The following is a 204,362-nucleotide window of genomic DNA, read 5'->3' on the forward strand; positions in this document are numbered from 1 at the left end:
TCGCCGGGGTCTCCCGCCCCCCTTGTACGGGCCCCGGCGGGTGAGGGACGCCGAGCTCGGCGTCCCTCACGGGCCGGGTGCGCACACCCCGGCCGCGCGACCCGCGCACGTGCGGATCCCGCGGCCCGGAGGAGATCAGGCCTTCTTCGTCTCCTTGAAGATGCGGTCGATCTCGGCGATGAGCTCCAGCGCCTTCTCGCCCGTCTTCGGGTCCGTGGACGCCTTGGCGGCCGAGAGGGCCTTCAGGGTGTCGTTGACCAGCTGGTTGAGCTGGGGGTACTTCTCGAAGTGCGGGGCCTTGAAGTAGTCGCTCCAGAGCACCGAGACGTGGTGCTTGGCGAGCTCCGCGCGCTGCTCCTTGATGACCGTGGCGCGGGCGCGGAAGTGCGGGTCCTCGTTGGCCAGGTACTTCTCCTGGACAGCCTTGACGGACTCGGCCTCGATGCGGGCCTGGGCAGGGTCGTACACGCCGCACGGGAGGTCGCAGTGGGCGCTGACCTTCACCTTGGGGGCAAACAGGCGGGAGAGCATTGAGCCGTCCTTCCTCGTGATCGTCTTCTCAGGTGGGACATTACTCGGTGAGAAGGGCGTTTTCGCGGGCGCCCCCTGGGGCTTAGGTCAAAAGTCCAGGGTCACCATGGGACTCGTGTACGAGTGGACGAGTCGACTCGGCGAGCGGATCGGGAGGTGCCGGATGGTGCGGTCGGGGCGGGAGCAGGCGGCGGAGGCCGGGGCTCCGTTCGGGATCGCCGAGGTGACGGGGGTGTCGATGGTGCCCACGCTGCTTCACGGCGACCAGCTGCTCGTGCAGTACGGGGCGCGGCTGCGGGCCGGCTGCGTGGCCGTGCTGCGGCATCCGCTGCAGCAGGATCTGCTCATCGTGAAGCGGCTGGTCGAGCGACGCGACGGCGGCTGGTGGGTGCTCGGCGACAATCCGGACGCCGAGGGGGACAGCCGGGTCTTCGGGGCCGTACCGCCCGAGCTGGTCCTCGGGCGGGTGCGGGTGCGGTACCGGCCGGTGACGCCGGGGCGTCAGCGGTCGGCGTGGGTGCTGCTCTCCTGGCTCGTCTCGTCCGTCAGGCCGGTGTGGTCCGACCGCTCGGCCTCCAGGCGCTTGCGGGCCCGGTAGGCGGCCACGTTGGCCCGGGTCGCGCAGCGGTCCGAGCAGTAGCGGCGGGAGCGGTTCGTGGAGGTGTCCAGGTAGGCGTTGCGGCAGGGCGGCGCCTGGCAGAGGCCGAGCCGGTCCGCGCCGAACTCCGTCAGATGGAAGGCGAGGCCCATCGCCGAGATGGCGGCGTAGCCCGTGGTCGCGTTCGACGAGTGGTCCGCGAGGTGCATGTGCCAGCGGGGCCGCCCCTCCTCGTCGAGGGTGTCGTGGCCGGAGATCTGCGGGCTGACCGGGAACTCCAGGAGCAGGGAGTTCAGGAGGTCGACCGCTCCCGTGTGGTCGCCCTCGTCGGCCGCGGTGAAGACCGCCCGCAGCCGGGCGCGCACCGCGCGGAAGCGCGGCAGGTCGGCCTCGGTGACCCTCCGGGCCATCTGGGTGGCGGGGCCGAAGAGGTCCCGGAGCACCTCGACGGACGTCAGCGTGTCCTTGCCGCGGGCCGGCTCCTCGGTGTTGACCAGACGTACGGCGAAGTCCGAGTAATGGGCCAGTTCCACTTGTAGTCCTTACTTCGGCGGGCTAGTGTCTCGGTCGAGGGGGTAACGGCTGTTTCCCCATCGAGGGTATTACGAATGGTAGAGCTGAAGCGGGGAGGAACGACCATGACCGGAACCGACTGGGCGGCCTGGCAGCAGAGCTGGGACCGTCAGCAGGAGTGGTACATGCCGGACCGCGAGGAGCGGTTCCGCGTGATGCTCGACATGGTCGAGGCACTGGTGGGGCCCAAGCCCCGCGTCCTCGACCTCGCGTGCGGTACGGGGAGTATTACGAGCCGGCTGCTCCAGCGGTTCCCGGACGCGACCAGCACCGGCGTCGACCTCGACCCGGCCCTCCTCGCCATCGCCCGGGGCTCCTTCGAGGGCGACGGGCGCGTCTCGTTCGTGACCGCCGACCTCAAGGACCCGGCCTGGGCCGAGAGCCTGCCGTACGACACGTACGACGCCGTCCTCACCGCGACCGCCCTCCACTGGCTCCACAGCGGACCCCTGACCGCCCTCTACGGGCAGCTCGCCGGTCTCGTCCGGGACGGCGGGGTCTTCATGAACGCCGACCACATGATCGACGAGACCACGCCCCGGATCAACGCCGCCGAGCGCGCCCGCCGCCACGCCGCCATGGACCGGGGCAAGGCCGCCGGCGCCCTCGACTGGGCCGAGTGGTGGGCCGTCGCCGGCGCCGACCCCGTCCTCGCCGAGCCCACCGCCCGCCGCTTCGAGATCTACGGCGAGCACGCCGACGGGGACGCGCCCTCCGCCGGCTGGCACGCCGAGACCCTGCGCGCCGCCGGCTTCGGCGAGGCCCGGTCGGTCTGGGCCTCGCCCTCCGACGCCCTCGTCCTCGCCGTGAGGTAGCCGCGACGCGAGGAAGGGGCGGTACGGGTCTCCCGTACCGCCCCTTCGCTTCCGTACGCCTTACAGCACCTTCGAGAGGAACGCCTTCGTACGGTCGTGCTGGGGGTTGCCCAGGACGTCGCGCGGGTTGCCCGACTCGACCACCACGCCGCCGTCCATGAAGACCAGCGAGTCGCCGACCTCACGGGCGAAGCCCATCTCGTGCGTGACGACGATCATCGTCATGCCGGACTCGGCCAGGTCCCGCATGACGTCCAGGACGTCACCCACGAGCTCCGGGTCGAGCGCCGAGGTCGGCTCGTCGAAGAGCATCAGCTTCGGCTCCATCGCCAGCGCGCGGGCGATGGCGACGCGCTGCTGCTGACCGCCGGAGAGCTGCGACGGGTAGTTCCCCATCTTGTCCCGCAGGCCGACCCGGTCGAGCAGGCGCTCGGCCCGCTCGCGCGCCACCGACTTGGACTCGCCCTTCACCTGGATGGGCGCCTCCATGACGTTGGCCAGGGCCGTCATGTGCGGGAAGAGGTTGAAGCGCTGGAAGACCATGCCGATGTCACGGCGCTGGACCGCGACCTCGCTGTCCTTCAGCTCGTAGAGCTTGTCGCCCTTCTGCCGGTAGCCGACCAGCTGGCCGTCGACGGAGAGCCTGCCGCCGTCGATGCGCTCCAGGTGGTTGATGCACCGCAGGAAGGTCGACTTGCCGGAGCCGGAGGGGCCGACGAGGCAGAAGACCTCGCCGTTCTGCACCTCCAGGTCGATGCCGCGGAGGATGTGGGCCGCGCCGTAGGACTTGTGGACGCCTTCGGCCTTGACCATGGGTTCGCCGGTCATCGCGTGGCCTCCGGGGAGCGCTTGAACGTGGTCAGGTTGGCCTTGACCCGCTGGAACGGAGTGGGCGGCAGGTTACGGGTCGAACCGCGCGAGAAGCGGCGCTCCAGGTAGTACTGGCCGACGCTGAACACGCTGGTCAGCGCCAGGTACCAGATGGAGGCGACGAACAGCATCTCCATGACGGCGCCGGCCGTGTTGCCGATGTTCGACGAGGCCCGCAGCAGTTCGGTGTACTGCACGGCCGAGACCAGCGACGAGGTCTTCAGCATGTTGATGAACTCGTTGCCCGTCGGCGGCACGATCACCCGCATGGCCTGCGGGAGCACGATGCGGCCCATGGTCTTCGTCTGGGACATGCCCAGCGCGTGCGCCGCCTCGGTCTGCCCCTCGTCGACCGACTGGATGCCCGCGCGGACGATCTCCGCCATGTAGGCGCCCTCGTTCAGGCCGAGGCCGAGCAGGGCCACCATGAACGGCGTCATGACGTCGACTGTCTCGTTCTTGTAGATCGGCCCGAGGTCGATGTACTGGAAGATCAGCGACAGGTTGAACCAGACGAGCAGCTGGACGTAGACCGGGGTGCCCCGGAAGAACCAGATGTAGAGCCAGGCGACCGCGCCGGTCACCGGGTTCTTGGAGAGCCGCATCACGGCGAAGACGATGCCGAGGACGAGACCCAGCGCCATGGAGGCGACGCTGATGATGATGGTGTTCCACATGCCGTCGATCACGGACGGGTCGAACACCTTGTCCCACACCGTGTCCCAGAGCACGTTGCCCTGGGAGAAGGCGTAGACGAGCCACCCGAGGAGCGCGACGACGACCACGGCGCTGACCCAGCGGCCGTAGTGCCGCACGGGGATGGCCTTGATCGCCTCGTACGGGACGCCCGAGGGGGTGGAACCGGACGGAGCGGCGGCCGGTTCCTTGCTGATCTTGTCAGTCATGACGACTGCCCTTCAGTGGTACGAGGAGAGGTCACTTGCCGGCGTTGACCGTGGCCGACTTGACCGCGCTGTCCTCGACGTCCCACTTCTTCAGGACCTCCGCGTAGGAGCCGTCCTTGATGATGGCGTCGAGCGCCTCCTTGACGGCGTCCCGCAGCTGGGTGTTGTCCTTCGAGACGCCGATGCCGAAGAGGCCGACGTCGCTCTGGCTGCCGACGACCTCGAAGTCGTTGCCGCCGCCCGAGGTCTTCGCGATGTACGCGGCGACCGGGTAGTCGTTCAGGTCGGCGACCGCGCCGCCCGCCTTGACGCGGGTCTGGGCCTCGGCGTCGGTGTCGAAGGCCTGGATGGTCAGCTTCTTGTCGCCGCACTTGACGGCCTGCGCCTTGAAGGTGTCCTCGTAGATCGTGCCGCGCTGGACGGCTACGGTCTTGCCGCAGAGGTCGTCGAGGGAGTTGACGCCCTGCGGGTTGCCCTTCTTCACGAGCAGGGAGACGCCGGAGCTGAAGTAGTCGACGAAGTCGATGCCCTTGCCGATCTTCTTCCCGTTGTCGTCCAGGCCCTCCTGGCGCTTCTTGTTGTCCGTCATCGAGGACATGATGAGCTGCTGGCGGCCGGTGTAGATGGAGGTGATCAGGCCGTCGAAGGTGCCCGACACGAACTCGAACTTGACGCCCAGCTGCTTGCTGAGGGCCTCGCCCAGGTCCGGGTCGACGCCGACGATCTTGCCGCCCTCGGTGAACTCCATCGGGGCGTACGAGGCGTCCGTGCCGACCTTGATGACACCCGCCTTCTGGATGTCGGCGGGGAGCTTCGAGAACAGCGGGGCCTTGCCGGCGGACGCCGAGCCGGTGTCGCTGGGCGTGTTCGCGGTCTCCGTCTGGTCGCCGCAGGCGGTCAGCAGCATCGAGCCGGCGACCGCGATGGCGGCGACCGCGGCAAGACGGGAGGTGCGGGTCTTGGCGGTCGTACAGCGCGTGGAGCGTGCGGTCATGGTCGGGTTCCTCCGGCGTGTGAGGGAGCTGCCAGCTGGTCGCGTACGCATCTTCGAGTGTCGCGACCTCGTGTGATTACGGCATCTTGCCATTCGGACTGCCACAAACCGACGGCCACGGATGTCAAAATCGGGTAACGGGTGACCCCGAAATCCCGACAGGCCGGTACATCGGGGCCGGATCTTCTTCTGAATACCTTCCCCCTCACCGGAAAATCTGCGGTTCATCTCGCCATTCGGACGAATGGAAGGCCGCCAATCGGGTGCGGAATGCATCTATCGGGACATCGGGTGACGTGTCGTTCTCCGTCCGTGTCCGGATGCGCTCGGTATGAGTCGCGTCACCGAACGGATATGGACTCGTCTGCGGTGCCGTCCGTCCGGTAAGAAGGATCCTTACACCCCTCATCCGGGGCTCAGGGCGCGTTGTGCGGCGCGCCCGCGCGGCTGCCAGACACGGCGGCCGCGGGACCCGCCCACCGCTCCACACCAGGAGCGGCCAACCCTCAAATGAAGCAGACTTAAGGGGTCATCCCAATGGCAGCGGAGATCGTCAATCCTCGCAATGACAGTGGCACCGAAGGGGCTCCCGAGGAGCCCTTCGATCCTGTCTTCGCCCTTCACCGGGGCGGCAAGATGGCCGTCCAGGCCACCGTCCCCGTCCGTAACAAGGACGACCTGTCCCTCGCGTACACGCCCGGCGTCGCCAAGGTGTGCACCGCGATCGCCGAGCAGCCCGAGCTGGTCAACGACTACACCTGGAAGTCCCAGGTCGTCGCCGTCGTGACCGACGGCACCGCGGTGCTCGGCCTCGGCGACATCGGCCCGGAGGCCTCCCTCCCGGTCATGGAGGGGAAGGCGATCCTCTTCAAGCAGTTCGGCGGCGTGGACGCGGTCCCGATCGCCCTCGCCACCACCGACACCGACGAGATCGTCGAGACCGTCGTCCGGCTCGCCCCGTCCTTCGGCGGCGTGAACCTGGAGGACATCTCGGCGCCGCGGTGCTTCGAGATCGAGCGCAAGCTCCAGGAGCGCCTCGACATCCCGGTCTTCCACGACGACCAGCACGGCACAGCGATCGTCACCCTCGCGGCCCTGCGCAACGCGGCGAAGCTGACCGGCCGGACCCTCGGCGAGCTGCGCGGCGTCATCTCCGGCGCCGGCGCGGCCGGTGTGGCCATCGCGAAGTTCCTCCTGGAGGCCGGCCTCGGCGACGTCGCCGTCGCCGACCGCAAGGGCATCGTCAGCCGCGACCGCGAGGACCTCACGGACGTCAAGCGCGAGATCGCCGAGCTCACCAACAAGGCGGGCCTCAGCGGCTCCCTGGAGAGCGCCCTGGCCGGCGCGGACGTGTTCATCGGCGTCTCCGGCGGTACGGTCCCCGAGGAGGCCGTCGCCGCCATGGCCCCGAACGCCTTCGTGTTCGCCATGGCCAACCCGAACCCCGAGGTCCACCCCGACGTCGCGCACAAGTACGCGGCCGTCGTGGCGACCGGCCGTTCGGACTACCCGAACCAGATCAACAACGTCCTCGCGTTCCCCGGCATCTTCGCCGGCGCGCTCCAGGTCCGGGCCTCCCGGATCACCGAGGGCATGAAGATCGCCGCGGCCGACGCCATCGCCGACGTCGTCGGTGACCAGCTGGCCGCCGACTGCGTGATCCCGTCGCCGTTCGACGAGCGGGTCGCCCCGGCCGTCGCGGCCGCCGTCGCCGCCGCCGCCCGCGCCGAGGGCGTCGCGCGCCGCTGACGCGCACCCGGTACGCCGAAGGGCCCCGCACCTGTCCACACGGACGGGGCGGGGCCCTTCGGCATGCGGGGGGTGGGGGGCGGGTGAGGCGGTACGGGTGGGGGCCGGGTGACGGTACGGGGGCCGGGCGAGGCGGTTCGGGGCGGGCGCCGGGTGACGGTACGGGGTGGGGCGCGCGTCACAGTGGGGTGTGGTTCCGTCACGGACCCGCCGCGTCCTAGGGTCGGGCCATGTTCGCTGCCTACGCCGCCCGAATCGACCGCGACCAGCCCCTCAACGGCCTCGAACTGGGCGAACGCCCGGAACCCGAGGCCCGGCCCGGCTGGACCACCGTCACCGTCAAGGCCGCCTCGCTCAACCACCACGACCTGTGGTCCCTGCGCGGGGTCGGACTGCCCGAGGAGAAGCTGCCGATGATCCTCGGCTGCGACGCCGCGGGCATCGACGAGGACGGCAACGAGGTCGTCCTGCACTCCGTCATCGGCCAGACGGGCCACGGCGTGGGCCCGAACGAGCCCCGCTCCATCCTCACCGAGCACTACCAGGGCACCTTCGCCGAGCGGGTCTCCGTGCCCTCCTGGAACGTGCTGCCCAAGCCGAAGGAGCTGTCCTTCGAGGAGGCCGCCTGCCTCCCCACCGCCTGGCTGACCGCCTACCGCATGCTCTTCACCAACGCCGGCGTGCGTCCCGGGGACTCCGTGCTCGTGCAGGGCGCGGGCGGTGGCGTCGCCACCGCCGCGATCGCCCTCGGCAAGGCGGCCGGCCTGCGGGTCTTCGCCACCAGCCGCGACGAGGCCAAGCGCAAGCGGGCCGTCGAGCTCGGCGCCGTCGAGGCGTACGAGCCGGGGGCGCGGCTCCCGCAGCGGGTGGACGCCGTCATCGAGACCGTCGGCGCCGCCACCTGGTCGCACTCGGTCAAGTCGCTGCGGCCCGGCGGCACGCTCGTCATCTCGGGCGCCACGAGCGGCGACCGGCCCTCGCACGCCGAGCTGACCCGGATCTTCTTCCTGGAGCTGAAGGTCGTCGGCTCGACGATGGGCTCCAAGGACGAGCTGGAGGACCTGCTGTCGTTCTGCGCGGCGACGGGCCTCCGGCCGGTGATCGACGAGGTCCTGCCGTTGGACCGGGCGCGGGAGGGCTTCGAGAAGATGGCCTCCGGCGAGCTCTTCGGAAAGATCGTCCTGAAGACCTCGTGACGACCCCTTGATACAGGTCGCTTGACCTGATGGGATCTCCGGCACGCGAAACGTGAACATCGCTCACCTTGTCGTGTCCCCCCGTCGTGCCGGAGGCCCCCTTGTTGCGCACCACCCTCGCGGCGACCGTCGTCGTCGCCTCGCTGCTCGCCCCGACCGCCGCCGCCGGGGCGGAGACCGCCGCCCCGGGAGGGACCGGGGGCGACGGGATCCCCGCCCTCACCGACGCGCGCGGCCGGGTGCTCACCCTGCGCGGCTGGAACCTCGCGGACAAGTCCCACAGCGGCGCCACCGCCCTCTCCGCGATCACCGAGAAGCACCTCCGGGACATGCGGGCCAAGGGCTACAACACCGCCCGGCTCGCGATCTTCTGGGACGACCTGGAGCCCCGCCCCGGCCACTACAGCCAGTCCTACCTCCGCGCGATCGAACGGATCCTGGACTGGGCCGCGAAGCACGACGTCAAGGTCGTCCTCGACGCCCATCAGGACGTCTTCGGGCCCGCGTTCGGCCACCGGGGCGTGCCCGCCTGGGCCACCAGGACCGACGGGCTGCCGTTCACCCCGCACCCCGACGACTGGTTCTCCGAGTACTTCGAGCCCGCCGTCCAGCGCGCCTTCACCCACCTCTACGAGGACGAGGACCTGCGGCGCGCCCAGGCCCGCATGTGGCGGGTGCTCGCCGACCGCTTCGAGGACCACCCGGCCGTGCTCGGCTACGACCCGATCAACGAGCCGATGGGCGAGCTCCGCGAGGGCGAGGACCTCGCGACGGCCGCCCGGCGCATCGAGCGGGACCAGGTCACCCCGATGTACAACCGGATCGCGGACGCGATCCGTTCGGTCGACGAGGACGGGTGGATCTTCGTCGAGCCCACCCCGATCGTGGGCGAGGGCGTGCCCACCGGCCTGGGGAGGATCGACGACCCGAAGGTGGTCTACGCCCCGCACTTCTACAACGGCGTGATGGAGGCGGGCGGCGACTACGACCCGTCGGCCCGCTGGATCGAGAACTACGAGGCGGCGGTCACCCAGTACCCGAAGGAGTACAAGGTGCCCGTGGTCGTGGGGGAGTGGGGGCCGCTGAACAACTCCCTGCCGAACATGAACCGCTTCTACCGCGAGGCCATGGCCTCGCTCGGCCGCTACAGCTCCGGCTGGACCGGCTGGGAGTGGTGCTACGGCGGCGGCTACTGCGCGGTGGACGCCGCGGGGGCCTTCCGCGTGAACAAGGAGCTGACCGCCGAGCCGTACGCCGAGGCGGTCGCCGGCACGGTCCGCTCCACCTCGTACGACCCGGTGACCGGGGTCTACCGCCTCACGTACGACGCGGCCGGCCGGCGCGGCTCCCGCCTCACCGAGCTCTCCCTTCCGTCCGGCGACTGGCGGGTGACCGCCCGCGGAGGCGCGCTGGTGCTCCGCAAGGACCGAGGCCGAGCCTGGGTCCTCGCGTCCCCGGGCGCCCACGTGACGATCACTGCCACCCGCCGCTGACGAAGGGCCCCGGAGCGACCGACCGTCCCTGCGACTGCGACTGCGACTGCGACTGCGACTGCGGCTGCGGGTGCGGGTGGGGCTGCGGGTGGGGCGCCAGGGGCGGCTGACCGTCCCGTGCGGCTGCCCGCGGGGCGCCCGGGGCCGACGGCCCGCCCCCGGTCGGTGACGGCCGGCTGCGCCGACTGTCGGTGGGCCACCCGCGGCTCACCGTGGGGCGACCAGGGCTGACGGCCCGCCAGCCCTCGCGCGTCAGGCTCGGGCGGTCAGGGTTTTCTCTCCGGGGTCAGGAGGCCCTTGATGCCGTGGGCCGCCCTCGACAGGTGGTGGCGGGTCTCGTCCAGCTGGTCCGGGGTCACCCCGTGGTCCCGGGCCGCGTCGCGGATCTCGTCGCGGAAGCGGTCCAGGAGCCGGTCGAGGTCGCGGGCGGGGTCGCCCGTGCCCGCGACGTCCCGCGCCCACTCCGGCGTCTCGTCCGCCGGGGCCGTCGTGAACGGCGGCTCCGGCGCGGCGGCCTTCGGGTGGGTGGTGCCCGCCACCAGGTCACCGAGCTGGGCCGTGATGCCCGAGATCCCCTCCCAGACTCCCTTGGGCCAGTCGCCCCGGGAGAACCGGTCCTGGACCTCTTCCTGCACCTGCTGGGCGATCCGCTGGAACTCCTTCGCCTGCCGCCGCGCCGACCGGGCCTCCTCGCGGGCCTCCCGGGCCTGCTGCTTCCACTCCTGTGTGAAGCGGCGCATCTCCTCCTTGGCCTCGGCGAAGGAGGGCGGATCCACGGTGCGGTTCTGTCCTGCCGCGGCGCGCATCTCGCTGCGCACCCGCCCGGCCGCGCCGCGCACGTCCTCGCGCATCTCCGCCGCCAGCTCGGAGACCGACTCGCGGATCTCCCGCTCCAGGTCGTCCAGTTCGGCGCCGCGCCCGGCCAGCTCGGTGCGGCCCGCGTCGGTGATCGAGTAGACCTTGCGGCCGCCCTCGCTGGCGTGGGTCACGAGGCCCTCGGCCTCCAGCTTCGCGAGGCGCGGGTAGACCGTGCCGGCCGAGGGCGCGTACAGCCCCTGGAAGCGCTCCTCCAGGAGCCGGATCACCTCGTACCCGTGGCGGGGGGCCTCGTCGAGCAGCTTGAGGAGATAGAGGCGAAGACGTCCGTGGGCGAAGACGGGCGGCATGTCAGAGCACCTTTCCGGTCGCGGAGGAGGCGGCGGGCGAAGCGGACGAGGGAGCGCCGTCGGCGTCCTCCGCGGGCTCCGGCCGGCGGAGCAGGGCGATGGATCCGGAGACCGTGGTCGCCTTGAGCGTGCCCCGGCCCGAGCCGAGGGTGCCGGTGATGGACTTGGCGCCCCACTGGCCGCCCACCCTGAGGTCCTCGAAGGCGTTCGACACGGCGCCGCTCGTCGTGCTCGCCTCGACCCGGGCGTCGGCCGGGTGCGGGAGCCGGATGGCTACCTCGCCGGAGACGCTGGTGAGCCGGATGTCGGCGGGCGGGCCGTCGAGCCGGGCCGGGTCGAGGTCGATCACCATGTCGCCGCTGACGGTGTCGGCCTTCACCGAGGAGCCGGCGCCCTCGATCACCGTCACGTCGCCGGTCACGGAGCTGACGCGCAGGGCTCCGGTGACCGACTGGGCCTCCAGGTTCCCCGAGACGCTCTCGGCGCGGACCGGGCCGGAAAGGCCGAGGAGGGTGGTGTCGCCGGTGACGCCGCGCACCTCCGTACGCCCTCTGATCCCCGTGACGACCGCCTCGGCGCCGACCGCCCCGACCTCGACGTCGACCCCGGCCGGGACGGCGACCGAGACGACGGCCCGGCGCCGGAACTCCTGGCGACGCTCGAACCACTTGAGGATGCCCTTCCAGTGCAGGTCCTCGTAGGTCACGGTCAGCGTGGAGCCCTCCTGGGTCACGATCAGCGGCGGACCCTCGATCTCCGAGATCTCCACGCGGGCGGAACTCTCGTCCGTCCCCACCACGTTCACCGTGCCGTTGACGATGCGGACCTGCAGGAGCGTCACGGGGTCGGCCGGAGCCAGCTTCGTCGGCTCGGTGACGGACCACTCTGTCATGGTGCTGACCTCCCGTATCGGCAACGCAACATATCGCGTCTCTCGATGAACACGATATATCGCGGATGAGGGGAGTCAACCCTGACTCTTCCCTGACAGGGTGGGGTGCATCTGCGACGTATGCGAACAAATTGCCCTAGCGTGGGGCCATGAACGCGACATCCGGACCGCACTCCGCCGGAGCACTCCTGCTCTGCCGCGCCGAGCCCCCGGCGGTCCGGCCGGCGGCCCGACTCCTCAGGGAACAGCTGCTCCTCGCTCCCGCGGGAGCCGAGTGGAGCGTGCTCGTACCCGAGGGAAAGCCCTGGGCGCACGGCGGCGAGTCCGTCGAACAGGTCGTCACCGGCTGGGCCACCGCCCTCGCCGTCCCCGCCGCGGGCCGGCCCGTCGTCGCCCTCTGGTGGGACCGCGCCCGGGCCGGTCTCACGCTCGCCGCAGGCTTCCGCCGCACGGTCGGCTACACCTGGCTCGCGAACGGCACCCCCGTCGGCGAGGACGAGGCCATGCGCACCTTCGCCGACCGGCTCGCCCTCGATCCCGTCCTGGACGTACAGGCCCTCGAACCGCTCACCGCGCCCGATCCGGACGCCGACGCCCACGCCCGCCTCGTCGGCGTCGTGGCCGTCCTCTCCCGCGCCGGACTCGCGCTGCCCACCGGGATCGTCCCCGGCGAGAGCGCCGACCGGCTCCGTACCGCCGCCTTCGCCCAGGGCGCGGAGGAGGTCGAGGGCACGGGGGTCCTCGTCGCCCTGACGAAGCCGAAGGCCCGGGGCGGTGCGGTACGGGCGGAGCCGGCCGCGCGGGAGGACGGCCCTCCCGGCCCGCGCCCGGGCGGCGTCGACGCGCGCGTGCTGGGCGGGGCGCAGCTCCTCGTGGGCGTGCCGCTGCTGGTCTGGGGCGCCGGCCGGCGCAGCGGAGGCTGGACGGCGGCCGGCGCGCTGCTCGTCGCGCACGGCGCGCTCGGGCTCGCCCACGACCGGCCGCGGGGGCGGTGACCCCGCCGCCGGAGGGGTGTCCTACTCGTCGTCGTCCTCGTCGTCGTCCAGGCGCGCCAGCCAGGTCGCGAGGCGCTCGACGGGCACCTCGAAGTCGGGGTTGAGGTCGACGAAGGTCCGCAGCTGCTCGGCGAGCCACTCGAAGGTGACCTCCTCCTCGCCGCGCCGCTTCTCCAGTTCCTCGATGCCACGGTCGGTGAAGTACATGCGCTCAGGATAGGCCGTACCCCTCACGTCCCCTGTCGCCCGTCAGCCCCACCGATTAGCCTTCTGGATCCAACATCGCTTCGGGGAGCGGGGGCCGCTGTGGCACACGGGATCGCTCGGATTCGACTGGACGACGGCACACCCGTCTGGGCCAGGGTCAGCGACGCGGAGGAGCTCGGCCGGGGCGGCGGCTTCCAGGACACCGGCGTCCGGGACCGGGTGGTCTCCATGGCGGGCGGGCTCACGGACGTGGTGCGCGGGGTCGTCGGCTCCCTGCGCGCGGGGCTCGACCCGCAGGGGCCGGTGGAGGTCGCCGTCAGCTTCGGCATCGAACTGTCCGCGCAGTCCGGCAAGGTGATCGGCGTCCTGGCGGACGGCGCGGGCAAGGCCTCCGTGAACGTCTCCCTCACCTGGACCGAACCCGGCCCGGCGGCCGCCACGCCCGCGGAGGCGCCGCCCGGAACCGCCGAGCCCGCGGCCGTCTCCCCGCCCGGAGACGCCGGTCCCGCGACGGGCTCCGCACCCGGTACCGCCGCGACGGAGGCGGGGGAGCAACGGCCGGACATCGTCACACAGCGGCGTCCGGCGGCCGATGGCGCCGCATGAGCGCCTTCGACGCGCTGGTGCGCCCCGCGCTCGTACGCATCGGCGCTCCCGACGGCGGGTATGACCCGCACGGCGACCAGTTCTGGGGCACCGGGTTCTTCATCGCCCCCGGCTGGGTGCTGACGTGCGCCCATGTCGTGGCCGAGGGGGGTGGCGAGGTGTGGAGGGGAGAGCCGGCCGTCGGCATCACCTGGCAGGACGGCAAGACCGCGCGCCGGTCCCTCGGCACGGTCGTGCTCGCCCTGCCCAGGCCCGAGGACCACGCCGTACGCCCCGACACCTGGGGCTTCCCCGACGTCGCGCTCGTGCGCGTGCCCGGCACGCGCAAGGCCTCCTGCGTCCTGCTCGCCGAGCGGCCCCCGTCCCGCACCACCGAGGTCGGCCTGCACGGCTGGTCCCGGGAGACCGGGGAGCTCGGCATCCGCCAGGTGCACGGCCGGCTGAGCGGCGTCGACGCCCGGGCCCTCGTGACGGAAGGGGTCCTGCCGGTCGAGGGCTGCTCCGGCGGCCCCGTCGTCGACGACCTCCAGGGCAACGTGATCGGTTTCAACAAGGGACGCTGGTCCGACCAGGGCGCCCTCGTCCCCCTCACCGCCCTGCGCCGCCTGCACGACGCGCCCGGGGGCGAACTCTGGGCCGAGGCCCTGCGCGCCCACGACCGTCACCACCTCGACCACTACCAGCGGTCGCTGGACGACGGATCCGACTGGACGCGCGCGCAGGAGCGGCTCGGCGGCCCGCACCCGCTGAGCCCGAAGCTGCGCACCCGGCTGCGGGGACACCTCGCCGCGCTGCCCCCGCCGATCAACCCCGGCGAGATCATGGACCTGGTCGACCGGGTCAAGGAGTGGATCCGGAACACCACCACCCCGGACGCCTTCGAGGACGACCCGCGGACCTGGAGCGAGGGCGCGGCCCTGCTGTACGGGCTGCGCGCGCCCGACCGCAGCGACCCCGGCGACCCCGGCCTCGACGCCGTGCTCCTGTACGTGGCCCACGTCGTCCGGCGCGTCTCGGGGCGCCCCGGAGGACTCGGCGACGTGGCCGCCTTCCGGAGCTGGATCATCGACCGGGCCGCCGACGCGGGCCCCTTCCTCCGCCGTGAGATCGACGACCTGATCGGTTCGGGACGTGCGGCGGCCCCCGTCGCCGTCCGCGAGCGCCGGGCACGCGCGGACGTGCTCCTGGAGGTCGACACGCCCCGCTGGGACCGGCGTTACCCCTGGCGCGTGAAGCTGCTCCGCGACGGGCACATGGTCACCCCGCTCACGGGCGACGACCGCGGTGTCGAGCGGGCCCGGCTCAAGGAGACCCTGCGCGGGCCGCTCGCCGAGGCCCTCCGGCTCGGCGACAACGGGCCGCACCTGGCCTCCGTCGAGGCCGTGCTGCCCCGCGAGCTCTTCGACGAGCCGCTCGACACCTGGCGGCTCGAACCCGCGCAGGGCCCCGAGGAGGCGTGGGGGGCCATCACCCTCGGGCAGCGCCGCATCGTGGTCATCCGGGACGCCCGGCGGCACGGCAAGGAGCCGTCGCCCGAGTGGCGGGAGCGCTGGGAGGCCGCGGAGCGGGGGCCGTTGCGCGCGGCCCCGCTGCGCGCCGAGGTGCCCGGCACGGGCCAGGACCCCCACACCGCGCGGGTGGGCCGGGAGACCTGGGCGGAGACGTACGACCGGCTCAGGGAGGCCGAGGACGGCACCGTACCCGTCTTCTGCGGCCCGGTGGGCAGCGGCGACGGGCTCATGGCGATGAACGCGGCCCTGACTGCCGGCCACCCGCTGGCGCTCTGGCGCACCGGGGCGCACGGCCACACCGACTGCGCGGACTTCCACGAGCAGGCCGACCGGCTCCTCGCGGACGCGCTCACGGCCCACGGGCTCGGCAAGCCCGTACGCTCCCTGCGCACCCTCGCACCGGAGCGGCCCGACCTCGCCTGGGCGGACACCATCGCCGTCCTGTACGACCCGCCCGACCGCCCCCCGCACGGCGGCCGCCTGGAGGCCCCGCCCCTGCTCGGCGAGGAGGACGTGTGACGGCGCGCGAGCGCGCCACGGGCCCCGCGCCGACCTTGCGGTGCCTCCCGCGCCCGGCCGGGACGCACCCCGCGCCCCCGGCGGGCCAGGAGACGGGCCGCCGCCTGCCGGGCCCCGCGACCCCGGCGGTCCAGGAGACGGGCCGCCCCCTGCCGGGCCCCGCGACCCCGGCGGGCCGCACCCTGCTGGACCCCCTGACCCCGGACGCCGGCACCCCGCGCCCGCGTGGGCCACGGGACACGTCCGGCCCCCGCGCCGCCCGGCCGTGCGTGCGGACTCCCGCGCCCGCGTGGGCCACGGGAGGCGTCCCGCGCCCCCGTGCCCCCGGCCCCATGTGTCCCTGCGGGTGCGGCAGTTGCCGAGTCCGTACGGGACGACCGGATTGGGGGTCGGCAGGGGCGTCGTGGGGCAGTACGTTCACAGGGCCCGGCCGGCACACCACAGCCAGGAGGAGTTCATCGTGAACGATTGGCGGATCTACCGTGGGGCCGGGCATCCGCACGACGAGATACAGCGGCTGCCCGCCCCGCCGCCCTGGCGCGACTTCTCGACGGGCGGCGCCGACGACACCCTGGCCGGCTCCGACCGGCGGCTCGGCGTCAAGCGCCGGCTCGTCCAGAACCACCATCCCCGGCCCGCCGAGACCGACGCCGTCAACGCCGCCCTGTACCTGCGGCGGCCGCTGCTCGTCACCGGCAACCCCGGGACCGGCAAGTCGACCCTCGCGCACGCCGTCGCCCACGAGCTGCGCCTCGGCCGGGTGCTGCGCTGGCCCATCGTCAGCCGCTCCACCCTCCAGGACGGCCTCTACCGGTACGACGCCATCGGCCGCCTCCAGGACGTCCAGCTGGAGCGCGCCCAGGCCGGCGTGACGGGGTCCCCCGCCGCCGCCCCGGCCGGCATCGGCTCGTACATCCGGCTCGGCCCGCTCGGCACCGCGCTGCTCCCCTCCGAGCAGCCCCGGGTGCTGCTCATCGACGAGCTCGACAAGAGCGACCTCGACCTGCCCAACGACCTCCTGAACGCCTTGGAGGAGGGCGAGTTCGCCATCCCCGAGCTGGAGCGGCTCGCCGACCGGGAACCCGTCGTCGAGGTGCTCAGCGACGACGGCCGCAAGGTGCCGGTGTACGGCGGCCGGATCCGCTGCACCACCTTCCCGTTCATCGTGCTCACCTCCAACGGCGAACGGGACTTCCCCGCCGCCCTGTTGCGCCGCTGCATCCGCCTGGAGCTCGAACCGCCCGGTGAGGAGCAGCTCGGCGCGATGATCGAGGCCCACCTCGGGACCGAGGCCGCCGCGGGCGACGGCGAACAGGGCCTCGTCCAGCGGTTCCTGAACCGCGAGCCGGGCGAGGTCATCGCCACCGACCAGCTGCTCAACGCGCTCTACCTCACCCAGCACGCCTCCCGCGCCGAGCGGGTGACCAGGGAACGCATCGCGGACATGCTCATGCAGCCGCTCGATCAGCCGAGGTGATGACCGGATGCACCGGACGCACCGGATGCCTCTGGAGGAGCTGACCCGCAGACTGCGGGCGGGCGGGGTGGACCCGTCCGCCGAAGCCGTCGCGGACGCGCTCTGGCTGTCCCAGTGGCTGCCGGAACCGGAGACTCCCGATCCGGACCGGACACGCCGCCGGGACGACGGGCCCACGGAGACCGCCCGGACCACCGGAGAGGGGCGAGATCCGGCCAATCGCGAAGAGCCCCCGCGCCCGTCCGGGGGCACCGGCGGCAAGGACTCCGTCGCCCTGCACATGCGCGCCGGAGCCGCCCCGGCGGACGGCACGCGCGCCGGCGGAGGCGGGGGTACGAGCTGGGGCGCCGCCCTGCCCGTCCGCGCGCCCGGCGCCAACGCCCTGCCCGGCCTCCTCGGCCTCCAGAAGGCCCTGCGCCCGCTCCGCGGCTACGCGCCCGCACCGCCGCGCCCCGGCGAAGGCACCCTCGACGAGGAGGCCACGGCCGAACGCAGCGCCGCCGCGGGCATCCTCACGCCCGTTCTGCGCCCCGCCTCCGGCCGCCGCCCCGACATCCAGCTCCTCATGGACACCGGCCCCGCGATGGTCGTCTGGGACCGCATGGTCGAGGAGCTCCGCCAGGCCTGCCAGCAGTCCGGCGCCTTCCGCGACGTCCAGGTGCACCGCCTGTACGACACGGGCGACGGCCCCCCGCTCGTCACCACCACCTCCGGCGCCGACGGCCACCCCCGGCTCCGCCCCGTCGACCAGCTCCACGACCCCACCGGGCGCCGCCTCACCCTCGTCGTCAGCGACTGCGTGGGACCCCTCTGGCAGCGCGGGGCCGCCCAGCGCTTCCTGCGCCAGTGGCCCCACCACTCCCCGCTCGCCCTCGTCCAGCCGCTGCCGCCCCGGCTCTGGCCGCGCACCGCGCTCCCCGCCGAACCGGGCACCTTCCAGCGCTCCGGCAGCCCCGGAGGCCCCGCCGCCTTCCGCTCCGACGACGAGCCCTGGGCCGTGCCCGACCCGGCCCGGCGGGCCGTCCCCGTGCTCACCCCCACCCCCGAGGCCTTCGCCTCCTGGACGCGCCTCCACACCGGCCACGGCGGCAACACCGTCCGCGGCTGGGCCGCCTGGCTCCACCCCGAGCCGGCCGGGCCCCGCGTACCCGGGACACCCCGCGCCCCGCGCGGCGACGAGGAGCTCCTGCGCACCTTCCGGGCGGGCGCCTCCCCGGGGGCGCTCCGGCTGGCCGTCCACCTCGCGGCGGCCCCGCTGTCGCTGCCCGTCATGCAGCTCGTCCAGCGCGCCATGCTGCCCGACACCGGGCCCATGGAGCTGGCCGAGGTCCTCCTCAGCGGGCTCCTGCGCCGGCTGCCCGACCCCGCCCCGTACCCCTGCTTCAGCTACCCGCCGGGCATCCAGCAGCTGCTCCTCGGCTCGCTCGACCACGGCGCCGCCGCCCTCGTCCTCAAGCACTGCTCGGAGTACGTGGAGCGCAACTTCGGCCAGGGCACGCGGAACTTCCCCGCGCTCGCCGCCGCACGGCTCGCCGGCCACGGCCACGGCCCCGCCGGCGACGGCGACGCCGGGCCCGGCCTCACCATCCGGCCCGACGAACCCGGCGACCCCGCCGGCCCCCTGGGCACCGAGGCGGAACTGTTCGCCCGCATCCCCGCGCGCGTGCTCCGCTTCTACCACCCCGACCTCGTCACCCCCGACCCGCTCGTCGAAGCCCGCCGCCTCCTCGACCAGGGACGCGCCCAGTCCGACCCCGCCCTCCTCGCCGCCGCCCGCGAGCGCGCCGAGGAGGCCCTCGGGACCGAGCCCGTCGCCGCCCGGGTGCTCCTCGGCCGCGTCCTGACCGCCGAGGCGGGCACCGGGGCCGCCCGGCGGGCGGGCACCCGCCACGAACTCCTCGGCCGGGCCGCCGACACGCTCGTCCGGGCCGAGCAGCTGGCCCGGCCCGGAGACGACCACTGGGCCGAGGCCCGCCTCGAACGGGCCCTCGTCCACCACGCCCTGTGGCAGGAGACCCAGGACCCGGGACAGCTCGACGCCGCCCTCGCGGCGCTCGCCGGGGACACCGACCGATGGCCCACCGCCGCCCGGCCCGCCCTGCGCCTGCGCCGGGGACGGCTCCTCCTGGCGCGCGGCGACGCCACCGCGGCCGTCGAGGAGCTCACCGCGGCCCTCGCCGACGGGGAGAGCGCCGCCGCCCTGCTCGACCTCGCCGACGCCCTGCACCTCGCCCAGGCCGGACCGGACCGCGTCGCCGCCGTCCTCGGCCGGGCGGAAGCCCTCCTCGGGGACGTGCGGGCCCTGAGACTGCGTCACGCCCTCGCGCTCGCCCGCCTGCACGAGACCACCGGCGACTGGCCGGCCGCCGACGAGGCGTACGAGCGGGCCACCCTGCTCGCCGAGGGCGAGGACCGCGGACGGATCCTGGTCCTCTGGGGCGCGTCCCTGCTGCGCAGAGCCGCCGGCGACACCGGACTGCGACCGGTCGAACGCGCCGAGTCCGTGCTGCGCGAGGGCCTCACCCGCCTCCCCGCCGACGCCCGGGCCCGCGAGCGGGTCCGGATCCTCATCGGCAACGTGCTCGCCCTGCGCTTCGACCGCGCGGGCTTCCTGCCGGACCTGTACGAGAGCCGCCACCTCCTCGACGAGGCCCTCCGCACCACCCGGGACCAGGCGACGCGGGCCGAGGTCCGGCTGCAACTGGGCTGGGTGCAACTGCAGCTGAGCGAGGCCGCGCGGGACGGGCAGCTCATGGACGCCCTCACCGCCTTCCGGCGCGCCGCCGACGACAGCCGCGCCGCCCACGGCGACACCCCGGGCACCGTCACCCTGGCGCGGGCGCTGCACGCCCAGGGAGCCGTGCTGTACCTGATGGACCGGGTCGGCAGCGCCTCGACCGTCCTCCAGGAGGCCGCCGAGCAGTGGCGGCGCCTCGACGGCATGCTCGTGGAGGTCGACTGGGCGGACGTGGAGCGGACCAGGTCCCTGCTCGCCGAGGCCGGAGCCGACCCCCGCCCCCGCCCGGACCTCCTCTCCCGCGAGGAACGGCGCCGGATCGCGCCGCCCTGGTGGGCGTGGCGCGACGGTGACGCGGAACGGCTGGATAACGGGGGCGCGCATGGGCGCAGTTGAGTCGAACGGGTTTCCGCCTTTCAGGGGTCGGGAAGAACCGCTCCGCCGCTACGACCGTGGGGGACAAGGGTCGGTGAGGAGGAGCCGAGGGTGTTGGAGCACACGAAGCGGGTCGCAGGCGTCGACCGGGGCGGCGAACAGCCAGGACGCCTCCCCGACCTCACCGGTGTGGACCTGCGGACCTTGCGCTTCATGGACGATCCCGGGCTGGCCGCCGCCGTCGAGCGGGTGCTCTGGCACCCACAGGAGCTGGCCGATTCCTGGGCGGAGACCGCCGGGGACAAGGTCCACGGCTGACCATCGGTGGAGTGGCCGCGCCGACCGGCTCTTTTCGGTCAGATGCGCACCGCCCGCCGACGGCCCACGGGGACGGCCCGTCCTGGCCGCCGCAGGCCAGGTGCGCCAAGCAGCTCCCGCCGCAGTCCGCTGGAGGCGGGAGTGACCATCGCGCCCCTGCCCCCGCACGTCCTCGCCCGGCTGGCGCGGCTCAGCGCCGCACCGGACGGGCTCATCCTGCTGCGGTCCGCCCTGCACGCCCGGCGGTTGCTGCTGCTCAAGGCGCTCCTGGTGCGCGTCCACCGGGAGCGGGCGTCCGTCGAACCAGGCGCGCTCGGCCGGTTCGAGCGCTCCTGGGAACTGCTCGAACGGGTCGAGCGGCGCCACCCCGCCGTGGTCCGGGACGTCCTCGACTACCCGACGACCGGCGCCTGGCTGGCCGGCGCGCTCGCCGAGCCCGCCGGGCCGGTCTTCGACCGCCTGCTCGGGCACCTCGACCACCTCGCGGTCACCGCAGCCCTGCGCGGCGGTGACCCGCTCGACCTGACCACGGAGACCCCGGGCGGCCTGCTCCCGCTGCCGGGCGTGGGCCGGCTGAGGGTGGCCGCGGACCGTGTCCGGGTCAGCGCGGGCGAGCGGATCGTACGGTTCCACCCGGACGGTGCCCGCCACGCGCTGCCGGCCGTCCTGACCCTGACCGGCCGGCGCCACGGCGTCCTCATCGGCCGCGGGCCCGGCTGGCGCGCGGTCCGTCCCCTGCCCCGGGCCGCGGCACGCCTGGACGACCTCGACCCGTACCGGGTGCCGTCCGGGGCGGGCGGCGGCATGGTGGTCACCGCCGCGGACCCCGCCGACACCGACCACGCCGCCTGGTCCGCCACCTGGCGCGCCGCCCAGGCCCTCCTCGCGCGCACGGACCCCGGCCGGGCGGCCGAGGTGGCCCGCGGCGTCCGCGCGGTCGTCCCGGTCCTTCCCCGCGGGCCCCGGCACCTGGGGGCCACGCTGAGCGCCGCCCCCGGAGCCGTACTGACCTCGCTGCCCGCCGAGGGGCAGGGGATGGCCGAGACGCTCGTGCACGAACTGCACCACAGCAAGCTGGCCACGCTCCACGAGATCGTGCCCCTGTACGGCCGCGGGCGGGACGCGGTGCACCGGGTCGGCTGGCGCTCGGACCCCCGGCCCATCGCCGGCGTCCTGCACGGCGCCTACGCCCATCTGGCCCTGACCGATCTGTGGCGGCGCGCGGTCACCGCCGAAGGGGTGCCCACGGCCTGGCGGCACGCTGCCGGGCAACAGTTCGACGACATCCACGATCAGGTGGGCGTGGCGCTGCGGATCCTGCTTGAATCCGATGAACTGAGCGGGGAGGGAAGGGAGTTCGTGCGGCATATGAGGCTCCATCACGCGAGCCTCGGCGCGACTCCCCCGGCCGCTGGGTAACACTGTGCCCACGGCACATGACACTGCGTTGCGCGGGAGCGGGACGGGAGACTCGACAGATGGCGGAACAGCGAGCGGGCGGTGCGGCGGATCTCGGAGCCAGGAGCGCGCCGGAACACGTCCTCGTGGTCTTCCCCGGCTATCACCGCCCGTGGGCGACCTGGATCAACCAACGGCTCGACGCGTACGGGGTGCGCGCGAGCCTCCAGCGCTGGGACCCGCCGCGCGACGTGCCCCTGGAGGACTCGCTCGGCGACCTGCTGCTCGCCCGCGGCCAGGTGCTGCTCGTCCTCGACGACTGGTTCTTCCAGCTCGGTCCGCGTGCGGCCGGTGAGTGGAACGACGTCCTGCGCGGCTTCGTCGCCGCGCACGCCGAGCGGTTCGCGGCGGTCAACCTCACCAACCGGACCCTGCTCCCGGCCACGGCCGTCCTCGAACCCGTCAGCCTGTGGGGCGTCGGCGAGGAGGAGGCGGAGGTCCGGCTGCTCAGCAGGCTCGGCGTCGAACTCCGCCGCGCCACCGGCCGCCGGCTGCCCGCCGGCTCACTCGTCCGCTTCCCGGACACCCCTCCCGAGGTCTGGGGCGAGATCCCGCGCCGCAACCCGCGCTTCACCGGCCGGGACGACCTGCTCACCGAGCTGCAGGAACGGCTCATGGACGCCGAGCGCGGCAACGCCGCCTGCACGCTGCTCGGCATGTCCGGCATCGGCAAGACCCAGATCGCCGCCGAGTACGCCCACCGCTTCAGCTCCGACTACGACGTCGTCTGGTGGGTCAGCTCCGACGACCGCAACGTGCAGCGCGATCGCTTCGGCGAGCTCGCCACCGAACTCGGCCTCCCCACCGGAAACGAACCCGGCGAGCGCATCCGAGCCGTCCGCGAGGCCCTGCGCCGGGGCGATCCGCACTCCCGCTGGCTCGTCGTCTTCGACGGCTGGGACGACACGGACGGCGCGAACGTCATGCTGCCGCACGGCCCCGGCCACGTCCTCGTCACCTCGCGCAACCGCGGCTGGGGCGACTACACCGACATCGTCGAGGTCCCCGGCTTCGACCGCGCCGAGTCCACCGCCTACCTGATGCGCCGCGCGCCGCACGTCACCGCGCCCGAGGCCGAGGAGGTCGCCGCCGAGTTCGGAGACGTACCGCTGCCGCTGGTCCAGGCCGCGGCCTGGCTCGGCGAGTCCCGCATGGAGGTCTCCGAATACCTCCACATGGTCCGCGAAGGACGGATCTCCGCCGTCGAACCCTCCGGCGACGGCTTCCCCCAGGCGTCCCTGACCTCCTGGTCGATACTGATCAACCGGCTCCGACGCGCCCAGCCGCAGGCCATCGACGTGCTCAGTCTCTGCGCCTCCTTCGCCCCGGGACGCATCCCGCTCGGACTCATCCGCGCCTATCCGCAGGCGGACCTCCCCGAGGACCTGCGCTGGATGGTCACCGACCTCGCCGCCTGGACCCGCGCCCTGGACACCCTGGTCAACTACTCGGTCCTCACCCGCGAGACCCGCGGCCCCGTCAACAACGCCGAGGTCGGGCCGCACCAGGAGTCCGTGCACATGCACCGGCTCGTCCACGACATCGTCGCCCGGCTCACCGAGGGCGACCACCGCGCGGCCCACCGCCAGGCCGTCCGCACCCTGCTCGCCGAAGCGGACCCCGGAAACCCCATGGACAGCCGACACTGGCCCCGCTACGCCGAACTGCTGCCCCACCTGGAGCCCTCCGGCGCGCTCCTCAGCCACAACCCGCGCACCCAGACCGCCGTCCTCAACTGCCTGCGCTACTGCTTCCGCAGCGGCGAGTTCAAGGCCGGCGTCCAGCTCGCCGAGAAGATCAGGGACAACTGGTCCACCTTCATGGAGCCGCTGGACCAGCCCATGCTGGACCTGACCACCCAGCAGGGCAACATCCTGCGCTCCTTCGGCCGCTTCCGCGAGGCCTACGACCTCGACCTCACCCAGCGGGAACGCCTCGCCGACGCCCAGCCCCCCAACGAACTCGGCACCCTGCTCTCCAGCAGCGCCATCTCCAGCGACCTGCGCTTCCTCGGCCAGTACAAGGAGTCGGAACGGCTCCAGCGCCAGGTCCTCGCCGACGCCGAACGCCTCCTCGGCGACAGCGAGTTCTCCACCCTCGTCGCCCGGCACAACCTCGGGGTCACCCTCCGCCAGCTCGGCCGTTTCCGCGAGGCGTACGAATCCGACGCCGAGACCCTCGCCCGGAGCGAGCGGGTGCTCGGCAAACGCCACTCCCACACCCTCAACTCCAGCAACGCCCTCGCGCACGACCTGCGGCTCCTCGGGCAGTACCGCGAAGCCCTCGCCCGGCAGGAGGCCAACGTCCTGCGTCACGTGCAGGTGCTCGGCCCGCAGCACCTGCAGACCCTGTACGCCCGCACCCAGCTGGCCCTGTGCCGCCGCCGGGAGGGCGGATTCCAGCAGGACCTCGGCGCCACCATGGCCAGCCTCCTCGAACAGCTGGAGCAGGTGCACGGCCGCACCCACTACGTGACGCTCTCCTCCCTCAACAACTACGCCAACTACCTCCGCGAGCACGGAGACCTCGACCACGCCCGCGAGCTCAGCCGCGAGGCCGAGGCCGGTTACCGCGCGCTCCTCGGTCCCGCGCACCCGGTCGCCACCGGAGTCCTCGCCAACACGGCCCTCGTCCTCCAGGCGTCCGGCGAACGGGCGGACGCCCTCGCCATCCTGGAGGCCGCGCTCGCCGGACTGACCTCCTCGCTCGGCCCCGACCACCCCTGGGTGCTCGGCTGCGCGCTCAACGCCTGCGCCGCCCGCAACTTCAACGGTCGGGTGCACGACGCGGCCGAACTCAGCCGGGACACCCTGCGCCGGGCCCGGCACATCCTCGGCAACGAGCACCCGCTCACCCTCTCCTGCCAGGTCGCGCTCGCCACCGACCTGCGCGGCCTCAGGGAGACCGAGGAGGCCGGGAAGCTGGAGGAGGACGCCCTGCTCACCCTCACCCGCACCCTGGGGGCCCAGCACCCGCACACCCTCTCGGCGCGCCAGCGCAACCGGCCCTACTGGGACTTCGAGGCCAACCTCGGCTGAGCCCCGTACGGCCGGCGCACACGCCGGAGGCCCGGCACCCCCTCGGGGTGCCGGGCCTCCTTCCGTACGCGTACGGAGTGGTCGGTCAGGCGTCGAAGACCTCGTTGACCAGCTGCTGCTGCTCCGCCTGGTGGCGCTTGGCCGAGCCGACCGCCGGGGAGGAGGAGTGCGGGCGGGAGATCCGGCGCAGGCGCTCGCCCGCCGGGATGTCCGCGCCGACCGCCAGGTCCAGGTGGTCGATCAGGTTGAGCGCGATGAACGGCCAGGCACCCTGGTTCGCCGGCTCCTCCTGGGCCCAGATGTACTTCGCGGCGTTCGGGTACTTGGCGATCTCGGCCTGCAGCTCGGCACCCGGCAGCGGGTACAGGCGCTCCAGACGGATGATCGCGGTCTCCGTGTCACCGCGCTTCTGACGCTCGGCCTCCAGGTCGTAGTAGACCTTGCCGGCGCAGAAGACGACCTTGCGGACGTTCGCCGGGTCGACCGTCGAGTCGCCGATCACCGGGCGGAAGCCGCCGGTGGTGAACTCCTCCACCTTGGACGCCGCGGCCTTCAGACGCAGCATCGACTTCGGGGTGAAGACGATGAGCGGCTTGTGGTGCGGGTTGTGCACCTGCCAGCGCAGGAGGTGGAAGTAGTTCGACGGCAGCGTCGGCATGGCGACCGTCATGTTGTCCTGGGCGCACATCTGGAGGAAGCGCTCCGGGCGCGCGGACGAGTGGTCCGGGCCCTGGCCCTCGTAGCCGTGCGGCAGGAGCAGCGTGACGCCGGAGGTCTGGCCCCACTTCTGCTCGGCCGAGGAGATGAACTCGTCGACGACGGTCTGCGCGCCGTTGACGAAGTCACCGAACTGGGCCTCCCAGATGACCAGGGAGTCCGGGCGGGCCAGCGAGTAGCCGTACTCGAAGCCCATCGCCGCGTACTCGCTGAGCAGCGAGTCGTAGACGTTGTAGTGGGCCTGCTCCTCGGTCAGGTAGAGCAGCGGGGTGTAGTCCTCGCCGGTCTCCTGGTCGACCAGGACCGCGTGGCGCTGACCGAAGGTGCCGCGGCGGGAGTCCTGGCCCGAGAGGCGGACCGGGGTGCCCTCCATCAGCAGGGAGCCGATGGCGAGGGTCTCGCCGAAGCCCCAGTCGATGGTGCCGTCGTCGATGGAGGCGGCACGGCGCTGCATCTGCGGGAGCAGACGCGGGTGGACCGTGATCCGCTCCGGGATGCTGACCTGCGACTCGGCGATCCGCTTCACGACCTCCTGGGAGACCGCGGTGGTGACGCCGACCGGGAACTCGGCCTGCGCGTCCGGCACGGTGGTCGACGCCGGGGCGGCGGTGGCCTCGCGGACCTCCGCGAACACCTTCTCCAGCTGGCCCTGGAAGTCCTGGAGCGCCTGCTCCGCCTCTTCGAGGGTGATGTCGCCGCGACCGATGAGCGACTCGGTGTACAGCTTGCGCACCGAACGCTTCTTGTCGATCAGGTTGTACATCTGCGGGTTGGTGAACTGCGGGTTGTCGCCCTCGTTGTGACCGCGGCGGCGGTAGCAGATGAGGTCGATCACGACGTCCTTGTTGAACGTCTGGCGGAACTCGAAGGCGAGCCGCGCGACGCGGACCACGGCCTCCGGGTCGTCGCCGTTCACGTGGAAGATCGGCGCCTCGATCATGCGGGCCACGTCGGTCGCGTACATCGAGGAACGCGAGGACTCCGGGGCGGCGGTGAAGCCGACCTGGTTGTTGATGACGATGTGGACCGTGCCGCCGGTGCGGTAGCCCCGCAGCTGCGACATGTTCAGCGTCTCGGCGACGACGCCCTGGCCCGCGAAGGCCGCGTCGCCGTGGAGGGCGACGGGCAGGACGGTGAAGTCCGTGCCGCCCTTGTTGATGACGTCCTGCTTGGCGCGGACGATGCCTTCCAGGACCGGGTCGACCGCCTCCAGGTGGGAGGGGTTGGCGGCCAGGGAGACCTTGATCTGCTCGCCGTCGAGGCCCGTGAAGGTGCCCTCGGCGCCCAGGTGGTACTTGACGTCGCCGGAGCCGTGCATCGACTTCGGGTCGAGGTTGCCCTCGAACTCGCGGAAGATCTGCGCGTACGACTTGCCGACGATGTTCGCGAGGACGTTCAGACGGCCGCGGTGGGCCATGCCGATGACGACCTCGTCGAGGCGCGACTCGGCGGCCGAGTCGATGACCGCGTCGAGCAGCGGGATGACGGACTCGCCGCCCTCCAGGGAGAAGCGCTTCTGGCCGACGTACTTCGTCTGCAGGAAGGTCTCGAAGGCCTCGGCGGCGTTCAGCCGGCGGAGGATGCGCAGCTGCTCCTCGCGCTCCACGCGGGAGTGCGGGCGCTCGACGCGGTCCTGGATCCACTTGCGCTGCTTCGGGTCCTGGATGTGCATGAACTCGACGCCGGTGGTGCGGCAGTACGAGTCGCGGAGCACGCCGAGGATGTCGCGGAGCTTCATCATCGACTTGCCGGCGAAGCCGCCGACCGCGAACTCGCGCTCCAGGTCCCACAGGGTGAGGCCGTGCTCGGTGATGTCCAGGTCGGGGTGCTTGCGCTGCTTGTACTCCAGCGGGTCGGTGTCGGCCATGACGTGGCCGCGGACCCGGTAGGAGTGGATCAGCTCGAAGACGCGCGCGGCCTTGGTGACGTCGTCGTCGTGCGAGGCGTCGATGTCCTTGAGCCAGCGGACCGGCTCGTAGGGGATGCGCAGGGCCTTGAAGATGTCGTCGTAGAAGCCCTCCTCGCCGAGGAGGAAGTTGGCGACGACGCGCAGGAACTCGCCGGAGGCGGCGCCCTGGATGACCCGGTGGTCGTACGTCGAGGTCAGGGTCATGACCTTGGAGATGCCCAGCTTGTTCAGGGTGTCCTGGGAGGTGCCCTGGAACTCCGCCGGGTAGTCCATCGAGCCGACGCCCATGATGACCGACTGTCCGGGCATCAGACGCGGCACGGAGTGGACGGTGCCGAGGCCGCCGGGGTTGGTCAGGGAGACCGTGACGCCGGAGAAGTCCTCCATCGTCAGCTTGCCCACGCGGGCGCGCTTGACGATGTCCTCGTAGGCCTGCCAGAACTCGAAGAAGTTGAGCGTCTCGGCCTTCTTGATGCCCGCGACGACGAGCTGGCGGTCGCCGTTGGGCTTGACCAGGTCGATCGCGAGGCCGAAGTTCACGTGCTCCGGCTTGACCAGGGTCGGCTTGCCGTCCTTCTCCGCGAAGGAGTAGTTCATCGACGGCATGGCCTTGATCGCCTGCACCATCGCGTAGCCGATGAGGTGCGTGAAGGAGATCTTCCCGCCCCGGGCGCGCTTCAGGTGGTTGTTGATCACGATCCGGTTGTCGAAGAGCAGCTTCACCGGGACGGCGCGGACGGACGTGGCCGTCGGCACCTCCAGGGAGGCGTTCATGTTCTTCGCGACCGCGGCGGCGGGGCCGCGCAGCGTGATCAGCTCGGGGCCGGCGGGGGCCGCCTTCGCCGGGGTGGCCGGGGAGGCGGGCGCGGCCTTGACCGCGGCCGGAGCGGCGGCGGCGGGCTTCGCGGCGGCCGGCGCGGGGGCCGCGGCCGGCTTCACGGGAGCCGCGGCGGCGACCGGGGCGGGCGCGGGGGCCGGAACGGCCGCCGGCGCGGCAGGCGCGGCCTGTGCGGGGCCCGCCTGCGCCGCGGCGGGCGCGCTCTGAGTGGTGGCGGCCGGGGCGGTCGGGGTCTCCGACGCTCCGGGCTTGTAGTCGGCGAAGAAGTCCCACCAGGCACGATCGACTGAATTCGGGTCCTGGAGGTACTGCTGGTAGATCTCGTCGACGAGCCACTCATTGGCACCGAAGGCGGCTGCGGGGCTCACGCCCTGCCCGTCTTGGTGGGCCGGGGAGCTCGGGGTACTGGGGGACTGAGACGACACGGCGGCAACCGCCCTCTTCCGCTTCGCAAGGTGATGGACAGCGGAAATAAAGGCTACGCCTGTCCGGCCGAGAGGTGCAGGCCAGGCACTCCAACGTTGCGCAAGTCACACTTGACAGCGTGTTTCGCCGCCGTGAATGGCGGGAAACAAGCGTGGTTCCGCATGTGTGAGGGTACGGAAAAGCGCGGGCACGGCCCGGTTCGACCGCATCCCTGATCACGTCCCGCTCACGTACACGCAGAACGTTCCCTTCCGGTTCGAACCCTACGTCAATCCCGCAGGGGAAGGCTGCCCGGAAGAGTGACCCTGATGCGGCAGCCACGTGACGATTCGGCCACCCCGATCCCGCCGCCGTGCAGATCCACCGCCCAGCGGGCGATCGCCAGGCCGAGCCCCGTGCCGCCGTCGCTGCCCGGGCCGTGCCGGTCGGGGGACGAGCCCCGGTTGAACCGCTCGAAGACCTTGTGCCGCTCCGACTCCGGGATGCCGGGACCCTCGTCCTCGACCTCCAGCTCCAGCGAGTCCGGGTACGGACCGCGCCGGGCCCGCACCGTGACCCGGCCGTGCGGCGGGGAGTGCTTCACCGCGTTGTCGATCAGGTTCGCCATCACCTGGTGCAGCCGCTCCGCGTCCGCGACCGCGACCAGCTCGGGCGGCGACACGTCCAGGTGCAGGTGCACGTCCGTACGGCGGTGCAGGCCCGAGGTGGACGAGAGGCCGCGCTGGGACGCCGCCAGGTTCGCCTCCCGCAGCACCCCCGACAGATAGGGCCAGACCTCGAAACGGTTCGCCCGCAGCGCGACGACACCGTTGTCAAGACGTGACAGATCCAGCAGCGTCTCCACCAGCCGGCCCAGCCGCTCCGTCTGCTTCAGCGCCGACCGCATCGTCTCCGGATCGGCCTCCGACACCCCGTCCACCACGTTCTCCAGGACGGCCCGGAGCGCGGCGATCGGCGTGCGCAGCTCGTGCGAGACGTTGGCCACCAGCTCCTTGCGGTGCCGGTCGACGGCCTCCAGGTCGTCCGCCATGCGGTTGATCGTCGAGGCGAGGTCGCCCAGCTCGTCCCGCCGGTCCGCGCCCCGCACCCGGCGGCTGAAGTCCCCGCGCGAGATCGACCCGGCCACCGTGTTCATCTCGTCGAGCGGAGCCGTCAGGGACTGCGCCACGAACTGGGTGATCAGCAGGGTCGCGATCATCGCGAAGATCGTGATGTACCGGAACTCCGTGGACGTGCGGATCGCGACCAGGGCCAGGCAGGAGGTCAGCAGGACCGCCCCGACGACGAGGGCGCCCAGCTTGGTCTTGATCGAGATCGCGATCCGGCGCGGCCGCTGCTCGCCGCGTCCCGCGTGCGGCCTCCCGGGCCCCGGCCGGTTCACGGCGCCGGGGTCTCCAGCGCGTAACCGACGCCGTGGACCGTACGGATCCGCTCGGCCCCGATCTTCCGGCGCAGCGCCTTGATGTGGCTGTCCACGGTCCGGGTGCCGGAGGCGTCCGCCCAGTCCCACACCTCCGCGAGCAGCTGCTCGCGGGAGAGGACCGCGCGGGGCGTGCTCGCCAGGCAGACCAGCAGGTCGAACTCGGTCGGGGTCAGGTGCACGTCCTCCGCGCGGACCCGGACGCGGCGCTGGGCGTGGTCGATCTCCAGCTCGCCGAGGCGGAGGATCCCGCTGCGCGGGGTGACCGCCGCGAGCGCGGCCCGCTCCACCCGGCGCAGCAGCACGTGCACCCGGGCGGCCAGCTCGCGCATCGAGAACGGCTTCGTCATGTAGTCGTCCGCGCCGACTCCGAGGCCGACCAGCATGTCGGTCTCGTCGTCACGGGCGGTGAGCATGAGGACCGGGACGGGGCGCTGGGCCTGGACCCTGCGGCACACCTCAAGGCCGTCGAAACCGGGCAGCATCACGTCCAGGACCATCAGGTCGGGCTGCCAGGCCTCGGCCGCGTCGACGGCCGCGGGGCCGTCGGTCGCGGTCTGGACGAGGAAGCCCTCGGCGCGCAGCCGCGCGGAGATCGCCTCCACGATCGTGGCGTCGTCCTCGACCACAAGGACGCGCCGCTGGGCCCCCGGAGTGGCCGCCGCACCGTGGTGAGTGGTGTGTGTCTGCTCCATTGCCCCGCCTCGCGTCGCCGTTGTCGGCTCAGCAGCCTAGAGGCACCGGCGCCGTCCCGGCTATCCAGGAGTTATCCGGGACGGACCGCGAGGTGGACCACGTCGGGGACGCCCCGGGCAACGGGGATCTCTTCCGTCCGTACCCCGCTGAATCCGGCATTCCGCAACGACCCTTCGAAATCGACGGAGGGTCGGGCGGACCACACGGCGAGGATTCCGCCCGGGTTCAGCCGGGCCGCGCAGGTGGCCAATCCCTCGGCCGAGTACAGGGATTCGTTGTCCTCGGTGACCGTCCAGTCGGGGCCGTTGTCGACGTCGAGGCAGAGGGCGTCGTAGGTGTCGGTGGTGGTGCGGAGGTACGCGACGAGGTCCGTGTGCAGGATCACGGTCCGCGGATCGGCGAGCGCGGCCCCGGAGATGGCCGCGAGGGGCCCCTTCCGGTGCCAGTCGATGATCGCCTGCTCGCGCTCGGCGACCGCGATCCGGCCCCAGCGGGGGTCGGCGGCGGCGTGGGCGAGGGAGAAGCCGACGCCGAGGCCGCCGACGAGGACGGAGGCGCCGGTGCGGGACGGCTCGGGAAGGGCGGCGAGGGCCGCGTCGACGAGGAGCCGCTCGGAGCGCCCGTCGGAGGTGTCCATGAGGAACGTGCCGTTGGCGATGATCTCGTGGTGCTCTCCACGGCGGCGGAGGACGACTTCTCCGTACGGACCTTCGCGGCGGTCGAGGGTGACGGGGCTGGTCATGATCACTCCGTGGCTCGTGTGCGAACGGTTCGTCCCGGCCATCCTGCGCGGCGGCGAACGGCCGGGACAAACCCTTAACGAGCCTTACGGGCGCGGGGCTTCGCGCTCCACGTACCGCTCGATCGCCTTCAGCTCGCGGCGGGCGCCGACCGGGGTGCCGTAGGTGCGGTCCCAGGTCACCGGGGCGATCGTGACGCGGCCCTTGTCGAGCAGCCAGGTGGAGTCGGCGTCCTTCCGCCCCTCGGCGCACTCGCCCTCGCCGGTGCCGTCCAGCGGGCAGAGGCCGAGGGTGATGTCGAAGGAGTCGCCGGTCCCGCGCTGCTCGAAGGCGTGGTAGACGACGGCTCCGTCTCCGACGCGGGTCCAGACCGGGGTCCCGGCCCGCTGCCCGGCGCTGACGTCCGGGTAGTCGACCTTGAGGGCGAACTCCGGGGTGAGCAGGTCGCGCTGCCGGAGGCCGGCGACGAGGCGGGCGCCGAACTCGGCGTTGGCGCGGTAGTTGACCCGGGGGAAGCCGGTGTTCGTCTCGTCGCCGGAGGAGGAGAACGCGATCGCGGGCACGTCCTGGTCGATCGCGGCGACGGCGGCGCCGACCGTTCCGGAGTCGTTCACGCTCGCCGAGACGTTGGGGCCCGAGTTGATGCCGGTCAGGACGAGGTCGGGGGCCTCGGTCCAGCCGGCCTTGGCTCTCAGGCCCGCGCGGAGGGCGAGCTTGACGGTGTCGGCGGGGGTGGCGGACGGGGAGTCCTTGACGCAGGGGCCCTCGGAGAGGCAGACGCCGTAGACCGCGCCGCGGGCGGGGGCCTGGGCGCAGTCGTTCTCGTAGCCGGCGGGCAGGGCGGTACGGCGCTGGGCGGTGAGGACGCCGCCGTTGCTGACGGCCGTGCCCTTGCCGGACTGGACCTGCCAGGGGGCCATGACGACGACGTCGGCGCCGGCGGCGCACATCGCGCGGCGGAGCTCGTACAGGCCGAGGCCGTCGGAGTTGCTCGCCCTGGCCGCCTGCATCGAGTCGTCGTTGGAGATCAGGATCCGCATCCCGGCGAGCGGGAGGGGCTTCTCGGTCCTGTCGGGGGTGGTGGCGTAGGCGGTGGCTCCGGCGGCGGCGAGTACGGCCGTGGCGGCGGACAGCGCGAGGTACGTACGCATACGGGGGCGTCCCTTCATGGGCATGACATTCGGTGCGGGAAAGGGGATCCGGGGCCCAGCCCCCCACGGGAGGGCCCCGGATCCTGCGCGGGGTCGTCAGATGCCCCGCGGTCCTGGGGAGATCTCAGATCTCCAGGCCGTGGCCGTGCGGGAGCACGTCGAGGCCGTGGCCGTGCGGGAACACCGGGTCCAGGGTGTCGTTCGGTACGTCCGGCCGGGACGCCTCCACCGCCGCCATCGAGCGCGGCAGCTCGAACGGCAGCCGGCCCTCCGCCTTCGCCCGGCCGAAGACCACGTCGAGGAGGGCCTCGTCGCTCGCGCCGTAGTCGGCGATCAGCGCCGCCGCGTGCTCGGCGATCTCCGGCAGGACGGCCGGCCGCTCCAGGTTCACGCACACCACCGTGGGGACGGCCCTCAGGAGGGCGAGGACGCCGTCCAGCTCCTCCGGGCGGAAGGCGAGGCTGCCGGAGTGGAAGAAGGACTCGAACCTGTTCGGCCGCTCCTCGTACGGGGTGCGGAGCCGCAGCACCGCGAGCTCGGCCCCGGCCGGGTCGGCGACGACCTCGCCGTACGCCGCCGCGACCGCCGGGTCGACGTTCTCCACGTACAGCCTCGGCCGCCCCGGCAGCGGCAGGGGGCCGTCGGTGAGCACGGTGAGCGAGCGGCGCTGGGCGGCGGCGCCCGCGGCCGTGAAGTCGGCGCGGCCCACCGTCTCCGCGGCTTCGTCGGGGTCGACGTACCGGCGAGCGTCGAAGAGCCCGAGCAGGAACTTCTCCCGCAGCAGCCGTCGTACGGAGTCGTCGATCCGCGCCTCGGAGATCCGGCCCGTGGCGACGAGCTCCACGATCACCTCGGGGCACTCCTCGCCGCCGAACTGGTCCACGCCCGCGTCCAGCGCCTTCGCGGCCCGCTCGGCCACGCTCAGGTGCTCGACGCCCCAGGCGCGGGCCACGTGCGTCTCGCCGAAGATCGGGTGGTCCTGGAGCAGGCCCCAGTCGCTGCAGACGATGCCGGTGAAGCCGAGCTCCTCGCGGAGCAGGCCGGTGACGACACCCTTGTTGAAGCCGAAGCCGACCTCCTCCCAGTCGGTGCCGATCGGCTGCCCGTAGTACGGCATCATCTGCGAGCAGCCGGCGGCGATCGCGGCCTTGAACGGCTCCAGGTGGTGCTCGCGCATCCCGCCCGGGTAGACCTGCTCCTTGCCGTGCGGGAAGTGCGGGTCCTCGCCGTCCTTCTGCGGGCCGCCGCCGGGGAAGTGCTTGACCATCGCGGCCACCGAGTCGGGACCGAGTGCGGGGCCCTGGAGCCCGCGCACGTAGGCCCGCACCAGCTCGCCCGTCAGCTTCGCGTCGGAGCCGAAGGTGCCGGACTGGCGCGACCAGCGGGGTTCGGTCGCGAGGTCGATCTGCGGGTGGAGGGCGGTGCGGAAACCGACGGAGAGGTACTCGCGGCGGACGGTGTCGGCGAACGCGTGGACGAGGTCCGGGTCGCCGATCGCGGCGAGGCCGAGCGCCTCGGGCCAGGCGGAGAAGGCGCCGGCGTTGAAGGAGGCGCCGATGTTGTCGGTGAACGTGTGGCGGGGGTCGGTCGACAGGGAGACCGGGATGCCCAGCCGGGTGCTCGCGGCCATCTCCTGGATCGCGTTGTGCCACAGGGCCATCTCGCGGGCGCCGTAGGTGCCGAGCAGGTTGAAGTGGGTGAGCTGCCGGTCCTCGACGAGCTGCCGGGTGGTGAGCTCGATCGTCTCGCCGTCCGCCTCGGTCACCGGGGTGCCGTCGGCGTTCATCGTCAGCATCGTGTGGAAGAGCTGTCCGGCCTTCTCCTCCGGCGTCATGCGGGAGAGGAGGTCCTCGACGCGCTCGGCGACGGGGCGGGAGGGGTCCTGGTACGGGTGCATGGCTGGCTCCGGGGGCTGACCGACCGGTGGCCAGGGGGAGGGCGCCACCGGTGCCGGGCCGGCGGCGGGGCCGGTCCCGGGCGACCACAGGCTAAGCGCGAAAACCGAGTGACCACTAGGTTTCTGGATTGTGTCCTGGATCACAGGACAAAAGCCCCATCCAGGGCCCGGCTAAGGTGACCGCATGCCGGAGAACACGGGCCGAACGAACCGCAGGACCGCAGGCAGGGGCGGATACGCGGTCGGTGACGCGCGCCGCCAGAAGATCCTGGACACCGCCGTCGAGCACTTCGGGCAGTGGGGCTTCCACGCCTCCTCCCTCGCCCGGATCGCGCACGACTGCGGGATCACCCAGGGCGGCCTGCTGCACCACTTCCGGAGCAAGGAGGACCTGCTCCTCTCGGTCCTCGCGCAGAGCGAACAGCACGACGAGGAGCGACTGTTCGGCGTCGCCCCCGACTCGTACGCCGACTACCTCGAAACCCTCGTCACCCTGATCGAGGAGAACACCCGCCGCCCCGGCATCGTCCGGATGTTCAACGTCCTGGTGGGCGAGTCCGGCGACGTCGCCCACCCCGCGCACGCGTACTTCAAGGAGCGCTACGCGCGCGTGCTCCGGCACACCGTCGACCTCCTGGAGGAGGGCGTCCGGCGCGGCGAACTCCGCGCCGACACCGACTGCCCGTCCGTCGCCCGGGAACAGCTCGCCGTCATGGACGGCCTCCAGATCCAGTGGGCCCTCGACCCGTCCTCGCTGGACATGCCGGCCCGGGTCGGCGCCTACCTCCGCCGCAGGTACGCGGAGATCGCGGCGCCCGGCGGGTGAGGGCAGGTCACCTGCCCGTCGGCGGGCCGCCCTCCGGGAGGGCGGCGAAGACGCGCTGGAGGGCCGGCGGGCGCTCGCCGTCGTCCGCGACGACCAAGCGGTGGCGGTAGGTCACGGAGTACTGGAAGCCGTCCGCGATCGGCTCGCCGGTCGGGCGCTCCGGGACCAGGGCGTACGCGGGGTCCTCCAGGGCCGCCCGCAGCTCGGCGGCCTCGGCGGGGGTCTGGGTCCCGGTCCGCGGCGGCCTGGCGCCCGAGCGGATGGTCCAGGAGCCGTCGTAGTGGACGACGAGCCGGTTGCGGACGCCCGCGAGGCCGCCGTTCACGACCACCTCGACGAGGACCTCGCCCGGCTGCGGGTCCTCCGCCGGCGCCCCCGGTCCCGTCGTGGGGCCCGGCACGGCGGGGGCGCTCGCGCTCGACGGCGAACCGCCGGGCGCGGACGGCGTCCCGGGGCCGCAGCCGCTCACGCCGGCGACCAGAGCCCCCGCCAGCAGCAGGGTCCCGCACCAGGTCCACGTTCCCCGTACGCCTCGCACCATGGAACCGAGCATGCCCCCTCGGGGGCCCCGCGCGCAGCGGGACGGCGGGGATTCCACCCGTCAGCGGCCCTCGGGCCCCTCGGGTCCGGTGCGGACGATCCCGGTGAGCGGTCCCCGGTACCGCCAGTCCAGCGAGTCGTAGAGCGCGAGGCCGTCCGTGGTCGCGGCGAGTATCCCGGTCACGGCACCCGCCTGCGCGGCGGCGGCCTCCAGGGTGCGCATCACGTTCGAGCCGAGCCCCCGGCGCCGGTGCGCGGGATCGGTCTCGATCTGGTCGGCGACGGCGGTGGAGCCCGTCGGGGCGATCTGGCCGCGGGCGGCCAGGGTGCCGTCCGGGGCGAGGATCCGCACCCGGACGACGCCGTCCTCGACCTCGGTGGTCCTGGCGTACCCCTCGGGCGGCGCCGGGCGGACGCCCGGGTCCAGCGGCTTGACCATCATGAAGCCCGGGTCGTCGGGGACGGTCCAGCCCTCGGTGATCCAGGACGCGGCCTCCGCCGGCTCCGCCATCACCTTGAGCCAGCTGTACGGCGCGGTGAGCCGGGCGCAGAGCGCGCCGACGGAGGCCGCGTCGGGGGCGGGCAGGACGTGGCGCACGACGTGCCGGGGCAGGCCGACGTCGATCCGGTAGCCCCAGGGTTCGGGGACGGCGGCGGGGGTGCCCCGGGAGACGGTCCACCCGGCGACCCAGGCATTGGTAATAGCTGCAATATCCATGAGGGCATTACATAGGCTCCACGCGGGCGTGTGGGAGGTGATCGCTCAGAGCGAACGGACGTCCGGGAACATCTTCGGGCTCACAAGCATTGAGTGCGTATAGCTCAACTTGACTGCCGAAGGGGAGATCATGGCTTCTGAGTCCATGGCGTCCGTGCCGCTCACTCTGCCTGTGCTGCCGCTCGACGACGAGGTCGTGCTGCCCGGAATGGTGGTGCCGCTGGACCTGTCCGACAACGACGTACGGGCCGCCGTCGAGGCCGCCCAGGCCGCCGCCCGCACCGGATCGGGCAAGCCCCGCGTGCTCCTCGTGCCGCGGATCGACGGGACCTACGCGGGCACCGGCGTCCTGGGCATCGTCGAGCAGGTCGGCCGCCTGTCCGACGGCGACCCCGGCGCGCTCATCCGCGGCCTCGGCCGCGTCCGCATCGGCGCCGGCACCACCGGCCCCGGCGCCGCCCTCTGGGTCGAGGGCGGCACCGTCGAGGAGACCCTGCCCGACCCGCTGCCCGGTTCCGTGACCGAACTGGTCAAGGAGTACAAGGCGCTGGCCACCAGCTGGCTCAAGAAGCGCGGAGCCTGGCAGGTCGTCGACCGCGTCCAGCAGATCGACGGCGTCGGCGCACTCGCCGACAACTCCGGATACTCGCCCTTCCTCAGCGTCGAGCAGAAGGTCGAACTCCTGGAGACCGCCGACCCGGTCGCCCGCCTCAAGCTCGCCACCGCCCAGCTCCGCGAGCACCTCGCCGAGCAGGACGTCGCCGAGACCATCGCGAAGGACGTCCAGGAGGGCGTCGACAAGCAGCAGCGCGAGTTCCTGCTCCGCCGCCAGCTCGAAGCCGTCCGCAAGGAGCTCCGCGACCTCAACGGCGAGGCCGAGGGCGACGAGTCCGACGACTACCGCGCCCGCGTGGAGGCCGCCGACCTGCCCGAGAAGGTGCGGGAGGCCGCCCTCAAGGAGGTCGAGAAGCTGGAGCGGTCCAGCGACCAGTCCCCCGAGGGCTCCTGGATCCGCACCTGGCTCGACACCGTCCTCGAACTCCCGTGGAACGAGCGGACCGAGGACCGGTACGACATCCGGGGCGCCCGCGCGGTCCTGGACGCCGAGCACGCCGGGCTCGACGACGTGAAGGAACGGATCACCGAGTACCTCGCGGTGCGCAAGCGGCGCTCCGAGCGCGGCCTCGGCGTGGTCGGCGGCCGCCGCGGCGGAGCCGTCCTCGCCCTCGTCGGCCCGCCCGGCGTCGGCAAGACCTCGATCGCGGAATCCGTGGCCCACGCCATGGGCCGCACGTTCGTCCGCGTCGCCCTCGGCGGCGTGCGCGACGAGGCGGAGATCCGCGGCCACCGGCGCACCTACGTCGGCGCCCTGCCCGGCCGGATCGTCCGCGCCGTCAAGGAGGCCGGGTCCATGAACCCGGTGGTCCTGCTCGACGAGATCGACAAGGTCGGCTCCGACTTCCGCGGCGACCCCGCGGCGGCGCTCCTCGAAGTCCTCGACCCCGCGCAGAACCACACCTTCCGCGACCACTACCTGGAGGTCGAGCTCGACCTCTCCGACGTCGTCTTCCTGGCCACGGCCAACGTCCTCGAAGCCATCCCCGACGCGCTCCTCGACCGCATGGAGCTGGTGCGCCTCGACGGCTACACGGAGGACGAGAAGGTCGTCATCGCCCGTGACCACCTGCTGCCGCGCCAGCTGGAGCGGGCCGGTCTGGAGCCGGGCGAGGTCGTCCTTGAGGAGACCGCGCTGCGGAAGCTGGCCGGGGAGTACACCCGCGAGGCCGGCGTCCGCACCCTGGAGCGGTCGATCGCCCGGCTGCTCCGCAAGGTCGCGGCCCAGCACGAACTGGGCGACCGCGAGCTGCCGTTCGCGATCGGCTCCGAGGACCTCCGGGACCTCATCGGGCGGCCGCACCACGTGCCGGAGTCGGCCCAGGACCCGGCGGAGCGGCGGACGGCCGTGCCGGGCGTCGCCACGGGCCTGGCCGTGACCGGCGCGGGCGGTGACGTCCTCTTCGTGGAGGCCTCCCTCGCCGACCCGGAGACGGGCGCCGCCGGGCTCACCCTCACCGGTCAGCTGGGCGACGTGATGAAGGAGTCGGCGCAGATCGCGCTCTCCTTCCTCCGCTCGCACGGCGCGGAGCTGGAGCTGCCCGTCACCGGACTCAAGGACCGGGGCGTGCACATCCACTTCCCGGCGGGCGCGGTGCCCAAGGACGGGCCGAGCGCGGGCGTCACCATGACGACCGCCCTCGCGTCCCTGCTGAGCGGCCGGCTGGTCCGCACGGACGTGGCCATGACCGGCGAGGTCTCCCTCACCGGCCGGGTGCTGCCGATCGGCGGCGTGAAGCAGAAGCTCCTCGCCGCGCACCGGGCGGGCATCACGACGGTCGTGATCCCCAAGCGGAACGAGGCCGACCTGGACGACGTCCCGGCCGAGATCCTGGAGAAGCTGGAGGTCCACCCGGTGACGGACGTCCGGCAGGTCCTGGAGATCGCCCTCGCCCCGGCCGTCGTGCCGGTGGACGTGGCCGCGTAACTCCCCGTTCACCGAAGCGGGGTGCCGATCCGGCACCCCGCTTCGGCGTACCGGGAACCCGGTACCCGGATGTCGGTCGGGACTGGCATGCTCGTACGCATGAACGACGACGCCTTCTGGGCTCTCATCGACGAGTTGAGCCGCAGGCCCGGGGACCGGGACGAGCGACTGGAATGGCTGCGGGCCGAGTTGCTACGGCGCCCGGCGGCCGAGAGCGTGGAGTTCCAGGTGCGTCTGGAGAGGGCGACCGAGACCGCCGACACGCGCGCGCTGTGGGCGGCGGCGGACCTGGTCGAGGGCGGCGACTGCTCGGACGACGGCTTCCACTACTTCACCCTCTGGCTGATCGGCCAGGGGCGGAAGGTGTACGAGTCGGTCCTCGCCGACCCGGACGCGCTGGCCGACGTGCCCGGCGTGCGGGCGCTGGTGGGCCGGCACCGGGACACCTGGGAGGACGACGAGTGGCCCGAGTGGGAGGAGCTCGACTACGTCGCGCAGGACGCGTGGGACGAGCTGACGGGCCAGGAGGGCGACGACGGCGAGGAGTTCCTCGACGCCGTGGAGGAGGCGGAGGACGCCGCGGCCGCGGCGGGGGAGTGGGAAGAGGGCGAGACGTCCCGGGGATCTCTGCCGGAGGGGTGGGCGATACCCCGGCTCACCGCCCTCTTCCCGGCGGGTGCCTCCCGCTCCTAGGAGCGGGAGGGGACGCGGTCGCGGCGCACCGACGCGTCGCGATCGCGGGAGCCGCGGGGCTTCCTCCGTCCGTCGGGCGCGCGCGGACGTCGGCCCGGGGCCGATGCCTCCGCGTCCCCTCGTCCGTCGGGCCAGCGCGGACGTCGGCTCAGGCGCGGATGCCCCCGCGACTGTCGGAGCCCCGCGGCCGTGGGCTCAGGACGCCGACGGGGTGCGGCGGCGGCTCAGGAGCAGGCTGCCGCCGGCGAAGACGGCGAGGGCCGCCGCGCCCGCGAGGGCCGTCGGGAGCGGCGAGGAGGGCGCCTCGGCGGTCTCGGCGGAGAGGGCCGGGGGCTGCTCGTCGCCGCCGTGGCCCGCGTGGCTCACGGTGGAGAGCGAGGCGCCCGCCGCGATCGTGGCCTCCGTCGGGGCCTGGGCCTGCTTCTGGGCCTGGGCGCCCGTCGCCGCGCCGCCGAAGGTGACGTCCGAGCAGCTGTAGAAGGCCTCGGGGCTGTCGTTGCGCTGCCACACCTTGTAGACGACGTGCCGTCCGGTGCGGGCCGGGAGGGTGCCGGTGAAGGCGTAGTAGCCGTCGGTCGCGGTGCGGGTGGTGTTGTAGACGGCGACGGGGGTCGGGTCGAGGTCCGACCACTTCAGGGGCTTGGTCGGGTCGAAGCCCGCCTTGGTGATGTAGAGCGTCATGGTGCCCGAGTGCGCGGCCGTCACCCGGACCTTGAAGTCGAAGGGGCCGGCGGCGACGGCCGTCGAGGGCCAGTCGGTGCGCGCCCAGTCCAGGGCCCGGTACTTCTCGCGGTTGGCCGAGCAGAGCTTGCCGTCCGGGATGAGGGCCTGGTGCTGCCCGGCGGCGTTGGCGATGTTGACCTCGTTCCAGTCGTAGAGCGGCTGGGTGCCGGAGTCGGCGACGAGGTCCTTGCACACCTGGGACTTGGGCGTCTCGGGGCCCTCGGCGTAGCAGGCCGCCACTCGGCTCACGGGGTTGAAGACGGCCCCGTGGGCGCTCGCGGTGGTGGGGGTGAGGCTGACCAGGGCTGCGGCGGCGGACAGGGCGGCGACGCCGGTGGCGGTACGGCGGTAGGGGGCCATGCGGGGGCTCTCTCTCGTGCGTGGGGAGTACGGAACGAGCAACGCGCGGAGGACGCACGGACGTTGGGATCCGGGCGACCGGCGGGAGGAAGCCTCGCATTGGTCCATACCAATGGGCAAGGGGGCGGGTCGAAAAAGCCGCGGCGGCCCCCCGGGGTGCCGCACGCCCGGGAAGCCGCGGCGGCCCCCCGGGGTGCCGCACGCCCGGGAGGCCGTCGGAGGAGAGGAGCGGCCGGGTCAGCCGTTCGCGAGCGCCTGCACCCGCGAGTAGTCGCCGTTGAAGTGGTTGTGGTCGCCGACCGTCGGGCCGGAGGACGTGTACTGCCAGATCGTGTAGTACGGCCAGCCGGCCGGGAGTTCGCCGACCTCGGAGGCGTACCGCGCGATCCACAGCGGGTTGGTGGAGGAGAAGGCCGAGGAGTTGCCGGTGCACTGCTTCCACCAGCTCGTGGCCGTGTAGATCACCGCGTCGCGGCCCGTCCGGGCCTTGTACCGGTTCACGAAGTCCTGGATCCAGGCGACCATCCCGGCCGCCGACTTGCCGTAGCAGGTCGCGCCGTACGGGTTCCACTCGATGTCGAGCACGCCCGGCAGGGTCCTGCCGTCCTTCGACCAGCCCCCGCCGTTGTTGACGAAGTAGTCGGCCTGGGCGGCTCCGGTCGTCGTGTCCGGGGTGGCGAAGTGGTACGTGCCGCGGATCATGCCGACGTTGTAGGAGCCGTTGTACTGCTGCGTGAAGGACGTGTTCTTGTAGTACGTGCCTTCCGTCGCCTTCACGTAGGCCCACTTGACTCCGCTGTTCCACAGCGTGGACCAGGCCACGTTGCCGTTGTGGCTGGAGACGTCGACGCCTTCGGTCTGCGCGGCCAGGCCGGCGGCTCCGCCGGCCCGGGGAGCCTGGCCGTCGTGGGCGATCACGCCCATGCCCATGTGGGCGGAGCCGCGGGCGGGGGTCGCCTGCCGGGCGCCGGGGTCCTGGGCCGCGGTGGCGGTGCCGGAGAGGCCGAGGGGGAGGAGGAGGGCCAGGGCCGCGAGGGTGGCGCCGGCGAGGGTCGTTCCGGATCTGTGCACACGCATTGCGTGCCTCCGAAAGGCTCGGTGGGGGAGCGGTGGCGGCGGGACCCGTGACACGTACTGCAATGGACATGTCATTCAGGGCTGCCGGAGAAGACGCTACGCACGTAGACCCGCCCGATGGAAGGGGGCCTGGTTGCCGCCGTTGGTCTACGCCTGCGAAATACTGAAGGAGCTGCGGCGATGGACGCCGCCGGAAGAAACTTTCAGCGACCGGAAAGCGCGCGGGAGGTGCTGACGTGCACGGAAGCGGTACGGGAAATGAAGGCCGGGTCATCGCCGGAGGTGGTGTGGACCAGGAATTCCTCGCCCTGGAAAGGGAACTGGCCGTCTTCCTGAGGCGCGCCCGCGCCCAGTCCGGCGAGATGGCCCGCGAGGTCCACCCCGAACTGGAGCCCGCCGCCTACGGACTCTTCGTACGCCTCGACGACGCCGGACCCCAGCGGGCCACCGAGCTCGCCGGATACTTCGGCGTCGGCAAGGCCACCATGAGCCGCCAGCTCCGCGCCCTGGAGGACCTCGGGCTCGTCGCCCGCGACCCCGACCCCGCCGACGGCCGCGCCTCGCTCGTCCGCCTCACCGAGGAGGGCCGCGACCGCTTCCGCAGCGTCCGCGACGCCCGGCGCGAACGGTACGTCCGCAAACTCGCCGACTGGGACCGCGCCGAGGTCGCCGAACTCGCCCGCCTCCTGAACCACTTCAACGTCCGCTCGGAGGGCTGAGCGGGGCACGGGCGGTCAGCGGTCCGACAGCTCCGCGTACACCGCCGTCGCGTCGTCGTGCAGCTTCCCGCGGCGCACCCCGCCCGCCCGTGCCGCCTCCGTCTCCAGGGCCCGCACCCGGCGCAGCAGGCCGGCCGGGCCCTCCGCGCGCAGCAGGCCGAAGCAGTCCGCCCAGTCGCCCGCCCCGAACAGCTCCACCCAGCGGCCGGCCCCGTCCGTGAGCGCCGCCAGGGCCCGCACCTCCGCGCGCGGGCTCCTTCCGGTCACCGCCCGCTCCGCGACCGCCGGGTCCGCCGCGGCCGTGAAGAACCCGCCCTCCCGGTTCCGCAGCCGGTCCGTCGCCGCCAGGGAACGCAGCACCTCGTCCGGCACCCGGTCGAGGCGGTCGTCGAGCACGGCCCGTACCGTCCCGTCCGGGGCCTCCAGGAGGAGGGCGGAGTCGGAGAGGACGAGGTGCTCGACCGCCACCTCGTCCCAGCGGGCGAGGACCACGGTCGCCTGCGGCGTTCGCACGTGAGAAAGGTCACAGGTGTCGCGGTGGGCGTCCGCGGTGCGCCGGATTGCCAGCGACAGGATCTCGGACAGCGGCATGTCCCGGCGGGAACCGGACAGTTCGGTCAAAGCCCCGCCGAGTCGCGCGGTGAACCACGGGACCGTGTGCACACAACCGTCATCACCGGCGGGAGGTGTGACGCCGTCCAGCAGGACGACCGTCCCCCCGCTCCCCGCGGCGGGCAGAGCGGCGGCGACCCAGTCCTCATTGGGACGTTCGGGGCTGCCGGGAAGGGAGGCGACGTCGCTGCGCATGGCATCCAGTGTGGCCCGCCCCCGCGCCATCCCCGGCGACATCCTTCACCGGACCTGCAAATGACCTGAAATGGCCTGTACCAACCCCAGGGAAGCGGCGCGCGAGACGGAAGGGACGCCTTCGGCGAACTGCGGGCGCGCATCCTGCCAAAGGCCGCCCGGAAGATCCAACCGGCGCCCCGGAAAGGCCCCCGGCACCCGCCGCCGGAAGTTGTTCCCCAACTACGGAGTGTTGTTCACTCGTTCGGGTGGCGGAGCGGCCGATGCCCGTCCCCTTGCCGGAAGCGCTGGAATGGTCGGAAGCCGTACCAGGGGTGGGGGCGCTCCATGTGACCGGCCGTCACCTCTGCTTCATCGGCGGACGAATCAAGAATGCGAGCACCGGTGCAGAAGAAGCGGCCTCGGAGCAACAACGGCACGCAGAGCCAGACCCCCGGTGAGCCGCAGGCCCCCGCCGGCCGGCCCAAGCGTGTCCGCAACCGGCTGGTCGCCGGCGTCGCCCTCGTCGGCGTCACCGTCCTCGCCGCCGGCGCTCCCGCCGTCCTCGCCGCCTCGACGGAGCTCACCGAGTCCCAGCGCCTCGTCACCCTCGCCGAGCTCGACCGCCAGGCCGTCACCCTCGCGCACTCCCTCGCCGACGAGCGCGACGAGGTCGTCGCGTACATCGCCGCCGGACGCGACGCCCAGAGTGGCGACGCCCGGCACAAGCGGCGGATCACCGACGCGAGGTCGACCCGGGTCGACCGCCAGATCGACGAGATCAGGCCCGCCGCCCCCACCGAGCTCCGCCGCGACCTCGCCGGCCTCCCCTCCGTCCGCCGCGCCGCCCTGACCGGCAAGGGCACGGCCCTGGAGGCGCACAAGGCGTACTCGGACATCATCGGCAAGCTCCAGGCCCTCGCCGGCGAACTCGCCGACAAGACACCGGCCCGCGCCTCCGACGCCGCCCTCACCGAGGCCACCCGCGCCCCCGCCGCCCTCGGCCGCGCCGTCGAACAGGCCTCCGTCACCCGCGGCCTCCTCGTCGCCGCGCTCTCCGTACCGGAGCCCGAGAGCACCGGAGAGCTCCACTACGACGCCGAGAGCGGCACCTACGTCGCCGACGAGCCCGAGGGCGCCGCCGAGGCCGGGCGGGCCCGCGACGGCCTCACCGCCGCCGCCCAGCAGGCCCGCGTCCGCGAACTCGCCGCCCTCGGCGACTTCGACCAGGCCGCCGGGGCCACCGCGCGCGACTCCCTCGCGGCCACCGTCACCGGCCCCGACGTCAAGAGCGCCGAGCTCGCGCTCGCCTCCCTCACCGACCAGCCCCGGCTGACCGAGGCCGAGCGCGGCACGGACCCGGCCGCCCTGGACGCCGCCCTCTCCGCCCGCATCGAGCAGATGCGCGGCGTCGAGTCCGCCCTCGCCACCGAGCGCGTCGAACGGCTCGCCGCACTCCGCGACGACGACGTCGAGGCCCTCGAACTGCGCATCGCCTTCCTCGGCGGCTGCCTCCTCGTCGCCATCGGCGTCTCCACCTACGTCGCCCGCACCCTCACCCGGCCTCTCGCCGTGCTCCGCCTGGGCGCCGCCCGCCTCGCCGCCGCCCCCGAGCCGCACACCGAGGAAGCCGTCCGCTTCACCGGGCGCAACGACGAGTTCGCGCAGGTCGTCCGCTCGCTGAACGCCCTGCACGGCAAGCTCGCCGGCCTCGCCGCGCAGACCGAGCGGCTCACCGACGAGCGCGCCGAACTGACCGCCGCCAAGGAGGCCGTCGGTGCCGAGCTCGCCGCCCAGCGCGCCGACCTCCAGGGCCGGGTCGCCCTCCTGACCGCCGACCTCGAACGGCTCAAGGACACCGTCCACCACACCTTCGTCAACCTCTCGCTGCGCAGCCTCGGTCTCGTCGAGCGGCAGCTCGGCGTCATCGAGAAGCTGGAGGAGCGCGAGCAGGACCCGGACCGCCTCGCGACCCTCTTCAAGCTCGACCACATGGCGACCGTCATGCGCCGCCACAGCGAGAACCTCCTCGTCCTCGCCGGTCACGAGCACGTCCACGGTCACGCCGGACCCGTCCCGCTCGTCGACGTGCTGCGCGCCGCCGTCAGCGAGATCGAGCGGTACGAGCGGGTCACCATCCAGTCCCTGCCGCCGCACGCCCAGGTCGCCGGCTTCGCCGCGGACGACCTGAGCCACCTGGTCGCGGAACTCCTGGAGAACGCCACCTCCTTCTCGCCGCCCGACGCCGAGGTCCAGCTCTCGGGCTGGCTCCTGGAGAGCGGCGAGGTGATGCTCTCCGTGCAGGACTCGGGCATCGGCATGGCCGTGTCCCGCTTCGCCGAACTCAACGCGCGCCTGTCCGAGGCCGACCCCGAGGCCTTCGAGGGCGAGGGGCTCGGCATGCGGGTCGTCGCCCTGCTCGCCGCCCGCCACGGGGTCCGCGTCGAGCTGCGCGAGCAGAAGCCGGGCGGCACGGCGGCCGTGGTGGTCCTGCCGCTGGCCCTGCTGCCCAGCACACCGCCGACGGCCGTGTCGGAGCCCGTACGGGTCGCGGGCGTCACGCCCGTGCTCCAGCTGCCCGGCTCCGCCGCCGAGGCCAACTCCAACACCCTGCCGTCCCGGACCAGGGACCCGCTCGTGCAGGCGGCGGAGGCCGCGTTCCTGGCGGCGGAGACGCAGGAGGCCCGGGAGCACGCCGCCGAGGCCGAGGCCGCGCCGTACGTCTCCGAGGCAGCGGCCCCGGGACAGGCCCCGGGACAGGCCCCGGGACAGGCCCTGGAGTACGCCCCCGAGGCGCAGGCCCCGCGGGAGACTCCGTACGAGGCCGTGGACGAGACCCTGGACGAAGCCCCGCCCGGGGCCCCGTACGAGTCCGTCTCCGAGACCACGCTCCAGGTCCGGCTGCCCGACCCGCCGCCGGAGCCGGACGCCCACGAGCGCGCCGCCGACGGCGAGCAGCCGCCCTCCACCGAGGCCCCGGCCGTCGCGGCACCGGCCTCCGAGGCCCCGGCCGTCGACGGGACCGTGCCCGGACCGCGCCCCGCGCAGTGGGAGCGGGTCACCGACAAGGGCCTGCCCAAGCGCACCCCGCAGGTGGTCCGCCAGCCCGAGGCCGCCGCCAGGCCGCGGCAGGGCGGCGTGGACGCGGAGGCGCTGCGCCGCAGGCTCGGCGGCTTCCACCAGGGCGCCAAGGCCGGGCGCAGGGACGTGGAGGCGGAGCTGGACACGGCGCGCGACGAAGCCGCGAGGACCGCACGTACAGAGGAGATGACGGGGGACACAGTCGAGGAGGCACGCAGTTGACCGCGACGGGAACGTTCGGACTGAGTACGGAAGCCCGCAACCTGCAATGGCTGCTGGGGAATCTGGTGGAGGAGGTCCCGGGTGTCCGCTCGGTGGCCGTCGTCTCCTCCGACGGCCTGATGCTGCTCTCGTCGGACCCGGCCACCCAGCAGGCCGCGACGGAGGCCGCCGGAGCGGGCCGTCCCGGCGGGCCGCGCGGGTCCAGCGCCGACCTGGCCACCATCGTCTCCGGCATCGGCAGCCTCACCGTCGGCGCCGCCCGGCTGATGGACGGCGGCGGGGTCAAGCAGACCATGGTCGCGATGGAGGAGGGCAGCGTCTTCGTCATGTCGATCAGCGACGGCTCGCTGCTCGGCGTGCACGCCACCCCCGACTGCGACATGAGCGTCGTGGCGTACCACATGGCGCTCTTCGTGGGCCGCGCCGGTCATGTGCTCACCCCTGAAGTCCGCAGCGAGCTGCGCAAATCGATGGAGAGCACCCAGTGACCGCGATGTCCTCCGCCGGCGGCGCCTTCACCCTGCCGGTGCGGGGAGAGGGACGGCGCCCCGCGCGCGTGCGCCCGTACTCGCTGACCGGCGGCCGTACCCGCTTCGGGCACATCCTGCTCGTCGAGACCTTCGTGGCCGCACTCGAAGCGCCCGTCGCCCGCAAGGTCCTGACGGACGGCGGGCCCGCCGTCCGCGGCCTGATGCCGGAGATGCGGGCCATCGTCGAGATCTGCCGCCGCATGCGGACCGTCGCGGAGATCGCGGCGCTCCTGAAGATGCCGTTGGGGGTCGTCCGGGTGCTCCTCAGCGACCTGGCCGACCAGGGAAAGATCCGTGTGTACGGGACCGGTCACGGCACCGGCCAGCCCGACCGCGCGCTCCTCGAAAGGGTGCTGAGTGGACTCCGTCGTCTCTGACGCCACCGCCGTCTCCGAAAGCCCGGCGCTCGCCGGGATCCCCGCCCAGCCGGGCGCCGAGGATCCGGTGCCCGACGCCGAAGAGGGCGCCCAGGACTGGCAGCTCGACCACTCCCGCGCGCCGATCGCGACGAAGATCGTGGTCGCGGGCGGCTTCGGCGTCGGCAAGACCACCTTCGTCCGCGCCGTCTCGGAGATCACCCCGCTCCAGACCGAGGCGCTGATGACCCGGGCGAGCGAGGACACCGACGACCTCACCGCCACCCCGGACAAGCTCACCACCACGGTGGCGATGGACTTCGGCCGGATCACCCTCGACAACGACCTGGTGCTGTACGTGTTCGGCACGCCGGGGCAGCAGCGCTTCTGGTTCATGTGGGACGACCTGGTGCGCGGGGCGATCGGGGCGATCGTCCTCGCCGACACGCGGCGGCTGACCGACTGCTTCCCCGCGCTCGACTACTTCGAGAGCTGCGGGCTGCCGTACATCGTGGCGGTCAACCACTTCGAGGGCACGGACCTGTTCGAGGCGGACGACGTCCGGGAGGCGCTGACCGTTCCCCCGCACGTCCCCGTGGTGATCATGGACGCGCGCAAGCGGTACAGCGTGGTCGAGACCCTGCTCGCGATGGTCGCGCACGCCCTCGACGCCACGCCCGAGTAGCGCGCCCCCTTCCCGGAACACCCCCCACCCCCCTCGCACAGTACGACCGTCACGCCAGGAGCCCCGCCCATGCGGAAGATACTCATAGTCGGCGCCGGCCAGTCCGGCCTGCAGCTCGCCCTCGGACTCCAGTCGCAGGGGTACGAGGTCACCCTCATGTCGAACCGGACGGCGGACGAGATCCGCAACGGCCGGGTCATGTCCACCCAGTGCATGTTCGACACCGCCCTCCAGCACGAGCGGGACCTCGGGCTCAACTTCTGGGAGTCCCAGGCCCCGAGGATCGAGGGCCTCGGCGTCTCCGTCGCCGCGCCCGACTCCAGCCGCGCGATCGACTGGGTGGGGAGGCTCGGCGGATACGCCCAGTCCGTCGACCAGCGCGTGAAGATGTCCGGCTGGATGGACACCTTCGCCCAGCGCGGCGGCCAGCTGGTGATACACGGCGCGGCCGTCGGCGACCTGGACTACTTCTCCCGCAGCTACGACCTGGTGCTCGTCGCCGCCGGCAAGGGCGAACTGGTCTCCATGTTCGGCCGGGACGCCGCCCGCTCCCCGTACGGCGAGCCGCAGCGCGCGCTGGCCGTCGCGTACGTCCACGGGCTCGGCCCGCGCCCCGAGCACCCCGAGTTCGACGCGGTCCGCTGCAACATCGTCCCGGGTGTCGGCGAGCTCTTCGTCATGCCGACCCTCACCACCGGCGGCCGCGCCGACATCCTCTTCTGGGAGGGCGTCCCCGGCGGCCCGCTGGACGTCTTCCAGGGCGTCAAGGACCCGTCCGAGCACCTCGCCCTGACGCTGGAGCTCATGGAGAAGTTCCTGCCCTGGGAGTACGCGCGGGCGACGAAGGTCGAGCTGACCGACGCGGGCGGCACCCTGGCCGGCCGGTACGCGCCGACCGTCCGCAACCCCATCGGCCGGCTCCCCGGCGGCGGCCTGGTCCTCGGCGTCGCGGACGTCGTCGTGGCCAACGACCCGATCACCGGCCAGGGCTCCAACTCGGCGTCCAAGTGCGCCGCCGCGTACCTCGCGGCGATCGTCGAGCAGGGCGACAAGCCCTTCGACGAGGAGTGGATGCAGGGCGCCTTCGACCGCTACTGGCAGACGGCGCAGCACGTCACCCGGTGGACGAACGCGATGCTGGCGCCCCCGCCGGAGCACGTCCTGAACCTCCTCGGCGCGGCGGGCGCACTCCAGCCGGTGGCCGACCGCTTCGCGAACGGCTTCGACGACCCGTCCGACTTCGACGACTTCTTCTTCGACCCGGAGAAGACGAGCGCGTACCTGGCCTCGGTCTCCGGCTAGGGGACCCGCTGACGGCCGGTCCCCGGCTGCCGGGGCCGGTCGTACGGGGAGGGCGCGGACTCCCCGCTCGGCGACCGGCGGTCCGCCTCCGCGCGGCGGACGGCGAGCGGGGTCAGGAGGCCGGTCACCGCGAAGAGGGCGCCCACGGCGAACCAGCCGAGGCGGCCCCCGCCGATGCAGAGCGCGATGAGCAGCCCGGGTCCGAGGGCCTCTGCGAGCCCCGCGCCCAGGCCGAAGACGCCCAGGTACTGGCCGGTGGCGTGCGGCGGCGCGAGCGCGTACGACACCTCGAAGCCGCCCGCCGCGTGCCACAGCTCGCCGACCGTGTGGACGACGACGGCGGTCAGGAGCAGGACGACCGCCACCGCGACGGGCGTCCCCGCGGACAGCGAGACGAGGGCGCAGGAGACGAGGAAGGCCGCTCCGGCGCGCCGGTAGGCGCCCCCGGCGGCCCGGGGCGAGTCGATCCCGCGGCTCGCCCGCACCTGGAGGCCGACGACGAGGACGGTGTTGGTGAGCATCGTGCCGGAGACGAGCCAGTGCGGCGCGCTGGTGGACCCCACGAGCCAGAGCGGGATCGCGACGGTGAGCACCTTGAACTGGATCGCCATGACGCCGTCGAGCGCGGTCAGCGCCAGATAGGGCCGGTCCCGCAGCGCGAGCCGGCGGGGGCCGCGCGTCACGGGCGCGGGAGCGGTGGGCGGCAGCAGGAGGAGGACGGCGGCGGAGGCCGCGAACGCGCACGCGTTCCCGGCGACCAGCACCTGGTACGCGCCGAGCGTGCCGACCTGGACCGCCCACCCGGCGAGGAGCGCGCCGAGCGAGATCCCGACGTTGGTCACGGCCCGGAGATAGGCGCGGAACTCCTGCGGCCGGTCGCCTCCGTGGTGCCGGATGAGCGGCGCACGGGCGGCGAGTCCCGCCGCCTTCGCGCCGGTGGCGGTGGAGACGGCCAGCACGAACGGCCAGAAGCCGTCGACGAGGACGAAGGCCGCCGTGGCGAGCGCCTGCAGCGCCAGGGTGGCCACGGACACCCCGCGCGCCCCGTGCCGGTCCGCGAGATGGCCGACGGCGATGCCCACGGCCAGCGAGAGGAGCCCGGCGATGCCGAGCCCGAGCCCCACGGAGGCGGCCGGGAGCCGCACGGCCTGGGTGAAGTACAGGACTCCGGCGGTCAGGAAGAGCCCGCTCCCGACGGCATTGACGAAGTGGGAGGCGGCGAGGGTGCGTTGGGGGCGGCTGTCCGGCAGCGTTCTGGGCATGACGGGGCTCCGTGTCCGGGCAGGCGACCGGTCGGCGACGATCGACCATCGGTAAGGACCCGCATAGCCTTGCGGATATTACGTGCGAGGGCAAGGGGCAAGCACGGAGCGGCAGTTCAGTCGTGGTCGTAGCCCTCGTCCCCGCCGTCCCGCGCCCCCTCGGGGAGCGGCGGCGGGGCGTACGCCTCCAGGGCCGTTCCCCCCGGATCGGGCCGCACGGCACCGAGCAGCGGGTTCGCCGCGAGCGGCGACACCTTCACCTTCCCGCCGGGCCGCGGGGCCTGCACCACCAGGCCCTCGCCGAGATAGAGCGCCACATGGGTCGCGCCCGGGAAGTAGACCACCAGGTCCCCCGGCCGGAGCTCGGCCAGCGGCACCCGGGGGAGGGTCGCCCACTGCTCCTGACTGGTCCTCGGCAGCTCCCGGCCGGCCGCCGCCCACGCCTGCTGGGTCAGCCCCGAGCAGTCGTACGCCTCCGGGCCCTCCGCCCCCCACTCGTACGGCTTGCCGATCTGCCCCACCGCGAAGCGCAGGGCCTCCGCGCCCGCCCGCGACGGGGTCCGGAGGCCGTCCAGGGCCCCGGAGTCGAGCAGCTCGCGCTGCGCGCCCGCGGTCTGGGCGCGGTCGAGCGCGGTGATCCGCGCGAGTTGGTCCGGCGACAGGCCGGCGAGCAGCTTCTCGACGGCGAGCAGCTTGGTCCGCACCTCGTCGCGCCGGACGCGCTGGGCTGCGGCGAGCCGCTGCTGCCGGTCCAGGGCCTTGCGGGAGGCGCTCGCCAGGCCGCCGGCCTGACGCTCGGCCCGGGTGAGCCGGGAGACGGCGCCCGCGCGTTCCCGGGCCGCGCGGTCCATCAGGTGCCCCTCGTCCAGGGCCGACTGGGGGTCGGCGGCGAAGAGCAGCCGCAGGTATCCGGGGTACGAGGAGAGCGCGGACCTGCCCTGGTACTGGTCCCGGGCGATCCGGCCGGCCGCGGCGCGGCCCTGCGCGAGCGCGGTCCGGGCGGCGGTGAGCCGCGCGGTGACCTTCTTGGTGTCGGCGGCCTGGAGCTTCAGGGCCTCCTCGGCCGCGTTGTACCGCTCGGTCGCCTCCTCGGCCTGCCGGTAGAGCGTCCGCAGCCGGGTGAGCAGCGCGCCGACGGAGTCCCCGCCGGAGGGCGGAAGCGCGGCGGCGTCGTCCTCGGCGGCGCCGTCGCCCGCGAGGGGGGAAGCGTCCGAAGGAGGGTCGCCCGCGTCGGGGGACGCGGCGGGGGCATCGCCTTCGGCGGGTGAGGCGGGTGAGGCGGGTGAGGCGGGTGAGGCGGGTGAGGCGGCGGGGGCGGCCGGGGTGGCGTCGCCTGTGACGGGCGGCGCGGCCGGGGTGGTGCCGGCTTCGGCCGGGGGCGTGGCCGGGGTGGCGGCGCCTTCGGCCGGGGGCGTGGTCGCCCGGGGCGGGGTCACGGGGTCCGTCCGGGCGGGGTCCACCGGGCCCACCGGTTCCGCCGCCGGGTCCGCCCAGGCGATCGGGGCCTGCTCGGGCGGGTCCGTGGGCGGGTCCGTGGCGGCGCCCGCCGCCGGGAGCACCCCGGGAAGCGCCCCCGTGACCACCCCGGTGAGCGCCGTCGCCGCGGCGAGCGCCCCCGTGCAGACCGTGCGCAGCAGCCTTCGCGACACGTCACCACCTCCACGGGGATGATGACGGGTCATTTCAACTGATTACCGTACGAATCGGGGCGTGCCCCGAGGTGTCACCCGTTCGGCCTCGGCGTCGGCTTCGACCACGGCCACTTCACCTCCCGACGCTCCCGCCCCTCGGGGGCGTACACGTAGACCCAGCCCCGCTGGAGCCCGAGCCGCTTCGTGTAGCCCGCGGGCTCGCGCCGGTACGTGTGCAGGGTCGGCGGGTGCCCGTCGTGCGCCGGGACCGGGATCTCGTACCACTTCGGAGGGTGGCCGGTCGGGCCGACGAGGATCGGCAGCGCCCGGCCGTCGAGGGGGCCGCCGCGGAAGGGGGTGTTCTCGCTTCTCACCCCCACAGTCTCTCCCGGCGCGCCGCCTCAGAGCAGGTGGGCCGCCTCGCCCACCACCGGGATCACCCGTCGGGCGAGCGCCGCCACAGGTCCCTCGGGGCTCTCCTGCCCGAGCAGCCGCCTCACCACCTCCGCCGTCTCCTCGTCGCTCGCCGAGGTCGCCGCGAGCAGGGCGACGAGATGGTCCACGAGCCACTCCCGCAGCTCCCGCGCGGGCGGCTGCTTCCCCTGGTCGAGCCAGATCAGCGAGGCGGCCTCGACGGCGGCGATCCACGTCCGGACGAGCATCCCGAGCCGGAGGCCCGGCCGCTCCGCCCCGAGGTGGACGAGGATCTGCCCGGCGGCGGCCCGCCTCACCTCGTCCACGATCGCGGAGGTCCGGGAGGTCTCGGCGACGCTGCCGCCGCGCAGCAGGGCGCTGAACCCGGCGTCGTGCTGGTCGACGAACGTCAGATAGCGGTCGAGCACCCGGCCGAGCCGCTCCGTCGGCGCCCCGACGGGCGGTTCGGTGAAGCAGCGGTTCAGGGCGTCGGCGGAGGAGCGCAGGGCCGCCTCGTACAGCTGCTGCTTGCCGCCGGGGAAGTAGCGGTAGACGAGGGGCCGCGAGACGCCCGCCGCCTCGGCGACGTCGTCGAGCGAGACGTCCTCGGGCGCCCGGTGGGCGAAGAGCCCCTGGGCGGTGTCGAGGAGCTGCCCGCGCCGCTCCTCGACGCTCAGCCTGCGGTACGCGGGGGTGGCGGCGCTCGTCATGGACCGCAGCGTAACCGCGGGACGGGGCGAGCGGGCGGGCGGTCCGCAGGACGTCCGGAACCGGCACCCGGCCCCGAGGGGTGCCGGAGCCGTCGGGCCGGGACGGTGGGGCGCGGTCGGGGGAGAAGCGCCGGCAATCCCTCCCGTACGACTTGTTGACGTTCCGTCTACCAGCGTGTGAGCCTGCTGGAAACGGACGGAAGGAGTCGTCAGTGTCGACGCACGACCTCTACGTGAAAGCCCCCGAGGGACCCGTCTGGGAGGTGCCCGCCGCCGGCGCCGCCCGCTTCTCCTGGGACTACGACGACGGCCGCGAGCGCCTCCTCGCCCTCTACCAGAAGGGCAAGGACAAGCAGTGGGACGGCGCCACCCGGATCGACTGGGGCATCGAGGTCGACCCGTACGACCCGCTCGGCACCCCCGACGAGGTCCTCACCCTCCACGGCACCCGGCACTGGGCGAAGATGACCGAGAAGGACAAGGGCGACCTCCGCCGGCACTACTCCTCCTGGCAGTTCAGCCAGTTCCTCCACGGCGAGCAGGGCGCCATGGTCTGCGCCGCCCGGATCGTCGAGTCCGTCCCCGACCTGGACGCCAAGTTCTACTCGGCCACCCAGACCATGGACGAGGCCCGGCACGCCGAGATCTACGGCCGCTTCCTCCACGAGAAGATCGGCATGCTCTACCCGGTCAACGACAACCTCCAGGGCCTCCTCGACGACACCCTGCGCGACTCCCGCTGGGACATGCCCTACCTCGGCATGCAGGTCCTCATCGAAGGCCTCGCCCTCGCCGCCTTCGGCATGATCCGCGACACCACCGACAAGCCGCTGCCCCGGCAGATCCTCGCGTACGTGATGCAGGACGAGGCCCGGCACGTCGCCTTCGGCCGGATGGCGCTGCGCGACTACTACAAGCAGCTCACCGACGCCGAGCTCCGCGAACGCGAGGAGTTCGTCATCGAGGGCTGCCACCTGATGCGCGACCGGCTCCGCGGGGTGGAGGTCCTGGAGAACTTCGGCATCCCGAAGAAGGAGGCCGAGGAGCTCAGCGAGCAGAGCGAGTTCCTGCACCTCTTCCGCAAGCTGCTCTTCAGCAGGATCGTCCCCTGCGTCAAGGACATCGGCCTGTGGGGCGAACGCCTCCAGAAGGCCTACCTGGACATGGGCGTCTTCGACCTCGGCGACTCCAACCTGGACCTGCTGATGAGTCAGGACGAGGAGATCGCGGAAGCACTGGACCGCGAGCGCTTCGCGGCGGAGGAGGCCGAGCGGGTGGCCGAGGTGGAGGCGGCGATCGAGGAGGGCGGCCGCTGAGGCGCGGGTGGCGTTCGCGGGCGGGCCGCGTTCGGAGGTCGGGTCGCCTCCTGGGGGCGGGTCGACTCCGGGGGCGGGTCTCGTGCTGGGGGCGGGTCGTCTCCGAGGGCGGGTCGGGGAGTTGTCGTAGGGGTGACGTAGCGTGCTCGTCATGACCATGCCGTCGTCCTCGCCGACTCCTCCGCCCCACCCGCCGTACGGCGGGCCCGTACCGCCCCCGCAACAGCCCGGCCCGTACGGGGCTCCGCAGGGGTACCCGCCCCACGGCGTTCCGCCGCAGTACCCGGCGGGGCCCGGCGGTTGGGGGCAGCCGCCCATGGGGCCGCCGCCGAAGAAGAAGCTGTCGGCCGGGGCGATCGTCGCCATCGTCGCCGGCTCCCTGGTCGTCGTCGGCGGCATCGGTTACGGGGTCAAGGCCGGGCTCGACGGCGTCACCGGTCCGTTCCCCGAGGCGAAGCACAAGCTGGTCGTCTCGCAGACCGTCCTCGGCGGCGAGTTCACCCTCGTCTCCGACCTGTCCGACACCCAGGGCAAGGAGATCGAGGACACCCCCGACTTCACCGTGAAGGACGCGACGGCGGCGGTCGGGCAGTACAGCGGCAAGGACGGGTCCGTCCTCGTGCTCTCCGGGCTGTACGGGCAGATCAAGAACCCCGGTACCACCCGCTCCTCCATCCTCAAGGGGGCCGCCACGGACAAGGGCTCCACGCTCGTCGTCAAGCCCAGGGACTTCACACCCGCCGGGTACGGAGTGACCGTCAGCTGCCAGGTCACCACGTCGAAGGACGGGCTCAGCACGACGACGCTGCCCATGTGCGCGTGGGGCGACGAGAACACCGCCGCCGCCATCGCCCTCGTCGCCGCCGGGGACGCCACGGCCGACCCGAAGGACATCGACCTGGCCGGACTGGCGGAGAAGACGGCCAAGATCCGCGCGGAGATCCGCAAGCCGATCGGCTGACAGCCGGGGCGTCCGGGGCGTCCGGGGCGTCCGGGGCGTCCGGGGCGTCCGGGGCGTCCGGGGCAGCCAGGGAACCTGGGCGGCCGGGGCGTCCGGGGCAGCCAGGGAACCTGGGCAGCCGGGGAAGCCGGGCAGCCAAGGAACCGGGGCACAGGGGGGAAAGCGCGGCACAGGGGGAAGGCGCGGCACAGGGGGGAAAGCGCGGCAGGTCCGGTTACGGGTTCCGTGCCTCCCCCTCCAGCCTCAGCGCCACCTCCATCACCGCCTTCGCGATCGGCGCCGCGCTGCCGCCCCCGCTGATGTCCGTGCGGGAGGCCTCCGCGTCCTCGACGACGACCGCCACCGCGACCGCCGGCTGGGGCGCGTCGTCCGCCTGCGCCCAGGCGATGAACCAGGCGTACGGGGTGCCCGTGTTGCCGAAGCCGTGCTGGGCGGTGCCCGTCTTGCCGCCCACCCGCGCCCCGGGGATCGCCGCGTTCGTCCCCGTGCCCTCCTCCACGGCCCGCACCATCAGCCGCTGGAGCTGCATGGCCGTCGAGGGGCTCATCGCCTGCCGGTAACTGCGGCGGCCGGTGCGGTCCACGGTCGTGCCGCCGGAGGTCGTGGTGCGGTCGACGAGGTACGGCTGCGCGATCTCCCCGTTGTTGGCGACGGCCGCCGCCACCAGGGCCATCTGCAGCGGCGTCGCCGTCGTGTCGAACTGCCCGATCGACGACAGCGCCAGCTGGTCCGGGCTCATCTCCCGGTCGAAGTTCGACTTCGCCACCCAGGACGGCACCCGGAGCCCCGTGTCGTCGAAGCCGAACCGCTCCACCGCGTCCACCATCCCCGTGAGCCCCACCCGCACCCCGAGCCCGGCCATCACCGTGTTGCAGGACCACTGGATCGCGTACGCGAGGGAGGCGTTCCCGCAGCCCGTCGCCTCGTTGGGCAGCACCTGCCGGGTGCCCGGCAGCACGAACGGGTCAGGGGTGTCCGTCGGCGCGTCCACGTCCCGCACCACCCCCGCGTCCAGGGCCGCCGCCGCCGTCACGATCTTGAACGTGGAGCCCGGCGGATACGTCTGCCGCAGCGCCCGGTTCAGCATCGGCTGGTTCGGTGAGGTGTTGAGCCGCCGCCAGGCGTCCTTGACCGCCCGGCCCGTCCCCGACAGGACCCCCGGGTCGTACGAGGGAGAGCTGACGAGCGCCAGGATCCTGCCGCTGTACGGCTCGACCGCCACGACCGCGCCCCGCTTCCCGTCGAGCCCGCGGAACGCCGCCTCCTGCATCGGCGCGCGGATCGTGGTCACCACGTCGCCGCCGGGCTGCCGGCCCCGGGTGAGGTCGTTCCACAGGGGGAGCGGCGCCAGCATCGGGTCGGTGCCCGCGAGGATGCCGTCCTCCGCGTGCTCGACGAGCGTCGTGCCGTACGTCTGCGAGGAGTAGCCGGTCAGCGGCGCGTACAAGGGGCCCTGCCGGTAGGTCCGTTCCCAGCGCAGCTGCTGCCCGCTGTCCCGGGAACCGGTCACCGGCTTCCCGTCGACGACGATCTCCCCGCGCGGACGCGCGTACCGGTCGATCGCGATCCGCCGGTTGGCCGGGTTGTCGTCGAGGGACTCCGCCTCGAAGACCATCACCCGGGCGGCGTTGACGAGCAGCGCGACCAGAAGGATCAGACAGAGGGCGGCGGCCCTGCGGATGTAGCGGATCACGGCGCGCCTCCCGACGTGCGAACGGCCCCCGTCACCGCGCCCCCTCCCCGACCTTCGCCAGCTCCCCGGTGTCGGCGTCGTCCGGGTGGGGCGCGCGGGCCGAGTCGCTGACCCGGATGAGGAGCGCGACGATCACCCAGTTGGTCACCACGGACGAGCCTCCCTGGGCCAGGAACGGCATCGCCATGCCGGTCAGCGGGATGAGGCCCATCACCCCGCCGGCGATCACGAAGACCTGGAGCGCCACGATCGAGGCGAGGCCGATCGCGAGCAGCCGCCCGAAGGGGTCGCGCAGCGAGAGCCCGGCGCGGTAGCCGCGGGCGACGAGCAGCGCGTACAGCAGGAACAGCGCGGTGAGGCCGACGAGCCCCAGCTCCTCGCCGGCCGTCGCCAGGATGAAGTCCGACTTGGTGGCGAAGCCGATGAGGACGGAGTGGCCGAGACCGAGCCCGGTGCCGAGCATCCCGCCGGCGGCGAAGGCGAACAGCGACTGGGCCAGCTGCCCCGGACCCTCGCCCGCGCGGATCGAGGCGAAGGGGTCGAGCCAGTCCTGCACCCGGCTGTGGACGTGCGGTTCGAGCGAGCCGACGAGGAAGGCGCCGGCGGAGGCCAGGACGAGCCCGACCGCGATCCAGCCGGTCCGGCCCGTCGCCACGTACAGCATGATCACGAAGAGGCCGAAGAAGAGCAGCGAGGTGCCCAGGTCCCGCTCCAGGACCAGGACGCCGACGCTCAGCAGCCAGATCGCCACGATCGGCCCGAGCACCCGGCCCGTCGGGAACTGGAACTTCCAGATCCGGCGGCCGGTGTACGCGAGCGCGTTGCGGTTCGCGGCGAGGTACGCGGCGAAGAAGACCGCGAGCAGGATCTTGGCGAACTCGCCCGGCTGGAAGGAGAACCCGCCGATCCTGATCCAGATCTTCGCGCCGTTCACCGCGGGGAAGAAGATCGGCAGGATCATCAGGCCGAGCGCGGCGGCCACCGACACGTACGCGTACCCCTGGAGCGCCCGGTGGTCGCGCAGCAGCAGGACGACGACGATGAACAGCGCCACCCCGAGCGTCGACCAGACCAGCTGCGTCGCCGCCGCCTGGTCCTTCGGCGTCTCCAGGTCGAGCCGGTAGATCAGCACCAGGCCCAGGCCGTTGAGCAGGACCGCGATCGGCAGCAGCAGCGGATCGGCGTACGGGGCGCGGAACCTGACGGCGAGATGGGCGACCAGTGCGAGGAGCCCGAGCCCCGCCCCGTACCGGAGGGCGTCGGGCGGCACGGCGCCGCTGCGGGCGAGGCCGACCTCCGCGTAACCGAGGACGGAGATCAGGACCGCGCCGATCAGGAGCGACAGCTCCACGCCGCGCCGCTTCGGGACACGGATGCCGGGCGGGGGTGCGTCCGGGCGCCGTGGTGCGGTCATGGCCGCAACGTAGCAAGCGGTATGCCCTATGTCCCTTTTGTGTGACGGTGTGCCGTCACCGCTCGGATTCCGGATCGGTGAGGCGTACGTACTCCGGAAGCCGCAGCCGGGCCTCCGCACCCCCGTCCGGCGCGGTGCCGAAGGCCAGCCCGGCGCCGATCACCTCCGCCTGCCCCACCGCGATGGTCAGCCCGAGGCCGTGCCCCTTGCCCCCGCTCTCGGTACGGAACCGCTGCGGCCCCGACTCCAGGAGGTACGCCGGATACCCCGGCCCGTGGTCCCGCACGGACACCACCGGGCCGTCCACCGTCACCACCACCGGCGGCGCCCCGTGCTTGTGCGCGTTGGCCACCAGATTGCCCAGCACCCGCGCCACCCGCCGCCGGTCCGTCTCCACCGCCGCGTCCCGGACGACCCGCACCTCCGTCTCCGTGCCCGAGGCGCGCACCACCCGCTCGACCAGCGGCCCGAGCTCGTGCACCGCCAGGTCCACCGTCTCGGTGCGGGCGTCGAGCCGCGAGATCTCCAGGAGGTCCTCCGTGAGCCCACGCATCGCCCGCACCCTGTCCCGAACGAGCTCCGAGGGCCGCCCCTCCGGCAGCAGTTCGGCCGCCGCAGAGAGGCCCGTCAGCGGGGTCCGCAGCTCGTGCGCCACGTCGGCCGTGAACCGCTGCTCGCTCTGCAGCTTCCGCTGGAGCGAGGAGGCCATCGTGTCGAGCGCCCCGGAGACCGTCGCCACCTCGTCCTGCGGGCGCGAGGGGTCCTTCGTACGGGGATCGTCCACGCGCGCGTCGAGGTCGCCCGCGCTGATCCGGCGGGCCACCTGCGCGGTGAGGTGCAGCCGGCGGGTCACCCGGGTGACGGCGAAGGCGCCGACGAGCAGGGTCGCCCCGATCGCCAGGACGGAGGAGCCGAGGATCGAGCGGTCGAGCGCGTCGATGGTCTCGGCGCTCTGGGTGTAGTCGAGGTGCACGGCGAGGGCGCGGCCGTCCGCCGGCCCCGCCGCCCACATCGTCGGACGGCCGTCGTACTCCGCCACCATCGTGCCGCGCTCCCCGCGCACGGCGAGTGCCCGCAGGGAGGCCGGGAGCCCGGGCGGGTCCATGCCGGCGAACCGGGGGAGCGGCTCACCCGCCTGGTACAGCCCCGTCACCTCGGTCAGCCGCGCCAGGGCCTTGTCCCGTGAGTCGCTCACCGTCTGGCCGGTCACCGAGACGTGGACGAGGATGCCGAGCAGCGCGGCCAGGGCGCAGCACATCACCGCGATGAAGACCGCGGCCTTCCAGGTGAGCGTCGCGGTCCAGGCCGGCCGCCGGGGCACCCTCACGGGGTCGCCTCCGGGAGTACGGGTGCGGGGGTGACCGTCGGCGTGGGCGTCGGGCTCACCAGACGGGGTGCGGGGACCGTCGAGGGACCCGTGCCGGGCGGCTTCACCCGGATGATCTCGTCCCGGGTCGGCAGCATGCTCCGCTGCTGCTCGTCCCAGGTCCAGGCGGTCCGGTACTCGTACCCGGGGATGCCCGCGGAACCGACCCGCAGGATCAGGTCCCGGCCCGCCAGCTCCACGCTGATGACCTGGTCGACGGTGGCCATGATCCTGGTCAGGCCCCCGTTCTCGGCGAGGTAGACCCGCACCCCGACCTGCTGCTCCGGCATCCGGATCCCCACGATCAGCTCGTCGCGGCCGTTGCCCGTGAGGTCGCGGTAGTACGGCTTCAGGACGGGGCAGGCGGCCGGGGCCGTGCCGCAGGACTCGATCGCCCGGCTGGTCTGCTCGTACAGGCCGTCCGAGCCGGTGTACGTGTCGGGGTGGGCGCGCACCTCGGCCTGGACGACCGCCACCGGGTCGACGGCGTGGACGTCGTTGCCGGGGACCTCGACGCCGGGGACGCGCTCGGTGTCGGACTCGCCGTAGTCGAGCGGCGGGTTCGTGGCGGGCGGCAGGTCGGGCCAGAGCCGGACCGGCCCCGCGGCGGTGGGCGTGGGCCCGGCGGACTTGAGCCCGCCCTCGCGGCCGCCGCAGCCCGAGAGCACGACCGCGAGGCCGAGGGCGCACAGGACGACGCCCGCGGCGCTACGGACTCCGCGCGGTCTCACGCTGCTCCTGCTCCTCGGTCGGTCGATGAGTGTCGGCTCCCAGTAGACCTTATGCGGAGTGACGTCCTTTTTGTCTCATCGTCGGGTTGTCACGACGGTGGACGGGCGTGGAAACGTCGTGACGACGACGGACGGGCGTCGATACGCCGTGACGACGACGGACGGGCGTCGATAACGTGACGACGACGGACGGGCGTCGATACGCCGTGACGACGACCACGGGTCGCCCGGAAGGACACGAGACCTCCGCAGTCAACGGGGGACGCCCGGCTCCCGCGCGCTCACCCGGGGGACGCCCGGCTCCCGTGCGCTCACGCGGAGGACCTCCGCGGCGCCCGCGCGCTCAGAACGTCCCCCGCTCCATCCGGGCCAGCGCCGCCCGGCACAGGGTCAGCAGCTTCTCGTCGACATGGATGTCGTGGCTGCCGGAAGCGCCCTCGCGGGCGTTGTGGCGCCGCCTGCGGGTCAGCTCGGTGAGGATCACCAGCTGCGCCCCGGACGCCGCCGGACCCATCTCCGCGAGGCACTCCGCGATGTCCAGGCGCGCGTGCCGGTTCTCCTCCCAGGCCGCGAGCAGCACCGGCAGCGACGCCGCCGCCTCGCCGGACACCCGCCACAGGGCCGCCGCGCTGCGGACCCGCACCCACAGGTCCCGCGAGGCCAGACCCGGCCGGAGCGCCGGAGCCGCCCCGGCCGCCGCCGGGCCGATCTCGCCGAGCGCCTGCGCGGCGGCGCACCAGTCCGCACCCTGCGTGCCCGGCCGCAGCCACCGCTCCAGGGCCGGCAGCACGTCCCCCCGGTCCCCCTCGGCCGCCCACAGGGCCCGCGCCGCCGTCGTGGCGACCCCGGCCGACTCGGCGGCCAGGAGTCTTCGGATGTCGGGCACGGCCTCCCGGGCGGCGGGCCCGAACGCCGCCAGGGTCCGCAGCGCGGCCTCGCGCACCCAGTCCCGCCGGTTCGCCGGCGCCCCGCGCAGCACCCGCAGCACCTCCGGCAGGGCCTGGGCGCCCCGCACGGCCGCCAGGGCGTACAGCAGCGGCGCCGCCCGGTCGTACAGCCGCTCGTCGAGCTCCACCTCGGCCAGCCGGCGCCGGAGCGGAGGCGCGAGCATCGCCGCCGAGGGGCCGAGGCCGTCCATGGCGTACAGCAGCTCGCGCCGCACCTCGGGCTCCTCCAGGGCGCGGGCGAGCAGCGGGACCGCGCGGGTGTCCCCGGCGCGGGCCAGCGCGAGCAGCGCCCCGTCGCGACCGGACCGCCCGACGAAGCCCTGACCGGGACCCGGAGGCACGGCGCCCGGCCCCGCGGCGAGCCGGGCCGCGAGCGCGTCGGCCGCGGGCGCGCCCAGCTCGAAGAGCCGCTCCAGGAAGGACGTGGCCGCCTCCCGGAGCCGAGGCTCGGGGTCCTGGAGCTGGGCGCCCACGAGCCGGACGACCTCCTCGTACCGCCCGCGCCACACCCGTATCAAACCGCCGCACAACCAGATCGCGTCCGAGCGCTGCCCCCAGTCCGGGCTGCGCAGCTGCGCCAGGATCAGCGCGATCCGGTCGTCGACCCGGTCGTCGAGCGCGGCGTGCAGGATCCGCAGCAGCTCCTCGGTCCAGGGGGCGGGCCGGCCGGCCGCGTGCTCCTCAAGGAGCTCACGGACCTGCCCGATGAGGCTCGGCGTCGCGGCCCGCTCGCCGCCGGGCGGCGCGGCCCGGTGCGCGGAGGTCCTGATCTCCTCCAGGAGCCCGGTCACCCACGGCACGACGTCGTCCGGGATGTCGGCGGGCGCGCAGCGCGCCCGCTGAGCGAGCGCGGCGAGCCGGAGCCCGGGGTCCTGGGCGGCGCGGGCCAGCCAGTCGAGCCACTCGACGGTCTCGGCGCGCAGCGAGGCGTGCCGCAGGGCGATCCGCCCCACGGAGGCCACCAGGGCGAGCCGCACCTCGGTGTCCCGCTCGACGGTGAGGCGCTCCCGCAGCAGGGTCAGCACCCGCTCGGGCTCGGGGTGCAGCGAGGCGAGCGCGCAGGGCGCGGCGAGGCGCACCTCGGGATCGGCGTCCGAGGCGAGCCCGAGGAAGACGTCGGCGCCGGCGGCGATGGCGGCGGCGGCCATCGCGTAGTTCGCCGCGGGGATGAACTCCTCGTCCTCCGAGCCGAGTTCGTCCAGTTCCTCGTCGTCGTCGAGTTCGATCCCGCCGATGCTGGTGAGCAGTTCGACGATGCCGCCCCGGTCCTGCACGCCGGGGTCGGCGACGAGTTCGAGGAGGAAGGGGATGCAGGCCAGCGTCGAGTCGTAGACGTCGCCCTGGTGGTGCACGGCGCCGTACATGCCGTCGAGTGCGGTCTCACGCTCCGCGGGATCGGCGGAGGCGAGTCCGCGGAGCAGCTCCGGCACGTCGTCCGCGGGGCCGTACGCGTGCCCCAGCGAGGCCCAGTCGACCTCCTCGATCCCCGTCAGCATTGCCAGGCCGCCTTCCCCGTGAGCGCTGTGCCAGGCAGCAAGTGTGCACCACAGGACGGACAACAAGGCCGAAGCGGCGACACCTGCCGCACCCGGAGCGCCTGTTGCGACCTCTTTCCGCCATGTACGGTGCGGAGCAGGGCAGTTGCGCACGGTGCCGGAACGGGCGCCACGCCGACGCGCGGACCCCGTAGGCAGCCGGATCCCGGCGCCGTCCCCGTACCGCACGCCGCCGCCGTTCCGGGACCGGCGGCGTCACCCCGTGGCCCGGACGCGGACGAACGCGGCCGTCTCGTGCCGCCCCGCGACCTGGCGCAGCTCGACCGGGAGCGGAGGCTCGACCCACCGCACCGGACCGTGCTCCGGGTCCTCCGCGAGCGGCCCCGCGAGGCCGGCCGCCAGCTCGCCGACCTGGCGGGACTGTGCCGGGGTCAGTCGGGGCGAGGTGATCAGGGCGCGGCCGTCGGGGAGCCGTACGACCAGGGCCCGGGGCCGGTCCGGAGGGCCGACGAGGCCGATCAGGAGGGCGTCGCTGGTGTCGGAGTGCCGGATCTTGCGCCAGGCCCAGGTGGACCCCGCCCGGTACGGCGAGCCGAGCCGCTTCGCGACGACACCCTCGACGCCCGCGTCCCGCAGGTCCCGGAACCAGCCCCGCGCGGTCTCCTCGTCCGAGGTCGCGAGGACCCGCTGGAGCGGCGGCTCGGCCTCCCGCAGGGCGGCCCCGAGCAGCTCCCAACGGTCGCGGAGGGGCAGGGCCCGGACGTCGCGGCCGGGGACGGCGAGCAGGTCGAAGGCGATGTACGAGACGGGCACCCCGGCCCGTACCCGGTCGGCGTGCGAGCGGAGCAGGTCGGTGAAGCTCAGCCGCCCGTCCCGGTAGGCGCACAGCTCGCCGTCGAGGACGATCCCGGGCGGCAGCTGGCGGCCCAGGTGCGCGGCGATGTCGGGGAACTCCGGCGCGAGGTCGCGGCGGGAGCGGGACTGGAGGACGACCCGCCCGGTGTCGAGGACGAAGGCGAGGGCGCGGAACCCGTCCAGCTTGAGGGAGTACTGGAGGTCCCGGGGCGGCTCCGCCTGCGCGGGGATCTCGTCGGCGGACCGGGGCCGCATGACGTCGACGGGCGGCAGCAGCACGGCCCCCGAGGGGCCGCCGCCACCCGGCCCGCTGCCCGGCCCTGCGCCCGGCCCGCTGCCCGGCCCTGCGCCCGGCCCGCCGCCCGCGCGGGCGGCGTCCGTCGGGGACCCGGTCACGGCACGGCTCCCGCCCGCTCGGGCGCCGAGAGGGGCGCCAGGAGGTCCCCGTACCGCTCCAGACGTGGCGCGATGTCGCCCATGAGAAGGACCAGCGCACCGGGACCGGAGGGGCCGCCGGGACCACCGGGACCGCCGGATGGGCCGCCCCGGCTCCCGCGACCGCCCCGGCCCCCGGGCGCGGCGGGGTCGTCGGCGAGGGCGGCGCAGGCCTCGACCTCCTCCCAGGTGACGGGAGCCGAGACGGTGGGCAGGGTCCGCGCGCGCAGGGTGTAGGGGGTGGCGGTGGTCTTGGCGGCGGCGTTCTGGCTGTGGTCGACGAAGACCTTCCCGGAGCGCAGCGCCTTCGCCATCCGGTGCGTGACGAGGCCCGGCAGCGCCGCCTCCGCCTCGACGGCGAGCTGCTTCGCGTACGCCGAGACGCGTGCGGACGGCGTCGGCACCACGGGGACGAGCAGGTGCAGGCCCTTGGAGCCGGAGGTCTTGGCGAAGGCCTCCAGGCCGTCGGCCGCGAGCCGCTCACGCAGGTGCAGGGCGACCCGGCAGCACTCGACGACGCCGGCGGGCGGCCCGGGGTCGAGGTCGAACACGAGCCGGTCGGCGACGGCGGGGGAGGAGGCGCGCCACTGGGGCGTGTGGAACTCCACGACGAGGTTCGCGGCCCACATGAGCGAGGCCAGGTCCTCGATCACCACCTGGCGGGCGCGCGGGTCCTCGGAGCGGGGGACGGGGGTGGTCCTCACCCAGGAGGGTGTGCCGGGCGGCGGATTCTTCGTGAAGAAGAGCTGCCCGTCGGGACCGTCGGGGTAGCGCAGGAAGGACACCGGGCGGTCGCGCAGATGCGGCAGGATCACGGCCCCGAGGGTCGCGTAGTAGTGCAGCACCTCACCCTTGGTGGTGCCGGTGACCGGGTGGAGGACCTTGTCCAGGTTGCTGAGCGCCAGGCGCCGCCCCTCCACCTCTGTGATCGGCGTCATACGATGAGAATCCCACGTTTCAGGACATAAGGGCCCGAAAGGCAGGAATCGTGCGATCCATCTGGAACGGCGCCATCTCCTTCGGGCTCGTCAGCATCCCGATCAAGCTGGTGAACGCCACCGAGAGCCGCTCCGTCTCCTTCCGCCAGATCCACACCGAGGACGGCGGCCGGGTCCGCTACAAGAAGGTGTGCGAGCTGGACGGGGAGGAGGTCCCGCAGGCGGAGATCGGCAAGGCGTACGAGGACGCCGACGGGACCATGATCCCGATCACCGACGAGGACCTGGCCGCGCTGCCGCTGCCCACCGCGAAGACGATCGAGATCGTCGCGTTCGTGCCGGCCGGGGAGATCGACCCGCTCCAGATGGACGCCGCGTACTACCTCTCGGCGAACGGCGTGCCCGCGGCCAAGCCGTACACCCTGCTCCGCGAGGCGCTCAAGCGCAGCGACAAGGTGGCGGTGGCGAAGTACGCCCTCCGGGGGCGGGAGCGGCTCGGCATGCTCCGGGTGGTGGACGACGTGATCGCCATGCACGGTCTGCTCTGGCCGGACGAGATCCGGGCGCCGGAGGGCGTGGCGCCCGAGAGCCCGGTCTCGGTGCGCGAGGCCGAACTGGACCTGGCGGACGCGCTGATGGCCACGCTGGGCGAGGTCGACATCAGCAGCCTGCACGACGACTACCGCACGGCGGTCGAGGAGATGATCGCGGCGAAGGCGGAGGGCGGGGAGGGCGTCGCACCCCCGGAGCCGGGCGAGGAGGCGGGCGGTGGCCGGGTCATCGACCTGATGGCGGCCCTGGAGAGCAGCGTCAGGGCGGCGAAGGAGGCGCGCGGGGAGGACGCGGTGGTGACGGAGCTCAAGCCGCGGGCGACGGCGAAGAAGAAGACGGCGACGGCGAAGAAGACGGCGACCGCGAAGAAGACGGCGGCGAAGAAGACGGCGGCGAAGAAGACCTCGGCGACGGCGAAGAAGACGGCGGCGAAGAAGACGGCCAAGAAGACACCCCCGCGCAAGCGCCCGGCGTGACCCCTGACACCCCTGACACCCCTGACGCCCCGGAGACTCCGCACCACACTCGAACCGCCTGAAAAAACGCCTCAAACACTCGAAACGCCCGAACCATCCGAAGCCCCCCGGTGACCCCTCCGGGGGGCTGTTCGCTGCCCTGATCCGGGCAGGGGGGACGCGGAAGAGGCCCGAACTCCCCGCATAGCGAACAGAGTTATCTGTCCTTCGGACAACACATGGTCAAATTCTTGTTGCAGACCTGTCAAACGGGCGAGCGCGCTGGCACGCTCACACCCGCACCACCCACCCCCACAACCCCCACGCTTTTCAGCGAAGGAGCCCGCGTGACCCGCCAGCAGTCCTCGCACCGCCGTACCACCGCCCGCGCCGCCGCCCTGATCGCATCGGCCGCCATGGTCGTCGTCGGAGTCCAGACCGGATCCGCCAGCGCCGATGCCCAGCGCGAAGCCGGGGCCACCGCGATCCAGCTGACCGGCACCCAGCGCGCCGCCGCCGTCCACGAGGCCCAGGGCGAGGCCGCCGCCACCGCCCGGGCCATCGGCCTGCCCGCCCAGGAGCAGCTGGTCGTCCGCGACGTCGTCAAGGACGCGGACGGCACCGTCCACACGCGCTACGAGCGCACCTACGAAGGCCTCCCGGTCCTCGGTGGCGACCTCGTCGTCCACGTGAGGAAGTCGGGCGCCCGCACCACCACCAAGGCGACCGAGGCCCGGATATCCGTGGCGAGCACCACCGCCGCGGTCCCGGCCGCGACGGCGAAGAAGACGGCCCTCGCGTCCGCCGCGAACGCCGACGAGTCCGCGTCCGGCGCCCGCAAGGTGATCTGGGCGGCCACCGGCAAGCCCGTCCTCGCCTGGGAGACGGTCGTCACCGGCGTCCAGGCCGACGGCACGCCGAGCCGCCGCACCGTCGTCACGGACGCCACCACCGGCAAGGAGCTCTTCGCCGACGAGGCGATCGAGACGGGCGTCGGCAACACGATGTACAGCGGGCAGGTGACGCTCGGCACGGCCCCCTCGTACACCCTCACCGACACCGCGCGCGGCGGCCACAAGACGTACGACCTGAACGGCGGCACGTCGGGCACCGGCACGCTGTTCACCAACTCCACGGACACGTGGGGCAACGGCCTCGCGAGCAACCGCGCGACGGCCGCCGCGGACGCCCACTACGGCGCGGCCGTCACGTGGGACTTCTACAAGAACGAGCTCGGCCGCAACGGCATCCGCGGCGACGGCGTCGCGGCGTACTCCCGCGTCCACTACGGCAACGCGTACGTGAACGCCTTCTGGGACGACTCCTGCTTCTGCATGACGTACGGCGACGGCATCGGCAACACCCACCCGCTCACGTCCCTGGACGTGGCCGGCCACGAGATGTCCCACGGCCTGACGTCCTCCACCGCGAACCTCCGCTACAGCGGCGAGTCCGGCGGCCTGAACGAGGCGACCTCCGACATCTTCGGCACCGCGGTCGAGTTCTACGCCGGCAACGCGTCCGACCAGGGCGACTACCTCATCGGCGAGAAGATCGACATCAACGGCGACGGCTCGCCGCTCCGTTACATGGACAAGCCCAGCAAGGACGGCAAGTCCGCCGACTACTGGTCGAAGTCGGTCGGCCGCCTGAACGTCCACTACTCCTCGGGCCCGGCCAACCACTTCTTCTACCTGCTCTCCGAGGGCAGCGGCACGAAGACGATCAACGGCGTCACCTACAACTCGCCCACGTCGAACGGCTCCACGGTCACCGGCATCGGCCGCCAGGCCGCGTACAAGATCTGGTACAAGGCCCTCACCACGTACATGACGTCCACCACGGGCTACTCGGGCGCCCGCACGGCCACCCTGAACGCGGCCAAGGACCTGTACGGCGCGAACAGCACCCAGTACAACGCGGTCGCCACGGCCTGGACGGCGATCAACGTCAAGTAGCCCCACACCCCAGAAGGCCCCGTCCACCCCACACCCCCCACGGACGGGGCCTTCGGGCACGGGAACTGCTGCTAGGTGTCGAAGTCCGGCGCCACGGTCGGAGCGGCAGGAGCATCCCGACGCCCTTCCCTCGCGGCGAACGCCTCGAAGCCGGGAGACTGGATCTGGTCGGCCACCAGGGCCTCCACCAGAACCGTCTTCGCTTCACGATCCGCGATGACCCCTCGGAAGATCAAGAAGAGCATGGGGACGCACAAGAGGGTCCACGACGCGTCGAGTTTCTCGTTGGCTGCGAAGCTCAGAACGATGCCGGCGAGACCGACGTTGACCTTGAACGATGCCTCTGCGGCCTTGCGGTCGTAGTCGCCGTACAGATCCTGGTTCGCCGCGTAGAGGCGCGTGCGCAGTTCCGGGAGCTCGGAGAGGAGCCGTGTGAGCCCCTCCGCGAGGACGGCCTCGTCTGCCGGCGAGAGTCTCCGGGCCGACTGCGCGAGTCCGAGGCGACTCCTGGCGTACCTCACGAGATCTCTCATCGAGCGACTGGACAGGAGCGGCGAGGAGTACACGATGGGGCCATCGGGAGAGGCCTTCGCCTTGAGGAGATGCCCGCTGGTCAGACGCGCCACCCCTACCGGCGAAAGCTCCAGCATGCTGCCCAGCACGTAGGCGACGAAGATGCTGGCCGCCAAGGTCGCCGGCTTCCCGGCCCATGCGACAAGCTCGTAGAACGGGGCCAGGGCAGGGGGTGCGTCCTTCCGGTCCGGTACGTGCTCGCCCGTGATCAGCAGGAGCGCCATCGCGTAGATGTAGCCCGCGGCCAGAGGCGTGCGCAGTTCCCGGATGCCAGGCAGCAGCGATGTCAGCACGACTGCATGCTCGCCGCGACGGAACGCCGAAGCGCCAGGACACGCGGACCGCCGGGCGGGACGGTGCCCGGCTGATCGATCGCCTTCGGCGTCGGCCCGGGTAATAACGGCTCGATCCTCGCCCCCGCTGGGCGTCAGTCGACGGCACACCCGGACCAACGGTCGAATGATCCGAAAGCCACTCGACTTCCTTGGCGCCGCTGACGCTCCCGAAGCCGCCGCGCGCTCGTACAGCTCGACCTCGAAGGAGATGCGCCCAGGGCCGGCCCTCGCTGAAACACGTCTGCGCGGTTGCCGTGGTGTTCCTGAAGTACGGGCGAGATCGACCGGAAGCTCCCCGCGTCCAAGATCGTGGCCACGCGGAACGGCCCGGTGCCGTTCCTCCGTACATGCCCGCCCGGCCTCACGACCGGCGGCGGACGAACGGGAGTCACACATGCGCACGTGGATGAGCCGAAGGACGGCCGCCGTCCTGACGACGGGGGCCGTGGCGATCACGAGCCTGGCCACCGCCTTGCCGGCGCAGGCCATCGTCGGGGGTACCGAGTCCACCCAGCCGTATTCGTTCATGGTCTCGCTCCAGTACGACGCTCCCCGCCCGGACGGACACCGGTGCGGGGCGGTGCTCATCGCTCCGCAGTGGGCGGTGACCGCAGGGCACTGCGCCAACACGCCGACGGGCTCGAAGGCGGGCGTTCCCCGTGGCTGGAAGGTCCGCGTCGGGTCGCTGGACGTCACCAACGGCGGCGAACTCGCCGAGGTCGACACGTTCTACCGGCGCACAGTCAAGTACGACCCCCCGGGCGAGGACATCGCGTTGCTGCACCTGCGCACCCCGGTGCGGGCCAAACCCGTACGGCTGGCCGAGACCACGCCCGCCGTGGGGACGCCCGTCCGCATCCTCGGCTGGGGCGAGGCCTCGGACGCCTGCGGCGACTTCGACGACCCCACGTGCTTTCCCAGCAGACTGCGCGAAGCCGACACCGAGGTCGTGCCGCTCAAGGAGTGCTGGGACGACGTCGACGCCACGTCGCCCTTGTGCGTCGGCCGCCTCGATCCCCCCGTCGGGCCGGGGATGACGGACTCGGGTGGACCTGCCCTGGTACGCGCGGGCGGAGAGTGGGTGCTGGCGGGGACGGTCATCGGTCCCGGCATCAGGGGCGCCAACTACCCCGCTCTGTACACCGATGTCGCGAAGAACTCCGCCTGGATCAACGGCATCGTGACCGGAACCGATGTGCCGCCCCTCGACCCGATCCCGAACGTGGAGGGCACGGCCAAGGTGGGCGACTGCCTGGGGTCCGTGGTGCGGCCCCCCACCGCGCGCCCCCAGGACCCGGCGTTGGCGCTGACCAACGGCCACTGCGTGCCGAGCGGTCGGCCCGCGCCGGGGAAGGCGCTGGTGGACCGGCCCGCCGATCTGGAGGGCCCGGTCACCATCAACGACTCCGCCGGCTACACCCGGACCACCGCCCGCGCGACCCGGCTGGTGTACGCGACGATGACGGGCACCGACATCGCGCTGTACCGGCTGGACAAGACCTACGCACAGCTGGCCGCGGAGGGCGCGAAGGTCTTCCGGTTGTCCACCACCCCGATGCGCAAGGGCGACCGGCTGTCCATGGCCTACGCCTCCAGCCGTCCGTCGTGCACGGTGGAGGCCGTGGCGCCGCACCTGCGGGAGGACGGCTACCAACAGGACCGCGCGGTGCGCTACGCCACCAGCGACAGCTGCGCCAGCAGGCCGGGCCACTCGGGCAGCGCACTGCTGGCGTCCGACGGGGAGACCGTCGTGGGCATCAACAACACCCACAACCGCGACGGCGAGCAGTGCACCAACAACAACCCCTGCGAGGTCGGCCGGGACGGATCCGTGACCGCGGTGCAGGGCCGCAGCTACGGCCAGCAGGTCCACCAGATCGCTGCCTGCCTCACCACGGGCTCCCGCCTGAAGCTGACCCACCCGAACTGCACACTGACCGGCGCCACGACAGGACGCCGCTAGGCCATCGCTCCGCGGCGAGATGCGGTGCCGGGCGTCGCGGGTCAGGCAAGATCCCTCACAGACAGCCTGGTCGTCTCACTCGCCACGACTCGCGCCCAGTGACACACAACGACAAAGACCCGGACTCAGCGAAACCGAGTCCGGGTCTCTGTGCCTGGCGCTCCTGCCGGTCAGCGACTCGATCACACTCTCCGACCCGAAGCGCCCCCGTCAGAATCCGAACTGCGCACACCGCTACGGAGGGCGCGTGTCGTCAGGGCGTCTATGGAGGTCAGAGGCCTACAAGCTGGTCACCAAGCCTGGCCGGTCCACAAAAAGGCCGCACGCCGCGAAGGCGGCGTCGCACCTCACCCGGTAGTGATGTGGGCACACGGGCTGCGCTGTGGGTATCCGTCGAGCACATCGGCTCTCACGGATTCCCAGAAAGCTATGGCGTCACGGAGATGCCCACCCAAGATGTGCCGGCTCGGCACCGCAACCCGTTTGGGTTTGCCCTGTGGCACACCAGAAGGGACCACGGTCAACCTGGTTCCCATGGGAACGCAGCCCGCCGCTCCACCACCGGATAGCCCCGCCGCTCCGTTGCCACAAGACTTCGTGGCCCGCGTGCGGTCGCTATGGGAGGAATTGCGCGATGAGCGGGCTAACCAGTACGACCGCCTCGACTCCCTCAATGTTGCCACCTCAACGCTGCTCGGCTTTGAGGGAATCTTGATCGTGCTCGTGCCAGGGCTCACGGTGTCGCCAGGGTGGCGAACGGCTGGGATGATTGCACTGGCCATCAGCATCGCCACGCTGCTCTATTGCCTCCTTGATATGCCGCTCCTGGGCCCCAAGGACTGGCGGAAGCGCAGCAAGCGCTCACTTGCGGCCGTCGATCCAGTGGAACTTGATGATTACCTGACGGACACATCGGATCACGTATTGCTACGGCTCTATGTCAATGAAGGGGCCATGGTCATGGAGAACCATGACTGGTTGCTTTTGCCGAAGCGTCGTACGCTGCAAGCAGGCGTTATCCTGTTCGGCGTCGCGTTTGCTCTTCTTGGCGTCGGAGCGCTAGTCCAGCTTTGGAGCTGACAGATGAGCACGGCAAATCCATCAGCCAGTCCCCGCCGACAGGAACAGCGGGAAGAAGCCTCAGATCGGTACCGGCTCGTCGACGTCGCTATGCCTGATGGAACCGTCAAGAAGGTCAAGGTCAAGATGCCAAAGGCCGACCGCAACGTGATCGCCTATGTAGGTGCTGAGCGGCTTCGGCGAGGAAAGCGGCACTAGACGCTCCAGGTCGGCTCCCGCATCCTCGTGTCCTGCGGCAAGCTCGGCTTAGCGACACGCTCATCGGCCAAATGGAGACGGCTACCTTTGGCAGCCCGGCCGCAGTCGGCTGCGCTCCCGGCCACCCATGCCCTGTGACGGTTGCGGTGCCTGTAGCCCGCTTGTTGAGCTGCCCATCAACCCAAGCCGTAGGCGCGCGGCGGGTGCCCTTGACGAGGTAGAGAAATCTGTAACAGCTTGCTCCGATCCCGGCGGTCTTGTCGGCATGGCCGCCAAGTGCTGGCATGTGTGTGGGGACGGCATGCCTGGGGGGCGATCTGTGAGCGATCTGACGGTGAATCCGTGGAAGCGGCACGGCAAGGACCGGCTGTACGTGAACCTGCCGAACGGGGCAGCTGTCGCATGGGCGGATCGAGCGACCAAGGTCGTGACGATCAAGGTTCAGAAGTACCAGGATGAAGCGCTTGCCTTACTGCGGAGACACCTTGGCGATGGCGTCACGGTCGGCTCCTCGTCGGCCGGCGCAGCCCCCTCGGCCCTTGCGCCTCGCGCTCCAGAGCCCTCTCCGGCGCCTGAGCGGCGCGCTCCACGGTCCGCATCCCTCCCGCCACTGGCACCCAGTGAGGACCTGGCGAGGAACCGCCCCGGCGCTCGACTCCTCGGTCTGATCGCCGAGAGGGGCCCTTCAACCGCTCAACGCCTCAAGGCCAAGGTGCTGAGACAGGCTTCCGATTGGGATACCTGGTACACCGGGCTTGACGGGGAGCAACGGGTAGGCCGAGAGCTGGCACGCCTCGCTCCTCTCGGCTGGCGGGTCCTCCACGGCATCGAGAAGAGCAACGGCGGCGACATCGATCACTTGTTGATCGGTCCCGGCGGCGTGTTCAGCATCAACACCAAGACGCATCGGGGCGCTTCGGTCTGGGTCGGCGACACGATGGCCAAGGTCAACGGCGGGAAGCCGCACCCCTATGCAGCCGCGAGCAAGGCTGAGGCCGACTACGTACGAGTAGTGCTGGGGCGCTACTGCGGTTTCGACGTGCCCGTGGAGCCGGTCCTTGTGTTCGTCGGTGTTGAGCGCCTCCAGCGGACGGCCACCCAGTACACGGTCCGCGTCTATCAGGAACGAGAGGTCGCCGCTCTCGGCCCCCTCGCCGGCAAACTCACGTCCGAACAGGTGGAGGCCGTGTACGCCGTCGCGCGTCACCGGCGAGCCTGGCTGAGGACATGACCTTCTCGTCGCGGAGGAGACGGCTTGCGAAGCTCCCCGATCATCGAGCGAGGGGGACTGTCAGTGTGATCGCCTACGCTGCGCTTCCGTTCGGACGGTTCGAATGGGGAGGGGACAGCGATGGGCGGTAACGCGTGGACGCAGACGGTCCCGTATCAGCCTGATCTGGCGGCTGCATTCCGGCAGGCCCAGGAAGCGAGCCTGGCGGAGGACGACCACGGCTTCGGAGGGCGGTCCGTCGAGGAGCTGTGGCGCGATCCGGACTGGCACGAGTACATCTTCACCGGCGGTACGTGCACCGTGCTGGACTTCCCCGACATGATCGATGCCACGGATCGGAGCGACGGTCCGTTCATGCGGCCGCTGACCGACAGCGAAGTGCGTGCCTGGTCCCCGGACGGCCGACCCACCTACGAGGACTGGGACGAGGCTCTCGACACAGGGCGGTTGGAGTTCCCCGACCGTGCCCAGGGGAACTGCACGGTGCTCTACCGCGACGGCCGGCCGGACCTGATCGGTTACTGGGGAGTGACCGCCGACTAGTCGGACCGCGTCGCTCCATCGTGAGGCCCTGGGACCCGTCCGGGGCCTTCGTCGTTTCCGGGCTTCCACCTGCGCCGATGCCCTGAGGATCTGTCCACGAATAGTCCACGGGCCCCGACATACGGCCGCTCAGCGCGGCACACGCCTGCGCATACAACAAGACCCCGTCCTCAGCGTTTCCGCTGATCACGGGGTCTGTGTGGCACTTCCTGCGAAGTGCCCCCGGCAGGATTCGAACCTGCGCACACGGCTCCGGAGGCCGTTGCTCTATCCCCTGAGCTACGGGGGCGTTCGCCGTGTTCTTGGCGACGGGTAGAACCCTACCAGCTCTGTGGGCGTGCCTGTGAACAGGTATTTCCGGGGCGTCACCAGGGGTCGGGTCCCCCGCACGGGTCAGAAGTGGGTAAAACCCGGACGCAGCCGTTCGGGGCCGCCTACTCTCGTTCGTGTGTCAGGCGTGTCCGGTCGGGTGCTCGTTGTCGATGACAACAAGGTGATCCGGCAGTTGATCAGGGTCAATCTCGAACTCGAGGGGTTCGAGGTCGTGACCGCGGCCGATGGTGCCGAGTGTCTGGATGTCGTACATCAGGTCTGTCCTGATGTCGTCACCCTGGACGTCGTCATGCCCCGCTTGGACGGGATCAAGACCGCCGAGCGGCTGCGCGCCGACCCCCGGACCAGTCATCTGCCCGTGGCGATCATCAGTGCCTGCGGCGAGCACGAGGTCGGTGGCGTCGACGCCTTCCTCGCCAAACCCTTCGAGCCCTCGGAGCTGGTGCGCGTCGTGCGGCAGTTGATGCACCGCGAGCGGCGGGAGCGGCCCGAGGGGGCCGGGCAGGGCGGGGCCGGCGGGGCCGAGGGGGCCGACGGGGGAGAGGAGCCTGACTCTGTCGAGTCTGTCGAGCCCCTGCCGGAGTCGGGCCCCCGACCGGCCGGGAGTGCTCACCGGTCCCGACCCCTCGGATGACGCGCCGGCCCCGGTTTAGTGGGTGATGTGCTGTCCCGGTTTCTCGGGTGACCCACCGGTCCCGGTTCCGTGGGTGATGCGCCGGCCCCGGTCCCTCGGGTGATGTGCCCAGTCCCCCCGTCCCTCGTCTGACGCGCTCGCCCGTGCCCTTTCGGCTTTCGGGGGTCGCCGTTCCTCGGGTCGCTCGTCGTTCCTCGTGCGGGGTGCATCCGTCCTCGGTGCCCGCATGGCGAAACCGGTTCGCGTTTCGACCCCCCTCCTCCCCTAGGCTTGTCCCGTGACCCCCGCGGACCTCTCCCTCACCGTGCAGCACGCCGTGCGCCGTGCGGTCGACGACGGTGCGCTGCGGGTCGACGTCCCTTCCCGCGTGAAGGTCGAGCGGGCCCGCCCCGGTGGTACCGGGGACTACGCCAGCAGCGTCGCCCTGGGCCTCGCCCGGTCCGCCGGGCGCAGCGCCCTCGACGTCGCCGGGGTCCTGAAGGAGCGGCTCAAGGGAGCGCCCGGGATCCTCGCCGTCGACATCACGGGGCCCGGGTTCCTGAACTTCACCCTCCGCCGTGACGCCGGCGGCGATCTCGTACGGGCGATCCGCACCGCCGGAGCCGCCTATGGACACGGTTCGGCGCTCTCCGGGAGCGTCCTCCGGTTCGCCGAGGTGACAGAGTCGAGGGCCGAGGTCGTCACGGATGTCGTCCTCCGGTTGCTGCGGAGCCAGGGGGCCGACGCGCGCTTCGGCGGGGACGAGCGGATCCATGTGCGGGGTGGGGCGTACGAGCCTGAGGTGCTCGGTGTCGATGCCGCCCGGTGGTCGCTGCTGCGGGCCGCTCCGCAGGACCGGGCCCTCGACGGGCCGCCCCTCCTCGTCCAGCACGAGCGCAATTCCCTCTTCCGTGTCCGGTACGCCCACGCCCGTGTCCGGCGGCTGCTCGTCAACGGGACGCAGCTCGGGATCACGCCCTCGTACGAGACCGACCTCCACGCCCCCGACCTTCTCGGCGTCCTCGGCGACCACCCCGTCGTCCTCCTCTCCGCCGCCCGCCACCGCGCCCCCGATCGGGTCGCCCGGCACCTCGAAGCCACCGCCGACGCGCTGCTCGCGTTCCAGCACACCGTTCTGCCGCTCGGCGACGAGAAACCCTCGGCCGCCCACCGATCCCGGCTCGCGCTCGCCGAAGCCGCCGGGACGGTGCTCGCCGGTGGCCTCTCCCTGCTCGGCATCAGCGCACCCGACCAGATCTGAAAGACGCAGACCATGAGCCGTTCCGCCCACCCCGCCGGGCCCCGCCACGCCGACGTCCTTCCCGAGGGGCACTACTCCGCTCCGCCCGCCGACCTCAACGCCCTCGACCCGAAGGTGTGGGCCCGGACCGTCACGCGCGACGCGCGCGGGGTCGTGACCGTCGGCGGCATCGGCGTCGACGCCCTCGCCGAGGAGTTCGGCACGCCCGCCTACTTCCTGGACGAGACCGACTTCCGCGCCCGCTGCCGCGCCTGGGCCGAGGCCTTCGGCAGGGACGCCGACGTGTTCTACGCCGGGAAGGCGTTCCTCTCCCGCGCCATCGTGCGGTGGCTCAAGGAGGAGGGGCTGAACCTCGACGTGTGTTCCGGCGGTGAGCTGACCACCGCTCTCTCCGCCGGGATGCCCGCCGAGCGGATCGCCTTCCACGGGAACAACAAGAGCGAGGAGGAGATCCGCACGGCCGTCGAGGCCGGCGTCGGGCGGATCGTGCTCGACTCCTTCCAGGAGATCGTGCGGGTCGCCCACATCGCCCAGGCCCTGGGCAAGCGGCAGCGCGTGCAGATCCGGGTGACCGTGGGTGTGGAGGCGCACACGCACGAGTTCATCGCCACCGCGCACGAGGACCAGAAGTTCGGCATCGCCCTCGCGGGCGGGCAGGCCGCCGAGGCCGTGCGGCGGGCCCTCAAGCTCGACGGTCTCGAGCTCATCGGCATTCATTCGCACATCGGCTCGCAGATCTTCGACATGGCCGGTTTCGAGGTTTCCGCCCGGCGTGTCGTGCAGTTGCTCGCCGAGGTGCGCGACGAGCACGGGGTCGAGCTGCCCGAGATCGACCTCGGCGGCGGGCTGGGGATCGCGTACACCTCGGAGGACGATCCCCGTGAGCCGCACGAGATCGCCAAGGCGCTGAGCGAGATCGTCACCCGGGAGTGCGAGGCCGCGGGGCTGCGGACGCCGCGGATCTCCGTGGAGCCGGGCCGGGCCATCGTGGGCCCGACCGCCTTCACCCTCTACCGGGTCGGCACCGTCAAGCCCCTCGAAGGGCTGCGGACGTACGTGAGCGTCGACGGCGGCATGTCGGACAACATCCGCACGGCCCTGTACGACGCCGAGTACAGCGTCAGCCTCGTCTCGCGGACCAGCGACGCCGAGCCGATGCTCTCCCGCGTCGTCGGCAAGCACTGCGAGAGCGGCGACATCGTCGTACGGGACGCCTTCCTCCCCTCGGACCTGGCGCCCGGCGACCTGATCGCCGTGCCGGCCACCGGCGCGTACTGCCGGTCCATGGCCAGCAACTACAACCACGCCCTCCGGCCGCCCGTCGTCGCCGTGCGCGACGGCGAGGCGCGGGTCATCGTGCGACGGGAGACGGAGGAAGATCTCCTGCGTCTCGACGTGGGCTGATGAAATAGTCGCGTGGTGAAATAGCCGGGTGATGAAATCGATGTCTCAGGATCCGGACGTAGGGCGGAATCCCTCGTCCGGTGAGTGAGACTGGTTCTCCGTAGAGATACGAAACCGTAGAGATACGAAGCAGTACGAGAAACGAGGTCGGATGATGCGTACGCGTCCGCTGAAAGTGGCGCTGCTGGGCTGTGGAGTGGTCGGCTCAGAGGTGGCGCGCATCATGACGACGCACGCCGACGACCTCGCCGCGCGCATCGGCGCGCCGGTCGAGCTCGCCGGCGTGGCCGTCCGCCGGCCCGACAAGGTCCGCGGGGGCGTCCCCGCCGAGCTGATCACCACCGACGCGACGGCCCTCGTGAAACGCGGGGACATCGACGTCGTCGTCGAGGTCATCGGCGGCATCGAGCCGGCCCGCACCCTCATCACCACCGCCTTCGAGCACGGCGCCTCCGTCGTCTCGGCGAACAAGGCGCTGCTCGCCCAGGACGGTGCGAGCCTCTACGCCGCCGCCCAGCAGCACGGGCAGGACCTGTACTACGAGGCCGCCGTCGCCGGCGCCATCCCGCTCATCCGGCCGCTGCGCGAGTCCCTCGCCGGCGACAAGATCAACCGGGTGATGGGCATCGTCAACGGCACGACGAACTTCATCCTCGACAAGATGGACACCTCGGGCGCCGGATACTCCGAGGCGCTCGACGAGGCCACCGCGCTCGGTTACGCCGAGGCCGACCCGACCGCCGACGTCGAGGGCTTCGACGCCGCCGCCAAGGCCGCCATTCTCGCCGGCATCGCCTTCCACACGCGCGTGCGTCTCGACGACGTCTACCGCGAGGGCATGACCGAGGTCACCGCCGCGGACTTCGCCTCCGCCAAGCAGATGGGCTGCACCATCAAGCTGCTCGCGATCTGCGAGCGGGCGGCCGACGGCGGGTCCGTCACCGCGCGCGTGCACCCCGCGATGATCCCGCTCAGCCACCCGCTGGCCTCCGTCCGCGAGGCGTACAACGCCGTCTTCGTGGAGGCGGACGCCGCCGGGCAGCTCATGTTCTACGGCCCCGGGGCGGGCGGCTCGCCGACCGCCTCCGCCGTACTCGGCGACATCGTCGCCGTCTGCCGCAACCGTCTCAACGAGGCGACGGGCCCCGGCGAGTCCGCGTACACCCAGCTGCCCGTGAGCTCCATGGGCGAGGTCGTCACGCGGTACCACATCAGTCTCGACGTGGCCGACAAGCCGGGCGTCCTCGCCCAGGTCGCGACGGTCTTCGCCGAGCACGGCGTATCCATCGATACGGTGCGCCAGAAGGGCAAGGACGGCGAGGCCTCCCTCGTCGTCGTCACCCACCGCGCGCCCGACGCCGCCCTCTCCGGGACCGTCGAGGCGCTGCGCAAGCTCGACACCGTGCGCGGTGTCGCCAGCATCATGCGTGTTGAAGGGGAGTAAGGACCCATGACCCACAAGGGCACCCACCAGTGGCGCGGCATCATCGAGGAGTACCGGGACCGCCTTCCGGTCACGGACACGACGCCGGTCGTCACGCTCCGTGAGGGCGGCACGCCGCTCGTCCCCGCTCAGGTCCTCTCCGAGCGCACGGGCTGCGAGGTGCACCTCAAGGTCGAGGGCGCCAACCCCACCGGCTCCTTCAAGGACCGGGGCATGACCATGGCCATCACCAGGGCCAAGGAGGAGGGCGCGCAGGCCGTCATCTGCGCGTCCACCGGCAACACCTCGGCGTCCGCCGCCGCCTACGCCGTGCGCGCCGGGATGGTCTCCGCCGTCCTCGTGCCGCAGGGCAAGATCGCGCTCGGCAAGATGGGCCAGGCCCTCGTGCACGGCGCGAAGATCCTCCAGGTCGACGGCAACTTCGACGACTGCCTGACGCTGGCCCGGAGCCTCTCCGAGAACTACCCGGTGGCGCTGGTCAATTCGGTCAACCCGGTCCGCATCGAGGGGCAGAAGACCGCCGCGTTCGAGATCGTGGACATGCTGGGCGACGCCCCCGACATCCATGTGCTGCCCGTGGGCAACGCCGGCAACATCACGGCGTACTGGAAGGGGTACCGCGAGTACGCCGCCGACGGGCTCGCCACGCACCGCCCGCGCATGTGGGGCTTCCAGGCCTCCGGCTCCGCCCCGCTCGTGCGCGGCGAGGTCGTCAAGGACCCGTCGACGATCGCGACCGCGATCCGCATCGGCAACCCGGCCTCGTGGGACTACGCGATCGCCGCGCGCGACGAGTCGGGCGGCTTCATCGACGAGGTGACGGACCGTGAGATCCTGCAGGCGTACCGCCTGTTGGCCGCGCAGGAGGGCGTCTTCGTCGAGCCCGCCTCGGCCGCGTCGGTCGCCGGTCTGCTGAAGGCCGCCGCGCAGGGCAAGGTCGACCCCGGTCAGCGGATCGTCTGCACCGTGACCGGAAACGGCCTCAAGGACCCCGACTGGGCCGTCGCCGGCGCGCCGCAGCCGGTGACCGTCCCGGTCGACGCCGCGACCGCCGCCGAGCGCCTCGGTCTGGCCTGATCCACACCCCCCGGGCGGGGGAGCGGCACTGATCGAAACCCGATCAGGAACGTACATAGGCGCACAGGTTGGCGCGCGACACGCATCGTGCGCCTCCTGTGCGCCCTATGTCGCCACAGAACCTTCCTTCGATAGGCTGTACCGAACCCGCCCCGACGCATATGCGCCGTGTCGTTGCCGTTGTCGCCCCCGTGGCCGAAACGGCCCCCGGGTTCCCCGAGTACTTCTCTTGAATACCCGTTGTCTGAAACACCGTTTTCGCGATCAAGGAGAGTCAACGAGCGATGGCCGGTCCAGCGTTCCGCGCCGCCGCCGTACGGGTGCGCGTCCCCGCCACCAGCGCCAACCTCGGCCCGGGCTTCGACGCCTTCGGCCTGTCGCTGGGGCTCTATGACGACGTCGTCGTCAGGGTCGCCGACTCCGGGCTGCACGTCGACATCGCCGGCGAGGGCGCCGAGACGCTTCCGCGCGACGAGAGCCACCTGCTCGTACGCTCCCTGCGCACGGCCTTCGACCTGCTCGGCGGACAGCCGCGCGGCCTGGAGGTCGTCTGCGCCAACCGCATCCCGCACGGCCGCGGCCTCGGCTCCTCCTCCGCCGCCATCTGCGCCGGCATCGTCGCCGCCCGCGCCGTGACCATAGGCGGGGACGCCCGGCTCGACGAGGCCGCCCTGCTGGAGCTGGCCACCGAGATCGAGGGCCACCCCGACAACGTCGCCGCCTGTCTGCTCGGCGGATTCACGCTCGCCTGGACCGAGTCCGGCGCCGCGCGGGCGATCAGGATGGATCCCTCGGATTCCATCGTTCCGGTGGTTTTCGTCCCCGGGAAGCCCGTGCTGACCGAGACCGCCCGCGGACTCCTGCCGCGCACCGTCCCGCACGTGGACGCCGCCGCCAACGCCGGGCGCGCCGCCCTCCTCGTCGAGGCCCTGACCCGCCGCCCCGAGCTGCTGCTGTCGGCCACCGAGGACCGGCTGCACCAGGAGTACCGCGCTCCCGCGATGCCGGAGAGCATCGCCCTGGTGAACCGACTGCGCGCGGACGGCGTCCCCGCGGTCATCTCCGGCGCGGGCCCCACGGTCCTCGCGCTGGCCGAACACGGGACGGCCGACAAGGTCGCCCGCCTCGCGGGCGAGGGATGGGCCGCGAACCGGCTCGACCTCGACGCGTCCGGAGCGAGCGTCCTGCCGCTGGCGCCCTAGGCGCGTGGCGGCCGGGGCGCCGGGCAGCGCCTCGGACAGGAGATTGCCGGTGAGGGAGAGGGGGAATGTTTGTTGGAGCCGGTAGTGTTAACCTCAAGTCTGCACCTGACCTCTTTGTGGAGCGGTGCGGAGTGTCCCCATCAGGGACCACCCATTCTTCCGGGAGCCTCCCCAACTGCCTGAGCAGCCTGCCTGAGCAGTTTCGAGCACGCTCCGGAACCGGCACGACACCCCTCGCTCTTCAGCAGTGAGGGCCGAGCAGGGGGCGCTCGGGCCGGACCCACAGCACGTTTTCTCCCTCCGCCGTACCCGGCGGGACCACCGCCCCGGACACGGTCCACGAACCAGGACCCTGCCGGACAGCACAACCGGTCGCCGAGCCAGATGGCCGACGTCCGCTCCAGGGAAGGACCCTTCGTGAGCGACACCACCGATCTGATGGGCGTGACTGCCGACAACAGTGTCGACAACGCCGCGCCCGCCGCAGGTGCCACCGGCACCGCACGGCGCCGCCGCTCCGGCACCGGCCTCGAGGGCATGGTCCTGGCCGAGCTGCAGCAGGTCGCGTCCGGCCTCGGCATCAGGGGCACCGCGCGGATGCGCAAGAGCCAGCTGATCGAGGTCATCAAGGAGGCGCAGGCCGGAGGCTCCGCCGCCCCCGCCAAGGCCGCCGACACCGCCGACGCCAAGCCGAAGCGCCGCGCCACCTCCAAGGCCCGCACGGGCGAGACCGCCGAGGCCGCCGCGCCCAAGGCGGAGAAGGCCGAGAAGGCCGTCGCCCAGCAGCAGATCGACATCCCGGGCCAGCCGGCCGCCGACGACGCCCCGGCCGGCGAGCGCCGCCGCCGTCGCGCCACCGCCCCCGCCGGTTCGCCGGAGGGCGAGGCCAAGGCGGAGGCCGCCCAGGCCGTCAAGACCGAGGCCCGCACCGAGACCCGCGAGGTCAAGGGCGAGCCGCAGGCCGACGCCAAGGCCGAGGCCGCCGTCGACGGCGCCGAGGGCCGTGGCCGCCGTGACCGCGGCGAGCGCGGGGAGCGCGGCGAGCGCCGTGACCGCCGCGACCGCCAGCGTGACCGCAAGGGCGACGACCAGCAGGGCGCCGGCCAGGGCGGCCAGCGCCAGCGTCAGGGTGGCCAGGGCCAGGGCGGCCAGGGCCAGCAGGGCGGCCAGCAGGGTGGCCAGCAGGCCGGCCCGCAGGACGACTACGACGACGAGGCGGGCGGCCGTCGCGGCCGTCGCGGGCGCTACCGCGACCGCCGCGGCCGTCGGGGCCGTGACGACTTCCAGGCCGGCGAGCCGCAGGTCGCCGACGACGACGTCCTGATCCCCGTCGCGGGCATCCTCGACATCCTCGACAACTACGCGTTCATCCGGACCTCCGGCTACCTGCCCGGCCCGAACGACGTGTACGTCTCCCTGGCCCAGGTCCGCAAGAACGGCCTGCGCAAGGGCGACCACGTCACCGGCGCCGTGCGTCAGCCGAAGGAGGGCGAGCGCCGCGAGAAGTTCAACGCGCTGGTCCGCCTGGACTCCGCGAACGGCATGGCCGCCGACTCCGGCCGCGGCCGCCCGGAGTTCAACAAGCTGACCCCGCTGTACCCGCAGGACCGCCTCCGTCTGGAGACGGACCCGGGCGTGCTGACCACCCGCATCATCGACCTCGTGTCGCCGATCGGAAAGGGCCAGCGCGGTCTGATCGTGGCCCCGCCGAAGACCGGCAAGACCATGATCATGCAGGCGATCGCCAACGCGATCACGCACAACAACCCCGAGTGCCACCTGATGGTCGTCCTGGTCGACGAGCGTCCGGAAGAGGTCACCGACATGCAGCGGTCGGTCAAGGGCGAGGTCATCTCCTCGACCTTCGACCGTCCGGCCGAGGACCACACCACCGTCGCCGAGCTGGCCATCGAGCGCGCCAAGCGCCTCGTGGAGCTGGGTCACGACGTGGTCGTCCTGCTCGACTCGATCACCCGCCTGGGCCGCGCGTACAACCTCGCGGCGCCCGCCTCCGGCCGCATCCTGTCCGGTGGTGTCGACTCGACCGCGCTCTACCCGCCGAAGCGCTTCTTCGGTGCCGCGCGCAACATCGAGGACGGCGGCTCGCTGACCATCCTGGCCACCGCGCTGGTCGACACCGGCTCGCGGATGGACGAGGTGATCTTCGAGGAGTTCAAGGGCACCGGCAACATGGAGCTCAAGCTCGACCGGAAGCTCGCCGACAAGCGCATCTTCCCGGCCGTCGACGTCGACGCCTCGGGCACGCGCAAGGAGGAGATCCTCCTCGGCAGCGACGAGCTCGCCGTCACCTGGAAGCTGCGTCGCGTGCTGCACGCGCTCGACCAGCAGCAGGCGATCGAGCTGCTGCTCGACAAGATGAAGCAGACGAAGTCGAACGGCGAGTTCCTGCTCCAGATCCAGAAGACCACTCCTGGAGCCGGCAACAACGACTGACGCGAGAGCTGCGTCACACGACGACAGCGGGGCCCAGGTCCCGTGACCCCGTCGTGACCTGCGTGAACCACTGCGCCCACCGTGTCCGCACGGTGGGCGCAGTGCCGTTTCCGGGCAGAGTTCACCCAAACCTCACAGGGTCGTATGCAACCCTTTCGGGTGGTTCGCCGTCACAGAAGGTGAATCCGACGGGCGAGGGAAGACGATGACCGAGCAGAGCACGAGCGGCCGCGCACGCGGCGCGGGCAGCGGCCGACGCCGCAAGCAGCGCGCCAAACGGCGCAAGGCGCCGATCCTGATAGCGGGGGCCGCCGCGGTCCTCGTCCTCGGCGGCGCCGGACTCGGCTACGTCTACTTCAAGCTCGACGGCAACCTCAAGGGCGTCGACATCAACGCCCAGCTCGGCACCGAGCGCCCCGTCGACGTCGACAACGGCTCCCTCGACATCCTCGTCCTCGGCTCCGACTCACGCTCCGGCGACAACGGCGCCTACGGCAAGGACGAGGGCGGCGCCCGCTCCGACACCGCGATGGTCGTCCACGTCTACGAGGGCCACAAAAAGGCGAGCGTGGTCTCCATACCCCGCGACACCCTCATAGACCGGCCCGCCTGCACCGACGAGAAGGGCACGGCCGTCCCCGGCGAACACCGGGCCATGTTCAACACCGCGTACGAGGTCGGCGGCCCCGCCTGCGCCGTCAAGACCGTCGAGTCGATGTCCGGCATCCGCATGGACCACTACATCGAGGTCGACTTCACGGGCTTCAAGAAGCTCATCGACGAGCTGGGCGGCGTCGAGATCACCACGACGCGGGCCATCGAGGACTCCAAGAGCCACCTCGACCTCACCCCGGGCACGCACACCCTCGACGGCGAGCAGTCCCTCGGCCTCGTCCGCACCCGCAAGAGCGTCGGCGACGGCAGCGACCTCGGCCGCATCCAGCTCCAGCAGGCCTTCATGAAGGCCTTCATCGAGCAGGTCAAGGACGTCGGCGTCTTCTCCAACCCGGCCAAGCTGTACGGTCTCGCCGACGCCGCCACCAAGGCCATCAGGCCCGACTCGGAGCTCGACTCGGTCCAGGAGCTGATGGGCTTCGCCAAGGGCCTCTCCGGCATCGGCGCGCAGAACGTGCACATGGTCACCCTGCCCGTCGAGTACGACCCCCGGGACCCCAACCGCGTCGTCCCCCTCGAAGCCCAGTCGAAGCAGGTCTGGAAGGCGCTCAAGGGCGACCTGCCGATCCCGGCGTCGGCCACGAAGGACACCGCCACCGGGCAGGCCGGCGGCGTCGTGAAGTAGCCCGGGAATACCTCCGGCCCCACCCCCGTTTTGGGAGATGCGGCCGGTCCTGGCAGACTGGTACGTCGGCCCCGGTTCACGCTGTCCGCAACACCGCGGCGGCGACCCGGAGCCCTCCCGAAACTAGGAGACACCTTGAAGCGCGAGATTCACCCCGAGTACGTCGAGACCCAGGTCAGCTGCACCTGCGGTGCGTCGTTCACCACCCGTAGCACCCTCACCGAGGGCACCATCCGTGCCGAGGTCTGCTCCGAGTGCCACCCGTTCTACACGGGCAAGCAGAAGATCCTCGACACCGGCGGCCGCGTGGCCCGCTTCGAGGCCCGCTTCGGCAAGGCCGGCTCCGCCAAGTAGCGAGCCCCTGCGCCGGTCCTCGGCCGCCCCGCGCGGGTGGCCGGGACCGGCGCTTTGCCGTCCCCGTAGCAACTGACGAAAACCCCAGGAGCCCCCGATGTTCGAGGCGGTCGAGGACCTGGTCGGCGAGCACGCCGACCTCGAGACGAAGCTCGCGGACCCTTCGGTCCACGCCGATCAGGCGAACGCGCGCAAGCTCAACAAGCGCTACGCCGAGCTGACCCCGATCGTCGCCACCTACCGCTCCTGGAAGCAGACCGGTGACGACATCGAGACGGCCCGCGAGCTGATGCACGACGACCCCGACTTCGCGGCCGAGGTCAAGGAGCTGGAGAAGCAGCGCGAGGAGCTCACCGACAAGCTCCGCCTGCTCCTCGTTCCGCGTGACCCCAGCGACGACAAGGACGTCATCCTGGAGATCAAGGCGGGAGCCGGCGGCGACGAGTCCGCCCTCTTCGCCGGCGACCTCCTCCGGATGTACCTGCGGTACGCCGAGCGCGTCGGCTGGAAGACCGAGATCATCGACGCCACCGAGTCCGAGCTCGGCGGCTACAAGGACGTCCAGGTCGCCGTGAAGACCAAGGGCGGCAACGGCGCCACCGAGCCCGGCCAGGGCGTCTGGGCACGGCTCAAGTACGAGGGCGGGGTGCACCGCGTCCAGCGCGTGCCCGCCACCGAGTCCGCCGGCCGCATCCACACCTCCGCCGCCGGCGTGCTCGTCACGCCCGAGGCCGAGGAGGTCGACGTCGAGATCCACGCCAACGACCTGCGCATCGACGTCTACCGCTCGTCCGGCCCCGGCGGCCAGTCGGTCAACACCACCGACTCCGCGGTCCGCATCACCCACCTGCCGACCGGCATCGTCGCCTCCTGCCAGAACGAGAAGAGCCAGCTCCAGAACAAGGAGCAGGCCATGCGCATCCTGCGCTCCCGGCTCCTCGCCGCCGCCCAGGAGAAGGCCGAGGCCGAGGCCGCGGACGCGCGCCGCAGCCAGGTCCGCACCGTCGACCGGTCCGAGAAGATCCGTACGTACAACTTCCCGGAGAACCGGATCTCCGACCACCGCGTCGGCTTCAAGGCGTACAACCTGGACCAGGTGCTCGACGGCGACCTGGACACCATGATCCAGGCCTGCGTCGACGCCGACTCGGCGGCGAAGCTCGCCGCAGCGTAAGGCCCCCCTCAAGCCCCACCCCGCACCACGGAGGACCAGCGTGAACCTGCTGCTTGCCGAGGTGGCCCAGGCCACCCAGCGGCTGGCCGACGCCGGCGTTCCCTCACCGCGTTTCGACGCCGAGGAGCTCGCCGCGTTCGTGCACGGCGTCAAGCGGGGGGAGCTGCACAACGTCAAGGACGCGGACTTCGACGCCCGCTACTGGGAGACCGTCGCCCGCCGCGAGGCACGCGAGCCGCTCCAGCACATCACTGGACGTGCGTTCTTCCGCTATCTGGAGCTCCAGGTGGGGCCCGGCGTGTTCGTGCCCCGCCCGGAGACCGAGTCGGTCGTCGGGTGGGCCATAGACGCCGTACGCGCCATGGACGTCGTCGAACCGCTCATCGTCGACCTGTGCACCGGCTCCGGGGCCATCGCCCTCGCCATGGCCCAGGAGGTGCCGCGCTCGCGCGTGCACGCCGTCGAGCTCTCCGACGACGCCCTCGTGTGGACCCGGAAGAACGCCGAGGGATCCCGCGTCACCGTCCACCAGGGCGACGCGCTCACCGCGCTCCCCGAGCTGGACGGCCAGGTCGACCTGGTCATCTCCAACCCGCCGTACATCCCGCTCACCGAGTGGGAGTACGTGGCGCCCGAGGCCCGCGACCACGATCCGGAGATGGCCCTCTTCTCCGGCGAGGACGGCCTCGACACCATCCGCGGCATCGAGCGCACCGCCCACCGGCTGCTGCGCCCCGGCGGCCTCGTCGTCATCGAGCACGCGGACACCCAGGGCGGACAGGTGCCGTGGATCTTCAACGAGGAGGCCGGCTGGGCGGACGCCGCCGACCACCCGGACCTGAACAACCGGCCGCGCTTCGCGACCGCCCGCAAGGCGATGCCATGACCGCCATGACGAACCACGCGTACGAGGAGGCCGGGAACTGATGGCACGGCGATACGACTGCAACGAGGCGACCGATCGCGTGACCGGTCTGCGCGAGGCCGCGTCCGCCGTCCGCCGGGGCGAGCTGGTCGTGCTGCCCACCGACACCGTGTACGGGATCGGGGCGGACGCCTTCAGCAGCGAGGCCGTCGGGGACCTGCTCACCGCCAAGGGCAGCGGCCGCAACGTGCCCACGCCCGTGTTCATCGGCTCCCCGAACACCCTCCACGGGCTCGTCACCGACTTCTCGGAGCAGGCCTGGGAGCTCGTCGACGCCTTCTGGCCCGGCCCGCTGACCCTCGTCGCCCGGCACCAGCCGTCGCTGCAGTGGGACCTCGGCGACAGCCGGGGGACCGTCGCCATCCGGATGCCGCTGCACCCCGTCGCCATCGAACTGCTCACCGAGGTCGGCCCGATGGCCGTCACCTCGGCCAACCTCACCGGCCACCCGGCGCCGGAGGACTGCGACGCGGCGCAGGGCATGCTCGGCGACTCCGTCTCCGTCTACCTCGACGGCGGCCCGATCCCCGGCCTCGTCCCCTCGTCCATCGTGGACGTCACGGGCAAGGTGCCGGTGCTGCTGCGCGAGGGCGCGCTGTCCCCGGAGGAACTCCGGAAGGTCGTACCCGACCTCGAGGTGGCCAGTTGACCGCCCCTGAGGGGCGTGGCATAGCGGGGTACGAAGACAGTGACACCTTCCGCATCCTCCACGTCAGCACCGGCAACGTCTGCCGCTCGCCGATCACCGAGCGGCTGACCCGCCATGCCCTGAGCGACCGCCTCGGCGACCCCCTCGGCGGCGGCCTGATCGTGGAGAGCGCGGGCACCTGGGGCCACGAGGGCGCCCCCATGGAGGCCAACGCGGAGCTGGTCCTCGCCGACTTCGGCGCGGACTACAGCGGCTTCGTCGGCCGCGAGCTCCTCGACGAGCACGTCATCCGCGCCGACCTCGTCCTGACGGCGACCCGCGACCACCGCGCGCAGGTCATCTCGATGGGCCACTCGGCGGGCCTGCGCACCTTCACGCTGAAGGAGTTCACCCGCCTGGTCCGCGCGATCGACCCGGCCACGCTCCCGGACCCGCGCGACGAGGGCATGGTGGAACGCGCCCGCGCCCTGGTCCGCGCGGCCGCGGCTCTACGCGGGTGGCTCCTGGCCCCGTCGGTGGACGCGGACGAGGTGAACGACCCGTACGGAGCCCCGATCACCTTCTTCCGCTCGATCGGCGACGAGATCAACCAGGCGCTGGACCCGGTGGTCACGGCCCTGACGGGGGTCAGCGCGCGGCGTTGAGGGTTCTGCGCGTCAGCGAGAGGCGCCCACACCCCCGGGCGCGGCTCTGACAGGCGGGGGTGCGGGGGCGCGCCTACATTGGTGCCATGCCGGTCACCGCGCCCCCCGATGAGGAACTCGACGTCCTGCGCCGGCAGGACCCCGAGGTCGCCGACGTGCTGCTCGGTGAGGCGCGGCGGCAGGCCGACAGTCTGCAGCTGATCGCCGCCGAGAACTTCACCTCGCCCGCGGTGCTCGCCGCGCTCGGTTCGCCGCTCGCCAACAAGTACGCCGAGGGCTACCCCGGCGCCCGTCACCACGGCGGCTGCGAGTACGCCGACGCCGTCGAACGGATCGCCGTCGAGCGGGCCACCGCGCTCTTCGGAGCCGACCACGCGAACGTACAGGCACACTCGGGCTCCTCGGCCGTCCTGGCGGCGTACGCGGCCCTTCTCAGGCCCGGTGACACGGTTCTGGCCATGGGCCTCGGGCACGGCGGGCACCTCACGCACGGTTCGCCCGCCAATTTCTCCGGGCGGTGGTTCGACTTCGTGCCGTACGGCGTCGACGCCGAGACGGGGCTCGTCGACTACGAGCAGGTCGCCGCGCTCGCCCGGCACCACCGGCCGAAGGCGATCGTCTGCGGTTCGATCTCCTACCCGCGCCACCTCGACTACGCGATCTACCGGGAGATCGCCGACGAGGTCGGCGCGTATCTGATCGCCGACGCCGCCCATCCCATCGGCCTCGTCGCCGGGGGAGCGGCCCCCAGCCCCGTCCCGTACGCCGACGTGGTCTGCGCCACCACGCACAAGGTGCTGCGCGGGCCGCGCGGCGGAATGATCCTGTGCGGCGAGGAGCTCGCGGACCGGATCGACCGCGCGGTGTTCCCGTTCACCCAGGGCGGCGCCCAGATGCACACGATCGCGGCGAAGGCGGTGGCGTTCGGCGAGGCGTCCACCCCGGCGTTCACCGCGTACGCCCATCAGGTGGTCGAACACGCGAGCGTCCTCGCCGCCGCCCTCGCCGCGGAGGGCTTCGCGCTGACCACCGGCGGGACGGACACGCACCTCATCACGGCCGACCCCGCGCCGCTGGGCGTCGACGGCCGCACGGCCCGCGCCCGGCTCGCCGCCGCCGGGATGGTCCTCGACACCTGTGCGCTGCCGTACGGGGAGAGCCGCGGGATCCGGCTCGGCACCGCCGCCGTCACCACCCAGGGCATGGGCTCACCGGAGATGGCGAGAATTGCCGCACTGTTCACCGTCGCGTTGCGGGACGACCCCGGGGAAACGGCCCGGGTACGCGCGGAAGTACGGGAGCTGACCTCCCGATTTCCCCCGTATGGGCCCTGACGGAAGTCCGCGCGCAACCGTTCCGGCGGCCGGTGTGTCTCCAAGCACATGGACGGCACGGCTAGGGTGTGGGGCTGAGATGGCCAGCGATTCCTGTGGGGCAGCCCGTGCGTGATTACCTGCTGACGCTCTGTGTCACGGCCGCGGTGACCTATCTGCTCACCGGTCCGGTGCGGAAGTTCGCCATCGCGACCGGCGCGATGCCGGAGATCCGCGCCCGCGACGTGCACCGAGAACCGACACCGCGGCTCGGTGGCATCGCCATGTTCTTCGGGCTGTGCGCGGGACTCCTCGTCGCCGACCACCTGCAGAACCTGAACAGCGTCTTCGAGCAGTCCAACGAGCCGCGCGCGCTGCTCTCGGGCGCCGCGCTGATCTGGCTGATCGGCGTCCTCGACGACAAGTTCGAGCTGGACGCGCTCATCAAGCTGGGCGCGCAGATGATCTCGGCGGGTGTGATGGTCGCCCAGGGTCTGACGATCCTGTGGCTGCCGATCCCCGGAGTCGGCACGGTCGCCCTCACGCCCTGGCAGGGCACGCTCCTCACGGTCGCCCTGGTGGTCCTCACCATCAACGCCGTGAACTTCGTCGACGGCCTCGACGGCCTCGCCGCCGGCATGGTCTGCATCGCCGCCGCGGCCTTCTTCCTGTACGCGTACCGCCTCTGGTACGGCTACACGATCGAGGCGGCCGCCCCCGCGACCCTGTTCGCCGCCATCCTCATGGGCATGTGCCTGGGCTTCCTGCCGCACAACATGCACCCGGCGCGGATCTTCATGGGCGACTCGGGCTCGATGCTGATCGGCCTGATCCTCGCGGCCTCCGCCATCTCCATCACCGGTCAGGTCGACCCGGACGCGCTGAAGATCTTCGAGGGCTCGACCCGGCAGGCCACGCACGCCGCCCTGCCCGTCTTCATCCCGCTCGTGCTGCCGCTGACGATCATCGCGATCCCGATGGCCGACCTGGTGCTCGCGATCGTGCGCCGTACGTGGAAGGGCCAGTCGCCGTTCGCGGCCGACCGCGGGCACCTGCACCACCGGCTCCTGGAGATCGGGCACTCGCACAGCCGCGCGGTGCTGATCATGTACTTCTGGTCGGCGCTCATCGCCTTCGGCACGCTGGCCTACTCCGTCCACTCGACCTCGATGTGGATCGTCCTCGGGGTCGTCGCGCTGAGCGCGATCGGTCTGGTGCTGCTCCTGCTGCCGCGGTTCACGCCGCGCGCTCCCCGCTGGGCCCAGTCCGTGGTCCCGCCCCGCTACCGGCGCCGCAAGCCGGCCGCCGTCCCGGCCGCCGTGGCCGCCGGGGCCGGGGAGCCGGCCGAGGAGGAGCGGGAGCCCGTGCCCGCCGGGGTCAACGGGGCGACCGCCATCGGTCACCGCTCGCGCTTCTCCGACCGGAGTAAGGCCGGGGCGCGCGGTTGACGAAAGCCCCATCCGGGGTCAATAGCAGACAAGGTGCCTCGCTGTCGCGCACACACGCGCAGGGTCACTCTCATGTGTGACTGTTGGCACACCTTATGGGTAAAGACCTATTCAAATAGTTTGTGATACGGTTCACGAGACCCGGCGACAGTGCCGAAAGACCGTAGTGCGACGGTCTGTTGGCCCCGAGACCCACCTCGGACCGGGCTTACGCTCGTCCATGACGACACCATCGCCCCCTCCAAGAGCAAGCGGAGACACCGCCATGCCGTCGAACGACGCACGCATCCTTCTGCACACCGCCGTACCCACCGCAGCCGTCGGCGCCGTCGCCACGGTCATCAGCGGGGTGGTCGCCGGTGGCAAGGGTGCGCTCGGTGCCGTCGTCGGCACCCTGGTGGTCCTCCTCTTCATGGGGATCGGGCAGCTGGTTCTCCAGCGCACGGCGAAATCGCTTCCGCACCTCTTCCAGGCCATGGGGCTGATGCTCTACACGGCCCAGCTGCTGGTGCTCTTCATCTTCCTGGCCTTGCTCAAGAACACGACGCTGTTCGACTTCAAGGCCTTCGCCTTCACGCTGCTCGCGACGACCGTGGTGTGGGTCGCCGCACAGGCCCGGGCCTACATGAAGGCCAAGATCACGTACATCGACCCCGGAAACTCGGGGCCGAAGTCGTGAAGGGTAGGGCCGGGATAAAGCCGCGTTCGGCTTCCTGCTATCGTCCGGTGCCAACTGCGGCACTGCGGACGCGGGCATCCGAAACGGCGCCTGTCCCAGCGAGAGGCTCGATGCCGAACCGCCGCCCCCTTATCCGTAAGACCAGTCCAGTGCCGACCCGCGGCTGCGCGCCGCGCCGACACAACGAGGTTGCCGTACCTATGCGCCACGCTGAAGGAGCCCGCGGTGAGTGCTGACCAGACGCTTGCCTTCGACCCGGATTGCCACATCTTCAGTGGATGTGGCTTCCCGGCGCCGGGCCTGCACACGTTCATGTACGAGCCCATCGCCACGGTGGCCGGCATCGACATCACCAAGCCGATGCTGCTCGCCGTCCTCGGCTCCATCGTGGTCGTCGGGTTCTTCTGGGCCGCCTTCAACAAGCCCAAGCTGATCCCCGGCAAGATGCAGATGGTCGGCGAGGCCGGTTACGACTTCGTGCGCCGCGGCATCGTCTACGAGATCATCGGCAAGAAGGACGGCGAGAAGTACGTCCCCTTCATGGTGTCGCTGTTCTTCTTCGTCTGGATCATGAACCTCTGGTCGATCATTCCGCTCGCCCAGTTCCCGGTCACCTCGCTGATCGCCTTCCCGGCGGGTCTCGCGCTGATCGTGTACGTCATGTGGATCTCGCTCACCTTCAAGAAGCACGGCTTCGTGGGCGGCTGGAAGAACATCGTCGGCTACGACAAGTCCCTCGGTGCCATCCTCCCGATGGTCGTCGTCCTCGAGTTCTTCTCGAACCTCCTCATCCGGCCCTTCACGCACGCGGTGCGACTGTTCGCGAACATGTTCGCCGGTCACCTGCTGATCGTGATGTTCTCGCTGGCCACCTGGTACCTCATGAACGGCCTCGGCTTCGTCTACGCCGGCGCCTCGTTCGTGATGGTCCTCGTGATGACCGCCTTCGAGCTCTTCATCCAGGCCGTCCAGGCGTACGTCTTCGTCCTCCTGGCCTGCAGCTACGTCCAGGGCGCGCTCTCCGAGCACCACTGAGCCGTCACGGCCCCGTAGCTCCACCCCCGAAACCATCAGTCGTCCGGTGGCCAACCCCCACCGGGTCATTGAAAGAGAAGGAAGTAACGGCATGTCCGCTGCTCTCGACATGGTCAACCTCGCCGCCGGCGCCAAGGAGAACGTCGTCGGCAACGTCGCCTCGATCGGTTACGGCCTCGCCGCGATCGGCCCCGGCGTCGGCGTCGGCATCATCTTCGGTAACGGTACGCAGGCGCTCGCCCGCCAGCCCGAAGCTGCCGGTCTGATCCGCACCAACCAGATCATGGGCTTCGCGTTCTGTGAGGCGCTCGCCCTCATCGGCATCGTCATGGGCTTCGTCTACCAGTAAGCCGGACCGACTGCCCGATTCTTTTACGGAAGGCACTGATGTGAACGCGCTTCTTCTTGCGCAGGCGGAGGAGCCCCAGCCTCCTCTGATCCCGCATCTCGACGAGCTCGTCATCGGCCTGATCGCCTTCGTCATCGTCTTCGGCTTCCTCGCCAAGAAGCTCCTCCCGAACATCAACAAGGTTCTGGAAGAGCGTCGCGAGGCCATCGAGGGTGGCATCGAGAAGGCCGAGTCGGCCCAGATCGAGGCTCAGAGTGTGCTGGAGCAGTACAAGGCCCAGCTCGCCGAGGCCCGCCACGAGGCCGCGCGTCTTCGCCAGGAGGCGACGGAGCAGGGCACCGCGATCATCCAGGAGATGAAGGCGGAAGGCCAGCGCCAGCGCGAGGAGATCATCGCGGCCGGCCACACGCAGATCGAGGCCGACCGCAAGGCCGCGTCCGCGTCGCTGCGTCAGGACGTGGGCAAGCTCGCCACCGACCTGGCCGGCAAGCTGGTCGGCGAGTCCCTTGAGGACACCGCCCGCCAGAGCCGCACCATCGACCGCTTCCTCGACGAGCTCGAGGAGAAGGCCGAGGCTGTCCGATGAACGGAGCGAGCCGCGAGGCACTGTCCGCCGCCCGTGAGTCCCTCGACGCGCTGACCGACAACACGCCGGTCGACGCGACGAAGCTCGCGGACGAGCTGGCCGCAGTCACCGTGCTGCTCGACCGCGAGGTGTCGCTGCGCCGGGTCCTGACCGACCCCGCCCAGTCGGGTGAGGCCAAGGCCGAGCTCGCGCAGCGACTCCTGCGCGGACAGGTGGGCGGCGAGACCGTCGACCTGGTCTCGGGCATGGTCCGCTCCCGCTGGTCGCGCTCGCGTGACCTGGTCGACGCGGCCGAGGAGCTGGCGAACACCGCCGACCTCACCGCGGCGCAGAAGGCGGGCGCCCTCGACGACGTCGAGGACGAGCTGTTCCGGTTCGGCCGGATCGTGTCCTCCAGCAACGAGCTGCGCTCGGCGCTGACGGACAAGGCCGCCACGGCCACCGCCAAGGGCACGCTGCTGCGCAGCCTGCTCGGCGGCAAGGCCCACGCGACCACCGAGCGTCTGGTCGTCCGTCTGGTGACCCAGCCCCGGGGACGTAGCCTGGAAGCGGGACTCGAGTCCCTGTCCAAGCTCGCCGCGGCGCGCCGGGACCGGATGGTCGCCGTCGTCACCTCGGCCGTGCCGCTCTCGGACCGGCAGAAGCAGCGCCTCGGTGGCGCACTGGCGAAGCTGTACGGCCGCGAGATGCACCTGAACCTGGACGTGGACCCCGCGGTCCTCGGCGGGATCACCGTGCGCGTCGGCGACGAGGTCATCGACGGTTCCATCGCGGAGCGCCTCGGCGAGGCGACCCGTCGACTGGCCGGCTGACGGCAGCGACCACAGCAGCACACAGGCAGTACAGCAACACAGCATCACCAGCGGCCCGGTTGGGCCGTGCAGAGATTGCAGAAGATTCCTGGGGGTCGGCCCCCAGACCCCTTAAGAAACTTCGGGCCCAACAAGGAGAGCAGGGAACCCAGATGGCGGAGCTCACGATCCGGCCGGAGGAGATCCGGGACGCACTGGAGAACTTCGTCCAGTCGTACCAGCCGGACGCGGCCTCGCGCGAGGAGGTCGGCACGGTCAGCCTGGCCGGTGACGGTATCGCGAAGGTCGAGGGTCTTCCCTCGGCCATGGCGAACGAGCTGCTGAAGTTCGAGGACGGGACCCTCGGTCTCGCGCTGAACCTCGAAGAGCGCGAGATCGGTGCGATCGTCCTCGGCGAGTTCAGCGGTATCGAGGAGGGACAGTCGGTGCAGCGCACCGGCGAGGTCCTCTCCGTCGGTGTCGGTGAGGGATACCTGGGTCGCGTCGTCGACCCGCTCGGCAACCCGATCGACGGTCTCGGCGAGATCGCGACCGAGGGCCGCCGCGCCCTCGAGCTGCAGGCCCCGGGCGTTATGGCCCGTAAGTCGGTGCACGAGCCGATGGAGACCGGCTACAAGGCCGTCGACGCCATGACGCCGGTCGGCCGTGGTCAGCGTCAGCTGATCATCGGTGACCGTCAGACCGGCAAGACCGCGCTGTGCGTCGACACGATCATCAACCAGCGCGACAACTGGCGCTCGGGCGACGTGAACAAGCAGGTCCGCTGCATCTACGTCGCCGTCGGCCAGAAGGGCTCGACCATCGCGTCCGTTCGCGGCGCCCTGGAAGAGGCCGGTGCGCTCGAGTACACGACGATCGTCGCCGCCCCGGCGTCCGACCCGGCCGGCTTCAAGTACCTGGCGCCGTACACCGGTTCCGCCATCGGTCAGCACTGGATGTACCAGGGCAAGCACGTCCTGATCGTCTTCGACGACCTGTCGAAGCAGGCCGACGCCTACCGCGCCGTGTCGCTTCTGCTGCGCCGCCCGCCGGGCCGTGAGGCCTACCCGGGTGACGTCTTCTACCTGCACTCCCGTCTCCTCGAGCGCTGCGCGAAGCTCTCGGACGAGCTGGGTGCCGGTTCGATGACCGGTCTGCCGATCGTCGAGACGAAGGCCAACGACGTCTCCGCGTTCATCCCGACCAACGTCATCTCCATCACCGACGGCCAGTGCTTCCTGGAGTCCGACCTGTTCAACGCCGGCCAGCGCCCGGCCCTGAACGTCGGTATCTCGGTCTCCCGAGTCGGTGGCTCCGCCCAGCACCCGGCCATGAAGCAGATCGCCGGCCGCCTCCGCGTGGACCTCGCCCAGTTCCGTGAGCTGGAGGCCTTCGCGGCCTTCGGTTCCGACCTGGACGCGGCCTCGAAGGCGCAGCTGGAGCGTGGTCAGCGCATGGTCGAGCTGCTCAAGCAGGCTCAGTACCAGCCGATGCCCACGGAGAACCAGGTCGTCTCGGTCTGGGCCGGCACCACGGGCAAGATGGACGACGTCCCGGTCGCCGACATCCGTCGCTTCGAGGCCGAGCTCCTGGCGTACCTGCGCCAGAACCACTCCGGTCTCATGACCTCCATCCGTGAGGGCAAGAAGATGTCGAACGACACCCTGACGGCCGTCGCCGACGCCATCGCGGAGTTCAAGCAGCAGTTCGAGACCTCTGACGGCAAGCTGCTCGGCGCGGACGCCCCCGCCGTCAACGTCTCGAAGTGACGACGGAAGGGACCTGACTCATGGGAGCGCAGCTCCGGGTCTACAAGCGTCGCATCAAATCCGTCACCGCGACGAAGAAGATCACCAAGGCGATGGAGATGATCGCCGCCTCGCGTGTCGTCAAGGCGCAGCGCAAGGTGCAGGCGTCCACTCCGTACGCGACCGAGCTCACGCGCGCGGTCACGGCGGTGGCGACGGGTGCGAACGACAAGCACCCGCTGACCACCGAGGCGGAGAACCCGAGCCGTGCCGCGGTCCTGCTCCTTTCGAGCGACCGCGGTCTGGCCGGTGCCTTCAACTCCAACGCCATCAAGGCGGTGGAGAAGCTCATCGCGAAGCTGGAGGGCGAGGGCCGCGCGGTCGACATCTATGTCGTCGGCCGCCGTGGTGTCGCGCACTTCAACTTCCGTGAGCGGAAGCTGAGCGACACGTGGACCGGCTTCACGGACGAGCCCACGTACGCGGACGCCAAGAAGATCGCGGCACCGCTGATCGAGGCGATCGAGAAGGACACGGCCGAGGGTGGTGTGGACGAGCTCCACATCGTCTACACCGAGTTCGTCTCGATGATGACCCAGACGGCGGTCGAGGCCCGGCTGCTGCCCCTCAGCCTCGACGAGGTGGCGAAGGAGGCCGGCGAGCCGGACACTCTCCGCCCGCTGTACGACTTCGAGCCGTCGGCGGAGGACGTCCTCGACGCCCTGCTGCCGCGCTACGTCGAGAGCCGGATCTACAACGCGCTGCTCCAGTCGGCTGCCTCCAAGCACGCCGCCACGCGCCGCGCGATGAAGTCGGCCACCGACAACGCGGGAGACTTGATCAACAACCTCTCCCGACTTGCCAACGCGGCCCGCCAGGCCGAAATCACCCAGGAAATCAGCGAGATCGTCGGTGGCACCGCAGCCCTGGCCGACGCGACCGCGGGGAGTGACAAGTAATGACGACCACTGTTGAGACGGCCGCCGCCACGGGCCGCGTCGCCCGGGTCATCGGCCCGGTCGTCGACGTGGAGTTCCCCGTCGACGCGATGCCGGAGATCTACAACGCCCTGCACGTCGAGGTCGCCGACCCGGCCGAGGAGGGCAAGCTCAAGACGCTGACCCTCGAGGTCGCGCAGCACCTCGGTGACGGCATCGTCCGTACCATCTCGATGCAGCCCACCGACGGTCTGGTCCGCCAGGCCCCCGTGGTCGACACCGGCGACGGCATCACCGTCCCCGTCGGTGACGTCACCAAGGGTCGCGTGTTCAACACGCTGGGCCAGATCCTGAACGAGCCCGAGGCCGAGGCCGAGGTCGGCGAGCGCTGGTCCATCCACCGCAAGGCCCCGGCGTTCGCGGACCTCGAGTCGAAGACCGAGATGTTCGAGACCGGCCTCAAGGTCGTCGACCTTCTCACCCCGTACGTCAAGGGTGGAAAGATCGGTCTGTTCGGTGGCGCCGGTGTCGGCAAGACCGTTCTGATCCAGGAAATGATCATGCGTGTGGCCAAGCTGCACGAGGGCGTTTCCGTCTTCGCCGGCGTCGGCGAGCGCACCCGTGAGGGCAACGACCTCATCGCGGAAATGGAAGAGTCCGGCGTTCTGGACAAGACCGCGCTGGTCTTCGGCCAGATGGACGAGCCCCCGGGCACCCGTCTCCGCGTCGCCCTCGCCGGTCTGACCATGGCGGAGTACTTCCGCGATGTGCAGAAGCAGGACGTGCTGTTCTTCATCGACAACATCTTCCGCTTCACGCAGGCCGGTTCCGAGGTCTCGACCCTGCTCGGCCGCATGCCCTCCGCGGTGGGTTACCAGCCGAACCTGGCCGACGAGATGGGTCTCCTCCAGGAGCGCATCACCTCGACCCGTGGTCACTCGATCACCTCGATGCAGGCGATCTACGTCCCCGCGGACGACCTGACCGACCCGGCCCCGGCCACCACCTTCGCCCACCTCGACGCGACGACGGTTCTCTCCCGTCCGATCTCCGAGAAGGGCATCTACCCGGCCGTGGACCCGCTGGACTCCACGTCCCGGATCCTGGACCCGCGCTACATCGCGCAGGACCACTACGACGCCGCCACGCGCGTCAAGGGAATCCTGCAGAAGTACAAGGACCTCCAGGACATCATCGCGATCCTCGGTATCGACGAGCTGAGCGAGGAGGACAAGCTCGTTGTCCACCGCGCCCGCCGTGTCGAGCGCTTCCTGTCCCAGAACACCCACGCGGCGAAGCAGTTCACCGGTGTGGACGGTTCGGACGTTCCGCTCGACGAGTCGATCGCCGCGTTCAACGCGATCTGCGACGGTGAGTTCGACCACTTCCCGGAGCAGGCGTTCTTCATGTGCGGTGGCCTTGAGGACCTCAAGAACAACGCCAAGGAGCTCGGCGTCTCCTGAGCCCCGTGCTCGCCCGAGAGGGGCGGGATCCGTCCCGCCCCTCTCACCACGCCCACTAGAATTGACCCCAACACCCGGCACGACCGCCGGGTGGTGACCCGAGGAGCCACCCTTGGCTGCTGAGCTGCACGTCGAGCTGGTCGCCGCGGACCGGAGTGTCTGGTCCGGCGAGGCCACCCTGGTCATCGCGCGTACCACCTCCGGCGACATCGGCGTCATGCCCGGCCACCAGCCGCTGCTCGGTGTGCTGGAGTCGGGCCCGGTGACCATCCGTACGAGCGAGGGCGCGACCGTCGTCGCCGCCGTCCACGGAGGATTCATCTCGTTCGCCGACGACAAGCTGTCTCTGCTCGCGGAGATCTGCGAGCTGGCGGACGAGATCGACGCCCAGCGCGCCGAGCGCGCGCTGGAGCGTGCGAAGACGGACTCCGACGCCGCCGCCGAGCGGCGCGCCGAGGTCCGGCTGCGCGCGGTATCGGTCCGCTAGCGGACCGCGCCGAGCAGGAGTGCCCTCAGCCGCGGCACGATCCGGAATTTTCCGGACCGTGTCGCGGCTGAGGCGATGCAGATGCAGGTTGTATTCGGTTCTGCCGGCCGTGCCGGCTACGGGACGCAGCGAGGAGGTCGGTGAAGATGTTCCTCGCTCTGCTCGTGTGCGGCCTGGTCGTCGCACTGGTGGTGATCGGGCTCTTCGTCTTCGGCTTGCGCCGGAGACTGATCCAGCGCGCCGGCGGCACCTTCGACTGCTCGCTGCGCTGGGACGTCCCCGACGAGCCGGATCCGACCGGCAAGGGCTGGGTGTACGGCGTCGCCCGCTACAGCGGTGACGAGATCGCCTGGTTCCGTGTCTTCTCGTACGCGCCCCGCCCGCGCCGGGTCCTGGAGCGCTCGTCCATCGTGGCCCTGGAGCGCCGGATGCCGGAGGGCGAGGAGGAGCTCGCGCTGCTCTCCGACGCCGTGATCCAGCCCTGTATGTACGAGGGCGTCCGCCTGGAGCTCGCGATGAGCGAGGACGCCCGGACGGGTTTCATGGCCTGGCTGGAGGCGGCGCCTCCCGGCCAGCGAGTCAATGTCGCGTAGGACGTGAAGAAGCGGGGACGGCGTGCTGCGCCGTCCCCGCTTCTCGTTCTCGCTAGTTCAGGCCGGTGTTGATGGCGCCGACCAGCTCGCCGTTGGTGGTGTCACCGCTGAACTCCCAGAAGAACGCTCCGCCGAGGCCCTGGTTCTTGGCCCAGCTCATCTTCGAGTTCACGGTGGCGGGGGTGTCGTAGCTCCACCAGTTGGTGCCGCAGTGGGCGTACGCGGTGCCCGCGACGGTGCCGTTGGCCGGGCAGGAGTTCTTGAGGACCTTGTAGTCCTCGATGCCCTGCTCGTACGTGCCCTGCGCGGGGCCGGTCGCCGTGCCGCCGGGAGCGGACTGGGTGACGCCGGTCCAGCCGCGGCCGTAGAAGCCGATGCCGAGCAGCAGCTTGTTGGCGGGGACGCCCTTCGCCTTGAACTTGGCGATCGCCTCGGCCGAGTTGAAGCCGGCCTGCGGGATGCCGGCGTACGAGGTGAGCGGGGAGTGCGGGGCCGTCGGACCCTGCGCCGCCCAGGCACCGAAGAAGTCGTACGTCATGACGTTGAACCAGTTCATGTACTGCGCGGCGCCCGCGTAGTCGGCGGCGTCGATCTTGCCGCCGGTGGAGGCGTCGGCCGTGACGGCGGCGGTGACCAGGTTGTTGGCGCCGAACTTGGCGCGCATGGCCTGCATCATGTTCTTGAAGGAGGCCGCGCCGCTGGTGTCGCAGGACAGGCCGCAGGCGTTGGGGTACTCCCAGTCCAGGTCGATGCCGTCGAAGACGTCGGCCCAGCGCGGGTCCTCCACCAGGTCGTAGCAGGACTGGGCGAAGGCGGTCGGGTTCTGGACGGCCTGGCCGAAGCCGCCGGACCAGGTCCAGCCGCCGAAGGACCACAGGATCTTGATGTTCGGGTAGGCCTTCTTCAGCTTGCGGAGCTGGTTGAAGTTGCCGCGGAGCGGCTGGTCCCAGGTGTCGGCGACGCCGTCGACGGACTGGTCGGCGGTGTAGGCCTTGTCGTAGTCGGCGTAGGAGTCGCCGATGGTGCACTTGCCGCCGGTGACGTTGCCGAAGGCGTAGTTGATGTGGGTGATCTTGGACGCGGAGCCCGAGGTCACGATGTTCTTCACGTGGTAGTTGCGCCCGTAGACGCCCCAGTTGGTGAAGTAGCCCATCTTCACGGCGTTCGGGAGGGGCTGGCCGCCGCCTCCGCCCGTGGTGCGGACGGCGACCGGTCCGGCGGCGGGGCCGGTCTGGTCGATGGTGTCGCGGGCCACGACCGTGTACGCGTAGTCGGTGCCGGCGGTGAGGCCGTTGTCCGTGAAGGTGAGGGCGGTGGTGGTGGTCACCTTGGTGCCGTCGCGCAGGACGTCGTAGTTCTTGACGCCCTTGTCGTCGGTGGCGGCGGTCCAGGTGAGCTTCGCCGAGGTGTCGCCGATGTTCGAGGCGACCGGGGTGCCGGGGGCCGAGGGCGGGTTGTCGCCCGGCTGGGTGGTGCCGTCGCAGGCGGCGCCGTTGATCTTACAGCCGCTGGGTGCGCCGGATCCGGTGCCGTTGTAGCCGAAGGAGACGGAGGCGCCGGGGGCGAGGGTGCCGTTCCAGCCGACGTTCTTGGCGGTCCAGTGGGTGCCGGAGCTGGTGACGGACGCGTCCCAGGCGGAGGTGACGGCGGTGCCGGAGGGGTAGTCCCACTCGACGGTCCAGGAGCTGATGGTGGTGGTGCCGGTGTTCTTGATGGTCCAGTTGGCGCCGAAGCCGGTGCCCCAGTCCTGGGTCTTGGTGTAGGTCGCGGTGGCCGAGGTGGCGGCCTCGGCGGGGGAGGCGAGGCCGACCATGGCGGCCAGGGGCAGGATCAGGGCGGTCAGTCCGGCGGCGGTCCGGTGTCTGAACCCTGCTCTGCGCGTCGGTGCTTGAGTGCTCAACGGTGCTCCTCAAGTTGCGGACGGACAAGGTGGGGGTGGTCCGTGAAGATGCGCGCGCCCCGCGAGCGTAGGAAGGTCTGGACCAATCGTCAAGAGGTCCAGACCATCGTCGGCAAAGTTCTTCTAAACCCCCAACTCCTGTGCCAGTACGGCGGCTTGGACCCTGCTGCGCAGTTCCAGCTTCCCCAGCACCTTGCTGACGTGTGTCTTCACCGTCGCCTCCGCCATGTCCAGACGCCCCGCGATCTCCGCGTTCGACAGGCCGAGTCCGAGCGCCGACAGCACCTCGCGCTCCCGGGGCGTCAGCCGCTCCAGCACGGCCGAGTCCGCCGCCGGGCGCCTCGGGGCCGCGAACTCCGCGATCAGCCGCCGCGTCACCGCCGGTGCGATCAGCCCCTCCCCGCGCCCCACCGTCCGCACCGCCGTGATCAGGTCCTTCGCGTCCGTGTCCTTCAGGAGGAAGCCCGAGGCCCCGGCCCGCAGCGCCCCGAAGACGTACTCGTCCAGGTCGAACGTCGTCAGGACGAGCACGTCGGCGAGCCCCTCCGACACCACCAGACGAGTCGCCGTCACCCCGTCCATCCGGGGCATCTGCACATCCATCAGGACCAGGTCGGGGCGCAGTTCCCGGGCCAGCTCCACCGCCTTCTCGCCGTCCGCGGCCTCGCCGACCACCTCGATGTCCGGCGCGCTGCCCAGGATCAGCACGAGCCCCGCCCGTACCGCCGACTGGTCCTCGGCCACGACCACCCGGATCGTCATGCGTTCCCCGCCTTCTCGTCGGCGGGCAGCACGGCCCGCACCTGCCACAGCTCTCCCGCGGCCGCCGCGCGGAACTCCCCGCCGAGCAGTTCCGCGCGCTCCCGCATCCCCACCAGGCCCGAGCCCGTCCCGGGGGCCGACGGGCCCGGCCGCTTCCCGCACGGCGAGTCGACGGCCACGGTCAGGACCCCGTCCCGGCGGCCGACCCGTACGGTGACCGTACCGGGGGAGGCGTGCTTGACCGCGTTGGTCAGCGACTCCTGCACGATCCGGTACGCGGCCAGCTCCACCGGCGCCGGCAGCGCGGCGCCGTCCGCGGGCCGGGTGTCCTCCAGGACGAACACGAGGCCGCCGGACGAGCCGTTCGTCCGGGCCCGGGCGATCAGGCCGTCGAGCGCGTCGAGGCTCGGAACCGCGCCCGGCTCCGCGTCCCCGCTGCTGTCCCGCAGCAGTCCGATGAGCCGTCGCATCTCGGTGAGTCCGGCGACGCTGTTCTCCCGGATCACGGTCAGGGCCCGCCGGGTGGTGGCCGCGTCGTCGAGGGAGAGCGCGGCCGTCGAGTGGATCGCGATCGCCGAGAGGTGGTTCGCGACCATGTCGTGCAGCTCGCGCGCCATCCGGGCGCGCTCGGCCACCACCGCCTGCGCCCGGTCCATCTCGGCGAGCAGCGCGGTCTGTTCGGCCCGCAGCCGGGCGGCGTCCGCCGCCTCGCGGTGGTTGCGGACGACCGCGCCCGTGATCGCGGGGAGGAAGGAGATCATGCCGGTGAGCACCCCGATGAGGAGCGCGAAGGCGTTCTGCCACCAGACGAGGAAGACCGCGGTCACCGCGACCGTGATCAGACCGGTCGTGTACGGGATGCGGCGCGCGGAGGCCGGCGAGCCGTAGACGACGGACGCGTAGACCACGTCCGTGAACATCAGGACCGTCGCCAGGTTCCCGTTGGTGAACTGGTCGGCGACGATCGCGAGGGTGCCGACGACCAGCGCGGTACGGGGGGCGGCGCGGCGCACGGCCTCCGCGCCGGCCATCACGGTCAGCGGGATCAGTGTCGCCCAGCGCTGCCCGAAGACGTGGTCGCCCGACACGTACAGCCCGAACCACCACAGGATCACGCCGCCGACGAGACCGGTGGCGGCGATGAACAGGTCCATGCGGTGCGGGCGGGGGAGTGTCACGTCCTCATCCAACACGCACGCGCGCGCGGGTACCTCCTCGTCCCGGCCGATCCGCGGGTCCGTCTCCCTCCGTCGAAGGATGTAGACGCACTTCGTCAACGGCGACGACGAACCGGGCCCGCTCCCACGGGACGCTGAAGGGGAACCGAAAGGGGAACCGCCGTGATCGTCACGCTGATCGTGCTCTGCGAGGTCGGCTTCTGGGTGCTGCTCGCCGCCGGCCTCGCCACCCGCTACCTCCTGAAGATGCCCCGTACGGGTATGGCGCTGCTGCTGTGCGAGCCGCTCCTGGAGGTCCTGCTCCTCGTCGTCACCGCGATCGACCTCAAGAACGGCGCCGACCCCAGCTGGAAGCACGGCCTCGCCGCGCTGTACATCGGATACACCGTCGGGCACGGCCACCGCACCGTGAAGTGGCTCGACGGCCATGCCGCCCACCGCCTCGCCGGCGGCCCGCCGCCGCCGAAGCCCCCCAAGTACGGGATGGCGCGCGCCCGCCACGAGGGCGCGATCTGGCTCGGCACGCTGGTCGGCGCTGCGGTTGCCGGCGGCCTGCTGCTCCTGGCCATGTGGTACGTCGGTGACGGCGGGAACACCGACAGCCTGCGGAGCTGGATGTACGCCGCGTGGCGGGCCGTCGGCATCCACGGCCTGATCGCGCTCAGCTACCTCGTCTGGCAGAAGAAGGACCCGGGCGCCGGGTCAGCGGTCGCCGCCCGGGACCCAGAGGACGTCCCCGACCTCCTTGTTCGCCGTCCTGGCAAGGATGAAGAGCAGGTCCGATAGCCGGTTGAGGTAGGTGGCGGTCAGGGCGTTCATCGTCTCGCCGTGCACCTCGAGGGCCGCCCAGGTGGAGCGCTCCGCCCGCCGGACCACCGTGCACGCCTGGTGCAGCAGGGCCGCACCGGGCGTGCCGCCCGGCAGGATGAAGGAGCGCAGCTTGTCGAGCCGCTCAAGGAAGCGGTCGCAGTCGGCCTCCAGCTTGTCGACGTAGGCCTGCTCGACGCGGAGCGGCGGGTACTCGGGGTTCTCCACCACCGGGGTGCAGAGGTCCGCGCCCACGTCGAAGAGGTCGTTCTGGATGCGGGTGAGGACCTGGACGAGCTCCTCGTCGAGCCGGCCGAGGGCGATGGCCGTCCCGATGGAGGCGTTGGCCTCGTTGGCGTCGGCGTAGGCCGAGATCCGCAGGTCCGTCTTGGCGGTCCTGCTCATGTCGCCGAGAGCCGTGGTGCCCTTGTCGCCGGTGCGGGTGTAGATGCGCGTCAGATTGACCATGGGCCCAGCCTAGTTACGCTCCGGCGCTCCGGAACGTGCGTGTGCCGACCGTCACGGCGAGCCCCGTCAGTCCGAGGGCGACGAGCACCCCGTACAGCATGGTCGGCGTCGTGTAGTGGCCGACGTACGCCTCCCTGACCGCGTCCACCAGATAGCGGAACGGCATCAGGTGCGAGACCACGTCGAGCCAGCCGGGGGCGAGGGCCATCGGCAGCATCAGGCCGGAGAGCAGCATCGCCGGCATCGCGAGCGTGTTGATCGCGGGCCCGAACTCCTGCGGGGTGCGCAGCTTCAGGGCCAGTGCGTACGAGAGCGAGGCGAGCGCGGCGGAGAGCAGGGCGACGAAGCAGAAGCCGACGAGGATCCCGGCGACCGGTGCCCGCAGGCCCATCGGGATCGCCACCAGGACGAGCAGGACGGCCTGGAAGACGAAGAGGGCGGCGTCCCGCAGCACCCGGCCGAGGAGCAGGGCGAGCCGGCTGACCGGGGTGACCCGCATCCGGTCGAACACGCCCCAGCCCTTCTCCATGATGATCGAGAAGCCGGCGAACGAGGCGCCGAAGAGACCGAGCTGGAGCAGCAGGCCGGGGACGAGGATCTGCCAGGAGTCGCCCTCGCGGCCCAGCGGGAGGCCGGTGAGCAGCGGGCCGAAGAAGAGCAGGTAGAGCAGCGGCATGAGGGCGCCGAAGAAGATCTGGAACGGGGACCGCAGGGTCTGGCGGGCGTAGCGCCCGAAGACGAGCGCGGTGTCACGGAGCAGCATCACGGGTCTCCTAGACCGCTACGGGGGTGGTGTCGACGGGGGCGGGGCCACGGCCGGTGACGGCGAGGAAGGCGTCCTGGAGGGTGGTCACGCCGTGCGCGGCCTTGAGGCCGGCGGGGCTGTCCTCGGCGACGACCGTGCCCTTGTCCACGATCACGAGCCGGTCGGCGAGGGCGTCGGCCTCGTCGAGGTAGTGCGTGGTGAGGACGACGGTGGTGCCGTGCTCGTCGCGCAGCCGCCGCACCAGGGCCCACAGGTCGGCGCGGCTGCCGGGGTCGAGGCCGGTCGTCGGTTCGTCGAGGAAGAGGACCTCCGGGCGGTGGGTGAGCCCCATCGCGAGGTCGAGCCGGCGGCGCTGGCCGCCGGAGAGGGCCGGGGTCCTCCGGTCGAGGAGGTCGGTGAGGCCGAGGTCGGCCGCGAGTTCCTCGGCGCGGGCCGTCGCGGTGGCCCGGTCCAGGCCGTAGAGCCTGCCCTGCAGGACGAGCTCGGAGCGGACGGTCTCCTGGGGGTCGAGGCCGCCGTCCTGGGCGACGTACCCGATGCGCCGGCGTACGGCGGCGGGGTCCCGGACGAGGTCGTGGCCGGCGATGGTGGCGGCGCCGGCGGTGGGCGGCAGGAGCGTGGTGAGCATGCGGAGCGTGGTGGTCTTGCCGGCTCCGTTGGGGCCGAGGAGTCCGAGGATCTCGCCGGGCCCGACGGTCAGGTCGATGCCTCGGACGGCCTCCACGGGGCCGTTCCTGGTCGAGAAGGTCCGGGCGAGCCCGGCCGTGCTGATGATGGGCATGGCGACTACAAAAACAGAGTCACTGAAATTTTGCAACGTCACCAAAAATGCAGGGGTGGCGAAATTTCAGGGAGTCTAGGATGAGGCCATGGCCGAGGGACTCAGGGAACGCAAGAAGCGCGAGACGAAGCAGCGGATCTCGGACATCGCGACCGGACTCTTCCTGGAGCACGGCTTCGTGAGCGTGACCGTCGCGGACGTCGCCGAGGCGGCGGACGTCTCCGTCAACACCGTCTACAACTACTTCCCCGCCAAGGAGGACCTGTTCCTCGACCGGCTGGACGGGGTCACCCAGCGCCTCGCCCGCATGATCCGCGGCCGCGACCGGGGCGAGTCCGCCGCCCAGGCCGTCCTGCGGGAGCTGCGCCAGGACATCGGGGCCGTCTCCCCCGCGTACGGACTCATGGACGGCTTCGACGCCTTCATGAACGTCATCGAGCACGCGCCCACCCTGAAGGCGCGCCTCTTCCACCTGCGGGACCAGGTCCACGAGGCCGTCGTGACCACCCTGCGCGAGCAGACCGGGGCGGCCGCCGACGACCCGCTGCCGCTGCTCGTCGGCGGCCAGCTCGCCTGGATCGAGAACACCGTCGTCGGCTACATCACCGGCGAGATGACCGCCGGACGCAAGGCGACCACCGTCTCCCGCGAAGCCCTCGTCCTCCTCGACGAGATCGAGGAGCTGCTCAGCGAGAAGGTCCTGACGTACGCGGTGCGCGAGGACTGAGGCGCCCGAAGGGGTGTCGCGAGTGTGACGTCCGTCAAAGAGGGCGTGACGCGCGTTACTTCGCGGTCACATGGCGCCCCGTGACCGCTAATCTCCGCCGGAGAGCCAGAAGTGAACAGGTGTAGAGGGGTGGAAGATCGTGGCCAGGAAGCTCGCCGTCATCGGGGCCGGACTCATGGGATCCGGCATCGCGCAGGTCTCGGCACAGGCGGGCTGGGACGTCGTCCTGCGTGACGTCACCGACGCCGCCCTGACCCGCGGCACCGACGGCATCAAGGCGTCGTACGACAAGTTCGTCGCCAAGGGCAAGCTCACCGCGGAGGAAGCCGCGGCCGCGCTCGGCCGGATCACCGCCACCACCGAACTCGACGCCGTCGGCGACGCGGACGTCGTCGTCGAGGCCGTCTTCGAGAACCTCGACGTCAAGCACGAGATCTTCCGCTCGCTCGACAAGATCGCCAAGGACGGCGCCGTCCTCGCCTCCAACACCTCCGCGATCCCGATCACCAAGATCGCCGCGGTGACCGGGCGCCCCGAGGCCGTCGTCGGCGTCCACTTCTTCTCGCCGGTCCCGATGATGCAGCTCGTCGAGCTCGTCCGCGGCTACAAGACCAGCGACGAGACCCTCGCCACCGCCCGCGCGTTCGCCGAGTCCGTCGGCAAGACCTGCATCGTCGTCAACCGCGACGTCGCCGGCTTCGTCACCACCCGCCTCATCTCGGCCCTCGTCGTCGAGGCCGCCAAGCTCCACGAGTCGGGCGTCGCCACCGCCGAGGACATCGACATCGCCTGCAAGCTCGGCTTCGGCCACGCCATGGGCCCGCTCGCCACCGCCGACCTCACCGGCATCGACATCCTGGTGAACGCCGCCAACAACATCTACACCGAGTCCCAGGACGAGAAGTTCGCGCCGCCGGAGGCGATGCGCCGGATGGTGGACGCCGGTGACATCGGCCGCAAGAGCGGGCAGGGCTTCTACAAGTACTGAGCCGGACCCGCCACCCCGCCCTCACTCCGTGGGGTGAATTCCGGTACCGGTTCGCTGACAAGGCGCAACGTATCTGCCAGTGCGGCAGTCAGTTGTTGCGAAGACGGAGCACTCTCGGGGAGCGCATATGCACATCAGGGGCGACCACGTCGAGCTGGTCGTCGGGGGCCGCCTCGACGTCCGCAGCGCGGCGGACGCCCGTACGGTCCTGCACTCGGCCGTCGACGACGGAGTCGGCGACCTGGTGCTCGACCTGACCGGCCTCGACTCCTGGGACGCGACCGGACTCGGCGTCATCATGGGCGCCCACCGGAGGGCCGGCCGCTGCGGCCGGCGCCTCGTCCTGCGCGGGGTGCCGCCCCAGATGCAGCGGCTCCTCGTCGCCACCCGACTGCACCGCATCCTCGCCATCGAGGGCGGCCTCGCCCTGGAGTCCCTGCCCCGCGTGTGACCCGGCCGGGCCCCCGCGGCAGCGGAGCAGCCGGGTGAACCAGGCGTCACGCGCAATCCTCACAAGACCGTGACGTCTTGGTCTCGGGAGCACCCCGGCTGTTCCCGAGCGTCCGGCCACGGTCTAGGGTTCGGTCGCCCGCACCATGACGGACCCGCCTGCCTCGGACGGAACCACCGGCGGGTACCGCACACCGCTTCTTGGGGGCTTGCACCATGGACCCGATCAACCCTGGGTCGGAGGAGTACGGTCACGACACCGAGGGCGAGGAGGCCCGCCAGGGCCGCGGCGTGCCCGCGCAGACACCCGCGCGCGCCCGTGTCGTCCGGCTCGTCTCCGGCGAACTGCTCCTCACCGTCAACCCCGTCGACGGCAGCGAGATCGAACCCTGCCCGCCCGGGCAGGAACCGGCCGCCCCTCGCCCCCGCACCTCCGAGGAGCGCGCCGAGGCCGCCCGCGCCGCCGCCCCGCCCGTCCCGCCGGGCCCCGCCGCACCCGCGCTCCCCCTCCTCGAACGCCAGGAGGAGCGCGAGCGGCTCACCGGCATCCTCGGCAGAGGCCGCTGCGCCCGCCTCCTCGGCGTCCCCGGATCCGGCCGCACCGCCCTCCTCGACGCCGTCGCCGCCGACTGCGCCGACCTCGCCCCCGACGGCGTCGTCCGCCTCTCCGGCCACCACCGCACCCCCACCGAACTGCTCCACGAGCTGTTCACCGCCGTCCGGTACGCCCCCGACCGGCGCCCCGACCGCGCCGGACTCCTCGACCTGCTCGGCGACATCGGCGCCGTGGTCGTCGTCGACGACCTGGAGTTCGGCGGCGCCGCCCTCGACGAGCTCCTCGCCGCCGCCCCCGAGTGCGCCTTCCTCCTCGCCGCCGGCCCCGAGACGCCCGCACCCTCTCCCGACGCCCCCGTCGAGGAGGTCCTCCTCGCCGGACTCGGCCGCGCCGCCGCCCTGCAACTCCTGGAGAACGCCGTCGGCCGCACCCTCACCGACGAGGAGTCCAACTGGGCCGGCGACCTGTGGTTCGAGTCCGAAGGCCTCCCGCTCCGCTTCGTCCAGGCCGGCGCCCTCCTGCGGCAGCGCGACCGGCTCCGCGTCACCCCCGCCGAGTTCGACGCCTTCGGCGCCCTCGAAGAGGCCTTCGGACCCACCGACCCCGCGGCGGCCGCGGCCGTGGCCGCCGCCGCCTTCGACGGCGTCGAGGACCCCGACGTCGAACTGCGCGAGATACCGCTGCCCAGCCTCGGCGAGGGCGCCGCCCCCGCCGCGCTCCTCGCCTCCCGGCTCAGCCGCTCCGCCCAGACGGCCCTGCGCTACGCCGTCGCCCTCGGCGGCGAGGTCCCGCACCAGGCCCATCTGCCGGCCCTCGTCGGCGACACCCACGCCGACGCCGCCCTCGGCGAACTCATGTCCTGCGGACTGCTCTCCCCGGTCGGCCCCCGCTACCGGCTCTCCGCCGGAGTGCTCACCCAGCTCCTCGCCCACGGCTACGAACGCGAGGCCGCCGACCGCGCCCACACCGTCGCCCAGCACTACGCCTGGTGGGCCGCGCACCCCTCCGTCACCCCCGAGCGGGCCGCCGCCGAGTCCGACGCCCTCCTCGCCGCCCTCACCGCGCTGATCCCCGGCACCGGCGACGACGCCGCCGAACACCGGGCCACCGCCGTCCTCCTCGCCCGCGCCGCGGCGCCCGCCTTCGCCGCCGGGCTGCACTGGGGCGCCTGGGAGCGCGCCCTGCGCGCCGGACAGGAAGCCGCCCGGCTCGCCGGCGAGGTCGCCGAGGAGGCGTACTTCCACCACGAGCTCGGCGTCCTCGCGATCTGCGGCGGGAACCTGGAGCGCGCCCGCGCCGAGCTGGAGGCCTCCATCGCCATGCGCGGAGTGCTCGCCGACAAGCGCGGCACCGTCGCCGGCCGCCGGGCCCTCGCCCTCGTCGCCGACCTCTCCGGCGAGCACGCCGCCGCGCCCCCCGCCGAGGAGCCCGTCTCCCCGCCGCGCGGCACCCCCGCCCTGCGCGGCACCACCCCCGCCCTGCGCGGCCCCGCCGCCCGCCCCGCGCTCCCGCGCCCCGAGGCCGTCACCGCGCCGCTGCCAGGCGGGCCCGTCCGCACCCCGGCGAAGCCCGCCGGGCCCGCCTTCCCGGACTTCGCCGCCGACGGGCCCACCCTCATCACCCGCCCCGACACCGCCGAGAGCGGCGACCGCCGCCCCGGCCTCAGGAGCGGCATCCTCGGCGGCGCCCGCCGCAACCTCGTCGCCGTCGGCGCGGGCGCGCTCCTCGTCGCCGTCCTCGGCACCGTCGTCACCCTCGGCGCCACCTCGGGCAACGGCGAGGACCCCGCCACCGACCGCGTCACCTCCGACAGCACCTCCGACGTGAGCGGCATCGACGACGGGCTCGACGGCGAGGAGCCGCCCGCCGACGGCGAGGCCGACCCGGCACAGACCGGCACGGCCACGCACGCGGACTCCCCGAGCCCCTCGGGCTCCGGCAGCGCGTCGCCGTCCGCCTCGACGGACCCGTCGACGTCGGGATCGCCCTCGCCCTCGGACAGCCCGTCCCGGACGACCGGAGCGCCGACGGCGACGACGGCACCGCCGACCGGCCGGCCCACGGCGACGCGTCCGCCGACGCCGACCAGCACGCCGCCGAAGCCGACGACCACCCCGCCGAAGCCGCCGACGACGACCCCCGCGCCGCCGACGACCGAGCCGCCCACGACGGCCCCTCCGACGACGACCGCGCCTCCCGAGACGGGCGAGACGACGACCCTCGGCGCCTCCTCCGGCACCCCCGCCGGCACGGAGGCGCCGGCCTGACCCCGTACGGACACGACGACGGCCCCGGGCGCGCTCACCGCACCCGGGGCCGTCCCCGTGTTCCGTACCGCCGGGCGCGGCTAGGGGGTGTTTCGAAAGTCCTGCACAGCACCCCCTAGAACAGCCGCAGCTTGTCGTCCTCGATGCCGCGCAGCGCGTCGTAGTCGAGGACCACGCAGCCGATCCCGCGGTCCGTCGCGAGGACCCGCGCCTGCGGCTTGATCTCCTGGGCCGCGAAGACGCCCTTCACCGGCGCCAGGTGCGGGTCGCGGTTGAGCAGCTCCAGGTAGCGGGTCAGCTGCTCGACGCCGTCGATCTCGCCGCGCCGCTTGATCTCCACCGCGACCGTCGCCCCGTCGGCGTCCCGGCACAGGATGTCCACCGGGCCGATCGCGGTCGGGTACTCGCGGCGGATCAGGGTGTAGCCCTCGCCGAGGGTCTCGATGCGGTCGGCGAGGAGCTCCTGGAGGTGCGCCTCCACGCCGTCCTTGATGAGACCCGGGTCCACGCCCAGCTCGTGCGAGGAGTCGTGGAGGATCTCCTCCATCGTGATGATCAGTTTCTCGCCCGCTTTGTTGATCACGGTCCAGACGCCCGCCTCACCGTCGACACCCTCCTTCAGCGTGCACGGCGGGGACATCCAGTTGAGCGGTTTGTACGCCCGGTCGTCCGCGTGGATCGAGACGCTGCCGTCTGCTTTGACGAGGATCAGACGGGGTGCGGAGGGCAGGTGGGCCGTGAGCCGGCCCGCGTAGTCCACGGAGCAACGGGCAATGACGAGACGCATGGTCGCCAACGCTACAAGACGGGCGCTCTTCCGCGCGATTCGGGCATCGGACGGGTGCGCGACGGGGGTCGTCGTGAGCCGAACACCCGTCGGTTATCAGCCGGTTGTGTGCCCATTCTTCTGGTGCGGCCCGGACCGCGCGCTTACCGTGGAAGCTGGAGGTCGTCGTCCGTGCACGCTGCGTGTCGTACGGACGGCCCTCGCCCCTGCCCGCAAGACCCCGTCCGCGGGGTCGCGAGAGGAGAACCCATGTCGCTCGACGTCTCACCGGCCCTGTTGGAACAGGCCGAGCGAGGCGAGGTCGACGAAGCCGACTTCGTCGACTGCGTCCGGACCTCCCTGCCCTACGCATGGGAGATGATCAGTTCTCTGGTGGCACAGCTGAAGGTCGACGGCGGAGAGTTCGCCGACAACCAGACGCCGCCGCCGAATGAGCAGGCACGTGGTCAGCTGCTGCGCGCGCTCGCGAGCGATGCCATTCGTGGTGCGCTGCAGCGGCACTTCGGGGTGCGTCTCGCCTTCCAGAACTGCCACCGCGTGGCGGTCTTCCCGCTCGACCCGTCGGTGGACGAGCGACTCGCCCGTTTCACGTCCGTACGGGGACAGCTGCTGAACCAGTCGCCGGAACTCCGCGACTGCTGAGACATGGTGCTGCCGCTCCGCAGCGCGGGAGAACGCGAACGATGCGAGCCGACGCGCATCGCCGCCGAAAGGCGCCGGAGCGGCAGCGCGGTCCCGGACCGGGACCGCCCTCACACCAGGAGCGGCAGGACCTCCGCGCCCAGCCGGCGGACGTTCTCCTCGGTCGCCGCGAGGTCGCCCGAGCCCTCCGCAAGCAGCGCGAAGCGCGTGATGCCCGTGCGCTCGGCCGTCGCCGCGAGCCGGTCCGCGGCGTCTCGGGGCGTGCCCACCGGGTGCAGCCCGCACAGCAGCTCCGTGTACGCGACGGGGTCCCGCATCGCCCGGTGCCGGCCGTCCACCGTCACATGCGCGTCGAGCCCCTGCTTCAGCCAGCCCGGCATCGCCTTCACCAGCGCCTCCGCCGCGTCCGCCCCCCGGTCCGCGAGCTGCACCACACCCGCCGACACATGGCCGGCGCCGATCCGCGCGATCTCGTCCGGATCCCGTCCCGCCTCCCGCGCGCAGCGCGCCCAGGCGGCGACCATCCCGGCCTTGTCCTCGTCGCCGCAGTGCATGCCGAGCAGCATCGGCAGCCCGCGCTCCGCCGCGAGCCGCACGCTCTTCGGCGAGGTGCAGGCCACCACCACCTCGGGGGAGGCGGTCCCGCCGATCAGCTCGTCGGGCCGGGGCACCACGGGCACGTCACGGAAGGCGAACCGTTCCCCCGAGGCGCCGACGCGCGGCTCGGTCAGCCAGCGCAGCAGCAGGTCGAGCGATTCGGGGAACCCCTTCTCGTACGCCTCAAGACCCGCGCCGAAGACCTCCAGATCGACCCACGGCCCGCCCCGGCCCACCCCGAGGGTGAACCGGCCGCCCGAGGTGAGGTGCAGCAGCGCCGCCTGCTCGCCCAGGGCGACCGGGTGGACGGTCGGCAGCACGCTCACCGCCGTGCCCACCCGGAGCCGCCGTGTGCGGCCGAGGAGCAGCGCGGCCAGTGTCACGGCCGAGGGGCACACCCCGTACGGCACGAAATGGTGCTCGGCGAGCCAGACGGAGTCGAGCCCCGCCTCCTCGGCCACCTCGGCGGTCCGCACCGCTCGGTGCAGTGCCTCCCCCTGGCCCTGGCCCGGGAACTGGGCTGCCAGAACGAACGTACCCACGCGCATCGCCTTCTGCCTCCTTGCGGCCGACGCGTATCTCCCCTCGCACAGGCAACAACGTCTGACACGTGCCAAAGGCAACGGCCGTTCATGAAGTTCTTGCGATTTTCGGCTAAGCCGTCCCGGGTGGGGCCCGGGGCACCACATGGCGGCCCGTAGGCTGGAGGGAACGGTCCGTGTTCCCAGCCCCTGTGAGGTGTGCCCGTGTCCCCGCGTCACAACCGCTCCAATGGCGGCGGCAAGCCCGAGCAGCAGGGCGACCACGGCGACCGGTACGGCGGCGCGCAGCGCACCGAGAGCTGGCAGGGCGAGGAGTGGTACGTCCGGCTCGTCGCCGGGGCGAGCGCACCGGGCAAGCGCTACCGCTGCCCGGGCTGCGACCAGGAGATCCCGAGCGGCGCCCCGCACGTGGTCGCCTGGCCGGAGTGGGGCGGGGTCGACGACCGCCGCCACTGGCACAAGGCCTGCTGGAACGCGAAGGACCGCCGCACCAGCAGGGTGCAGCGGTCCCGCAACGCGCCGAGGTACTAGCCGGCGTCCCCCAGGTCAGACGTCCCGGCTGTTCAGCAGGGCGAAGGCGCCGCCCAGGGCCGCCGCCGCGATCGCCGCCATGATCAGCAGCGGCTCCCAGCCCGCCGGGCCCGAGTCGCCGAACGGCGGCCGCTCGCTGTACAGCGCGATCATCTGCGAGGGGATCGCGTAGGTGAAGAGGAACTCCTGCACCGACTTCAGCGCCGGGGAGAACATGAACAGGGCCGCCACCAGCGGCAGCAGCAGCAGACCGATCATCACCGTGATCGCGCCGGCCGAGTGCCGGATCAGCGTCCCCACCGCGAGCGACATCAGACCGAGCACCGCCAGGTAGGCGCCCGCGCCGACCGTCGCCCGCAGCCACTCGCCGCCCGTCGGCTCCGCAGCCGTGTCCACGATGCCGACCTGCGCCAGCGCCACGAGCGTCGCGATCACGGTGGTCACCGAGAAGACCAGCAGGAAGAAGACGATCGCCTTCGCCAGGAGCACCCGGGCCCGGCTCGGGCAGGCCGTCAGGGTCGTACGGATCATGCCCGTGCCGTACTCGGAGGCGATCGTCAGGACGCCGAGCGTGATCACGCAGATCGACGCCGGCAGCATCCCGAAGAAGCCGAAGGCGAGCGCGGACTCCTCGCCCATCGGGGCCTCGGAGGCCGACGCGATGGCGGCGACGCCCAGGCCGATGGCGAACATCAGCAGGATCATGACCCCGAGCGTCCACATCGTCGAGCGCACCGAGCGGATCTTCGTCCACTCCGAGGCGAGCGCGTCACCGAGGTGCGCGGCGCGGACCGGGATGGGGGAGACGTAGGCGTGCGGCGCCGGAGCGTGGTGGGGAGCGGGGGCGGTCATCGGGCGTCCTTCGGGGTGTCGCTCGGCTGCGGGAGGCCCGGCTGCGGGGCGGCCGGAGGGGCGTACGGACCGGGGGCGGCGGCCGGCGGCGCGGCCGGGGCGCCGTACGGACCGGGCGCGGCGGCCGGGGCACCGTACGGACCCGGCGCCGGGGCCTGGCCCTGCGGAGCGCCGCCGTACGGGTTCTGTCCGGGCGGCGGCGGGGCGTACCAGCCCTGCTGCGGCACGTCCTGGACGAGCTGCTGCTGCGGCGGCGCCCCGTACCCCGGCTGACCCGGCTGGAGCGGCGGCTGGAGGTGGGCGAGGCGGTCGTCGGTGGACCGGTAGTCCACGGCGCCCTGCGTCAGCCGCATGTACGCCTCCTCCAGCGAGGCCTGGTGCGGGGACAGCTCCCAGAGCCGTACGTCCGCGCCGTGCGCCAGGTCGCTGATCCGCGGAAGCGGCAGGCCCGTCACGCGGAGCGCGCCGTCCGGCTCCGACAGCACCTGGCCGCCTGCCTCCACCAGGACCGAGGTCAGCTTCTCCCGCTGGGCCGGCTCGGTCCCCGGGGTCCGCACGCGGGCGAAGTCGGCGGAGTTCGCCGAGATGAAGTCCGTGACGCTCATGTCCGCGAGGAGCTGGCCCCGGCCGATCACGATCAGGTGCTCGGCGGTCAGCGCCATCTCGCTCATGAGGTGGCTGGAGACGAAGACCGTGCGGCCCTCGGCGGCCAGCTTCTTCATCAGGTTCCGCACCCAGAGGATGCCCTCGGGGTCCAGACCGTTGACGGGCTCGTCGAAGAGCAGCACCTGGGGGTCGCCGAGCAGGGCCGCCGCGATGCCGAGCCGCTGGCCCATGCCGAGCGAGAAGCCCTTCGAGCGCCGCTTGGCGACGTCCTGGAGGCCGACGACCCCGAGGACCTCGTCGACGCGCTGCGCCGGGATGCCGGCCAGCTGCGCGAGCGACAGCAGGTGGCTGCGGGCGCTCCGGCCGCCGTGCACGGCCTTGGCGTCGAGGAGCGCGCCGACCTGCCGGGGTGCGTTCGGCAGCTGTCGGAAGGGGTGGCCGCCGATGGTGACATGGCCCGCGGTGGGCCGGTCGAGCCCGAGGATCATGCGCATCGTCGTCGACTTGCCGGAGCCGTTGGGCCCCAGGAACCCGGTGACGACACCGGGCCTCACCTGGAAGGAAAGGTTGTACACGGCCGTCTTGGCGCCGTAGCGCTTCGTCAGGCCGACTGCCTCGATCATTCTCCAGCCCCATCGACAGGTCGCTCGCGTGCGTGTCGGGGCGTGGCGGCCGTCGGCCGGAGCCCCCGTATGAGCTAGGAGCTTATCCAGCCGTTGACGGTTCCGGCCAAGCGAAGGAAAACCTCCGGGTGAATCCCTGGACGACCCCTACGGGGCCGGGGTGTCCGGTCCCGAGGGGCCCGACCCTCCCGAGTCGACGGGCCCGGTCGTCCCCGGCCGACGGGCCCGGTCGTCCCGAGCCCGCCGGCTCAGGCGTCCCGGTGCTTCAGCACCAGGTAGCCGCCGAGCAGCGCGGCCGCCACCCAGAGCACCATGATCCCGAGCCCGCCCCAGGGGCCGTACGGCGCCGCCTCCGAGCCCATCGCGTCCGGCACCACCTGCATGATCTTGGAGCCGGCCTGGTCGGGGAAGTACTTGGCGACCTCCTTGGCCTTCGGGACCGCGGAGAGGATCTGCGAGATCAGGAAGAAGAACGGCACCAGGATGCCCAGCGACAGCATCGAGGAACGCAGCATCGTCGCCACGCCCATCGAGAACACCGCGATCAGACCCATGTAGAGGCCGGCGCCGACCACCGCGCGCAGCACGTTGTCGTCACCGATGGAGGCCCGGTGCTCGCCGAGCAGCGCCTGCCCGAGGAAGAAGGAGAGGAAGCTGGTCGCCAGGCCCACGGCCAGGGCGAGCACGCCGGCCACCGCGATCTTCGAGAACAGGAACGTGGCGCGCTGCGGGACCGCCGCCAGCGAGGTGCGGATCATGCCCGAGGAGTACTCGGTGCCGACCACCAGGACGCCGAAGACCACCATCGCCAGCTGGCCGAGGATCATCCCGGAGAAGCTGGCGAACGTCGGGTCGAAGGTGGCCCGCTCCACGTCGCTGAGGTCGTCGAAGGTCGACTTGAACAGGGCGCACAGCGCCGCGCTCATCGCCACCGTGACGAGGAAGGCGCTCGCCAGCGTCCAGACGGTCGACGACACCGTCCGGATCTTGGTCCATTCGGACTGCAGGACCGCGGATGCCGCTGCCATCGATCAGGCTCCCTCGGAGGTCGTGCCCCACTGGGGGCCGGGCGCCGCGGCGCCGCTGTGTACGTCGGTGCCGTGCGCGTGGTACTCCACCGCACCGGCCGTCATCTGCATGAACGCTTCTTCGAGGGAGGCGCGCTGCGCGGACAGCTCGTGCAGCACCAGCCCGTGCTCCGCCGCGAGTTCGCCGAGCTTCTCGGTCGTCGCCCCGTCCACCTCAAGGGTGCCGTTGCCCGCCTCGACCGCGATGAACCCGTTGGTGTGGAGCACGTCCCGCAGCCGCTCCTGCTGCGGAGAGCGCATCCGTACGTAACTCCGGGAATTCTGGTGGATGAAATCCGCCATCGAGGTGTCGGCCAGCAGTTTTCCCTGCCCGATCACGATCAGATGATCGGCCGTCAGGGCCATTTCACTCATCAGATGGCTGGAGACGAAGATCGTCCGGCCTTCGGCCGCCAACGCCTTCATCAGATTGCGGATCCAGTGAATTCCCTCGGGGTCCAGACCATTGACGGGTTCGTCGAACATCAGGATCTCGGGATCCCCGAGAAGAGCCGACGCGATCCCGAGCCGCTGTCCCATACCGAGGGAGAAGCCCTTCGACTTCTTCTTCGCGACCGGCGTCAGACCCACCAGGTCGAGCACCTCGCCCACCCGGCTCGCCGGGATCCGGTTGGACTGCGCCAGACACAGCAGGTTGTTGTACGCGGAGCGGCCGCCGTGCATCGCCTTGGCGTCGAGCAGCGCCCCGATGTACTTGAGCGGCTCGGCCAGCTCCCGGTAGTGCCTGCCGTCGATCCGGACCGTCCCGCTCGTCGGGTTGTCCAGGTCGAGCATCATCCGCATCGTCGTCGACTTGCCCGCCCCGTTCGGCCCGAGGAAGCCGGTGACCACGCCAGGACGCACCTGGAAGGAGAGGTGGTCGACCGCGGTCTTCGTCCCGTAGCGCTTCGTCAGGCCCTCAAGCTCGATCATGCGTCCCAACCTACGGGCGCGCAAAACCCTCCGCCACCGGAATGACGGAGGGTTCCGACGGTTGCCGCCCGTTCGTCACGCGGCCTTCGGGTGCGTCACCGCGACTGCTGGGCCGGGACGCCCGCCGTGCGCTCGTCGTCGATCGGAGAGCCGGCCGCCGCCACCGCGGCACCGGTCAGCGTCGCCAGCATCTCGCGGACGTTGGTCAGCTGCGCGTTGATCGAGTCGCGGCGGTTCGTCAGCGCCGCGAGCTCGCGCTCCGATTCCGAACGGATCCGGTCGGCCTTGGCGTTCGCGTCGGCCACGATGTCCTCGGCCTGGCGCTGCGCGGTCTCCACCGTCTGACGGGCCCGGCGCTCCGCGTCCGTGCGCAGCTTCTCGGCCTCCAGGCGGAGCTGCTCGGCGCGGTGCTCGATCTCGGCGAGACGCTTCTCGGCCTTGGCCTGACGCGAGGCCAGGTCCCGCTCCGACTGCTCGCGGCGCTTCGCCAGGTTCGTCTCGAAGTCCGCGGCGGCCTGGGCGGCCTTGGCGCGGGTCTCCTCGAAGAGGGCGTCCGCCTCCTCACGCTTCGACTGCGCGTCCTTCTGCGCCTCGGCGCGCAGCGAGTTGGCCTCGCCCTGCGCCTTCTCGACGATCCGGACGCCCTCGTCCTCGGCCTTCGCCTTGCGCTCGGCCGCGAACGACTCCGCGTCGTTGCGCACCTGCTGGGCGGCCGACTCGGCCAGCTCGCGGTGCTGCTCGGCGGCGCGACGGGCCTCCTCACGCAGGTCCTTCGCCTCCTCCTCGGCGAGCCGGAGGATCTTCTCGACCCGGGCACCGAGTCCCGCGTACGACGGCTCGGCGTCGGTGACCTGCGCCTGGGCGTTCTGCGTCTCGAGGTGGAGCTCCTCGATGCGCTTCTCCAGCGAGGTGATACGGGACAGGGCGCTGTCGCGGTCGGACACGAGCTTGGTAATGCGGTCGTCCACCTGACCGCGGTCGTAACCGCGCCGCACGAGCTCGAAGCCGAAGGGGGAGGATGTGTCGCTCATGGGTTTCCTGTCGAATGAGACCGGTGAGGTGTTAGAGGGAATCCTAGGGGCCGAAGCGGCGTGTCATCGAGCGTATGCCCGTTTGATCTGGAGAATGTCCAGCCTTTTGAGTGGCTAGCCGTCCTGAGGCTTGCCACCCGTACGAGTGGACCCCGATGACGCACCCGCCTTGACCCCGTCCTTTCCGGCGGACGGCGTCTCGAAAGACTCCAACGCCTCCAGGACGTCCTGGACACGGGAGATCTCCGCATTGATGTCCTTGCGACGCCGCGTCAGGGTCTCCAGCTCGCGCTGTCCTTCCGCGACCGTCTCCTCGGCCTCGGCCGCCGCCTCCGCGCGGATCCGCTCGGCCTCCGCCTTGACGGCCTCGGCCTCCGCGATCAGCGAGGCCTTCTTCTGCGCGGCCTCCTTCAGGAGCCCGTCCGCCTTGCGGACTGCGGCGATCCGGACCTTGCTCGCCTCCGAACTCGCGTCGGAGAGCAGCTCCTTCGCCTTCTCCTCCGCCTCGGCGCGCTGCTCGGTCGCGGCCTTCACCAGCTTGTCGACGCGCTCCCCGGCCGTCTTCATCTGCTCCGCCGTCTCGCGCCGCGCCCGCTCGTGCAGCTCCTCGATCTCCCCCTCGATCCGGCCCCGCAGCTCCTCGGCCCGCTCCCTTATGGCCGTCGCGTCGCTGCGTGCCCCGACCAGGAGCTCGTCCGCGTCCGTACGGGCCTTCTCCACCAGCGAGTTGCCCTCGACGGTCGACTCGGCGACGATCCGCTCGGCCTCCTTGCGGGCCGCGCCGACCATCGTGTCCGCCTGCGACTCGGCCTCCGTGGTGGCGCGCAGCGCCTCCTCCTGGGCCTTGGCGACGAGCTGGTCGGCCTGCTCGGCCGCGTCGGCACGCTTGCGGGCGCCGGCCTCCCGGGCCTCGTCGAGCGTCCGGTCCGCCTCCGCGCGGGCCTCGGCGCGCATCTGCTCGCCCGCCGCCGCGGCGTCGGCCTTCACCCGCTCGGACTCGGTACGGATCCGCTCGGCGTCCCGCAGGGCCTCGGCGATCGCCTCGGCGCCCTCGGCGCGCAGCCGCTCGGCCTCCTCCGCGGCCGCGCCGACGGTCTGGGCGGCCTCGGCGCGGGCGTCCGCGCCCACCGAATCGGCCAGCTCGGCCGCCTCGTTCACGATCCGCTCGGCCTCGGCGGTGGCCTCGCCGACGAGGGTGTCGGCCTGCCCGGCGGCGTCGGTACGGCGCTTGTCGGCGGCCTTGCGGGCCTCGTCCAGGATCTGGTCGGCGTCGGCGAGCGCGGCGTTGCGCAGGGCCTGCGCGTGCGCCTCGCCGTCCGCCTTGACCTGCTCGGCCTCCGTGCGCAGCCGCTCGGAGTCCCGCTCGGTCGTCTCGCGCAGCTCGGCGGCCTCGGCCGCGATCCGCTCGGCCTCGGCGGTGGCCTCGCCGACGAGGGTGTCGGCCTGCTCGGCGGCGTCGGTACGGCGCTTGTCGGCGGCCTTGCGGGCCTCGTCGAGGACCTGCTCGCCCTCGGCGCGGGCCTCCGCGCGCAGCGCCTCGGCCTGCGCCTCGCCGTCGGCCTTGACCTGCTCCGCCTCGGCCCGCAGGCGCAGGGCGTCCTGCTCGGTCGTCTCCATCAGCTCGACCGCCTCGGCGGTGAGCCGCTCGGCCTCGGCGGTGGCCTCGCCGACGAGGGTGTCGGCCTGCTCGGCGGCGTCGGTGCGGCGCTTGTCGGCGGCCTTGCGGGCCTCGTCGAGGACCTGCTCGCCCTCGGCGCGGGCCTCCGCGCGCAGCGCCTCGGCCTGTGCCACGCCGTCGGCCTTGACCTGCTCGGCCTCGGCACGCAGCTCGGCGGCCTCCGCGCCGATCCGCTCGGCCTCGGTGGTGGCCTCGCCGATGAGGGTGTCGGCCTGCTCGGCGGCGTCGGTACGGCGCTTGTCGGCGGCCTTGCGGGCCTCGTCGAGGACCTGCTCGGCCTCCGCCCCGATGCGCTCGGCCTCGGCCCGCGCCTCGCCGACCGCCGACTCGGCGCGCTCGGCGGCCTCCGAACGGATCCGGTTGGCGTCGTCCCGGGCGTCCGCGCGCGTGCGGGCCGCGTCCTGCTCCGCCGAGGCGAGCGCGTCCGTCGCCTCGGTCCGTACCCGCTGCGCGTACTCGGCGGTGTCCGTCCGCAGCTTCTCCGCCTCGGCGAGCGCGTCCGTGACCGTCCGCTCCGCCAGCGCCTTCGCGGCCTCCGACTCCTCCTGAGCACGCTCGCGCGTGCGGACGGCGTCCTCCGACGCCCGCTCCCGCTCCTCGTACGCGTCGGCGCGGACCCGGTCCGCCTCCTCCTGCGCCTCGGTCCGCGTCCGCTCGGCCGCGTGCTCGGCGGCGCTGCGCAGCCCGGCGATCTCCTCCTCGGCCTGCTCGCGCAGCCCGGCCACCGAGTCCCGCACCTCCTGGGCGGTGTGCTCGGCCACGGCGACCATCTCGGTCGCCCGGGCGTCCGCCTCCTCGACCAGGCGCTGCGCCTCGGCCTGCGCCTCCTCGACCCGCTTGCGCGCGGCGGCGAGGAGCTCCTCGGACTGCTCGCGGGCGTGCTCGCGCTCCCGGCCGGCCTCGGAGCGGGCCGATTCGAGCGTCTCCTCGGCCTCCCGGCGGCGCCGGACGGCCTCCTCCTGCGCGGCGGCGAGCGCCTCGGCGGCCTCGGCGGCGACCCGCTCGGCGGCGGCCGCCGCCTCGGCCCGCACCCGGTCGGCGGTCTCCTGGGCCTCCGAGCGCAGACGCTCGGACTCCTCGGCGGCCTCCGTGCGCAGCCGTACCGCCGCCGCCTCGGCCTCGGTGCGCGCGGTGGACGCGTCCGACGCGGCCTCGGCCCGCAGCCGCTCGGCCTCACGCTCGGCCTGTTCCTGGAGGGACCGGATCCGCTCGGCGGCCTCGGTCCGCAGCCGCTCGGTCTCCTCGGCGGCCTCGCGCCGGATCCGCTCGCCCTCGGCCCGGGCGTCGGTGAGCTCCTCGCCGGCGGCGGCGACCTTCGCCTCGGCGTCGGTGTGCAGCCGGGTCAGCTCGTCGGCGGCCTCGGCGCGGCGCGCCTCGGCGGCCCGCTCGGCGTCCGCGCGCAGTCCGGCGGCGGCCTCCTCGGCCGCGCCCTTCACGGACTCGGCCTGCTCCTCGGCCTCGGCGCGCAGCCGCTCGGCCTCGGCGCGGGTGCGCTCCAGGGTCTCCTCGGCCTGGGTGCGGAGCGTCTGGGCGCGCTCCATCGCCTCCGACTTGACCCGCTCGCTCTCGGCGCCGGCCTTGGTGCGCTGCTCCTCGGCGTCCGTGCGGGCCTTGGTGAGGAGCTCCTCGGCGGTCCTGGCCGCCTCCTCGATCTGCTGGAGGGCCTCGCGGCGGGCCTCGGAGCGGATCCGCTCGCCCTCGTCGACGGCCTCGGCGCGCAGCGCCTCGGCCTCGCCGCGCAGCCGGCGGGCCTCCTCCTGGAGCTCGACGGTCTTGGCGCGGTACTCCTTGGTGTCGTCCTTCGCCGAGCCGAGCAGTTCGTCGGCCTGCTCCCCGGCCTCGGCGCGCAGCCGGTCGGCCTCGGTCTCGGCCTCGCGGCGGACCCGCTCGGCCTCCTCGGAGGCCTTGCGGGTGGTCTCCCGGGCGTCCTCGGAGGCCTTGGTGAGGATCTCCTCGGCGTTGCGCGCGGCCTTGGCGAGCGCGGCGGCGGAGTCCTCGGCGGCGGCCGTGACGGCCTTCTCGGTCGCGTCGGTGACGAGCTTCTCCGCCTGGGCGGTGGCCTCGCGGAGCTTCTCCTCGGCCTCGGCCTTGAGCGCCTCGGCCTCCTTGGTGGCCTCGCCGACGAGGCGGGCGATCTCGGCCTTGGCGGTGCGGGTGCGCTGCTCGTTGACGGACTCGGCGCCGGCGAGCTGCTTGGCCGCGGCCTCCTTGGCCTCGCCGAGGGCCTTCTCGGCCTCGGCGCGGGCGACCCGCAGCTTCTCCTCGGCCTCCTGCAGGCGCTGCTCGGCGGCGCGCGACAGCTCGGTGGCCTGGCGGCGGGCCTGGTCGGTCTCGACGGCGGCGGTGGAGCGGAGCTGCTCGGCGTGGGTGGTGGCCTCCTGCGCCTGGCTGGAGGCGGCGCCGATGAGCCGCTCGGCGTCCTTGCGGGCGCGCAGCAGAATCGCTTCGGCCTCGGCTCGGGCGGACTCCGCCTCGGCGCCGACGCGGCGGCTGGTCTCCTCGGCGAGGCGGGTGGCCTCGGCGCGGGCGGTGGCGAGCGACTGCTCGGCCTCCGCCCGGGACTCCTCCATCAGACGGCGGGCCTGGGACTCGGTGCGGGCGCGCAGCTGTTCGGCCCAGGCGACGTTCTCGTTGACGTGCGCCTCGACGGTCTGGCGGCGCTCGTTGAGTTCCTGGTCGAGCTGCTGGCGGCGCTGGACGGCCTCGTTGTGCAGCTCGGCCTGGAGCCGGGCCTGGTGCTCGGCGTGCTCCTGGAGGATGCGCTGGGTCTGGGCGCGGGCCTCGCGCAGCTCGCGCTCGGCGTCCTGGCGGAGCTGCTCGGCCTGCGCCTGCGCGTTGCGCAGCATCTGCTCGGCCTGGTAGCCGATGTCGGCGCTGTCGTAGGCGGGCCGGGACGCGATGGTGCGGCGCGCCTCGTGGAGCTTGGCGCGCAAGACCTCGACCTGGTAGCCGAGGTCCTCGGCGTGCTGGACGGCCTTCTCGCGTTCGGTCTTCAGCCGGTCCATCTCGGCTTCGAACCTGGCGAGATGGTCGTCTTCAGCTCGGTGGCTCTCCTGGCGTTCGTAGCCCCGCACTGCGCGGTCCCATCCTTCCCCGAAGCTCTTCGAGCAGGGGAGACCCCAACCCTGGTCGCAACTCCAACGAGCACGCCCTCACGGCCGAGGACGGGCCCCCGGGGAATCGTGGCAGATCGGACGACCCCGACAACCCGACTTCGGTGCCGCACGGAGTGGCCCCGACCGGCCCCGGCCCGGAGCCGCCCACTCTACCGGGCCAGGAATCCGGAGGTCAGTGCTCCGCTGAGGAGTGGTCAGCGGACGGCTCGGCCGAAGTGACCAGTTCCGTGAGGACGCCGTGGCAGTCCTTGGGGTGGAGGAAGGTGATGCGGGAGCCCATGGAGCCGATCCGCGGCTCGTCGTAGAGGACCCGGACGCCCTTGCCGCGGATGGCCTCGGCGTCCCCGTCGACGTCCGCCGTGCCGAAGGCGATGTGGTGCACGCCCTCGCCGTTCTTGGCGAGCCACTTGCCCACCGCGGAGTCCTCGCGGGTGGGCTCCAGGAGCTGGAGGTAGGAGGCCCCGCCGTCGTCGGTGGCGTTGATCCTGAGCATGGCCTCGCGGACGCCCTGCTCCTCGTTGACCTCGGAGTGGTAGACCTCGAACCCGTACGTGGCACGGTAGAACTCGACGGTCTTGTCCAGGTCGAAACAGGCGATCCCGATGTGGTCGATACGCGTCAGCATGCCTCCAGTCCACCGCTGAACAGGTGGTTACGCAACGTGCGCGCGATCACACCATCCGGCCGGTGACCGCGCGCGGCGCCTCTCAGTACATTGGCGGTAAACCCTCGTTCACTCCTCATCCCAAGGGGCCGTGCCTCATGTCTGGAACGACCGGTACCACCTCAGTGATCGTCGCGGGCGCCCGCACGCCCATGGGTCGCCTGCTCGGCTCGCTCAAGTCCTTCTCGGGCGCCGACCTGGGCGGCTTCGCCATCAAGGCGGCCCTCGACCGGGCCGGCATCGGCGGCGACCAGGTGCAGTACGTGATCATGGGCCAGGTGCTCCAGGCGGGCGCCGGGCAGATCCCCGCCCGCCAGGCCGCCGTCAAGGCGGGCATTCCGATGAGCGTCCCCGCGCTCACCATCAACAAGGTGTGTCTCTCGGGTCTCGACGCGATCGCCCTCGCCGACCAGCTGATCCGCGCCGGTGAGTTCGACGTGGTCGTCGCCGGCGGCCAGGAGTCCATGACGAACGCCCCGCACCTGCTGCCGAAGTCCCGCGAGGGCTTCAAGTACGGCGCGATCGAGATGCTCGACGCGATGGCGTACGACGGCCTGACCGACTCCTTCGAGGGCATCGCCATGGGCGAGTCCACGGAGAAGCACAACACCCGCCTCGGCATCGGCCGCGAGGTGCAGGACGAGCTCGCCGCCCTCTCGCACCAGCGCGCCGCCGCGGCCCAGAAGAACGGCATCTTCGAGGCCGAGATCACCCCGGTCGAGATCCCGCAGCGCAAGGGCGACCCGGTGATCTTCTCGAAGGACGAGGGCATCCGCGCGGAGACCACCGCCGAGTCCCTCGGCAAGCTCCGTCCGGCCTTCGCCAAGGACGGCACCATCACCGCCGGCACCGCCTCGCAGATCTCCGACGGCGCCGCCGCCGTGGTCGTCATGAGCAAGGCCAAGGCGGAGGAGCTGGGCCTGGAGTGGATCGCCGAGATCGGCGCCCACGGCAATGTGGCCGGCCCGGACAACTCGCTCCAGTCGCAGCCGTCCAACGCGATCGCGCACGCCCTCAAGAAGGAGGGCCTGGGCGTCGAGGACCTCGACCTGATCGAGATCAACGAGGCCTTCGCCGCCGTCTCGCACCAGTCCATGAAGGACCTCGGCGTCACCCCCGAAAAGGTGAACGTCAACGGTGGTGCCATCGCGCTCGGCCACCCGATCGGCATGTCCGGCGCCCGTCTGGTGCTGCACCTGGCCCTGGAGCTCAAGCGGCGCGGCGGCGGTGTCGGCGCGGCGGCCCTGTGCGGTGGTGGCGGCCAGGGCGACGCGCTGATCGTGCGCGTCCCCGGCAACGGCAAGTAAGCACCCGGCTCAGGCAAGGAGCAGCGCAGATGGTGGACGTCCCCGAACTCGTCGCCCAGGCACGGGAGGGCAGGCCGCGGGCCGTGGCCCGGCTGATCTCGCTCGTGGAGGGGGCGTCCCCGCAGCTGCGCGAGGTGATGGCGGCGCTCGCGCCGCTGACCGGCGGCGCGTACGTGGTGGGCCTGACCGGCTCGCCGGGCGTGGGCAAGTCGACGTCGACGTCCGCGCTGGTCTCCGCGTACCGCAGGGCGGGCAAGCGGGTGGGTGTCCTGGCCGTCGACCCGTCCTCCCCGTTCAGCGGGGGAGCGCTGCTCGGCGACCGGGTCCGGATGTCGGAGCACGCCTCCGACCCGGGCGTCTACATCCGCTCGATGGCCACCCGCGGCCATCTGGGCGGGCTCGCCTGGTCAGCCCCGCAGGCCATCCGCGTCCTCGACGCGGCCGGCTGCGAGGTGATCCTGGTGGAGACCGTCGGTGTCGGGCAGTCGGAGGTCGAGATCGCCTCCCAGGCCGACACCTCGGTCGTGCTCCTCGCGCCCGGCATGGGCGACGGGATCCAGGCCGCGAAGGCGGGCATCCTGGAGATCGGCGACCTGTACGTGGTGAACAAGGCCGACCGGGACGGCGCGGACGCCACCGCCCGGGAGCTCAACCACATGCTGGGCCTCGGCGAGGCGCGGGCCGCGGGCGACTGGCGGCCGCCGATCGTGAAGACGGTCGCGGCGCGCGGCGAGGGCATCGACGAGGTCGTGGAGGCCCTGGAGAAGCACCGCGCCTGGATGGAGGAGCACGGGGTCCTGGCGGAGCGCCGCCGGGCCCGTGCGGCGCGCGAGGTGGAGACCATCGCGGTGACGGCCCTGCGCGAGCGCATCGGCGATCTGCACGGCGACCGGCGTCTCGACGCCCTCGCGGAGCGGATCACGGCGGGGGCCCTCGATCCGTACGCGGCCTCGGACGAGCTGGTCGCGAGCCTGACCGGAAACTGATCCCCGTACGTACGCGAAGGGCCTCCCCGGTCACCCGGGGAGGCCCTTCGCGTCTATGTCAGGTCAGGGCTTGCCGCGGCGGCCGCGGAGCTGTTCGGCGATCGGCTTCAGGGACTCGTGGAGGTCGCCGAGGGCCTCGCCGCTGAGCTGGTCGATGAAGTGCCTGCGCACCGACTCGACGTGGTGCGGGGCGACCTTGCGCATGGTCTCCATGCCGTCGTCGGTCAGCACGGCGTAGAGCCCGCGCCGGTCCGACTCGCAGTTCTCGCGGCGTACGAGCCCGGCGTTCTCCATGCGGGTGATCTGGTGGGAGAGCCGGCTCTTCGACTGGAGGGTGGCGGCGGCGAGGTCGCTCATGCGCAGCCGCCGTTCCGCCGACTCCGAGAGGTTCACCAGGATCTCGTAGTCGTTCATGGTCAGGCCGAAGGGCTGGAGGTCCCGCTCCAGCTGGTACGTCAGCATTCTCTGGACGTCCAGGAACGTGCGCCAGGCGCACTGCTCGCCGTCGGTGAGCCAGGGTGTGGCCGTCTCGGTGTCCATGTATGGATTCTACCTAAGAAGTTGAATACTTGACGAAGTCGGGGAGTGTGACGCCGCGCACCGCGTCGGGCGGTCCGGGCCTTCAGGCGTCAGCCACCGGTGCAGACGTTCGAGGACGTCACACTCCGCAGACTACCGGCTACAGGCCGAAGCGACGCTGGAGGTCACCGAGCTGGCCGGGAAGGCGCGGTACCGATCCCAGGGCCCCCTGGCCGGAACCAGGCGCCCCGTGTCCGCCCGGGACACCCGCCTGCGCCGGCGGCGCGCCGATCGCCCGCTCCGCCATCAGCAGCTCGGTCGACTGGAGCAGCACCGTGCCCGCGCCCACGAACTCGAACTGGTGCTCCTCGCCCGAGGTGCCGCCGATGCCCGTCAGCGCCCGGACGCCGCCCATCACGCCCGTCATGTACCCGTGGTCGTAATGGTGACAGGGCGAGGGGCAGTCCGCCCACCCGACGAGCGCCTGCGGATCCACCCGCATGGGCGGCTCCATGAAGACCACCGGGCCGTTCGAGGCCGCCACGAACTTGCCCGTGCCGATCAGCGTCACGAAGCCCGGCACGATCGACTGCTTCAGCGCCAGCGTCGGCTGGTAGGCCAGCAGGTTCCCGGAGCGGATCGTCAGATTGCCCTCGTCCAGGTCGTACGAGTTCACGTCGAACGCCCGGTCCGCGAGCAGCATCTTCCCGCTGCCCTCCGCCACCACCCAGTCGCTCGCGTGCAGCGGCGAGTGGAAGGACGTCCGCACCAGCCGGTCGAGACGGCCGTGCCCGATGCCGTTGAACTCGATCCGCCCGTAGTAGGCGATCATCTTCCCCTTCTGCAGGAACCACTGGGAGCCCTTGAGCTCCACGCAGAAGGTGTACGGATTGACGTTGTCGTCCGACGGCAGGGAGTGCGGGTCGTGGATGACAGGGGTGCTCACAGCTTCTCCTCCGAGGCCTGGACGTACACCGCGCCGCTGCCGCTCAGCTCCAGCTGGAACGCCTCGCCCGAGCCGCGCCCCACCATGTCGCGCCAGCCCAGCGCCGTGGAGAGCTTGTTCCGCACGTCGCCGTGGTGCGCCACGTACGCCTGCGGGTCGACGTGGACCGGGCGGCCCGGGGTGATCGGCAGCTCGATGACGCCGCCGTGCGCCATGACGGCCACCGAGCCGTGACCCTTCAGGGTCGTCGTGAACAGGCCCTGGCCCGTCACCTGGCCGCGGACCATGCCCATGACGCCGCCCTGCGAGCCCATGAACATCGTGCCCTGCTCCAGGGTCCCGTCGAAGGCGAGCAGCCGGTCGGCCTCCACGTACAGGGTGTCGCCGGTCAGCGCGATCACCTGGATGTGGTGACCGCCGTGCCCGAACATCACCGTGCCGTTGCCCTCGACGGTCATCAGCGGGGTCGCCTCACCGGCCACCCGGCGGCCGATCATCGACATCAGGCCGCCCTGGCCGCCCGCCATGTTCGGCGTGAAACTGACGTCGCCGCGGTACGCGAGCATCGCGCCGCGCTGGCTGAACATCCGCTGCCCCGGGATGACGGTCGCCTCGACCATCTTCGAGTTGATCTCGCGGAACGGCATCAGACGTCACCGCCGATCGTGTTCCGCTCGCTCGGCTGGACGTACACGAGGCCCTCGCCCTCGAAGCGGATCTGGAACGCCTCGCCGCCCCCCTCGCCCATCAGGGTGCGGAAGGTCACCCCGGACTGGAAGTGCTGCTGGAGGTTGCCCTGGTGGGCGATGTACGCGCCGGGGTCGACCTGGAGCGGGTACTGCGGGGTCACCCGCAGCACCACGGCGGGACCGTCCGACATGATCGCCGCCTGGCCCGTGCCCTCGACGGTCGTGGTGAAGAGCCCGTTGCCGGTGGCGCCGCCGCGCAGACCCGTGAAGGTCGTGCCGGTGCGCAGCCCCGCGTCGGTGCAGAGCAGATTGCTCGCCTCCACCCAGAGCTTGTCGCCGTGCAGCGAGACGAGGTTGATCTCGGAGGCGCGGTCGGCGAACCAGCAGGTCCCCTGGCCCCGGACCTCCATCACCTCCATCTGCTCACCCGTGAGCCGGCGGGTCACCATGCCGCGCAGGCCCTCACCACCGCCGCTCATCTTCTTGAACGCCATCTGGCCGTCGTAGGCGACCATCGAGCCGTTCTTCGCCTTGACGGCGTCGCCGGTCATGGAGACGGCGAGCACTTTGCTGCCTTGGAGTCGGAACGTTGCCACCCGAGGAAGGTACTGGGCCCCCGGCTAAAGAGACAGCAAAGTCGCCGTGCACAATGGACGGGCCCTTGTGCATCCGTTCACAAGATCGAACGAAGGTGACCCCCTCCGTGGACATCAAGACCGCTTCCTCCCTCCACCGGCTCCGGCTCGTCTCCGCGCCGGAGGCCGTCTCGTTCCTGCTCCTGCTGGTCTGCTCGGTGCTCAAGCGGACGACGGACTTCAACGCGGTGCCGGTGATGGGCGCGATCCACGGCATTCTCTTCGTCCTGTACGTCCTCTTCTGGCTGGACGCCTGGAACCGCACCAAGTGGAGCTTCGGGACGGCCGCCCTCTACTTCGTCCTCTCGGTGCTGCCCCTGGGCGGCTTCTACGCCGAGCGGAAGCTGAAGCGCGAGGCCGCGGACGCGGTCATCGCCTCCCGCGCCCGCGCCGAGCAGGCCCAGGGTGCGGTGAAGGCATGATCGTCGCCTTCTCCGTGACCCCCCTCGGTGTGGGGGAGGAGGTCGGCGAGTACGTCGCCGACGCGGTCCGGGTCGTGCGCGAGTCGGGGCTCCCGAACCGCACCGACGCGATGTTCACCTCGGTCGAGGGCGAGTGGGACGAGGTGATGGACGTCGTGAAGCGCGCCGTCGCCGCCGTCGAGGCCCGCGCCCCGCGCGTCTCGGTGGTGATGAAGGCCGACATCCGCCCGGGCGTGACGGACGGCCTGACCTCGAAGGTCGAGACGGTGGAGCGCCACCTCGGAGCCTGACGCCCCCGTTCGCGTACGACGAGCCCCCGGTCCTGGATCCAGGACCGGGGGCTTCTTCGTGACCGCCGGTTGAGCGAGTGCTCAAAATCCGCTACCTTCCCTCCCGAGGCAGTTTTGAGCAGTCGCTCAAAATGCTGGATGAGCAGGGGGAACGCCCATGGGGCTCTACATCGAGACGCGGATACGCGCCGACCTGGAGACCCTCTGGGAGCGCACCCAGGAGCCCGACCGCCACCAGCGGTGGGACCTGCGGTTCACGGAGATCTCGTACCTCCCGCGCGCCGACGGCGAGCCCCGGCACTTCCGCTACGCGACCCGCGTCCTGCCCTTCCTGGTCGTCGCCGGCACCGGTGTCTCCGCGGGGGAGCGCCACCGGGCCGGCGGCGACCGGGTCTCCGCCCTCCGGTTCGCCTCGCCGTACCCGCTCTCGCTCCTCGCCGAGGGCAGCGGCTACTGGCGCTACGTCCCCACCGACGACGGCGTCCGCTTCCTCACCGGCTACGACTACCGGCCCCGCTGGGGCCGCCTCGGCCGCGTCGCCGACCGGCTCCTCTTCCGTCCCCTCATGGGCTGGGCCACCGCCTGGTCCTTCGACCGGCTGCGGCTCTGGTGCGAGCGGGGCATCACCCCCGAGCGCTCCCGCGACCGCTGGCTCCTCGAAACCACCGCCCGGATGCTGCTCGTGGCCCTGCCCTGGCTCGCCACCGTCCTGCCGCTCGGACCCGTGTCGCTCGCCGGCGTCCCCCTCACCGTCCTCGGGCTCGCCGCCGCCATCCTCGTACCGCCCTCGTCGCGCACCCCCGCCGCCCGGCGCTGCGCGCGCACCCCGCCCGCCCGCCACCGGGAGCCCCGGCTCCTCGCCACCCTGGAGCAGCCATGACCTCGATCTTCCGCACCGCCATGGGGGACGCCGAGTTCGAACGGCTGCACCCCGAGCTCCAGCGGCGCTTCTCGGTCGGGCTCGCCGGCGGCGAGCTGTGCGTCGGACGGGGCGTCATGGACCACATCTGGCACGGCCCGGCGTTCGTGAAGCCCTTCCTCGCGCTCGGCGGACTGCGGAACATCCTGCTGCCCCGCACCGGCCGTGACATCCCCTTCACCATCGAGAACGTGCCCTACCTCGACTCGTACGGACGCGAGACCGTCACCTTCGTCCGCACCTTCGACCTGCCCGGCGGCCCCCGGCGCTTCGACGCCACCATGGTCCACAGCCCCGAGCGCGACTGCGTCCTCGACTACCTCGGCACCCACCAGCACCTCGCGAGCGACCTGCACCCCACCGCCGAACCCGACGGCTCGCTCCTCATCACCTCCGGCGAACACCGCTTCCGCGAAGGCCCGCTCGACGTGCGCGTCCCCGCACTCGTGGGCGCCCGGGCCGAGGTGCGGGAGTCCTACGACGAACGCGCCGGCCGCTTCCGCATCGACGTCCGGGTGGTCAACCGGTACTTCGGTCCGCTCTTCGGCTACCGGGGGTCCTTCACCGCCACCTACGCCGACGTAGGCTCCCACGGGGTGCGCGCGGGGCTGCGCCCGGTGCGCGAGGAGGTACGGGCATGAGCGGGCGGACGGCCGGGGGCGTGAAGGCCCAGGAGGCGAGGAGCCAGGAGACCCGCGAGAAGCTCCTCGACGGCGCCCTGCGCACCCTCGTCGACCAGGGCATCGCCAAGGCCTCCGCGCGCGCCATCGCGACCGCCGCCGGGGTCAACCAGGCCCTCGTCTTCTACCACTTCGGCTCCGTCGACGAGCTGCTCTCCGCCGCCTGCCGGCACGGCGCCGAGCAGCGGGTGGCCCGCCACCGGGAGCGGCTCCGCGCCGTCACCAGCCTCTCCGAACTCCTGGCCTTCGGCCGCGAGATGCACACCGAGGAGCGGGACGCCGGCCACGTCGCCGTCCTCGGGCAGCTGCTCGCCGGCGCCCAGACCCACCCCCGGCTCGCCCCCGCCACCGCCGCCGGGCTCGACCTGTGGATCGCCGAGATCGAGCAGGTGCTCGTCCGCGTCCTCGCCGGGACCCCCCTCGCCGGGTTCACCGACCCCGCGGGCCTCGCCCGCGCGGTCGCCGCCTCCTTCGTCGGGCTCGAACTCTACGAAGGCGTCGACCCGGCGGGCGCGGAGGCCGCGCTCACCGCGCTCGAACAGCTCGGCGCCCTGATGGCCGCGGTCGAGGAACTGAACCCGGTGGCCCGCAGGGCCGTCACGTACACCCTGCGACGGCGCCTCGACGCGCCCTAGGGGGTCTCGGGCCGCGACACCGCGATGCCCAGCGGGGTCCGCTCGTACAGCACCTGGTGGCCGTACCGCCGTGACGTGAGCAGCCCCGCGTCCCGCAGCACCGACAGGTGCGAGGACACGGACGAGGGCGCCCGGCCGAGGAGATGGGCCAGCGCCGTCGTCCCCATCGGCTCGTCGAGCGCGCACAGCACGTCCGCGCGCACCGGGCCGAGCAGCCGGGCCAGCACCTCCGGGGTGCGGCCCCCGGCCTCCGTCCAGAGCCCGCCGATCCCGCGCGCCGGATAGACCACCGTCGGCTGCCACGGCGGATCGAAGCCGCTCACCACGTCGGGCCAGGTGAACACCGACGGCATCAGGACGAGCCCCTGCCCCTCCAGCGGCCGGATGTGCTCACCGGCGTACGCCACGGTGAGCGTCGAGGTCCCCGCGTCCCAGGCGAAGGCCGGGTGCAGCTCGCCCAGGAGCCGTTCGAGCCCGCCCTCCGCGAGCCGCCGCGAGTGGTACGCCACGTCCGCCTCCAGGAGCGCGCGCAGCCGGGGCCAGTGCGGGGCGATCAGCGCCTCCCACGCGGCCCGGAGCAGCGTGGCGAGCCGCTCCACCGCCCCGGCGGGGTCGGCGAGCATCCGGCGCCCCTCGGCGGTGTCCGCCGCCCCCGGCGTCTCGGCGAGCGCCCGCTCGAAGTCGCCCAGGGCCAGCGCCGGATCGGTCTCGCGGACGGCCCGGATCTCGTCCTCGATCGCGGCGGCGGGGCCGAGCGGCGGCGGGTAGAGGAAGTCCGGGCTGTGCCCGCGCAGCGGCATCAGCAGCTGGAGCGGTGCGAGGTCGACTCCGCGCGCGGCGTCCGCGATCCGCCGCATCCACGGCAGGTGGTACCCCTGCTTGGCGGGCCGCGCGAGCACCCGCACGGCGGAGTGCGTCTCCCAGAGCGGCGAGATCGCGAACCGGATGCGCAGCGGGTCGGCCTCGCCGAAGTGCAGGTGGTACGGCACGGGCCCTCCCCGGACATTCGTCTGGAGCCGAAAGTCTAGGGCGTGGCTCGCGTGCCCGGCAGGCTGCGCCCATGCCCGAGAACGACACCCGGGCGCCGTCCCAGGCGCCCGCGCCCACCCCTGCCCACGCGCCCCCCACCGGAGAGCGCACGCCCGGGGCGGCGACCGGGACACCACCCGAGGCCGGCCCCGGGCCGGCGCGCGAGACCACGACCGGGCCCGAGGCCGGGGCTTCGCCCGCGCCCGTGGCCGGGGCTTCGCCCGCGCCCGGGGCCGCGCCCGAGGTCGCGCCGGCTGTGCCCGCGCCCGAGGTCGCGCCGGCTGTGCCCGCGCGGGCGTCGGCCGCTCCCGTTGCCGTGCCGGCCGGCCCCGCACCCGACGCCCCGGCTGCGCCGCCCGCACCCGACGCCCCGGCCGTGCCGCCGGTGCTGCCCGCGCCCGCGCTGCCCGCGCCCGCCGCCGCGCCGGCCTCGCCCGCACCCGACGCCCCGGCCGTGCCGCCGGCGCTGCCCGCGCCCGTCGTGGCCGCCTCCCCCGCCCCCGGATACCGCGCCGTCTTCGCCGTCCGGGAGTTCCGGTTCGTGTTCGTGGCGCATCTGTTCTCGCTGCTCGGGGTCGTCGTCAGCGAGCTCGCGCTCACCGTGCTCGTCTACGACATGACCCGGTCCCCGCTGCTCTCCTCGCTCACCTTCGCGCTCGGGTTCCTGCCCTACCTCCTCGGCGGCACCCTCCTCGCCGGGCTCACCGACCGGCTCCCGCCCCGTCGGATCCTCGTCGTCTGCGACCTCGTCTGCGCCGGCTGCGTCGCGGTCATGGCCGCGCCCGTCACCCCCGTCGCCGTCCTGCTGGCGCTGCGCTGCGCCATCGCCGTCGTCTCGCCCGTCTTCAACGGCACCCGCATGGCGACCCTCGCCGACATCCTCGGCGAGGGCGACCTCTTCGTGCTCGGGCGCTCGCTCCTGCGGATCGTGTCGCAGAGCGCGCTGCTCACCGGCTACGCCGCCGCCGGTGTCCTCCTCACCGTCGTCCCGCCGCGCGGCGCCCTCGTCGTCACCGCCGCCACGTTCCTCGCCTCCGCGCTGCTCCTCCGGCTCGGCACCGCCCGCCGCCCCGCCCGCGCGGGCGGCGAGGCGAGCGGGCTGTCGGGGACCTTCGCCGTGCTGCGGAACCGGCGCGTGCGGGCCCTGATGCTGATGTTCTGGGTGCCGCCGCTCTTCGCCGTCGTCCCCGAGGCCCTCGCCGCCCCCTACGCCGACGAGATCGGCGTCTCCACCGCCGCCCTCGGCCTCCTCATGTGCGCCCTGCCCGTCGGCACCATCGCGGGCGAACTCCTCGCCGGGTCGTTCCTGTCGGCCGCGACCCGCTCCCGGATCGTGCTGCCGCTCGCCGTCGCGAGTGTCGTGCCCTACCTGCTGTACGCCCCCCGGCCCGGCGTCGCCCTCGCGGCCGTCGCGCTCCTCCTGGCGGGCGCCACCGGCGCGTACACCCTCGGTCTCGACGCCTGGTTCGTCGCGGCCGTCCCGGAGGAGCAGCGGGGGAGGGCGATGACCCTGATGACGGCGGGGATGATGACCGTCCAGGGCGTGGGCATGGCCGGGGCCGGGATCGCGGCCGAGTTCGCCCCCGTGCACACGGTCGTGGCCGGTACCGGCGTCCTCGGAACGGTGTGCCTCCTGGCCGCCGCCGCCGAGCTGAGGGCCACCGGGCCGCGACCGAAAGGCGAGACGGGGCTGACCGGCATATGACCAGTCGGTATGGTCGACGGGTGCCGAAGCCGCTCAGTCTCCCCTTCGACCCCATCGCCCGCGCCGACGAACTCTGGCAGAAGCGCTGGGGCCCGGTCCCCTCGATGGCCGCGATCACCTCGATCATGCGCGCCCACCAGATCCTCCTCGCGGAGGTCGACGCGGTCGTCAAGCCGTACGGCCTGACCTTCGCGCGGTACGAGGCCCTGGTCCTGCTCACCTTCTCCAAGGCGGGCGAGCTGCCGATGTCGAAGATCGGCGAGCGGCTGATGGTCCACCCCACCTCGGTGACGAACACGGTGGACCGGCTCGTGAGGTCCGGGCTCGTCGACAAGCGGCCGAACCCCAACGACGGGCGCGGCACCCTCGCCTCCATCACGGACAAGGGCCGCGAGGTGGTCGAGGCGGCGACCCGGGACCTGATGGAGATGGAGTTCGGGCTCGGCGCGTACGACGCCGAGGAGTGCGCGGAGATCTTCGCGATGCTGCGCCCGCTGCGGGTCTCCGCGCACGACTTCGACGAGGGCTGACCCGGAACGGGGCCCCCGCGAAGATCGCCCGGAACGTGCCGTTACGCTCGGAGCCATGAAATCCAGCGTGCTGACCCGCTACCGCGTCATGGCGTACGTGACCGCCGTCATGCTGCTCGTGCTGTGCACCTGCATGGTCTTCAAGTACGGGTTCGACATGGGCGAGGACGTGACCTTCGCGGTCTCCCAGGCCCACGGCGTCCTCTACATCATCTACCTGGTCTTCGCCTTCGACCTGGGCTCCAAGGCGAAGTGGCCGTTCGGCAGGCTCCTGTGGGTGCTGCTGTCCGGGACCATTCCCTTCGCCGCGTTCTTCGTCGAGCGCAAGGTCGTCCGCGACACGCTCCCGCTGGTCAGCGGCGTGCGGCCGGAGCCGGTCAAGGCCTGAGGACTCACCCCCGCACTGATGTGCGGGGGTTTCCCATCGACATTTACTAGGACGTCCTAGTAAATTCGAAGCATGGACGCTGACGCCATCGAGGAAGGCCGCCGTCGCTGGCAGGCCCGTTACGACAAGGCCCGCAAGCGGGACGCCGACTTCACCACGCTCTCCGGCGACGCCGTCGAGCCCGTCTACGGGCCCCGGCCCGGCGACACCTACGAGGGGTTCGAGCGCATCGGCTGGCCCGGTGAGTACCCCTTCACCCGGGGACTCCACCCGACCGGCTACCGCGGCCGGACCTGGACCATCCGCCAGTTCGCCGGCTTCGGCAACGCCGAGCAGACCAACGAGCGCTACAAGATGATCCTGGCCGCCGGCGGCGGCGGCCTCTCCGTCGCCTTCGACATGCCGACCCTCATGGGCCGCGACTCCGACGACCCCCGCTCCCTCGGCGAGGTCGGCCACTGCGGCGTCGCCATCGACTCCGCCGCCGACATGGAGGTCCTCTTCAAGGACATCCCCCTCGGCGACGTCACGACGTCGATGACGATCTCCGGGCCCGCCGTCCCCGTCTTCTGCATGTACCTGGTCGCCGCCGAGCGCCAGGGCGTCGACCCGGCCGTCCTCAACGGCACGCTCCAGACCGACATCTTCAAGGAGTACATCGCGCAGAAGGAGTGGCTCTTCGAGCCCGAGCCCCACCTGCGCCTGATCGGCGACCTGATGGAGCACTGCGCGGCGAACATCCCCGCGTACAAGCCGCTCTCCGTCTCCGGCTACCACATCCGCGAGGCCGGCGCGACGGCCGCGCAGGAGCTCGCGTACACCCTCGCCGACGGCTTCGGCTACGTGGAGCTCGGCCTCTCCCGCGGCCTCGACGTCGACGTCTTCGCCCCCGGCCTCTCCTTCTTCTTCGACGCGCACCTCGACTTCTTCGAGGAGATCGCCAAGTTCCGCGCCGCCCGCCGGATCTGGGCCCGCTGGATGAAGGAGGTCTACGGCGCCACGACCGACAAGGCGCAGTGGCTCCGCTTCCACACCCAGACCGCCGGCGTCTCCCTGACCGCCCAGCAGCCGTACAACAACGTCGTGCGGACCGCGGTCGAGGCCCTCTCCGCCGTCCTCGGCGGCACCAACTCCCTCCACACCAACGCCCTCGACGAGACCCTCGCGCTCCCCAGCGAGCAGGCCGCCGAGATCGCGCTGCGCACCCAGCAGGTGCTCATGGAGGAGACCGGCGTCGCCAACGTCGCCGACCCGCTGGGCGGCTCCTGGTACGTCGAGCAGCTCACCGACCGCATCGAGGCCGACGCCGAGAAGATCTTCGACCAGATCAAGGAGCGCGGCCGCCGCGCCCACCCGGACGGGCAGCACCCCATCGGCCCGATCACCTCCGGCATCCTGCGCGGCATCGAGGACGGCTGGTTCACCGGCGAGATCGCCGAGTCCGCCTTCCAGTACCAGCGCTCCCTGGAGAAGGGCGACAAGCGGGTCGTCGGTGTCAACGTGCACCACGGCTCCGTCACCGGCGACCTGGAGATCCTGCGGGTCAGCCACGAGGTCGAGTGGGAGCAGGTCCGCGTCCTCGGCGAGCGCAAGGGCCGCCGCGACGACGCCAAGGTCCGCGCCTCGATCGACGCGATGCTGGCCGCCGCCCGCGACGGCTCCAACATGATCGCCCCGATGCTGGAGGCCGTACGGGCCGAGGCGACGCTCGGCGAGATCTGCGACGCCCTGCGCGACGAGTGGGGCGTCTACACGGAGCCCCCGGGCTTCTAGGACCCCGCACACGGAAGGGGCGGTACGGGACCTCCCGTACCGCCCCTCAGCCGTCCCCGCTCAGAGGCCGGCCGTCGCCGCCGCGCCCAGGCCGCCCACCAGGAGCGCGGAGAGCCGGGCCACCCACGGGGCGTCGACCGGCTCGGCGCTGACCAGCGCGCGGTGCACGACCGCGCCCGCGATGACGTCGAAGATCAGGTCGTCGGTGGCGTCCACCGCCACCGGGTCGCGGCCCGGGGGGAGTTCGCCGCGCACCTGCGCCCGCTCACGGCCCGCCAGGACCAGCCGCTTCTGCCGGTCGACTATGGAGGCGCGGATCCGCTCGCGCAGCGGCTCGTCCCGGGTCGACTCGGCCACCACCGCCATCAGCGCCGTCTTGGTCTCGGGCCGTTCGAGGAGGGCCGCGAACTGGAGCACGACGTGCTCGATGTCGGCCTGCAGGGAACCCAGGTCGGGCAGTTCGAGTTCGTCGAAGAGGACGGCGACCGCGTCCACCACGAGCTCGTTCTTGTTCGCCCAGCGGCGGTAGAGCGTCGTCTTCGCAACCCCCGCGCGGCCGGCCACGTCCCCCATCGTGAGCTTGGACCAGCCGAGATCGACCAGGGCCGCTCGGGTCGCCTCCAGGATGGCCGTGTCGGCCTCGGTGGAGCGGGGGCGCCCGGTACGGCTGCGGCGGGGGTTGGTGCGGCTACACATGGAAAGCGACCATACCCGCCGGTAGGTATACCGCCAGAGGTCGGTGATGTGAGGCAGTTCACCGTGCGGATCGCGTCCGCGGCCTCCCCCCGGATCCGTCCCTGGAGTTACGCTACGACCTGTAGCGAAAGGCATTGAGCGGCCTGAGCGACAACCGCAAGCACCGGGTGGGGACCTGGTGCGACCGAAGGTGCCGGATGGGGATCCGGCGCCACCGAAGACGAAGAACCGTGTCGTCCACGCGTCTCGCACACCGGCGGGAGATCCGCGGACGGCACGGTTCAGCCATGGCTTACCGGTTACGCGCGCGGAAGGGGGAGGATGTATCCATGCAGCCCCGAAACATGTCCATGAGCGGCGTCGTCGACCTCGCCGCGGTGAAGGCGGCCGGAGAGGCCAAGGCGAAGGCGGAGCAGGTGCGCGCCGAAGCCGCCCGGCAGGGCGGAACCGCCGCCGTGCCCCCGTCGGCCCTGGTGATCGACGTCGACGAGGCCGGCTTCGAGCGCGATGTGCTCCAGCGCTCCGCCGAGGTTCCGGTCGTCCTCGACTTCTGGGCCGAGTGGTGCGAGCCCTGCAAGCAGCTCGGCCCCCTCCTGGAGCGCCTCGCCGTCGAGTACAACGGCCGCTTCCTGCTCGCGAAGATCGACGTCGACGCCAACCAGATGCTGATGCAGCAGTTCGGCATCCAGGGAATTCCGGCCGTTTTCGCGGTGGTCGCCGGTCAGGCGCTGCCGCTCTTCCAGGGCGCGGTGCCCGAGGCGCAGATCCGGGAGACCCTCGACCAGCTCATCCAGGTCGGCGAGGAGCGCTTCGGCCTCACCGGCATCGCCGTCGACGCGGACGCCGACGCCTCGGCCCCCGCCGCGCGGCAGGCCGGTCCGTACGACGCCCTGCTCGAAGCGGCCATGTCCGCGCTCGACGCGGGCGATCTGGCCGGCGCCGTCCAGGCGTACAAGAACGTGCTCGCCGACGACCCGGCCCACCCCGAGGCGAAGCTCGGCCTGGCGCAGGCCGAACTGCTCACCCGCGTGCAGGATCTGGACCCCGGCGCCGTCCGCAGGAACGCGGCGGACAATCCGGCGGACGTCGCCGCGCAGATCGCCGCCGCCGACCTCGATCTGGTGGGCGGTCACGTGCAGGACGCCTTCGGCCGTCTCGTGGAGACCGTGCGCCGCACGGCGGGCGAGGACCGGAACGCGGCGCGGCTGCGGCTCCTGGAGCTGTTCGAGGTGATCGGCACCGACGACCCGCGGGTGACGGCGGCGCGACAGGCTCTCGCGCGGGTGCTGTTCTAGCGCTCCGGAGGTGCCGGATCGTCCGACGATTTGGCAGCAGGGTGACAAAACGCGGCCGCGCTTTACCAAAACTTGGTAATCGCGGCCGCTGTTACTTGCAGTAAATCGAACCCGACGTTCTGTCCGCATTTATCCGATGATCTCCTGACATTCCCTGTCGCTCAAACGTACCCAGCGTGCCCGTTCGGTCCCGCCCCGCCATGGCGTGGTTATCCACCCGTTACTAGCCAGTAACGAACCCCCTTGTGCGGGGGCCCGGAATGGACCACGATCGGCCACGCTCGGTCCGAACCGCACCACCCCGGCAACCAACCGGGTCGGCGGCGAGGGTCCCCACCGAGTGGACCGGTGTTCCGGCACCGGTCGTGGACAGGGGGGTTCCCGCTCTCACCGAACGGGGCCTGTCCAATCAGGCCGTGCCCGATGGCGCGGCCCATGGTTGTCGCTCGGGGGTGATCGCCGGTGATTCGGACGCGCATCGCGCCGCCTGATGCCTCGGCGCTCTCCTTCCCGAGGACGTAGCTCTTCTCCCATCCCAGGGTGGCCCCCCGGGGGTCCCTCCGGAGATGTACGTCCGAGAAGGAGGAATTCTCATGCAGTCCCAGGTTCGTGGCGGGACCAGATGGAAGCGGTTCGCCGTCGTCATGGTCCCGAGCGTGGCCGCGACGGCCGCGATCGGTGTGGGTCTGGCCCAGGGCGCGCTGGCCGCGTCCTTCAGCATTTCCGGCCAGGAGTTCAAGGTCTCGGCTCAGAGCCTTGAGGGTAACGACTTCGTCCAGTACGGCAGCGTGGACGGCGGCAAGACCCTGGAGGGCAAGGACTTCGCGGCCCCCGTGGCGGTCTCCGGCTTCTCCGAGGCCTGGATCACCAAGATGTGCCAGTCGGTCGTCACGCCGAAGGTGCCGTTCATCAACGACTCGGTCACCCTCCGCCTGGAGGCCGGCAACAAGGCCGCCTCGTCCGGCGACAAGAAGGACGCGGTCTACGCGAAGGACATCTACCTCGATGTCTCCGACCTCAAGTCCGACGCCGAGTTCGGCAACATCGACATCGGCGTGGCGGCCGGTCAGCTCAACGTGGGCCCCGATGGCAAGCCGATTCCGGGCAAGCCGGGCATCCAGCCCAACACCAAGGCCAACCCGTACGGCTTCGGTCAGCGCGCCCAGACGGCGACGCTGAGGAACGTGGAGCAGAAGGCCTGGGCGACCACGGCCGGCACCTTCAAGCTCCCCGGCCTGCACCTGTCCCTGTCCAAGGGCACGGCGGACGAGTGCTACTAGGAGCGACCGGTCCGTGAGGACCGATCCGTCCTGAGGGTGGGGCCGTTGCGTGCGGTCCCACCCCCCAGGTTCCTTCTCTTCATCTTTTCTCAGCAACACCGCTTCCAGGGAGCTGTTCCATGAGCGCCGAGTACCCCGCCTCCCGCGAAGTCACCAAGAAGGAGAACCGGTTCAAGGTCTGGCGGCAGACCCGGCCCTTCTGGGCGGGACTGTTCACCATGATCGGCGGCGTACCGATCGCCTACCTCCCCTACGGGGACATGCGGCTCGGCAACATGACGCTCGCCATGCAGACCACCGCCGGGTCGGCCGCGCTGATCATCGGCGTCCTGCTCATCACGCTCGGACTGACGATGTGGTTCCAGCCCATCGTCCGAGTGTTCGCGGGGGTTGCGTCGATCGTCCTGGCACTCGTCTCCATCCCGGTGTCGAACTTCGGCGGCCTCGTCGTCGGATACCTCTTCGCCCTCATCGGAGGCGCCATGTCCGCCTCCTGGGCCCCCGCGCCTGTGGTCGAGGAGACCGAGGACGCACAGCACGACGGTCACCCCGAGGCCTCCTACGAGGCCGGTGCGGAGCCCGAGACGCAGGCCGTGCCGGCGGCCGCGTTCCCGGAGCAGCGCGAGGCGGAGCACCTGGCGACCGAAACCACGACCGACGCCAACGGCGGGAGGAACAGTGCGGGGTGACGAGAATCAGTCGGCGCTCGCGAAGGAGGGCCCGCGGCACGCGGCCCCGCGCAAGTCGCTGCTGAACAGGATCCAGGGCCCCGCCGGGAAGGCGATGGCACTGGCCGCCATGCCGACCGCGGTGCTCGTGGGCATGGGCCTCACGCCCAAGCTCGCCCTCGCGGACGACAAGGACATCCCCTTCGCCCCCGGCCCCTGTGTGACCCGCTCCGACGAGCCGACGCCGGAGGCCTCGGAGACGCCGAAGCCGGAGGAGAGCGCCAAGCCCACCGCGACGGCCACGCCGACGGACACCCCGTCGGCGACCGCCACGCCGACGGCCACCGCGACGCCGCCCGCGACCCCGACGCCCACCGCGACGGCGACCGGGCAGACGGCCGCGCCGCAGGGTCAGCCGCAGGCGACGACCGCCCCCGCGCCGACGGCCACGCCCACCCCGACGAAGTCCAAGAACCCGCTGGACCCGCTGGGCCTGGGCGACGCCCTGAAGGACCTCTTCGACGGCCCGGACAAGACGCCGACGGCGACGCCCACGACGGCGGCGCCGACGACCCCCGCGCCGCAGCAGACGGAGGCCCCCGCGGGCAAGACGCCGGCGACCGACGCCCCGACGCCGACCGCTACGGCGTCCACGAAGCCGAAGCCGGCGGAGGACCCGGACGCCGACCGGACGAGGAAGGCGATCGAGAAGGCCGCCGCCGAGGCCGGCGCCAAGGTCGAAGAGCTTCCCGAGAGCGCCAAGGGCCTCGACGCCAAGCCGGACACGGACATACCCGACGGGGCCAAGCCCCGCTTCCCGTGCCCCGAGCTCGACGAGAAGGCGCTCGCCGACGCCCAACTGGAGCCGGGCATCCCGCTGCTCCCGGACGAGCCGTGGCGCCTGGAGAGCTCGGTGCTCACGCTGCACGGCCTGAAGTACCACGGCATCGTCGAGGTGAAGACCGGTAGCGGCAAGATCAAGAAGGTCCTCAAGTTCACCGCCAGTGGGGTCGGCATCAAGGACCTGCACCAGATGACGGACCACTCCGAGGGCCGCACGGCCCACATCCGTTCGGAGAAGGGGTCGACCTCGACCATCACCGGCGGCACGGTGACCATGTACACGGAGGAACTGAAGGGCAACCTCCTCGGGATCATCCCGATCACCTTCAGCCCGCAGTCCCCGCCTCCGCTGAACCTCCCGGAGGTCCTCTTCACCAGCGTGAAGCTGAAGCAGGCGGGCCAGTTCGGCGGCACCCTCAAGGTCAAGGGCCTCCGTAACACGATCGAGCCCAGCTGACCCCCGCAGCCCTCCGGGAGCCGCACGACGACGGCCTCCCCCTCCCGACCGGGAGGGGGAGGCCGTCGCTCTTGTGTTCCGGCGTCAGCCGAGCGCCACGGAGGCGGCCCTCCGGATGCGCTTGGTGCGCCCCGCCGCCGCCAGCACGCGCAGCACCGACGGGTCGGACACCTCGGTGGCGATCCGCAGCTGCAGCCAGTCACTCCAGCCGTTGACCAGCTCGGGGCCGAACTCCCGCACCCCCGCGCCGGACCGCAGATCCTCCAGGGTCCCCAGTTCCTGGGCCCGGCGCGTACTGAAGGCTCGAACCGCAGGAGCGAGTGCCCGCACCCAGGACTCCCGCTCGGCACGCGGCACCCGTTCCAGGGCCTCGCCGACGACACCCGACGCGAGTGCCGCGTCGGACTCCGCCCCGACCGCGGCCAGCAGGACCGGCCGTGCCGCGTCGGAGGCCAGAGCCGCGCGGTACAGCTCCCACCGGGCGTGGCCGTCCGCCAGGTCGCGAACGGCGGTGCCGGTCAGCGCCTCTAGACGCCGTACGGCGTCCCGGAGGGCGGGGGGCACGTCAGCATCCGTCATTGGCCTTGAACCTTTCCATGGCGACTCGGATGTTCTCCCTGATGGTACGGAGGTTGTTGTCGACGACGGCCTTCTCGCGCTCGCGGGCCGCGTTCCCCCGTTCCCGGGCAGCGTTCGCCTTCTCCGGCCTCGGCTATGCCGCGCTGCCGCTTGGCCTCGGCCGCAACCGTCTTGGCCGAAAAAGAACGGCGGTGGCCCGCACCCTCGACCAAGGGTGCGGGCCACCGCCGTCATGCGTCCCGGAGGGTCAGGCCTGCTGTGCGCCGCCCAGGTGGTGGACGCGGACCATGTTCGTCGTGCCGGGGACGCCGGGGGGCGAGCCGGCGGTGATGATCATGGTGTCGCCGGCGTTGTGGCGCTGGAGCTTGAGGAGCTCGGCGTCCACGAGGTCGACCATGGCGTCCGTGTTGTCCACGAACGGGACCAGGAAGGACTCGACGCCCCAGCTCAGGGTGAGCTGGTTGCGGGTGCCCTCGTCCGTCGTGAAGGCGAGGATCGGCTGCTGCGTGCGGTAGCGCGAGAGGCGGCGGGCCGTGTCGCCGGACTGGGTGAAGGCGATGAGCGCCTTGCCGTCGAGGAAGTCCGCGATCTCGCAGGCCGCGCGGGCGACGGAGCCGCCCTGGGTGCGCGGCTTCTTGCCGGGGACCAGGGGCTGGAGGCCCTTGGAGAGGAGCTCCTCCTCGGCCGCGGCGACGATCTTCGACATCGTCTTCACGGTCTCGATCGGGTACGCGCCGACCGAGGACTCGGCGGACAGCATGACCGCGTCCGCGCCGTCCAGGATCGCGTTGGCGACGTCGCTCGCCTCGGCGCGGGTCGGCCGCGAGTTGGTGATCATCGACTCCATCATCTGGGTGGCGACGATGACGGGCTTGGCGTTGCGGCGGCACATCTCCACGAGGCGCTTCTGCACCATCGGGACCTTCTCCAGCGGGTACTCCACGGCGAGGTCGCCACGGGCCACCATGACCGCGTCGAAGGCGGCGACGACGTCGGCCATGTTCTCCACGGCCTGCGGCTTCTCGACCTTGGCGATGACGGGGACCCGGCGGCCCTCCTCGTCCATCACCTTGTGGACGTCCTTGACGTCGTTCGCGTCGCGGACGAAGGAGAGGGCGACCATGTCGCAGCCCATCCGGAGGGCGAAGCGCAGGTCGTCGACGTCCTTCTCCGACAGGGCGGGGACGTTGACCGCCGCGCCGGGCAGGTTGATGCCCTTGTGGTCGGAGATGACACCGCCCTCGACGACGATGGTCTTCACCCGGGGGCCGTCGACCTCGACGACCCGCAGCTCGACGTTGCCGTCGTTGATGAGGACCTGGTCGCCCTTGGACACGTCGCCGGGCAGACCCTTGTACGTGGTGCCGCAGATCGACTTGTCGCCGGGGACGTCCTCGGTGGTGATGGTGAACTCGTCACCGCGCACCAGCTCGACGGGTCCCTCGGCGAAGGTCTCGAGACGGATCTTCGGGCCCTGGAGGTCGGCGAGGACGCCGACGGCGCGCCCGGTGTCCGCGGAGACCTGCCGGACGCGGTCGTACCGCTCCTGGTGCTCTGCCTGGGACCCGTGGCTGAAGTTGAATCGGGCCACGTTCATGCCGGCCTCGATGAGAGCCTTCAGCTGCTCATACGAGTCGACGGCGGGGCCCAGCGTGCAGACGATTTTGGAACGGCGCATGAGGCGGATCCTATCGGTTTGTTTCACTGCGGAATATTCCGTCTGGCGGAAAGTACAAATGGGCGCGGGTCCGCTCAAGCGTTCACTCGTTCGAGCCCGCCCCCTCCAGAACGAGCGCGTAGCTCTGGCGCGCGATCTCCAGCTCCTCGTCCGTCGGCACCACCGCGACCGCCACCCGCGCGTACACCGGCGAGATGATCCGGGCCTCGTCGGAACGCACCGCGTTGAGGTCCGCGTCCACCGCGAGCCCCAGCTCCTCCAGGCCCGCGATCGCAGCCTCCCGCACCGGGGCCGCGTTCTCGCCGACCCCCGCCGTGAACGCCACCGCGTCCACCCGGCCGAGCACCGCGTAGTACGCCCCGATGTACTTCTTCAGACGGTGGACGTAGATGTCGAAGGCGAGCGCCGCCCGCTCGTCGCCCTCGTCGATCCGCCGGCGGATCTCCCGCATGTCGTTGTCGCCGCAGAGCCCGACCAGACCGGACCTCTTGTTCAGCAGCACGTCGATCTCGTCCGCCGACATCCCCGCCACCCGCTTGAGGTGGAAGGTCACCGCCGGGTCGATGTCCCCCGAGCGGGTGCCCATGACCAGGCCCTCCAGGGGCGTCAGGCCCATCGAGGTGTCCACGCAGCGGCCGCCCCGTACCGCCGAGGCGGAGGCGCCGTTCCCCAGGTGCAGCACGATCACGTTCACCTCCTCCGGCTCCTTCCCGAGCAGCCGCGCGGTCTCGCGGGAGACGTACGCGTGCGAGGTGCCGTGGAAGCCGTACCGGCGGATCTGGTGCGCGTCGGCGGTCTCCACGTCGATCGCGTACCGCGCCGCCGCCTCCGGCATCGTGGTGTGGAACGCGGTGTCGAAGACCGCCACCTGCGGCAGGTCCGGGCGCAGCGTCGTCGCCGTACGGATCCCGAGCAGGTTCGCCGGGTTGTGCAGCGGCGCCACCGGCACGAGCCGCTCGATCTCCGCGAGCACCTCCTCGTCGATGACCGTCGGCTCGGTGAACCGCAGCCCGCCGTGCACCACCCGGTGGCCGATCGCCGCCAGTTCGGGGGAGTCGAGCCCCAGACCGTCGGCCGCCAGCTCCTCCGCGACGGCCTTCAGCGCGGCCGCGTGGTCCGGGATCGGCCCGGTCTTCTCCCGCTTCTGGCCTCCCCCGCCCTGCAGCGGGGTGTGCACGAGCCGGGAGGTGTCCTCGCCGATCCGCTCGACCAGGCCCTGCGCGAGCCGGCTGTCGTCCTTCATGTCGAGCAGCTGGTACTTCACCGACGAGGAGCCGGAGTTGAGGACGAGTACACGGGTGGGGGTCGTCATGCCGGGAGCTCCTGGGCCTGGGACTGGATCGCCGTGATGGCGACCGTGTTGACGATGTCGCTGACGAGCGCGCCGCGCGAGAGGTCGTTCACGGGCTTGCGCAGACCCTGCAGCACCGGGCCGACGGCCACGGCGCCGGCCGAACGCTGCACGGCCTTGTAGGTGTTGTTGCCCGTGTTGAGGTCCGGGAAGATCAGTACGGTCGCCTGGCCCGCCACCTCCGAACCCGGCAGCTTCGTCGCCGCGACGGAGGGCTCGACGGCCGCGTCGTACTGGATGGGGCCCTCGATCCGCAGCTCCGGATGCGCCTCGCGGACCAGCTTCGTCGCCTCCCGCACCTTGTCGACGTCGGCGCCCGAGCCCGAGGTGCCGGTGGAGTACGAGAGCATCGCGATCCGCGGCTCCACGCCGAAGCGGGCCGCGGTGGCCGCCGACTGGGCGGCGATGTCCGCGAGCTGCTCGGCGTTCGGGTCCGGGTTGACCGCGCAGTCGCCGTACACGAGCACCTTGTCGGCGAGGCACATGAAGAAGACGGAGGACACGATCGACGCGTCCGGCTTCGTCTTGATGATCTCGAACGCGGGCCGGATCGTCGCCGCCGTGGAGTGCACGGACCCCGAGACCATGCCGTCGGCCAGGCCCTCCTGGACCATCAGCGTGCCGAAGTAGTTCACGTCGGCCACGACGTCGTACGCCAGCTCGACCGTGACGCCCTTGTGGGCCCGCAGCGCCGCGTACTTCTCCGCGAACGCGTCGCGCAGCTCCGAGGTCTGCGGGTCGATCAGCTGCGTGTCGCCGAGGTCCACGCTCAGGTCGGCGGCCTTCTTGCGGATGGCCTCGACCTCGCCGAGCAGGGTCAGATCGCAGACGTCACGGCGGATCAGCACGTCCGCGGCGCGCAGCACCCGCTCCTCGCTGCCCTCCGGGAGCACCACCCGGCGCCGGTCGGCCCGCGCCTGTTCGAGCAGCTCGTGCTCGAACATCATCGGGGTGACCCGGCCGCTGCGCGCGACCGAGACCCGCTTGAGCAGGTCGGCCGTGTCCACGTGCCGTTCGAACAGGCCGAGGGCGGTCTCCGCCTTGCGCGGGGTGGCCGCGTTCAGCTTGCCCTCCAGGGCGAACAGCTCGGCCGCGGTCGGGAAGCTGTTGCCGGCCACGGAGATCACCGGAGTGCCGGGCGCGAGCCGGGCCGCCAGGGTCAGGATCTCCTCGCTGGGCCGCTCGTTCAGGGTGAGCAGCACGCCCGCGATCGGCGGGGTGCCGGCCGAGTGGGCGGCGAGCGCCCCGACGACCAGGTCGGCCCGGTCCCCGGGGGTGACGACCAGACAGCCCGGCGTCAGCGCGTTGAGGAAGTTCGGCAGCATCGCGCCGCCGAAGACGAAGTCGAGCGCGTCCCGCGCGAGCCCCGCGTCGTCGCCGAGGACGACGGTGGCGCCGAGCGCGTGGGTGATCTGGGCGACCGTGGGCGCGGCGAGCGCCGGCTCGTCCGGGAGGACGTAGCAGGGCACGGGGAGCCGGGCCGTGAGCCGCTCGGCGATGGCCTCGCGGTCCTCGCCCGCCACCCGGTTGACGACCATCGCGAGCACGTCGCAGCCGAGACCGTCGTACGCCCGGAAGGCGTTGCGCGCCTCGGCCCGCACGGACTCGGCGGTCTGGCCCTTGCCGCCGACCACCGGGATCACGGAGGCGCCGAACTCGTTGGCGAGGCGCGCGTTCAGCGCGAGCTCGTCGGGGAGCTGGGTGGCGGCGAAGTCGGTGCCCAGGACGAGGACGACCTCGTAGTCGCGGGCCACGTCGTGGAAGCGGTCGACGAGCCGGGACACCAGCTCGTCGGTGCCCCGCTCGGCCTGGAGCGCGGAGGCCTCGTGATAGTCCATGCCGTAGACCGTCGCGGCGTCCTGCGAGAGCCGGTAGCGGGCGCGCAGCAGGTCGAAGAGCCGGTCCGGGCCGTCGTGCACCAGCGGCCGGAACACCCCGACCCGGTCCACCTGGCGGGTGAGGAGCTCCATGACTCCCAGCTCGACGACCTGGCGGCCGTCACCGCGGTCGATCCCGGTCACGTACACGCTGCGCGTCACGCCGTGGTCTCCTGTCCAGTCCTGCGGAAGGGGCCGAGCGGTGCCCTCGCGGCACCTCTTGCGCGGCCCGTGCGTCAATCGACAGTGCTCAGAAAGCCCCGATAGGGCGGCATTACCCCCTTGACAATACCCCCGCCAGTGGTTAGGTCGCCCGCCGGACGAAGGGCCCGTGGACCTGGGACGAAAGGCCTCCGCGGAGCCGCCGGGAGGGACGCGCGGACCGCCGGCGAGCACGCCGCCCGAGCGGAGCGTGTGAGAATTGCGGTGGCTCATAACGGACCGCGACCGAGCAGGAGACACAGCACGATGCGCATCGGAGTTCTCACCGCAGGCGGCGACTGCCCCGGCCTGAACGCAGTGATCCGGTCGGTCGTGCACCGGGCCGTCACCAACTACGGCGACGAGGTCATCGGCTTCGAGGACGGCTACGCGGGCCTCCTCGACGGCCGCTACCGCCCCCTCGACCTCAATGCCGTCAGCGGCATCCTCGCCCGTGGCGGCACCATCCTCGGCTCCTCCCGCCTGGAGCGCGACCGCTTCCGCGCGGCCTGCGACAACGCCAAGGAGCTCATCGAGAAGAGCGGCTTCGACGCGCTGATCCCGATCGGCGGCGAGGGCACCCTGACCGCGGCCCGGATGCTCCACGAGGCCGGCGTGCCCGTCGTCGGCGTCCCCAAGACCATCGACAACGACATCTCCTCCACCGACCGCACCTTCGGCTTCGACACCGCCGTCGGCGTCGCCACCGAGGCCATGGACCGGCTCAAGACCACCGCCGAGTCCCACCAGCGCGTCATGGTCGTCGAGGTGATGGGCCGGCACGCCGGCTGGATCGCCCTGGAGTCCGGCATGGCCGGCGGCGCCCACGGCATCTGCCTGCCCGAGCGCCCCTTCGACCCGGCCGACCTGGTCAAGATGGTCGAGGAGCGCTTCTCCCGCGGCAAGAAGTTCGCCGTCATCTGCGTCGCCGAGGGCGCCCACCCCGCCGCAGGCACGATGGACTACACCAAGGGCGAGATCGACCAGTTCGGCCACGAGCGCTTCCAGGGCATCGGCACGGCCCTGGCGTACGAGCTGGAGCGCCGCCTCGGCAAGGAGGCCCGCCCGGTCATCCTCGGCCACGTCCAGCGCGGCGGCACGCCCACCGCGTACGACCGGGTGCTCGCGACCCGCTTCGGCTGGCACGCGGTGGAGGCCGTGCACCGCGGTGACTTCGGCCGGATGACGGCGCTGCGCGGCACGAACGTCGAGATGGTGCCGCTGGCCGAGGCCGTCACCCAGCTCAAGACGGTCCCGGAGGACCGGATGCGCGAGGCGGAGTCGGTCTTCTAGAGCGGGCACCCGGAGCCCGGACCCGGAACGATCCGAGTGGCCCCGACCATCCCCCCGTGGACGGTCGGGGCCACTCGCGTCCCGCACGGCATCACCCCCGGAAATGCCGGTTTCCACTCTTGAGCCCCGGCGCGAGATCAACAAGGCTGGGGCCTGTCCCGGACATGTCCCAACCCAGTCCGGCGGAAGGGGGAGGCGCGGATGACGCCGGGGAAGCAGGCTCCCGATCCACGGGAGGCACGGACCCCCGCCGAGTTCCTGGTGTGCCTCCAGGCGGTCAAGGAGCGCTCGGGCCTCACCTACCGCGAGCTGTCGGCGCGGGCGGCGTCGCACGGCGACGTCCTGCCCCGGTCGACGGTGGCGAACATGCTGTCCCGTCCGACCCTGCCCCGCGAGGAACTCCTCACGGTCTTCCTCCGCGCGTGCGGGGTCGCACCGGACGAGGCGGAGGCCTGGCGGACGGTACGGGGGGAACTCGCGCTCCGGGGGGTGTACGAGCCCGAGGGGGCCGAGCCGGGCCCCGCGACCACGGGGGACCGGGAGCGGGACCGCGCCGAGGGGGCCACGGACGGTCGCGTCGAGCCGGTCCCCGGCGGCGACCCGGACGAGGACTCGGCCGGCGCGGGCGAAGGGCCGGCCGGCGAGGCCGAGGATTCGCGGGGTGCGGGCGGCGGCAGCGGAGGCGTGCCCGTCTGGCCCGGGGGTGTCCACGGGGACGGGGAGCGCGCCGGGACCCCGTCCCGGATACGGCGCGGCCTCGTCGCGGCGGTCGCGCTCGCCGGGCTCGTGCTCGCCGGTGTCAGCGTCGTCGCCTTCCTGAGGGACGGCCACGCCGGGCATCCGCCCCGTACCCCCACCGCACCCGCCGCCGGGGACGTCCGCGTCCGGGTGGCCGGTACCGAGTTCTGCCTCGGGGAGCGGCGCGGCACCCGCAGCGGCCAGGTCCACCAGCTGCCGTGCGCCGCCGCGGGCGTCCCGCACTACTCCCTGGCGGAGCTGGGCGGCGGCCGGTGGAGGATCGTTTCCGACCATCCCGACTTCGGCCCCGGCTGCTCCGGCATACCCTCCGGCGGCCGGATACCCGACGCCGCCTACGAGGACTCCGAGTGCGGCGACCCGACCCGGGTCGAGTCCTTCACCCTGGAGGCGTTCGGCACCCCGGTCGAGGGGTACCGGATCGTCCCCGTCGGCTCCGCCACCCCCGGCAGCTGCGTCACCGTCGTCGGTGACCGCTCGGCCGCCTGGGCGCGGCTCGCCCAGGCGCCCTGCGCACCGGACGCGGCCGGCCAGCTCTTCGACTTCGACCGGCGCGACTGACGGGCCCTAGCGCACGGCGGCGAGCGCGGTCCGGGCGATGCCCGCGGCCTCCGACTCGCAGGCGGAGCCGGTCTTCTTCCCGCCGCCGACGGAGACGCGGATCACGAGGTTCCCGTCGCGCACGCGCAGCAGACAGTCCTCGTAGGCGGTGGTCGCCGCCCAGTACGCCTCGTCGCCGAGGCCCCCGCCGGCCGGGCGGCCGCCCTTCGACTGCTCGGCGAGCTCGGCACGTTGGCGGTTCGTCGCGTTGCCGTGCGTGCCGCTGGTGAGCTTGAGGTTCCACCAGACGTCGGCAGTCCCGCCCGACTCCCCGGTCCAGTAGCAGCGGGTCTCCGGGCCGTCGGCGCGGACGAGGGAGAAGTCCTGCTTCGTCTCCCGCTCGTACGAGGGCACGCGGACGGCGGCCTGCGCGCACGTCGGCAACGTCCGGTACGCGTCGGAGGGGTTCCGCCACTCCTGCAGCAGGTAGTACCCGCCGACGCCCGTCCCCGCGACCACGAGCAGCCCCGCCGCGACGAGGGCGACGGTCCGCCCGCGCCCCCGGCGCCGCGCGGGCTCCTCGGGAGCGGGCGGAGTGGCGGCCGTGAGGGCGGGCTCCTCCGGAGCGGGCGGAGTGGCGGCCGTGAGCGCGGGCTCCGTCGCCCTGGCCGTCGCGGGCGCCGGCGGGAGCGCGGGCCCCCGGGCCGTCACCGGCACCGTGTCGCCCGGTGCCGCGGCCGTCGCGGGCTCCGGGGCCTCGCCCAGCAACGTCCCGATGCGGGAGCGCTGTTCGGCGACCATCGCGTGCACGGCCGGGGGCCAGACGCGGGCCGCCGGGGCGACCGGGCCGAGGAGCTCGATCAGCCGGGCCGGGGTGGGCCGGGCGGCCGGGTCCTTGGCGAGGCACTCCTCGACGATCCCGCGGAGCCCGACCGGCACGCCGCTCACGTCGGGCACCCCGTGCACGACGTTGTAGAGGGTCTGGAAGGTCGACGTCCCGGCGAACGGGGACTCGCCCGTCAGCGCGAGCACCAGGATCGCCCCGAGCGAGAACACGTCGCTCGCCGGCGTGAGTTCCCGGCTCTCCGCCTGCTCCGGTGACATGAAGGGAGGCGAGCCGATGACCCAGCCCGTCTGCGTGAGCCGCGTCGGCTCGGCCGCCCCGGTGGCCTGTGCCGCCCGTGCGATGCCGAAGTCGATGACGCGGACTCCGTCCTCCGCGAGCAGGACGTTCTCCGGCTTCAGGTCGCGGTGGATCAGCCCCACCCGGTGGATCTCGACCAGCGCCGTCGCCAGGCCGAGCGCGAGCCGCCGCGCGGCCGCCTCGGGCAGCGGCCCCGCCTCCCGCACCGCGGCTCCCAGCGAGGGCCCGGTGACGAACACCGAGGCGAGCCAGGGAAGTTCCGCGCCCGCGTCGGCGTCCATCACGGCCGCCGTGTACGCACCGGACACCCGGCGGGAGGCGGCGACCTCGCGCCGGAACCGCGCCCGGAAGTCGGCGTCCGCGGCGAACCGGCCGTGCACCTGCTTGACGGCGGCGAGCCTGCCGTCGTGGGCCGCGCCCAGGAGCACACGGCCCATGCCGCCGCTGCCGAGCACGGCGAGGAGCCGGTAGGGACCGACCGAGGTCGGTTCGGAGTCGTCGAGCGGTTCCATCACAGCCCCCCACGGGCGCCCGCGCGCCCTCCGTCCGCCGAGATCCTACTGACCCCGGCGGCCCGGGGGACGCGGCCCGGTGGGAGCGGCTAAGGAGCTTCTACCAGGCGCGCCCTGAGCGCCGTCACCACCGCCGGGTCGAGCCCGACGTGGCCGGTGACGTACCCGTACACCGAGCCGTACCGCGCGCGCAGGTCCGTCAGGAACAGCCGGATGACGTCGGCGGGCGCCCGGCCGTAGCCCGGCCAGCGCGGCTCCCGGCCGGGGTGCGCGGCCCGCCAGTCGCCGATCAGCCGCTCCGTGGCCAGTTCGGTGAGCGCGAAGTCCGCGTGGATCTCCTCGTCCGGAACCTCCAGGAGGGCGAGGACGACGGCCGCGAGGAGGCCCGTACGGTCCTTCCCCGAGGCGCAGTGGAAGACGAGTGGTCCCTCGGCGGCGGCGATCAGCTCCAGGGCCGCCCGCAGCTCCTCCGCGCCGTCCTCGGCGACCTCGGCGAAGCGGTCGGCGAGGTAGCGCCAGGGGTCGAGGGCGGGGTCGATCGCCTCCTGGTCGTAGGGGCGGTGCTCGACGGAGAGGTTGTGCCAGGCGATGTCCCCGGTCTCCGGCAGGCGGCCCTTGCCGGCGATCTCCCACGGGTAGCGCAGGTCGATCACGGTGGCCACGCCCAGCGCCCGGAAGCGCTCCAGGTCGGCCGGGCCGGCGTCCGCGAGCTTGCCGAGGGAGTCGGAGCGGTAGAGGGTCTCCCACCGCACGGTGCCGCCGTCCGCGGTCCGATAGCCGCCCAGGTCACGGAAGTTGTGGAGTCGGTCGAAGGGTATGTGTCGTCTCACGCCGCCAATGTACGCGCGGCCGTCACGGCGCCACGGCGCCACGGCGCCACGGTCGTCATGGGCCGACCGCCGCCCAGAAGCGCGCGGTGACCTCCTCCAGGTAGGCGCGTCCCTCGTCGCCGGTCGCTCCGGAGGCGCCCCAGCTGCTGGTCGCCACCATCCGCGCGTGGTACTCCGTGTGCAGCCGCTGGAGCGCGGACTCCACGATCCGCTTGGGCAGCGGCACCATCTTCACCGTCGGTTTCACGTACGCCTGCCAGCGCGTGGTCGCCGCGTCGCGCAGCAGCTCGGCCAGGGCCTCGTCGCCGCCCGTCGCGGTGATCAGCTCGCGCGGCCCGAGGCCGAGCACCTCGGCGAGGGCGGCGGTCTGGCGTTCGGTGCCGCGCCAGCGGCCCTCGTCCTCCATCCGCTGGTACGCGGAGGGCGACACGCCCACCCGCCGGGAGAGCTCCTCGGCGGAGAGCCCGCGCGCCACCCGGTGCTCCCGCAGGGTGGACGCGGCGGCGATCAGGTCCGCGGGGGCGCACCACAGGACGCCCGCGAGCGCGGTGAGCTCCTGCTCGCTCGGGACCGTCAGGCCGCGTTCCCAGGCGACCACGTGGTCGGGGTCGACGAGGATGCCGTACTGCGCCCGCAGTCCGTAGGCGACGTGGCCCGGGGCCATACCGAGGCCCTCGCGGAGCCGGCGTGCGGCCTGGGCGTCGAAGGGTGGGGAGGGTTGGTGCACCCGGCCAACGTAGGTGCGGAGGGTGACGGCTGGCTACGGTGCGTTCGCCCAACGTGCGGCGTCGTAGGAACAGGGGAACTGATCAGTAACCGGGGCGGGTGCTCAGTGTCCGCGCGCGGCGCCGTCGAGCCAGCGGTACTGGAGCTCGGGCCGTCCGACCTGCCCGTACTGCGGGGCGCGCACGGCCCGCCCTTCCGTGACCAGGTGCTCCAGGTAGCGGCGCGCGGTGATCCGGGAGATCCCGACGGCAGCGCCCGCCTCGGCCGCGGTGAGCCCCGCCGGGGTGGCGCGGAGGCTGCGGGTGACGGCTTCCAGCGTCGGGCCGCTCAGCCCCTTGGGGAGGGTGGCGGGGTGCGGGGCGCGGAGCGTGGCGAGGGCCCGGTCGACCTCGTCCTGCCCCGAGGCCTCGCCGGCGGTCGCCCGGAACTCGGCGTAGCGGACGAGCCGGTCCCGGAGCGTGGCGAAGGCGAACGGCTTCAGGACGTACTGGACGACGCCGAGGGACACGCCCTCGCGGACCACCGCGAGGTCACGGGCGGAGGTCACGGCGATGACGTCGGCGGCGTGCCCGGCGGCCCGCAGGGCGCGCAGCAGCTGGAGGCCGTGACCGTCGGGCAGGTAGAGGTCGAGCAGGATCAGGTCGACCGGCGTCCGGTCGAGGATCCGTACGGCCTCGGCGCGCGAGTGCGCGACCCCGACGACCCGGAAGCCCTCGACGCGCCCCGCGTAGAGCGCGTGGGCGTCGGCCGCGACGGGATCGTCCTCGACGACGAGGACCCGCAGGGGGCTCGTACTCACCCGGTCACCTCCTCGTCCACAGAAGCCGCCGCCGCCGCCGCAGCCGCAGCCGCAGCCGCAGCCGCAGCCGCAGCCGCCGGCTCCGCGCCCGCAGCCGGAGCCGGAGCCGGAGCCGAAGCCGGAGCCGCAGCCGGAGCCGTCGGCTCCGGCCGCGGTCCCGGTACCGCCTCCGGCAGGGGCAGTCGTACGGTGAACTCCGCGCCGCCCTCCTCCGCGTCCGTCAGGGTCAGCGTGCCCGAGGCACGGGTGACCGCCTGGCCCACCAGGGCGAGGCCGAGGCCCCGGCCGGGACCCCGGGTGGACCAGCCCCGCCCGAGGACGGCCTCCCGGTCGGCGGCGCGGACGCCCGGGCCGCTGTCGCCGACCCGGAGCAGCAGCTCGGCGCCGCCCGCGGGCGCGGCGACCGTGACCGTCACGCGGGCGTGCGGCGTCCCGCCGACCGCTTCCACCGCGTTGTCGATGAGGTTGCCCAGGATCGTCACCAGGTCCCGGGAGGGCAGGGCCGCCGGCATCCGGCCGTCGTCGATGCGGCTGTCCTCGGTGAGGACCAGCTCCACGCCCCGCTCGTTGGCCTGGGCCGCCTTGCCGAGCAGCAGCGCCGCGAGGACCGGTTCGCCGACGGCGTCGACGACCCGGTCGGTCAGCGCCTGCGCCAGCTCCAGTTCCGCAGTGGCGAACTCCACGGCCTCGGCCACCCGGCCCAGTTCGATCAGCGACACGACCGTGTGCAGCCGGTTCGCCGCCTCGTGGGCCTGGGAGCGGAGCGCCTGCGTGAAGCCGCGCTCGGAGTCCAGCTCGCCGGAGAGCGCCTGGAGTTCGGTGCGGTCCCGGAGCGTGACGACGGTGCCGCGCCGCTCTCCGCCCACCACCGGGCGGGTGTTGACCACGAGGACCCGCTCGGCCGTCAGGTGCGTCTCGTCGACCCGCGGCTCCGAGGAGAGCAGCGCGCCGGTCAGCGCGGCGGGCAGGCCGAGTTCCGCGGCCGGCCGGCCGACGACCCCGTCGTCCAGGCCGAGGAGCTCCCGGGCGCCGTCGTTGATGAGGGCGATCCGCCGCCGTCCGTCGAGCATCACGAGCCCCTCCCGCACCGCGTGCAGCGCGGCCTCGTGGTAGTCGTGCATGCGGCTCAGCTCGGTCGCGTTCATGCCGTGCGTGTGGCGGCGCAGGCGCGCGTTCACGACGTACGTCCCCGCTCCGCCGAGCGCGAGCGCCGCGCCCGCCATGACGAGCAGGGCGGCCACCTGCTCCCGTACCTGCTCGCTGATCTTGTCGATCGTGATGCCCGCGCTGACCAGCGCGACGACCCGGCCGCCGTCGAAGACGGGCGCGACCGTGCGGACGGAGGGACCGAGGACGCCGAGGTGGGTCTCCGAGTAGAGCCGGCCCCGCCGGGCCTCCTCGATGTGCCCGAGGTACGTGCGGCCGATCTGCGCCGGCTCGGGATGCGTCCAGCGGGTGCCGTCCGGGGCCATGATCACGACGAAGGCGACGCCCGCGTGCCGCCGCAGCGACTCCGCGTACGGCTGGAGGGCGGCCGTCGGATCGGCGCTCCGCGCGGCGGCGACCACGGACGGCGAGTCGGCCACGGCGGCGGCGGTCGCCGTGGCCTGGCGGCGGGCGGTCTCCTCGGCCTGCGCCCGGTCCGTCACGTAGGCGAAGGCCGCGCACCCCGCCACGACGACGGCCACGAGCACGACCTGCATCGCGAAGAGCTGGCCTGCCAGGCTGCGGGGGCGGGGGAGGGGGAGGCGCATGCGGGTAAGTGTGCACGTGGGAACGTGCGCGGGCGGCACCCCGTTCCCGAATCGTGCTGTTCCGCACCGGGGCCCCGGCGCCTCGGCCGTGAACGAAACGCACGCAACCGTGACCCGGGTCACAGGCTGATGGATAGTCGCGGAGGTCCACCGGGACGTGGACACCCATCAGCACGAGGAGGACCCCGTGGCCGCACGCCGGGACCGTACCCACTATCTGTATCTGGCCGTCATCGGCGCCGTCCTGCTCGGCATCGCGGTCGGGTTCCTGGCGCCGGGCGTCGCCGTCGAGCTCAAGCCGCTGGGTACCGGCTTCGTCAACCTGATCAAGATGATGATCTCGCCGATCATCTTCTGCACGATCGTGCTCGGCGTCGGCTCGGTCCGGAAGGCCGCGAAGGTCGGCGCCGTCGGCGGCCTCGCCCTCGGCTACTTCCTCGTGATGTCGACCGTCGCGCTCGCGATCGGTCTGCTCGTCGGCAACCTCCTGGAGCCCGGCTCCGGACTCCACCTCACCAAGGAGATCGCCGAGGCCGGTGCCAAGCAGGCCGAGGGCGCGAGCGAGTCGACCTCCGACTTCCTGCTCGGGATCATCCCGACCACCCTCGTCTCGGCCTTCACCGGCGGAGAGGTCCTCCAGACCCTCCTCGTCGCCCTCCTCGCGGGCTTCGCCCTCCAGGCGATGGGCACCGCGGGGGAGCCCGTCCTGCGCGGCATCGGACACATCCAGCGGCTCGTCTTCCGCATCCTCGGCATGATCATGTGGGCCGCTCCGGTCGGCGCCTTCGGCGCGATCGCGGCCGTCGTCGGCGCGACGGGCGCCGCGGCGCTGAAGTCGCTGGCCGTCATCATGATCGGCTTCTACGTGACCTGCGGGCTCTTCGTCTTCGTCGTCCTCGGCGCGCTGCTCCGCCTGATCGCCGGCATCAACATCTGGTCGCTCCTGAAGTACCTGGGCCGCGAGTTCCTCCTGATCCTCTCCACCTCCTCCTCGGAGTCCGCGCTGCCCCGGCTCATCGCGAAGATGGAGCACCTCGGCGTCAGCAAGCCCGTCGTCGGCATCACCGTCCCGACCGGCTACTCCTTCAACCTCGACGGCACCGCGATCTACCTGACGATGGCCTCGCTCTTCACCGCCGAGGCGATGGGCGACCCGCTGTCGATCGGCGAGCAGATCTCGCTCCTCGTCTTCATGATCATCGCCTCGAAGGGCGCGGCGGGCGTCACCGGCGCGGGGCTCGCCACCCTCGCGGGCGGCCTCCAGTCGCACCGGCCCGAACTGGTCGACGGGGTGGGCCTGATCGTCGGCATCGACCGCTTCATGAGCGAGGCGCGCGCCCTCACCAACTTCGCGGGCAACGCCGTCGCGACGGTGCTCGTCGGCACGTGGACCAAGGAGATCGACCGGGCCCGTGTCACCGAGGTGCTGGCGGGGCGGATCCCCTTCGACGAGCAGACCCTGGTCGACGACCACGGCGCGGCGGGGGTTCCGGACCAGCGCGCGGACGAGGGCGAGGAGCGCGCCCGCGCGGGCGTCTGACCGGGCCCGGCGCCCCGGGAGGGCGAAGAGCCGCCCCGGGAGGGCGAAGAGCCGCCCCGGGAGGGCGAAGAGCCGCCCCGGGAGCGGGCGGAGCGCCTGCCCGTGACGGGGCCATTAAGTTCCGGGTCCCGGGTCTTGAGCCGGATCCGGGGGTCGGGGGGAGGGCGGCACCGGCGGCGGCCGGTGCCGCCCTCCCGTACTCAGCGGTCGCCGTCCAGCGACGAACGCTCCGCCTCCGTGAGCGTCAGCGACGCCGCCCCCGCCGAGTCCCGGACCGTCTCGGGGCGGCTCGCGCCCGGGATCGGGAGGACCGTGTCCGAGCGGGACAGCAGCCAGGCGAGCGCGACCCGCTGCGGGCTGACGCCCCGCGCCCGTGCCACCCGGTGGAACGCGCCGAACTGCGGGTCCTCCTCCTGCGCGGACGTCCCGTCCAGGGAGCTGCGCGAGATCCCGCCCAGTGGGCTCCACGGCAGGAAGGCGAGGCCGAGTTCGGCGCAGAGCCGCAGCTCCGCCTCGCCGTCCCGTACGGCGGGGGAGTAGCGGTTCTGCACGGAGACCAGCCGGTCGCCGAGCGCCTCTCGGGCCAGCCGGATCTGCGCGGCGTCGACGTTCGAGATCCCCGCCAGCCGTACCGTGCCCGCGTCCAGCAACTCCCGTACCGCGCCGAGGGATTCGGCGTACGGGACGGCCGGGTCCGGCTTGTGCAGCTGGTACAGGCCGATCGCGTCGCCGCCGAGCCGCCGCGCCGAGCCCTCCGCCGCCCGCCGCAGGTGCTCGGGCCGGCCGTCCACGGTCCAGCCGCCGTCGGGCGTGCGCCCCCGGCCGCCCTTGGTCGCCACGAGCACGTCGTCCGTGCGGCCGCCGTACGAGGCGAGGGCCCGTGCCACGAGGAGTTCGCCCTCGCCCGGTGTGCCGCCGGGCGGGTGGTAGGAGTCGGCGGTGTCGAGAAGGGTCACCCCCGCGTCGAGGGCCGCGTGCACGGTGGCGACGGCCCGGGCCTCGTCCGGCCGCCCCTCGATGGACAGCGGCATCGTGCCGAAGCCGATCGCCCCGACCCGTACGTCCCCCAGCATCCGGTGGCTCGTCATCGCGGCACCCCCACCGTCTCCGCGACGGCCCGGGCGAGCCACTCGCGGGAGTGGCTGAAGGAGTAACCGAGTCCGGTCGCGCGGGAGTTGTCCATGGCGTACGAGCGGGCGAAGGAGAACGGCGAGACCTCGCCGACCTCCACCTCCCGGAACACGGCGCGGCCGCCCACCAGTCGCTCGATCTCGGCGCAGATGTCGGCCGTGGTGAGCGGTCCGTGCGCGTGCGCGTTCACCGGCCCGGTGAAGTCCGCCCCGGCCGCCCAGGCGAGGAACGCGGCGATCTCCTCCACGTACACGTACGTCGCCGGGTGGTTGACCACCGGAACGGAGATCGGCTCGCCCGCCCGGATCCGCCGCGCGTAGTGGTCGATCCGTCCGGTGAAGTCGTCCGCGCCGCCGAGGACGTGGGCCACGCGCACCGAGGCCCAGGCGAACGGCGTGCCCGCCGCGAAGACCGCCTCGGCCTGCCGCTTCCCCTCCCCGTAGTGGGCGTCGAGGAACTCCGGGTCCTCCCACGGCAGTCCGGTGTCGACGGTCACCGAGGCCAGGTCGAGGGCGGATTCGGCGACGGGCACGGCCGAGTCCTCGTACCCGTACACCTCCACGGTCGAGGTCATCAGATAGCGCCGGGTCCGCGTCGCGAACACCCGCCGGGCGATCTCCGCCTGGCGCGGGGTGTAGCAGACCTGGTCCACGACGACGTCGAAGGAGCGGCCCGCGAGGACGGCCGCGAGCGCCTCCTCGTCGTCACGGTCGGCGACCAGCCGCTCGATTCCCTCCGGCGCGGCGGAGGAGCCCCGGTTGAGCACCGTGATCCGGTGCCCGGATTCCCGGAGCAGCGCGATGAGCCGCTTCCCGAAATAGCGGTTCCCGCCGATGACCAGAACGTCCATGGATCCCATCTCCCCCAACTCCCTTGCTTTCGAGGACAAGTGTTACCTTGTGCGCTCGCCGATCGAAGGGGGAAACATGGGAGTGCAGGCCGTCCCGCCGAAGGAACCACGGTATTCGCGCGCCGCGGCCGACGAAACCTCGGCGGCCCTCTTCGACCCCATCGACCGGCAGATCCTGGACCTCCTGCAGACCGACGGCCGCATCAAGCTCAGCGAGCTCGGCCGCCGCGTCCGGCTCAGCCCCGCGGCCGTCACCGAACGCGTCCGCCGTCTGGAGGCGAGCGGCGCGGTCACCGGCTACGGCGCGCACGTCTCGCCGGCCCTGCTCGGCTACGGCATCCAGGCGTTCATCCGGGTGAACCCGCACGGCGGCTACACCCTCAAGCACCCCCGCACCCTGGAGCTGACCGCGCGCCCCGAGGTCCTGGAGGCGCACCACGTGGTCGGCGAGGACTGCTGGATCCTCAAGGTCGCCGTCACCGACACGATCCACCTGGAGGAGATCCTGGAGCAGACCTCCGCCCTGGGCCGGACCACGACCTCGATCGTGCTGTCCTCCCCGGTGGTCCGCAAACCCCTGCTGCCGCCCGCCGCACCGCACTGACGCCGAAGGCTCCGCAGGGCATAAGGAAAAGCCCCGACTAGAATTGACAGTCGGGGCTTTGTCTCGCGTATATTTGAGGATTCCGTGTCCGGACACACCACGAACACGGAGAAGTTCAATAAACGCACTGTATCGCGCCGGGAGTCGAATTGTCAACCGAGGAATTTCGGAATGAGCAGCAATTCATCACCGATCTCTACGCACGACTCGACGACCTCAGGGACCAGGCCGAGGCGGCCGTCGAGCAGGCGCTGCGCACCCCCGGGGTCGGCAGCAGCCAGGGGCGCCTCGAACGGGACGTGATGGTCGCCGAGCAGTCCGGGCTGCTCTCCGCGCTCAACGCGGGGGAGAGCGGGCTCTGCTTCGGCCGGCTCGTCTTCAAGGACGGCCGCGACCACCACATCGGCCGGCTCGGCATCCGCGAGGACGACCCGAACCGCACCCCGCTCGTCGTCGACTGGCGCGCCGAGATCGCCCGACCCTTCTACCTCGCCACCGGGTACGAGCCGATGGGCCTCACCCGCCGCCGCCACCTCACCACCCAGGGCCGCGAGGTCGTCTCCCTCCACGACGAGGTCCTCGACCTCGCCGACGCCACCCGCACCGGCCACGAGAGCCGCGACGCCGACGAGGTGCTCCTCGCCGCGCTCGACGCCGCCCGCACCGGCCGCATGCACGACATCGTGCAGACCATCCAGGCCGAGCAGGACGCCATCATCCGGTCCCCGCACCGCGGCGTCCTCGTCGTCGAGGGCGGCCCCGGCACCGGCAAGACCGCCGTCGCCCTGCACCGCGCCGCGTACCTGCTCTACGCGCACCGCGAGCAGCTCGCCAAGCGGGCCGTCCTCATCGTCGGCCCCAACCCCGCCTTCCTCGGCTACATCGGCAACGTCCTGCCCTCCCTCGGCGAGACCGGCGTCCTCCTCGCGACCCCCGCCGAGCTCTTCCCCGGCGTCCGCGCCACCGGCACCGACACCCCCCGCGCCGCGGCCGTGAAGGGCGCCGCCGCCATGGCCGACGCCCTCGCCGCCGCCGTACGGGACCACCAGCGGGTGCCCGAGCGCGGCGAACCGCTGATCGTCCCCCACGAGGACGGCGACCTGGTCATCGACTGGGACATGGCCCTCGAAGCACGCCACAAGGCCCGCGAGACCCAGCTCCCGCACAACCTCGCCCGCCCCTACTTCGTCTTCCGGATCCTCGACGCGCTCGCCGAACAGCTCGCCGACCGCATCGGCGCCGACCCCTACGGCGGCCCCAACTTCCTCGGCCCCGACGACGTCGCCCTGCTCGCCAAGGGCATCGCCGCCAACTCCGAGGTGCACGCGGCCGTCGACACCCTCTGGCCCGCGCTCACCCCGCGGGAGTTCCTCGCCGGCTACCTCGCCGACCCCACCCACCTCGCCGAGGACGACGCCGACGCGATCCGCCGCGACGGCGGACCCTGGACCCCCGCCGACGTACCGCTGCTCGACGAGGCCGCCGAACTCCTCGGCGAGGACGACTCCGCGCTCCGCGCCGCCGAGGAGGCCGAACGCCAGAAGCAGATCCAGTACGCCCAGGGCGTCCTCGACGTCTCCTTCGCCTCCCGCACCTACGAGTTCGAGGACAAGGAGGAACTCGACAAGGACGCCTCCGAGGTCCTCTCCGCCCACGACATCATCGACGCCGAACGCTTCGCCGAGCGCCACGAGGAGGCCGACCACCGCACCGCCGCCGAGCGGGCCGCCGCCGACCGCACCTGGGCCTTCGGGCACATCATCGTCGACGAGGCCCAGGAGCTCTCCGCCATGGCCTGGCGGCTCCTCATGCGGCGCAGCCCCAGCCGCTCCATGACCCTGGTCGGCGACCCCGCCCAGACCGGCGACCCGGCCGGCGTCGGCGCCTGGGAGCGGATCCTCGGCCCGTACGTCGAGGACCGCTGGGACCACGTCCGCCTCGGCGTCAACTACCGGACGCCCGCCGAGATCATGGCCGTCGCCGCCGAGGCCCGGCGGGCCGCCGACCCGGGCTTCGAACCGCCCCGCTCGGTGCGCTCCACCGGCGTCGAGCCGTGGGACCGCACCGTCGAGGACCCGGTCAAGGAGGTCGCCGACGCGGTCGCCGCCGACCTCGGCGGGGAGGGCCGGACCGCCGTCATCGCCCCGGCCGGTCTCCACGCCGCCCTGGCCGCCGCCCTTCCGGAGGCCTCCCGCGGACCGGAGCCCGACCTCACCCGCCCGGTCGTCCTCCTCGACCCCCGGCAGGCCAAGGGCCTCGAATTCGACACCGTCCTCGTCGTCGACCCCGACGGGATCAGGGAGAGCGCCCCGCACGGGGTCAACGACCTGTACGTGGCGCTCACCCGGGCCACTCAGCGGATGGGCGTCGTCAGGCCGGCTGTCACGCGGGCCTGAGCCACACCGTCGCCAGCGGGGGCAGCGTCATCCGCACGCTCGTCTCACGGCCGTGCCACGGCACCGACTCGGTCTTCACCGGGTCGGTGCCGACGACGTCCGAGCCGCCGTACCCGGCCGCGTCCGTGTTCAGGACCTCCGCCCAGGCCGCGCAGGTGTCCGGGACCCCCAGCCGGTAGTCGTGCCGCACCACCGGGGAGAAGTTGGACACCGCGAGCAGCGGCGAACCGCAGGCGTCGTACCGGAGGAACGCGAAGACGTTGTCGTCGGCCGCGTCCCCCACCACCCACTGGAACCCCTCGGGAGCGGTGTCCCTCTCCCACAGCGAGGGCGTCGCCGCGTACACCGTGTTCAGGTCGCGGACCAGATCCCGGACCCCCCGGTGGTCCGCCTCCGCCCCGTACGCCGGATCCAGCAGCCACCAGTCGGGGCCGTGGTCCGCCGACCACTCCGCGCCCTGCGCGAACTCCTGCCCCATGTAGAGCAGCTGCTTGCCGGGATGGGCCCACATGAAGCCCAGATACGCGCGGTGGTTGGCGCGCTGCTGCCACCAGTCGCCCGGCATCTTCGAGACCAGCGACCGCTTGCCGTGCACGACCTCGTCGTGCGAGATCGGCAGGATGTAGTTCTCGCTGTACGCGTACACCATCGAGAACGTCATCTCGTGGTGGTGGTACTTGCGGTGCACCGGCTCCTTCTGCACGTACTCCAGGGAGTCGTGCATCCAGCCCATGTTCCACTTCATGCCGAAGCCGAGACCGCCGTGGCCGCCCGGACCCACCTGGTCCGTCGCCCGCGTCACCCCGTCCCAGGCCGTCGACTCCTCGGCGAAGGTGACGACGCCGGGGCAGCGGCGGTAGACCGTGGCGTTCATCTCCTGGAGGAAGCGCACCGCGTCCAGGTTCTCCCTGCCTCCGAACTCGTTCGGCAGCCACTCGCCGTGCTCCCGCGAGTAGTCGAGGTAGAGCATCGACGCCACCGCGTCCACCCGGAGACCGTCCACGTGGAACTCCTGGCACCAGTACACGGCGTTGGCGACGAGGAAGTTCCGCACCTCCTTGCGGCCGTAGTCGAACTCCAGGGTCCCCCAGTCCGGATGGTGCGAACGGCGCGGGTCCTCGTGCTCGTACAGCGGACGCCCGTCGAACTCCGCCAGCGCCCAGTCGTCCTTCGGGAAGTGCGCCGGAACCCAGTCCATCAGCACCCCGATCCCCGCCCGGTGCAGCGCGTCGACGAGGAACCGGAAGTCGTCCGGCGTGCCCATGCGGGCCGTCGGCGCGTAGAACCCCGTGACCTGATAGCCCCAGGAACCCCCGAAGGGATGCTCGGTGACCGGCATGAACTCCACGTGCGTGAAACCGAGATCACGCACGTACCCGGGCAGCTGCTCGGCGAGCTCCCGATAGGTCAGCCCCGGCCGCCAGGACGGCAGGTGCACCTCGTAGACGGAGATCGGCGCCTCGTGCGGCGGACGCGCCCCGCGCCGCTCCATCCACTCCGCGTCGTCCCACACGTGGTGCGAGGCGGTCACGATCGACGCGGTGTTCGGAGGGCACTCCGTACGGCGGGCCATCGGGTCCGCGCGGACGGTGTGCGAGCCGTCGGGCCGCGCGATGTCGAACTTGTAGACGGCGCCCTCGCCGATCCCCGGCACGAACAGCTCCCACACGCCCGCCGAGCCCAGCGAGCGCATCGGCAGCGCCGTGCCGTCCCAGTGCGTGAAGTCACCCGTGACCCGCACGCCGCGCGCGTTCGGCGCCCACACGGCGAACCGGGTCCCGTCGACGCCTCCGTGGGTCGTCGGGTGCGCGCCGAGCGCCGTCCACAGCTCCTCGTGCCGGCCCTCGCCGATCAGATGCAGGTCGAGGTCGCCGAGCGAGGGCAGGAAGCGGTACGGGTCCTGCACGGGCGTCTCGTCGCCGTCGTACCGCACCCGCAGCTCGTACGCCGGGACCTTCCGCAGGAGCGGGACGAACACCGAGAAGAGGCCGTCGCCGTCGTCGTCCATCGCCAGGCGCCTGCCCTTGACGACGACGGCGACCTCCTGCGCCCACGGGCGCAGCGCCCTGATGACGACCCCGCCCCTGACCGGGTGCGCGCCGAGCACGCCGTGCGGGTCGTGATGCTCCCCGGCCAGCAGCCGGGCCCGGTCGCCGGGGTCGAGCGGGGGCGCCTTTCGGGGCGTCTTGCCGGCCGTCTTGCCTGCGGGTCGGGGGGTCACGGGGGTGCCTCCTGGGGGGTACGGGGGGTACGCATGCGCAACGGTGGCGCGGGGGGTGGGGAAACTCGGCCGAACGGGGCCCGTTCGGTGGGGGAGGGGGCCGTGGCGGGCGGTGCCGCCGCGCCCGGGCGGGCGGGCGGCCCCTGGCGGAACGCATGCCCACCACGGGCGTGGCGGGACGGTCACGGCGCGGCCAGGCGTTCGATCGCCGACATCGGGACCGGGAGCCAGTCCGGGCGGTGGCGGGCCTCGTACACGACCTCGTACACCGCCTTGTCCGTCTCGTACGCGCGGAGCAGCGCCGGGTCCGCCCGTGGGTCGACGCCCGCCGCCTCCGCGTAGCCCGTGCAGTAGGCCGCCCGGCAGCGCGCGGCCCAGGCGGCGTTCCACGGCCGGTGCGTGCGGGCGGCGTAGTCGAAGGAGCGCAGCATTCCGGCGACGTCGCGGACGGTGGGCTGCGGGCTGCGCCGCTCGTCCAGCGGCTTGGCCGGTTCGCCTTCGAAGTCGATGACGGCCCAGGCGCCGTCGGAGCCGCGCAGGGTCTGCCCGAGGTGGAGGTCCCCGTGGATGCGCTGGACCTCGGCGCCGCCGCTCGCCGCCGCGAACACGGCGCGGAGGCCGGGGACGTGGGGCAGGAGCGCGGGTACGGCCTGGGCGGCCGTGTGCAGCCGTCGGTCCATCGCCGCCGCCAGCTGCTCGGTCTCCGCGCGGGCCAGGCGCCGCGTGGGGAGGGCCGAGGCCAGCGCCAGGTGGACCTCGGCGGTCGCGCGGCCGAGGGCCCGCGCCTCGGTCGTGAACTCCCGCCCGTCGGCCAGCGCGTCGAGGGCGAGCCGCCAGCCGTCCCGGGAGCCGCGGAGGTAGGGCTGGAGGACGCCGAGGGTGGAGGCCCCGGACTCGAACCAGGCCACGGGGGCGGGGACCCGGGCGCAGCCGGCGCCGGCGAGGGCGAGCGGCAGTTCCAGGTCGGGGTTCGCCCCGGGGCTGACCCGGCGGAAGATCTTCAGGATGAACGAATCTCCGAAGACCAGTGAGGAGTTGGACTGTTCGGCGTCGAGCATGCGGGGCGCCAGGGCCGGTGGCAGGGGCGCGGTGGCATGGAACCGCAGCGGTCCCGTGCGGCCCGGGGCGCGCAGGCGCTCGTACAGGAGCCCCGCGAGGCGCGGGTCGCGCAGGCCCTCGTACACCGCCCGTCCGGCGAGCGGCCCCTGCCGGATCCGTCCGATGAGGGCGGGGGCGAGGCGGGGCGGGAGCTGGCTCCTCACGCCCAGGAGCAGTTGGTAGCAGTCGGCGGGCGTCCCGGCCGGACGGCCGGGCTGTTCGACCCGTAGGAGCAGATGGAGGAGGCCGGGTCCCGCGCCGTCCAGGGGCAGCAGCTCGGTGGCCGCGTCCAGCGTGAATCCGGTGACCCGGCGGCCCTTGCCCGCGAACCAGCGCTGCCGTGGCAGCCATTCGTGGAGCAGGGGGGTGAGGGACGGAAGGAGGGCGTCCGGGGCCCGGGTGGTGGATGCGGTCTCCGGCATGGCATCGCGTCCTTTCCCCGGGGTGCGCACGTGGCTTTCGTAAGCGTTCAAATGCGCAGAGTGTCCCGGATTGCGGCTGTGGCTGTCCGGATGTGCGGGACGTGTCGGAAAGGGAAGATCCGTACGGGTCGGGCGAGTGAACCCGTATGGACCTGAATCGTGTGTCGTTCACAGTGCCCAGGGTGGGACGGGGGAAACCGGCCCACCCGGGACGAATGTCGAACTCGGTGTCGCTCAGGCCTTCTTGAGACGGAACCAGTAGAAGCCGTGCCCCGCAAGGGTCAGGAGGTAGGGCAGCTGGCCGATGGCCGGGAACCGCACCCCGCCGATCAGCTCCACGGGCCGGGTGCCGTCGAAGCGGCGCAGGTCGAGCTCGGTCGGCTGCGCGAACCGCGAGAAGTTGTTCACGCAGAGGACCAGGTCGTCGCCGTCCTCCCGGAGGAAGGCGAGCACCGCCGGGTTGGAGGCGGGGAGTTCCGTGTACGTCCCCGTCCCGAAGGCCCGGTTCTGCTTACGGATCTCGATCATCCGCTTCGTCCAGTGGAGGAGCGAGGAGGGGGACGCCATGCCCGCCTCGACGTTCGTCACCTGGTAGCCGTGGACCGGGTCCATGATGGTCGGCAGATAGAGCCGTCCCGGGTCGCAGGAGGAGAAGCCCGCGTTCCGGTCGGGGGTCCACTGCATGGGGGTGCGCACCCCGTCGCGGTCGCCGAGCCAGATGTTGTCGCCCATGCCGATCTCGTCGCCGTAGTAGAGCACCGGCGAGCCGGGCAGCGAGAAGAGCAGCGCGGTGAACAGCTCCATCTGGTTGCGGTCGTTGTCGAGGAGCGGGGCGAGCCGCCGGCGGATGCCGATGTTGGCCCGCATGCGCGGGTCCTTGGCGTACTCGGCGTACATGTAGTCGCGCTCTTCGTCCGTGACCATCTCGAGCGTCAGCTCGTCGTGGTTGCGCAGGAAGATGCCCCACTGGCAGCCGGAGGGGATCTCCGGGGTCTTCGCCAGGATCTCGGAGACCGGGTAGCGGGACTCGCGCCGGACGGCCATGAAGATGCGCGGCATGACCGGGAAGTGGAAGGCCATGTGGCACTCGTCGCCGCCGGAGCGGAAGTCCCCGAAGTAGTCGACGACGTCCTCGGGCCACTGGTTGGCCTCGGCGAGCAGCACCGTGTCCGGATAGTGGTCGTCGATCTCCTTGCGCACCCGCTTGAGGAAGGCGTGGGTGGCGGGCAGGTTCTCGCAGTTGGTGCCCTCCTGCTGGTACAGGTACGGCACCGCGTCGAGGCGGAAGCCGTCGATGCCCAGGTCGAGCCAGAACTTCAGCGCGGAGAGGATCTCCTCCTGCACCGCCGGGTTCTCGTAGTTGAGGTCGGGCTGGTGCGAGAAGAAGCGGTGCCAGTAGTACTGCTTGCGGACCGGGTCGAAGGTCCAGTTGGAGGACTCGGTGTCGACGAAGATGATCCGGGCGTCCGCGTACTGCTTGTCGTCGTCCGCCCAGACGTAGTAGTCGCCGTACGGTCCCTCCGGGTCGCGCCGCGACTCCTGGAACCACGGGTGCTGGTCGCTGGTGTGGTTCATGACGAAGTCGATGACCACGCGCATGCCGCGCTGGTGGGCCGCGTCGACGAACTCCACGAAGTCGGCCAGGTCGCCGAACTCGGGGAGCACCGAGGTGTAGTCGGCGACGTCGTAGCCGCCGTCCCGCAGCGGGGACTTGAAGAACGGCGGCAGCCAGAGGCAGTCGACGCCCAGCCACTGGAGGTAGTCCAGCTTGGACGTGATGCCCTTCAGGTCGCCGACGCCGTCGCCGTTGCTGTCCTGGAAGGAGCGGACGAGGACCTCGTAGAACACGGCCCGCTTGAACCAGTCGGGATCGCGGTCCTTGGCGGGGGTGTCCTCGAAGGTGTCGGGGACGGGCTCGTTGACAGTCATGAGGTGGGTGACCCTCCGGTCTGCGGGGACGGTCGCAGGACGAGCACGTGCGCGGGCGTGACACCCGGTTCCAGGCGCACGTAGGCGTTCCTGCCCCAGTGATAGGTCTCGCCGGTGAGCTCGTCGCGCACCGGCACGGTCTCGTGCCAGTCGAGGCCGAGTTCCGGCATGTCCAACGAGAGTGAAGCCTCCTGGGTGTGGTGCGGGTCGAGGTTGACGACCACCAGAACGGTGTTCGAACCCGAGCGCTTGCTGTACGCGATCACCTGCGGGTTGCCGGTGTCATGGAAGGACAGGTTCCGCAGCCGGCGGAGGGCCGGGTTGCGGCGCCTGATCCGGTTCAGGGCGGTGATCAGCGGGGTGATCGTCGTCCCCGCGCGCTCCGCCGACTCCCAGTCCCTCGGCCTCAGTTCGTACTTCTCCGAGTCCAGGTACTCCTCGCTGCCGTCCCGCAGCGCGGTGTTCTCGCACAGTTCGTACCCGGCGTACACGCCCCAGGAAGGCGACAGCGTCGCCGCGAGCACCGCCCGCGCCTCGAACGCGGGCCGGCCGCCCTCCTGGAGGTAGGCGTGCAGGATGTCGGGGGTGTTCACGAAGAGGTTCGGCCGCATCTGCGCGGCGGTCTCCCCGGACAGCTCGGTGAGGTACTCCGTCAGCTCCTCCTTGGTGTTGCGCCAGGTGAAGTACGTGTACGACTGCTGGAAGCCGATCGCGCCGAGCGTCCGCATCATCGCCGGCCGGGTGAACGCCTCCGCCAGGAAGATCACGTCCGGGTCCGCCCGGTTGACCTCGCCGATCACCCGCTCCCAGAACACCACCGGCTTGGTGTGCGGGTTGTCCACGCGGAAGATCCGGATGCCGTGGTCCATCCAGTGCCTCAGCACCCGCACGGTCTCGGCGACGATCCCGTCCATGTCGGCGTCGAACGCGATCGGATAGATGTCCTGGTACTTCTTCGGCGGGTTCTCCGCGTACGCGATCGAACCGTCCGGCCGGTGGTGGAACCACTCCGGGTGCTTCTCCACCCACGGGTGGTCGGGGGAGCACTGCAGCGCGAAGTCCAGGGCGATCTCCAGCCGCAGCTCGCGGGCCCGCGCCACGAAGGCGTCGAAGTCCTCGAAGGTGCCCAGGTCCGGGTGGAGCGCGTCGTGCCCGCCCTCCGGCGAGCCGATCGCCCACGGCACGCCGACGTCCTGCGGCGACGCCGACAGGGAGTTGTTCGGCCCCTTGCGGTGGGTCTCGCCGATCGGATGCACCGGCGGCAGGTAGACGACGTCGAAGCCCATCGCCGCGATCGCGGGGAGCCGTTCGGCCGCGGTGCGGAAGTTCCCCGGGACCGTGCGGCCCTTCACCTTCCGCACGCCCTCCGAGCGCGGGAAGAACTCGTACCACGAGCCGTACAGCGCCCGCTCGCGCTCCACCTGGAGCGGCAACGCGGGCGAGGCGGAGAGCAGTTCGCGCAGCGGGTGGCGGTCCAGGGCCTCGACGACCCGCGGGGCGAGGGCCGCGGCGAGCCGCACGGCCGCCGGACGGGTCACGTCGCGCAGCGCGTCCGCCGCCGCGAGCACGGCCTCCCGGCCGCCGCCCTTCTTCGGGACGCCCTTCGCGGCCCGCTCGTGCAGCGCGGCGCCCTCGGCGAGGACCAGTTCGGAGTCGATCCCGGCCGGGATCTTGATCCTCGCCGCGTGCCGCCAGGTGGCCACCGGGTCGCTCCACGCCTCGACGGTGTACGTCCACGGGCCCTCCGCGTCCGGGGTGACCTCGGCACCCCAGCGGTCGGTGCCCGGGGCCAGTTCGCGCATCGGGGTCCAGGGGCCGGGGCGGCCGGAGGGGCCGCGCAGCACGACATTGGCGGCGACCGCGTCGTGTCCCTCGCGGAAGACGGTCGCCGTCACCTCGAAGGTCTCTCCGGCCACCGCCTTCGCGGGGCGCCGGCCACAGTCGACCAGCGGGCGGACGTCCAGTACGGGAATGCGTCCCATGAGCGGATTCACGGCATCACCTGACGGGTTACGGGGGTGCGGGTGGTGGTGCGCTCTTTCTAGCTCCGTCGACGGCCGGCGGGTTGCGGGCATGACGGCTCCTGTCCGCGTTCACTCGGATGGCGGGTCCACAGGGATGAACAGAGAGGAACAAGGGTCACGAGGGGACGGGTTCGGGGGTGTACCGGAGGAGCCTTCCCACGGTTCTCGGGTGGGCAATCCGGCGCTTTGTTAACTACTCGGGCGTAGCCCCCTCGGCAAGCACCCGACCCGGACAACAATCGAGCCCCGCCTTTGTGGGGCGGGGCTCGATGCGCACGTGGCGTCAGGCGCGCGGCGAGGCGTCCGGTTCCTCCGCCTCCGTCGCCCACACCTGCCAGGGCTGGCGGGCCACCCACTCCTCCACCGGGGCCGGTTCCAGGCCCAGGACCTCCGAGGACACCCCGTCGTCGTCGGCCATCAGCAGCGGATCCGCGCCGCTCGCCATGAAGTGGTAGATCCCCGCGACCCCGGCCGCCGACTCCGGGCCGAGCAGCCGCGCCAGGCCCCGCTCGAAGACGGCCGGATCCAGCTCCTCGTACCGCACCGCCCGGCCGAGACCCCGCCCGAACGCCGCCGCGAGCTCCCGGCCCGTCAGGGCGCGGTCGCCGCCGATGTCGAAGGTCCTGCCCTCCAGGCCCTCCCCGGCCAGCGCCGCCAGCGCCGCCTCCGCCAGGCCCCGGTGCGACAGCCACGCCGTCCGCGCGGACTCCGGCAGCGGATAGGCGAGGACGCCGTCGTCGACCAGGTCCGGTCCGTTCCACGGCGAGAACAGGTTGTCCAGGTACACCGGTGGCCTGAGCACCACCAGCGGCACCCCGCTGTCCCGCAGCACCCGCTCCGCGAGCCGCCGCGTCTCGAAGGCCGCGACGTCCGTCGGGCCCAGCGGGAGCCGGGTGTTGGCGTTGAACACCAGACGTTCCGTGCCCGTCGCCAGGGCGGCCTCCGCGATGTTCCGCGCGTACGCCTCCACCCGCGTCTCGTCGTACACCAGCGGCATCGTGACGAACGCGTGCGTGGTCCCCGCGAAGAGCCGCCGCACATCGCCCGGGACCCCCAGGTCCCCGGAGAGGAAGAAGGCCCCCGGCAGCGGCGGCCGGTCCGCCTCCGCCCGCCGGGTCAGGGTCCGCACCCGGTGGTGGCGCTCGGCGAGCAGGCGGGCCACCGCACCGCCCTGGAAGCCGGTCGCGCCCACGACCGCCACCCGCATCGGAATCTCACTGTCCATGTGTGTCCAAGGCCCTTCGATAGGCTGTCACCGCTGCCGTGTCTGCGTCCCTCCAGGCTCGCCGCGGCGGCTTCGGCCGTTCAATTAACAAACCGGGGCGGAAGTTGAAGGATCGTCCATGGAAACCGTGGGAACCGACCGTCACGACCAGCACGACCCCCTCGACCCTCCTCGCGAGGGCGAGCACGAGGACCTGCTGAGCGAACTCCTCAAACCCCTCCGGCTCACCGGCGTCTTCGACAGCCGCTGGCACGTCCGCGCCCCCTGGGCCATCGAGGGAGACGCCGAACGCAGCTGCGCCGTCCTCCACTACGTCGTCGAGGGCGACTGCTGGATCACCACCGACGACGAGGCACCCCTCGAACTGCACGCCGGCGACCTCGTCGTCTTCCCCACCGGCGCCGCACACCGCCTCTCCGACCGGCCCGAACGCCAGGGCGTCCCGCTCAAGGCCGTCCTGCCCGAACGGCAGCCCGGCACCTCCGGCGAGATCGTCATCGACGGCAGCGGCCCCGAGAGCCGCCTGCTGTGCGCCGGGCTCCACTACGACGCGAGCGCCGCCACCGGCCTCTACACCTCCCTGCCCTGGGCCCTCGTCCTCGACGGCCCCCAGGTCGACCGGGAACCGCTGCTCCGCGACACCCTCCGGCTGCTCGCCGCCCCCGACCGGCCCGTCGGCCCCGGCGACCGCCTCATCACCCTCCGCGCCTTCGAGATGGCGCTGGTCCTGGCGCTCCGCCCGCTGCTCCGCGAACTCGCCGGGAACCCGGCCTCACTGCCGCTGCTCCGCCACCCCGGGATCAGCCGCGCCGTCATCATGATGGCGACCCGCTTCGCCGAACCGTGGACCATCGACACCCTCGCCCGCGAGGTCGGCATGTCCCGCTCGGCGTTCACCGCCGCCTTCCGTGACCTCGTCGGCGACTCCCCGGCCCGCTACCTCGCCGGCCGCCGCATGCAGGAGGCCGGCCGGCTCCTCACCGAGACCTCCCTGCCGCAGTCGGCGCTCCCCGCCCGCGTCGGCTACCGCAGCGCCGTCGGCTTCCACCTCGCCTTCCGCAAGTGGTTCGGGGTGACCCCCGGCGAGTACCGCGCCGGGGAGGTCAGAGCCGCCTGATCCGGCCGACCTGACATCTTCGGGAGCCCCTGGACGGATCTTAAGGACCCCTGGACGGACGTTCATTGTCCGGCCGGGGCGCCCCGGACAGGCTCGGGACCGGCAGAGCCGTGGCACCCGAGGAGAGGCGACACACCGGTGACGAGGTCCGGGCAGGAGTATCTGGAGGGACTGCGCGACGGGCGCGAGGTCTGGCTCGACGGGGAGCGGGTCAAGGACGTCACGGCCCACCCCGCCTTCCGGGCCTCCGCGGCCTCCTTCGCCGGCCTGTACGACCTCGCCGACGACCCCGTGCACCGCCCCGTCCTCGTCCGGGGCGGGATCCGCCGCGCCGGTGCGGTGCCCCGCTCCTACGAGGACCTCGTCGCCCGCCGCCGCGCCTTCCGCACCACCGCCCGGGCGAGCTACGGCTTCCTCGGCCGCACGCCCGACTACATGGCCGCCGGCGCGGCCGGATTCGCCGCCGCGCCCGCCGTCTTCACCGGCGGGACCTTCGACGGCGCCGGCCACGCCCTCGCCTTCCACCGCCGGCTCGCCGAGGGCGACCTGCACGTCGCGTTCACCCTCGGCAACCCGGCGTCCGGCCCCGGAGAGGACGACCTCGCCCTCAGGGTCGTCGGGGAACGCGACGGAGGGATCGTCGTCCGCGGCGCCAAGACCATCGGCACCGGCGCCGTCTTCGCCGACGAACTCCTCGTCGGCACCATCGAGCCGCTCGCCGCCGACGACACCGGGCACGCCGTCACCTTCTCCGTGCGCCTCGACACCCCCGGCCTCCGGCTGATCTCCCGCACCTCCTACGAGGAACGCGCCCGCTCCGTCTTCGACCACCCGCTCTCCTCCCGCTACGACGAGAACGACGCGATGCTCGTCTGCGAGGACGTCTTCGTCCCCTGGGAACGGGTCCTCACCTACCGGGACCCGGCCACCACCGGCGCGATCTGGTGGCAGACCCCCGCCTACCTGAACTTCGTCCACCAGGCCGCGACGCGGTTCTGGACCAAGCTGGAGTTCCTCACCGGCCTCGCGCTCCTCCTCACCCGCGCGAACGGCACCGAGAAGCTGCCGCCCGTCACCCAGGCGCTCGGCCGGCTCCTCGGCATGGTCGCCCAGGCCAAGGCCTTCGTCCTCGCCGCCGAAGCCTCGTACGAGCAGGTCGACGGCGGGCGCGGCGGCGTCCGCCCCGGGCAGGACATCTCCTTCGCCCAGCGGATCATGGCCGGCGAGCTCTACCCGCGGGCCGTCCAGGACATCAAGCTCCTCGCCGGCGGCGCCCTCGTCCAGCTCCCCGCGAGCGGCCGCGACCTCCTCCACCCCGAACTGGGCCCGCTGGTCCGCCGCTACTTCGCGTCCCCCGGCCACCCCGCGGAGGACCGCGTGAAGCTCCTCAAACTCGTCTGGGACGCCCTCGGTTCGGAGTTCGCCGGCCGGCACGAGCAGTACGAGCGCTTCTACCACGGCGCCCCGCACGTCTACCTGACCATGCAGACCTGGGCCGGCTCGGCGGAGGAGTGCGAGAGCCTCGCCCAGGCCTGCCTCGACGGCTACGGCCTGGGGACGAACCGGTGACGACGGCGCCGCCACCACCGGGCCCGCGACGCGGCGCGCTCGCCCTGCTCGCCTCCACCCAACTCCTGCTGATCATGGACACCGCGATCGTCAACGTCGCGCTGCCCTCCGTCGGCGAGGACCTCGGCACCGGCGCCGACGGCCTCTCCTGGGTCGCCAACGCCTACCTCATCACCTTCGGCGGACTGCTCCTCCTCGGCGGACGCGTCGCCGACCTCCTCGGCCACCGGCGGGTCTTCCTCGGCGGCCTCGGCCTGCTCGCCGTCGCCTCCGCCGCCGGTGGTCTCGCGCCCGGCGCCGACACCCTCGTCGCGGCCCGCGCCGCCCAGGGCGTCGGCGCCGCGCTCGCCGCGGCCGCCGCCTTCGCCCTGCTGCTCCTGCTCTTCCCCGACGGCCCCGCCCGGCACAAGGCCCTCGGCGCCTTCGCCGCCATGGGAGGCCTCGGCGGCGTCCTCGGCACGGTCCTCGGCGGCGTCCTCACCGACCTCCTCGGCTGGCGCGCCACGTTCTGGCTGAACGTGCTCCTCGCCGCCGTCCTCGCCGTCCTCGCAGTCCGCGTCCTCGCCCCCCGCACCGGCGCGGCCCTCCGCGGCGGCTTCGACCTGACCGGGGCGCTCACCGCCACCGCCGGCCTCGGCCTCGTCGCCTACGCCCTCGTCGGCGGCGCCGAGGCGGGATGGCTCTCCGCCCGCACCCTGAGCGCCGCGGGAGCCGGCCTGGCACTGCTGCTCGCCTTCGCCGCCGTCGAGACCCGGGCCGCCGCACCGCTCGTCCCGCCCGCCGTCCTCGGCCGGCCCGCGCTCCGCCTGTCCAACGTCCTCGCCGGGCTCGCCCAGACCACGCTGTTCCCGATGTTCTTCCTGGTCAGCCTCTACCTCCAGAGCGTCCTCGGGTACGCGCCCCTGGGCGGCGGCCTCGGCCTGCTGCCGCTGTCCCTCGTCGTCGTCGCCGTCGCCCCGCAGACCGGCCGGATCATCTTCCGCGTCGGACTGCACCGGACCATGACCCTCGGCTTCGTCCTGCTCTGCGCCGGGACCCTCTGGCTGGCCCTCGCCCTCACCCCCGACGGCGGCTTCGCGCGCACCGTCCTCGCCCCCAGCCTCCTCCTCGGCGCCGCCCTGCCCCTCGTCATGGTCACCACCAACGTGGCCGCCACGGCCGAGGCCACGCCCGAGGAGACCGGCCTCGCCTCCGGACTCGTCAACACCAGCCAGCAGTTCGGCTCCGTCCTCGGCCTCGCCGTCCTCGTCGCCGTCGCCACCACCCGTACCGGAGACACCACCGGGGCCGGTGCCGCCGCCCGGGCCGCCGCCGAGACCGCCGGCTTCCGCGCCGCCCTGCTCACCGGCGCCGTCCTCGCCGCCCTCGCCGCGCTGCTCTCCCTGCGCCTCCACCTCCCCGAGCGGGCCGCGGCACCGGACGACCGCGTGCCCGATCCGTACTGACCGGAGCCGCACCGCGACGCCCACGACCAGCCCCGGATGAAGAGGAGCCCGCCTTGCTCGGCGACCCGCGTCACACGACCGAGGAGATACGAGCCGCCGACCCGCTGGGCGCCGACGCCCTGCTCGCCGCGGTGCCCGCGATGAACGCGCGGGCCGACGCAGCGGCCCTGACCGTCGCCCTGCGCGCGCTCGTCCCCGACCTCGACCGCGCCGCGCACTGGAACGTCGGCGGCGCCCTCGCCGCGATGCGGGACCTCGGCATCCTCCTCGGTTCCCTCAAACGCCACGGCGTGCAGCCGCTGGCCGCCGTCCCCGAGGCGCTGCCCGTCCTCGAACTCCTCGGCCGCCGCACCGACATGATCCCCCGGGACACCGTCCACCACTACACGAGCTGGAACCCCAAGGGCCCCCGCCGGCGCACCTACACCGGCCACCCCACCGAGGCCCTCCTCCAGGACGCGGTCCGCATGGTCTTCCCCGGACTCGTCGCCGCCCTCGACGACTGCGCCCGCGTCGCCCGCCTCGAACCGTACGACCCCGGATTCGCCGCCGCCCTCCACCGCATCGCCGGCCATGTGCGCACCATGGTGGAGTCCATCGACCTCACCGTCGCCCGGGTCCCGCCCGCCTACTTCGCCGTCACCCTCCGCCCGTACTTCGAGGAGATCGACATCGACGGCCGTGACTACCTCGGCCCGGCCGCCGCACAGGTCCCGCTCTGGCTCGTCGACCTGACCCTGTGGCAGTGCGACCGCTCCGACCCCGCCTACGACGCCTTCCTCGCCGAATCCCTCCCGTACGCCCTGCCGTCCTGGCGCGCCTTCCACGCCCGGCACCGCGGCGGGATCTCCGCCGTCGGCAAACTGTCCGCGGCCGTCAGCTGGGAGGGCGCCGACCGGCTGCCGCCCGCGCTCACCGACTCGGCGGAGGCCCTCGGCCGCGTCCTGCGCCTGCTGAAGACCTTCCGGGCCCGGCACCTCGGCATCGCCCGCAAGGCGTACAGCGACGACCTCCGCCTGTACGAGGAGGGCAGCGGCGGGGCCCCCGTCGCGCTGCTGCGCTCCATCCTGGACCTGACCAGGGAGAACGAGACCATGGTGCGCCGCGCGACCGCGCAGCGCCGTCCCGCCGGGGCTCCCGTCGGCCCTCCGGCCGCGTAGACAGGCCCCACCGGCGCGAAGGAGCAGTCGAGATGTCCCCCCACCCCCCGTACGGCCCCCCTTACGGACACAGCCCGCACATCGTGATCGCCGGCGGCGGCATCGCCGGACTCACCGCCGCCCTCGCCCTCCACGCCGCCGGCTTCGAACGGGTGACGGTCGTCGAGGCGGCCGCGGCCGTCCGCCCCGTCGGCGCCGGACTCAACCTGATGCCGAACGCCGTCCGCGAGCTCGACGCCCTCGGCCTGCTCGACGCCCTGGAGGCCGGCGCCCTGCGCACCCGCGAACTGCGCTACTACCACCGCTCCGGCGGCCTGATATCCCGCGAACCCCGCGGCCTCGCAGCCGGCTACCGCTGGCCCCAGCTGTCCGTCCACCGCGGCCACCTCCAGCAGGTCCTGGCCGGCGCCGTCCGCGCCCGGCTCGGGACCGCCGCCCTCGTCACCGGCGTCAAGGTCACCGGCGTCGAACCGCTCCCGGACGGCCGGCCCCGGCTCCTCCTCGAACACCGGGAAGGCGCCGTCAAGGGCCGGGCCTCCCTCGAACCCGACGTCCTCGTCGGCGCCGACGGCGTCCGCTCCGCCGTCCGCGCCGCGCTGAACCCGGCCGAGGGCGGCCCCCCGTGGAACGGGATGCTCGTGTGGCGGGGCGTGTCCCGGATGCCCGCGCGGGCCGTCGGCTCCTTCATGTTCATCGCCGGCGACGACCGGCAGAAGGCCGTCGTCTACCCCATGGGACGGCCCACCGGACCCGGCCGCGAGGTCCTCGTCAACTGGGCGCTCGCACGCCCCGCCGACACCCCCCGCCCCGCCTGCGGGGAGGGCCCGCCCGGCGACTGGAACCGCGCCGTCCCCGTCGAGGGCTTCCTCCCGTACTACGAGGGCTGGGAGTTCGACGGCGTCAGCGTCCCCGACGTGCTGCGCGCCGCCGACACCGCCCACGAGTACCCGATGGTCGACCGCGACCCCCTCGACCGGTGGACCCACGGCCGCACCACCCTCATCGGCGACGCCGCCCACGCCATGTACCCCATCGGCTCCAACGGGGCCACCCAGTCCATCGTCGACGCCCGCGCGCTCGCCCACGCCCTCGCCCGCCACCCCGACCCCGCCGAGGGCCTCGCCGCCTACGAGCGGGAGCGCCGCCCCGCCATGACCGCCCTCCAGCGCGCCAACCGGCAGCTCGGCCCCGAGGTCGTCATCGACCTCGCCCACGCGCGCGCCCCCCAGGGCTTCACCGACATCCACCAGGTCATCCCCGCCGAGGAGCTCGCCGCCATCGCCGGCCGGTACGCCGCCACCGGGGCCTTCGACCCGGCCACCGTCAACCGGGGCTCCCCGTACGAGGCCGCCGTCCCCTCGCCCTGACGCCCCGTGGTCCGCCGGGCGGGCGTGCCCTACGGTCTTGGTGGCACACAGCGTGGTGCGCCCGCTCCGGTCCGTACTCGCCTGCGAAGGTGGACAGCGTGAAGGCAATCCGTCGATTCACCGTGCGTCCCGTCCTCCCCGACACCCTTCGACCCCTCGCCGACCTCGCGCACAACCTGCGCTGGTCCTGGCACGAGCCCACCCGGGCGCTCTTCGCGTCCCTCGCCCCCGAGAACCTGGCCGGCGCCGATCCCGTCCGGGTCCTCGGCGCCCTCGAAGCGCCGCGGCTCGCCGCCCTCGCCGCCGACGAGGAGTTCCTGACCCGGCTGCGCGCCGCCGCCGACGACCTCGACCGCTATCTGCGGGAACCCCGCTGGTACCAGGGGTGCGCGAACGACGCCCCCGCCGCCGTCGCCTACTTCTCGCCCGAGTTCGGCGTCGCCGCCGCCCTGCCCCAGTACTCCGGCGGCCTCGGCATCCTCGCCGGCGACCACCTCAAGTCCGCCAGCGACCTCGGCGTCCCCCTCGTCGGCGTCGGACTGCTCTACCGGCACGGCTACTTCCGGCAGTCCCTCGGCCGGGACGGCTGGCAGCAGGAGCAGTACCCCGTCCTCGACCCCGGCGAACTGCCCGTCACCCTGCTCCGCGAGTCCGACGGCACCCCCGCCCGGATCACCCTCGCCCTGCCCGGCGGCCGCAGCCTCCACGCCCACCTGTGGATCGCCCGGGTCGGCCGCGTCCCGCTCCTCATGCTCGACTCCGACGTCGAGGAGAACGCCCCCGGCGAACGGTCCGTCACCGACCGGCTCTACGGCGGCGGCAGCGAGCACCGGCTCCTCCAGGAGATGCTCCTCGGCATCGGCGGCGTCCGCGCCGTCCGCACCTACACCCGGCTCACCGGCCACCCCGCGCCCGAGGTCTTCCACACCAACGAGGGCCACGCCGGCTTCCTCGGACTCGAACGCGTCCGTGAACTCCAGTGCGAGGGGCTCGACTTCGACAGCGCCCTGGAGACCGTCCGCGCCGGGACCGTCTTCACCACCCACACCCCCGTCCCGGCCGGCATCGACCGCTTCGACCGCGCCCTCGTCGCCCGCCACCTCGGCGACGACGGCGCCCTCCCGGGCGTCGACCTCAACCGGATCCTCGCCCTCGGCGACGAGACCCCGCTCGGCGGCGAGACCGGCGTCTTCAACATGGCCGCCATGGGCCTGCGCCTCGCCCAGCGCGCCAACGGCGTCTCCACCCTCCACGGCGCCGTCAGCCGCTCCATGTTCGCCGGACTCTGGCCGGGCTTCGACGCCGACGAGGTCCCCATCACCTCCATCACCAACGGCGTCCACGCCCCCACCTGGGTCGCCCCCGAGGTCGGCCGGCTCTCCCCGGACGCGAGCGACCGGGAGCTGTGGGAGCTGCGCCGCACCCTGCGCGAACGGCTCGTCGCCGACGTCCGGGACCGGCTGCGGGCCTCCTGGCGGCAGCGCGGCGCCGCCGCCGCCGAACTCGGCTGGACCGAGACCGTCCTCGACCCCGACGTCCTCACCATCGGCTTCGCCCGCCGCGTCCCCTCGTACAAGCGGCTCACCCTGATGCTGCGCGACAAGGACCGGCTGCGGGCGCTGCTCCTCCACCCCGAGCGGCCCGTGCAGCTCGTCGTCGCCGGCAAGGCGCACCCCGCCGACGACGGCGGGAAGCGGCTCGTGCAGGAACTCGTCCGGTTCGCCGACGACGCCCGTGTCCGCCACCGCATCGTCTTCCTGCCCGACTACGGCATGGAGATGGCCCGCGGCCTCTACCCCGGCTGCGACGTCTGGCTGAACAACCCCCTGCGCCCCCTGGAGGCCTGCGGCACCAGCGGCATGAAGGCCGCCCTCAACGGCTGCCTCAACCTCTCCGTCCTCGACGGCTGGTGGGACGAGTGGTTCCGGCCCGACTTCGGCTGGGCCATCCCCACCGCCGACGGCGCGGCCGCCGCCGACGAGGACCGCCGCGACGACCTGGAGGCCGCCGCCCTCTACGAACTGATCGAGCGCCGGGTCGCCCCCCGCTTCTACGACCGCGGCCCCGACGGGGTGCCGGCCGGCTGGACGGCCATGGTCCGGCGCACCCTCGCCGACCTCGGCCCGAAGGTCCTCGCCGACCGGATGGTCCGCGAGTACGTCGAGCGGCTGTACGTCCCCGCGGCCGCCGCCCACCGGGCCCTCCGCCCTGACCGGGCACGGGACCTCGCCCGCTGGAAGGCCCGCGTCCGGGAGGCCTGGCCCGCGGTGGCCGTGGACCACGTGGAGCTGGGCGACGACCTCGCCGAGGAGGACGCCGAGCTGGGCGCCACGCCCGTCGTCCGCGTCCGGGTCGCGCTCGGCGCGCTCGGCCCCGACGACGTCGAGGTGCAGGCCGTCACCGGCCGCGTCGACGCCGACGACACCCTCACCGCCACCCGGACCGTCACCCTCAAACCGGCGGGCGGCCCCGACCTGGAGGGACGGCTGCCCTACGCGGGCACCCTGGAGCTCGACCGGACCGGCTCCTTCGGCTGCACCGTCCGCGTGCTGCCCGCCCACCCGCTGCTCGCCCACCCGGCCGAACTCGGCCTCGCGGCGCTGCCGTCGGCGACGACGGGCGAGGGGGCGGGGGTGCTGCTGAGGTGACGCCCTGAGCTACGGCACCTCGGCCTTGCCGGCGAGGTGCCCGTCGACGAAGCACAGCCGGTACACCGGGATCTCGGCCAGCATCTCGGACCGGTAGTACCGGCACTCGTCCATGCCGGGCGGCTGCGCCGGTGCGCGCTGCGGCGGGCCGTCCAGCGGGCGGTCGGGCCAGTCGTCGGTGGTCCCGGCGATCTCCGTGAGCGACTGCCCGATCCGCAGCCGGGCGTAGTCCTCCGGCTCCAGGTACGACTGGTGCTGGGTCCAGAGCGCGACCCCCGCCATCAGCGCCCCGAGCCCGACGAGGAGCGCGAGCGGGATCCAGATCGCGCGCGCGAGGCCCTTGCGGACCTCCCGGCGGGCCCGGTCCAGCGCCCTCGCCGAGGTCGGCGCGGCCGGCAGCGGCGCCGGGGGGTCCTTCGGCAGGACGGCCTCCAGGAGGAACCCGCCGTCCCCGGTGACCCGGTGCTCCAGCGCACCGCCCGCCAGCCGCACCCGCTCGTCGAGCCCGACCAGACCGCTGCCGCCGGAGGGCCCCGGCGCGCCGCCCGTGCCGGGGCCGCTCACCACCCGGACCCGTACGTCCTCGGGGTCCTGGTCGACCGCGACCGAGACCGCCGCGCCCGGCGCGTGCTTCGCCGCGTTCGTCAGGCCCTCCTGGACGACCCGGTGCAGGGCCAGGCCCGACATGCCCGGGAGCGTCGGCACCGGCACCGGGGAGAGCGTGACGTCGAGGCCCGACGCCCGCGCCCGCGCCGTCAGCTCCTCCACGGTCTCCCCGGGCGGCGTCGTCGGCGGCCCCGCGTCGTCCTCCCGCAGCACCCCGATGATGTCCCGCAGCCGGGCCGTCGCCTCCGCCGCCGCGCGCCGCAGCTCGCCCGCGGCGTGCTGCTGCGCGGGGCCCAGCGCCGGATCGACCTCCAGGGCGCCCGCGCGGACCGCGATCAGGGCCAGGTCGTGGCCGAGGGAGTCGTGCATGTCGCCCGCGATCCTGGACCGCTCCCGCAGCCGCTCCCGGTCGGCGACCGCGGCCTGCTCCCGCTCCATCCGGTCGGCCAGCTCCCAGCCGCTGCGCACCAGCCGGTCGTACTGCCGCATGTAGCGGCCGATCAGCCAGGGCGCGACGACCCCGAGGGCCAGCGTGAGCAGCAGCGTGAACCACTGGCCGAGGGACGCGTTCGTGACCGCCGTCAGGAGCAGCCCCGCCGCCGCGACCGCACCGAACAGCCACAGCGCCCGCGCGGTCCGCTCCTCCCGCCGTCCCGCGAGATAGCCGAAGGCGAGCAGCGCCGGGCTGTACGAGGCGGTGAACAGCTCCGGGTCGGCGGAGAGGCTGACCGCGACCACGAGCGCGATCGGCACCGGCGGCCACCGCCGGGCGACCGCGACGCAGCCGCCGAGCACCACCACGCCGATCGCGACCTCGGCCCAGCTGCCGCCGTCGTTCGGGTCCGACTTCAGCAGGACGGGTACGCAGAGCAGCAGCCAGAGCCCCAGGTCGAGGAGGCGCTCACGGACCCGCTCAGGCATCGGGGACCAGGCCCGCCTCGTACGCCAGGACCGCCAGCTGCACCCGGTTGCGCAGGCCCAGCCTGCCGAGGACCGCGCTCACGTGCGCCTTCACGGTGCCCTCGACGACGTACATGCGGTCGGCGATCTCCTGGTTGGAGAGCCCCGCGCCGAGCAGCGCGACGACCTCCCGCTCCCGGCCCGTGAGGGGCTCCAGGCGGGACCGTGCCTCCGCCGCGCGGGTGAACCGCTCGCCGCCGAGGGTGTCGAGGACCCGTCGCGCGACCGTGGGGGACAGCGCGGCGCCGCCCCCGGCCACCGCCCGGACCCCGGCGATCAGCTCCCGCGGGTCCCCGGACTTGAGGAGGAAGCCGCTCACGCCGCTGCCCAGCGCCCGCGCGATGGAGGCGTCCTCCGAGAAGGTGGTGAGCATGACGACGGCCGTGCCGGGCACGGCCGCGCGCAGCTCCTCGGCGGCGCCGAGCCCGTCGAGCCGGGGCATCCGGATGTCGAGGAGGACCACGTCGGGGCGGTGTTCGCGGGCGAGTTCCACGGCCTCGTGGCCGTCGCCGGCCTCGGCCACCACCTCGATCCCGGGGTCGGTGGTGAGGATGGCCCGCACCCCGGCCCTGATCATCGTCTCGTCGTCGGCAAGCAGGACCCTGATCATGCGGTCCAGGGTATGCAGAAGCGCGGGCGCCCGGAGGGAAGGTTCCCTCCGGGCGCCCGTTGCTTCGTTCCGGCCTTACGGGAAGGTCAGCTTGAAGCTGTTGATGTAGCCGGTGTCGATCGACGCCTTGTCCTGGACGCGGAGCTTCCAGACGCCGTTGGCGACCTCGGAGGAGGCGTTCACGGTGTAGGTCTGGTTGATGTTGTCCGCGCTGCCGCCGGCCCGGTTGCTCAGGCTGTAGACGGAGCCGTCGGGGGCGATGAGGTCGACGACCAGGTCACCGATGTAGGTGTGGACGATGTCCACGCCGACCTTGAGCGTCGAGGGCGCGTTGCCCGTGACGCCGGAGACCGTCAGCGACGAGGTGACCGCGGCGCCGTTGTCCGGGATGGAGACGTCGGCGTCGTTGGTGAACACCGTGCCGCCGCCGGGGCCGCCGGGGCGGGAGCCGACGTTGATCGCGGCCCAGGCGTTCTCGACGGCCGCGACCTCGGCGCTGCCCGCGCCGTACAGCTCGGTGGCCGCCGCGACGGTGCCGGTGCGGGCGCCGGCGTAGTTGGTGGAGGAGTTCCACTTGGTGGTGAGCGCCTTGAACCAGATCAGGCGGGCCTTGTCGATGCCTATGCCGGTGACCGGCAGGCCGTCGGAGGTCGGCGAGTTGTAGCTCACGCCGTTGACGACCTTGGCGCCGCTGCCCTCGGAGAGCAGGTAGAAGAAGTGGTTCGCCGGGCCCGAGGAGTAGTGGACGTCGATGGAGCCGATGCCCGAGTACCACGAGTCCTTGGACGCGCCGTCCTTGCTCGGCTTGTCCATGTAGCGCAGCGGGCTGCCGTCGCCGTTGATGTCGATCTTCTCGCCGACGAGGTAGTCGCCCTTGTCGTTGGCGTTGTTGGCGTAGAACTCGACCGCCGCGGCGAAGATGTCCGAGGTGGCCTCGTTGAGGCCGCCGGACTCGCCGCTGTAGGTCAGGTTGGCGGTCGCGGCGGTGACGCCGTGCGTCATCTCGTGCGCGGCCACGTCGATGGACGTGAGCGGCTTGCTGTTGCCCGAGCCGTCGCCGTACGTCATGCAGAAGCAGCTGTCCTGCCAGAACGCGTTGACGTAGGCGTTGCCGTAGTGGACCCGGGAGTACGCGCCGACGCCGTCACCGCGGATGCCGGAGCGGCCGTGCACGTTCTTGTAGTAGTCCCAGGTGAGGGCGGCACCGTAGTGCGCGTCCGCGCCGGCCGTCTCCTTGTTGGAGGGCAGGCCGTTGCCCCACGTGTCCGTGCTGTTGGTGAACAGCGTGCCGGTGCCGGACGAACCACCGTTGAGGTTGTACGTCTTGTGGTTGCCGCGGCCGGTGTCGGTCAGCGTGTACGAGGGCGCGGTGCCGAGGGTCACCTGGCCGCTGTACTGCGTGTTGCCGATGCCGTTCTCGACGGCCTGCCACTCGTAGAGCTTCGCGCCGCTCTTCGCGTCGGTGACGACGTGCAGCTCGTTCGGGGTGCCGTCGTGCTGGAGGCCGCCGACGACGGTCTCGTACGCGAGGACGGGGGCGCCCTGGGCCATCCAGACGACCTTGCGCGGGGCGCGGTCGGCGGCGGCCTTCTTCGAGCCCTCCGCGACGGCGCGGCCCAGGGCCTGCTTCTCGGCGGCGGCCGGGGCGACGTCGGCGGCGAGGTCGACGTTCTTCAGCTCGGCGCGGTTCGCCTTGAGGACGCCGGTGGTGGCGCCGGCCTTCGACTCGGCGACGATCAGGTCACCGCCGAGGACGGGCAGTCCGGCGTAGGTGCGCTCGTAGCGCGTGTGGGTCGTGCCGTCGCGGTCCTGGACGACGTCGCGGACGACCAGCTTCTCCTGGGCGCCGAGCCCGAGGGACTTGGCCGTGGCGGCCTTGTCCGCGTCCGCCGCCTTGATCAGCGCGGCGCGCTGGGCGGGGGAGAGGTCGGCCGGGAGCTTGCCCGGGTTGGCCTTGCCGGCGGACAGCGCCTTGGGGGCGGCCGCGAAGGTGTCGATGTCGGCCGAGGCGCTGCCGGCCTGCACACCGAGGGTGAGCATGGCAGCGGCGGCGATCAGAGCGCCGGTCGCGGTGGCGCGACGGCTGGGCGTGGATCTCACGCAGACTCCTTATGCGAGGGGGGTACCGGCGGGCTTGGGTGAGTCCGTCCGGGCGGTGCAAGGAGAGCTGTGGAGCAACGCCGAACGGGTTCGGGGGCCTACTTGTGACGCCGAACTCGTCCGGGTGACGCGGTGAACTGTGGTGCGAAGAACCGGGGAGAGAGTGACAGGAATGACGGGGACCTGTCAGGACCGCGTCAGGAAGTTGGCCGGAAATCGTCCGGTGCTCGCATGACCGTGTTCGTTAACCGGACGTTTCGTCGATCATGGCGGCGATGCCGTCCAACGTTCGCTGGAGCCCGAATTCGAAGAGCGTCTCCAGGCTCAGCTCGAAGCCTCCGTCACGGGTGACCTCGTCGAGGAGGGGGTACGGGCGACCCGACTGCGCCGCGTCGAAGCGTGGCTCGTTCTGTTCCATCCACTCGTCGCCCGAGAGGCCCGTGTCGAGCCGCGCCTGCTCCTCCAGGTCGTCCGCGAGCGCCAGCCCCTGGACGAAGGCGAACAGCGTCAGATGCGTGTGCAGCTTCTGCGACGACGTCATGGGCGTCCCCCGCAGCACCGCGAGCACCCACTCCGTGTACGCCATCGCGTTCGGCGAGGCCACCGGGCGCGTGAACGACGCCATCGCCTGCGCCATCCAGCGGTGCCGCGCGTACACCTCGCGCAGCCAGCGGGCCGCCCGCTCCAGACCCGGCCGCCAGTGCGCCGGCACCGGACCCAGCGGGACCTCCCCGCACGCCTCGTCCGCCATCAGCCGCACCAGCTCGCCCTTGCCCGGCACATGCCGGTAGAGCGCCATCGCCGAGGTGTCCAGCACCGTCGCGAGCCGGCGCATCGTCAGGGCGTTCAGGCCCTCCGCGTCCGCCAGCTCCAGCGCCGCGCGGACGACCCTCCGGCGGGTGAGGGGTTCCGGCCGCGTGTCCCCGCTCCGGGCCGCGACCAGCGTGCCCACGCCCGGCTCCACCCGGACCAGGCCCTCCCGGCGCAGCACCGCGAGCGCCTTCGTCGCGGTGGCCATCGCCACGCCCCACTCGCGCGTGACCGCCCGCGTCGACGGCACCGGGTCGCCCGGGGCCAGCTCCCCGGACCGGATCCGGCGTCGGATCGCGGCGGCGATGGTCAGGTAGGGCGGCTCCGGCGTCACGGAGGGGGAGTGTACTAGTGCACCTGGGCGGTGTATACGCGGCTTGAACTGGGCTTTCTCGGGAAATCGAGGAAGGTGGGTGCGGTGCACTAGGGCGTTCGTGGCGCTGTACGCCTCCGCGTTGCTTCGCTCAGCGCATGACACTCACCGCAGGCCCCTCGACGGCCGCAGGACCCGCCCGTGCCGGCCGGCGCGAATGGACCGCCCTCGGCGTCCTCATGCTGCCCCTGCTCCTCGTCTCCATGGACGTCTCCGTCCTCTACTTCGCGATCCCCTCCATCGCCGCCGACCTCCGGCCCGGCGCGATCCAGCAGCTGTGGATCCTCGACACGTACGGCTTCGTCCTCGCCGGACTCCTCGTCACCATGGGCGCCCTCGGCGACCGCGTCGGGCGCCGCAGACTCCTGCTCCTCGGCGCCGCCCTCTTCGGCGCCGCGTCCCTCGGCGCCGCCTACGCCCACAGCCCCGGCGTCCTCATCGGGGCCCGCGCGCTCCTCGGCGTCGCCGGGGCCTGCCTCATGCCGTCCACCCTCGCCCTGATCCGCACCCTCTTCCAGGACCCGGCCCAGCGCGCCAAGGCCGTCACCCTGTGGACCACCGTCATGGCGGCCGGCATCTCCCTCGGACCCGTCGTCAGCGGGGCCCTGCTCGAACACTTCTGGTGGGGATCGGTGTTCCTCGTCAACCTGCCCGCGATGGTGCTGCTGCTCGTCCTCGCGCCGTTGCTCCTCGGGGAGTCCAAGGGGGGAGCCGCGCACGGGCGGTTCGACGTGCTCAGCGCCGGGCTCTCCCTCGGCGCGCTGCTGCCCCTGATCTACGGGATCAAGGAACTCGCCAAGGACGGGTGGGACGCCGTGCCCGTCCTCGCCGTGGTCGTGGGGCTGCTGCTCGCCGTCGTCTTCGTGCGCCGGCAGGCCCGGCTCCCCGAGCCCATGGTCGACCTGCGGCTCCTGCGGAACCCCGCGTACGGCGGGTCCCTGCTGGCGAACCTGCTCGCCATGGTCGCCACCGTCGGGTTCGCCGTCTTCCTCACCCAGTACCTGCAGTCCGTGCTCGGGCAGAGCCCGCTCGAAGCCGCCCTGTGGAGCCTCGTCCCCGCCGGTGGCGTCATGGTCGCCGCTCCCGTCGCCGCGGTGCTCGCCCAGCGCACCGACCGGGCGTTCGTCATGGCCGGCGGGTTCCTCCTGGCGGCCGGAGGGTTCGCCTGGCTCGCCTCGGTCGAACGCGGCACGCCGTTCTGGGCCGTCCTGGTGGCCAGTGCCGTCTACGCCTCCGGGCTCGTCTCCGCGATGACCCTCGCCAACGAACTCGCCCTCGGCGCCGCGCCGCCCGAGCGGGCCGGCGCCGCCGCCGCCGTCCTCGAATCCGGCTCCGAGCTGGGCGGGGCCCTCGGGATGGCCCTCCTGGGAGCCGTGGGCGCCGCCGTCTACACCGGGGCCATGCCCTCCTCGGCACCCGCCGTCGCCCGGGAGACGCTGGGAGGCGCGCTGGGGTTCGGGCCCGAGGTCGTCGACGCCGCCCGGAGCGCCTTCGTCGACGCCATGGGCGGGGCGGCCCTGGGGGCCGCCCTGCTCATGCTGTCGGCCGCGGCGGTGTCGGCGCTGTGGCTGCGGCGGAGGGGCTGAGGGGCTGAGGGGCTGAGGGGCCCCTCCCTCAGCCCACCAGGCTCTCCCGCCACGCCTGGTGCAGGCCCGCGTAGTGGCCCTCGCCCTGCACCAGGGCGGACGGGCGGCCGTCCTCGACGATCCGGCCCGCCTCCATCACCAGGACCCGGTCCGCCACCTCGACCGTGGACAGGCGGTGGGCGATCACCACCGCCGTACGGCCCTCCAGGACCGTGTCCATCGCCCGCTGCACCGCCCGCTCGCCCGGGACGTCGAGGGAGCTCGTGGCCTCGTCCAGGATCAGGACCGCCGGGTCCGCGAGGAGGGCGCGGGCGAACGCCACCAGCTGGCGCTGACCGGCGGAGATCCGGCCGCCGCGCTTGCGGACGTCCGTGTCGTAGCCGTCCGGGAGCGTGGTGATGAAGTCGTGCGCCCCGATCGCCTTCGCCGCGTTCTCGATCTCCGCCCGGGTCGCGTCCGGGCGGCCGATCGCGATGTTGTCCGCGACCGTGCCCGAGAAGAGGAACGCCTCCTGGGTGACCATCACCACGTTGCGGCGGAGGTCGGGCGTCGCGAGGTCCCGGAGGTCCACGCCGTCCAGCCGCACCTGACCCTCGGTGGGGTCGTAGAAGCGCGCCAGGAGTTTCGCCAGGGTCGACTTGCCCGCGCCCGTCGCACCGACCACGGCCACCGTCTGGCCCGCGGGGATCGTCAGGTCGAAGGCGGGGAGCACCTCGCCCCCCGTGCGGTAGGCGAACCCGACGCCGGTGAACGTGATCTCCCGGCCGGCCCCGCCGGGCGGGAGCTCCTTCGGAGTCCTCGTCTCCGGGACCCCCGGTTCCTGGGCCAGGAGGCCGGCGATCTTGGTGAGGGACGCCGCCGCCGACTCGTACGAGTTCAGGAACATGCCGAGGCGGTCGATCGGGTCGTACAGACGGCGCATGTAGAGCACCGCCGCCGCCAGGACGCCGAGTGCGAGGGTGCCCGTCGCCACCCGGTAGGCGCCCCACAGGCACATGCCGGCCACCGCCGTGTTCGCCACGAGCCGGGAGCCCACCACGTAGCGCGCCATCTCCAGGAGGGCGTCGCCGTTGCTGCGCTCGTGGCGGTGGTTGAGGGTCTCGAACTCCGCGTCGTTGGCCCGCTCGCGGCGGAACGCCCGGACCGGGCGGATGCCGTTCATCGTCTCCGCGAACTTCACGATCACGCCCGCGATCGCCGTGGAGCGTTCCGCGTAGACCCTGCCCGCGCGCCGCTGGTAGAGGCGCACGAGGAGGTACAGGGGCAGGAAGCTCGCCACCGCCACCGCGCCGACGCCCCAGTCGAGCCAGAGGAGGATCGCCGCGATGGAGAGGAAGGAGAGGGCCACCCCGATCAGTTCCTGCAGGCCCTCCTGGAGCAGCTCCCGCAGGGACTCCACGTCCGTGGTCGAGCGGGAGATCAGACGGCCCGAGGTGTACCGCTCGTGGAAGTCGACGCTGAGCAGCTGGGCGTGCCGGAAGATGCGGCCGCGCAGGTCCAGGAGAACGTCCTGGTTGATCCGCGCCGCGCCGCGCACGAACGCGTACTGCAGGACGCCCGAGAGGCTCGCGCAGAGGAGGTAGCCGAGCGCCACGGCGATCACCGGGCCGTGGTCCCCCGCCCGGAAGGCCGGGACCCCCCGGTCGATGGCGTACGCGACGAGCAGCGGGCCCGCCTGGAGCGCCGCCTCCCGGACGAGGAGGACCAGGGCCGCGACCACGAGGCGGGCGCGGTGGCCGGCCAGCAGGGAGCGGAGCAGGGCGCCCGTCGCTCCCCGGGGGGCCGGGAGGTCGTCGCGGTCGAAGGGGTCGGCCGGAGTGTCCGTCATCGGTTCTCGGTCCCTTCGCCGGACATCAGCCAGGCGTACTCGGTGCTGGTGCGCAGCAGTTCCTGATGGGTGCCCACGGCCGTGATCCGGCCCTCGGAGAGCAGCGCGACCCGGTCGGCGAGCATCACCGTCGACGGGCGGTGCGCCACGACCAGGGCCGTCGTGTCCCTGAGGACCTCGCGCAGGGCCGCCTCGACCCGGGCCTCCGTGTGGACGTCGAGTGCCGAGAGCGGGTCGTCCAGGACCAGGAAGCGGGGCCTGCCGACGACCGCGCGGGCCAGGGCGAGGCGCTGGCGCTGGCCGCCCGACAGGCTGAGGCCCTGCTCGCCGACCTGGGTCGCCGTGCCGTCCGGGAGCCGGTCGACGAAGCCGTCGGCCTGGGCGACGCCGAGGGCGCGCCGGAGTTCCGGGTCTCCGGCTCCTTCCGCGCCCATGAGCACGTTGTCGCCGACGCTCGCCGAGAACAGCGTGGGCTCCTCGAAGGCCATGGAGACGAGGGAGCGGAGCTTCTGCCGCTCCATGAGGGCGATGTCCTCGCCGTCGAGGAGGATGCGGCCCGCCGTCGTCTCGTGCAGCCGCGGCACGAGGGCGGTGAGCGTCGTCTTGCCGGACCCCGTGCCGCCGACCAGGGCCAGGGTCTCGCCCGGGCGGATGTGCAGGTCGACGCCGTCCAGGACGGGGGCCGTTCCATCGGGGGCGTCGGGGTAGCGGAAGGTGACGTTCTCGAAGCGGACCCCGTCCCGGGCGGCCCAGGCGGCAGTGCCGCGGGGTGTCTCCGGCTCCTCCTCCGCGTCCATCACCTCGAAGTAGCGTTCCGTCGCCGTCGCCGCCTCCTGGGTCATCGCCAGCAGGAAGCCGATCGACTCGACCGGCCAGCGCAGGGCGAGGGCCGTCGACAGGAACGCGACGAGGGTGCCCGCCGACAGGCCGCCGTCGGCGACCTGGACCGTGCCGAGCACGAGGGCGGCGCCGATGGCCAGTTCCGGCAGGGTGGTGATGACCGCCCAGATCAGGGCGAGGAGACGTGCCTTGGCCAGTTCCGTGCCGCGCAGTCGTCCGGCGAGTTCGTGGAACGCCCTCGCCTGGCTGCGGTGCCGGCCGAAGCCCTTCACGATCCGGATGCCGAGGACGCTCTCCTCGACGACCGTCGTCAGGTCGCCGACCTGGTCCTGCGCGGTGCGCGCCGCGCGTCCGTACCGCCGCTCGAACAGGTTGGAGACGATCACGAGCGGGATGACGGGGGTGAGCAGCACCAGGCCGAGGGACCAGTCCTGGGCGAGCAGGAGGACATAACCGGCGAGGATCGTCACGCCGTTGACCAGGAGGAACGTCAGCGGGAAGGCCAGGAACATCCGGACCAGCATCAGGTCCGTGGTGCCGCGCGAGAGCAGCTGTCCGGACGCCCAGCGGTCGTGGAAGGCGATCGGGAGGCGCTGGAGCCTGGCGAACAGGTCCGCGCGCATCCGGGCCTCCACGGAGGACAGCGGGCGGGCCACCAGCCAGCGGCGGTAGCCGAACAGGACGGCCTCGGCGATTCCCAGGAGGAGGAGGTACAGGGCTCCGAGCCACACGCCCCCGGGGTCCCGGTCCGCGACGGGGCCGTCCACCAGCCACTTGAGGACGAGGGGGATCACCAGCGACAGACAGGAGGCGACGATCGCGACGAAGGCGGCGGTGAACAACCGGCCCCGTACGGGCCGCACGTACGGCCAGAGACGGAGCAGGACGCGGACCGTCGAGCGGTCCGGGTGCGGGGGCGTTGGTTTCTCGGGCATCAGGCCCGACCATACGGTTCGCCACTGTCGCCGCTCACCCGGTTTTCGGTCGTGGCCCGGCATCGACCGATCGGCTGATGCCGGTTCGAGCGTGATGGCCGATGGGCGGGGACGGCCGCGCTCGGACCCGGTTCGGGAAGCTGTCCGGAGGCCAGAAGCAGCGGCTGTTCATCGCCCTCGCGCTCCTCGGCGGCCCCCGGGTCGCCGTCCTCGACTCGCCCGGCGGACTGATCGGGCGCACCTCCGCCGCCACGGAGATCCCGTTCGACGCGGGCACCCCGCTCGACCCGGAGGCGCTGCGGTCCCTGCCCGGCGCCGTGTCCTTCGCGGCGGCGGAGGGCCGCACGGTCCTCTCTCCGGCCGTCGCGTCACGGCTCGTCACCACGGTCCGCGCGCCGCAGGCCGGCGCGCTGTCCGCCCGGGAGCACGAGATCCTGACGCTCGTCGCGAAGGGCACGGCGAACCGGGCGATCGCGGCGGAGCTCTTCATCAGCGAGGCGACGGTGAAGACGCACCTCACCACCTCTACGCCAAGCTCGGCGTCAACGACCGGGCGTCCGCGGTCGCGACGGCCTACGACCGCGGCATCCTGGGCGGCGGCCCCTGAACGGGCCGCCCCGGCCCCTCACGTCTTCACCCGCAGCAGCACCACCGACCGCGCCCCCACCGTGATCGTGCTCCCGCCCCGGTGTTCCGTGGACGGCGGCTCCGACTGGTCCTCTCTCGTCGTGTCCACGATGAGTTCGTACGTCTCCGCCCACGGCGGGCCCGGGAGGCGGAACTCCAGGGGGCGGGGGCCCGCGTGCAGGACCGCGAGGAAGCTGTCGTCGGTGATCTGCTCGCCCCGCTCGTCCCGGCCGGGGATGTCGCGGCCCGACAGGTAGAGGCCGAGCGTGGCCGTCGGCGCGTACCAGTCGCGCTCGGTCATCTCGGTGCCCTCGGCGGTGAACCAGGCCAGGTCCCGCAGCCCGTCCGCGGCCTGCGGCCGGCCGGAGAAGAAGGCCCGGCGGCGGAGGACCGGGTGGCGGTGGCGCAGGGCGAGGAGCCGGCGGGTCAGGGCGAGGAGGCCGTGCCGGCCCGGGTCGTCGGGGAGGGACCAGTCCAGCCAGCCCAGCGCGTTGTCCTGGCAGTACGCGTTGTTGTTGCCGCCCTGGGTGCGGCCCGTCTCGTCGCCGGCGACGAGCATCGGGACCCCGGTCGACAGGAGCAGGGTGGTGAGGAGGTTGCGCTGCTGCCGCAGGCGGAGGGCGTTGATGGCGGGGTCGTCCGTCTCGCCCTCCGTGCCGCAGTTCCAGGAGCGGTTGTCGTGGGTGCCGTCCCGGTTGCCCTCGCCGTTGGCCTCGTTGTGCTTGCGCTCGTACGTGACGAGGTCGCGGAGGGTGAAGCCGTCGTGGGCGGTGACGAAGTTGACGGAGGCGTACGGACGGCGCCCGCCCCAGGCGTACAGGTCGCTGGAGCCGGACAGCCGGTAGCCGAGGTCCCGGACGTCGGGCAGCGCCCCGCGCCAGAAGTCCCGCACGGCGTCGCGGTAGCGGTCGTTCCATTCCGTCCACAGGGGAGGGAAGGCGCCCACCTGGTAGCCGCCGTTGCCCACGTCCCACGGCTCGGCGATGAGCTTCACGCGGCGCAGGACGGGGTCCTGGGCGATGACCGCGAGGAAGGGGGAGAGCATGTCGACGTCGTGCATCGAGCGGGCGAGCGCCGCCGCCAGGTCGAAGCGGAAGCCGTCGACGCCCATCTCCGTGACCCAGTAGCGCAGCGAGTCGGTGATGAGGCGCAGGACCTGCGGCTGGACGACGTGCAGCGTGTTGCCGCAGCCCGTGTAGTCGGCGTACCGGCGGGCGTCCGACTGGAGGCGGTAGTAGCCGCGGTTGTCGATGCCCTTCAGGGAGAGGGTGGGGCCGAGCTCGCCCGCCTCCGCCGTGTGGTTGTAGACGACGTCGAGGATCACCTCGATCCCGGCCGCGTGCAGCGCCCGCACCATCCGTTTGAACTCGCCGACCTGCTGCCCGGCCGTCCCCGAGGAGGAGTAGCCGGCGTGCGGGGCGAAGTAGCCGACGGAGTTGTAGCCCCAGTAGTTGCGCAGCCCGCGCCGCAGGAGGTGGTCCTCGTGCGCGAACTGGTGCACCGGGAGCAGTTCGACCGCCGTCACGCCGAGCCGGACCAGGTGGTCGATCGCGGCCGGGTGCGCGAGGCCCGCGTAGGTGCCGCGCAGGTGCTCGGGGATGCCCGGGTGGAGCCGGGTGAAGCCCTTGACGTGCAGCTCGTAGATGACCGAGTCCTGCCAGGGCGTCTTGGGCCTGCGGTCGTCGGACCAGTCGTCGTCGTCATGGACGACGACGCCCTTGGGGACGTACGGGGCGGAGTCCCGCTCGTCGCGGACGGTGTCGGCCACGTGCTGCTGGGGCCAGTCCCGGACGTGTCCGTACACCTCGGGCGGCAGCGCGAAGTCGCCGTCGACGGCCCGCGCGTACGGATCGAGGAGCAGCTTCGCCGGGTTCCACCGGGCGCCCGTCCACGGGTCCCAGCGGCCCCGGACCCGGTAGCCGTACCGCTGTCCCGGTCCGACGCCCGGCACGAAGCCGTGCCAGATCTCGTGGGTCAGCTCGGTCAGCGGGAGCCGGGTCTCGGTCCCCCCGGCGTCGAAGAGGCACAGCTCCACGGCCTCCGCCCCGCCCGCCCACAGGGCGAAGTTGGTGCCCGCGACCCCGCCGGGCCCGACCCGGCAGCGGGCCCCCAACGGGGTCGGCGCCCCGGGCCACACCGGTGGCCCGGCCCGCTCCAGGGCATGCTGCTGTACCGCCTCCTGCTCGGCTGCGCTCGCCACCGTCCCGGCCTCCCGCGGCTCGTCGGGCCCGCACCCGGGGGAGCGGCGGCGTCCCGGCCGCCGCTCCCGCGGGTGGTCCTCCCCCTGTTCTGCCCGCACGGCCGTGCTCCCAACATGACCCGCACGCACGTTTCCCCCGGAGGGTGGCCGTCGTTGGGCCGAGCGTGACATGTGTATGGATGCGGGCGAGGCGCGCCCTGGTGGCGGCGGGACTGACGGCGGGGCTGGCGACGGGGCTCGCGGGCTGCACCGGAGCGGACGGCGGCGGGGGTGTCGGCATCAGCCTGCCGGGCAAGGCGAGGGCTCCGGGTGACGTCATCCGGGTGAGTCCGGAGGACGGCAGCCGGGCGGTGCCGGCGGACGGACGCGTCGAGGTGAGGGTGGACAGCGGGCGGCTCGAACGGGTGACCGTCGTGCAGGTCGAGGACGGCCGGCGGGCCGGGGTCGCGGGGGAGATCTCGGCGGACGGGCTGCGCTGGCGGCCCCGCCCGGACACCCGGCTGGCGCTGGCCGCGAAGTACAGCGTGGACGCGGTCGCGCTCGACGCGCACGGTCGCCGCTCGGCCCGGCACACCACGTTCACGACCGCCGTCCCCGAGTCCAGATTCATCGGCTACTTCAAGCCGGAGAACCGTTCCACGGTCGGCACCGGGATGATCGTGTCGTTCGGCTTCAACATGCCGATCGAGAACCGGGCCGCGGTGGAGCGCGCGATCCGCGTCACCTCCGAGCCGCCGGTGGAGGTCGTCGGCCACTGGTTCGGCAAGGAGCGGCTCGACTTCCGGCCCGCCGCGTACTGGCGGCCCGGGACGAAGGTGACCGTCGAGCTGGGGCTGCGGGACGTCGAGGGGGCGCCGGGGGTGTACGGCATCCAGCGGAAGACGGTCGGGTTCACCGTGGGCCGCTCCCAGGTGTCCCTGGTCGACGCGGCGGCGCACACCATGGAGGTGCGGCGGGACGGCGAGCTCCTCACCACCGTGCCGGTCACCGCGGGGGCGCCGAAGACCACCACGTACAACGGGAAGATGGTGGTGACGGAGCTGTACGACGTGACGCGGATGGACGGCAGGACGGTCGGCTTCGGCGGCGAGTACGACATCAAGGACGTGCCGCACGCGATGCGCCTGACCGATTCGGGGACCTTCCTGCACGGCAACTACTGGGCCGACGCGTCCACCTTCGGCTCCGCGAACGTCAGCCACGGCTGTGTGGGCCTCAGGGACGAGAAGGGCGGCAGCGCGGACTCGCCCGCCGGCTGGTTCTTCGACCGGACCCTCATCGGGGACGTGGTGGAGGTGGTGAACTCCCGGGACAAGGAGGTCGACCCCGACAACGGTCTCGGCGGCTGGAACCTGGACTGGACGCGGTGGAAGGAGGGCTCCGCGCTGGACTGATCCCGGGGATCCCTCCTATCACGTCGACTGGTGCCGAACGGTGACATTCACGAGGAACTTTCGTGTCCTGCGGTGTGATTATCTAGCGCTGTGTGTGCGAGTGGATGCGCACGGGGGTGGGGCCCAGGCATGGCCGGGCCGTCCGAGGGGAGAAGACCACAGTGAACGGGCAGCCGATATCGGGGGCATCGGTCAGGAGCGGGCGTCGGCGCGGGGGCGTCCGGCTGCAGGCGCTGGCGGCGGGGGCGCTGCTCCTGGTGCTCACCGCCTGCGGTGGCGGGGAGACGGCCACCGGCGGTGGCGCGGGGGGCCAGGGCCCGGCGGCCCAGGGCGGCGGCAAGCAGGAGAACGCGGCCTCCCAGGCGGTCGTGACGATCCTTCCGAAGGACGGCGCCGACTCGGTCGCCACCAGCGGGGCCCTGAAGGTCTCCGCCTCGCAGGGCAAGCTGACCACGGTCACGGTCGCCGACTCCAAGGGCGCCGAGATCGAGGGGAAGATCGCCGCCGACGGCGCGAGCTGGTCGCCGACCGCGCATCTGGCCGCGGCCACCCAGTACAAGGTCCACGCGATCGCGAAGGACGCGGACGGCCGTGAGTCGGCGAAGGACACCACCTTCACCACCCTCGTCCCGAAGAACACCTTCATCGGCCAGTACACGCCGGAGGACGGTTCGACCGTCGGCGTCGGCATGCCGGTGTCCATCAACTTCACCCGGGGCATCACCGACCCCGAGGCCGTCGAGAAGGCCATCAAGGTGACGGCCGTGCCGGCTGTCCAGATCGAGGGCCACTGGTTCGGCAACGACCGGCTCGACTTCCGTCCCAAGGACTACTGGGCCGCCGGCACCAAGGTCACGGTGGCGCTGAACCTGGACGGCGTCGAGGGCCGCCCCGGGGTGTACGGCAAGCAGAAGAAGACGATCAGCTTCACCATCGGCCGCCGTCAGGTCTCCACGGTCGACGCGAGCGCGAAGACGATGAAGGTCGAGCGGGACGGCGCGATCATCAAGACGATCCCGATCACCGCGGGCGCGCCGGCCACGACCACGTACAACGGTCAGATGGTCATCAGCGAGAAGTACAAGGTGACCCGCATGAACGGCGCCACGGTCGGCTTCGGCGGCGAGTACGACATCAAGGACGTGCCGCACGCGATGCGCCTGTCCAACTCGGGCACGTTCGTGCACGGCAACTACTGGGCGCCGTCCTCCACCTTCGGTTCCAGCAACGTGAGCCACGGCTGCGTCGGCCTGGAGGACGCGCGGGGCGCGGGCGACAGCTCGACTCCGGCGGCCTGGTTCTACGACCGCTCGATCATCGGCGACGTCGTGATCGTGAAGAACTCCAAGGACAAGCAGATCACGCCGGAGAACGGCCTCAACGGCTGGAACATGGACTGGTCGGAGTGGATCGCCTAGTCGTACGCGACGGAGCGCGGGCCCGGTGCTGTGAGCAACAGCACCGGGCCCGCCGGCGTTAACGGACACTAACCTTTCCCCATGACTGTGAACCTCGAAGTCGCCGAAGGCGTCGGCACGATCCGCCTCGACCGCCCCCCGATGAACGCCCTGGACGTCGCCACCCAGGACCGGATCCGCGAGCTGGCGCAGGAGGCGACCGACCGCGACGACGTGCGGGCCGTGGTCCTGTACGGCGGCGAGAAGGTGTTCGCGGCCGGCGCGGACATCAAGGAGATGCAGGTCATGGACCACGTGGCCATGGTCAAGCGCTCGCGTGCCCTCCAGGACTCCTTCACCGCCGTCGCCCGGATCCCCAAGCCGGTCGTCGCCGCGATCACCGGGTACGCGCTCGGCGGCGGCTGCGAGCTCGCGCTCTGCGCCGACTACCGGATCGCCGCCGACAACGCCAAGCTGGGCCAGCCGGAGATCCTGCTCGGTCTGATCCCCGGCGCCGGCGGCACCCAGCGCCTGGCCCGGCTCGTCGGCCCCGCCAAGGCCAAGGACCTGATCTTCACCGGGCGGATGGTGAAGGCCGACGAGGCCCTGACGCTCGGCCTGGTCGACCGGGTCGTCCCGGCCGCCGAGGTGTACGAGCAGGCGCACGCCTGGGCCGCCAGGCTGGCGCAGGGCCCGGCCGTCGCCCTGCGGGCCGCGAAGGAGGCGATCGACCAGGGTCTGGAGACGGACATCGACACCGGGCTCGCCATCGAGCGCACCTGGTTCGCCGGGCTCTTCGCCACCGAGGACCGCGAGCGCGGGATGCGCAGCTTCGTCGAGGAGGGTCCGGGCAAGGCGAAGTTCGCCTGACGGTCCTCCTCCGGGGGGCGAGTGAGGGTTCGTCAACACGGGGCGACGGACCCTCACCCTTCGGGTGACGGAACCTCGCGGGCGGATGACGATCTTCACGGACAAGGTGACGAACCTTCACGGGTGGGGGCCGTTTCCCTCGGAACGGCCCCCGCGGACGTCTCCGTGCGGCCATGATGGGGGGCATGTCGGGCCTGGAGGGTAGGGAACAACCGCGGCAGCGCGCGAGCGCCGCCGCGCCGCGGTGGTCACCGGCCGCGGACGACGAACAGGCCGCCGAACAAGTGGAGTTGTACGGCAACCCGGCCGAGGAGGACGTCCGCCTGCCGTCCCGCCCCGAGTCCGCGTGGGTGGCCCGCAGGCTCACCCAGCACGTCGTGCTGCGGCAGTGGGCGCTGGGCCCGCAGATCGCCGAGCACGCGGTGCTCCTCGTCTCCGAGCTCGTCGGGAACGCCGTCCGGCACACCGGCGCCCGGGTCTTCGCGCTGCGGTTGCAGCGGCGCCGGGGCTGGATCCGGATCGAGGTGCGCGACCCCTCGCGCGGGCTGCCCTGCCTGATGCCCGTGCACGAGCTCGACGTCAGCGGCCGCGGGCTCTTCCTCGTCGACAAGCTCGCCGACCGCTGGGGCGTGGATCTGGCGCCGCGCGGCAAGACGACCTGGTTCGAGATGCGGGTCGCGGACCGGCCCTGAGGTGACCGCCCCCGGACGCACGGAAGCCCCCGTGCGTCCATGGTGAGGCGCGTGGGGGCTTCCGTGTGATGCGCCGTGGACGGGGGGGGTGTATCCACGGCCGCTATGTCGACCTGGCCCGGGTCAATGGGGGTCGTGTCTCCGACTATGGCAGACGGGTGGCCTTGTCGCCAAAAGTCCCTACTGGGGCAAGGTGGGTCAAAAGCGGACAGTTCAACAGTGAATCGTTGGTGACGTGCAGCACCCACCTTGTAAACAGTGAATGGCTATGCGGTTCATCGGGTGTTTCCCGGGGTCGTCCGCATGCTGGACGCCTGGCGTGCGCCCGTAAACGTCCTGAATTGGCCTAATCGTGACCAATCGGCCTAGACCCCCCTTAAATGGTCGCGTGAAGCCGACCGACCGCCGAGGAGCGCTCCGGGCGGGCGCGGCCGCCGCCCTCGCGGGAGCCCTCGCCACCGCCTGCGGCACGGACCCCCGCCCCGCCCCCGCCGCCGGGCACCGCCCCGCCGGGCACAGCCCCGCCCCCGCGCCCGTCGCCGCCCCGGCCCCACGACGCTTCCCCGGACAGCCGGACGAGATCAGCCACGGCCCGCGCGACCGGCCGAGGATCGCCCTCACCTTCCACGGCCAGGGCGACCCCGCCCTCGCCCGGCGGCTCCTCGCCGAGGCCGAGCGGGCCGGCGCCCGCGTCACCGTCCTCGCCGTCGGCAGCTGGCTCGACGAACACCCCGACCTGGCCCGCCGCGTCCTCGACGGCGGCCACGACCTCGGCAACCACACCCAGCACCACATCGACGTCAACGCCATGGACGAGGACGCCGCCCTCGCCGAGATCGAGGCCTGCGCCGCACGGCTGCGCCGGCTCACCGGCTCCGTCGGCACCTGGTTCCGCCCCTCCCGCACCCAGCACGCCGCCCCCGCCGTCCTGCGCGCCGCCCGGCGCGCCGGATACCCGCACGTCCTCTCGTACGACGTCGACTCCCTCGACTTCACCTCGCCCGGCGCCGCGGCCGTCGTCCGCAACGTCACCGGGCCGCTCCGCGCCGGATCCGTCGTCAGCCTGCACTTCGGCTACCCGGACACCGCCGCCGCGCTGCCCCTCCTCCTCGCCGACCTCGACCGCCGCGGCCTGAGCGCGGTCACCACCACGGAGCTGCTGAGCTGATGGCACACGTCACGAAGAGAACACGCACCCTCCTCGCCGCCGTCCTCCTCGCCGGCCTCGCCGGCTGCGGGACCGCGAGCCACCCCGAGGGCGCCACCCCCGTGAAGAAGGCCGCCGCCCCCGCCGTGCCCAAGCCGGCCGCCGCCCCCGCCGGACTGCCCGGGATGCCGCCACCGCTCGACGCCCACGACGTCTACGCCGCCGACCGGCCGAACCGGCTCTCCCCGGTGGTGCGGAACTTCCCCTCCCGGGTCTACGTCCCCAACACCAACTCCAACACCGTCTCGGTCATCGACCCCACGACCTACCAGGTCGTCGAGACCATCCCGGTCGGGGTCCAGCCCCAGCACGTCGTGCCCTCCTGGGACATGAAGACCCTCTGGGTCAACAACAACCGGGGCCACACGCTCACCCCCATCGACCCCGCCACCGGCGTCGCCGGCAAGCCCGTCGAGGTCCACGACCCGTACAACCTGTACTTCACGCCGAACGGCAAGTACGCCATCGTCATGGCCTCGCTCGACCGCGAGCTCGTCTTCCGCGACCCGCACACCATGGAACGGAAGAAGTCCGTCCCGGTCAGCTGCTACGGCGTCAACCACGCCGACTTCTCCGCCGACGGACGCTACTTCGTCGTCTCCTGCGAGTTCTCCGGCGAACTCCTGAAGGTCGACACCGAGAAGATGGAGGTGATCGGCCAGCAGAAACTGCCCTTCGACGGCGCCATGCCCCAGGACGTCAAGATCTCCCCCGACGGCAAGACCTTCTACATCGCCGACATGATGGCCCACGGCATGTGGGTCCTGGACGGCGAGAAGTTCACCACCCCCACGCTGCTCCCCACCGGCAAGGGCTGCCACGGCCTCTACGTCAGCAGGGACTCCCGGGAGATGTACGTCTCCAACCGGGGCGAGGGCTCGGTCTCCGTCTTCGACTTCGAGCAGAACAAGCTCACCAAGAAGTGGTGGCTCCCGGGCGGCGGCTCCCCCGACATGGGCGGCGTCTCCGCCGACGGCAAGGTCCTGTGGCTCTCCGGACGCTACGACTCCGAGGTCTACGCCCTCGACACCACCACCGGCAAGCAGCTCGCCCGGATCCCCGTCGGCAGCGGCCCCCACGGCCTCGCCGTCTACCCCCAGCCCGGCCGCTACTCCCTCGGTCACACGGGGATCTTCCGCTAGTGCTGTGGCCGGAAAGGTTTGCCGGGTCGCGGCGTCCGGTGCGGTGCATCGCAAGGCGGAGGGCCTCGGCTCGTACTGGACGTACTCGCG

General features: G+C 72.5%; 170 protein-coding genes, 1 tRNA gene and 2 pseudogenes. 97 read left to right on the forward strand and 76 right to left on the reverse strand.

The genetic code is table 11. The annotated features are described in order from the left end of the window. Nucleotides 1–135: 135 nt before the first annotated feature. Complete coding sequence (gene sodN, locus ABTY59_RS25435; protein ID WP_352021352.1) at nucleotides 136–531, reverse strand: superoxide dismutase, Ni; 396 nt, start codon at nucleotides 529–531, stop codon at nucleotides 136–138. Nucleotides 532–694: 163 nt separating this feature from the next. On the opposite strand from sodN, the gene sodX reads away from it, so the two are divergent. Next, complete coding sequence (sodX, locus tag ABTY59_RS25440; protein ID WP_352021504.1) at nucleotides 695–1,129, forward strand: nickel-type superoxide dismutase maturation protease; 435 nt, start codon at nucleotides 695–697, stop codon at nucleotides 1,127–1,129. Here sodX and ABTY59_RS25445 read toward each other — a convergent pair. Next, nucleotides 1,033–1,662, reverse strand: coding sequence for a CGNR zinc finger domain-containing protein (locus ABTY59_RS25445; protein ID WP_352021353.1), 630 nt, complete (start codon nucleotides 1,660–1,662; stop codon nucleotides 1,033–1,035). The two genes, sodX and ABTY59_RS25445, sit on opposite strands and share 97 nt — an antisense overlap. A gap of 105 nt (nucleotides 1,663–1,767) precedes the next feature. On the opposite strand from ABTY59_RS25445, the gene ABTY59_RS25450 reads away from it, so the two are divergent. Beyond that, on the forward strand, nucleotides 1,768–2,517 hold the full coding sequence (locus tag ABTY59_RS25450) for a class I SAM-dependent methyltransferase (RefSeq protein WP_352021354.1): 750 nt from the start codon (nucleotides 1,768–1,770) through the stop codon (nucleotides 2,515–2,517). 60 nt (nucleotides 2,518–2,577) lie between these two features. Here ABTY59_RS25450 and ABTY59_RS25455 read toward each other — a convergent pair whose 3' ends face one another. From ABTY59_RS25455 to ABTY59_RS25465, 3 genes are read right to left on the reverse strand one after another with little or no spacing between them, the layout of a single operon-like run. Next, a complete protein-coding gene (locus ABTY59_RS25455; protein WP_352021355.1) occupies nucleotides 2,578–3,345 on the reverse strand; it encodes an amino acid ABC transporter ATP-binding protein in 768 nt (255 codons plus the stop codon). Further along, a complete protein-coding gene (locus ABTY59_RS25460) occupies nucleotides 3,342–4,292 on the reverse strand; it encodes an amino acid ABC transporter permease (RefSeq protein ID WP_352021356.1) in 951 nt (316 codons plus the stop codon). The genes ABTY59_RS25455 and ABTY59_RS25460 overlap by 4 nt, the downstream gene beginning before the upstream one ends. Before the next feature lie 31 nt (nucleotides 4,293–4,323). Further along, complete coding sequence (locus ABTY59_RS25465; protein WP_352021357.1) at nucleotides 4,324–5,286, reverse strand: ABC transporter substrate-binding protein; 963 nt, start codon at nucleotides 5,284–5,286, stop codon at nucleotides 4,324–4,326. A 537-nt stretch (nucleotides 5,287–5,823) separates the two neighbouring features. Between ABTY59_RS25465 and ABTY59_RS25470 the strand changes: the two genes are divergently transcribed. From ABTY59_RS25470 to ABTY59_RS25480, 3 genes are all read left to right on the forward strand, one after another. Further along, nucleotides 5,824–7,035 (forward strand): NAD(P)-dependent malic enzyme, encoded by a 1,212-nt coding sequence (locus ABTY59_RS25470; protein WP_352021358.1) that lies wholly within the window; start codon nucleotides 5,824–5,826, stop codon nucleotides 7,033–7,035. A gap of 230 nt (nucleotides 7,036–7,265) precedes the next feature. Next, on the forward strand, nucleotides 7,266–8,231 hold the full coding sequence (locus tag ABTY59_RS25475) for a zinc-binding dehydrogenase (RefSeq protein WP_352021359.1): 966 nt from the start codon (nucleotides 7,266–7,268) through the stop codon (nucleotides 8,229–8,231). Nucleotides 8,232–8,332: 101 nt separating this feature from the next. Beyond that, on the forward strand, nucleotides 8,333–9,724 hold the full coding sequence (locus tag ABTY59_RS25480; protein ID WP_352021360.1) for a cellulase family glycosylhydrolase: 1,392 nt from the start codon (nucleotides 8,333–8,335) through the stop codon (nucleotides 9,722–9,724). Nucleotides 9,725–9,990: 266 nt separating this feature from the next. On the opposite strand, the gene ABTY59_RS25485 is transcribed toward ABTY59_RS25480, so the two are convergent. Continuing rightward, nucleotides 9,991–10,890 carry a PadR family transcriptional regulator gene (locus tag ABTY59_RS25485; RefSeq protein ID WP_352021361.1) on the reverse strand — a complete coding sequence of 300 codons (900 nt, stop codon included), beginning with the start codon at nucleotides 10,888–10,890 and terminating at the stop codon, nucleotides 9,991–9,993. A 1-nt stretch (nucleotide 10,891) separates the two neighbouring features. Beyond that, nucleotides 10,892–11,782: a DUF4097 family beta strand repeat-containing protein gene (locus ABTY59_RS25490; protein WP_352021362.1), complete on the reverse strand. Its 891-nt coding sequence runs from the start codon at nucleotides 11,780–11,782 to the stop codon at nucleotides 10,892–10,894. Between the two features lie 149 nt (nucleotides 11,783–11,931). Here ABTY59_RS25490 and ABTY59_RS25495 point away from each other — a divergent pair, with 149 nt between their 5' ends. Continuing rightward, nucleotides 11,932–12,777 carry a hypothetical protein gene (locus tag ABTY59_RS25495; RefSeq protein WP_352021363.1) on the forward strand — a complete coding sequence of 282 codons (846 nt, stop codon included), beginning with the start codon at nucleotides 11,932–11,934 and terminating at the stop codon, nucleotides 12,775–12,777. 21 nt (nucleotides 12,778–12,798) lie between these two features. On the opposite strand, the gene ABTY59_RS25500 is transcribed toward ABTY59_RS25495, so the two are convergent. Then, nucleotides 12,799–12,984, reverse strand: coding sequence for a DUF6104 family protein (locus ABTY59_RS25500; RefSeq protein WP_024761804.1), 186 nt, complete (start codon nucleotides 12,982–12,984; stop codon nucleotides 12,799–12,801). Between the two features lie 99 nt (nucleotides 12,985–13,083). On the opposite strand from ABTY59_RS25500, the gene ABTY59_RS25505 reads away from it, so the two are divergent. The 7 genes from ABTY59_RS25505 to fxsT all read left to right on the forward strand — a co-directional run bounded on the left by ABTY59_RS25505 (nucleotide 13,084) and on the right by fxsT (nucleotide 25,023). Further along, a complete protein-coding gene (locus ABTY59_RS25505) occupies nucleotides 13,084–13,590 on the forward strand; it encodes a CU044_2847 family protein (RefSeq protein ID WP_352021364.1) in 507 nt (168 codons plus the stop codon). Next, nucleotides 13,587–15,620: a VMAP-C domain-containing protein gene (locus ABTY59_RS25510; RefSeq protein WP_352021365.1), complete on the forward strand. Its 2,034-nt coding sequence runs from the start codon at nucleotides 13,587–13,589 to the stop codon at nucleotides 15,618–15,620. Before ABTY59_RS25505 ends, ABTY59_RS25510 begins: the two co-directional genes overlap by 4 nt. A gap of 460 nt (nucleotides 15,621–16,080) precedes the next feature. Next, nucleotides 16,081–17,097, forward strand: coding sequence for an AAA family ATPase (locus ABTY59_RS25515; protein ID WP_352021366.1), 1,017 nt, complete (start codon nucleotides 16,081–16,083; stop codon nucleotides 17,095–17,097). Nucleotides 17,098–17,104: 7 nt separating this feature from the next. Beyond that, a complete protein-coding gene (locus ABTY59_RS25520) occupies nucleotides 17,105–20,230 on the forward strand; it encodes an SAV_2336 N-terminal domain-related protein (protein WP_352021367.1) in 3,126 nt (1,041 codons plus the stop codon). Between the two features lie 90 nt (nucleotides 20,231–20,320). Next, a complete protein-coding gene (locus tag ABTY59_RS25525) occupies nucleotides 20,321–20,527 on the forward strand; it encodes an FxSxx-COOH-like cyclophane-containing RiPP peptide (RefSeq protein ID WP_352021368.1) in 207 nt (68 codons plus the stop codon). Nucleotides 20,528–20,668: 141 nt separating this feature from the next. Next, nucleotides 20,669–21,946: an aKG-HExxH-type peptide beta-hydroxylase gene (locus tag ABTY59_RS25530; RefSeq protein ID WP_352021369.1), complete on the forward strand. Its 1,278-nt coding sequence runs from the start codon at nucleotides 20,669–20,671 to the stop codon at nucleotides 21,944–21,946. Between the two features lie 59 nt (nucleotides 21,947–22,005). Continuing rightward, nucleotides 22,006–25,023, forward strand: coding sequence for an FxSxx-COOH system tetratricopeptide repeat protein (gene fxsT / locus ABTY59_RS25535; RefSeq protein WP_352021370.1), 3,018 nt, complete (start codon nucleotides 22,006–22,008; stop codon nucleotides 25,021–25,023). 85 nt (nucleotides 25,024–25,108) lie between these two features. Here the strand turns inward: fxsT and ABTY59_RS25540 are convergent, their stop codons facing one another. The 6 genes from ABTY59_RS25540 to ABTY59_RS25565 form a co-directional block, all read right to left on the reverse strand. Further along, a complete protein-coding gene (locus ABTY59_RS25540) occupies nucleotides 25,109–28,912 on the reverse strand; it encodes a multifunctional oxoglutarate decarboxylase/oxoglutarate dehydrogenase thiamine pyrophosphate-binding subunit/dihydrolipoyllysine-residue succinyltransferase subunit (protein WP_352021371.1) in 3,804 nt (1,267 codons plus the stop codon). Nucleotides 28,913–29,181: 269 nt separating this feature from the next. Then, entirely contained in the window at nucleotides 29,182–30,294 is a 1,113-nt protein-coding gene (locus ABTY59_RS25545) for a HAMP domain-containing sensor histidine kinase (RefSeq protein ID WP_403538257.1), read from the reverse strand. Then, nucleotides 30,291–31,028 carry a response regulator transcription factor gene (locus ABTY59_RS25550; protein ID WP_030688813.1) on the reverse strand — a complete coding sequence of 246 codons (738 nt, stop codon included), beginning with the start codon at nucleotides 31,026–31,028 and terminating at the stop codon, nucleotides 30,291–30,293. Before ABTY59_RS25550 ends, ABTY59_RS25545 begins: the two co-directional genes overlap by 4 nt. 71 nt (nucleotides 31,029–31,099) lie before the next feature. After that, nucleotides 31,100–31,771: a spermidine synthase family protein gene (locus ABTY59_RS25555; protein ID WP_352021372.1), complete on the reverse strand. Its 672-nt coding sequence runs from the start codon at nucleotides 31,769–31,771 to the stop codon at nucleotides 31,100–31,102. Nucleotides 31,772–31,855: 84 nt separating this feature from the next. Continuing rightward, entirely contained in the window at nucleotides 31,856–32,920 is a 1,065-nt protein-coding gene (surE, locus tag ABTY59_RS25560; protein ID WP_352021373.1) for a 5'/3'-nucleotidase SurE, read from the reverse strand. 124 nt (nucleotides 32,921–33,044) lie between these two features. Further along, nucleotides 33,045–34,817: a glycoside hydrolase family 3 protein gene (locus ABTY59_RS25565; protein ID WP_352021374.1), complete on the reverse strand. Its 1,773-nt coding sequence runs from the start codon at nucleotides 34,815–34,817 to the stop codon at nucleotides 33,045–33,047. Nucleotides 34,818–35,001: 184 nt separating this feature from the next. Between ABTY59_RS25565 and ABTY59_RS25570 the strand changes: the two genes are divergently transcribed. After that, nucleotides 35,002–35,643, forward strand: a complete 642-nt coding sequence (locus ABTY59_RS25570; RefSeq protein WP_352021375.1) for a TetR/AcrR family transcriptional regulator — start codon at nucleotides 35,002–35,004, stop codon at nucleotides 35,641–35,643. Between the two features lie 7 nt (nucleotides 35,644–35,650). Here the strand turns inward: ABTY59_RS25570 and ABTY59_RS25575 are convergent, their stop codons facing one another. Together ABTY59_RS25575 and ABTY59_RS25580 are read right to left on the reverse strand one after the other, a co-directional pair. Continuing rightward, nucleotides 35,651–36,184, reverse strand: coding sequence for a hypothetical protein (locus ABTY59_RS25575; RefSeq protein ID WP_352021376.1), 534 nt, complete (start codon nucleotides 36,182–36,184; stop codon nucleotides 35,651–35,653). Nucleotides 36,185–36,244: 60 nt separating this feature from the next. Beyond that, the gene (locus tag ABTY59_RS25580) at nucleotides 36,245–36,901 is read right to left on the reverse strand and encodes a GNAT family N-acetyltransferase (protein WP_352021377.1); all 657 of its coding nucleotides are present in this window, start codon (nucleotides 36,899–36,901) and stop codon (nucleotides 36,245–36,247) included. Nucleotides 36,902–37,031: 130 nt separating this feature from the next. Between ABTY59_RS25580 and lon the strand changes: the two genes are divergently transcribed. Together lon and ABTY59_RS25590 are read left to right on the forward strand one after the other, a co-directional pair. Next, the gene (gene lon / locus ABTY59_RS25585; protein ID WP_352021378.1) at nucleotides 37,032–39,443 is read left to right on the forward strand and encodes an endopeptidase La; all 2,412 of its coding nucleotides are present in this window, start codon (nucleotides 37,032–37,034) and stop codon (nucleotides 39,441–39,443) included. Nucleotides 39,444–39,542: 99 nt separating this feature from the next. Next, complete coding sequence (locus tag ABTY59_RS25590; RefSeq protein ID WP_352021379.1) at nucleotides 39,543–40,136, forward strand: DUF4240 domain-containing protein; 594 nt, start codon at nucleotides 39,543–39,545, stop codon at nucleotides 40,134–40,136. A 195-nt stretch (nucleotides 40,137–40,331) separates the two neighbouring features. On the opposite strand, the gene ABTY59_RS25595 is transcribed toward ABTY59_RS25590, so the two are convergent. Continuing rightward, a complete protein-coding gene (locus ABTY59_RS25595; protein WP_352021380.1) occupies nucleotides 40,332–41,219 on the reverse strand; it encodes a lytic polysaccharide monooxygenase auxiliary activity family 9 protein in 888 nt (295 codons plus the stop codon). Nucleotides 41,220–41,456: 237 nt separating this feature from the next. Further along, nucleotides 41,457–42,296 carry a lysozyme gene (locus ABTY59_RS25600; protein ID WP_352021381.1) on the reverse strand — a complete coding sequence of 280 codons (840 nt, stop codon included), beginning with the start codon at nucleotides 42,294–42,296 and terminating at the stop codon, nucleotides 41,457–41,459. A gap of 236 nt (nucleotides 42,297–42,532) precedes the next feature. On the opposite strand from ABTY59_RS25600, the gene ABTY59_RS25605 reads away from it, so the two are divergent. Further along, nucleotides 42,533–43,015, forward strand: a complete 483-nt coding sequence (locus ABTY59_RS25605; protein ID WP_352021382.1) for a MarR family winged helix-turn-helix transcriptional regulator — start codon at nucleotides 42,533–42,535, stop codon at nucleotides 43,013–43,015. Nucleotides 43,016–43,030: 15 nt separating this feature from the next. Here the strand turns inward: ABTY59_RS25605 and ABTY59_RS25610 are convergent, their stop codons facing one another. Further along, on the reverse strand, nucleotides 43,031–43,822 hold the full coding sequence (locus ABTY59_RS25610) for a hypothetical protein (protein WP_352021383.1): 792 nt from the start codon (nucleotides 43,820–43,822) through the stop codon (nucleotides 43,031–43,033). Nucleotides 43,823–44,206: 384 nt separating this feature from the next. Here ABTY59_RS25610 and ABTY59_RS25615 point away from each other — a divergent pair, with 384 nt between their 5' ends. The 5 genes from ABTY59_RS25615 to ABTY59_RS25635 all read left to right on the forward strand — a co-directional run bounded on the left by ABTY59_RS25615 (nucleotide 44,207) and on the right by ABTY59_RS25635 (nucleotide 49,977). Next, nucleotides 44,207–47,104, forward strand: a complete 2,898-nt coding sequence (locus ABTY59_RS25615; protein ID WP_352021384.1) for a sensor histidine kinase — start codon at nucleotides 44,207–44,209, stop codon at nucleotides 47,102–47,104. Next, nucleotides 47,101–47,592: a roadblock/LC7 domain-containing protein gene (locus tag ABTY59_RS25620; protein ID WP_352021385.1), complete on the forward strand. Its 492-nt coding sequence runs from the start codon at nucleotides 47,101–47,103 to the stop codon at nucleotides 47,590–47,592. The genes ABTY59_RS25615 and ABTY59_RS25620 overlap by 4 nt, the downstream gene beginning before the upstream one ends. A 5-nt stretch (nucleotides 47,593–47,597) precedes the next feature. Then, complete coding sequence (locus ABTY59_RS25625; protein ID WP_352021506.1) at nucleotides 47,598–48,011, forward strand: DUF742 domain-containing protein; 414 nt, start codon at nucleotides 47,598–47,600, stop codon at nucleotides 48,009–48,011. Next, complete coding sequence (locus ABTY59_RS25630; protein WP_352021386.1) at nucleotides 47,992–48,675, forward strand: GTP-binding protein; 684 nt, start codon at nucleotides 47,992–47,994, stop codon at nucleotides 48,673–48,675. Before ABTY59_RS25625 ends, ABTY59_RS25630 begins: the two co-directional genes overlap by 20 nt. A 69-nt stretch (nucleotides 48,676–48,744) precedes the next feature. Continuing rightward, nucleotides 48,745–49,977, forward strand: coding sequence for a styrene monooxygenase/indole monooxygenase family protein (locus ABTY59_RS25635; protein ID WP_352021387.1), 1,233 nt, complete (start codon nucleotides 48,745–48,747; stop codon nucleotides 49,975–49,977). On the opposite strand, the gene ABTY59_RS25640 is transcribed toward ABTY59_RS25635, so the two are convergent. The 4 genes from ABTY59_RS25640 to ABTY59_RS25655 form a co-directional block, all read right to left on the reverse strand. Beyond that, entirely contained in the window at nucleotides 49,974–51,239 is a 1,266-nt protein-coding gene (locus ABTY59_RS25640) for an MFS transporter (RefSeq protein WP_352021388.1), read from the reverse strand. The two genes, ABTY59_RS25635 and ABTY59_RS25640, sit on opposite strands and share 4 nt — an antisense overlap. 116 nt (nucleotides 51,240–51,355) lie before the next feature. Continuing rightward, nucleotides 51,356–52,675, reverse strand: a complete 1,320-nt coding sequence (locus ABTY59_RS25645; protein WP_502995428.1) for a C40 family peptidase — start codon at nucleotides 52,673–52,675, stop codon at nucleotides 51,356–51,358. Nucleotides 52,676–52,962: 287 nt separating this feature from the next. Beyond that, nucleotides 52,963–53,244, reverse strand: a complete 282-nt coding sequence (locus tag ABTY59_RS25650) for a DUF8847 domain-containing protein (protein WP_352021390.1) — start codon at nucleotides 53,242–53,244, stop codon at nucleotides 52,963–52,965. Between the two features lie 27 nt (nucleotides 53,245–53,271). After that, a complete protein-coding gene (locus ABTY59_RS25655; protein WP_352021391.1) occupies nucleotides 53,272–53,994 on the reverse strand; it encodes a TetR/AcrR family transcriptional regulator in 723 nt (240 codons plus the stop codon). Between the two features lie 212 nt (nucleotides 53,995–54,206). Between ABTY59_RS25655 and ABTY59_RS25660 the strand changes: the two genes are divergently transcribed. Further along, nucleotides 54,207–55,310 (forward strand): ferritin-like domain-containing protein, encoded by a 1,104-nt coding sequence (locus ABTY59_RS25660; protein ID WP_352021392.1) that lies wholly within the window; start codon nucleotides 54,207–54,209, stop codon nucleotides 55,308–55,310. 151 nt (nucleotides 55,311–55,461) lie between these two features. Beyond that, nucleotides 55,462–56,271, forward strand: coding sequence for a hypothetical protein (locus ABTY59_RS25665; RefSeq protein ID WP_352021393.1), 810 nt, complete (start codon nucleotides 55,462–55,464; stop codon nucleotides 56,269–56,271). A gap of 214 nt (nucleotides 56,272–56,485) precedes the next feature. Here ABTY59_RS25665 and ABTY59_RS25670 read toward each other — a convergent pair whose 3' ends face one another. The 7 genes from ABTY59_RS25670 to ligD form a co-directional block, all read right to left on the reverse strand. Then, nucleotides 56,486–57,964, reverse strand: coding sequence for a penicillin-binding transpeptidase domain-containing protein (locus ABTY59_RS25670; protein WP_352021394.1), 1,479 nt, complete (start codon nucleotides 57,962–57,964; stop codon nucleotides 56,486–56,488). A 31-nt stretch (nucleotides 57,965–57,995) separates the two neighbouring features. Next, entirely contained in the window at nucleotides 57,996–59,378 is a 1,383-nt protein-coding gene (locus ABTY59_RS25675) for an FtsW/RodA/SpoVE family cell cycle protein (protein WP_352021395.1), read from the reverse strand. A gap of 55 nt (nucleotides 59,379–59,433) precedes the next feature. Then, on the reverse strand, nucleotides 59,434–60,705 hold the full coding sequence (locus tag ABTY59_RS25680) for an ATP-binding protein (RefSeq protein ID WP_352021396.1): 1,272 nt from the start codon (nucleotides 60,703–60,705) through the stop codon (nucleotides 59,434–59,436). Next, entirely contained in the window at nucleotides 60,702–61,475 is a 774-nt protein-coding gene (locus tag ABTY59_RS25685) for a hypothetical protein (protein ID WP_352021397.1), read from the reverse strand. The genes ABTY59_RS25680 and ABTY59_RS25685 overlap by 4 nt, the downstream gene beginning before the upstream one ends. A gap of 343 nt (nucleotides 61,476–61,818) precedes the next feature. Continuing rightward, nucleotides 61,819–63,918: a HEAT repeat domain-containing protein gene (locus tag ABTY59_RS25690; RefSeq protein ID WP_352021398.1), complete on the reverse strand. Its 2,100-nt coding sequence runs from the start codon at nucleotides 63,916–63,918 to the stop codon at nucleotides 61,819–61,821. Between the two features lie 255 nt (nucleotides 63,919–64,173). Further along, on the reverse strand, nucleotides 64,174–65,169 hold the full coding sequence (locus ABTY59_RS25695; RefSeq protein WP_352021399.1) for an ATP-dependent DNA ligase: 996 nt from the start codon (nucleotides 65,167–65,169) through the stop codon (nucleotides 64,174–64,176). Next, nucleotides 65,166–66,146: a non-homologous end-joining DNA ligase gene (gene ligD / locus ABTY59_RS25700; protein ID WP_352021400.1), complete on the reverse strand. Its 981-nt coding sequence runs from the start codon at nucleotides 66,144–66,146 to the stop codon at nucleotides 65,166–65,168. Before ligD ends, ABTY59_RS25695 begins: the two co-directional genes overlap by 4 nt. A gap of 50 nt (nucleotides 66,147–66,196) precedes the next feature. On the opposite strand from ligD, the gene ku reads away from it, so the two are divergent. Next, nucleotides 66,197–67,174, forward strand: coding sequence for a non-homologous end joining protein Ku (gene ku / locus ABTY59_RS25705; protein ID WP_352021401.1), 978 nt, complete (start codon nucleotides 66,197–66,199; stop codon nucleotides 67,172–67,174). A gap of 395 nt (nucleotides 67,175–67,569) precedes the next feature. Next, nucleotides 67,570–69,111 carry a M4 family metallopeptidase gene (locus ABTY59_RS25710; RefSeq protein ID WP_352021507.1) on the forward strand — a complete coding sequence of 514 codons (1,542 nt, stop codon included), beginning with the start codon at nucleotides 67,570–67,572 and terminating at the stop codon, nucleotides 69,109–69,111. A gap of 71 nt (nucleotides 69,112–69,182) precedes the next feature. On the opposite strand, the gene ABTY59_RS25715 is transcribed toward ABTY59_RS25710, so the two are convergent. Further along, nucleotides 69,183–69,977: a hypothetical protein gene (locus tag ABTY59_RS25715; RefSeq protein WP_352021402.1), complete on the reverse strand. Its 795-nt coding sequence runs from the start codon at nucleotides 69,975–69,977 to the stop codon at nucleotides 69,183–69,185. A gap of 436 nt (nucleotides 69,978–70,413) precedes the next feature. Between ABTY59_RS25715 and ABTY59_RS25720 the strand changes: the two genes are divergently transcribed. The 4 genes from ABTY59_RS25720 (at nucleotide 70,414) to ABTY59_RS25735 (ending at nucleotide 75,034) form a co-directional block, all read left to right on the forward strand. Next, entirely contained in the window at nucleotides 70,414–71,982 is a 1,569-nt protein-coding gene (locus tag ABTY59_RS25720; protein ID WP_352021403.1) for a trypsin-like serine protease, read from the forward strand. Nucleotides 71,983–72,516: 534 nt separating this feature from the next. After that, the gene (locus ABTY59_RS25725; RefSeq protein ID WP_352021404.1) at nucleotides 72,517–73,062 is read left to right on the forward strand and encodes a hypothetical protein; all 546 of its coding nucleotides are present in this window, start codon (nucleotides 72,517–72,519) and stop codon (nucleotides 73,060–73,062) included. A gap of 517 nt (nucleotides 73,063–73,579) precedes the next feature. After that, entirely contained in the window at nucleotides 73,580–74,491 is a 912-nt protein-coding gene (locus ABTY59_RS25730) for a nuclease-related domain-containing protein (RefSeq protein WP_352021405.1), read from the forward strand. A gap of 120 nt (nucleotides 74,492–74,611) precedes the next feature. Then, nucleotides 74,612–75,034 carry a hypothetical protein gene (locus ABTY59_RS25735; RefSeq protein ID WP_352021406.1) on the forward strand — a complete coding sequence of 141 codons (423 nt, stop codon included), beginning with the start codon at nucleotides 74,612–74,614 and terminating at the stop codon, nucleotides 75,032–75,034. A gap of 217 nt (nucleotides 75,035–75,251) precedes the next feature. Here ABTY59_RS25735 and ABTY59_RS25740 read toward each other — a convergent pair. Further along, a tRNA-Arg gene (locus tag ABTY59_RS25740) sits at nucleotides 75,252–75,323 on the reverse strand. Nucleotides 75,324–75,482: 159 nt separating this feature from the next. Between ABTY59_RS25740 and ABTY59_RS25745 the strand changes: the two genes are divergently transcribed. The 25 genes from ABTY59_RS25745 to ABTY59_RS25865 all read left to right on the forward strand — a co-directional run bounded on the left by ABTY59_RS25745 (nucleotide 75,483) and on the right by ABTY59_RS25865 (nucleotide 101,298). Next, a complete protein-coding gene (locus tag ABTY59_RS25745) occupies nucleotides 75,483–76,001 on the forward strand; it encodes a response regulator (RefSeq protein ID WP_352021407.1) in 519 nt (172 codons plus the stop codon). A gap of 277 nt (nucleotides 76,002–76,278) precedes the next feature. Further along, complete coding sequence (gene nrtL / locus ABTY59_RS25750; RefSeq protein ID WP_352021408.1) at nucleotides 76,279–77,241, forward strand: ArgS-related anticodon-binding protein NrtL; 963 nt, start codon at nucleotides 76,279–76,281, stop codon at nucleotides 77,239–77,241. A gap of 12 nt (nucleotides 77,242–77,253) precedes the next feature. Next, nucleotides 77,254–78,645, forward strand: coding sequence for a diaminopimelate decarboxylase (gene lysA, locus ABTY59_RS25755; RefSeq protein ID WP_352021409.1), 1,392 nt, complete (start codon nucleotides 77,254–77,256; stop codon nucleotides 78,643–78,645). A gap of 151 nt (nucleotides 78,646–78,796) precedes the next feature. Beyond that, nucleotides 78,797–80,089 (forward strand): homoserine dehydrogenase, encoded by a 1,293-nt coding sequence (locus ABTY59_RS25760; RefSeq protein WP_352021410.1) that lies wholly within the window; start codon nucleotides 78,797–78,799, stop codon nucleotides 80,087–80,089. Nucleotides 80,090–80,095: 6 nt separating this feature from the next. Further along, the gene (gene thrC, locus ABTY59_RS25765; protein ID WP_352021411.1) at nucleotides 80,096–81,166 is read left to right on the forward strand and encodes a threonine synthase; all 1,071 of its coding nucleotides are present in this window, start codon (nucleotides 80,096–80,098) and stop codon (nucleotides 81,164–81,166) included. A gap of 284 nt (nucleotides 81,167–81,450) precedes the next feature. Then, nucleotides 81,451–82,368 carry a homoserine kinase gene (gene thrB / locus ABTY59_RS25770; RefSeq protein ID WP_352021412.1) on the forward strand — a complete coding sequence of 306 codons (918 nt, stop codon included), beginning with the start codon at nucleotides 81,451–81,453 and terminating at the stop codon, nucleotides 82,366–82,368. A gap of 417 nt (nucleotides 82,369–82,785) precedes the next feature. Then, complete coding sequence (gene rho, locus ABTY59_RS25775; RefSeq protein WP_352021413.1) at nucleotides 82,786–84,822, forward strand: transcription termination factor Rho; 2,037 nt, start codon at nucleotides 82,786–82,788, stop codon at nucleotides 84,820–84,822. 205 nt (nucleotides 84,823–85,027) lie between these two features. Further along, nucleotides 85,028–86,122 (forward strand): LCP family protein, encoded by a 1,095-nt coding sequence (locus tag ABTY59_RS25780; RefSeq protein WP_352021414.1) that lies wholly within the window; start codon nucleotides 85,028–85,030, stop codon nucleotides 86,120–86,122. 135 nt (nucleotides 86,123–86,257) lie between these two features. Then, on the forward strand, nucleotides 86,258–86,476 hold the full coding sequence (gene rpmE, locus ABTY59_RS25785; protein ID WP_030321069.1) for a 50S ribosomal protein L31: 219 nt from the start codon (nucleotides 86,258–86,260) through the stop codon (nucleotides 86,474–86,476). Nucleotides 86,477–86,573: 97 nt separating this feature from the next. Continuing rightward, entirely contained in the window at nucleotides 86,574–87,650 is a 1,077-nt protein-coding gene (gene prfA, locus ABTY59_RS25790; protein WP_352021415.1) for a peptide chain release factor 1, read from the forward strand. 40 nt (nucleotides 87,651–87,690) lie between these two features. After that, the gene (gene prmC, locus ABTY59_RS25795) at nucleotides 87,691–88,536 is read left to right on the forward strand and encodes a peptide chain release factor N(5)-glutamine methyltransferase (protein WP_352021416.1); all 846 of its coding nucleotides are present in this window, start codon (nucleotides 87,691–87,693) and stop codon (nucleotides 88,534–88,536) included. A gap of 40 nt (nucleotides 88,537–88,576) precedes the next feature. Next, complete coding sequence (locus ABTY59_RS25800) at nucleotides 88,577–89,224, forward strand: L-threonylcarbamoyladenylate synthase (RefSeq protein WP_352021417.1); 648 nt, start codon at nucleotides 88,577–88,579, stop codon at nucleotides 89,222–89,224. After that, complete coding sequence (locus ABTY59_RS25805) at nucleotides 89,221–89,868, forward strand: arsenate reductase/protein-tyrosine-phosphatase family protein (protein ID WP_352021418.1); 648 nt, start codon at nucleotides 89,221–89,223, stop codon at nucleotides 89,866–89,868. Before ABTY59_RS25800 ends, ABTY59_RS25805 begins: the two co-directional genes overlap by 4 nt. Before the next feature lie 86 nt (nucleotides 89,869–89,954). Then, on the forward strand, nucleotides 89,955–91,202 hold the full coding sequence (gene glyA / locus ABTY59_RS25810; RefSeq protein WP_352021419.1) for a serine hydroxymethyltransferase: 1,248 nt from the start codon (nucleotides 89,955–89,957) through the stop codon (nucleotides 91,200–91,202). Between the two features lie 107 nt (nucleotides 91,203–91,309). Further along, nucleotides 91,310–92,629, forward strand: coding sequence for an MraY family glycosyltransferase (locus tag ABTY59_RS25815; RefSeq protein ID WP_352021420.1), 1,320 nt, complete (start codon nucleotides 91,310–91,312; stop codon nucleotides 92,627–92,629). A gap of 265 nt (nucleotides 92,630–92,894) precedes the next feature. Beyond that, the gene (locus ABTY59_RS25820; RefSeq protein ID WP_352021421.1) at nucleotides 92,895–93,308 is read left to right on the forward strand and encodes a Cg1360 family ATP-synthase-associated protein; all 414 of its coding nucleotides are present in this window, start codon (nucleotides 92,895–92,897) and stop codon (nucleotides 93,306–93,308) included. Nucleotides 93,309–93,533: 225 nt separating this feature from the next. Then, nucleotides 93,534–94,343: a F0F1 ATP synthase subunit A gene (gene atpB / locus ABTY59_RS25825; RefSeq protein ID WP_352021422.1), complete on the forward strand. Its 810-nt coding sequence runs from the start codon at nucleotides 93,534–93,536 to the stop codon at nucleotides 94,341–94,343. A gap of 91 nt (nucleotides 94,344–94,434) precedes the next feature. Next, complete coding sequence (gene atpE / locus ABTY59_RS25830; protein ID WP_093874070.1) at nucleotides 94,435–94,692, forward strand: ATP synthase F0 subunit C; 258 nt, start codon at nucleotides 94,435–94,437, stop codon at nucleotides 94,690–94,692. 40 nt (nucleotides 94,693–94,732) lie between these two features. Further along, nucleotides 94,733–95,278 (forward strand): F0F1 ATP synthase subunit B, encoded by a 546-nt coding sequence (locus ABTY59_RS25835; RefSeq protein WP_352021423.1) that lies wholly within the window; start codon nucleotides 94,733–94,735, stop codon nucleotides 95,276–95,278. Then, complete coding sequence (locus ABTY59_RS25840) at nucleotides 95,275–96,090, forward strand: F0F1 ATP synthase subunit delta (protein WP_352021424.1); 816 nt, start codon at nucleotides 95,275–95,277, stop codon at nucleotides 96,088–96,090. The genes ABTY59_RS25835 and ABTY59_RS25840 overlap by 4 nt, the downstream gene beginning before the upstream one ends. Before the next feature lie 152 nt (nucleotides 96,091–96,242). Next, the gene (gene atpA / locus ABTY59_RS25845) at nucleotides 96,243–97,838 is read left to right on the forward strand and encodes a F0F1 ATP synthase subunit alpha (RefSeq protein WP_352021425.1); all 1,596 of its coding nucleotides are present in this window, start codon (nucleotides 96,243–96,245) and stop codon (nucleotides 97,836–97,838) included. Nucleotides 97,839–97,858: 20 nt separating this feature from the next. Next, nucleotides 97,859–98,776: a F0F1 ATP synthase subunit gamma gene (locus tag ABTY59_RS25850; protein ID WP_352021426.1), complete on the forward strand. Its 918-nt coding sequence runs from the start codon at nucleotides 97,859–97,861 to the stop codon at nucleotides 98,774–98,776. Then, nucleotides 98,776–100,218, forward strand: coding sequence for a F0F1 ATP synthase subunit beta (atpD, locus tag ABTY59_RS25855; RefSeq protein ID WP_189799850.1), 1,443 nt, complete (start codon nucleotides 98,776–98,778; stop codon nucleotides 100,216–100,218). Before ABTY59_RS25850 ends, atpD begins: the two co-directional genes overlap by 1 nt. A gap of 112 nt (nucleotides 100,219–100,330) precedes the next feature. After that, nucleotides 100,331–100,705: a F0F1 ATP synthase subunit epsilon gene (locus ABTY59_RS25860; protein WP_189799849.1), complete on the forward strand. Its 375-nt coding sequence runs from the start codon at nucleotides 100,331–100,333 to the stop codon at nucleotides 100,703–100,705. Between the two features lie 146 nt (nucleotides 100,706–100,851). Then, nucleotides 100,852–101,298 (forward strand): DUF2550 domain-containing protein, encoded by a 447-nt coding sequence (locus tag ABTY59_RS25865; protein WP_026057636.1) that lies wholly within the window; start codon nucleotides 100,852–100,854, stop codon nucleotides 101,296–101,298. Between the two features lie 52 nt (nucleotides 101,299–101,350). Here ABTY59_RS25865 and ABTY59_RS25870 read toward each other — a convergent pair whose 3' ends face one another. The 3 genes from ABTY59_RS25870 to ABTY59_RS25880 all read right to left on the reverse strand — a co-directional run bounded on the left by ABTY59_RS25870 (nucleotide 101,351) and on the right by ABTY59_RS25880 (nucleotide 105,114). Next, nucleotides 101,351–103,198, reverse strand: coding sequence for a glycosyl hydrolase family 18 protein (locus ABTY59_RS25870; RefSeq protein ID WP_469538025.1), 1,848 nt, complete (start codon nucleotides 103,196–103,198; stop codon nucleotides 101,351–101,353). Nucleotides 103,199–103,321: 123 nt separating this feature from the next. Next, nucleotides 103,322–103,960, reverse strand: coding sequence for a response regulator (locus ABTY59_RS25875; RefSeq protein WP_352021427.1), 639 nt, complete (start codon nucleotides 103,958–103,960; stop codon nucleotides 103,322–103,324). Further along, nucleotides 103,957–105,114, reverse strand: a complete 1,158-nt coding sequence (locus ABTY59_RS25880; protein WP_403542774.1) for a sensor histidine kinase — start codon at nucleotides 105,112–105,114, stop codon at nucleotides 103,957–103,959. The genes ABTY59_RS25875 and ABTY59_RS25880 overlap by 4 nt, the downstream gene beginning before the upstream one ends. A gap of 186 nt (nucleotides 105,115–105,300) precedes the next feature. Between ABTY59_RS25880 and ABTY59_RS25885 the strand changes: the two genes are divergently transcribed. After that, nucleotides 105,301–105,924, forward strand: coding sequence for a hypothetical protein (locus tag ABTY59_RS25885; protein WP_352021429.1), 624 nt, complete (start codon nucleotides 105,301–105,303; stop codon nucleotides 105,922–105,924). Here the strand turns inward: ABTY59_RS25885 and ABTY59_RS25890 are convergent. The 3 genes from ABTY59_RS25890 to ABTY59_RS25900 are packed head-to-tail and all read right to left on the reverse strand — an operon-like array spanning nucleotide 105,841 to nucleotide 107,960. Further along, nucleotides 105,841–106,413: a cob(I)yrinic acid a,c-diamide adenosyltransferase gene (locus ABTY59_RS25890; RefSeq protein ID WP_352021430.1), complete on the reverse strand. Its 573-nt coding sequence runs from the start codon at nucleotides 106,411–106,413 to the stop codon at nucleotides 105,841–105,843. The genes ABTY59_RS25885 and ABTY59_RS25890 overlap by 84 nt on opposite strands. Before the next feature lie 13 nt (nucleotides 106,414–106,426). Next, nucleotides 106,427–107,176, reverse strand: a complete 750-nt coding sequence (locus tag ABTY59_RS25895; RefSeq protein WP_352021431.1) for an ABC transporter permease — start codon at nucleotides 107,174–107,176, stop codon at nucleotides 106,427–106,429. A gap of 10 nt (nucleotides 107,177–107,186) precedes the next feature. Then, entirely contained in the window at nucleotides 107,187–107,960 is a 774-nt protein-coding gene (locus ABTY59_RS25900) for an ABC transporter ATP-binding protein (RefSeq protein WP_352021432.1), read from the reverse strand. 88 nt (nucleotides 107,961–108,048) lie between these two features. Between ABTY59_RS25900 and ABTY59_RS25905 the strand changes: the two genes are divergently transcribed. The 4 genes from ABTY59_RS25905 (at nucleotide 108,049) to ABTY59_RS25920 (ending at nucleotide 112,948) form a co-directional block, all read left to right on the forward strand. Next, nucleotides 108,049–108,687: a TetR/AcrR family transcriptional regulator gene (locus ABTY59_RS25905; RefSeq protein WP_352021433.1), complete on the forward strand. Its 639-nt coding sequence runs from the start codon at nucleotides 108,049–108,051 to the stop codon at nucleotides 108,685–108,687. A gap of 139 nt (nucleotides 108,688–108,826) precedes the next feature. Next, nucleotides 108,827–109,675 carry a 3-hydroxyacyl-CoA dehydrogenase family protein gene (locus tag ABTY59_RS25910; RefSeq protein WP_352021434.1) on the forward strand — a complete coding sequence of 283 codons (849 nt, stop codon included), beginning with the start codon at nucleotides 108,827–108,829 and terminating at the stop codon, nucleotides 109,673–109,675. A 127-nt stretch (nucleotides 109,676–109,802) separates the two neighbouring features. Beyond that, on the forward strand, nucleotides 109,803–110,126 hold the full coding sequence (locus ABTY59_RS25915; protein ID WP_030210572.1) for an STAS domain-containing protein: 324 nt from the start codon (nucleotides 109,803–109,805) through the stop codon (nucleotides 110,124–110,126). Nucleotides 110,127–110,341: 215 nt separating this feature from the next. Next, nucleotides 110,342–112,948 carry an ATP-binding protein gene (locus tag ABTY59_RS25920; RefSeq protein ID WP_352021435.1) on the forward strand — a complete coding sequence of 869 codons (2,607 nt, stop codon included), beginning with the start codon at nucleotides 110,342–110,344 and terminating at the stop codon, nucleotides 112,946–112,948. A 115-nt stretch (nucleotides 112,949–113,063) separates the two neighbouring features. On the opposite strand, the gene nucS is transcribed toward ABTY59_RS25920, so the two are convergent. Continuing rightward, entirely contained in the window at nucleotides 113,064–113,735 is a 672-nt protein-coding gene (nucS, locus tag ABTY59_RS25925; protein WP_352021436.1) for an endonuclease NucS, read from the reverse strand. 249 nt (nucleotides 113,736–113,984) lie between these two features. Between nucS and ABTY59_RS25930 the strand changes: the two genes are divergently transcribed. Beyond that, on the forward strand, nucleotides 113,985–114,377 hold the full coding sequence (locus tag ABTY59_RS25930) for an SCO5389 family protein (protein WP_015036224.1): 393 nt from the start codon (nucleotides 113,985–113,987) through the stop codon (nucleotides 114,375–114,377). 110 nt (nucleotides 114,378–114,487) lie between these two features. Here the strand turns inward: ABTY59_RS25930 and ABTY59_RS25935 are convergent, their stop codons facing one another. Then, complete coding sequence (locus ABTY59_RS25935; RefSeq protein WP_352021437.1) at nucleotides 114,488–115,522, reverse strand: LLM class flavin-dependent oxidoreductase; 1,035 nt, start codon at nucleotides 115,520–115,522, stop codon at nucleotides 114,488–114,490. A 198-nt stretch (nucleotides 115,523–115,720) separates the two neighbouring features. Between ABTY59_RS25935 and ABTY59_RS25940 the strand changes: the two genes are divergently transcribed. Then, on the forward strand, nucleotides 115,721–116,047 hold the full coding sequence (locus ABTY59_RS25940) for an Rv1322 family protein (protein WP_352021438.1): 327 nt from the start codon (nucleotides 115,721–115,723) through the stop codon (nucleotides 116,045–116,047). Nucleotides 116,048–116,062: 15 nt separating this feature from the next. Here ABTY59_RS25940 and ABTY59_RS25945 read toward each other — a convergent pair whose 3' ends face one another. The 7 genes from ABTY59_RS25945 to mce form a co-directional block, all read right to left on the reverse strand. Beyond that, nucleotides 116,063–116,899: an ABC transporter permease gene (locus ABTY59_RS25945; protein ID WP_352021439.1), complete on the reverse strand. Its 837-nt coding sequence runs from the start codon at nucleotides 116,897–116,899 to the stop codon at nucleotides 116,063–116,065. After that, entirely contained in the window at nucleotides 116,896–118,128 is a 1,233-nt protein-coding gene (locus tag ABTY59_RS25950; protein WP_352021440.1) for an ATP-binding cassette domain-containing protein, read from the reverse strand. Before ABTY59_RS25950 ends, ABTY59_RS25945 begins: the two co-directional genes overlap by 4 nt. Nucleotides 118,129–118,376: 248 nt before the next feature. Then, the gene (locus tag ABTY59_RS25955; protein WP_352021441.1) at nucleotides 118,377–119,156 is read right to left on the reverse strand and encodes an ABC transporter permease; all 780 of its coding nucleotides are present in this window, start codon (nucleotides 119,154–119,156) and stop codon (nucleotides 118,377–118,379) included. Between the two features lie 3 nt (nucleotides 119,157–119,159). Next, the gene (locus ABTY59_RS25960) at nucleotides 119,160–120,128 is read right to left on the reverse strand and encodes an ABC transporter ATP-binding protein (RefSeq protein WP_352021442.1); all 969 of its coding nucleotides are present in this window, start codon (nucleotides 120,126–120,128) and stop codon (nucleotides 119,160–119,162) included. 95 nt (nucleotides 120,129–120,223) lie between these two features. Further along, nucleotides 120,224–121,159, reverse strand: coding sequence for a coiled-coil domain-containing protein (locus ABTY59_RS25965; RefSeq protein WP_352021443.1), 936 nt, complete (start codon nucleotides 121,157–121,159; stop codon nucleotides 120,224–120,226). 114 nt (nucleotides 121,160–121,273) lie between these two features. Further along, nucleotides 121,274–125,911 (reverse strand): polarized growth protein Scy, encoded by a 4,638-nt coding sequence (gene scy / locus ABTY59_RS25970; RefSeq protein WP_352021444.1) that lies wholly within the window; start codon nucleotides 125,909–125,911, stop codon nucleotides 121,274–121,276. Nucleotides 125,912–126,125: 214 nt separating this feature from the next. Continuing rightward, nucleotides 126,126–126,578, reverse strand: coding sequence for a methylmalonyl-CoA epimerase (gene mce, locus ABTY59_RS25975; protein ID WP_352021445.1), 453 nt, complete (start codon nucleotides 126,576–126,578; stop codon nucleotides 126,126–126,128). Nucleotides 126,579–126,715: 137 nt separating this feature from the next. Between mce and ABTY59_RS25980 the strand changes: the two genes are divergently transcribed. Then, nucleotides 126,716–127,924 carry an acetyl-CoA C-acetyltransferase gene (locus ABTY59_RS25980; protein WP_352021446.1) on the forward strand — a complete coding sequence of 403 codons (1,209 nt, stop codon included), beginning with the start codon at nucleotides 126,716–126,718 and terminating at the stop codon, nucleotides 127,922–127,924. 29 nt (nucleotides 127,925–127,953) lie between these two features. After that, nucleotides 127,954–128,910, forward strand: coding sequence for a methylmalonyl Co-A mutase-associated GTPase MeaB (meaB, locus tag ABTY59_RS25985; RefSeq protein WP_352021447.1), 957 nt, complete (start codon nucleotides 127,954–127,956; stop codon nucleotides 128,908–128,910). Nucleotides 128,911–128,973: 63 nt separating this feature from the next. Here meaB and ABTY59_RS25990 read toward each other — a convergent pair whose 3' ends face one another. The 4 genes from ABTY59_RS25990 to ABTY59_RS26005 form a co-directional block, all read right to left on the reverse strand. After that, on the reverse strand, nucleotides 128,974–129,450 hold the full coding sequence (locus ABTY59_RS25990; RefSeq protein ID WP_123455439.1) for a MarR family winged helix-turn-helix transcriptional regulator: 477 nt from the start codon (nucleotides 129,448–129,450) through the stop codon (nucleotides 128,974–128,976). Between the two features lie 139 nt (nucleotides 129,451–129,589). Next, nucleotides 129,590–130,375 (reverse strand): AIM24 family protein, encoded by a 786-nt coding sequence (locus tag ABTY59_RS25995; RefSeq protein ID WP_352021448.1) that lies wholly within the window; start codon nucleotides 130,373–130,375, stop codon nucleotides 129,590–129,592. Then, nucleotides 130,372–131,022 carry an AIM24 family protein gene (locus ABTY59_RS26000; protein WP_352021449.1) on the reverse strand — a complete coding sequence of 217 codons (651 nt, stop codon included), beginning with the start codon at nucleotides 131,020–131,022 and terminating at the stop codon, nucleotides 130,372–130,374. Before ABTY59_RS26000 ends, ABTY59_RS25995 begins: the two co-directional genes overlap by 4 nt. After that, nucleotides 131,022–131,660: an AIM24 family protein gene (locus tag ABTY59_RS26005; protein ID WP_352021450.1), complete on the reverse strand. Its 639-nt coding sequence runs from the start codon at nucleotides 131,658–131,660 to the stop codon at nucleotides 131,022–131,024. The genes ABTY59_RS26000 and ABTY59_RS26005 overlap by 1 nt, the downstream gene beginning before the upstream one ends. 107 nt (nucleotides 131,661–131,767) lie before the next feature. Between ABTY59_RS26005 and ABTY59_RS26010 the strand changes: the two genes are divergently transcribed. The 5 genes from ABTY59_RS26010 (at nucleotide 131,768) to ABTY59_RS26030 (ending at nucleotide 134,645) form a co-directional block, all read left to right on the forward strand. Next, nucleotides 131,768–132,121, forward strand: a complete 354-nt coding sequence (locus ABTY59_RS26010; RefSeq protein WP_352021451.1) for a DUF3817 domain-containing protein — start codon at nucleotides 131,768–131,770, stop codon at nucleotides 132,119–132,121. Further along, on the forward strand, nucleotides 132,118–132,411 hold the full coding sequence (locus ABTY59_RS26015) for an MTH1187 family thiamine-binding protein (protein ID WP_073808485.1): 294 nt from the start codon (nucleotides 132,118–132,120) through the stop codon (nucleotides 132,409–132,411). The genes ABTY59_RS26010 and ABTY59_RS26015 overlap by 4 nt, the downstream gene beginning before the upstream one ends. A gap of 157 nt (nucleotides 132,412–132,568) precedes the next feature. Beyond that, nucleotides 132,569–133,291 carry a hypothetical protein gene (locus tag ABTY59_RS26020; RefSeq protein ID WP_352021452.1) on the forward strand — a complete coding sequence of 241 codons (723 nt, stop codon included), beginning with the start codon at nucleotides 132,569–132,571 and terminating at the stop codon, nucleotides 133,289–133,291. Then, a complete protein-coding gene (locus tag ABTY59_RS26025) occupies nucleotides 133,288–133,971 on the forward strand; it encodes a DUF4166 domain-containing protein (RefSeq protein WP_352021453.1) in 684 nt (227 codons plus the stop codon). Before ABTY59_RS26020 ends, ABTY59_RS26025 begins: the two co-directional genes overlap by 4 nt. Beyond that, complete coding sequence (locus ABTY59_RS26030) at nucleotides 133,968–134,645, forward strand: TetR/AcrR family transcriptional regulator (protein WP_352021454.1); 678 nt, start codon at nucleotides 133,968–133,970, stop codon at nucleotides 134,643–134,645. Before ABTY59_RS26025 ends, ABTY59_RS26030 begins: the two co-directional genes overlap by 4 nt. Here ABTY59_RS26030 and ABTY59_RS26035 read toward each other — a convergent pair. Then, entirely contained in the window at nucleotides 134,642–135,634 is a 993-nt protein-coding gene (locus ABTY59_RS26035) for a DUF5937 family protein (protein ID WP_352021455.1), read from the reverse strand. The two genes, ABTY59_RS26030 and ABTY59_RS26035, sit on opposite strands and share 4 nt — an antisense overlap. 416 nt (nucleotides 135,635–136,050) lie before the next feature. Between ABTY59_RS26035 and ABTY59_RS26040 the strand changes: the two genes are divergently transcribed. The 4 genes from ABTY59_RS26040 (at nucleotide 136,051) to icmA (ending at nucleotide 140,070) form a co-directional block, all read left to right on the forward strand. Continuing rightward, nucleotides 136,051–137,379, forward strand: a complete 1,329-nt coding sequence (locus ABTY59_RS26040) for an MFS transporter (RefSeq protein ID WP_502995429.1) — start codon at nucleotides 136,051–136,053, stop codon at nucleotides 137,377–137,379. A 20-nt stretch (nucleotides 137,380–137,399) separates the two neighbouring features. After that, on the forward strand, nucleotides 137,400–137,909 hold the full coding sequence (locus ABTY59_RS26045) for a MarR family winged helix-turn-helix transcriptional regulator (protein WP_352021509.1): 510 nt from the start codon (nucleotides 137,400–137,402) through the stop codon (nucleotides 137,907–137,909). Between the two features lie 55 nt (nucleotides 137,910–137,964). After that, a complete protein-coding gene (locus ABTY59_RS26050) occupies nucleotides 137,965–138,297 on the forward strand; it encodes a DUF3817 domain-containing protein (RefSeq protein WP_352021456.1) in 333 nt (110 codons plus the stop codon). A gap of 72 nt (nucleotides 138,298–138,369) precedes the next feature. Next, complete coding sequence (gene icmA, locus ABTY59_RS26055; protein ID WP_352021457.1) at nucleotides 138,370–140,070, forward strand: coenzyme B12-dependent isobutyryl-CoA mutase large subunit; 1,701 nt, start codon at nucleotides 138,370–138,372, stop codon at nucleotides 140,068–140,070. Nucleotides 140,071–140,130: 60 nt separating this feature from the next. Here icmA and ABTY59_RS26060 read toward each other — a convergent pair whose 3' ends face one another. Then, a complete protein-coding gene (locus ABTY59_RS26060; RefSeq protein ID WP_352021458.1) occupies nucleotides 140,131–140,766 on the reverse strand; it encodes a TetR/AcrR family transcriptional regulator in 636 nt (211 codons plus the stop codon). Between the two features lie 329 nt (nucleotides 140,767–141,095). Here ABTY59_RS26060 and ABTY59_RS26065 point away from each other — a divergent pair, with 329 nt between their 5' ends. The 4 genes from ABTY59_RS26065 (at nucleotide 141,096) to ABTY59_RS26080 (ending at nucleotide 145,309) form a co-directional block, all read left to right on the forward strand. Then, nucleotides 141,096–142,061, forward strand: a complete 966-nt coding sequence (locus tag ABTY59_RS26065) for a tetratricopeptide repeat protein (protein ID WP_352021459.1) — start codon at nucleotides 141,096–141,098, stop codon at nucleotides 142,059–142,061. Nucleotides 142,062–142,654: 593 nt separating this feature from the next. Beyond that, the gene (locus ABTY59_RS26070; RefSeq protein WP_352021460.1) at nucleotides 142,655–143,341 is read left to right on the forward strand and encodes a DUF6230 family protein; all 687 of its coding nucleotides are present in this window, start codon (nucleotides 142,655–142,657) and stop codon (nucleotides 143,339–143,341) included. 119 nt (nucleotides 143,342–143,460) lie between these two features. Beyond that, a complete protein-coding gene (locus tag ABTY59_RS26075) occupies nucleotides 143,461–144,030 on the forward strand; it encodes a DUF6114 domain-containing protein (protein ID WP_352021461.1) in 570 nt (189 codons plus the stop codon). Then, a complete protein-coding gene (locus ABTY59_RS26080; protein WP_352021462.1) occupies nucleotides 144,020–145,309 on the forward strand; it encodes a hypothetical protein in 1,290 nt (429 codons plus the stop codon). Before ABTY59_RS26075 ends, ABTY59_RS26080 begins: the two co-directional genes overlap by 11 nt. Nucleotides 145,310–145,393: 84 nt before the next feature. On the opposite strand, the gene ABTY59_RS26085 is transcribed toward ABTY59_RS26080, so the two are convergent. The 4 genes from ABTY59_RS26085 to pta all read right to left on the reverse strand — a co-directional run bounded on the left by ABTY59_RS26085 (nucleotide 145,394) and on the right by pta (nucleotide 150,956). Beyond that, on the reverse strand, nucleotides 145,394–145,888 hold the full coding sequence (locus ABTY59_RS26085) for a hypothetical protein (protein WP_352021463.1): 495 nt from the start codon (nucleotides 145,886–145,888) through the stop codon (nucleotides 145,394–145,396). A gap of 247 nt (nucleotides 145,889–146,135) precedes the next feature. Beyond that, nucleotides 146,136–147,566: a pyruvate kinase gene (pyk, locus tag ABTY59_RS26090; protein ID WP_352021464.1), complete on the reverse strand. Its 1,431-nt coding sequence runs from the start codon at nucleotides 147,564–147,566 to the stop codon at nucleotides 146,136–146,138. 82 nt (nucleotides 147,567–147,648) lie between these two features. Continuing rightward, the gene (locus ABTY59_RS26095; protein ID WP_352021465.1) at nucleotides 147,649–148,878 is read right to left on the reverse strand and encodes an acetate kinase; all 1,230 of its coding nucleotides are present in this window, start codon (nucleotides 148,876–148,878) and stop codon (nucleotides 147,649–147,651) included. After that, nucleotides 148,875–150,956: a phosphate acetyltransferase gene (pta, locus tag ABTY59_RS26100; RefSeq protein ID WP_352021466.1), complete on the reverse strand. Its 2,082-nt coding sequence runs from the start codon at nucleotides 150,954–150,956 to the stop codon at nucleotides 148,875–148,877. Before pta ends, ABTY59_RS26095 begins: the two co-directional genes overlap by 4 nt. 306 nt (nucleotides 150,957–151,262) lie before the next feature. Between pta and ABTY59_RS26105 the strand changes: the two genes are divergently transcribed. Beyond that, the gene (locus ABTY59_RS26105) at nucleotides 151,263–152,288 is read left to right on the forward strand and encodes an ATP-dependent 6-phosphofructokinase (protein ID WP_352021467.1); all 1,026 of its coding nucleotides are present in this window, start codon (nucleotides 151,263–151,265) and stop codon (nucleotides 152,286–152,288) included. Between the two features lie 201 nt (nucleotides 152,289–152,489). Next, nucleotides 152,490–153,605, forward strand: coding sequence for a hypothetical protein (locus tag ABTY59_RS26110; protein ID WP_352021468.1), 1,116 nt, complete (start codon nucleotides 152,490–152,492; stop codon nucleotides 153,603–153,605). A gap of 6 nt (nucleotides 153,606–153,611) precedes the next feature. Here ABTY59_RS26110 and ABTY59_RS26115 read toward each other — a convergent pair whose 3' ends face one another. The 5 genes from ABTY59_RS26115 to ABTY59_RS26135 form a co-directional block, all read right to left on the reverse strand. Beyond that, entirely contained in the window at nucleotides 153,612–155,240 is a 1,629-nt protein-coding gene (locus ABTY59_RS26115) for a serine/threonine-protein kinase (RefSeq protein WP_352021469.1), read from the reverse strand. Nucleotides 155,241–155,329: 89 nt separating this feature from the next. Continuing rightward, nucleotides 155,330–156,070, reverse strand: coding sequence for a tyrosine-protein phosphatase (locus tag ABTY59_RS26120; RefSeq protein WP_352021470.1), 741 nt, complete (start codon nucleotides 156,068–156,070; stop codon nucleotides 155,330–155,332). A gap of 55 nt (nucleotides 156,071–156,125) precedes the next feature. Next, entirely contained in the window at nucleotides 156,126–156,797 is a 672-nt protein-coding gene (locus ABTY59_RS26125) for a helix-turn-helix domain-containing protein (RefSeq protein WP_352021471.1), read from the reverse strand. Between the two features lie 102 nt (nucleotides 156,798–156,899). After that, complete coding sequence (locus ABTY59_RS26130) at nucleotides 156,900–157,595, reverse strand: response regulator (RefSeq protein ID WP_352021472.1); 696 nt, start codon at nucleotides 157,593–157,595, stop codon at nucleotides 156,900–156,902. Further along, nucleotides 157,592–159,349 (reverse strand): sensor histidine kinase, encoded by a 1,758-nt coding sequence (locus ABTY59_RS26135; protein ID WP_352021473.1) that lies wholly within the window; start codon nucleotides 159,347–159,349, stop codon nucleotides 157,592–157,594. Before ABTY59_RS26135 ends, ABTY59_RS26130 begins: the two co-directional genes overlap by 4 nt. A 187-nt stretch (nucleotides 159,350–159,536) precedes the next feature. Here ABTY59_RS26135 and ABTY59_RS26140 point away from each other — a divergent pair, with 187 nt between their 5' ends. Continuing rightward, nucleotides 159,537–160,889, forward strand: a complete 1,353-nt coding sequence (locus ABTY59_RS26140; RefSeq protein ID WP_352021474.1) for a cation:dicarboxylate symporter family transporter — start codon at nucleotides 159,537–159,539, stop codon at nucleotides 160,887–160,889. 200 nt (nucleotides 160,890–161,089) lie between these two features. Here the strand turns inward: ABTY59_RS26140 and ABTY59_RS26145 are convergent, their stop codons facing one another. Together ABTY59_RS26145 and ABTY59_RS26150 are read right to left on the reverse strand one after the other, a co-directional pair. After that, entirely contained in the window at nucleotides 161,090–161,977 is an 888-nt protein-coding gene (locus tag ABTY59_RS26145; protein ID WP_352021475.1) for an aldo/keto reductase, read from the reverse strand. After that, nucleotides 161,974–162,870 carry an NAD-dependent epimerase/dehydratase family protein gene (locus tag ABTY59_RS26150; RefSeq protein WP_352021476.1) on the reverse strand — a complete coding sequence of 299 codons (897 nt, stop codon included), beginning with the start codon at nucleotides 162,868–162,870 and terminating at the stop codon, nucleotides 161,974–161,976. The genes ABTY59_RS26145 and ABTY59_RS26150 overlap by 4 nt, the downstream gene beginning before the upstream one ends. Before the next feature lie 76 nt (nucleotides 162,871–162,946). On the opposite strand from ABTY59_RS26150, the gene ABTY59_RS26155 reads away from it, so the two are divergent. Both ABTY59_RS26155 and ABTY59_RS26160 read left to right on the forward strand, forming a co-directional pair. Beyond that, on the forward strand, nucleotides 162,947–163,474 hold the full coding sequence (locus tag ABTY59_RS26155) for an Lrp/AsnC family transcriptional regulator (RefSeq protein ID WP_352021477.1): 528 nt from the start codon (nucleotides 162,947–162,949) through the stop codon (nucleotides 163,472–163,474). A 149-nt stretch (nucleotides 163,475–163,623) separates the two neighbouring features. Continuing rightward, nucleotides 163,624–165,870, forward strand: coding sequence for a HelD family protein (locus tag ABTY59_RS26160; RefSeq protein ID WP_352021478.1), 2,247 nt, complete (start codon nucleotides 163,624–163,626; stop codon nucleotides 165,868–165,870). Here the strand turns inward: ABTY59_RS26160 and glgB are convergent. The 5 genes from glgB to ABTY59_RS26185 all read right to left on the reverse strand — a co-directional run bounded on the left by glgB (nucleotide 165,857) and on the right by ABTY59_RS26185 (nucleotide 174,789). After that, the gene (gene glgB, locus ABTY59_RS26165) at nucleotides 165,857–168,091 is read right to left on the reverse strand and encodes a 1,4-alpha-glucan branching enzyme (RefSeq protein ID WP_352021479.1); all 2,235 of its coding nucleotides are present in this window, start codon (nucleotides 168,089–168,091) and stop codon (nucleotides 165,857–165,859) included. The two genes, ABTY59_RS26160 and glgB, sit on opposite strands and share 14 nt — an antisense overlap. Nucleotides 168,092–168,273: 182 nt before the next feature. Then, on the reverse strand, nucleotides 168,274–169,611 hold the full coding sequence (locus tag ABTY59_RS26170; protein WP_352021480.1) for a maltokinase N-terminal cap-like domain-containing protein: 1,338 nt from the start codon (nucleotides 169,609–169,611) through the stop codon (nucleotides 168,274–168,276). Nucleotides 169,612–169,845: 234 nt separating this feature from the next. Further along, entirely contained in the window at nucleotides 169,846–171,540 is a 1,695-nt protein-coding gene (treS, locus tag ABTY59_RS26175; protein WP_352021481.1) for a maltose alpha-D-glucosyltransferase, read from the reverse strand. After that, nucleotides 171,537–173,522 (reverse strand): alpha-1,4-glucan--maltose-1-phosphate maltosyltransferase, encoded by a 1,986-nt coding sequence (locus tag ABTY59_RS26180; RefSeq protein WP_352021482.1) that lies wholly within the window; start codon nucleotides 173,520–173,522, stop codon nucleotides 171,537–171,539. The genes treS and ABTY59_RS26180 overlap by 4 nt, the downstream gene beginning before the upstream one ends. Nucleotides 173,523–173,847: 325 nt before the next feature. Beyond that, on the reverse strand, nucleotides 173,848–174,789 hold the full coding sequence (locus ABTY59_RS26185; protein ID WP_352021483.1) for an SDR family oxidoreductase: 942 nt from the start codon (nucleotides 174,787–174,789) through the stop codon (nucleotides 173,848–173,850). A 118-nt stretch (nucleotides 174,790–174,907) separates the two neighbouring features. Between ABTY59_RS26185 and ABTY59_RS26190 the strand changes: the two genes are divergently transcribed. The 6 genes from ABTY59_RS26190 to glgP all read left to right on the forward strand — a co-directional run bounded on the left by ABTY59_RS26190 (nucleotide 174,908) and on the right by glgP (nucleotide 184,095). Then, complete coding sequence (locus tag ABTY59_RS26190) at nucleotides 174,908–175,906, forward strand: AraC family transcriptional regulator (protein ID WP_352021484.1); 999 nt, start codon at nucleotides 174,908–174,910, stop codon at nucleotides 175,904–175,906. Between the two features lie 138 nt (nucleotides 175,907–176,044). Continuing rightward, nucleotides 176,045–177,475 (forward strand): 4-hydroxyphenylacetate 3-hydroxylase family protein, encoded by a 1,431-nt coding sequence (locus ABTY59_RS26195; protein WP_352021485.1) that lies wholly within the window; start codon nucleotides 176,045–176,047, stop codon nucleotides 177,473–177,475. After that, nucleotides 177,472–178,920 (forward strand): MFS transporter, encoded by a 1,449-nt coding sequence (locus ABTY59_RS26200; protein WP_352021486.1) that lies wholly within the window; start codon nucleotides 177,472–177,474, stop codon nucleotides 178,918–178,920. The genes ABTY59_RS26195 and ABTY59_RS26200 overlap by 4 nt, the downstream gene beginning before the upstream one ends. 53 nt (nucleotides 178,921–178,973) lie before the next feature. Continuing rightward, the gene (locus tag ABTY59_RS26205; RefSeq protein WP_352021487.1) at nucleotides 178,974–180,080 is read left to right on the forward strand and encodes a monodechloroaminopyrrolnitrin synthase PrnB family protein; all 1,107 of its coding nucleotides are present in this window, start codon (nucleotides 178,974–178,976) and stop codon (nucleotides 180,078–180,080) included. A gap of 32 nt (nucleotides 180,081–180,112) precedes the next feature. Further along, entirely contained in the window at nucleotides 180,113–181,447 is a 1,335-nt protein-coding gene (locus ABTY59_RS26210; protein ID WP_352021488.1) for an FAD-dependent monooxygenase, read from the forward strand. Between the two features lie 98 nt (nucleotides 181,448–181,545). Continuing rightward, entirely contained in the window at nucleotides 181,546–184,095 is a 2,550-nt protein-coding gene (glgP, locus tag ABTY59_RS26215; RefSeq protein ID WP_352021489.1) for an alpha-glucan family phosphorylase, read from the forward strand. A gap of 9 nt (nucleotides 184,096–184,104) precedes the next feature. Here the strand turns inward: glgP and ABTY59_RS26220 are convergent, their stop codons facing one another. The 4 genes from ABTY59_RS26220 to ABTY59_RS26235 form a co-directional block, all read right to left on the reverse strand. Next, the gene (locus tag ABTY59_RS26220) at nucleotides 184,105–185,622 is read right to left on the reverse strand and encodes a sensor histidine kinase (RefSeq protein WP_352021490.1); all 1,518 of its coding nucleotides are present in this window, start codon (nucleotides 185,620–185,622) and stop codon (nucleotides 184,105–184,107) included. Continuing rightward, nucleotides 185,615–186,271, reverse strand: coding sequence for a response regulator (locus ABTY59_RS26225; RefSeq protein ID WP_352021491.1), 657 nt, complete (start codon nucleotides 186,269–186,271; stop codon nucleotides 185,615–185,617). Before ABTY59_RS26225 ends, ABTY59_RS26220 begins: the two co-directional genes overlap by 8 nt. 75 nt (nucleotides 186,272–186,346) lie before the next feature. After that, the gene (locus ABTY59_RS26230) at nucleotides 186,347–188,371 is read right to left on the reverse strand and encodes a M4 family metallopeptidase (RefSeq protein ID WP_352021492.1); all 2,025 of its coding nucleotides are present in this window, start codon (nucleotides 188,369–188,371) and stop codon (nucleotides 186,347–186,349) included. A 244-nt stretch (nucleotides 188,372–188,615) separates the two neighbouring features. After that, on the reverse strand, nucleotides 188,616–189,515 hold the full coding sequence (locus tag ABTY59_RS26235) for a TetR/AcrR family transcriptional regulator C-terminal domain-containing protein (protein ID WP_352021493.1): 900 nt from the start codon (nucleotides 189,513–189,515) through the stop codon (nucleotides 188,616–188,618). 137 nt (nucleotides 189,516–189,652) lie between these two features. Here ABTY59_RS26235 and ABTY59_RS26240 point away from each other — a divergent pair, with 137 nt between their 5' ends. Then, a complete protein-coding gene (locus ABTY59_RS26240) occupies nucleotides 189,653–191,140 on the forward strand; it encodes an MFS transporter (RefSeq protein ID WP_352021494.1) in 1,488 nt (495 codons plus the stop codon). Between the two features lie 28 nt (nucleotides 191,141–191,168). On the opposite strand, the gene ABTY59_RS26245 is transcribed toward ABTY59_RS26240, so the two are convergent. Continuing rightward, entirely contained in the window at nucleotides 191,169–192,968 is a 1,800-nt protein-coding gene (locus ABTY59_RS26245) for an ABC transporter ATP-binding protein (protein WP_352021495.1), read from the reverse strand. Further along, nucleotides 192,965–194,743, reverse strand: coding sequence for an ABC transporter ATP-binding protein (locus tag ABTY59_RS26250; RefSeq protein ID WP_352021496.1), 1,779 nt, complete (start codon nucleotides 194,741–194,743; stop codon nucleotides 192,965–192,967). The genes ABTY59_RS26245 and ABTY59_RS26250 overlap by 4 nt, the downstream gene beginning before the upstream one ends. Before the next feature lie 101 nt (nucleotides 194,744–194,844). Between ABTY59_RS26250 and ABTY59_RS26255 the strand changes: the two are divergent. Both ABTY59_RS26255 and ABTY59_RS26260 read left to right on the forward strand, forming a co-directional pair. Next, a pseudogene (locus ABTY59_RS26255) lies at nucleotides 194,845–194,916 on the forward strand (hypothetical protein); the annotation flags it as partial. 153 nt (nucleotides 194,917–195,069) lie between these two features. Further along, nucleotides 195,070–195,350: pseudogene (locus tag ABTY59_RS26260) on the forward strand (response regulator transcription factor); the annotation flags it as partial. 18 nt (nucleotides 195,351–195,368) lie between these two features. Here ABTY59_RS26260 and glgX read toward each other — a convergent pair. After that, nucleotides 195,369–197,570 carry a glycogen debranching protein GlgX gene (glgX, locus tag ABTY59_RS26265; RefSeq protein WP_352021497.1) on the reverse strand — a complete coding sequence of 734 codons (2,202 nt, stop codon included), beginning with the start codon at nucleotides 197,568–197,570 and terminating at the stop codon, nucleotides 195,369–195,371. Nucleotides 197,571–197,749: 179 nt separating this feature from the next. Here glgX and ABTY59_RS26270 point away from each other — a divergent pair, with 179 nt between their 5' ends. The 6 genes from ABTY59_RS26270 to ABTY59_RS26295 all read left to right on the forward strand — a co-directional run bounded on the left by ABTY59_RS26270 (nucleotide 197,750) and on the right by ABTY59_RS26295 (nucleotide 204,272). Further along, nucleotides 197,750–198,964 (forward strand): L,D-transpeptidase, encoded by a 1,215-nt coding sequence (locus ABTY59_RS26270; RefSeq protein WP_352021498.1) that lies wholly within the window; start codon nucleotides 197,750–197,752, stop codon nucleotides 198,962–198,964. 161 nt (nucleotides 198,965–199,125) lie between these two features. Continuing rightward, on the forward strand, nucleotides 199,126–200,382 hold the full coding sequence (locus ABTY59_RS26275; RefSeq protein WP_352021499.1) for a L,D-transpeptidase: 1,257 nt from the start codon (nucleotides 199,126–199,128) through the stop codon (nucleotides 200,380–200,382). Nucleotides 200,383–200,463: 81 nt separating this feature from the next. Further along, nucleotides 200,464–201,231, forward strand: a complete 768-nt coding sequence (locus ABTY59_RS26280; protein WP_352021500.1) for an enoyl-CoA hydratase/isomerase family protein — start codon at nucleotides 200,464–200,466, stop codon at nucleotides 201,229–201,231. A 185-nt stretch (nucleotides 201,232–201,416) separates the two neighbouring features. Beyond that, complete coding sequence (locus ABTY59_RS26285) at nucleotides 201,417–201,923, forward strand: ATP-binding protein (RefSeq protein WP_352021501.1); 507 nt, start codon at nucleotides 201,417–201,419, stop codon at nucleotides 201,921–201,923. A gap of 388 nt (nucleotides 201,924–202,311) precedes the next feature. Beyond that, nucleotides 202,312–203,091: a polysaccharide deacetylase family protein gene (locus ABTY59_RS26290; RefSeq protein ID WP_352021502.1), complete on the forward strand. Its 780-nt coding sequence runs from the start codon at nucleotides 202,312–202,314 to the stop codon at nucleotides 203,089–203,091. Then, on the forward strand, nucleotides 203,091–204,272 hold the full coding sequence (locus ABTY59_RS26295; protein ID WP_352021503.1) for a YVTN family beta-propeller repeat protein: 1,182 nt from the start codon (nucleotides 203,091–203,093) through the stop codon (nucleotides 204,270–204,272). Before ABTY59_RS26290 ends, ABTY59_RS26295 begins: the two co-directional genes overlap by 1 nt. The last annotated feature ends 90 nt before the right edge of the window (nucleotides 204,273–204,362 follow it).

Source organism: Streptomyces sp. NPDC096079, assembly GCF_040303145.1.
GTDB lineage: Bacteria > Actinomycetota > Actinomycetes > Streptomycetales > Streptomycetaceae > Streptomyces.

Coding starts and splice junctions, on each gene's coding strand:
- ABTY59_RS25980 (WP_352021446.1), top strand. CDS start 126,716: ATGTCTGGAACGACCGGTACCACCTCAGTGATCGTCGCGGGCGCCCGC.
- ABTY59_RS25965 (WP_352021443.1), bottom strand. CDS start 121,159: ATGAGCGACACATCCTCCCCCTTCGGCTTCGAGCTCGTGCGGCGCGGT.
- ABTY59_RS26110 (WP_352021468.1), top strand. CDS start 152,490: ATGACGCCGGGGAAGCAGGCTCCCGATCCACGGGAGGCACGGACCCCC.
- thrB (WP_352021412.1), top strand. CDS start 81,451: ATGGCCGGTCCAGCGTTCCGCGCCGCCGCCGTACGGGTGCGCGTCCCC.
- ABTY59_RS25465 (WP_352021357.1), bottom strand. CDS start 5,286: ATGACCGCACGCTCCACGCGCTGTACGACCGCCAAGACCCGCACCTCC.
- ABTY59_RS25915 (WP_030210572.1), top strand. CDS start 109,803: ATGCACATCAGGGGCGACCACGTCGAGCTGGTCGTCGGGGGCCGCCTC.
- ABTY59_RS26280 (WP_352021500.1), top strand. CDS start 200,464: ATGACTGTGAACCTCGAAGTCGCCGAAGGCGTCGGCACGATCCGCCTC.
- ABTY59_RS25675 (WP_352021395.1), bottom strand. CDS start 59,378: ATGACCGCACCACGGCGCCCGGACGCACCCCCGCCCGGCATCCGTGTC.
- ABTY59_RS26065 (WP_352021459.1), top strand. CDS start 141,096: ATGCAGCCCCGAAACATGTCCATGAGCGGCGTCGTCGACCTCGCCGCG.
- ABTY59_RS25890 (WP_352021430.1), bottom strand. CDS start 106,413: ATGGTCAATCTGACGCGCATCTACACCCGCACCGGCGACAAGGGCACC.
- ABTY59_RS25485 (WP_352021361.1), bottom strand. CDS start 10,890: ATGCCGCCCGTCTTCGCCCACGGACGTCTTCGCCTCTATCTCCTCAAG.
- ABTY59_RS26150 (WP_352021476.1), bottom strand. CDS start 162,870: ATGGACGTTCTGGTCATCGGCGGGAACCGCTATTTCGGGAAGCGGCTC.
- ABTY59_RS25635 (WP_352021387.1), top strand. CDS start 48,745: ATGCGGAAGATACTCATAGTCGGCGCCGGCCAGTCCGGCCTGCAGCTC.
- ABTY59_RS25510 (WP_352021365.1), top strand. CDS start 13,587: ATGAGCGCCTTCGACGCGCTGGTGCGCCCCGCGCTCGTACGCATCGGC.
- ABTY59_RS26105 (WP_352021467.1), top strand. CDS start 151,263: ATGCGCATCGGAGTTCTCACCGCAGGCGGCGACTGCCCCGGCCTGAAC.
- ABTY59_RS25710 (WP_352021507.1), top strand. CDS start 67,570: ATGGTCGTCGTCGGAGTCCAGACCGGATCCGCCAGCGCCGATGCCCAG.
- ABTY59_RS25555 (WP_352021372.1), bottom strand. CDS start 31,771: ATGACCAGCCCCGTCACCCTCGACCGCCGCGAAGGTCCGTACGGAGAA.
- ABTY59_RS26190 (WP_352021484.1), top strand. CDS start 174,908: ATGGAAACCGTGGGAACCGACCGTCACGACCAGCACGACCCCCTCGAC.
- ABTY59_RS25905 (WP_352021433.1), top strand. CDS start 108,049: ATGGCCGAGGGACTCAGGGAACGCAAGAAGCGCGAGACGAAGCAGCGG.
- ABTY59_RS25655 (WP_352021391.1), bottom strand. CDS start 53,994: ATGACGAGCGCCGCCACCCCCGCGTACCGCAGGCTGAGCGTCGAGGAG.
- ABTY59_RS26050 (WP_352021456.1), top strand. CDS start 137,965: ATGAAATCCAGCGTGCTGACCCGCTACCGCGTCATGGCGTACGTGACC.
- fxsT (WP_352021370.1), top strand. CDS start 22,006: ATGGCGGAACAGCGAGCGGGCGGTGCGGCGGATCTCGGAGCCAGGAGC.
- ABTY59_RS26250 (WP_352021496.1), bottom strand. CDS start 194,743: ATGCCCGAGAAACCAACGCCCCCGCACCCGGACCGCTCGACGGTCCGC.
- ABTY59_RS26095 (WP_352021465.1), bottom strand. CDS start 148,878: ATGACGACCCCCACCCGTGTACTCGTCCTCAACTCCGGCTCCTCGTCG.
- ABTY59_RS25470 (WP_352021358.1), top strand. CDS start 5,824: ATGGCAGCGGAGATCGTCAATCCTCGCAATGACAGTGGCACCGAAGGG.
- ABTY59_RS25500 (WP_024761804.1), bottom strand. CDS start 12,984: ATGTACTTCACCGACCGTGGCATCGAGGAACTGGAGAAGCGGCGCGGC.
- ABTY59_RS26000 (WP_352021449.1), bottom strand. CDS start 131,022: ATGCCGTTCCGCGAGATCAACTCGAAGATGGTCGAGGCGACCGTCATC.
- ABTY59_RS25895 (WP_352021431.1), bottom strand. CDS start 107,176: ATGCTGCTCCGTGACACCGCGCTCGTCTTCGGGCGCTACGCCCGCCAG.
- nucS (WP_352021436.1), bottom strand. CDS start 113,735: ATGCGTCTCGTCATTGCCCGTTGCTCCGTGGACTACGCGGGCCGGCTC.
- ABTY59_RS25495 (WP_352021363.1), top strand. CDS start 11,932: ATGAACGCGACATCCGGACCGCACTCCGCCGGAGCACTCCTGCTCTGC.
- prfA (WP_352021415.1), top strand. CDS start 86,574: ATGTTCGAGGCGGTCGAGGACCTGGTCGGCGAGCACGCCGACCTCGAG.
- ABTY59_RS25720 (WP_352021403.1), top strand. CDS start 70,414: ATGCGCACGTGGATGAGCCGAAGGACGGCCGCCGTCCTGACGACGGGG.
- ABTY59_RS26185 (WP_352021483.1), bottom strand. CDS start 174,789: ATGGACAGTGAGATTCCGATGCGGGTGGCGGTCGTGGGCGCGACCGGC.
- ABTY59_RS26240 (WP_352021494.1), top strand. CDS start 189,653: ATGACACTCACCGCAGGCCCCTCGACGGCCGCAGGACCCGCCCGTGCC.
- ABTY59_RS26295 (WP_352021503.1), top strand. CDS start 203,091: ATGGCACACGTCACGAAGAGAACACGCACCCTCCTCGCCGCCGTCCTC.
- ABTY59_RS25580 (WP_352021377.1), bottom strand. CDS start 36,901: ATGGATATTGCAGCTATTACCAATGCCTGGGTCGCCGGGTGGACCGTC.
- ABTY59_RS25820 (WP_352021421.1), top strand. CDS start 92,895: ATGCCGTCGAACGACGCACGCATCCTTCTGCACACCGCCGTACCCACC.
- ABTY59_RS26070 (WP_352021460.1), top strand. CDS start 142,655: ATGCAGTCCCAGGTTCGTGGCGGGACCAGATGGAAGCGGTTCGCCGTC.
- ABTY59_RS25575 (WP_352021376.1), bottom strand. CDS start 36,184: ATGGTGCGAGGCGTACGGGGAACGTGGACCTGGTGCGGGACCCTGCTG.
- ABTY59_RS25935 (WP_352021437.1), bottom strand. CDS start 115,522: ATGCGCGTGGGTACGTTCGTTCTGGCAGCCCAGTTCCCGGGCCAGGGC.
- atpA (WP_352021425.1), top strand. CDS start 96,243: ATGGCGGAGCTCACGATCCGGCCGGAGGAGATCCGGGACGCACTGGAG.
- ABTY59_RS26075 (WP_352021461.1), top strand. CDS start 143,461: ATGAGCGCCGAGTACCCCGCCTCCCGCGAAGTCACCAAGAAGGAGAAC.
- lysA (WP_352021409.1), top strand. CDS start 77,254: ATGAGCCGTTCCGCCCACCCCGCCGGGCCCCGCCACGCCGACGTCCTT.
- ABTY59_RS26030 (WP_352021454.1), top strand. CDS start 133,968: ATGAGCGGGCGGACGGCCGGGGGCGTGAAGGCCCAGGAGGCGAGGAGC.
- lon (WP_352021378.1), top strand. CDS start 37,032: ATGGCTTCTGAGTCCATGGCGTCCGTGCCGCTCACTCTGCCTGTGCTG.
- ABTY59_RS25565 (WP_352021374.1), bottom strand. CDS start 34,817: ATGCACCCGTACCAGGACCCCTCCCGCCCCGTCGCCGAGCGCGTCGAG.
- ABTY59_RS25930 (WP_015036224.1), top strand. CDS start 113,985: ATGTCGCTCGACGTCTCACCGGCCCTGTTGGAACAGGCCGAGCGAGGC.
- atpD (WP_189799850.1), top strand. CDS start 98,776: ATGACGACCACTGTTGAGACGGCCGCCGCCACGGGCCGCGTCGCCCGG.
- ABTY59_RS26270 (WP_352021498.1), top strand. CDS start 197,750: ATGCGGGCGAGGCGCGCCCTGGTGGCGGCGGGACTGACGGCGGGGCTG.
- ABTY59_RS26225 (WP_352021491.1), bottom strand. CDS start 186,271: ATGATCAGGGTCCTGCTTGCCGACGACGAGACGATGATCAGGGCCGGG.
- thrC (WP_352021411.1), top strand. CDS start 80,096: ATGACCCACAAGGGCACCCACCAGTGGCGCGGCATCATCGAGGAGTAC.
- ABTY59_RS25800 (WP_352021417.1), top strand. CDS start 88,577: ATGGCACGGCGATACGACTGCAACGAGGCGACCGATCGCGTGACCGGT.
- ABTY59_RS26115 (WP_352021469.1), bottom strand. CDS start 155,240: ATGGAACCGCTCGACGACTCCGAACCGACCTCGGTCGGTCCCTACCGG.
- ABTY59_RS25945 (WP_352021439.1), bottom strand. CDS start 116,899: ATGACCGCCCCCGCTCCCCACCACGCTCCGGCGCCGCACGCCTACGTC.
- ABTY59_RS25520 (WP_352021367.1), top strand. CDS start 17,105: ATGCACCGGACGCACCGGATGCCTCTGGAGGAGCTGACCCGCAGACTG.
- ABTY59_RS25600 (WP_352021381.1), bottom strand. CDS start 42,296: ATGCGTGTGCACAGATCCGGAACGACCCTCGCCGGCGCCACCCTCGCG.
- ABTY59_RS25460 (WP_352021356.1), bottom strand. CDS start 4,292: ATGACTGACAAGATCAGCAAGGAACCGGCCGCCGCTCCGTCCGGTTCC.
- ABTY59_RS25880 (WP_403542774.1), bottom strand. CDS start 105,114: ATGGACCTGTTCATCGCCGCCACCGGTCTCGTCGGCGGCGTGATCCTG.
- ABTY59_RS25690 (WP_352021398.1), bottom strand. CDS start 63,918: ATGCTGACGGGGATCGAGGAGGTCGACTGGGCCTCGCTGGGGCACGCG.
- ABTY59_RS26060 (WP_352021458.1), bottom strand. CDS start 140,766: ATGTGTAGCCGCACCAACCCCCGCCGCAGCCGTACCGGGCGCCCCCGC.
- ABTY59_RS25760 (WP_352021410.1), top strand. CDS start 78,797: ATGATGCGTACGCGTCCGCTGAAAGTGGCGCTGCTGGGCTGTGGAGTG.
- glyA (WP_352021419.1), top strand. CDS start 89,955: ATGCCGGTCACCGCGCCCCCCGATGAGGAACTCGACGTCCTGCGCCGG.
- ABTY59_RS25990 (WP_123455439.1), bottom strand. CDS start 129,450: ATGGACACCGAGACGGCCACACCCTGGCTCACCGACGGCGAGCAGTGC.
- ABTY59_RS26180 (WP_352021482.1), bottom strand. CDS start 173,522: ATGGGACGCATTCCCGTACTGGACGTCCGCCCGCTGGTCGACTGTGGC.
- surE (WP_352021373.1), bottom strand. CDS start 32,920: ATGCGTACGTACCTCGCGCTGTCCGCCGCCACGGCCGTACTCGCCGCC.
- ABTY59_RS26245 (WP_352021495.1), bottom strand. CDS start 192,968: ATGACGGACACTCCGGCCGACCCCTTCGACCGCGACGACCTCCCGGCC.
- meaB (WP_352021447.1), top strand. CDS start 127,954: ATGGTGGACGTCCCCGAACTCGTCGCCCAGGCACGGGAGGGCAGGCCG.
- sodN (WP_352021352.1), bottom strand. CDS start 531: ATGCTCTCCCGCCTGTTTGCCCCCAAGGTGAAGGTCAGCGCCCACTGC.
- pyk (WP_352021464.1), bottom strand. CDS start 147,566: ATGCGCCGTTCCAAAATCGTCTGCACGCTGGGCCCCGCCGTCGACTCG.
- ABTY59_RS26155 (WP_352021477.1), top strand. CDS start 162,947: ATGGGAGTGCAGGCCGTCCCGCCGAAGGAACCACGGTATTCGCGCGCC.
- ABTY59_RS25570 (WP_352021375.1), top strand. CDS start 35,002: ATGCCGGAGAACACGGGCCGAACGAACCGCAGGACCGCAGGCAGGGGC.
- atpE (WP_093874070.1), top strand. CDS start 94,435: ATGTCCGCTGCTCTCGACATGGTCAACCTCGCCGCCGGCGCCAAGGAG.
- ligD (WP_352021400.1), bottom strand. CDS start 66,146: ATGACGCCGATCACAGAGGTGGAGGGGCGGCGCCTGGCGCTCAGCAAC.
- ABTY59_RS25625 (WP_352021506.1), top strand. CDS start 47,598: ATGTCCTCCGCCGGCGGCGCCTTCACCCTGCCGGTGCGGGGAGAGGGA.
- ABTY59_RS26020 (WP_352021452.1), top strand. CDS start 132,569: ATGGGGCTCTACATCGAGACGCGGATACGCGCCGACCTGGAGACCCTC.
- ABTY59_RS25665 (WP_352021393.1), top strand. CDS start 55,462: ATGACCATGCCGTCGTCCTCGCCGACTCCTCCGCCCCACCCGCCGTAC.
- ABTY59_RS25590 (WP_352021379.1), top strand. CDS start 39,543: ATGAACGACGACGCCTTCTGGGCTCTCATCGACGAGTTGAGCCGCAGG.
- ABTY59_RS25595 (WP_352021380.1), bottom strand. CDS start 41,219: ATGGCCCCCTACCGCCGTACCGCCACCGGCGTCGCCGCCCTGTCCGCC.
- ABTY59_RS25780 (WP_352021414.1), top strand. CDS start 85,028: ATGACCGAGCAGAGCACGAGCGGCCGCGCACGCGGCGCGGGCAGCGGC.
- ABTY59_RS25865 (WP_026057636.1), top strand. CDS start 100,852: ATGTTCCTCGCTCTGCTCGTGTGCGGCCTGGTCGTCGCACTGGTGGTG.
- ABTY59_RS25725 (WP_352021404.1), top strand. CDS start 72,517: ATGGGAACGCAGCCCGCCGCTCCACCACCGGATAGCCCCGCCGCTCCG.
- ABTY59_RS25850 (WP_352021426.1), top strand. CDS start 97,859: ATGGGAGCGCAGCTCCGGGTCTACAAGCGTCGCATCAAATCCGTCACC.
- ABTY59_RS25900 (WP_352021432.1), bottom strand. CDS start 107,960: ATGCCCATCATCAGCACGGCCGGGCTCGCCCGGACCTTCTCGACCAGG.
- ABTY59_RS26085 (WP_352021463.1), bottom strand. CDS start 145,888: ATGACGGATGCTGACGTGCCCCCCGCCCTCCGGGACGCCGTACGGCGT.
- ABTY59_RS25960 (WP_352021442.1), bottom strand. CDS start 120,128: ATGATCGAGCTTGAGGGCCTGACGAAGCGCTACGGGACGAAGACCGCG.
- ABTY59_RS25840 (WP_352021424.1), top strand. CDS start 95,275: ATGAACGGAGCGAGCCGCGAGGCACTGTCCGCCGCCCGTGAGTCCCTC.
- ABTY59_RS25610 (WP_352021383.1), bottom strand. CDS start 43,822: ATGCGCAGCGACGTCGCCTCCCTTCCCGGCAGCCCCGAACGTCCCAAT.
- ABTY59_RS25455 (WP_352021355.1), bottom strand. CDS start 3,345: ATGACCGGCGAACCCATGGTCAAGGCCGAAGGCGTCCACAAGTCCTAC.
- ABTY59_RS26145 (WP_352021475.1), bottom strand. CDS start 161,977: ATGACGAGCCACCGGATGCTGGGGGACGTACGGGTCGGGGCGATCGGC.
- ABTY59_RS25950 (WP_352021440.1), bottom strand. CDS start 118,128: ATGATCGAGGCAGTCGGCCTGACGAAGCGCTACGGCGCCAAGACGGCC.
- ABTY59_RS25475 (WP_352021359.1), top strand. CDS start 7,266: ATGTTCGCTGCCTACGCCGCCCGAATCGACCGCGACCAGCCCCTCAAC.
- ABTY59_RS25875 (WP_352021427.1), bottom strand. CDS start 103,960: ATGACGATCCGGGTGGTCGTGGCCGAGGACCAGTCGGCGGTACGGGCG.
- treS (WP_352021481.1), bottom strand. CDS start 171,540: ATGACTGTCAACGAGCCCGTCCCCGACACCTTCGAGGACACCCCCGCC.
- ABTY59_RS26170 (WP_352021480.1), bottom strand. CDS start 169,611: ATGCCGGAGACCGCATCCACCACCCGGGCCCCGGACGCCCTCCTTCCG.
- ABTY59_RS26210 (WP_352021488.1), top strand. CDS start 180,113: ATGTCCCCCCACCCCCCGTACGGCCCCCCTTACGGACACAGCCCGCAC.
- ABTY59_RS25735 (WP_352021406.1), top strand. CDS start 74,612: ATGGGCGGTAACGCGTGGACGCAGACGGTCCCGTATCAGCCTGATCTG.
- ABTY59_RS25550 (WP_030688813.1), bottom strand. CDS start 31,028: ATGGAGCAGACACACACCACTCACCACGGTGCGGCGGCCACTCCGGGG.
- ABTY59_RS25955 (WP_352021441.1), bottom strand. CDS start 119,156: ATGGCAGCGGCATCCGCGGTCCTGCAGTCCGAATGGACCAAGATCCGG.
- ABTY59_RS26285 (WP_352021501.1), top strand. CDS start 201,417: ATGTCGGGCCTGGAGGGTAGGGAACAACCGCGGCAGCGCGCGAGCGCC.
- ABTY59_RS26015 (WP_073808485.1), top strand. CDS start 132,118: ATGATCGTCGCCTTCTCCGTGACCCCCCTCGGTGTGGGGGAGGAGGTC.
- ABTY59_RS26220 (WP_352021490.1), bottom strand. CDS start 185,622: ATGCCTGAGCGGGTCCGTGAGCGCCTCCTCGACCTGGGGCTCTGGCTG.
- ABTY59_RS25640 (WP_352021388.1), bottom strand. CDS start 51,239: ATGCCCAGAACGCTGCCGGACAGCCGCCCCCAACGCACCCTCGCCGCC.
- ABTY59_RS26135 (WP_352021473.1), bottom strand. CDS start 159,349: ATGCGCCTCCCCCTCCCCCGCCCCCGCAGCCTGGCAGGCCAGCTCTTC.
- ABTY59_RS25450 (WP_352021354.1), top strand. CDS start 1,768: ATGACCGGAACCGACTGGGCGGCCTGGCAGCAGAGCTGGGACCGTCAG.
- mce (WP_352021445.1), bottom strand. CDS start 126,578: ATGCTGACGCGTATCGACCACATCGGGATCGCCTGTTTCGACCTGGAC.
- sodX (WP_352021504.1), top strand. CDS start 695: ATGGTGCGGTCGGGGCGGGAGCAGGCGGCGGAGGCCGGGGCTCCGTTC.
- icmA (WP_352021457.1), top strand. CDS start 138,370: ATGGACGCTGACGCCATCGAGGAAGGCCGCCGTCGCTGGCAGGCCCGT.
- ABTY59_RS26025 (WP_352021453.1), top strand. CDS start 133,288: ATGACCTCGATCTTCCGCACCGCCATGGGGGACGCCGAGTTCGAACGG.
- ABTY59_RS25920 (WP_352021435.1), top strand. CDS start 110,342: ATGGACCCGATCAACCCTGGGTCGGAGGAGTACGGTCACGACACCGAG.
- ABTY59_RS25490 (WP_352021362.1), bottom strand. CDS start 11,782: ATGACAGAGTGGTCCGTCACCGAGCCGACGAAGCTGGCTCCGGCCGAC.